This window comes from Ancylobacter vacuolatus, from assembly GCF_030813595.1.
Lineage (GTDB): Bacteria > Pseudomonadota > Alphaproteobacteria > Rhizobiales > Xanthobacteraceae > Ancylobacter > Ancylobacter vacuolatus.
The window spans coordinates 55436-281647 of the sequence record NZ_JAUSUH010000003.1 but is presented as its reverse complement, the minus strand read 5'-3'; the positions used below and the strand labels follow the sequence as shown (position 1 = coordinate 281647).

Sequence of the window (226212 nt, the reverse complement as noted above, 5' to 3'; positions counted from 1 at the left end):
ATGCCGGTCAGCAAGGGGGAGGGCGACGCGGTGATCGGCGGCACGCTCAACCGTTCCGGCGGGCTGGTCATCACGGCGGCCAAGGTCGGCCGCGACACGCTGCTCGCCCGCATCGTGCAGATGGTGGCGCAGGCGCAGCGCTCGCGCGCCCCGATCCAGCGGCTGGCCGATCGCATCGCCGGCTGGTTCGTGCCGCTGGTGGTGGCCTGCGCGGTGCTCGCCTTTGCCGCCTGGGCGATGGTGGGGCCGGAGCCGCGCCTCGCCCATGCGCTGATCGCCGCCGTGGCGGTGCTGATCATCGCCTGCCCCTGCGCGCTGGGCCTCGCCACGCCGATGTCGATCATGGTCGGGGTCGGGCGCGGGGCGCAGATGGGCCTCTTGGTGAAAAACGCCGAGGTGCTGGAGCGGATGGAAAAGGTCGACACGCTGGTGGTCGACAAGACGGGCACGCTCACGGAAGGGCGCCCCTCCGTCACGGCCATCGTGACCATGGAGGGGTTCACGGAGGACGAGGCGCTGCGCCTGGCCGCCGCCGTCGAGCGCCCCTCCGAGCATCCGCTCGCCCATGCGATCCTCACGGCGGCAGAGGGGCGCGGGCTCGACATCCCCAAGGTGCGCGGCTTTGATTCACCGGCCGGCAAGGGCGCCTATGGGCTCATTGAGGGCAAGCGCGTCGTCATCGGCAGCGCGGCGTTTCTCTCCGAACTCGGCATCGACCCCGCGCCGCTCCAGTCGCGCGCGGACGCGCTGCGCCGCGAGGGCGCCAGCGTGGTGCTGCTCGCCATCAATGGCAAGCTCGCCGCCGCGCTGGCCATAGCCGATCCGGTGAAGGCGACGACGCCGGCCGCGCTCGCCGCGCTGGCGAAGGAGGGCATCCGCGTTGTCATGCTCACCGGCGACAACGCGGTGACGGCGCAGGCGGTAGCCCGCCGGCTCGGCATCACCGAGGTCGAGGCCGAGGTGGCGCCGGAGGACAAGGCGGCGGTGGTGGAGCGGCTGAAGGCGCAAGGGCGCATCGTCGCCATGGCCGGCGACGGGGTGAACGACGCGCCGGCTCTCGCTGTGGCCGATGTCGGCATCGCCATGGGCTCGGGCACCGATGTCGCCATTGAGAGCGCCGGGGTGACGCTGCTGCATGGCGATCTCTCCGGCATCGTCACCGCCCGGCATTTGTCGCAGGCAACCATGCGCAACATCCGGCAGAACCTGTTCTTCGCCTTCCTCTACAATGGCGCCGGCGTGCCGATCGCGGCGGGCGTGCTCTACCCCGTCTTCGGCCTGCTGCTCTCACCGATGGTGGCGGCGCTCGCCATGGCGCTGTCCTCGGTCAGCGTCATCAGCAACGCGCTGCGGCTGCGGTCGGTGAAGCTGTAGCGGCGCCCCCGCCGCAGATCGCCCCCCTCATCCCCGGGCCAGCCGCCCGCCCCGTTCCCCGGACGAGCGCGCAGGGACCCAGCGCAAAACCCTTCGGCAATCCCTCAGCGGCGCCCGCGCGCCCGGTCCCCCTTGGCCCCGGATCGGCGCCGCGCGAGCGCGGCTTGTCCGGGGAACAGAGGTCAGAATCAAGACGCACCCATGTCCCGGCGCGCCTTCCTCTGGCGCTGCCGGCGTCCGGGACATGGGCGAATGTCGCCCCCGCACTTGCGGCCTCTCCTAATTCGTAATAAACGAAGTTACATGAAACGCGACAGCCGCCTCTCCTCGGTCCTGCACGCCCTCGTGCACATGGCGGAGCGCGAGGGGCCGATGACCTCCGAAGAACTCGCCGCCTGCATGCACACCCATCCGGTGGTGGTTCGCCGCACCATGGGGCTGCTGCGCGAAGCCGGGCTGGTGCGCTCGGCGCGGGGGCCGCAGGGCGGCTGGCGGATCAGCGCCGATCTCGGCACGGTGACGCTGCGCCAGCTGCACGAAACGCTGGGCGAGCCCGCCATCTTCGCCATCGGCAACCGGCAGGACATGCCGGGCTGCCTCGTCGAGCAGGCGGTCAATGCCGCGCTGGACGACGCCTTCACTGAAGCCGAGGCGCTGCTGCTCACCCGTCTCGGCCAGATCACCCTGGCGGACCTCGCCGCCGATTTCAGCCGTCGCCATGCCGGGCGTCGCGAAGGGAGCACCTGATATGCATGATGTCATCGTCGTCGGCGGCGCCTATGCCGGCATGGCCGCCGCGCTCCAGCTTCTGCGCGCCCGGCGCCGGGTGCTGGTCATCGATGCCGGCCTGCGCCGCAACCGCTTCTCCCACGCCTCGCACGGGCTGCTCGGGCAGGACGGGGTCGACCCGGCCGAACTCGCCCGCACCGCGCGCCGCCAGCTCGAGGCCTATCCGACGCTGGAATGGATCGACGGCGAGGCGCAAAGCGCGGCCGGCGCGAAGGATGCTTTCACCGTCAGCACCGCCTCCGGCGCCGTTCATCGCGGCCGGCGCCTGCTGTTCGCGCTTGGCGTCAGCGACGAGCTTCCCGCCATCGAAGGTCTGGCCGAGCGCTGGGGGCGCAGCGTGTTCCACTGCCCCTATTGCGACGGCTACGAGCTTGATCGCGGGGCCATTGGCGTTCTCGCCACCGGGCCGATGTCGGTGCATCAGGCGCGGATGGTGAAGGAATGGGGCAAGGTCACCCTGTTCACCAATGCCAGCTTCACCCCGGATGAGGCGACCCGGGCCACCCTCGCGCAGGAAGCCATCGCGCTGGAGGAAACGCCGCTGGCGCGGCTGGAGGGGCATGCGGACGTTGTGCTGGCCGATGGCCGCCGGCTCGCCTTCGCCGGCCTGTTCACTGCCCCGCGCAACCGGCCGTCCTCAAAGCTGGCCGAGGGGCTTGGCTGCGCGCTGGAAGAGACGCCCTTCGGCACCCAGATCGGCACGAGTGAGGCGAAGGAAACCAGCATTCCCGGCGCCTTCGCCTGCGGCGATGCCGCGCGCGTGCCGCACTCGCTCACCCTCGCCATCGCCGATGGCGCTTGGGCCGGCATGCATCTTCACCGCTCGCTGGTGTTCTGAGCCGCCGTCCCGCCGCCTGGGTCCCGGCGCGCCTTCCGCTGACGCTCAGGCGTCCGGGACATGGGCGGGCTGGGGTCAGTATCGAGCGGTTCGGGTGGCGCAAAGGCCAGCATCGGCCGGGGCCCGTAGGCCGCGACGGCCCGAGTTTTCCCCATGCGGGCCGGGCCCGACATGCGCGCGGGCCCGTCATTTGCTTAAATGGGAGGCTCATCGGCTTCGCCCTGATGCCGCAACGTCAGCGGCTGGGGCGCGGGAGGGGCTCTAGATGTTTCGACCTTTCATCATCAATCCGCCCGTCTTTTTCGGGTCCGTCCTCATAATCGTTCTGTTTCTTGCCGTCGGCGTGATTGTCCCGGAAGAGGCGAGCGCGATTTTCGGGAGGCTCCAGAGCCGGATATTGGCGGGGTTCGGCTGGTTTTACCTGTTGTCGGTCGGCATTTTCCTCGCGGCCGTGCTGCTGCTCTGCCTTGGAGATTTCGGCCGGCTCAAGCTGGGCCCGGACGATTCGACGCCGGATTTCCGGTTCTCGTCCTGGATCGCGATGCTGTTCGCGGCGGGCATGGGCATCGGCCTCATGTTCTACGCTGTCGGCGAACCCATGACCCACTTCATGCAGCCCCCTACCGCAGAACCGCGCTCGATCGCGGCGATGCGCGAGGCGATGTCGGTGACCTTCTTTCACTGGGGGATTCATGCCTGGGCGATTTACGCCGTGGTCGGTCTTTCGCTGGCCTATTTCGGCTATCGCTACAATCTGCCCCTGACCATCCGCTCCGGCCTCTACCCCCTGCTCAAGGAGCGCATCAACGGACCGATCGGCCATGCCGTCGACATCTTCGCGATTGTCGGCACGATGTTCGGCATCGCCACCTCGCTCGGTCTGGGGGTGAGCCAGATCAATGCCGGGCTCAACTATCTCATCGGACTGCCCGTCGGCCCCGAGGTGCAACTGCCGCTGATCGCGGTTATCACCGGCTTCGCGACGGTCTCCGTCGTCACCGGCCTCGACAAGGGCGTGCGGATTCTCTCCGAGCTCAATCTCGTCGTCGCGATCCTGCTTATGCTGTTCGTGCTGGTGATGGGGCCGACCGCGCTCCTGTTCCGCGACTTCGTGCAGAATATCGGGCTCTATCTCGATACGCTGGTGCTTCGCACCTTCAACATCTACGCCTATGAGCCAACGCCCTGGATCGACAGCTGGACGCTGTTCTACTGGGCCTGGTGGATTTCCTGGTCGCCCTTTGTCGGCATGTTCATCGCCCGCATCTCGCGTGGACGCACGGTGCGCGAGTTCGTGGTGGCGGTGCTCTTCATCCCGGCCGGTTTCACCTTCTTCTGGATGACCGTTTTCGGCAACACCGCCATCTTCATCGACACGGGCGTGGCCGCGGGCGAACTCGGTCGCGCTGTGGCGGCGGATGTCTCGGTCGGGCTGTTCCAGTTCTTCGAATATCTGCCATTGCCGGCTGTCACTTCGACGCTGGCCATCCTCCTGATCGCCGTGTTCTTCGTCACCTCGTCGGATTCCGGCTCGCTCGTCGTCGATTCCATCGCGGCCGGCGGCGAGACACAGACGACGACCGGCCAGCGCGTGTTCTGGTGCGTGCTTGAGGGCGCGGTTGCCGCCGGGCTGTTGCTGGCGGGCGGGCTGGGCGCGCTGCAATCGGCCACCATCGCCAGCGCGCTGCCCTTCACCTTCGTCATGCTGGCGCTGGTATGGGCGCTGTTCGTGGGCATGCGGGCCGATCTTGCCCAGCAGCGGGCGCATGCCGGCCAGCCCTTCGCCGTGCCGAGCGCCCCGGCGGCCGGCGTCACCTGGCAGCGCCGGCTCGCGCTGATTCTCCATGCGCCGACGCAAGCCGAGATCGAGCGGTTCATTGCGGCCCAGGTGCGCCCCGCGCTGGAGCAGGTGGCGCAGGAACTGACGCGCCGGGGACGGGTGGCCCAGGTGCACGACGAGGAAAATGGCGCCGTCGCGCTACGCTCCCCGGCCGAGAACGTGCGCGATTTCGTCTACGGCGTCAGCGCCGTCGCCCACCGCCTGCCGACGGTTCTGACGGCGACAGCCGGCAAGCCGGAATACCGCTACGAGGCGCGGACATATTTTTCCAGCGGCGGGCGCGGCTATGATGTGATGGGTATGGCGCCCGACCAGATCATCACCGACGTGCTGGTGCAGTTCGAGCGTTACCTGAACCTTGTCCACTCGCCGGAGACCCAGCTTGTGCAGGCCGCACCGGGGCATGAGGGCGAGGGCTAGGGCCGGGATTGGATCGCGCCAGCCGGCATAGGTGGTTGGCTTCCCCCCGCATAAAAAACCCGCCCCCGGCGTTCGTCCGGAGGCGGGGCGGGAGCCGGAAGGGTCGGCTCCCGGAAGACCCCATACCCTATACTTGGAGCGGAAACGCCGGCCGGGGCGGGGGTTCGGAAAACGGGTGGTGCAGGCACCCCGCCGCGCCGGCGGCGGGATCGGTCTTGAGGCCGCGCGGCAGCGTTGCCCCACGCGGCGGGAGGTTCACTCGGCCGCGAGGCGCAGGAGCGGGGCGGGCGCTTCCACCGGCATCGCGTCCGCCACCTTGGCGGCGATGATCTCGGCGGTGGCGCAGGACAGCGTCCAGCCCAGATGCCCGTGGCCGGTGTTGTAGAACACGCCCGGCTTCTTGCCGGCGGCGACGCGCGGCATCATGTCGGGCATCATCGGCCGCAGCCCGGCCCACGGCACCACGCGCGCGGTGTTGACGCCGGGGAACAGCCGGCGGGTCCAGTCGACCAGCGGCCGGATGCGGTCGGCGCGGATGTCGCGATTCTCGCCGTTGAACTCGGCGGTGCCGGCGACGCGGAAGCGGTCCTTGCCGAGGCGCGAGGTGACGATCTTGGTCTTGTCGTCCAAGAGGCTCACCCACGGCGCCGACGCCTGGCTTTCCTCGTCCTCCAGCATCACCGTGATCGAATAGCCCTTGACGGGATAGATGTTCACCCGGTCGCCGAGCCCGGCGGCAATGGCGCGCGAGCCGATGCCGGCGCACACCACCGCGCCGTCGAAGGACAGCGTCTCGCGGCGGGGCAGCGCGTCCTCGGCATCGGGGGCGACCGAGAAGGTCACGTCCACCCCGGTGCCGCCGGCGCCGGTGCCGGTGTGGGTCACGCGCTCGACGCTGGCCTCGCTGATGAAGCGCACGCCGTTGCGCCGGCACACTTCCGCCAGCCCATAGGTGAATTTGTGGATGTCGCCGGTGGAATCGGAGGGGGTGAAGAAGCCGCCATAGAAATGGCCCTTCAGCGTCGGCTCCAGCGCGCGGATTTCCTCGCCCGTCACCTCGCGCCGCTCCAGCCCGCCCTTGGCATAGAGCGCGGAGACCTTGCGGGCGTTATCCTGGGCTTCCTTGTCGCGGTAGATGTGCAGGATGCCACGCGTCTCGTGGTTGAAGTCGATGCCCTCGCGCTTGGCGATGTCGAACATGTGGTTGCGGGCCTGAAGGGCGAGGCGCGTGGTCTCGACCGTGTTGGCCTCGTAGTTCGGGATATTGGCGAGGAACTCGGCCATCCAGGAATATTTGTGCCAGGAGGGCATGGGGTTCATCAGCAGCGGCGCGTCCGGCGTGAACATCCACTTGATGCCCTTGAGCACGGTGGCCCAGGAATTCCACACTTCGGCATTGGAGGCGGAGAGCTGCCCGCCATTGGCGAAGGAGGTCTCCATCGCCGAATAGCGCTGGCGGTCGATGACGGTGACGTCATAGCCCTTCTGGTGGAGGGCATAGGCGGTGGTGACGCCGGTGATACCGGCACCGATAACGGCGATGTGGCGCATGGGAGGCTCCCGCGCTTGAGGACGACATGGCCCGACGCGCGGTGCCCCGCTTGGCGTCAGCCGGCTGTCCCCATCTGTCGCGGTACCTGAGAGCTCGCCCCGAGACAGACGGCGGCGCCGTCAAACCATCCCGGGCTTCCCCTTCGGTGGGCGTCCTACCCCGGGAAAACCCGGCGCGACGCCTCTCTCCAGATTGTCCTGATCATGCGGTCCGTGGTGCCTGAGAGTTTCCTGGGGGGTTGCTCCGTCGGCGCCGACAATTGTCCGGGAGGGACTGTCGATCTCTCCCGCATGATCACTAGCAGACAGCTATATGCATCGCACAAATGCATGCCTCATTCAAGGGCAGGCACCCCCGCTCGCGCCGAGTTGAGCCTGCGACCTTGGGAGGGGAGGAGGGCGGCTAAGGGGGCGTGTCCCGGACCCCTACAGCGCCGGCGGAAGGCGCTCCGGGCCCCACCTGCTGCTCGGCTAGGACATGAGGGGGGCTGACACTGCTGTCGCCCCTCATCCCCGTCCCTGGACTTGATCCGGGGACCCAGCGCTTCCGCTCGGGCCTCGGCCGAAGGCTGGATGGCCGGGTCGAGCCCGGCCAGGAGGGGGAGCGCACCGTCTCCGCACCCCCCGTCAAATCCCTTCTCACACCTCCGCCGCGTCGAGCCCGAGATCGAGAATCGGGGCGGAATGGGTAATCCAGCCGACCGAGATCAAATCCACCCCGCTCGCGGCGATGGCGCCCACCGTCTCGCGCGAGACCCGGCCCGAGGCCTCGGTGAGCGCCCGGCCGGCCACCAGCGCCACCGCGTCGGCCAGCAGGACGGGCGTCATATTGTCGAGCAGCACCGCGTCCACCCCCTCGGCCATGGCGGCGTCGAGCTGGGCCAGCGTGTCGACCTCGACCTCGATCTTCACCATGTGCCCGGCATGGGCCTTCGCCGCCCGGATCGCCGGCACCACGCCGCCGGCCACGGCGATGTGGTTGTCCTTGATCAGCACCGCGTCATCGAGCCCGAAGCGGTGGTTGGAGCCGCCGCCCGCCCGCACCGCGTGCTTTTCCAGCGCCCGCAGGCCGGGCGTGGTCTTGCGGGTGCAGACGATCTGCGCCTTGCCGTGCTCGCGGGCGATGGCGACCAATCCGGCGGTGGCGGTGGCGATGCCGGACATGCGGCAGGCGATGTTCAGCGCCACCCGCTCGGCGGTGAGGATGGACCGGGCGGAACCGTCGAGCCGCAGCACCACGTCGCCGGGCGCCACTTCCGTGCCGTCGCCGCGCTCGACGCTCACCTTCAGCGAAGGGTCGATCAGGTCGAAGGCGATCACCGCCGCGTCGATGCCGGCGATCACCCCGTGCTGGCGCGAGGCGATCACCGCCTGAAACCGCGCCTGCGCGGGAATGCAGGCGTCCGTCGTCACGTCGCCGGCGCGGCCGAGATCTTCCAGCAGAGCGGCGCGCACGATCGGCTCGACCATCAGGCGGGGGAGGGGGGGGAGGGTCATGGTCAACTCATCCACTTGAGGGCGACATCATCTTGAGGTGCGAGCCCCCGGGTCTTGCCTCCGGCAAGCCCGAAGACAGGCTCCGCGAGCCTCGAAGGATGGTGATCCAGGCTGGCCATCCGTCAAAGTCCGGCGTTGCCGGGCGCCTCAGGATGACGTGGTTCGGGCGAGGAGGCGAAGCGGGCTGTCCTCACGCCACCTGCCGCGCCTCGATCGAGGGCGCGACGCCCGGCGTCTCGTCGAATCGCGTCTCGGAATGGTGGGCCAGCGCCGCCGGGGCGGGGTGGTCGGCGCGGAAATGGCCGCCGCGGCTCTCACAGCGCCGCAGCGCCGCCTCGGTGATCGCCAGCGCCACCAGCGAGAGGTCGCAGCCGTCGCGATCGGCGAGGGTGCCGAGCCGGGCGGCGGCGGCCTCCAGCCCCTCGGCGTCGCGCACCACGCCCACCTGCCGGTCCATCAGCGCGCGGATCTCGGCCCGGGCCGGGGAGCGCGGGCGGGGCACTGAGGGCGCGCGCGCCAGTCCGGGCGCGGCGTCCTCGCCGGCAATGTCCTGCGCGATCCAGTGCGCATAGGCCAGCGCCTCCAGCAGCGAATTGCTGGCGAGCCGGTTGGCGCCGTGCAGCCCGGTGGAGGCGACCTCGCCGCAGGCCCACAGGCCCGGCACGCTGCTCCGCCCGGCGCCATCCACCCATATCCCGCCCATATGATAATGCGCCGCCGGCCGCACCGGGATCGGCGCCCGCGCCGGGTCCAGCCCGTGGGCGCGGCACAGCGCGACCACGCCGGGAAAGCGCGTCTCGATGTCCTTCATCCGGGCGTCCAGCACCACGCTCTCGCCGGCGGCGATCTGGGCGAAGATCGCGCGGGCCACCACGTCGCGCGGGGCGAGTTCCTGCCCCGGCACCTCGGCCATGAAGCGCTCGCCGCGACTGTTGAACAGCCGGGCGCCTTCCCCGCGCAGCGCCTCGGTGGCGAGCGGCATTGGCGCAGGCCCGCCCGAGGCGGCCCGTTCGGGGGCTCCGCCCACCGCCATGGCGGTGGGGTGGAACTGCACGAACTCCATGTCGCGCAGCACCGCCCCCACCCGCGCCGCCAAAGCGAGGCCGGAGCCGACCGCGCCGAGCGGGTTTGTGGTGGCGCCATAGAGCCCGCCGAGCCCGCCGGTGGCGAGCACCACCGCGCGCGCGGCGAGGGTGAGCGTGCGGCCCTCGCGGTCGCGGGCGGCGATGCCGGCGATGCGGCCATGGGCGTCGGTGAGCAGTTCGCCCGCCCGCCAGCCCTCCATCACGGTGATTGACGGGCAGGCGCGGGCGGCGCGGGTCAGCGTCTCCAGCACCACGCGGCCGGTACCGTCGCCTTCGGCATGGACGATGCGCCGGCGCGCATGCGCGGCCTCCAGCCCCAGAGCGAGGCTGCCATTGGGGTTGCGGTCGAACGGGGTGCCGAGCCCGACCAGCCAGTCGATGGCGCCCGGCCCAGCGGCCGCCACGCGGCGCGCCACCAGCGGCTCGGACAGGCCCGCCCCGGCGGCCAGCGTGTCGATGGCGTGCAGATCCGGCCGGTCATCGGCGCCGAGCGCGGCGGCGATGCCGCCCTGCGCCCAGCCGGTGGCGGCCTCCGCCCCAAGCGGTGAGGCGACGACCAGCGTGACGGGGAGCGGCGCCAGCCGCAGCGCGGTGGCAAGACCGGCCACCCCGCCGCCGACCACGACGATGTTCTCACGCGAATGGCTCACAGGCGGACCCTTCCGAGATGCGTTCAGCGGGCGAGAAGCGTTCAGCGAAGTGCGTTCAGCTGATCGCCAGCATGCGCTCGACGGCGAGGCGGGCTCGGCCGGCGATGGTCGGGTCGATCTCGACCTGCGTCGTCATCGTCTCCAGCGCCCGGCGGATGTTCGGCAGCGTGATGCGGCGCATATGCGGGCAGAGATTGCACGGGCGCACGAACTCGATGTCGGGATGGTTCACCGCCACATTGTCGGCCATCGAGCATTCGGTGATCAGCACCACCCGCGCCGGCTTCTCGTCGCGCACATAATCGGCCATGCCGGCGGTGGAGCCGGCATAATCGGCCTCCGCCACCACCTCGGGCGGGCATTCGGGATGCGCCAGCACCACAACGCCGGGGTGGTTCTCGCGCAGATCGCGAATATCCTGCGGGGTGAAGCGCTCATGCACCTCGCAATGGCCCTTCCAGGCGATCAGCTCCAGCTCGGGCACCAGCTTCTGCACATTCTGCGCGAGGAACTCGTCGGGCAGCATCAGGATGCGGCTGACGCCCCATTCCTTCGCCACCGCCCGCACCACCTTCACCGCGTTGCCGGACGTGCAGCAATAATCGCTCTCGGCCTTCACCTCGGCCGAGGTGTTGACATAGGTGACGACGGGCACGCCGGGATAGCGTTCTTTCAGCAGGCGGATATCGGCGGCGGTGATGCTGTCGGCCAGCGAACAGCCCGCGCCCATGTCGGGCATCAGCACGGTCTTGGACGGGTTCAGCAGCTTGGCGGTCTCGGCCATGAAATGCACGCCGGCCATGACGATGACATCGGCATCCACCGTCACCGCCTCGCGGGCGAGGGCGAGCGAATCCCCGACAATGTCGGCCACCGTGTTGAAGATTTCAGGCGCCTGGTAGTTGTGGCCGAGCACGACGGCGTTGCGCTCGCGCTTCAGCCGCTCGATCGCCTCGACCTCGCGGGCGATCAGCGGCCATTCCGCCGGGGTGATGTGCTTGGCCACCCGCGCATAGAGATGCGGCAGCGCCGGCGCGGCAGGCCGCTCGTCGGGCAGGCGCGGGACAAACGCCTCGGGGCGGTCGGCAAGCGCACGGTCGGCATGGGCAGCGACGTCGAAGTCCAGCATCGCGTCCTCCATTATGCTCGTTTTGAGTATAACTCAGGCCAAAGAAGACCGGGCAGCAGGGCCCGGCGGATCGTCGTTATGCTAGGACTGAGTATAAGTCGCTGTCAACACTTCGTCACAAATCGGGCGATATGGGATTTGGATCGGTGAGGTAACGCATGACGCTCGAAATCGACTCCGCCCGCCTGGCCGATGAAGGCGCGGTGGTCGCTCTCTGGCAGGCCTGCGGGCTCACGGTTCCCTATAATGACCCGGCGGCGGATTTCCGCTTCGCGCGCGGTGGCGCCAATTCGGACGTGCTGGTGGCACGCCTTGAAGGCGGCCGCGTCTGCGCCTCAGCCATGGTCGGCCATGACGGGCACCGGGGCTGGATTTACTATGTCGCCGTCGATCCGCTGCTCCAGCGCCAGGGCGTCGGCGCGGAGATTGTGAGCGCGGCTGAGGCGTGGCTGAAGGTGCGTGATGTGCCGAAGGTGCAGCTTCTGGTGCGCGAGACCAACACGGCGGTCGTCGCCTTCTACGAAAAGCTCGGCTTCGAGGTCGCCCCGCGCGTGGTGATGTCGAAATGGATCGACGGGCGGGAGTGACCCTCACCGCCGCCCGAAGCCGCCGGGCAACCGCACCCCCGGCGCCGGGCGCTCCAGCAGCACCTCGCGGCGGAAGCGCACCAGCCTCGCGGGGCGCCCGCCGGTCTCGCTCGTCGTCTCGCCGGTCTCTTCCACAAGGCGCTGCTGCTCCACCAGCCGGCGGAAATTCTGCTTGTGCAGCCGCGAGCCGGACAGCGCCTCCACCGCCTGCTGCAGCTGGCCGAGCGAGAAGCTCGGCGGCATCAGCTCGAACACCACGGGGCGGTATTTGATCTTGCCGCGCAGCCGGGCGATGGCGAGCGCCAGCATGCGGCGGTGATCCTCGCGCATTTCAGTGCCGGAGGGGACGGCGGCGACGCGGTCGGAGCCCCGCTCGCGCAGCGCCTCGCCCACGAGGCCGGCCTCATAGAGTAGTTCGTAGCGCTCCAGCACCCGCTCCTCGTTCCAGCCCGCCTCATGGCCGCCGGCGCCGCCGAAGCCCAGCGCGATGCGCTCGGCGCGCCGCTCGCTCAGCCGTCCCTGCGCCGCGCCCGCCGCCCAGGCGCGCAGGCCGTGTTCCAGCGTGTCGAGCACGGCGGGCCGCCCGCCGCGCCAGTCCTCCCAGGGAAAATAGCGGTACCAGCTCTGCCACGCCGCATCGGTGTCGCCGGCCGGCCGGGCCTCGCGCACCAAAGCGAGATAGGCCAGCGAGAGCGCGCGGGTGCCGTCCTCGCCACGGTCGCGGTCGCCGAACGTGTAGAGCTGCTCGACATAGCCCAGCTCCTGCAGCGTCTGCCGCTCCACCCAGCTGCGCAGGCCCATTTCCAGCGTGCGGTGGCCGCGCTCCAGCGGGCCGGAGGGCAGCGAATCGCGCCCGTCGCCATGGCGGAGCGTCAGCACCTTGGGGTCGTCGCCCGTCACCGCCACGATCACCGCCGACAGGCCGATCGCCAGAGCCGGCTCCGGCGCGTGGGAGGGGGCGGCGGTCGTGCGCGCGTCTGGGCTCGGCGTGGTCGGCATCGGGTTCCGGGCGGTGGGGACGTCGTGGCCCACATTAGCACGGAAGCGGCGGCGCCGCTGCGCCGGCAACTCTTGCGCCGGCGGCGCGGGAGTGGCACTCCGGCGGAGGTTGCAACGGAGGCGGATGATGAGCGGCAAGGTGGTTCTTCCCGGCGGAAGCAAGGTTTCGGCGCTTGGCATCGGCACCTGGATGATGGGCGAGCGGCCCGAGGCGCGGGCGGAGGAGACCGAATCGGTGCGCCTCGGCGTCGAGCTCGGCCTCAAGCTGGTCGACACGGCGGAAATGTATGGCGAGGGCGCCTGCGAGCGCTTTCTCGGCGAGGCGCTGGCCGGGCTGCGCGACAAGGTTTTTCTCGTCTCCAAGGTCTACCCGCACAATGCCAGCCGCGCCGGCGTGGTCTCGGCCTGCGAGCGCAGTCTCCGGCGGCTGAAGACCGACCATCTCGATCTCTATCTGCTGCACTGGCGCGGCAGCGTGCCGCTGGCGGAAACCATTATCGGCTTCGAGCAGCTGAAGACCCAGGGCAAGATCCGCGACTGGGGCGTGTCGAATTTCGACACCGACGACATGAACGAGCTGTTCCAAACTCCCGGCGGCGAGGCCTGCGCCACCAACCAGGTGCTGTACAATCTCACACGGCGCGGGCCGGAATGGGACCTGCTGCCCTGGCTGCAGGAACATGAAATGCCGCTGATGGCCTACAGCCCGATCGAGCGCGGCCGGCTGAAGAGCACCGGCGTGCTGGCCGATCTCGCCGCCAAGCACAATGCCCGGCCCTATCAGATCGCGCTCGCCTGGGCGCTGCGCATGCCGGGCAACATTGTCATCCCCAAGGCCTCGCGCGCCGCCCATATGCGCGAGAATGCCGGCGCAAGCGACATTGCGCTCGACGCGGAAGACCTCGCCGCGCTGGACGCCGCCTTCCCGCCGCCGTCGCGCCGGCGGGCGCTGGAAATGCTTTAAGCGACGTCTACGCACCGGCCGCGACGCCGGCCAGCCAGCGGCGAATGATCGTCTCCTCATCGGCTGAGAGGCCGGCGAGGAGGCCGGATTCGAGCCCATAGACCCGCGCCTTGGCCACGGTGAGCCGGGCCTGGCCATCCTGTGTCAGGTCGATCTGCTGAATGCGTCCGTGCACGGCATGAGCGCGACGGGCCACCAGCCCGGCCTTGAGCAGATTGGCGATGATGGTGCTCATCGTCTGCGGCGTCAGCAGAGCGAGGCGGGCGAGGTCCGCCCCGGACGCGGCGGGGTAGGCTTCCAGCATCACCAGAGCCGAGAACTGCGCCGAGGTGAGGTCGAGATCGCCCAGCACGGCTTCCACGCGCTGGCGGTGCACATGCGCCGCCTGGCGCAGCAGATAGCCGAGATGGCCGTCGGCGCCGCGCTTGCCTTCGCCCGGGGCAGGCAATACGGCGTCGGGGGAGTTGCACATTATCAGGGTCCTGATATCATATTCGTACTCTGATAATGCCTCATCGCGCAGGTTCACGCCACCATGACGACCCCTGAAAGCGCCCCGGCGGCGCCGTTCTCCTATGCCGGCTTGCAGGCCGTCGCCCCGGCCGCCACCGCCGCGTTGCGCGCGCTGAGTCAGTCGGTGGATGCCGGCCTCGACAAGGGGCTGGTCGAACTGGTCAAGATCCGGGTGTCGCAGATCAATGGTTGTGCCTTCTGCACGGCGTTTCACATCGCGCTCGCCCGCCGCCTCGGGGTCGATGCGGCGAAGATCGACCTGGTGGCGGTGTGGCGCGACGCCGGCCTGTTCGCGCCCCGCGAGCGGGCGGCGCTGGCCTGGGCGGAGCAGCTTGCCGGCATGGCGGGCGGCCCGATGCCGGAAGACGCGGTGGCGCGGCTCGGCGAGGTTTTCGCGCCTGATGAGGTGGTGCATCTCACCATCGCCATCGCCACCATCAATGCCTGGAACCGCATTGCCGGTGGGCTGCGCTTTCCGCCCCCTTCCTGATCCCCGACAGGGCCGGCACGAAAGGTGAGCGGCGGTTCGCGCTCACGGCGCCGGGCAGGGCACCGCCCGGCGCCGTGCATCGGTGAACAGGTAGCCGGCGACGGCGATCACCACCAGCGCGCCGCCGAACAGCGCCGGCGGGCCGACCCGCTCATCATAGGCCAGCCACACCCAGAGCGGGGAGAGCGCCACGTCGAGCAGCAGCAGCAGGCCGGTCTCGCCGGAGCGTATCTGCCGCCCGCCCATCAGGGTCAGCACATTGGCGAGGCCGGAGGTGAGCACGCCGAGCAGCGCGCACACGAACAGCGCAGTGGCCGAGGGCAGGCCGGGCGACGCCAGCGGCAGCGCGATCCCGGCCGCGATCACGGCGGAGACGAGGCTGATCAGCGTCAGGTCGATCTTTGGGTAGCGCTTGGCCTGCACCAGCAGCCCGCCCCAGCTCAGCGTCATCAGCGCCGCGACCAGGATGCCGGCGCTATCGCCGACCGACACCGCGGCGCCGGCGGTGATGGTGATGCCCACCGCCGCCACCAGCGCCGCCGCGCCGAAGCGCCGGCTCAGCTTCTCGCGCAGCGCTACCAGGCCGAGCAGGGCGGTGACGAAGGGCAGCGTGGCGTAGATCGTCATGACCGTGGCGACCGAGGTCAGCTGCAGCGCGCCGATATAGGAGATGTTGCCGACCACGGCGAGGCCGATGGCGAACAGGCTGGCGCGGGAGGCGCCGGCCCGCAACGCCTGCGCCTTGTCGGCGGTGGCCAGCAGCCAGAACGGCGCGAGCGCCAGCACCGCGAACACCGAGCGCCAGAGGATGATGGTCCACGCATCGAGATCGGCCATCCGCACGAACAGGCCGACAAGGCTCCACAGCAGGGTGGAGAACAGCACCACGGCAAGGCCGGCCGCGCGGGGTGTCAGCAAGGCACGGGACGTGATGGACATGAGGGCCTCTGTGTGTTCCGATCCGACGCATGATAGGGAACAGTAGACCGGTCGTCTAGTATGACGGAAAAGCCATCCACACGCGACAGGATCGTCGCTGCCGGCAGAAAGGCGATGCTGGAGCAGGGCTATGACGGCACCGGCATCGGCCCGCTTCTGGCGTCGGTGGCGGTGCCCAAGGGCTCCTTCTACCATTTCTTCGCCAGCAAGCAGGATTTTGCCGGCGCGGTGCTCGCGTCTTATGCCGGCCAGTATCGCCGGCAGCGGCAGGAGCTGTTCGCCGATGCCAGCCTGAGCCCGCTCACGCGGATCGTGCGGCATCTGGAGCAGGTGGAGCGTGATTCGATGGCGGAGGCGGATGTGGCGGGCTGTCTCTATGGCGTGCTCGCCCAGGCTGCCCCGGCGCTGGATGACGGGCTGCGCGACCAGCTGGCGGCGGTCTTCGCCAGCTGGGAGCAGGATCTCGCCGCGCTCATAGCCGAGGCTCAGAACGCCGGCGAGGTCGATCCGGCGCTCGATCCCGTGGAGATGGCGGCCCATATCATCGACACCTATGAGGGCGCGGTGATCCGGGCGCGGGCTGGCGACGGGCCGGCGGCCTTCGCGCGCCTGCGCAAATTCGCCCTGGCGCTGCTCCGGGGCGGGACTCGCGCGGAAGGGGCGTGAGGCGCGCGTGAGGCACCCTCTCGACAGCCGCCCCGTCGCGACGCTATAAGCGGCAAGTCGCTGATCTTCGCCGCTGATCTTCGCCGCTGATCTTCGCCGTCGATCTTCGCCACCGCCCTGTGCCTCGCCCCTTTCTCCGCCCCGGAACGCCGCCCGTGCCGCATGCCCCGCTGATCCGCCTTGAGAACGTCACCCTCACGCGCGGCGGCCGGGTGGTGCTGGATAATGTCTCGCTTGATATTACCGAGCGCCGGGTCGGGCTGATCGGCACCAATGGCTCGGGCAAGAGTTCGCTGGTGCGCCTTCTCAACGGCCTGCTGGCCGCTGAGAAGGGCCGCGTCACCGTGCATGGCCTCGATGCGGCGACGCAGGCGGGCGAGCTGCCGCGCAAGGTCGGCTTCATCTTCCAGAACCCCGACCATCAGATCATCTTCCCCACCGTGGCGGAGGAGATCGCCTTCAGCCTCGAACAGGCGGGACTGCCGCGCCGGCAGGCGGCAAAGGAGGCGGTGCCGGCACTCGCCCGCTTCGAGCGCGCGCACTGGGCCGAGCGGCCGGTGCACGCGCTTTCGGAAGGGGAAAAGCAGTTCCTCTGCATCATCGCCGTGCTGGTGATGGCGCCCGCGGTGCTCATTCTCGACGAGCCGTTTTCCAGCCTCGATTTGCCGACCCGCCGGCGTCTGGAAACATTGGTCGCAGGGCTGGAGCAACAGGTGATCCTCGTCGCCCATGAGCTCGACGCCTTCACCGACTTCGACCGGGTGATCTGGCTGCATGAGGGGCAGGTGCGCGGCGACGGCCCCCCCGCCGAGATCATCCCCGCCTACCGCGCCTTCGCCGAGGCGCTGGCATGAGCGCGCCGCACCACCCCCGTGTCCCGGGCCAGAGGCGCGGGGCCGGGACACGAGGGGGCGCCCGCCTTCCGTGGCGCTGGGCCGGGAGGCGTGAGGGGCTGACATGATCTCGCTCTATCTCGCCCAGCGCACCTGGCTGCATGGCGTGCCCGCCGGCTGGAAGCTGCTGGCGCTGGCGCTGGTCAGCCTCATCGCCGCGCCGCTCGACAGCCTGCCCCTCATGGCTGGCCTGCTCGTTGCGGTGCTGGCGCTCTATGTCTCGCTGGGCCGGGCGGCGGTGGCGCAGATCGCGCTGCTGCGCCCGCTCTGGCCGCTCTTTCTCATCCTGCTCGCCTTCCATTGGTGGAACGGCGACGTGACCGCCGGCCTCGTCGTGCTGGCCCGCATCCTCGCCATGGTGCTGCTGGCCAATGCGGTGACCATGACCACCCGCATGGACGCGATGATGGACGCGGTCGAGCCGCTGCTCGCCCCGCTCGGCTGGTTCGGCGGGTCGCCGCGCGCGGTGGCGCTTGCCGTGGCGCTGATGATCCGGCTGATCCCGCTGCTGTTCGCGCTGTGGGAGGCGCTGAACGAGTCCTGGCGCGCCCGCACCGGCAAGCGCGGCGGCTGGCGCCTGCTCGCGCCTTTCTGTATCCAGACGCTGAGACTGTCCCACCACACCGCCGAGGCGCTGGCCGCGCGTGGCGGCGCGCCGCGAGGAACCCGCCGATGAAAGACCGCACGCTCGTTCAGGTCGCGCTCTACGCCGCCATCTTCGCCGTGCTCGGCCTGCTGCCGCGCTTCGACCTGCCCTTCGCCGCCGGCGTGCCGATCACCGCCCAGAGCATGGGCGCGATGCTGGCCGGGGTGATGCTCGGTGCCTGGCGCGGGGCGCTGGCCATGGTGCTGCTGCTGTTCGTGGTCGCGCTCGGCGCGCCGCTGCTGGCCGGCGGGCGCGGCGGGCTCGGCGTGTTCTTTTCCCCTTCCGTCGGCTTCTTTTTCGGCTGGATCGCGGTCGCCTTTGTGTCCGGCTGGATCATGCAGGCGCTGCGCAAGGCGCCGGTCTTCCCGGCCGCGCTCCTTGCCGCCGTGTTTGGCGGCGTCGTGGTGATGTATGCCTTCGGCATTGCCGGCATGGCGCTGGTCGGCGGGCTGTCGGTGATGGATGCCACCAAGGCCTGCCTGATCTTCATTCCCGGCGACGCCATCAAGGCGGTGCTGGTGGCGCTGATCGCGCAGACCGTGGCGCGCGGCATGCCGGAAGCGCTGCTCTCGCGCAACGCCTGAGGCGATGACCGCGACCATCGGCGCCGATCTTCCCGCTTTGGCGGCGGCCGCGTCCACCCGCGCCGCGCTGGTCTGCGACGAGGAGGTGGTGAGCCGCGCCGCCCTCGCGGCCCGCGTCAGTGCCGTCGCGGCGCATCTGGCGGAAAACACCGCGCCGGGGCAGGGCGTGGCGCTCGCCATGGGCAATGGGCCGGAGCTGGTGGAAGCCTTCCTCGCCTGCGCCATCAGCGGCCGGCAGGCGCTCGTCTATGATCCCGGCTGGCCCGCGCCCTACCGCGCCGCCATCGACGCCGCGCTCGCCCCGGCGATCACGCTGGAAACGCTGCCCGAACCCGCCTTGTCCACGCCCGCCTCCGCCCCGTTCCCGCCGCCGCCCGCGCCGGACGCGCCGTTCTATGTCGGCTTCACCTCCGGCTCCACCGGCCTGCCCAAGGGCTACCGGCGCAGCCACCGCTCCTGGATCGACAGCTTCGCCGCCAGCGAGGTCGAATTCGGCCTCGGCGAACAAGACGTGGTGCTGGCGCCCGGCGGGCTGGCGGCCTCGCTGCATCTTTATGGCGTCGTCCACGCGCTGCACATCGGCGCGCGGGCGGTGATGATGCGCCAGTTCCACCCGCGCCGCGCGCTGCGCCTCATCGCCCGGCACGGCGTCACCGCGCTCTATGCCACCCCCACCCAGCTGCAGATGCTCATTGAGGCCGGGGCCGGCGAGAGCTTCCCGACCCTGCGGCTCCTCATGATTTCAGGCGCCAAATGGCGGGCGGAGACCCGCGCGGCCACCCAGGCGCTGTTCCCGAACGCCGGCATCGCCGAATTCTACGGCGCCTCGGAAACCAGCTTCATCACCATCGCCCGCCCGGGGGAGGACGTCCCGCCCGGCTCGGTCGGCCGGCCCGCTTATGGCGTCACCCTGCGCATCCGCGATGGCGCGGGCCGGGACCTGCCGGCCGGCGAGGCGGGGGCGATCTGGGTGGCGAGCACGATGCTGTTCGACGCCTATGCCTGCGGCGACGCGCCGGAAACCCGCCGCGTGGGCGGCTTCCTCACCATTGGCGACCATGGGCGACTGGACGAGGCCGGCTTTCTCTATCTGCATGGGCGCGAGAAGCGCATGCTCGTCACCTCGGGGCTGAACGTCTATCCCGAGGAGGTGGAAACCGTGCTCGCCAGCCTGCCCGGCATCGCGGAGGCCGCCGTCTTCGGCCTGCCGGATTTTTTGCGCGGCGTCGAGCTTGTGGCCGTGCTGCGCGGCGCGGTGGACGAGCCGGCCCTGCGCGCCGCCTGCCGGGGGCTGCTGCCGGCGGCGAAGATCCCGCGCCGCTTCCTCAGCCTGGAGGACTGGCCGCGCACCTCGGGCGGCAAGGCGGATCTGCGGGCGCTGGAAGCGATCGCCCGCGACAGGTTCGCGCGATGAACCGGGCGTTTGTCATTGCCGCCCGCCGCACGGCGGTCGCCCCGCGCGGCGGCGCCTTTCGCGCGGTGGAGGCGCACGACCTCGCCGCCCCGGTGCTGCGCGCCTGCCTTGATGATGCGGGCGTGGCACCTGATGAGGTCGAGCACGTCATCCTCGGCAATGCGCTCTCCGGCGGCGGCAATGTCGCCCGCCTCGCCGCGCTGGCCGCCAACCTGCCGCCGACCGTTCCGGCGCTGACGCTGGACACGCAATGCTGTTCCGGGCTGGACGCCATTCAGCTGGCGACGCGGATGGTGGAATCGGGCGCGGCGCAGCTTGTGCTCGCCGGCGGGGTGGAGAGCTTCAGCCGCTCGCCCTTGCGCGCCGTGCGGCCGAGGGTGAAGGGCGAGGCGCCGGTGTTTTACGACCGCCCGCCCTTCACCCCCTGGCCGGCGCGCGACCCGGAGATGATCGCGGTTCTGGCCAAGGCGGCGCGCGGCCTCAGCCGGGGCGAACAGGCGGCCTTCGCCATTGAGAGCCACGCCAAGGCGCTGGCGGCGCGGGCGCGGCTGGAATCGGAAATCGTGCCGGTGGCGGGCCTCGCCTTTGACAGCTTCACCCGCGCCCTCACCCCGGCCCTGTGCGCCCGCGCGCCGGTGCTCCACCGCGACGGCGAGAGCGAACTGGACGCGGCCGGCGTGGCGGTGGAGGCGGACGCGGCGGCCGTGGTGCTGGTGGCGTCGCGGGAATGGGCGGAAGCATGGCTGAAGGCCGGCCACCCGGTGTGCGAGGTGTTTCAGATCAGCTCCTTCGCCGCCGCGCCGGACGACCCGCCCGGGGCGATCGACCATGCTTTGCGCGACCGGGCGGCCGGGCTGGACTGGGCGCGCCTTGCCGTGGTCGAGCTGATGGAGGCCTCCGCCGGGCAGGCGATGATGAATGCCCGGCGCGCGGGCCTCGACCCCGCCCGCATCAATCGCGGTGGCGGGGCGCTGGCGCGCGGGCACCCCATCGGCGCGTCCGGCGCCATCCTGGCCGTGCGCCAGTTCCACGAATTGGCGGGCGAGGCCACCGGCGCGCTCGGCCTTTCCGCCATCGCGGCGGCCGGCGGGCTCGCCAGCCTGCTCATGTTGCAGCGCCTCTAAAACCGGCGTTTGCCGCGCCCCGTATCCTTGTGCAGGATGCGCGACGAATCGTCCGCAGAAGACGATCCCTATTGCCGGGAGAAAGGCCGTTGGCCGCATGAACGCGATCTCCTCACGCCAGCAGGACATTCTCGGGCTCGCCCGCGCCCAGGGGCGTGTGAGCGTCGAGGACCTCGCCGGCCGTTTCGATGTCTCGCCCCAGACCATCCGCAAGGATCTCAACGATCTGTGCGTGCGCCGGCTGATGTCGCGCGTGCATGGCGGCGCCGTCGTCGCCTCCGGCGTCGAGAACCTCGCCTATGAGGCCCGCCGCGCCATGGCGCAGGGCGCCAAGCGCGCCATCGCCGAGGCCGCCGCCAGCATGGTGCCGAACCGCGCCTCGCTGTTCATCAATATCGGCACCACCACGGAAGAGGTCGCCCGCGCCCTGTCCGACCATGAGGATCTGCTGGTCATCACCAACAACCTCAACGTGGCGACGCTGCTCTACCGCCATCCCCGCATCGAACTGATCATGGCCGGCGGCCCGGTGCGCCATGCCGACGGGGCGGTGATCGGCTCGGCGGCGGTGGATTTCGTGCGCCAGTTCCGCGTCGACTACGCCGTCATCGGCGCCTCGGCGATCGAGGAGGACGGCACGCTGCTCGATTTCGACTATCGCGAGGTGCAGGTCGCCCGCGCCATCATCGACAATGCCCGCCAGATCATCCTGGTCGCCGACCGTTCCAAGCTGGAGCGCACGGCGCCGGTGCGCATTGGCTCGATGTCGGAGGTCGACACCTTCGTCACCGACGTCGTATCCTCCCCCGAGCTGCGCCATGTGTGCCAGCGCGAACAGGTGGAACTGATCGAGGTCGGTTCGCTTGACGAGGACGGGTTCTGAGGATCCCGCACTGCAGCATCAGGGCGGAGGGTGCCCGGGCGCGCCAACCGTGACGCACCGCTTGGCGCAGCCTCTCAGGCTGACGCTTCCGCCCCTTGAATCGCCCCCCGGAGGAGAGACGAATGGAACTGCGCCGCCTCGGACGCTCCGATATTCTGGTTCCGCCGCTGTGCATCGGCGGCAATGTGTTCGGCTGGACCGCCGACGAGCCGACCTCGTTCCGCCTGCTCGACGCGCTGTTCGACGCCGGCTTCTGCTTCATCGATACCGCCGATATCTATTCCCGCTGGGCGGAAGGCCATAGCGGCGGCGAATCCGAGGCCATCATCGGCAAATGGATGAAGGCGCGCGGCAATCGCGACCGCCTCGTCATTGCGACCAAGGTCGGCGCCGATATGGGGCAGGGCAAGGTCTGCCTGAAGGCGGACTACATCCGCAGCGCCGTCGAGGCCTCGCTGGCGCGGCTGCAGACCGACTTTATCGACCTCTACCAGTCGCATTGGGACGACCCGGACACCCCGTTCGAGGAGGTGCTGAGCGCCTATGACGAGCTGATCCGGGCCGGCAAGGTGCGGATCATCGGCGGCTCGAACCTCACCGCGCCCCGGCTGTTCGAGGCGTTGGCGGTGTCGACCCGCGAGAAACTGCCGCGCTACGAGACGCTGCAGCCCGAATATAATCTCTACGCCCGCGCCGGCTATGAAGCGGATGTCGAGGCGGTCTGCGCCGCCAGCGGCCTGGGCGTCATCCCCTATTTCTCGCTCGCCGCCGGCTTCCTCACCGGCAAGTACCGCAGCGCCGCCGATGCCGGCAAGAGCGTGCGCGGGGGGGAGCTGGTGGAGAAATATCTCAACCCGCGCGGCGAGCGCATCCTCGCCGCGCTCGACACGGTGGCGGCCGCCCACAGCGCCACCCCGACCCAGGTGGCGCTCGCCTGGGTGATGGCCCGCCCCAGCATCACCGCCCCCATCGCCAGCGCCTCGCGCGTCGAGCAGCTCGGCGATCTCATCGCCAGCGTCGATCTCGCGCTCACCGGCGCCGACATCGCCCGTCTCGACAGCGCCAGCGCCTGGAAGGACTGACCATGGCGACACAGAGCCCGGCCGCGATCGCCCGCTTTGTCGAGGCCGGCCGGGGCACCGCGCCGGCGGACCTCGTCATCAAGGGCGTCCAGCTGCTGGACGTCATATCGGGCGCCATCACCCGCACCGACATCGCCATGGTGGGGGAGCGCATCGTCGGCACCTATGGCGACTATGACGGCGCGCGGGAGATCGACGGGTCCGGGCTGTTCGCCGTGCCGGGCTTCATCGACACGCATCTGCATGTCGAATCCTCGCTGGTCACGCCGCTGGAATTCGACCGCTGCGTGCTGCCGCACGGCGTCACCACGGCGATCTGCGACCCGCACGAGATTGCCAATGTGCTGGGCGCGGAGGGCATCGCCTATTTCCAGCGCTGCGCCGAGCACACGATCATGGATCTGCGCGTGCAGCTCTCCTCCTGCGTGCCGGCCACCAGCTTCGAAACCGCCGGCGCCGAACTCGCCGCGCCCGACCTCGCGCTTCTGCGCGGCCACGAATCCGGCATCGGCCTCGCCGAATTCATGAACTTCCCCGGCGTGCTGTTCGCCGATGAGGGGTGCCTGGCCAAGCTCTCGCTGTTCTCCGACGGCCATATTGACGGCCACGCGCCGCTGCTGCGCGGGCGCGACCTCAATGGCTACATCGCCGCCGGCATCCGCACCGAGCATGAGGCGACCTCGCTGGAAGAGGCGCGGGAAAAGCTGATGAAGGGCATGTCCGTCCTCATCCGCGAGGGCTCGGTGTCGAAGGACCTGCACGCGCTGATCCCGCTGATCTCGGCCGACACGTCAGCGTTTCTGGCCTTCTGCACCGATGACCGCAACCCGCTCGACATCGCCGAGGAAGGCCATCTCGACTACATGATCGCCGAGGCCATCCGCCACGGCGCGCCGCTGCACCATGTCTACCGGGTGGCGAGCTGGTCGGCGGCCAATGCCTTCGGCCTCACCGATCGCGGCCTGATCGCGCCGGGAAGGCGGGCGGACATCGTGCTGGTGGACAGTCTGGAAGCCTGCTCGGTGCGCCAGGTCATCTCAGCCGGCCGGCTGGTGACGCCCGAACTGTTCGCCGCGCGCGGCCATGTCGCCCCGGTCGGCATGGATTCGGTGAAGGCGCGGCCCGTGACGGCGGAGGATTTCCGCATCCCGGCCACGGAGAGTGCCACCCGGGTCATCGGCGTGGTGCCCGGCCGCATCATCACCGAGGACGTGCGGCTCGACCTTCCCGTGATCGACGGCGAGAAGCGGGTGGACCTTGAGAAGGACGCGGTGAAGGTCTGCGTCGTCGAGCGGCACGGGCGCAACGGCAATATCGGCCGCGGCTTTGTCCATGGCTTCGGCATGAAGCGCGGCGCCATCGCCTCCTCGGTCGGCCATGACAGCCACAACATCACCGTGGTCGGCGTCAATGAAGCCGACATGGCGCTGGCGGTGAACCGGCTGATCGCGCTGCGCGGCGGTTTCGCGGTGGCCGATGGCGGGGAGGTGACGGCCGAGCTCGCTTTGCCCGTCGCCGGGCTGATGGCGGACACGCCGTTCGAGGAGGTGCACGACGCACTGATCCCGCTGCGCGCGGCGGCCAAGGCGCTGGGCGTGGTGCTGGCCGAGCCGTTTTTGCAGGTGGCGTTTTTGCCGCTGCCGGTCATTCCGCATCTGAAGATCACCGATTTCGGCATGTTCGACGTCAACGCCTTCGCCCTGCTGGAAACGCCGGTGCCTCCCGCCGGCAATGGCTGAGGCGGGCCAATCCCGATCGCCGTCATGCCCGGGCTCGACCCGGGCATCCACGCCGTGCCTCAGGCTCGGGCGAAGACATGGATCCCCGGGTCAAGCCCGGGGATGACGGGGCACATGGGGGAGGGCGTGGGCACGGCGCATTGCGTGTCCGGGGAAGGGTGAGCTCCTTCCCACGCCGTCATCCCGGACGGTCCGCAGGACCGATCCGGGATCGCGCCGATGGCGTCCTGACGCGGACGACGATCCCGGCTCTGCGCTGCGCTCCGGCCGGGATGACGAGCGGCCCCTCCGCCGCAGCCCCCTCCCGTCCGCCGGCCCGATCTGCTAGACCTTCCAGCCCCGTTCGAGACCCCCCGCCCATGGCCCGCCTGCGCTCGTCCGTTTTCCTCGTGCTGCTCGTCCTGTGGACAGTGCTGCTCGCCGCGACCATTCCCTATTTCGCCTGGCGCGACCGGCCGCACGCCACCCGCCGCTTCTCGCGCTTCTGGGCCGGCGGGGTGCTGGCGATCCTGCGCTTTGTCGGGCTTTCCTACCGCACCATCGGCGAGGAAAACCGCCCGCCCGAGCCGGCGCTCTATGTCGGCAATCACCAATCCGCCTTCGAGACCATCGCCGCCGCCGTGCTGATTCCCGATGTCGCCATCGTGCTGAAGGAAGAGCTGTACCGCATCCCGGTGTTCGGCTGGTTCCTCAAGCGCTCGCCAATGATTGCCATCGACCGCGCCGGCGGCGCCTCCTCGGTGAAAAAGATGTTCCGCGAGGGGCGCGAGGCCAGCGAACACGGGCGCAACCTGCTGATCTTCCCCGAGGGCACTCGCCGGGCGGTGGACGAGCGGGCCGAGTTCCATCGCGGCGTGCTGCTGCTCTACAAGGCGCTGGACCTGCCTGTCGTGCCTGTGGTGAACAATGCCGGCCTGTTCTGGCCGGCGCGCAGCTTTGCCATCCGGCCGGGCACCATCACCGTCTCCTATCTGCCGTCCATTCCGCCCGGCCTGCCGGACCGCGAGTTCATGGCAAGGCTGAGCGAGGCGATCTATGCGGAACGCGACCGGCTGGTCGCACAGGAGGGGAAGACGGCATGAGTGCGGCAGGCGAGGCGGGCATCCTTATCCTCGGCGCCGGGCAGGGCGGTTTTCAGGCCGCCGCCTCGCTGCGCGATTGCGGCTATGAGGGCCGGCTGGTGCTGGTCGGCGACGAGCCGGGCCTGCCCTATCAGCGCCCGCCTTTGTCCAAGGCCTATATGAAGAGCGAGGCCGGCATCGAGCAGATCGAGCTGCGCGCCGGCGCCTTCTATGCCGACCACCGCATCGAGCTGGTCAACGCCCGCGCCACCGCGATCGACCGCGCCGGCCAGCTTGTGCTGCTGGAGGGTGGCGCGGCGCTGCCCTATGCCCATCTCATCCTCGCCACCGGCGCCCGCAACCGGCCGCTCCCCGTTCCGGGCCATGATCTTGCCGGCGTGTTCTATCTGCGCACGCTGGCCGATGCCGACGCCTTGAGGGGCAAGCTCGACGTCGCCCGCCGCGTGGTGGTGATCGGCGCCGGCTTCATCGGGCTTGAATTCGCCGCCGTCGCCCGCGCGCTTGGGCATGAAGTGACCGTGCTGGAAGGCGCCGGCCGCGTGCTGGCTCGCGCCGTCTCGCCTGATATGTCGGCGTTCTTCGCCGACGCCCATGCCGCCATGGGCACGAAGCTGGTGCTCGGCGCCGGCGTGGTTGGGCTGAAGGGGGAGGGCGGCCACGTCACCGGCGTCGAGACCGGCGACGGCACGGTGCACCCGGCCGATTTCGTGCTGGTCGGCATCGGCGTGGTGCCGAATGTGGAACTGGCGGCCGACGCCGGGCTGGAGGTGGCGAACGGCATCGTCGTCGACGCGCATCTGGCCACCATGGACCCCGCCATATCGGGGCTGGGCGACGCCGTGGCCTATCCCAGCCGCTTCGCCGGCGGGAATGTGCGGCTGGAATCGGTGCAGAACGCCGCCGACCAGGCCCGCAGCCTCGCCCATCGGCTCACCGGCAAGCCCGCCCCCTTCGACGCCGTGCCGTGGTTCTGGAGCGACCAGTCCGACCTCAAGCTGCAGATCGTCGGCCTCGCGGCAGCCACCGACAGCGCGGTGCTGCGCGGCGACCCCGCCTCGCGCCGTTTCTCGGTGTTCCGCTTCCGCGACGGGGTGCTCACCGCGATTGAGAGCGTCAACCGCCCCGCCGACCACATGCTCGGCCGCCGCCTGCTGGCGGGCACGCCCGCGATCACGCCGGCGCAGGCGGGCGATGAGAGCTTCGAGCTGAAGAGCCTGCTGGCGAAATAGCGCGCGGCGGGCGAGGGGTCGGGGGCGTTGCTGGCCTGTTTGCTCTCATCGGCCTGATCGTCCACCTCATCGGCCTGACTAGCCGGGGTTAAATCCGCCGCCTACACTCGCCGGGGACCTCTCCCCCCGGAACTTCCGATGGCTTTTTCGCTGCGCCAGCTTCAATATCTCGTCGCGGTGGCGGAGAACGGTTCCGTCTCCTCGGCGGCGCACACGCTGTCGATCTCGCAGTCGACCGTGACCGAAGCCCTGCGCGAACTGGAGCTGGACCTCGGCATCAAGCTGCTGGAGCGCCATGCGCGCGGCGTCGATCTCACCCTCAAGGGCCATCATTTCCTGCGCCACGCGCGAAAGATCCTCAGCGATGTCGCCGATGCGCGGCGGGCGCTGGCGGGGCCGGAGATGGCGGCGCTCACCGGGCGCCTCGCCGTCGGGGTGACGCCGCTGGTCGCCGGCTACATCTATTCCGATCTCATCGCCCGCTTCCGCCGCGCCTTTCCCGGCGTCGCGGTGGAGGCGGTGGAGGATGCCGGCGACTATCTCGAACATCTGCTGGTCGGCGGCGAACTGGATGTGGCTGTCATGGTGCTGCCGCCGGGCCGGCACTCGGCGGCGCTGCAGACTCAGGCGGTGGAAATCTCGCCCTATCGCGTGTGGATGCCGCTCGGCCATCCGGCGCTGGTGGAGGAACGGGTCAGCCTGCGCGATCTCGCTGAGGAGCCGCATGTGCTTCTCACCATTGATGAAATCGCCGAGGCGTCTGAGATCGTCTGGCGCCGGCTCGGCATCCGGCCGCCGGTGGCGTTCCGCACCCGCTCGGTGGAGGCGGTGCGCTCGCTGGTGGCGACCGGCGCCGGGGTGGCGGTGCTGCCGGACCTCACCTACCGGCCCTGGTCGCTGGAAGGGGACAAGATCGAGGCGCGCACGCTGATCGACCATGTGCCGGCGGTGGAGGTGGCGACCGCCTGGCGGCGCGGCTCGCCGCTCTCGGCAGCCGCCGCCGGCTTCGTCTCCATCGCCGCCACCCGCCATGGCGGGCGCGGGCGGTAGGGTGCCTTATCGGAGCCCGTCATCCCCCAGCACGCCTCATCCCCGGGTTTGACCCGGGGCCCCATCCTTGCCGCGAGCGGGCCCGGTCAAACCCCTGGGTGGCCGGGTCAAGCCCGGTCCTGAGGGCTCACATGAGGGGAACGAGGCCAATATCTGCCCATTCCCTACTCATCGGTTTATCCGATGGCAGCCTTCTGATCTTTGGGGTGGCGCTCGGCCCGACGCAGCGTCACACTCATCCCAAAGGGCCGCTATAGCCCGCAGAACAGAGGGAAACAGACCATGCCGCGCCTCTCGCATTATCTGCGTCTGCCGGCGCTCGCCGCCAGCGCCTCTCTCGCCTTAAATCCTGTTTTTGCTGCGGAAATGACCTCGGTCGGCAAGGGCGAGGGTCAGGTCGATATCGTCGCCTGGGCCGGCTATATCGAGCGTGGCGACACCGACAAGGCCTTTGACTGGGTCACGGAATTCGAGACCAAGACCGGCTGCAAGGTCAATGTGAAGACCGCCGGCACTTCCGATGAGATGGTCGCGCTGATGAATGAGGGCGGCTTCGACCTCGTCACCGCCTCCGGCGACGCCTCGCTCCGCCTCATCGCCGGTAAGAAGGTCGCGCCCCTCAATACCAAGCTGATCCCGAGCTGGGGCACTGTGGACCCGCGCCTGCAGGACGCGCCCTGGCACGCCGTGAACGGCGTGCATTACGGCACGCCCTATCAGTGGGGCTCCAACGTGTTGATGTACAACACGGAAGCGTTCAAGGGCGAAGCGCCCAAGAGCTGGAATGTGGTGTTCGAGGAGCAGACCCTGCCGGACGGCAAGTCCAATAAGGGCCGCATCCAGGCCTTTGACGGGCCGATCTACATCGCCGACGCCGCGCTCTATCTGATGGCCCACAAGCCGGAACTGGGCATCAAGGACCCCTATGAGCTGACCGAGGCCCAGTACAAGGCGGCGCTCGATCTGCTGCGCCAGCAGCGCAAGATCGTGCAGCGCTACTGGCACGACGCGATGATCCAGATCGACGACTTCACCAATGAGGGCGTCGTCGCCTCCTCCTCCTGGCCGTTCCAGGTCAACCTGCTGAAAAGCCAGAACAAGCCGATCGCCTCGACCATTCCCAGCGAGGGTGCGACCGGCTGGGCCGACACCACCATGATGCACGCCGACGCCGCGCACCCGAACTGCGCCTATATGTGGATGGAGCACTCGCTGAGCCCCAAGGTGCAGGGCGATCTCGCCGCCTGGTTCGGCTCGGTGCCTGCCGTCCCCGCCGCCTGCAAGGGCAATGAGCTGCTGGGCGCGGAAGGCTGCAAGACCAATGGCATGGAGGAATTCGAGCGCATCCATTTCTGGCGTACCCCGGTCGCCAAATGCGCCACCCAGGCCGAAGGCTGCGTGCCTTATTACCGCTGGGTGTCGGACTATATCGCCGTCCTCGGCGGGCGGTAACGCGCCGCGTCACGCCGTCATCGTCACGCGACGTCATTATTGCGCAACGTCATCCTGAGGTGCCCGGGCGAAAGCCCGGGCTTTGAGGGATGTTCATTGAGATCGCCGGCTCGGCATCCTTCGAGGCTCGCTTCGCGCCGCATGCCCCATCCCCTCATCCCCGGGCGTGACCCGGGGGCCCAGGCCCGTCGCCAGCTTGCCGTCACATTCTGGGTGGCCGGGTCAACCCCGGCCATGAGGGGCCATCAACGCCCGACCACGGCAGAACGCCCGCCGTGCCCTGTTTCCAGCCGTCTTCCTGACCGCCTCCCTGGATCTTCTTCATGCACGCTCACGCCGCCCCCATCGCACTGCCCGCCGTTCGATTTGCCAGCGTTGTCAGGCATTTCGGCGCGGTGCGGGCGGTGGATGGCGTCGATCTCTCCATCGCGCCGGGCGAGTTTTTCGCCATGCTCGGCCCGTCCGGCTCGGGCAAGACCACCTGCCTGCGCCTGATCGCCGGCTTCGAGCAGCCCGATGCCGGCCATATCGAGATTTTCGGCGAGACGGTGGAAGGCCTGCCGCCCTATCGCCGGGCGGTGAACACGGTGTTCCAGGACTACGCGCTGTTCCCCCATCTCTCGGTCGGCGACAATGTCGCCTATGGGCTGCGCGTGCGCGGTATCGGCCGAGCCGATCGTGACCGGATGGCCCGCGAGGCGCTGGCCATGGTCAAGCTGTCGGGCATGGAAACCCGCCGCCCGGCGCAGCTCTCCGGCGGCCAGCGCCAGCGCGTCGCCTTGGCCCGCGCGCTGGTGGTGCGCCCGAAAGTGCTGCTGCTCGACGAGCCGCTGGGCGCGCTCGACCTCAAGCTGCGGGAGGAAATGCAGAGCGAACTGAAGGGGTTGCAGCGGGCGCTCGGCCTCACCTTCGTCTTCGTCACCCACGACCAGAGCGAGGCGCTCTCCATGGCCGACCGCGTCGCCGTGTTCAATGAGGGGCGGATTGTGCAGGTCGGGCCGCCGGAGGAGGTCTATGAGCGGCCGGCCACACGCTTCGTCGCCCGCTTCGTCGGCTCGGCCAATGTGCTGGAGGCACGTGAGGCGCAGGCGCTGGGCGGGCCGGCGCGCCCCTCCAGCCTGCGGCCGGAGAAGATCGCGCTGCTCGCGCCTGGCGCCCCGGTGCCGGAAGGCGCGGCGCTGGTGGAAGCGCGCGTCACTGACGTGTCCTATCAGGGCCCGGTGCGCCGCGTCAGCGTGCTCACGGGCGAGGGGCTGGCGCTCACCGCCGCCATCCCCGCCACCGCGGCGGGCGCGATGGTTGGTGCCACCGTCCGGCTCGCGGTGCCGAGGGATGCGGTGCGGTCGATGGAGGGCGAGCAATGAGCCTTGCCAGCCTCGATCTGCCGGCCCCGCGCGATGGGCTGCTACGCCGCCTCTCCGACATGCTGGTGCGCCGGGCGCGGCTGCTGACGCTGCTGCTGCTGCTGCCGCCACTGCTGTGGCTGGGGCTGGTCTATCTCGGCAGCCTGTTCGTCTTCCTCGGGCAATCGGTTTTTTCGATAGATGAGTTTTCCGGCACTATCGTACGGGAACCGACCACCGCGACGCTGCTGGAGCTTTTCCGCCCCGCCAATCTCGACATCCTGCTGCGCACCATTGGTATTTCAGCTGCGGTGACAGTGCTTTGCGCGATCATCGCGTTCCCGATCGCCTATTATGCCGCCCGCTATGCCGGGCCGAGGGTGAAGGCGGCGTTCTATCTCGCCGTGATGATGCCGCTGTGGTCGAGCTATCTGGTCAAGGTCTATGGCTGGAAGCTGCTGCTGGCCAAGGAGGGCGCCATCGGCTGGTTCGCCGGCAAGCTGGGCCTCGCCGGCGCGCTGGAGGCCTGGCTGGCGCTGCCGCTGGTCGGCGGGCCCTCGCTCTCGGTGAGCTACACCGGCATGGTGCTGACCTTCACCTATCTCTGGCTGCCCTTCATGATCCTCCCCGTCCAGGCGGCGCTGGAGCGGGTGCCGCCGCATCTCATTGAGGCTGCAGGCGATCTCGGCGCGGCGCCCGGCCTCGTCTTCCGCACGGTGATCCTGCCGCTGGCGATGCCGGGCGTGGTGGCCGGGGCGATCTTCACCTTCTCGCTGACGCTGGGCGACTACATCGTGCCGCAGATCATCGGCACGTCGGCGCTGGTACTGGGGCAGGCGGTCTACACGCTGCAGGGTACGGCCGGGAACATCCCGCTGGCGGCGGCCTTCTCGCTGGTGCCGATCCTGGTCATGGCCGTGTTCCTCACCCTCGCCAAGCGCACGGGGGCGTTCGATGCGTTGTGAGGTCGGGCGTATCGGCAATCTCGATGGGAGCACCCTGCCATGACCCGCGCCCCGCTCTCGCTCAAGATCGCCGCCATTGGCGGGCTTGCCTTCCTGCACATCCCGCTGCTGTTCATCCTGCTCTACTGCTTCACCACCGAAGAGAAGAGCTACGCCTTCCCCCCGCCTGGCTTCACGCTGAAATGGTTCGGCGTGGTGTGGGGGCGGGCCGATATCTGGGCGGCGGTGGGCCTGTCGCTGAAGGTGGCGAGCATCGCCACTGTGCTGGCGCTGATCCTCGGCACGCTGGCGGCAGGCGCCCTGGCGCGGGCGCGGTTCTTCGGCCGCGAGCCGATCTCGCTGCTGTTCGTGCTGCCCATCGCACTGCCCGGCATCGTCACCGGCATCGCCCTGCGCCAGGCCTTCGGGCTGATGGAGATCCCGTTCTCCGTCTGGACCATCGTGCTCGGCCACGCCACCTTCTGCATCGTCGTCGTCTACAATAATGCGGTGGCGCGGCTGCGCCGGCTCTCGCCCTCGCTGATCGAGGCGTCGATGGATCTGGGCGCCGATGCCTTCCAGACCTTCCGCCTCGTCGTGCTGCCCAACATCGGCACGGCACTGCTGGCCGGCGGCATGCTGGCCTTCGCGCTCAGCTTCGACGAAGTGATCGTCACCACCTTCACCGCCGGCCAGCAATCGACTTTGCCGATTTGGATGCTGTCCGAGCTCATCCGCCCGCGGCAGCGGCCCGTCACCAATGTGGTCGCCGTGCTCGTGATCCTTGTGACTTTCCTGCCCATCCTCGCCGCCTATTACCTCACCCGCCATGGCGAGGCGGTGGCCGGCGCTGGAAAATAGGAGACGCCCCATGACTGCCCTGTCCGATACCGACATGCTGATCGGCTCCACCTTCGTCGCCGGCACGGAGACGCCGGAAACGGTGCTGAACCCGAAGACCGAGGAGACGCTGATCGAACTGCCCGAGGCGTCGCCGGACCAGATCGACGCCGCCGTGAATGCGGCCGACAAGGCGTTCCGCACCTGGTCGCGCACCACACCGGCCGAGCGCTCCTACATGCTGCTGAAGCTGGCCGACCGCATTGAGGCCGAGGCAGAATCCTTCGCCACGCTGGAAGCGCTCAACTGCGGCAAGCCGCGCCATGCGGTGCTGAACGACGAGCTTCCCGGCGTGGTCGACTGCTTCCGCTTCTTCGCCGGCGCGGCGCGCACCCAGCACGGCATGGTGGCCGGTGAATATCTCGCCGGCCACACCTCGATGATCCGGCGCGACCCGATCGGCGTTGTCGCCTCGATCGCGCCGTGGAACTACCCGCTGATGATGGCGGCGTGGAAGCTTGCTCCGGCCCTGGCGGGCGGCAACACGGTGGTGATCAAGCCTTCCGAGCAGACGCCGCTCACCCTGCTGAAGCTCGCCCGGATCATCGCCGACATCTTCCCGGAGGGCGTGGTCAATGTCGTCGTCGGACGCGGCGAGAGTGTCGGCAATGCGCTGATCAACCATCCCAAGGTGGCGATGGTCTCGCTCACCGGCGACATCGCCACCGGCAAGAAGGTGCTGACCGCCGCCGCCAAGACGGTGAAGCGCACCCATCTGGAACTCGGCGGCAAGGCGCCGGTCATCGTGTTCGACGATGCCGATATCGACGCCGTGGTCGAAGGGGTGAAGGTGTTTGGTTACTACAACGCCGGGCAGGACTGCACGGCGGCCTGCCGCATCTATGCCGGCGCCAAGGTCTATGAAAAGCTGGTGGCAGACCTCGCCTCCGCCGTATCGGGGCTCAAATTCGGACAGGCCGATGACAGCGAGAACGACATCGGCCCACTGATCTCCGCCCGGCAACGCGCCCGCGTCGCCTCCTTCGTCGAGCGTGCTTCCGAGCTCAACCACATCGAGATCGCCACTGGCGGCAAGCTCGCCAGCGGCGCCGGTTCCGGCAAGGGCTTCTTCTACGAGCCGACCGTGGTGGCCGGTGCCCTGCAGTCCGACGAGATCGTCCGGCGCGAAGTGTTCGGGCCGGTTGTGTCGGTCACGCGCTTCAGCGATGTCGACGAGGCGGTGGGCTGGGCCAATGACAGCGACTACGGCCTCGCCTCCTCGGTGTGGACGCGGGATATCGGGCGCGGCATGGCCACCGCTTCGCGCCTGCAATATGGCTGCACCTGGGTGAACTGCCATTTCATGCTGGTCAGCGAGATGCCTCATGGCGGGCTTAAGCAGTCCGGCTATGGCAAGGATCTCAGCGCCTATGCGCTGGAAGACTATACCGTCATTCGCCATGTGATGGTGAAGAACGCTTGATTCAGCGTGGCTTTGCGCCAAGGAGCAGGGTGATGCAGCAGAGTGGTCGGCACTATCCGCAAGATGGAGTATGATGTTCCGGCAGCCTCGCGAATGTGATCGTTGCGACGCAATGTGACACATAATTAAGTTGGAACTGTTCCTCATATCTGTTGTGTCGCAGCATGGGATTTCGTGCTTTCCGACACCGTTTCATGGGGGCCTGATGCGACGCGGAACCGGCTTACTGCTGACGATCGCCGCTCTTGCGGGAGCCGGCTGGCTTATCCATGAGCAGGGCTGGGTAGAGACGGAAGCGCTGTTCGGCGGACGCAGCCAGGCGAACGCCGCGGCCCAGCCAGCCAAGGCGCGCGCGGTTCCGGTCGAGGTGGCGCCGGCCCGTGCGGCGTCTGTGACGACGGACATCTCGTCCATCGGCTCCCTTCAGTCCGATGAATCGGTGCAGGTCGCGCCGGAGGTGTCGGGGCGCATCCAGGAAATCCGATTCCAGGAAGGCCAGCACGTGAAGGCCGGCGACGTGCTGGTGCAACTCGACGCGGCGCTGGTGAAGGCCTCGCTCGACGAGACCGAAGCGCGGCTGGAGCTTGCCGAGGCCAATTACGACCGTGCCCAGCGACTGCAGAAGACGGGATCGGGCACCGCGCGCGCGCTCGACGAGGCGCAGGCGGAACTCAACACGGCGCGCGCCTTGCTGAATTCCCAGCGGGTGCAGATCGCCAAGCACACCATCACCGCGCCGTTTGACGGGGTGGTCGGTCTGCGCACGGTGTCGAACGGCGCCTATATCGCGGTCGGCACCGAGTTGGTGAACCTTGAAAAGATCGACACGCTGAAGCTGGACTTCAAGGTGCCGGAAACCCAGCTCTCCAGCATTGCCGAAAACCAGACCGTGACCATCACGCTGGACGCGCTTCCTGGCCGCAGCTTCACGGGCACGATCTACGCCATCGATCCCATGATTGACATTAATGGCCGCTCGCTCAGCGTGCGCGCCCGGCTCGACAACAAGAACCTTGAATTGCGCCCAGGGCTGTTTGCCCGCGTTGTGGTGCAGGGAAGCCAGGCGCGTGACGCCGTCTTCGTGCCGGAGAGCGCCATCGTGCCGCGCGGGCAGGAGCGGCTGGTCTGGCAGATTGTCGACGGCAAGGCACAGCAGCTCAGCGTTCAGCTGGGCCAGCGCGCAAAAGGCGAGGTCGAGGTCAAGGGTGTCGCCCCCGGGGCCTCCATCGTCGTGGCGGGGCAGGGGCGCCTTCAGGCGGGCGTCGCGGTGGAGGTGGTCGCACCGCCGCCGGCACCTGAAGGCTAAGGCCGCGTCATGGGTATTTCCGAACTCTGCGTCCGCCGTCCCGTCTTCGCGACGGTGCTGAGCCTTCTGCTGATCCTCATCGGCATCGTCTCCTACAGCCGCCTTTCGGTGCGTGAATACCCTAATATCGACGAGCCGACCGTTTCCGTTCTCACCACCTATCCCGGCGCGTCGGCCAGCATCGTCGAGAGCCAGGTCACCCAGGTGCTCGAAGGCTCCATTGCCGGCATCGAGGGCATCGACGTTCTGGAATCGACCAGCCGTTCGGAATCGAGCCGCATCACCGTGCGATTCCGGCTGGAGATCGACCCCGACGTCGCGGCCAGCGATGTGCGCGATCGGGTAAGCCGTGTGCGCCAGCGCCTGCCGGACGAGATCGACGAGCCGGTCATCTCCAAGGTCGAGGCCGATGCCCAGCCGGTGCTGTTCGTTGTCTTCCGATCCGACCGCATGTCGGGCCTTGAACTCTCCGACTATATCGACCGCTACGTCGTCGATCGCTTCAAGAATATTAGTGGCGTCGCCGATGTGCAGATCTATGGCGAGCGGCGCTACGCCATGCGGATCTGGATCGATCGCGAGCGTCTCGCCGCCTATAGCCTCACCGTCCAGGACGTGGAGGACGCACTCAGCGCCCAGAACGTCGAGATTCCCTCCGGCCGCATCGAGAGTGTCGACCGCGAATTTACCGTGCTCTCGCGCACGGCGCTGACCACGGTGGATCAGTTCGACCAGATCGTCGTCAAGCGGGCCGATGGCGCGCAGGTACATCTGCGCGACGTCGCCCGCGTCGAGCTGGGCGCTGCCGACGAGCGCCGGGCGAGCCGCTTCAATGGTGGCGCGGCCATCTTTATCGGCGTGATCAAGCAGGCGGTGGCCAACCCGCTCGACGTCTCCGCAGGTGCCCGCGCCGTGCTGCCGGCGGTCAATGAGAGCCTGCCCGAGGGCATGACCGCTACCATCGGCAATGACAATGCGGTGTTCATCGACCGCTCGATCGAAGCCGTGTTCCACACCATCTTCGAGGCGGTCATTCTGGTGGTGCTGGTGATCGTGGTGTTCCTGCGCTCGTTCAGGGCATCGATTATTCCGATAGTCACCATCCCGATCTCACTGGTCACCACATTCGCCATCATGTACGCGCTAGGCTTCAGTGTGAACACGCTGACCCTGCTGGCCTTTGTGCTGGCCATCGGCATGGTGGTGGATGACGCCATCGTGGTGTTGGAGAACATCTTCCGCCACATCGAGCACGGCATGAAGCCGATCCCCGCCGCCATTAAGGGCGCCCGCGAGATCGGCTTCGCCGTCATCGCCATGACCATGACGCTGGCCGCTGTCTATGCGCCCGTCGCCTTCGCGCCCGGCCGCACGGGGCGGCTGTTTCTTGAATTTGCGTTGACGCTTGCCGGCGCGGTCATCATCTCCGGTTTCGTGGCGCTGACACTGACCCCCATGATGTGCTCGCGCCTCCTCAAGCATGAGGCCAAGCCGGGGCGGGTTTCGGCTTTCATCGAGGGGCGCCTGCGGGCCATGGAGAGCGGTTATCGCCGGCTGCTCGCCACGACGCTGCGGATCCGCGCCCTGATCCTGCTGCTGGCGCTGATGGTGGCCGGTGCCAGCGCCTTCTTCATCGCCGTGCTGCCATCGGAGCTGTCACCAGTCGAAGACCGCGGCGTGATCCGCGTTTCCGGCAGCGGGCCGGAGGGCTCCACCCTTGCCTACACGACCCGCTACACCAACCAGATCGATCAGATCGTTTCCAAGGAGCCCGAGGTCGACAGCGTCCTGATCATCAATGGCTTTCCCGAAGTGCACCGTTTCCTGGTGATCGGCCGGCTGAAGGATTGGGACGAGCGCGATGTGCGCCAGCAGGAACTCGTGGCCAAGCTGACACCAGAACTGCGGCGCATCGCCGGCATCAATGCCTATGCCAACAACCCGCCCTCCCTCGGCGCTTCCAATAATTCGCGGCCCATCGAGTTTGTCATCCAGACGTCCGGCACCTATGAGCAGCTCGACGACTATGTGAACCGCTTCCTGGAGCGCATCCGCGACTATCCCGGCCTCGTCAGCCTCGACAGCGACCTGAAGCTGAACAAGCCGGAGATATCCATCGCGGTGGATCGCGCCAAGGCGGCGGATCTCGGCATCGATATCGCGGTTCTTGGCCGCACGCTGGAGAGCCTGCTCGGCGGGCGGCAGGTGACGCGCTTCGAGGTGGGGGGCGAGCAGTACGACGTCTATGTCCAGCTCGATGCCCGCGATCGTTCGACGCCTGCGACCCTCGACACGATCTATCTGCGCTCGGCGGGCGGGGAAATGGTGCAACTCTCCAACCTCGTCACCGTGCGCGAGAGCGTGGCGCCGCAGGAGCTGAAGCGCTTCAACCAGCTGCGCTCGGCCACAATCTCCGGCAATCTGGCGCCGGGCTTCTCTCAGGGGGAGGCGCTCGATTTCCTCGACCAGACCGCCCGCGAGGTGCTGCCGCAGACCGTGCAGACCGATGTCGCCGGCCAGAGCCGCGAGTTCCGCGCTGCGGGGCAGAGCCTCGTGGTGGTGTTCCTGCTAGCACTGGGTTTCATCTATCTCGTGCTCGCGGCGCAGTTCGAGAGCTTCCGTGACCCTGTCATCATCATGCTCACCGTTCCTCTGTCGATGACCGGGGCGCTGGCGGCGCTGTACTTCACCGGCGGATCTCTCAACGTCTATTCGCAGATCGGGCTGGTGACGCTGGTCGGGTTGATCACCAAGCACGGCATCCTGATCGTCGAATTCGCCAACCAGCAGCAGGAGGCCGGGCTTGATCGCCGGGCCTCGGTCATTGAAGCGGCCGTGCTGCGCCTGCGGCCCATTCTGATGACCACGGGCGCCATGGTGCTCGGCGCCGTTCCTCTGGCGCTGGCGAGCGGTGCTGGCGCCGAGAGCCGGGCGCAGATCGGCTGGGTCATTGTCGGCGGCATGACGCTGGGCACGCTGCTCACCCTGTTTGTGGTGCCGGTGGTCTACTCGCTCATCGGGCGCGTCCATCACACGCCCCATGCCGAGGTCGCTCCCGGCATTGTCCACACGCCAGCCGAGTAGGGTGGGAACGAAGCGTGGGCGGGGGGACGGTTCTCCCCGGCTCTTCCTGCCGACGGGCCTTGCCCGAGGGCGTTATTTGATGGCCCAGAAGTGCAGGCATTCCTCGCACAACTCGTCGGATTGGCAGTAAGGGCAGTGGAATTCGTAAGCGTCGGTCAGCCAGTGCCAAAGACGCATGACAAGTTTCAGCATGAATGCTCTTCACCGCGATGACGAATTGTTGAATGTACACTCGCGGTAAAATTGGCTGAGAGTATGGTTGAATTATTTCTCGCCTATACGAGATTGTTTCTGAAAATTACTGTCGAGAATTTGTCAATGCTGTGACCGGATCAAGGCGGGCGGCATTGCGCGCCGGCAGGTAGCCGAACGCCACGCCAATGAAGCTGGAGCAGGTGAGGGCGATGAGGATCGACCCGCTGGAATAGATGAGCGTGAAGGGCGAGCCCGCCAGCGAGAACGCGACCCCACAGGCCAGGGCCAGCCCCACACCCACCGCCCCGCCCAGCAGGCAGACCATCACCGCCTCGGTGAGGAATTGCTGGAGGATGTCGACCGGCCGGGCGCCGACCGCCATCCGCACGCCGATCTCGCCCACCCGCTCGGACACCGATACGAGCATGATGTTCATCACCCCGATGCCGCCGACCACCAGTGAGATGACGGCAATCGCGGCAATCAGCAGCGTCATTGTCTGGGTCGTGCTGGTAATGGTGCGACGGATGTCATCGGTGTTGAGGATGAAGAAGTCCTTGCTGCCGTGGCGCTGGGTGAGAAACCGCGTCACCTCCTGCGCAGCATAGGCGCTGTCGACGTCATCCCTGATCTTCAAGGTGATGGAGCGCAGGGCTGTGGAACCGAGAATGCGGGTTTGCACCGCGGTGTAGGGCAGATAGAGCGATAGGTTCTGGCTTGATCCGAACCCGCCCTGCTGGGGCTGGGTGACGCCGACTACGCGCGCCGGCACGGTACCGATCAGGACCACGGTGCCGATGGGTTCGACGCCTGCCGTGTCGAACAGCGCCTTGCGAGTGTTCTCGTCGATGACGACGTCCAGCGCCCGGGAGGTGACGCTCGCCGCGTTGAAGAAGCTGCCGCGTGCGAGCTTGGTGCCCTTGGCGGCGAAATAGCGCTCGCTCACGCCGTTCACCAGCGCGCTCGCCTCCTTGGCGCCGAGGCGGACCGTGCTCTGGGTCGAAACGGTGGGGGTGGCGGCGGCGACATAGGGCTGGCGGGCGAGCTGCTCGGCATCGGCCGCTACCAGCGTGGTGATCTTGCCCGAGCGCGTGTCACCAAAATCCTTGCCGGCGAAGATCTCGATCGTGTTGGTGCCGAGCTCGCTGATATTGGCCAGCACCCTTTGCCGCGAGCCTTCGCCCAGCGCCACCACGCACACCACGGAGGCGACGCCGATAACGATGCCAAGCATGGTGAGGCCGGTGCGCAGCCGATGGGCATTCATCGACATCAGCGCCATGCGGAATGCCTCGCGGAACGGATCGAGCTTTCGACGCCAGCCCGGCCGGGTCGCTGCCGGCGCCGTCGATGCGGCTGGCGGGGGCGCGCGGTCCGCCCCCGAGCGGCGGTCGTCGACGATCCGGCCATCATCGATCTCGATTATCCGCCGGGCCCGCGCCGCCACATTCATGTCGTGGGTGACGATGATCACGGTGCGACCCTCGGCGTTGAGTTCGTCGAGAATCCGCAACACCTCTTCGCCGCTGTGGCGGTCGAGCGCGCCGGTTGGTTCGTCGGCGAGGATCACCTCCGCGTCGTTCATCAGCGCGCGGGCGATGGAGACACGCTGCTGCTGGCCGCCGGAAAGCTGGCCCGGCCGGTGGGCGAGCCGCGACGCCATGCCGAGCCGGCCGAGCAGCGCGGCCGCGCGGGCCCGGCGGGTGCCGGGCGACAGGCCGGCATAGATCGCAGGCATCTCGACATTGCCCAGCGCGGTCAGCTCGGCCAGGAGGTTGTAGCGCTGGAAGATGAAACCGAAATGTGCGCTCCGCAGGCTCGCCCGTTCATCCGCCGTCAGCTGCGCCACGTCCCGGCCGGCGATGCGGTAGCGTCCCTCGCTCGGCCGGTCGAGGCAGCCGAGAATGTTCATCAGCGTCGACTTGCCGGAGCCCGAGGCGCCGACGATAGCGACCATTTCGCCGGCCATGATCGAGAGATCGAGGCTTCGAAGCACCGTAACCGTTCCTTCGCCCGAGGTGTAGGCGCGCGTCACCCCCTCCAGCGCGATGAGCGGCGCCGTGCCGGCGTCTGCGTCGTTCATGGTCAGAACCCCATGGCCGGCGGACCGGGCATGCCGGACGTGGAGGGCGCGACATTGGACGTGTCGCCCGTCACCACCCGTTCACCCTCCGACAGGCCGGTGCGAATTTCGGCCACGGTCTTGTCGTTGAGGCCGATCTCAACCCTGCGGGTCTCTATCGCGCCATCGCCGCGCAGCACCCGAACCTCGTAGAGCCCGTCCGCCCCGCGCGCGCCGAGCGCCATGGCGGGGAGGGTGAGGACGTCGGCGGCATGGCCGACGACGATGTGGACCTCAGCCGTCATATAGGTCCGCAGCCGTCCCTCCGGGTTCGGTACGTTGAGGATGCCGTTGTAATAGATCGCCGAACTGCTGCTGCTCGACGTGCTCGACGAGGAAGAAGTGGCGGTACTCGAGGAGAAGCTGTCATCGCTCTTGATCGATTCCGGTGCCGGCTCGATGAAGGCCAGCTCGGTCTCGTAGCGGCGGGTGCCTTCGCCGACGATGCTGAAATAAGCCCGTTGGCCGGGGGCGGCACGCACGATGTCGGCCTCGGAGATTTCGGCCCGCACCGTCATCATGTCGAGCCGGCCCAGCACCATGATGGTCGGCGTGGACTGGGCGGCATTCACCGTCTGGCCCTCCTGGCTGACGATGGCGAGCACAGTGCCGTCGATGGGGGCAGTGATGCGCGTATAGCCGAGATTGGACTGCGCGTTCTCGACCGCAACTTCGGCCTCGATGATCCGCGCCTTCAGCTGGTCGATCTGCGCCCGGGTAGCCTTCACATCCGCTTCGGCCGCCTCGAAATCGGCCTGTGACACGATCTTGCTCGTCACCATCGAGGCGCGGCGCTCAAGGATCAGCACGTCGCGATTCAGCAGTGCTTCCTTCTCCTCGCGTTGGGCCCGCACATTGTCGAGCGCCGCCTGGGCAGTGCGCAGGGCGTTCTCCTGCAGCACGGAATCGATTTCGGCGAGCAGATCGCCGGCCTTCACCTGCTCACCAAGCGCGACGGCGACGTGGGTGATGCGCCCGGAGGCCTGCGCCCCGACAGCCACCAGTTTGACCGGCTTGAGAGTGCCGGTGGCCAGTACGGCCTCCTCCACCTCGCCGCGCGCCACCCTTGCCGTTACCAGCGTCGCGTTGGGGTCGGCGGTCCAAAGGCGGTGCGTGCCGTAAACGCCTGACAGAACAATGAGAAACGCCACCAGCAGGAGCGGCGTGACAAGCCTTCTCTTCACTCTTCCTCACTCGGTTCAACCCGTCGCCCGCTCGGCGAGCTGCGTTGGAGTAGCCCCGACCGATTGCGGGGCTGTTTCCGGCGATGTTGCGAAGAGAGGCATTTTGTGTCCCGGAGTGACTCCAGGCCGGCACAGCAATGCTGGTTGATGCAAGCCGCCGCCACACGCGGCCAGGCAGCTTCTCCTGTCATGTCGCGCCGGCTAGGATCAGGTCTGATGTGGAGCGCTGCGACAAGTTAACGCCGCGTTAACCATGCTACCCCGATCCTGCCGACGGTGCGCTTCGGGAGCGCCGCAGGGCGGATTCGAGAATTGTTGATGCGACGGCGCCTTTTCACACGATTCGGATCGGCGATGCTCGCCCTTTGGGCGGGCTTGCCGCCCCTGCTGGCGGCTGCGGACGATATCAGCTGTCAGCTCACCGCCACGGCTCTGCAGTGCGGCGGCGTGGCGAGCGGTGCTGATTCTACGGCCATTGGCGATGACGCGCAGGCGACCCAGTCTGGCACGACCGCCGTCGGGCAGGGCTCACGCGCATTCTCCGATAATGCCAGCGCCTTTGGCCAGCTCGCCGTGGCCAATGGCGTGTCCTCCACCGCCATCGGCTGGAGCGCCACGGCCAATGGCCAGGCAGCGACCGCGACCGGCCAGAGCGCCGTCGCCAATGCCGCCTTCTCCTCGGCCTTCGGCAGCGGGGCGAGCGCCAACGGAGCTGCCTCATCCGCCCTCGGCCAGAACGCGCTCGCCAATGGCACCAACGCCACAGCCGTGGGGCAGGGCGCGCGGGCTAACGCTTCCGCGACCACTGCCGTCGGCCAGGGGGCCGTCGCGAATGCGGCAAATGCCACCGCTCTCGGTACCGGCGCCACGGCCAACGGCGCCGGCTCGACCGCGCTCGGGCAAGGCGCCGTCGCCAATGCGGATAACGCTACGGCGCTCGGCTTCGGCGCGACGGCCAATGGCGCGGGGGCCACCGCTCTCGGCCAGAACGCCGTCGCGGCCGGGGCGGGGGCCACAGCGCTGGGCCAGAACGCCAATGCCTCCGCCTCCCAGTCTAGCGCCTTGGGTTATGGTACCATCGCCGCCTATGAGGGCTCGACGGCACTCGGCGCCGGGGCGACCACCAGCCGCGCCAACCAGGTCGCGCTGGGAACTTCCAGCTCCACCTACACCATGTCTGGCCTAACCTCCGGCGCCAGCCGCGCCGCGCAGAGCGGGGCTGTGCAGATCGTCACCACCGACGCGGCCGGCAACCTTGCCAGCGCCAGCACGGCGGAACTGTTCGACCTGCGCCCGGTCATGGCTGAGATCGACCGCGTCAGCGAGGGCGTCGCCATGGCGATGGCGATGGACACGCCGCCTCTGCCCAGCGGCAAGAACATGGCACTGAGTGCGCAATGGGGAACGTTTGGCGGGCAGAACGCGCTCGCCCTGTCCAGTATCGCCCGGATTCATGAGGATTCCTTCTTCGTCACCGGCAGCATCGGCATCGGGCTCAACGAAGGCACGGTCGGTGGCAAGGCCGGCGTGCTGTTTGCCTGGTGAGGGCGATGCGGCGCTGCGTTCACCTCATGGCTCTCGCGCTCGTTCTGGCCATGCTCGTGCCGGTTCCTGCCCGCGCGCAAGAGAAGCGTGCCGAGGCGATACCCCAGCCGGCGGTGCTGCTGGCCCTGTTGCGCGGCACGCTGATGGCGCTCAACCAGGCCAATATCACGGGCAATTACTCGGTGCTGCGCGACCTTGCCGCACCCTCCTTCCGGGATGCCAATTCGAGTGCCACGCTCGCCGATCGCTTTCGCAAATGGCGCGAGGGCCAGCTCGACTTCGCCGCCGTGGTTCTGCTCGACGCCAAGCTGTCTGCCGCGCCGGATATCGGACCGGACGGCGCGCTGCGCCTGCGCGGCTATTTCCCCACCGCGCCGCTGAGGATCGGTTTCGACATCGCCTTTCTGCCGGTCGAGGGGCATTGGCGTCTCGGTTCCATCACCGCAGAACCGCTTGAGCCGGAGGCCACAGGATCTGTCGCCCGCGCGGCGGAGACGCCAGCTCAACCGGAGCCCGCAAAGCCTGTCCAGGCGAATGCGGCGGGTGCGCCCGCGATTTTCACTCTGCCTGACCTGCCCTCCGCGGCGAGCCTCGGCATTCCGCTTCCCCCCGGCGACCGTCCGCGCGGCTAGAGGGCCCTTCACCGGTCAGATGGGTTCAATCTGATCGGATCGCGCCCTAGCGCGGGCGCGGGCAATAGGTCGCGCTTATAGCGGCGCCGGAACGGTCGGATACCCCTCCAGCGGAGCGCTGGGCACACTGGGCACGGCTTCGGAAGCGGGCGACACGGCGCGCGGCGTGCTCTCCTGTGTGCGCGCCGGCGCAGGCGGCGGGGCGCTGGCACCGTTCGTCCCGAATGCCTCGGCGGGATAGATGATCGGCCCGCCGATCCGACCCAGCTCCGGCGAGGCCGGGAGTGGGCGACCATAGGGCTGCCAGCTGCGCGGCAGGAAATAGCCATTGATGGTGTAGCGATACATGATTCGCAGGAGCGAGGCCTCCGTCGCCCCGCTCTGGCAAAAGCGCAGGCGGACCGAGAGCACGCCGCGATCGCCGGTCAGGACATTGACCCGGTCCTGCCCCTGGATGCGCTGCCAAGCATACAAGCAAAGATCGCGCCCCTGCCCACGGCCAAGCGCGTAGCCGAACGGCCCATAGCGGTTTTGGACGAAATAGGTCGAGGGGCTCATGCCGATGCCCGGCAGGGCCCGTTCCATTTCTGCCGCCAGCGCATCGTCGGCAAGGAACGTGTCGTCCTTGAGGTTTTCGGGGCCGGTGCGCCCCTCCACCGGACCGAAAAAAGTGACGTCAAAGGCGTTCTGGCCCGGCGTCGCGGCGTCGGTGGCGAGCATCACCTCCTGCTGCAATGCGTTGGCAAAGCGGGTCTCGATGACGCCAATGATCCGCGGGCCGCCTGGCTCGGGGAGAAGCAGTGCCTCAACCGTGGGGACCTCGATGGCCATGGTGGCGACGACCGGCGGCCCGCCGCGCGCCGTGACGCAGCCTCCCACCACCAGAAGGCAACCCATGGCGAGCACACGCCGGGGCAAGCTTCCCGTGCTTGCCTGCGCGGCGCGTGCTCTCGCGCGATGCACGGCGACGTTGCCCGTGCCTGGGGAGAGGCGGGTCATGGCCAGCTTGTCAGTCTCGCAAAACGAATCACGCATTCTAGCAATCTAGCGCTCTGGGGCCGCCGCAGAAACGGTCAAAGATCGAACAAGATGTCGGACGAAGTGAGGGCCCTATGAAGTCTCAGCTCGCCCGGCGACTTGCGGCTATTCCCAGTGTCACGTAAGAGCCGCCGCCAAGGCGACTGCGGAGAGCGGCCAAAAACATGAATAGGAAATGGCTTACTGGTATTTGGGTAGTTTTGATCGCTGTGGTAGCGTTCATCATCACCTTGCCGGTTAACTTGCAGGCACAGCTGGTTACCGGCTGTATTGTGATTCTACTAATTGTCTTTTTGAAAATGTTTGCGTCCGAAGGGGTTCCGCGCATGGTCGCGTTGGCTCTCGGTGTGGCAATGGTATTCAGATATGTCTACTGGCGGACGACGTCAACTTTGCCGCCGATGGAGGAATTGGCGAATTTCATTCCCGCCGTGCTGCTCTACAGCGCGGAAATGTACAGTGTCGCGCTGATGGCGCTCAGCCTGTTCGTCGTCTCGTCGCCGCAGCCCCCGCGCATAGCGCCGGTGATCGCGCCGGGCAAGGAACCGACGGTCGACATCTTTGTGCCGAGCTATAATGAGGACGCAGGCCTCCTCGCCACCACGCTGGCAGCTGCCTCGGCGTTGGATTATCCCCGCGATCGGCTCACCGTGTGGCTGCTGGACGATGGCGGTACCGACCAGAAATGTGAACAGCATGACCTCGCAGCGGCCCGCGAGGCCCAGATGCGGCGGGAGACGCTGACCGAGCTCTGCCGCGAACTGGGCGTGAACTACCTCACCCGCCCGCGCAATGAGCACGCCAAGGCCGGCAATCTCAACCATGGCCTCGCCCATTCGAGCGGCGAACTCATCGTCGTCTTCGATGCGGACCATGCGCCGGCGCGCCCCTTCCTGCGGGAGACCATTGGCTATTTCAACGAGGATCCGCGCCTGTTCCTCGTCCAGACGCCGCATTTCTTCATCAATCCCGATCCGGTGGAGCGCAGCCTCGACACCTGGCGGCGCATGCCGTCTGAGAACGAGATGTTCTACGGTGTCATCCAGCGCGGCCTCGACCGCTGGGGCGGCGCGTTCTTCTGTGGCTCGGCTGCGGTGCTGCGCCGCGAAGCGCTGAAGGAAACCAACGGCTTCGCTCATTCCTCCATCACCGAGGATTGCGAGACGGCGCTCACTCTGCATGCGCGCGGCTGGCACAGTGTCTATGTCGACACGCCGCTCATCGCCGGGCTGCAGCCGGAAACCTTCGCCAGCTTCATCGGCCAGCGCTCGCGCTGGGCGCAGGGCATGTACCAGATCCTGCGCTTTCATTTCCCGCTGTTCCGCTCCGGCCTGACCATCGCGCAGCGCATTTGCTACATGTCCAGCATCCTGTTCTGGTTCTTTCCGATTTCGCGCGCCATCTTTCTCGTTTCTCCGTTCTTCTATCTTTTTTTCTCTCTCGAAATATTCAACGGATCGGGGGCCGAGTTCGCTGCCTATACGGCCGTATACCTACTTATAAATCTCTTCATACAGAGCTATCTATACGGGAAGTATCGCTGGCCCTGGTTTTCCGAGCTCTACGAGTACATCCAGACGGTCTATCTCCTGCCGGCACTTCTATCCGTCATGATCAATCCGAAGAAGCCGACCTTCAAGGTGACATCGAAGGGTGAAACCATTGACGAGAACCGCATTTCGGAGATCGGCATTCCGTTCTTCGTCATCTTCGTGATCCAGATCGTCGCCGTGTTTGTGACCTTCTGGCGGATCGCGACGGAACCCTATTCGGCTGACATCACCATCGTCGTCGGCATGTGGAACCTGCTTAACCTGATCATCTCGGGCTGCGCCTTGGGCGTGGTGTCGGAAAAGGCGGCCAAGCGGCACAGCCAGCGCATCGCCATTACCCGGCGCTGCAGTCTGCTGATCGCTGGCGTAGAGGTGCCGGCCATCATCGACGACGTCTCCATGGGCGGTTTGCGCGTCCGCACGGAGCTTCCCCCCGAGGCGACGGCGCGCGTCGGCATGCACGCCGTGGTTCGGGTAACGCCTCCAGACGCGTGCATCAACGACACGCTCCCGGTGCTCGTGCGCAACGTCGCCCTCGATGAGGGCGTGGTGGTGCTGGGGACTCAGTTCAACGCCAAGACCGCCGCTCACTACCAGCTGATCGCCGATCTCATTTTCGCTAATGCGGACGAGTGGAAGAAATTCCAGGCGGGGAGGCGGAAAAATCCCGGTGTGTTGCGCGGCACCGTTATGTTCGTGGTGATGGCGGGCTACCAGACGCTGCGCGGCCTCGCCTATGTCACGCAGCTTGAACGGCTGACCCGCCGCTTCGCACCCGGCCTTTTTGCGGGGGCGCATGGCCGATGAAGACCCCCCTGTCCTCTTTGCCGGGCGGCGCCCTCCTCGCTGCGCTGCTTCTTGCGACCTTCGGCGCTGCGGCGCAGCCGGCTTTTGACATGAACGAAGGAACCGCGGCGCCTGTCGGCGCAGTGGTGTCGCCTGCCTTTGACATGCGGAAGGACGGCACCGGCGCGGGCGCTGCCCGTGCCCCCATTTTTGACATTCAGGGCAGGATGCGCTGGCCGGGGGATCCCGTGCCCGTTCCGGCCATGACGGCCCCCACGGGCGCGCCCTTTACCATGACGGCGCCCGGGGCCGCCGGTGCGTCGGGTGCCACGCCTCAGCCTGGCACTGCGGCTCCGGGCGATGTGGCGCCCTTCCAGATGCAGCCGGGCCAGCAGATCGCAACCGCGTCGGCGAAAACCGAGGTGGCGGGGCCGATCGCGCCCGACCGCTTCATCGTTCCCGTTCCGCGTCTTCGGCTCGAAGGGGAGTCCGTGTCGCGCAGCTGGGTAACGTATTTTACTCAGCAGGAGGTGGAGCGCCCTGTCACGCTGCTGATCGCCTACGTCAATGCCATCTACGTCATGCCGGAGCTGTCGAGGCTTCGCGTCACGATCAATGGCCAGTACGTGACCGAAATTTCGATTGCCTCGCCACAGGGGCCGACACAGGTGAAGGCGGCGATCCCCGCCGGTGTCCTGCGCGCCGGCGGGAATCTCATCCGCCTTGATATGCAGGCGGTGCATCGCACCGACTGCTCCATCGAATCAACCTACGATCTCTGGATGGAACTCGACAATGAGCTGACAGGCGTCTCGTTCGCGGGCGGGCCGGTCTCGCCGCCTTCCATGGTCGACGATCTTCCTGCCGTCGGCGTCGATACGCGGGGCACGACCCATATCCGCTTCGTCCATGCCGGGCCGATCGAGCCCCATCAGAGCGCTCAGATGCTGCTGGCCGCCCAGGCGCTGGCGCTGCGCGGCCGCTATTCCCATCCCGTCGTCTCGATCGTTGGGCCTGACCCGGGTCCCCCCGCGCCGGGCACCCTGAACGTGGTTCTCGGCTCGCCCGAGGATCTGCGCAATGCGATGGCGTTTCCCCCGCCGATGGCGGCCAATCAACCGCTGGTCCGTTTCGTCAACGACAGCCGGGCCGGCGGGACCGTCCTGGTGCTGGCCGGTGAAACGGCGCGCACCGTCGAGGCGGCTATCGACCGCCTGGCTTCCGGCAGCGGGCAGTCCGACGACAACAAGGTGATGACGTCCAGCCGCTTCGCGCCTGACACCCCCTTCTTCACCGGCGCGGGCAGCGTCCGCTTTTCCGAACTCGGCGTGGCGACCCAGGAATTTTCCGGCCGCCGCCTCCGGATGCGTTTTCCCATCGGCCTGCCAGCCGATTTCTATGGCGCGGCAAATGGTCAGGCGCGCATTCTGCTTGACGCTGCCTATGCTCCGAGCGTGCGTCCGGGTAGCCAGCTTTCCGTTTACGTCAACGGGTCACTCGCTTCCGCCTACATGCTCACCGAGCCGCATGGCGGGCTGATGGAGCGAAAGGTCATCAAGGTTCCGCTGACCCATTTCCGCGCCGGTATCAATCGGGTCTGGATCGAGATAACGCTGGATGTCGAGGCCGACGAGATCTGCGGCCCCGGCGCCACGCTGGAGCGCCAGCAGCGCTTTGTCGTGTTCGATTCAAGCCAGTTCGTCATGGACAATTTCGCGAGGATCGGCACAAGTCCCAATCTCGCGGCGTTCGTCGGCCGGGGGTTCCCTTATTTCCAATCGACCCAGCCTGTTGCGGTCGTCATGCGCCATGACGTCTCGACGGTCGCGGCCGCTGCGACGGTCATGGCCCGGCTCGCCCTTTCCCATGAGGGCACGACGCTGGTCGAAACCGCCCCTGCGCCCGCGTCTCTCGCCAGCCGGCCCGTTCTCTTCATCGGCGACATCAATCACATCCCGCCCGACGTGTTGCGTCAGGTCAGGGTGGTGGATGCGAGCAAGATCCGCTGGCTCGCCGACCCTCCTGGCGACGGCGAGGGCCGGGGGCCAGCGCCCACATGGGATGGCAGCCTGACGTCATCGCCGGTGCAGTTCCCCATGCTGGATTCGGCGGTGCGCGTGCGCTCGGGCTCCGGCAATGACGACATTTACGGCCGCTGGCGCGATGAAGTCGCCGGCGAAAGCGTCATCAGCACCGAACTCCTTCGTTTCCAGAGGTGGGTCAGCGCCACCTTCGGCATCTCGCTCACCTTTCCCGGGGCCGGTGGCGCCGAGGAACCGTTCAATCCGCCGCCGAACACCTCGGTGCTGTTGGCTCAGGGCTTCGCGCCGAACAGCGATGCGGTCTGGACGCTCATCGCCGGCCATACGGATGAGAGTCTCGACGCTGCCATCGACGATTTCACTCTGCCGGAGTACTGGCTGAAGGCCTTTGGCCAGGCTGCCGCGTTCGATGCGTCGAACGGACAGATGGACATTCGAACGGCCAGCGATCGGCGATTTATCGTGACCGAAGCGCTCGGGCCGTCCAATCTGCGGCTCATCGCGGCAAATTGGCTGTCGCTGAACATTGTCACCTACGCGCTGGTTCTGGTCCTATGCTGCATCGCCTTCGCCATTGTCACCAGCCTGCTGCTCCGGCGCCGGGCGAGAGGCGGGGGCTAGGCGGCCTCTCGCGTCTCGCTTCCCTGCTTCCGGCGATGTTGCTTCTGGTCGCTCTCATCGCCGCACCGGCCCATGCCAAGGTCCAGCCTGGCATGATCTCGCCCAGCGACTGGTCCGCCTATGGCGCGCGTTTCATCGACACGAGCGGCAGGGTCATCGATGACGCGAATGGCCGCATCAGCCATTCCGAGGGGCAGGGCTATGGCATGCTGCTGGCCTATCTCGCCGATGACAAGGCGACCTTCGAGCGGATATGGACCTTCACCCGTACCGAGTTGCTGATCCGTGACGACGGGTTGGCCGCCTGGCGCTGGGACCCGAATGCGGACCCGCATGTCACGGACATCAATGTCGCCAGCGATGGCGACATTCTCATCGCCTATGCGCTCGCCCTTGCCGGCCAGGCGTGGAACGTGCCGGCCTATGACCGGAGCGCGACCCGCATCGCCCAGGCGCTCGGCCAGCAGGTAATCCGCCGTGAAGGCGGGCGGCTCGTCCTTCTGCCGGGCGCGACCGGCTTTTCGGTCGGCGAACGCCCGGATGGGCCGGTCCTCAATCTTTCTTACTGGATTTTCGAGGCCTTTCCGGTTCTCGCCCGCCTGGCGCCCGAGATCGACTGGGAGGGCCTCGCCGCCTCCGGCCGGGAATTGCTGTCCCTCGCCCGTCTCGGCCCGGCGAAGCTGCCGCCGGACTGGATCTCCGCCCCCGCCGACGGCCCGCTGGAGCCGGCGCAGGGCTTCGAGCCGGTCTTTGGTTACAATTCATTAAGGATAGTTCTTTACCTTCTGCGCGCTGGCATCACCGATACCGACGTTCAAAAGGCCATTCTCAATAATTGGATGGTCCAGAATGGCGGGATGCCGGCGATCGTGAATATTCCGACCGGCAAGGCCCTGGCCCGGCTGTCGGAGCCGGGTTACCGGATGCTTGCGGCGACACTTGCCTGTGCGATCGACGGCACGGCCATTCCGGCCGACCTGCGGCGCCTGCAACCGAGCCAATATTATCCGTCGACCCTTTATCTCCTGAGCCTTTCGCTGGTGGGTGAGAAATATCCGACATGTCTTCGCTGAGGGTAATCTTGCTGGTCCTGATCGGGGCGGCTGCCGTCCCGGCCATCGGCCAGCAGTTCACCTCTCCCACTTCCTCCGAAGGCACCGCCGCCCCCTCCAGCACAGCCCCGGCGCCCAAGGTCGACGATTCGGCGCTGCGCTTCTTCGCAGCCCAGGGCGATAGCCGGCGGCTGGAAGCCGAAATGGCGCGGCTGCGGGCGCTTTATCCCAATTGGCAGCCGCCCAAGGACCTGTTCAGTCCGACCCCCGACCAGGATCCAGACCTGGTCCGCCTGTGGCAATTGTTCGCTGAGGGCAAGTTCTCCGACATACGCGCCGCCATCGCCCAGCGGCAGGCGGCGGAGCCCGACTGGCAGCCTCCGGCGGACTTGGTGACCCGGCTCGATGAGGGAGAGGCCGCCCGCCGGCTGGTCAATGCCGCAGAGGCCAAGCAATGGGCGTCTGTTCTGCGCATCGCCACTGACACGCCCGGCATGCTCGTCTGCGGCAACATGGATGTGCTGTGGCGGGTGGCGGAGGCCTTTGTGCGGACCGATGCGACCGAGCGGGCCAAGGACGTCTACGCCTATATTCTCAGATCCTGTTCCGACCCCAAGGAGCGTCTGGCCACCGCGCAGAAGGCTATGCAGGTTCTCGATGGACCGGAGCTGGATTCGTTGCTGGCTCTTCAGCGTGCCAAGCCTGACGGTACCCCCGAGTTCGCCAGCCTGCGCGGCGATCTTCTGCGCTCGCTCGTCGGCCGCGCCGCGCAGGATGCGACCCTCAACGTTTCCGCTGAAGACATCGACGCTTTGGAGCAGTTGGCCCGCAATGGTTCGACGGCGGACGATGCGTTGGTTCTCGGCTGGTATGCATTCCGGCGCGGGAATGCCGCGCAGGCGCTCGACTGGTTCAAGCTGGCGCTGGATCGCAAGGGCGGGGCCTCGGCCGCCGAGGGCTATGTGCTGGCGCTGGAGGCGTCCGGGCGGGCGCTGGAGGCGGAGCCGATCGCCTATCAATGGCGCGACGCGGGGGCCGACAACCGGACCGCCTATATCGATCTCATGGCCGGCCTACTCTCAGCCTCGCCGCCGCCCCGTCTCGACCAGTCGATCGTGGCCCGTTTCGCGCCGGTCGTGTCGCAGGACAAATCCGCAACCGGGGCGCAGGCGCTCGGCTGGTACGCCTACAATACCGGGCAGATCCGTACCGCCGCCTCCTGGTTCCGCACCGCCGTGCAATGGGCGCCCGAGGACGAGGTTTCGGCCTTTGGCCTCGCCCTTTCCAGCGTGCGCCTGAAGGACACCGCGACGCTCGACGCCATCGCGGCCACCTGGGTCGGAAAGTCTGAACGCATCCTGGCGCTGGTTTCGCCGGCCACCCGCCGACAGCTGGCGAGCCGTGCGCCGGCCAGCAGCCCGCTTCCGCTGCCGGCCGCCGTGGCACCCACGCCCATAGCCCGGCCGGCGGCAGTAGCGACCTCTGTCAAGCCTGCCGCACCCATGCCGCTCCATCCGGCGCCGACTGACCGGGTCGGTACAAATGATACGGGCCGTGCGCCGGAATCGTCGGCCGGACGTGGGGGCGCCGCCTGTTCACGTGCCGGCGCCCCCGCTTTCCGCGCGGACCGCCTCTCGGCCGACGACGCGGTGGCGCGCGGCTGGTGCCTGCTCGATCTCGACCGTCCGAGGGAGGCCATCAATGCGTTCGATGTCGGCATTCGGAACGGTGCGGGCCGGACCGCGGAAGATGCGGCCTATGGCAAGTCTCTGGCCTATCTCCGGCTTGGCCTCACCAACCAGGCGCAGGTCGCGGCGATCGAAACGGCCCAGCCGCCCGCGCGCGCGGTGGAACTGAGCGTCGATCTTCTCACCCAGCGCGCCATTGCCGCCTATCGTGACGCCCGCTATGTCGAGGCGATCCTGGCGCTCGACGAGCGCAACCGTCTCGCGCCGGAGCAGCAGGACCTGATGATGATCCGGGCCTGGTGCTATTTCAAGCTCAGGGACTTTGCGTCCGCCGGGCGGATCTTCAAGGCGCTGCGCGCCGCCGGCTATGCGGACGCCGGCGCCGGTATCGACGCCATCATGGCCACCACGCGCCAATGGCGGAGCTGAACCGAACCGCTCCGTTGCGCTGACCCGAACGTCGTCGATCAGCGGCGTGTCGCCGGGGCCACTCCCGACCACACGGGGAAAAGGCGTTCGAGCATCATCTTGGGCAGGATGAGGCCGAAGGCCATAGCCAGCAGGATCGCCGCTGCCGTTGTCGCATCGACGACGAGGGGCACCAGAATCGCCGGGGCGGCCGTCTCGCCGGCATTCATCAGCGTCACCAGGCCCGCCGCCAGCCGGAACAGGAAGGCGCCGGGCAGCAGCGAGACGACCGAAGCGAAGGCGACGGCGGCGAAGGGCAGATGGAGGCGGTTGGCGACCGGGGTCACGATCACGCCGACGAGGAGGCAGGCGATGAAGGCGCCGCCCGCCACGCTCGTTCCGTCCGCCAGCGCCAGCCACCGGCTCGCATGCGCCAGCATGCCGATGACGATGGGAATCCCCAGTGTGCGCCAGGGCATCGAGAAGAACGTGCCATAGGCCGCCACGGCGACGCCGGCGGCGAGCACGTCGAAAAGCAGCGGCACCGCCACCACCGGCCCGGGCGGCGGCAGGCTCTCGCGTCCGAGCGCCAGCCCGGCGATGAGGCCGGTGCAGATGACCAGGATGATCAAGCCGGCAAAGCTGAAGCGGGCCACGCCGAGAGCGATGCGCAGCCGCGCCAGATCGAGCGCGCCGTTGAGCAGATGCGGGCCGGGCACCAGGATCATGCAGGGGCACAGCGCAATGAGGTAGGGATCGGCATCCGGCAGCAGCCGCGAGGTCAGCGCGGCGACGAAGCCGGCCAGCAGGGCGGCGCAGAGCGGCTGGGTCAGCATGTTCGCCGCGATATGGGCGAGGCCGCGCCGAAGTGCACCGCCGGCGCAGGCGCTGAAGCCGGTGAGCAGAAGCGTCGCCGGGTCGCTGGCACCGAAGATGATCGCCAGAGCGACAGCGCCGGCCCCGTTCATCGCTACCGCGCGCAGCAGCGACACCGGCGCCAAACGGTCGATGGCCCGCAGCGCCGCCAGCGCCTGCCCGGCGTTCATGCGCCCGGCCGCCACCGCCTCGACGATGTCGAGGGTTCGCGTCACCTTGTTCATTTCGACGCCCGTCGGCGCGGCGGCCACAGTCTCCACGACCGGGCCGCCGGGCAGGCTGTCGCCCTCCATCCGCAGGACGATCTCGCCCCAGGCGGGCAGCACCGAGACCGTCAGGCCGCAGGCCCGGCCGAGCCGCTCCACGGTTTCGATCAGGCGTTCGGTGGTCAGCCCGTTGCTGTAGAGCAGCCGGGCGACAGCGGCGACGACGGCGACGGTGTCGCCCGCCGCCGTCATTGACGCCGCCATGTCAGATGGTGGGATAGCGGGGGATATAGGCGAGCTCATTGATATGCGCCTCGATGTCGGCGGGGCGGGGCACCCGGGCGAGGCCCTTGTCGAAGATGAGCTCGGCGATGCGCGCCGCCACATGCAACGAAGCCTTCCGGATATCGCGCTGCGGCGGATAGATGAGGCCGAGTGCGAGATCGTCCGGCGTGACCTGCTCCGCCACCGCCTTCGCGGCGACGATGAACATGTCCTCGGTGACGCGTGTCGACTGGGTGGCAAGCACGGCCATGCCCATGGCGGGGAAGATATAGACGTTGTTGCCCTGGCCGGGCACGAAGCGCTTGCCGCCGAATTCGACCGGCGGGAACGGGCTGCCGCTGGCGAAGATCGCCTGCCCGTTGGACCATCTATAGGCCTCCTCCGCCGTGCATTCCGAGCGCGAGGTGGGGTTGGAATAGGGGAAGATGATCGGCCGGGCGTTGATCGTCGCCATGGCCTCGATCACCGCCTGGTTGAACAGCTTCGGCACGGTGCTGACGCCGACGATTCCCGTCGGCCGAATCGCCTCGATGGCCTCGACAAAGGAGGAGACCGGCGCGTGGTCGTGGGCGAAGGGCTTCTGGAAACCGGCAATGTCGGTGCGCGAATTGACCATCAGCCCATTGACGTCGAACAGCCAGTTGCGGGCGCGTGCTTCCTCGATGGTCGCGCCTTCGAGCACCATCGCCTGGCTGATCAGCTCGGCAATGCCGGTCGCCGCCGAACCGCCACCGAGGAACAGGAAGGTCTGGTCGGTGAGCTTCTCGCCGGAGAGCTTCAGCGCTCCATAGATACCGGCCACGGCCACAGCCGCCGTGCCCTGGATGTCGTCATTATAGGTGCAGATCTGGTCGCGGTAGCGCTCCAGGATCGGCACGGCGTTGATGTTGGCGAAGTCCTCCCACTGCAGGCAGCACAGCGGGAAGAGCTCCGTCACCGCGGCGACGAACTCGGCGATGAAGGCATCGTATTCGGCGCCGCGCACGCGGTTCTGGCGCAGGCCGAGATAGAGCGGGTCGTCGAGCAGCGTGCCATTATTGGTGCCGACATCGAGGGTGATCGGCAGCGTCATCTCCGGCGGCACGCCGGCGCAAACGCTGTAGAGCGCGAGCTTGCCGACAGGAATGCCCATGCCGTTGACGCCGAGGTCGCCCAGCCCGAGAATTCGCTCGCCATCGGTCACGACGATGAAGCGCACATCCCGCTGCGGCCAGTGCGACATCACCTCCTTCAGGCGGCCCTTCATGGTGATGGGCAGGTACATGCCGCGGGTTGCGCGCAGCACATGGTCGTATTTCTGGCAGGCCTCACCCACCGTTGGGGTGTAGACCAGCGGCATGAACACTGCCGGATCGGACATCAGCACCGCATAGAACAGGGTCTCGTTGCGCGCCTGCAGGTCGCTCAGCAGCAGATATTTCTGCAGATCGTTGTCGAGGATGGACAGCTGCAGGTGGATGCGCGCGACCTGCGTCTCCAGCGTATCGGCCGTCGGCGGCAGGAAGCCCTCGAGTCCAAGCCGCGCTCTATCCTCGCTGGAGAATGCGCTGCCGCGGTTGAAGACGGGATCGTGCAGCAGGGACGGACCGCTCGGGGCGGGCTGGGTGCCGGACTGCGACATGGCTTGGTTCTCCAGGAGGACGCTTGGAAGGCTTTCAGCTGTATGGCGACGCCAGGGCCACGCGGGCCCCGGCGGGATCTCCGGAAAGCCCGTCAGCCGTCCTGTTCCTTGGCGACGTAGGGCTTCACCATCTTTGCGGGATCGACCACCCGCATGAACTCCTCTTCGGTCACGAAGCCGAGCGCGAGCGCGGCCTCCTTGAGCGAAAGGTCGTTGTCCATCGCGTGGTGGGCGATCTTCGAAGCACGGTCATAGCCGATCACGGGTGCCAGCGCCGTGACAAGCATCAGCGAACGGTCGACATATTGCTGGATGCGCTTGAGGTTCGGCTTGGTCCCCTCGACCAGGAACCTGCGGAAATTGGTGCACCCGTCGGTGGCAATAGCGATGGAGTGCATGATGTTGAAGATCATCAGCGGCTTGTAGACGTTCATCTCCAGATAGCCGCTGGCGCCGCCGAAGCCGACGCTGACATCATTGCCCATCATCTGCACGGCGATCATGGTCAGCGCCTCGGCCTGGGTCGGATTGACCTTGCCGGGCATGATCGAGGAACCGGGCTCGTTCTCGGGGATGATCAGCTCGGCAAAGCCGGCGCGCGGCCCGCAGGACATCAGCCGGATATCGTTGCCGATCTTGTAGAGCGAGACCGCCACGGTGCGCAGCGTGCCGGAAAACTGCACCAGCGCGTCATGGGCGCCCTGCACGGTGAACTTGTTCGGGGCCGTCACATAGGGCAGGCCCGAGAGTGTGGCGATCTCCGCCGCCACCGCCTCGGCAAAGCCCGGCGCCGCGTTGATGCCGGTGCCCACCGCCGTGCCGCCGAGCGCGAGGCGGTAGACGTCGCCAAGAGCAGCCTCGAGCCGCGCCACGTCATCGGCCAGCATGCCGGCATAGCCCGACCATTCCTGGCCCAGCGTGATCGGCGTCGCGTCCTGCATGTGGGTGCGGCCGATCTTGACGATATCCGCCCATTCTTCCGCCTTGGCGGTGATGGCGCCCTCAAGCGCCTTGAGGGCCGGGATCAGGCGCTGCGTCGCGTTCATCCCGACGGCGATGTGCATTGCCGAGGGAAAGGAGTCGTTGGACGACTGCGACATGTTCACATGGTCGTTCGGGTGAACCGGTGCCTTGCTGCCCAATGGAGTGCCGGCGAGCTGGCAGCATCGGTTGGAAATCACCTCGTTGACGTTCATGTTGAACTGGGTGCCGCTGCCGGTCATCCACACATGCAGCGGGAACATGTCGTGGTGCTGGCCGGCGAGGATCTCGTCGCACACGTCGACGATGAGCTTGAACGCCTCGTCGGGAAGCCGCCCGCCGGCATGATTGGCGCGCGCCGCCGCCTTCTTGAGCAGGGCATAGGCGGTGATCATCTCGCGCGGCATCAGGTCCTTGCCGATGCTGAAATGTTCCAGCGAGCGCTGGGTCTGGGCGCCCCAGAGCTTGTCGGCCGGGACCTGGACTTCGCCCAGGCTGTCGGTTTCTTTGCGGAAATCGGACATGAGGAACCTTTTGGTGGCGCAGGCCACGCCGTATCAGATGGGAGCGAGGAGGGACATCCTACCTCCGATCCTCAGCGCCAAGCTCTAGGGGTTCACCTCCGCCTGTCAAGGCCGCCGCTCAGCGCCGGACGGGCGGTCGCGGAACGTCCAGCGCCAACGGGCGGGGAGCTCTGAGCCGCCTGCCCATCGACGTGTGGCGGGATTTCAACCGGCGGGCGTACAACCCAGGGCTCACGCTGCGCGGCCGGGCGCCGGTGTCCTCTTTCGGCCAGATTGCAGCCTTTCCGGGCGTATTGAGGCATCGATCAAAGACCTTCGATCATAGGGCATCTCTATGCAGAAGATTTGATAATATTAAATCGGTGAAATAGTTTGTGGTGGATTTGTAGTTTCAAACAAAATCCGTGTCGGTTACACAGACCTGTAGGGTTCAGGAGCATGCAACGGACGGATAACGCCGAGATGACGAGACTTTCTGGAGCCGAAGCGGGTCCTGCCTTCGCCTATGACGGCTACGCCACCCTCGGACGCATCGGCCTTATCTATATCGCCTCCAGCGTGGTGATGGATGCGGAGATGGCCGCGATGGCGGCGCCCGGCCTTTGCATGCACACCACGCGGCTGCGCCTGCCCAAGGTGACGCTCGAAGGGATCGACGCCATGATGACAGCACCGGAACTGGAGCAGTCCGCGCGCCTGGTCGGCTCGGCGCCCATTGACGCGCTGTGTTTCGGTGGCACCAGCGCCTCCTTCGTCTACGGCACCGCCTATGACAAGGCGCTGATCGCGCGCATGGAAGGCTGGGTGCCGGGGCCGAAGGTGACGACGGCGTCCACGGCCTCGCTGGCGGCGCTGGCGGCGGTGAAGGCCGGCCCGGTCGCGCTGGCGACGCCCTATGTCGACGCCATCCACCAGCGCGCCATCAACTTCCTCAGCTCGAACGGCCACCCGGTGCTGCGGCACGGTAATCTGGGGATCGACGAGGACCACGCCCTGGCGGAGGTGCCGCTGGAAAAGGTCTATGACCTCGTCTGTTCCGTCGACCATCCCGACGCCACCGCGATCTTCATCAGCTGCACCAATTTCCGCTCGGTGGGCGTGATCGCGGCCTTGGAGGCGGCGCTGGGCAAACCGGTGATTTCGGCGGTTCAGGCGTCCTTCTGGCACTGCCTGGAGATTACCGGCATCCACGGCGCGCGCCCTGGCTACGGCCAGCTTTTCGACAACCGTCTGGCGCGGTGAAGAGCACCCCCAATTGCGAGCTGCTGCATCGGCAAATCCGATGCCAAGAAGAAAATAAATATATTTTATTGATAGCAAGAGAGTCGGCACGTTCGGAAGATAAATCCTAGGAGGGGCGGGAGCGGGCAATCCCAGCCCGGCAACGTTTCGCAATTTTTACGAAAATAATAGATCACTTAAGTATAGGCATACAATACAACAGAAACCTGAGCGTTTTAACGCTTGGGTTGTCGTTGTTGCTTCGATATTTATATTCTAAATTGTGCTTCAAGTTGAAACAAATCGCTGTCTATAATTTAGTCAAATGCACAAATTTATCGATGATATGTCGAAAATAAGTATTTATACTTGACGTAACGTCGGCTTTTTTCAAAATTCACGACACATGAGGGGTGTTGTGAATGCTTGAGGCAGCCGCTCGGCGGATGAGAACGCTTGTCGGTCGGGAGCCATTGTCGCGGCTAGACCTTCGCCCGATGTGTCCAGCGTGGGTCAATGCGACTTTTCCTTACGTCAGTGCCCTTTCGCCGCTTTGGCCAGGCAGGTGATCCCCCCCCCCGACGCTCGATCGCGCGCCCGCCAGCCCGGATGCCTGTCGAGGCTGAAGTTCCGTCAGTCACTGGAGAGTCGATTTTGCAGATCAAGGAGGTTCGCGTCAGCGTCCATCGTTTCAAGAACACGGTGCCGCTGATCAACAAGCCGATCGAGGATGATTACCGCATCATCTGCGAGATCGAGACCGATGAGGGGCATGTCGGAATCGGCATGGCGTCCCGCTTTCTCTGGCACGGCGTGGCCGCGATCGTCGAGAAGCATCTGGGGCCCGCCATCATCGGCATGGACCCGCGTGATCTCGAGAAGATCCACGCCCGGCTCCAACCGCTAATTTCCGAGCGCGGCGCGATGACCGGCATCAACCTCGCCGGCCTGTCCTGCGTCGATCTCGCGCTCTGGGACGTGATCGGCAAGGCCAGCAACCGCACCGTCGCCCAGATGCTCGGCGGCGCCAAGGATTATGCCGACGCCTATGTCACCTATGGCTTCGGCGCCTTCGAGACCGAACATCTTATCGAAATGGCGCGGATACTGATCGGCAAGGGGCATACGCGCCTCAAGATGCTGGTCGGCACCGGCCGGGGCCTCGTCGCCGACGCCCGCCGTGTCGCCGCCGTGCGCGAGGCGGTGGGCGAGGACATCCTGCTGGCGGTCGACGCCAATGAAAGCCTGCGGGCCGAAGAGGCGCTGCGCATCGCCAAGATGATCGAGCCCTACAACATCGCCTGGTTCGAGGATCCGCTGCAGCGTGTGGATGCCCGCGATCTCGGCAATATGCGCAAGCGTACCAGCATCCCGCTCTCTGCAGGCCAGATGGACGGGCATTCGCTGCGCTTCCGTGAATGGATCGAGCATGACGCGATCGACATCTTCATGCCGAACAGCATGTATAATGGCGGAATGACCGAGACCCGCCGGGTCGCTCATCTCTCCCAGATCTACAACAAGCCTTTGTCCGACGCCGGCGGCGGTGGCGTGTGGTGTGTTCATCACGTCGCCGGCTTCCGAAACGGCACGCTGGCGGAAATCCACCTCGGCACCGAGCAGGTCGAGGAACAGATGTTTGTCGATCCGCCAAGGGCGGTGAACGGACGGATCGCCATCCCGGCCGCCCCGGGCTTCGGCGTCACACTCAACCGGGATGTCCTCAAGGAAACGCTCGTCACCGCCTGACGGGCCAACGCAGGAGACTGAGTAATGACACGCCGCCTCACGTCCAGTGCCGTGCTCGGAGCCCTCGCTCTCGGTGCGGCCCTTCTCACCACCCCCGCGAGCGCCCAACCGCTGCATCTCAAGATCGCCAGCCCGTCGCCGGCCGGCGGCTTCGATACCGTGATGGCGCAGAAGATCGCCGACAAGATGAAGGCAAAGCTTGGCGACCAGTTCACCTATGAACTGTTCGACAATGCCACGATCGGCGACGAAGTCGTCCACATGCAGCAGGTGCGAACCGGCCAGATCGACATGACGCCGCTCGGCTCGGATGCCGTCACCCTAGATCCGGTGTGGGCGGTGTTCGACATGCCGTTCATCTTTGCCGATCGCGCGGCGGTGGCCAAGGCGCTCGACGGTCCGTTCGGGCAGGAGCTTGCCGCCTCCATGCGCGAGAAGGCCGGGCTTGAAGTGCTGGCCTTCGGCGAGATCGGCTTCCGCCAGATCACCAACAGCGTCCGGCCGATCAAGACCCCGGCAGATTTCAAGGGCATGAAGATCCGCGTTCCGGGCAGTGAAACCCGCATGCTGACCTTCAAGACGCTCGGCGCGACCCCGGTCAACATGAATTTCGGCGAGGTCTTCCTCGCCCTGCAGAACAAGACCATCGACGGGCAGGAGAACCCGCTGAACGATATCGTCGAGCGCTCGCTCAACGAGGTTCAGCCCTACATCTCGATCTCCAACCACGTCTATACGCCCGTCACTTTCGTGATGAACGCCCGCAAATTCACGGCCCTGCCCGACGACCAGAAGGCCATGCTTAAGGCGGCCGCGCTGGAATCCGCCAAGGAGATCCGGGAACTTGGCGCCGTCAAGGATGTCGAGCTCCTCGCCAAGCTCAAGCAGGCGGGCAAGAACGAGATCATCGAGATCGACCGCGCCTCGTTCATCGCCGCCTCGCAGCCGCTCTACGAGCAGATCGGTGCCATCGCCGGCGGCACCTACGCGGCCGACCTGCTGAAGGCCGTCAAGTAGCGGCACCCCGCCCCGCGCAAACGTGGCATCCGGCGGCATGATGCGCCGGCGGGCGCCCTTTTCAGGAACGGAAGCGATGTCTTTGCCCGCCCCGCCCACCCCGACCGACGAAGACCTCCGCCGACAGCTGGAGGAGACCGAATTCGAGGTCGAGCTTGGACAGAATGAACGCGGCCTGGACGCATGGATCAACGGCATTGCCGGCGCTCTCGGCGCGGCGACGCTGGCGGTCATCACCATCCTCGTCTTCACCAATGGCGCGCTGCGCTACCTCTTCAACTTCGGCATCATCTGGGCGGATGAGATCGTGATTGCGCTCGTTCCCTGGCTCACCATGATCGGCATGTTCCTGTCGGTGCGCCGGCGGGAGATCATCCGCATCACCCATTTCGCCAATCGCCTGCCCGAGAGGCTTCGGCGCTTCATCGGCGCCTTCGCCGATCTGCTTTCGGCGGCCGCCTTCGCCTATCTCGCTTTCTTCTCGCTGGACTATTTCGCCTTGTTCGGCGGCGACAAGACCATCTACCTGAAGATCCCAAAGGGCTGGTTCGTCTCGGCAATGGTGATCGGCTCGGTGCTGCTTGCCCTTGCCTTCCTGGTGGATTTCCTGCGGGGCCTGCGGGCCCCACAGGCGGCCCCGATTTCCGAGGAAGGGGCAGCCCGATGACCGGCGCTCTCATCGCCATCGGGGTTCTGCTCTGCTTCCTGGTGCTGGGCGTGCCGATGATCGCGGCCCTGCTCACCTCCGTCGCGCTGCTGCTCTATCTCAGTGGCCAGTGGGGCCTGTCGCTGCCGCAGACCATGGTGGCAGGCATGTCCAGCTACACGCTGCTGGCGCTGCCGCTGTTCGTCTATGCCGGCACGCTGATGAATTCCGGCGGCATCGCCGTGCGGCTGTTCGACTTCGCCCGCTCGCTGATCGGCTGGACCAAGGGCGGGCTCGCCCAGGTCGACGTGCTGACCAGCATCTTCTTCGGCGGCATGGTCGGCTCGTCCGCCGCGGACCTTGCGGGCACCGGCTCGGTGCTGATTCCGGCGATGAAGCGCCACGGCTATTCCGGTGCGCTGGCCTCCGCCGTCAGCGCCTCGTCCTCCGGCGTCGGGCCGCTGATCCCGCCTTCCTCGCCGGCCATTCTCTACAGCGCGGTCACCGGCACCTCGCTCAGCGCGCTGTTTCTGGCCGGGCTGATCCCCGGCCTGCTGCTCGGCGGCGTCTTCATGCTGACCATTGCGTTTCTGGCGCGGCGGCATGGCTATCCCACCTATGGCCGCTTCTCACTGCGCGAGGTGTGGAAGACCGGCCTTGCCGCCGCCTTCGCGCTTGGTATGCCCGGGCTGATCATCGGTGGGCTCGTGGTCGGCGCCTTCACCCCCTCGGAGGCCGGCGCGTTCGGGGCCTTCTATGCCGCCTTCGTGTCCTGTGCGATCTACCGCACGCTGAACTTCAAGGGCCTTTACCGCGCCACGGTCGCCGCGGTGCAGATGACCGGTGAGCTGCTGGGCATCGTCGCGCTGTCGGTGGCGCTCGGCAGCGCGCTGTCGGCCGCCCATGTGCCGCAGGCCTTCACCGGCCTCATCGATCTGCTCACCGTTGGCGACAGCGTGTTCATGCGCCTGCTGGCGATGATGATCATCGCCATCATCGCCGGCATGTTCATCGATCCGCTGATCCCCGTGTTGGTGCCGGTGCTGATGCCGGCGCTGCTGGCCTATGGCATCGACCTCACCCATTTCGGCGTGCTGATGATCATGGCCGTGGTGATCGGCCAGATCACGCCGCCGGTGGCGATGTCGCTCATCATCACCGCCCGCATCGCCAAGGTCGACCAATGGCAGGTGTTCCGGGCCAACATGCCGTTCTTCATCATCACGCTGGCGTTTACGCTCGTGCTGATGGCGGTGCCGGGGCTCTCGACATGGCTGCCCGCCTATATGAAGGACTGAGCGGGCGACGCCGCAATGGAAGGAGTGTCGGGCTTGAAAGACGAATGGGCGATCATGAACTGGGTCAAGCGCGGCAATGTCCGCTCGAAGATCTGGGCGATTCTCCCGGTGGAAAGCGCCGCCGTGCTGCCGCGGATCGACGACAGCGGCCATTGGGAGGATTTCCGCCGCCTGCCGGCCCAGCGTTTCGCCGGCCATGACGCCGCTGCCGAGGCGATCGCGGCGGATGGCTTCTGCTTCATCACCGAAGCCCTGGCCATTGGGCCGCTGGTCAACTGACGCGGCGGCGCCGGGGCCGCGTCGCCGGTTCATCGGCGCGCGGGAAAGGGTGGGGAGGGTGCCTTATCCACGCCCTCCATCGAACGCGTTGAGCGTCGACCGGCTCTCCGCCTCGATGGCGGCCCCCAGGCCCCGCAGCGCCTCCCGTGCGCCGGGGCCGGCCTTTGCGGCCAGCGCCGCCGTCGCGGACACGAGCTGGCGCACCACATCCGCGTCGTTCATGCCATAGCGTGCGATCGCCGCCAGGGCGGGGCAGGCGAAATCCTGCAACGAACTCACCGGGGTTATGACGCGCGGGCGCCCTTGTTCGTCCGCCCGCACCGGCGAGGGGAACTCCCGTTCCGCCAGCGCGCACAGCGCCTGTGCCAATCGGTCGATGCAATAGAGCGCGGTCGTCGGGTCATTGATGCCGGGCGAAAGCGCCCGCTGGGCAATCTCGACGAAGCGGCGAAGCGAGAAGTGCAGGTCCTGTGTCGGCGTGCGGTCCGATCCCACCACGAATGCCTCGCGCAAAAGCTCGAGCACCTCGTCCGAGGCGCGCGCGCGGGGCGCGGCGCGCAGCACGGCGTCCCGCTCGGTGACAAACCGGCCTGGGGGAGTGTCGACGCTGACCATGAGATCGTGCTCGGTTGCAATCCGCATCACCGCCTCTTCGTCGAGGCGCTGCACATAGCCGCTGCCCGGGATGAAGACGGCACGCGCGTCCGCCTCCAGCTCGCGCAGCAGGCCCGCCGGCGCGTGGGCGTCACGCGGGCTCGGTTCCTGTCCCAGCTGGGTGGGATACAGCCGGTCGATCGCGGCCTGCGTCTCGCGCGCCAGCTCGGCCAGCACGGTTTCAATCCGGATCGAGTTGGCGATGTGGTGGATGAAGTAGATGAGCACGGCAAGGCTCAGCGTTGCCAGCACCACGCCGAAGGTGACGGAGATATGGGGGACGAAGCTCGCTTCCTCGGTGCCCCGCACGGTACGCAGCACCAGGAGGCAGTAGAGGAAGGTGCTGGTGAAGGTGCCGAGCACCAGCTGGTTGCCACGGTCGCTCATGAAACTGCGCAGCAGCCGGGGACCGAACTGCGACGAGGCGAGCTGGAGCGTCAGCATGGTCATCGAGAAGGTGAGGCCGGCCACGGTGATCATCGACCCCGCGACCGCCGAGAGCACGGCACGCGCGCCTTCCGGCCCGAAGCCGTAGAGCCAGCCGAGGCGCTTGATCGCCCCATCGTCCAGCGCGGTGTCGAGCCAGACCAGAGCGAAGGAGAGGGCGGCAGCGCCCGCCGCCATGGTCGAGGGCAGGAACCAGAAGCTGGAGCGCAGGCGATCCCACACGCCCAGCAGCCAGGTCGGCAATGACAGATGTTCCATGCTCACCCCCAGCGATCAATCACCAGGGCACCATTTGGTTCCGGCGGCGACGTACTTTGCCGGTACAGGAGCCGGGGCTTTCCGAAGGGGGGCAAAGTCTTTCCACCCCCTTGAAAATAATCTGGTGCCTGGGCCACGGTCAGGAGTTCACCGCTACCGCCCCACCGGCTAGAACCACCGGTAACGCAGATGGAAAACACGATGCCGGATGCCCCCACAATCCTCCTGCTGGGACATGAGGCGACGCTTCATGAATCCCTTTCTCCGATCCGGATCCGAGCCCTGCTCGGCGAGGCGGCGCTCCGGGGTGTCAGGGTGGTCCTGGCCCGTAGTGCCGATTGCGACGTTTCCACAGGGCGGATAAGGGCGAACGAGTTCGTCGAAGGGGCCTGGACGAGCGTCGAGATCGGTGTGCCTCCGCTCGTCGTCGCGGCGGCGCCGGTTACGCGGCCCGAGCATCGCGTCGTCGAGAACTGGCTGCGCGAGACGACCAAGCTTCTCGGCTTTGACGGCTTCGACAAGCACGAAATGACCGCGCTGCTGGCCGCCTATCCCCACCTTGTGCCGCACCTGATTCCCGAAGAGGTGCTCGTCGCTGAGCGGATCGAGGCACAACTCGCCCAGTGGCTGGAAGATGGCCCGATCGTGGTGAAGAGGTCCGATGGCGCTCTGGGAACCGGTATCTTCTTCATCGTTCCGCAAGGCGGCGAGGTTGTCGTTCACAAGGACTCGCAGTCCTGGAGCGGCACGGCCGCCGAGGCGATGGCACGCGTCGTTGGCGCGATCCGCGCGCGCATGGCGTACCGGACCTATCTGGTTCAGCGCTTCATCGACACCCGCGATGCGGTTGGCCAGCCGGCGACCGTGAGGCCCGATATGGTCCGCCGGCCGGATGAAGGCTGGGACATTTACCGCCTGACGGGCCGCATCTCCATCGGCTCCAAGCTGGTGTCGAACCGGGCCAAGGGTAGCGCGCTCGTGGACGCGGAATCCTTTTTCGCCGCGCGTGGGGCGATCGACCCGGCTGGAAAAGTGGACGAGATTCAGGCGCTTGCCCGGGACATCGCCACCACGCTGTGCCGCGAGCCCGGCCTGAGCGCCTGTTATGAGTTCGGCATCGACTTCGCCGTCGACCAGGATCTCCATTTCTGGTTCCTCGAAGCCAACAAGCGCCCCCTCGCCAATGGTGCCGAAGTTGAACGGATGGGCCCGGTGATGACCTACTGGCTGTCGCTGATCGCCGATTGATCCCCTGCGTCCCAGCCCCCCCGGCCGGATGATCGGATGAATCCATCCATCAGCATACCGAATGTGTTGCTGGCCACCGTCTCCTGTATCGTTCCATGAGACCTGACGCCTGGGAGGGGGTGCTCCACGACCTGAGGCAAGGCGGCGAGATAACGCGCCGAAGCCGTGTCAGCGACGTTCTCGGCACCGTAGACGATCTCGATATGGGGCGTTCGATCGGCGCTGGCGATCTGCTGCCGCAGATTGGTCTCGTCCTCGGTCAAGGGGCGTCCGATCTTGGTTCCGATGCGGTCCCGTGTCCTTCCCGCCAGCACCGGAAGGATGATGGGGCTGAAGGCCATGATGCCCTCGGCGCCCAGCTTAAGGCCGTAATGGAGAGCCCCGTAGCCGCCGGCGGACTGGCCGAGGCAGAGCACCCGGCGAGACTGGAGGTCGGCACACAGGCCGCGCAATTGCCGCACCGTGGTCTCCACGTCGGCGCCAAGCCCCGACACGCCGCCGAAATAATAGCTGTGCGACCAGTCGAAGAGATAAATGACGTTGACGTTCAGCCGTCCGAGCAGGTTTTGCATGAAGTAGACGGACAAGCCCAGGCGCTTGGCCCTGCCGGTGAAGGCGACCAGCGTCGTATCCGAATTGGCTGGAACGACCCAATAGCCGCGGTCCTCCGCCCCCTCATCCTCGGTCCCCATATCGGGCAGAAGCTTGAGGTCACCGGCGCGATGTCGCCGCAGCTCCCGCAGATCCGCCATCACTTCCGCGACGCTCGCGCGCAGGTCGCGCACATCCATGAGTGTCGCCAGCATGGCGACCGTCTCGCCAATCATGCCGCAGCGGACGAACTGGCGGCAGACGTCGAGGCGCAGCTGGGGATCGGAGTTCCCGTGCGCGATGGACTTGGCATAGGCGAGGTAGGATGAATCGAGTCGCGAGGCGGCGTGGATCCGCCGGGAGGGACGGAGCGCCGACGCGCTAAACGTGGTGTCCGGCGGCATTGGCGACGATCTGTCCGGCAAGTTCCCGGATTGTTAGTTCGCTAACGAGAAAGAACTCTGCCCCGATGGGACGATTGAACGTCGTCTCGAACTGCAGCGCCATTTCGACGGCGTCGACGGAATCGATGTCGAAATGGGAGAGGCGGGAATCCAAATCGATCGTATCGCTGTCCTCGCCCGAAATGACGGCGAGATAGATAACGATCCAACGGCGCACGCGCTCGCTGTCCAGTGATGTCTGCATGAGAGAATGTCAGCGAGAGAGTAGCGGTGGGTCGGCCTCGGATAACATATGCATACGCCCGAACCTGGAGCAAGGGCCGGTTGTCCTTCTCCGGCCCGCCTACCGCGAGCAGGCATTGCCGCTCTGTTTCCCGCAGCCGGAAAAATGCGCCAGAATTGTTTCCCGGCGTTGCGCGAGCCGGGGCAGCAATGCTCGGTCGCAAAAATCTTCGGCAGGGTCGGGGATGGGCGCGTATAGGGACGGCATGGACGATATGCGCGGTTCGGAAGCGGGAAGTGGCCCGCACATTCTCGTGGTCGATGACGACCAGCAAATCCGCAAGCTGCTCGGGCGCTATCTCGCCGAGCAGAATTTTCGCGTGTCGCTGGCCGCCGATGGCAAGGAGGCGGAGCGCCGCCTCACCGAGGGGCGCATCGACCTGGTCGTGCTCGACCTGATGCTGCCGGATGTCTCCGGCCTTGACCTGTGCCGGACGATCCGTGTGCGTTCCACTGTACCGATCATCCTCCTCACTGCACTGAAGGAAGATGTCGATCGCATCATCGGGCTGGAGATCGGCGCCGACGATTATCTCGGCAAGCCGTTCAATCCGCGCGAGCTTGTCGCCCGCATCAGGGCCGTGCTGCGGCGCCTTTCGCAGCGCGACGCGGCGCCCGCCGCGCCCGTCATGCGCCTGCGCTTCAGCGGCTTTCTCGCCGATCCGACCAGCCGCCAGCTCTGGGACCCGGAGGGCCGGGAAATCGTGCTCACCGGCGCTGAGTTCGACCTTCTGCTCGCCCTTCTGGAGCGGCCGGGCCGCATGCTGTCGCGCGAGCAGCTTCTCGACATCACCCATGGCCGCGCCTCGGCCGGCTTCGACCGCTCGGTCGACGTGCTGATCAGCCGGCTGCGACGCAAGCTCGGCGACGCTGGAAACTTCCAGATTATCAAGACGTTGCGCAATGGAGGCTATCAGTTGGCCGCGCGCGTCGAGCCCGCAGCTGGCGCGGACAGCGCCTCCTCGTGAACACCATTCGCACCAAGCTTACGGCACTTCTGGTCGGCTGCGTGCTTGGCGTGCTCGTGGTGGCGACCGGGCTTTCCTTCCTCATGCTGACGCCTCCCGATTTCGGCCGGGTGGACGATGCCGCGGCGGTTCAGCTCGGCTTGCTCGTCGATCTCGCCGAGCGCACGCAGGACGCGGTGGGGGAAGCTCCCTATGGCCGCATCGCTCGCGCCCCTGCCGGCGGGCACCGGATCGAGCTCATCACCGACTCAATCAACGGCGCCCTCGCGCGCCGCGGGCGGGCGCTGCATGTGCTCATCAGCGAGCCGCCGGATCTGGATTGGCCGGTCATATCGGCCCCACTCTCCGACGGCCGCTGGCTCATTGTCCCGTGGGGTCTTCCTGTCCCGGGTCCCAACAATGCGTGGCCTCTGGTCGGCTGGATACTGCTTGTCGCGCTTGGGGTCACGCTGGTCATGGTCGTCGCCGTGCGGCGGATGACGGAGCCACTGGCGCTGCTGCAACGAACCGCTGATGCGATAATGCCCTGCAGCGATGTCGATCCGGTTCCGGAGAAGGGGCCGGCCGAGGTCCGGGCCGCAGCGCGCGCCATCAACCAGCTGGCGACACGGTTGCGGCAGGTGATGGAAAGCCGCATGCGGCTGGTGGCGGCCGCCGGGCACGATCTGCGAACGCCGATGACACGCATGCGGCTGCGGGCCGAATTTCTGGCGGAGGAAGAGCGCACGGCCTTCATCGACGACCTCGACGAACTCGACCGGATTGCCGACAGCGCCATCCGCCTAGTGCGTGAGGAGGTGGAGGGCGATGGCGGCGAGCTGATGCGTCTCGACTCGATGGTCGCCGATACGGCGGCGGAGCTGCAGGAGATCGGCTACGCGGTGACGTTGGCACAGACTTGCCCGGCGATCATCCGAGCGCGGCCGGAGGCACTCCGGCGGGCGCTGCGCAACCTCTTCATCAATGCGGCCACCCATGGGCGCGGGGCGACGGTGCGGATGGCGAGTGGCGTTGGCAGGGTGCAGGTGCTGATCGAGGATGCAGGTCCCGGAATACCTGAGGAACTGCTCCCGCGCGTGTTCGAACCCTTCTTTCGTGTCGATCCGGCGCGCGGTGCGCCTACCCCTGGGGCGGGGCTGGGCCTGGCCATCGCCGAGCAGATCGTTACCCGCAATGGCGGGACATTGAAACTGGAGAACATGGCGGTCGGTTTGCGTCAGGTGCTTGAATTTCCGATGGTGACGCTGGGAGAGGGGCTGCCCGAAGGAGGATAACCCAAGGAAGGTATTGCGCTGGCGCGTCTTTCCGGGCTGAGATGGCCCATCCCCCTCTGCCGGAGCCAGTCATGGCCAATTACGTGAAGATCAGCGGCTTTCTGGGCGCCTGCATCACGGGCGTCGTGCATTTCCTCACCGATCTGCGCAAGGCCCCCGCCCTTGCCGAGGAAGCCGGCTATGGCGACCTCCCCAAGCTGCCCAAGCCCAAGCCGACACTCATTCCCATCATGAAGATCGCCCCCGCCATCGGCTGGGGTCCGGGCCAGAAACCCACGCCCGCGCCGGGCTACAAGGTCAGCTTCTTCGCCGAAGATCTCGATCATCCACGCTGGGTCTATGAATTGCCGAACGGTGACATCCTCGTCGCCGAGACCGCCGGACCGCCCTGGCCGGCCGGTATTTTCAGCCTGCGCTGGTGGGCGATGGGCTTCGTCATGGTGCGCGCCGGGGCGGGGGTGAAGAGCGCCAACCGCATCACCCTTCTGCGCGATGCCGATGGCGACGGCGTCGCCGAGATCAAGCTGCCCTTCCTGGAGAATCTGTATTCGCCTTTCGGCATGGCGCTGGTTGGCGATCAGCTCTATGTCGCAAACGCAAATGCGCTGGTGCGGTTTCCCTATGTGCCCGGCGCCACCCGCATCGACGCGCCGCCGGTGAAGGTGTGTGACCTGCCTTCGGGCCGCAACCATCACTGGACCAAGAGCCTGGTCGCCAACAAGGAGGGCACCAAGCTCTATGTCGGCGTTGGCTCCAACTCCAACGTCGCCGAGTTCGGGATGGAGGAGGAGGTCGACCGCGCCGCCATTCTGGAGGTCGATATCGCCACCGGGACGCGGCGCGTCTTCGCCGGCGGCCTGCGCAATCCGGTTGGCATGGACTGGAACCCGGTCACTGGCGAATTGTGGACCAGCGTCAACGAGCGCGATGAGATCGGCGACGACCTCGTGCCGGACTACATGACATCGGTGAAGGACGGCGCCTTCTACGGTTGGCCCTATTGCTATTACGACAAGATCGTCGACGAGCGGGTAAAGCCGCAGCGGCCGGACCTCGTGGCCGCTTCGCTCAAGCCAGATTATGCGCTCGGCTCGCACACCGCCTCGCTCGGCCTCACCTTTGTCGATGACGACCGCTTCGGCGCGCGCTTCACCCACGGAGCGTTCATCGGCCAGCACGGTTCCTGGAACCGCAACCCGCCCTCTGGCTACCGGGTCATCTTCGTTCCTTTCAAGGACGGCAAGCCGGCCGGGCCGCCGGAAGAAATCCTCGGTGGCTTCCGGGTCAATGGCAAGGCGCTCGGCCGCCCGGTCGGGGTGATCGTCGACAAGCGCGGCGGACTTCTGTGCGTCGACGATGTCGGCGACTGCATCTGGCGCGTCTCGGCGATCTGAGGCTGGCGCAGCTGATGAGTGTCAGGCGACGGCAGGACCGATCCTGCCGTCGTCGAAGTCGAAGCCGAAAAAGGCGATGTCGCGGGCATAGAGCTCCGCCACCAAGGCTCGGGTCCCGTCAGTGTAGTAGCGGCGGTAGTCGCTGCGACGCGAGGCGTTGATGACCGGTAGCGGGCCGGTGATGCCGGTGCGCTCCGTAACCTGCTTGAAGTCCTCGGCAAGCCGCTCGAAGCGGCAGACGTGATCGACCATGAGCGTGCCGGCCTCGTCGACGAGATAGTCGAGCTGGTTGCGGTGGATCGATTTCGCGCCGTCCGAATCGCGCACCAAGTCGCCGCAATGGGCGAGGAAATCCTCGAACGTCGTCGTCCGCTGCAGCACATAGGTCTGGAAGGCATTCAGTTGCGCCCCCCGCAGCCAATCCGCCCGGCGGGCGTCGATCATCGCCCACCACGACACGAGGCGATCCCATGGATTCCGCACCACAGAGAAGGTGAAACAGGTATCCCATTGAGGCCGGCCATAGAGCTCACGCAGCTCGAGTGCAGTGAAGTGCTTCTCTGGCAGCGCGGCGGGAAGACCGAAATGGGCGGTGATGGATGTTCCGCCGGTTTTCTGAATGTGAACGAAGATGACTTTTCGTTCGTGATCGATCACGTTACGCTCCAAATTAGGCATATGGTACCGATTGATGATCTAAAATCGTGCTCGGTGTCGCTGTCGAGTGGTTGTGGGGCGCTGGGGTCGAGATTCAACGGTCCGGTTGTCACCGAAGCATCCAATGGCCGCCGGCCTCTTCCGCCGGAGCGGAGAATGGCCTAAGTGCGCGGGAGATTTTCTCGGGAACCTTCGCGCGCATGATCCGGCTTGATTCCATCGGCAAGCAGAACGGCAAGCAGCTCGTCTTCATCGAGGCGTCGGCGACGCTCTTGAAAGGCGAGAAGGTGGGCCTCGTCGGTCCCAATGGCGCCGGCAAGACCACGCTTTTTCGCCTGATCACGGGCGAGGAGGCTCCTGACGAGGGGCAGGTATCTTCCGACCGTGGCATCACCATCGGCTATTTCAGCCAGGATGTCGGCGACATGGCCGGCAAGTCGGTGCTGGCCGAGGTGATGGACGGCGCTGGGCCGATTAGCGTCATTTCCGCCGAATTGCGGGCGCTGGAGGCCGCGATGGTCGACCCCGACCGCGCCGACGAGATGGATGCGGTCATCGAGCGCTATGGCGAGGTGCAGGCCCGCTTCGAGGAGCTGGACGGATATTCGCTGGAGGGCCGCGCCAGCGAGGTGCTCGCCGGCCTCGGCTTCACGCAGGAAATGATGGACGGTGACGTCGGGCGGCTGTCCGGCGGCTGGAAGATGCGGGTGGCGCTCGGACGCATCCTGCTCATGCGTCCCGACGTGATGCTGCTCGACGAGCCTTCCAACCATCTCGACATTGAGAGCCTGATCTGGCTGGAGGCGTTCCTGAAGAATTTCGACGGCGCGCTGATGATGACCTCGCATGACCGCGCCTTCATGAACCGGATCGTCAACAAGGTCGTCGAGATCGATGCCGGTTCGCTCACCTCCTATTCCGGCGATTACGAGTTCTATGCCCAGCAGCGCGCCTTGGCGGAGAAGCAGCAGCAGGCACAGTTTGAGCGTCAGCAGGCGATGCTGGCCAAGGAAATCGCCTTCATCGAGCGTTTCAAGGCCCGCGCCTCCCATGCCGCGCAGGTGCAAAGCCGGGTGAAGAAGCTCGACAAGATCGAGCGCGTCGAGCCGCCCCGCCGGCGCCAGACGGTGGCCTTTGAGTTTCAGCCGCCGCCGCGCTCGGGCGAGGACGTGGTCAGCCTGAAGAACGTACACAAGGGCTATGGCGCCCGGCGCATCTATGACGGGCTGGACTTCCATGTCCGCCGCCGTGAGCGCTGGTGCGTGATGGGCGTCAACGGCGCGGGCAAGTCGACCCTGCTCAAGTTGGTGGCGGGCGAGACCGTGCCTGATGACGGCAGCGTCTCGGTGGGCGGCAGCGTGAAGATGGCGTATTTCGCCCAGCACGCCATGGAGGTGCTGGAGGGCGAGCGCACCGTGTTCGAGACGCTGGAGGATGCTTTCCCGCAGGCGGGGCAGGGCTCCCTGCGCTCGCTGCTCGGCTGCTTCGGTTTCTCCGGCGACGATGTGGAGAAGAAGTGCCGGGTGCTCTCAGGCGGCGAGAAGGCGCGCCTCGCCATGGCGCGCATGCTTTATGACCCGCCGAACTTCCTCGTGCTCGACGAGCCGACCAACCATCTCGACATCGCCACCAAGGAAATGCTGATCGCCGCGCTGGCCGACTATGAGGGCACGATGCTCTTCGTCAGCCACGACCGCCATTTTCTCGCTGCGCTGTCGAACCGTGTGCTGGAACTCACCCCGGACGGTATCCACCAATATGGCGGCGGCTACACCGAATATGTCGCCCGCACCGGGCAGGAAGCGCCGGGGCTGAGAAACTGATCGCCGGATTGGCTCCCCGATGGGGATGTCAGTGCCCCCGGGAGAGCGCCTGCAGGCCGATCTCGTCGATCAGCAGAGTGTCGTCATGCACCTCCGGCACGAAGCCGATGCGGGCATAGAAGGCGTGGGCGCCGGCATTCGCTTTGTCCACATGCAGCTTCATGAACGCGCACCCCCGCGGGGCCTCGCGGGCGATGACGGCGGCAAGGAGCGCGCGCCCCAGCCCGCCGCCGCGCTCGGACGGCGCGACATAAAGATCCTCGACAAACACCCCCGGCCGGCCGCGCCAGCCCGAGAAGGCATACGTGTAGAGGCAAAGCCCCACCGGCTTGCCCTCCTGCGTGGCGATGACCGCCTCGAATAGGCCAAGCCCGGTCGGGCCGTAGCGCTCCAGGCTCGCCGCATCGGCACCCGGTGTGAAGCCGGGCCGGACATGGTCGGCCAGCTGCGCGATCATGTCGGCGACGGCGGCAAGGTCGCCCCGCTCGATCGGCCGGATCGTCGGCGGCTCCCGGGCTTCGATGGCCTTCACCGACATCCCTCCGGCGCCACGCGATGGGTCGCGCCGAAACCGTCCAGAAAGGCGACCAGGTTGCCGCCAAGGCCGTCGCAGACATAGCCGCCTTCCTGCGTCAGCACGGTCGGCAGGCCGAGCTCGCCGATCTTCGCACCAATGCGGCGGAAGCCGGGCGTTGTAACGCTGAGGCCGGCGAAGGGGTCGCCCTCATAGGCGTCGAGCCCGAGCGCGATCACCAGCGCGCCCGGGCAGAAGGAGGCAATGCGCGACAGTGACCGGTCGAGCGCGGCGAGGAAGCCCTCGTCGCCGGTCTTGCGTGGCAGCGGCAGGTTGAAATTATAGCCGAGGCCCGTCCCTTCGCCCCGCTCATCGCCATGACCCCAGAAGAAGGGATAGAAGCGCGACGGGTCCGCATGAAGCGAAACAGTGAGCACGTCAGCCCGGTCGTAGAACACGCCCTGCGTGCCATTGCCGTGATGAACATCAACATCGAGGATGGCGACGCGGGGCGTGCTCGCTCGCAGCGTCTGCGCGGCGATGGCGGCATTGTTCAGGTAGCAAAAGCCGCCGGCCAGATCTTTGAAGGCATGGTGGCCGGGCGGGCGACACAGCGCATAGGCGGCGCCTTCACCTTCCATCACGCGATGCGCCGCATGAGCGGCGGCATGGGCGCTGCGCAACGCGGCTGGGAAGGTCTCGGCCCCGATCGGGCAGGACGTGTCCGTCATATGGTAGCCGGCCTGCCCCACGGCGGAGAGCGGGTAGCCGCCGCCCCGCCGGTCGGGGTGGATGTTCGGGATCACCTCTTCCGACGCGCCTTCGATCCGCTGCCAGCGCGCGAAAATGCCGTCGAGGAAGGCGAGATATTCCGGCGTATGGATGGACGCCGCCGGCGCCAGGCCAAGATCGGGCGGCACTTCCGGCGTCAGGCCCGCGGCACGCGCGGCGTCGAGCAGGATGTCGGCGCGAGCGGGCGTCTCCGGGTTGGGCGCGCGGGCGCCGCTGGTCAGGAAGAAGCCGGGATAGTGCCGCTTCTGCGCGGCATCGAAGATCACCTTCATGGCGCGGGGGTCCCTGTGGCGGGGGCTGGCGAGCCTTTCAGTGCCAGTCGGGCGCGCACCTCGTTGGGAGTGGCGAGCCGGTAGCCGAGTTCCTCGACGATCCGCCGCATCTTGCGCACCTGCTCGGCATTCGAAGTCGCTAGCTCGCCGCGGGCGATGGCGAGGTTGTCCTCCAGCCCCACGCGGACATTGCCGCCGAGAATGACCCCCATGGTGCCGAGCGGCATTTGCTGGCGGCCGGCGGCGAGCACGGAGAAATGGTAGTCGGTGCCAAGCAGGCGGTCGGCGGTCGCCTTCATGTGCATCAGCTGTTCCGGCGCCGCGTCGATGCCGCCCAACACGCCGAGCACGAACTGAAGGAACACCGGCGGCTTCAACAGGCCCTGCCTGAGATAGAAGGCAACGGTTTGGAGATGACCGACATCGTAGCATTCCAGCTCGAAGCGGGCGCCGCGCTGCGCCCCGAGGTCGGCGAGAATGGTCTCGATGTCCTCGAAGCTGTTGCGGAAGATGACCGAGCGGGTGGCTTCCAGAAAGCCGCGTTCCCAGTCATGGCTCCACTCATAGCGATCGGCGAGCGGAAACAGCCCAAAATTCATCGAGCCCATGTTCAGCGAGCACATTTCCGGTTCAATCAACCTGGCGGCAGCCAGCCGGTGGTCGAGCGTCATCCGAGAGGAGCCGCCGGTTGACAGGTTCAGCACCGCGTCACTGCCGGCGCGGATCCGGGCGACGATCTCGCGGAACAGTGCCGGCTCGGCCGAGGGCATGCCGGTGGCGGGATCGCGCGCGTGCAGATGCAGGATCGCCGCGCCGGCCTCCGCCGCCTCGATCGCCTGGTCGGCGATCTGTTCGGGCGTAATAGGCAGATAGGGGCTCATCGAGGGCGTGTGAATGGAGCCGGTGACCGCGCAGGTGAGAATGACCGGACGGTTCATCACGCCCCTCCCGCCGGCAGCTTCGCTTCGATTGCGAAACTCTCCAGCGCCGATGTGAGCTGTGCCATGATCTCGTCGATCTGCGCATCGGTGACTATGAGCGGGGGGCAGACCATGAAGTGATCGCCGACTCTCCCGCCACGAGTGCGGCGCGAATAGATGATGAGCCCGGCATCATAGGCGATGTCGACGAGGCGCAGATGGGCGTTGAGCGCCGGTGGCAGCGGGGCCATCGTCTCGCGGTCGGCCACCAGTTCGAAGGCCAGCAGAAGACCCTTGCCGCGAACATCGCCGATAAAGGGGAAATGCGCCATCAGCCCTTCGAGCCGTGCCTTCAGCACCGCCCCCTGCCGCTCGGCGGCCTCGATGAGGCCGAGCCGGTCGATCTCCTCCAGCACGGCGAGACCGGCGGCGCAGGCCAGCGGGTTGCCGGCATAGGTGTGGCCATGAACGAACCCCCCATGGTCGATCACCGTCTCGGCAATGGTGCGGTCCGCAACCATGGCGCCGAGCGGCGCATAGCCGGCGCCGAAGCCCTTGGAGAGCGCCACGATGTCGGGTCGAAGATTCCAGTGTTCGCTGGCGAGATAGCGCCCGGTGCGGCCGGCCCCGCTCATCACCTCGTCGCAAATGAGCAACAGGCCGAACTCGTCACAGATGGCGCGGATCGCGGCATAATAGCCATCCGGTGCCACCAGCGCGCCGGTGGAGGCCCCGCCCACCGGCTCCATGATGAAGGCGAGGCAGGTCTCCGGCCCCTGCCGCAGGATTTCCTCGCGCAGCATGAGGGCATAGCGCAGGCCGCGCTCTTCGAGGCTGAGCCCGTCGCGGTCGAGATAGCAGGTAGGGGCGGGGATTTTTGGCATCTCCCGCAGCATCGGCGCGAAGGGCGCGCTCATCAGCGACATGCCGGTGACGGCCAGCGCCCCCAGGGTCGAGCCGTGATAGGAGGGAAAGCGCGAGATCACCTTCCAGCGCTCGGCCTGCCCACGCGCCACCGCATATTGCCGGGCGAGCTTGAGCGCACTCTCCACCGCTTCCGAGCCGCCGGAGACGAAGAACACCCGGTCGAGCCCTTCCGGCATGCGACCTGCGATGCGGGTAGCGAGGCGTTCGGCCGGTTCGTTCTCGAAATGCAACCGGTAGCCGAAGGTGGAAAGCTCCATCTGCCGGCGCATGGCGTCGAGCACGGCCGGATTGGAATGGCCGATATTGGAAACCATCGCCCCGCTGGAGCCATCGAGATAGCGTTTGCCCTCGCTGTCCCAGAGATAGACGCCCTCGCCACGCGCGAGCGTCGGCCGGCGCAGGCGGGTCTGGTAGAAGAGATTGGAGATGGGACGCTCAAGGCTCATCGGCGACTCATGCGCGGCGGCGAGGGAGGCGGCGCCATCACCCGGCCCGCCGGCGGTGAGGGCGTCGAAAGGCAGCCTTTGCTCATCACGCGTCATGATGGAGCGGTGTTGTCGGCAGCGGATCCTGCGAATTCGCATGGAGAGGTGCGCCCACTATCGCGCCAATCCCGGCATCGCGCTACCGTGCGGGCAGCTACGGCTAGCCGAGGCAGGCATCCTCCGTGGCGCTGTAGCCCTTGGGTCTTGGCGCGCTGTTCGCGGGCTGCCCCCGCCCGAGCGCGCCGTCCGATCTCGCCCTGAGATAGATGAAGATGGCGTCGATGAAACACATCACATTCGGATTGGTGCCGAAGGCCGGCATTACCAGATCCTGGCTGACGCTCACATTCTTCTTGCCGTTGGTGACGGTGTCGAGGAACTGGCTGTAGCTGAGGCCCTGCAAGGCATCGGTCAGCGCGGGCGCGAAGCTGGAGCCCAGTCCGTCGGGGCCGTGGCACTGCATGCAATTCGCGGTGTAGCGGATGTAGCCGATCGCCGTGTACCAGTCGACCGTGCCATCCTTGTCGATCTTGTAGGTCGGGTTGCCCTGCTTGTCGCTGTACTCGCCGTTGTCGGAACTGACCGCGGCCGGGTCGCCGGAAGGGTCGGCCAGGGCAGGGGGCATCAAGAAAAGCAGGCAGGCGGCGACGGCCGCGCCGGGGCGTGCAGGCATGCGATCCTCCTGCTCCGCCGTCTTGTTCTGGAATAGTCCGCAGTCGGAGCAGATTGATGCTCCATCGGCTGCCGGCTGCGGTCAACCGGAAGGCAAGGGCCCAGCCGGGCCTTTTTCTCCGGCCAAACCTACTACTCAACCGAATGAAGGGTCGGAAGAGGCGAGCAGATGAGTGTAGGCGCCATATAGAGGTGGGCTGGCTCAACAAGCCAGACGCGCTGGAACAGGAAGCGCCCCCTTCACCCCATCGAGGGGCGAGAAGCTGACGCCCCAAGAGTCCCGATGGAATTCAGTCCTGTCCGCTCAGGGGCTGACGGGAATGATGATGGTTCCGTTCGTGTTGTCCGCCGCCGAAATCGCAGCCGAAAGACCCGCGCCGACGGCAAGAGTGCCGGCGATGGCAAGGGCGGGGTTCACGGTGCCCGAATTCGTCAACCCGAAGCCGCAACCCGGAACGTTGACAATCTCGGTCGTCGAGCTGGCGACCGTCAGCGTGCGATCACTGCCGAAATCGACCACTGCCTTGCCCTGCCCGAGCACGGAAACCTTGTCGCCGGAAACCAGTGAAGTGCCGAGCACGCCCGGCGTGAAGCCGGTGCCCTTGTCGACCATGACCGATCCGACAGCCTGTGTCAGACGCCCCCCCGTCTGGCAGGCATCCTGAGCAGCCGCACTTCCAACAGCGCCAAGCGAGAGAGCGCCCGCAACCACCATCGAGAACATATTACGCATCATAGACCTTGACCTCCGAGGACACAGAGTGCCGCAGAACGACCTTACCTTTGCATAGCATATCCATGCACATAAAAAACGTCCGTCATTGGAAGGCGGGTGCCGTACGGGGACCTCGTGTGTCGCGGCCTTGCGGCTGCAACCCTAAGGTGCCGGCGCTGCATCAAAAAGGGGAGGCCGTGTAATGACTTGTAAGCCGTCGGCCGCATTGTGGCATTTGGGCAACAAGCTGAGTTCTTTTGGAGGGCTAGCCTGATGCGGGGGTAGTTGCGCCCCAAAGGCGCTCGGCGATTCGCAAGGAGGCAGCTGTACTAGAGCGGGCTGCGCGGCTCGGCCAGGGCCTTCGGGTGTGCGGCGGCTTCCGTGCGGGGTAGGCGCTTCCCTTCCGTCTCGCCTGTGGGAATGGAGGGCTGGATCTGCTCCGCGCCCCATCCTATAGCGAGGCTTCGCATGACTGAGGGGCGGAGAGCGTGATGGAAGGCGAGGAATTGCGGACGATTCTGTGTCGACTGGAAACAGGGATGGTGCTTACCGTGCCAGACGCCTGGATCGACAAGAAGATTCCCGGGTCAAACGTGACCCGCGCCCGCCTGGTGGCCGAGATCGCCCGGCAGTATTTCTGCAACCACCATCAGGATTTCGGCTCGCAGCGCTTCGAGAAGCAGGAAGTCGCCTTCACCGGGTGAGGTCACGGGGCCGGGCGCGCTCCACGGTTGCCATCGGAGGCGGCGTCACCCGCTCCTTATCAAGCGAGCGCTGCAACACGGCGTTGAACGCCTCGGGGGGCGGTCATCGGGCAATGACCGGCATGAGCGATGGTGGGCAGGTGCAGGAAGAGGTTGGCCGCCGCCATTTCCCGCCAGGGGTCGAGCGATGCCGCCCGGCCATGCGCGCCCCAGATCAGATGGGTATCGACGGTCACGCTGTGTCGATAAGGCTAGGTGCGGTGCTGAAGTTCTTCTCGAATTTGACGAAGAGATCGTCGAATGCGATTGGTTCGTATCACTTACTTCGCACTATTTCGATTTGAGCTGAAAAGATCAATAATCCGGCAAAGACCCGGCAAAAATGGCAAGGTTTGGCATGTTTTTGCCCCCGGTGGTGCATGAGGATGTCATGCAAGCATTTTCCAGGCTGGGCGACAGGAATAAATCTTTTTCTACACCGGAAGAATGATCGAAGGTCAGTGACTTTTTTTGATCGGAACTAGGTCATTGAAGCATCTGATCGGCCCGTGTGCTGGAACTCCGCAAGAAAACCTGATCGTATGGAAAAGCTCCCGACCTCGGCGTGTTCGCGCAAGACATGCGCGGACGAAGTGCTTTCCGCACAAGTGCAGCCCGGGGGAAGGGCGCCGGCCTGACAGCGAGGGGGACTCTCGCGGGCTTTGTTGTTGGGGGTATGATGACGCCGCGTTTCCGCTTGCCGACCAATGTCGTCGTCGTCATTCTCACCCTGGTTCTGTTCTCGCTCGCCGCCATTTTCGTCGTCTCCGCGCCTGGCGGGTATCAGGGCTATGCGGAGGCGGATTTCATTTTTGTCGGCCCGGATGAGGCCGGGCGCGTCGTCGACCTCAAGGTCGATGAGGGTGCGCGTGTGACGAAGGGCATGCCGCTCTTCACCATCGACGAGGATTTGCAGGTGGCTGACCTGAAGGCGGCCGAAGCTGCCCTCGGCCAGGCGCTTTCAGAGCTTGCCAACGTCAAGGCTGCTGCCAAGCGCCCGGCGGAAGTGGCGATTCTGGAGGCCAGCGGGAGGCGGGCCGCGGCGGCGCTGGAGCTTTCCCGTCTGGAACTCGACCGTCAGAAGGACCTGCAGTCCAAGCAGGTGGCGTCGCAAGCAGCCCTCGATGCTGCGCAGCAGACCTATAACCAGAACGAAGCCTCGCTCGAGCAGGCGCGCCATGAGATCGAAGCCGCCAAGCTCGCGGGCCGCGACGACCAGATCGCCGCCGCCGAAAAGGCGGTGGATGCGGCCCGCGCCAGCCTGGCCGCCGCGCAGGTGCGGCTGGACCGGCGGCGCATGTTCGCGCCCGTCAGCGGCACGGTGGAGACGCTGTATTTCCGCACGGGTGAACTCGTGCCAGCCGGCAGGCCGGTGGTGTCGATCCTGCCGCCGGAACTGATCAAGGTGCGCTTCTTCGTACCCGAACCGGCGCTACCCCAATTCCAGCTCGGCACCGCCGTGGCGGTGAGCTGCGATGGCTGCGCCGAGGAGATCGACGCCACGGTCAGCTACATCGCCGCCAGTGCCGAGTACACGCCACCGGTCATCTACAGCCTGGATGAGCGCTCCAAGCTGGTGTTCATGATGGAGGCCAGGCCGCGCGATCCCTCGAAGCTGCGCCCCGGACAGCCGGTCACGGTCGAGATCGCGCCATGAGCGCCCACCGGGAGCCTGTGGAGGCGGTTCCGCTGGAGCCCAGGCCCGGCCGCGACGTCGACTACGCGATCGATGTTCAGGGGCTGAGCAAGAGCTTTGGTCCCAACCGCGTGGTCCGCGATCTCTCCATGCGGGTGAAGCGCGGGCAGATCTATGGCTTTCTCGGCCCCAACGGTTCGGGCAAGACCACCACCATCCGCATGTTGTGCGGGCTGCTGACCCCGGACGAGGGGCATGGCACCTGCCTTGGCATGGATATCCTGACGCAGGGCCGCGCCATTCGCCGTCACGTCGGCTACATGACGCAGAAATTCAGCCTCTATGCTGATCTGTCGGTGCAGGAGAACCTCGAGTTTATCGCCCGTATCTATGGCGTGCCCGATGCCAAAAAGGCGGCGGGGGAGGCGATCGCCTCCCTCGGGCTGGAGGGGCGCGAGCGGCAGCTGGCCGGCGATCTGTCCGGCGGCTGGAAGCAGCGTCTCGCCCTTGGCGCCTGCATCCTGCCCAAGCCTCAGCTTCTCCTGCTGGACGAGCCGACCGCCGGCGTCGACCCCAAGGCACGGCGCGAATTCTGGGCCCAGATTCACGACCTCGCGGCAGCGGGTGTCACGGTGCTCGTCTCTACCCACTACATGGACGAGGCCGAGCGCTGCCATGAGATCGCTTATATCGCCTATGGCGAATTGCTGGCGCAGGGCACGGTGGAGGAGGTCGTTGCCGGCTCCGCGCTGCACATGTGGCGCGTCACCGGGCCGGACCCGGCGGGGTTGGCACGCGAGCTGATGGAGGTCCCCGGTATCGAACTGGTCGCCCCCTTCGGCACCAGCGTGCATGTCGGTGGGCGCGACCGTGCGGCGCTGGAGCTCGCCATCGCCCGTTTCGCCGCGCGGGAGGAGCTTGTCTGGCGCCCGGACAGCCCGAACCTGGAGGACGTGTTCATCGACCTCATCAACCGCTCGAGGGATAATTTCCGGTGAACGGGGTTGCAGCCTCCCTGCGCCGTATCGGCGCGATGATACGCAAGGAATTCATTCAGCTGATGCGGGACCGCGTCTCCTTCGCGTCGATGGTGTCGATCCCGCTGCTGCAGCTGATCCTGTTCGGATATGCCATCAACACGACGCCGCGGCACCTGCCGACCGCCGTGCTGGCCTATGACCAGTCGTCGCTGGCCCGCTCCATCCTCGCCGCCATCGAGAACACCAAGTACTTCTCCATCATCCATCATCCGGTGAACGAGGCCGAGGCCGAGCATCTGCTGCGCTCGGGGCAGGTGCTGTTCGTGGTGGAAATCCCCGCCGGCTTCGAGCGTGCCGTGCGGCGCGGGGAGAGCCCGTCCTTGCTCGTCTCGGCGGACGCCACGGATCCTGTGGCGTCGACCAGCGCGCTGGCGGCACTGGGGCGGCTGGTGGAGACCTCGGTGCGACGCGAGCGCTTCAATGTGGACGATGCGCCTGAGGGCAGCGGGCTGGAACAGGCGCCGCCTCCCTTCGATTTCCGCACGCATCCGCGCTACAACCCGGCCGCCGTCACCCAGCTGAACATCGTGCCGGGACTGCTCGGCACCATCCTCACCATGACCATGCTCATCTTCACCGCCCTGTCGGTGACGCGGGAGATCGAGCGCGGAACGATGGAGACACTGCTCGCCATGCCCATCCGTCCGGTGGAGATCATGGTGGGCAAGATTGCGCCCTATGTCATGGTCGGGGCGATGCAGGCGGCAATGATCCTTGGCGCGGCCGTGCTGCTGTTCGATGTTCCCGTCGTCGGCAATCTGGCGCTCCTCACCGTCCTGACCGGCCTGTTCATCCTCACCAACCTCTCGATCGGCTACACATTCTCCACCCTGGCGCAGAACCAGCTGCAGGCGGTGCAGATGACCTTTATGTACTTCCTGCCGAATATCCTGCTGTCCGGCTTCATGTTTCCCTTCGCCGGCATGCCGACCTGGGCGCAATGGATCGCTGAGACGCTGCCGCTGACCCACTATCTCCGAATGGTGCGCGGCATTCTGCTGAAAGGGGCGACCTCAGCCGATCTGGCGCAGAACATCGTCGGCCTCAGCGTGATCATGCTTGTCGCCATGGTCATCGCGGTGAAGCGCTTCCGGCAGACCTTGGACTGACCGGCCGCGCACGGCCCGGTGGATCAGCACGCGCCGCCTGTGCCGAGGCTGGTGTCGGCCTTGTCGAGTGGCGGAAAGGTGGCCAGCAGGGTGAACCGTTCCAGTTCCTCGGTGCCGATCACGTCGATCGCATCCGAGCGCACCCACAAATGGGCCATCAACTGGCCCTCCGGACCTTTCATCACACCATAATACAGCGTGGTCGGCACCCCGCGCCGGTGCAGGATCACCCGGGCCGACAGGCCCTGTTCGAGGCACATGGTGCGGAACGGCATGCGGCGTGCCACAGCGCGGATCGCCCAGCGCGCCCGTGTGATTTGCTCCCGAGCATCCGAAGGAGGTGGGCGTGTCGGCCGGGTGGCGGAAATGCTGGCCACATGGCGGAACGGCAGCAGCACGATCGCCAGCCGGGCGAGACCCACCGTCACCAGCGCCTCGCCCAGCAGCAGGCGGTCGCGCCACGCCAGACGTTGCCAGCGGGCGGCAAGTGAGGGCGAGCGCCGGGCGGCGCTCACGGCGCGATGTCCCATACGGGCACAACTCGGGCCAGGTCGGTCGGCGATAGGCGGGGCTTCACTATGTGCGGTGCCTCCATAGGAGCGCCCGGGAGGCAAATCTCCTCTCGACGATCCGGAAAGCCATCCAAGACCGAAGCCGCCGGTTTCTCAAGCCCGCCCGTCGGCGTGGAGGCTGGGATTTACTGGCGGTCGAGCAGCTTGCGCTCGACTGTCTGCAGGTGGGCGCGCATGCCCGCCGCCGCGGCGGCGATGTCGCGATGCTCGATGGCGTCGACGATCGCTTCATGTTCGGCGAAGCTGTGATGGTCGGGCAGCGGCTTCACCGGTTCGGTGCGCAGCCGGCCCCAGGTCACGGCCCGGCGCACCGCATTCAGCGTGTCGAACAGGCCGAGCAACAGCGTGTTTTGCGAGGCCTCGGCAATGGTGCGGTGCAGGCGCGTGTCCCAGGCCTCATATTGGCGCCAGGTCTCGGCCTGACGGGAGCGGGTCAGGCACATCCGCATTTCGGCGATGTCTTCCGGCGTCGCGGTGAAGGCCGCGGCGCGGCAGATCTCAGGTTCCATCACGATGCGCGCCCGCATCACCTCGGCTGGATTGCTGCGCCTGGCCAGTGCCGCGATGTCGGCGAAGGTGTCCAGCGGCCGGCTGCCCATGAACGTGCCCTTGCCGACATGACGCCAGAGCTGACCCTCGGCTTCAAGCACGTCGAGGGCCTTGCGCAGTTCCGTACGTGACACGCCAAGAGCCGCCGATAACTCCCTTTCCGGCGGCAGGCGGCCATCGTCGGCGAGATCGATCTGGGCGAGATAGCCACGCAACTGCGTGACGATGCCTTTTTCCAGATGAGGGTCGGTGGAAGAATTAAGCATGGTGTCCGGATCAACCAAATCGTGAATTGGTTCATTCTATGGCGGCATCAAATCCTTCGGTCAAGCCAGTCCGGCCTTGACCGCCCACGGCGGCCAATATAAACCAAAATGAAATTGGTATCCAACCTCGCGGGTTGGCATAAGTGGCGGACTGAAACCGCTCGGCTCTCATGGGAGACTGAAAATGCTCAAGGAACTGACGAAGAAGCTGTGCGGCCTGTCCGGGTTGGCGATTGCCGCCGGCATTGGGCTGGCCCTGGTGGCGGTGCCGCAGGCCGAAGCCAAGGTCCGCGTCGCCTATGGCGATATCGCCTCTGTCGAGAATCTTCACCTGCTGGCCGCTTTCGAGCTCGCCAAGCAGCGGGGTGTCGAGATCGAGATGACCTATCTGAAGTCCGAGGATATTGCTGCGCAGGCGGTGGTGAGCGGACAGGCGGATATTGGTGTCGGCGGCCCCTACGCGCTGATGCAGAAGGTGAAGGTGCCGGTCCGCATCTTCCTGCAGCTCTCGACCCTTCGCTTCTATCCGGCGGTCAATGCCGAGTTCTACAAGACCTGGAAAGATCTGAACGGCCAGGAAGTCGCGGTCCACTCGCGCGGTTCGGGTACCGAAGCCATCATGAAGCTGATGGAAGAGAAGCAGGGCATCAAGTTCTCCAAGATCAGCTACATCCCGGGCTCGGAAGTGCGTACCGGCGCCCTGCTGCAGGGCAACGTCAAGGCGACGATCGTTGATTCCGCCGGCCGCCGGCTGCTGCAGGAAAAGGCCCCCGGCAAGTTCATCATCCTGCCGCTCGACGGCATCAATGCCACGGATGAGGCGCTGTTCGCCCGCCAGGACTTCCTGGACAAGAACCCCAAGGATGTCGACGTCATCGTCGAGTCGGTCATCACCACCTGGCGCGAAGTGACCAAGAACCCGGCGATCGTCGCGGAGTGGCGCACCAAGTACAAGCTGCTGCCCGACCTGCCGGCCGATCAGGTGGCGGAGATCACGCCGTATTTCACCGAACTCGCCAAGGGCAAGGCGTTCCCGCTGAATGGCGGCGGCGAGGCGGCGGCCAAGGACGACTTCGCCTTCTACACCCTCTCCGGCCAGCTCCAGGGCGACCCTGCCAGCCTGAAGGTCGAGGATTTCTGGGCCCTCGAGCCGCTGAACCGCGCGCTCGGCAAGGTCGGCACGAACTGAGGCCGGTGGGATGAGTTTCCCGGTACAGGCGAACGGCTCCCCGCGAGCCGTTCCCAACTCCGAGGCTTCCTTCTTCTGGAGGAAGCTCTCGGAGCACCGCACGGCCCTTTGGCGCCTGGCGTCAATTGGCCTCTTCTTCCTCGTCTGGGAGATCGCCGGTCGCATTCCGATCAGCTTCGCCTTCCCGACCTTCCTGGAGACGCTGCGTGCCTTCGTGACGATGACGCTCGATGGCTCCTTCGTCGCCGCCTATGCCGAGACGCTGCAGCCGCTGGTGATCGGCATCGCCATCTCCGCTGTCATCGGCATTGGCCTCGGCATCGTCATGGGTCTGTCGCGCTTCGCCGAGTGGCTGGTCGCGCCGGTGTTCATCGTGCTCCAGGCGGCGCCCATGGCGGCGCTGATCCCGCTCATCACCTTTGTCTATGGCATCGGACTGGTGTCGAAGACGCTGGCGGTGATCATGCTCGCTTTGCCGGTGATCGTTCTCAACGGCTACAAGGCGGTGCGCAACGCCAATCCCTCGCTGGTGGCCATGTGCTACTCGTTCCAGGGAAATCTCTGGCAGCGCATCACCAAGATCATCATCCCCGATGCGAGCCCGGTGATCTTCGCCGGCCTTCGCCTCGGCCTCGCCGCTGGCTTCATCGGCGTGATCCTGGCGGAACTGCTGATCACTCCGACCGGCATCGGCGATCTCATCACCTATCATCGCTCGGTGGCGAATTATGCCGAGATGTATGCGGCTGTCGTCTCCATCATCCTCGTGTCCACCCTGACGCTGGCCGCGCTTGAGGCTTTCGAGCTTCGCGTGCTGCGTCCCGAGAAGAGAAAGTCCTGATCATGCGGAACATTACCGCTCAGGCGGCCAGTGCCGCCGCCGTCGCCGCCGGCTCGGACGTCGCGGTCGAAGTGCGCGGCGTATGCAAGATGTATAATGAGGTCGAAGCCCTGCGCGGCATCGATCTCGACTTCCCCGCCGGCAAGCTGACCACGTTGCTCGGCCCGTCCGGCTGCGGCAAGACCACGCTTCTCAAGATCATAGCCGGTCTGATCCCCGCCACCTCGGGCGAGATCCGGGTTAATGGCCAGACCGTCACCGGCCCCGGTCCCGAGCGCGCCTTCGTGTTCCAGGATTTCGCGCTGATGCCGTGGGCAACGGTCATGCGCAATGTCGCCTTCGGCCTGGAGCTCAAGGGCATGGGCAAGGACGAGCGCCAGTCGATCGCCCGGAAGTACATCGCCGAGGTCGGCCTGTCTGGCTTTGAGAGCAAGTACCCGCACGAGCTTTCCGGCGGCATGCGCCAGCGCGTCGGCCTCGCCCGCGCTTTCGCGGTGAATGCCGATGTGCTCCTGCTCGACGAGCCGTTCTCGGCGGTGGACGAGCAGAACCGGCGCAAGTTCCAGGAGGACCTGCTCGAACTGGTCGAGAAGGAGAAGAAGACCTTCATCTTCGTCACCCATTCGATCGAGGAAGCGGTCTACTGCTCCGACCGCATCGTGATCCTCTCGCGCCGGCCCGGCCGGATCGCCCAGATCATTGAGCCGGAAATCGACCGTACGGCCTCGCCGGACGCCATTCGCCGTGACCAGGGCTACCTCGATACGGTCGAGGAAATCTGGCAGGGCCTCAAGCGCTACGTCGATTAGGGGAGGCTGCGATGACTTTGTTTGGTTTTCGCGTGCCCATGATGGCGTCGCTGCTCGTGTGGTGCGTCATCTGGGAAATCGTCGGGCGCTCCGGCGCCATGTTCCTCATCCCGCCGCTCTCCGACGTGATTGTCGCGGCCGTGGCGCTGGTACAAACCGCTACCTGGCAGTCGGCGGCGATCACCACGCTGAACAGCTTCCTGCTCGGCATGTTCTTCGCCATCGTCGTCGGCATCGCCATTGGCGTGCTGATGGGGCGCTCGACCACCGCGGACAGCCTGCTCGGCATCTGGGTGAACATCTTCGTCTCGGCGCCGCTCTCGGCGCTGGTGCCGGTGCTGATGATCCTGTTTGGCATGGGCGAGACCACCGTGGTGGTCACGGTTTTCCTGTTCGCCGTCTGGATCATCGTGCTCGACACGCGGGCAGGCATTCAGGGCGTGCCGCCCTCGCTCGTCGAGATGGGGCGCAGCTATGGTGCGTCGCCCTGGACGCTCTACGGCAAGATCATATTCTTCGCTGCGCTGCCCGAAATACTTGCCGGCATCCGGCTGGGCGTGGTGCGCGGCGTCAAGGGCGTGGTGATCGGCCAACTTCTGGTGGCGATCATCGGCTATGGCGAATTGTTCGAGCTCTATTCGCGCAATTTCGACATGGAGAACTTCTGGGCCCTGACCATCATCCTTTTCGCCGCCGCGATGGGGCTTTCGGCCCTGATCGAGAGCATTGAGAAACGCGTCGACTATTACGCAGGAGTACGCTGATGAACGCGCCTATCGACACTTCCGTCTATGTGATCACGCCTCCTGGCATTCCGACGCTGCCCGTCGAAGGCTCGGACCAGCTGTTCCCGATCCACCGCATCTACTGCGTCGGGCGCAACTACGCCGAGCACGCCATCGAGATGGGGCATGATCCCGACAAGGAACCGCCCTTCTTCTTTCAGAAGAATCCCGACAACGTCATCACTGACGGCACCTTCCCCTATCCAGACAAGTCCAGCGACGTGCATTACGAGCTGGAAATGCTGGTCGCGATCGGCAAGGGCGGTGTGAACATCCCGGTCGAATCCGCGCTCGATCACGTGTGGGGCTATGGCGTGGGTCTCGACATGACCCGCCGCGACCTGCAGGGCGAGGCCAAGAAGCTTGGCCGTCCGTGGGAAATTGGCAAGGCCTTCGAGGACTCTGCCCCCTGCTCGGCGCTGGTGCCCGCCTCGGTCATCGGCCATCCCGCCGCTGGCAAGGTGTGGCTGAACGTCAACGGCACGCAGCGCCAGGTCGGCGACCTCAACCAGATGATCTGGAAGGTGCCGGAAATGATCTCCTACCTCTCCGGCCTGTTCGAGCTCGAGCCGGGCGACGTGATCATGTCCGGCACCCCGGCCGGTGTCGGCGCCATTGTCCGCGGCGATGTCATGGAGGGCGGCGTCGACGGCGTCGGCACGCTCACGGTCAAGGTCGTCTGAACGGCATTTCGCCGGCACCGGGTGGCTCTCATCGGGTGCCGGCACTGCCTCTACCAAACGGGACGCGGCGGCATCGCCTGCGTCCCGTTTCGCGTCCGGGGCCAAAAGAGCCGCCCCGCCAAGTGCAGCGTCAGGGGCGCCGTGGCGGCTTGTTCTTTGCGGGCTTGGCGTAGGGCTTGCCGCCTGCCTTCTTGCCCTCGAAAGGTTTGCCCTCGAACGGTTTTCCCGCGGGCTTCCTGCCCGGAGCTCCCTTGCCCTCCGGCTTCTTGCCTTCGAACCTGCCCGGCGGTTTCCCCTCGAACGCAGTGGGACGCGCGGGCTTGGTCGGCCGCTCGCCGTCGCTATTGGCCAGCGGGTTCCATTCGCGCGGCTTCTCGAACCCGCCCTTGCGGTGCGCCGGCTTGCTGCGCTCATAGGTTCCGCCTTCCGGCGCATCGCGCTTCGGGCGGCTATCTGCCGGCGTGCCCTCTGCCGGCTCGCGGCGAATAGCGGGCTCGCGGAAAGGCTTCTCGTAAACCGGCTTCTGGTGCGGGGGTGTCTCGTAAGCGGGCTTGTCGTAAGCGGGCTTGTCGCGCTCCGGGCGCTGGCGTTGCGGCCGCTCCGGCGAAGGCCTGCTGCGCGGTGGGCGCGACGAACGTTCCTCCGACGGCCCGCCGGGCAGCGGCTCGATGACGACGTCGCCGCCCTCGATCTTGCGCACCGATTTGCCGAAGCGATCAGCGGCCGCGCGGCTCACCTCGAAGGCGGTCTCCTCGTCGAGGATGCGGATGATGCCGATTTCCTTGCGGGTCACGTTGCCACGACGGCAGATCAGCGGCAGCAGCCATTTGGGGTCGGCATTGCTGCGGCGCCCGACATTGAGGCGGAACCACACGCTTCCGCCGCCCGACGGTCCGCCAAACTCCCGGTCGGCGGCGCGATCGCGCACCGCGCCCCCGCGCGGCTCGCCAGGGTCGGCGACCTCCTCCGGCGCCGGCAGGCCGGCGCGATAGAGCCGCACCAGCGCGGCGGCCAGATGCTCGGGCGCATGGGCGGCGAGCAAGGTGCGACCGGCGGCGAGGTCTTCCTCATTCGCTTCATCGGTGAGCAGGGCGTCGCGCAACATGCGCTCATGATCGAGCTTGCGGATTTCTTCCGAGGTCGGCGGGCCGGACCAGGCCGGCGCGATGCCGAGCCCGCGCATAAGGTCCTCGGTCCGCCGGCGCCGGAAGGGCGGCACCAGAAGCACGCTCACACCCTTGCGCCCGGCCCGCCCTGTGCGGCCGCTGCGGTGCTGCAGGCTCTCGGCATCGTTCGGCAGGTCGGCATGGATGACGAGGCCGAGATTAGGCAGGTCGATGCCACGTGCGGCGACGTCGGTGGCAACGCACACCCGCGCGCGCCCGTCCCGGAGGGCTTGCAGAGCGTGGTTTCGGTCGTTCTGGCTGAGTTCGCCGGACAATGCCACGGCCGAGAACTGCCGTTCCTGCAGCATGGCGTGCAGCCGGCGGACCGCCTCGCGCGTGTTGCAGAACACGATGGCGCTCGGCGTGTCATAGAAGCGCAGCACGTTGACCACCGCATGGTCGATCTCGGTCGGGGCGATGCGGATGGTGCGGTATTCGATATCGGCGTGCCCGCCCTCGGCGCTCGCCACCTCGATGCGCAGGGCGTCCCGCTGATAGCGCTTGGCCAGCGCGGTGATCCCGCGGGGCATGGTGGCAGAGAACAGCAGGCTGCGCCGCTCCGGCGGGGTGGCATCGAGAATGAACTCGAGATCCTCGCGGAAGCCGAGGTCGAGCATCTCGTCGGCCTCGTCGAGTACGACGACCTTCAGCGCGGAGAGATCGAGCCGGCCGCGCTCCAGATGGTCGCGCAGCCGCCCCGGCGTGCCGACGACGATATGGGCGCCCTGGTTCAGCAGTCGCTGTTCCTGGCGCGGATCCATGCCGCCGACACAGGAAACGATGCGCGCGCCCGTCGCCGCATAGAGCCAGGCGAATTCGCGCTGGACCTGCAGCGCTAGCTCGCGGGTGGGCGCCACAACCAGCGCCAGGGGAGCCGTTGCGTGCGGCAGGCGCTCCTCGCTGCCCAGCAGCGTCTCGGCCATGGCAAGGCCATAGGCCACGGTCTTGCCGGAACCTGTTTGCGCCGACACCAGCAGGTCGCGCCCCGTCGCCTCGGGTGCCAGCACGGCCAGTTGCACCGGTGTCGGGTTGTTATAGTCCCGTTCGGCCAGCGCTTGGGCAAGCGCCGGGTTCGTCGTCATGAAGGTCACGGCTGGTCCGCCTATGTCGCAGTCTCGTCAGGCGTCGAGGGGAGCCATCGGAAAAATGTCTGTAAGCCCCTTCCTTAATCGCGCCGGGGCCGCGACGCCACTACCGTCCGCGCATCCCCGCGCCGTGTCCTGCGCGGGGCGCGCGCCTTTTGTTGACTGTGTTGGGGCCGGACGGAGCCCTGGCCGTGCAGGGACGCGGCCTTGTCCCTCCTGACGCAGGCGTGTCCACACCACCTTCCGGCCGGCTTCCCTTGAATCGCGCCCGCCTCGCCGGCGAGTGCCGTCACGCGCCTTTCACCCCAAGTCATCAAGTTGCATCATACCGTCGCCGAACGATGCAGGAACCATGATGCAACAGCACTCTACCCATCCGAGTCACGAGCCCGCCCTCGGCAGGACGGTTCAGTCCTACATCGACGAGCGGCCGAGCTGGCCGGATGGCACGCCTGTGCCCGTGACACCAATGACGACGATGCAGTGGCGCATCTGGGGGCTCGCTGCGGCCGGCAAGTTCTTCGAAGGGCTCGTCGTCTTCATGACCGGTGTGGCGATGCCGTTGATCGCCAACGAATTCGGCCTCGGCGCGGTCGAGCACGGGGTTGTCGGTGCCGCCTCGCTTGCCGGCATCCTGGTGGGTGCATTGCTGCTCGGTGGCCTTGCCGATCAGTTCGGGCGCAAGCTCATGTTCATCGTCGAGATGGTGCTGTTCATCATCTTCCTGATGCTGCTCTCGGTGGCGCCGAGCTACGTCTGGCTGGTCATCTTCCTGTTCGGCATCGGCTTGGCACTCGGCTGCGACTACCCGACGGCGCATCTCATCATTTCCGAGAGCATCCCGACGAGTGCCCGTGGCCGCCTCGTGCTCGGCGCGTTCGCCTTCCAGGCAGTTGGTGCCCTGGTTGGCACGGGTGTCGGCTATGTCGTCCTCACATTCGATCCCGATGTGACGGCGTGGCGGTGGATGTATGCCGCAGCCATCATCCCGGCCATGATCGTCCTTGCCGGTCGCTTCTTCGTCACCGAGAGCGCGCCCTGGCTGTTCGCCCGGGGCCGGAAACACGAAGCCGAGCGCGAAACCGCACGCCTGCTGCAGCGCAAGCCGACCTATCCGAAAAAGGTGGTGCTCTCCGCAACCCGCCAGGTGGAGGCCGGCGCCAGCGGCTGGAAGGCGCTGTTCGACCGCCGAAACCGCCGCGCAACCATCCTCGCCTCGGTGCCATGGTTCCTTCAGGACCTGTCGACCTATGGAATCGGCATCTTCACCCCCACCATCCTCGCCGCGGCGCTCGGTCATGACAGTGGCAACGCCCGCAACATCGCCGAAATCATACAGAACGACATCGGCGCTGCCGAGGGCGCGGCCATGATCGACGTACTGCTTATCGTGGGCATCATCTTCGCGGTGGCCCTCGCCGACCGGGTCGGTCGCGTACCTTTGCAGATCCTCGGCTTTATCGGCTGCGCCGCTGGCCTGCTGATCGCCTCCTTCTCCGCCTATTACGACGGTACGATGGGGACGGCGCTCATCTTTATCGGCTTCATGATGTTCAACTTCATGACCAATCTCGGCCCGAACGCGCAGACTTACCTGCTTGCCGGCGAAGTGTTTCCCACCGCCATTCGGGGCAAGGGCGCGGGCTTTGCGGCTGCCTTCGCCAAGATGGGTGCCGTGCTTACCGCCTTCGGCTTCCCCATTCTCCTTGCGTCGATCGGCCAGCAGGCGCTGCTTTATGGCCTCGTGGTGATGTCGCTGCTCGGTGCCGCCGTCACCTGGTGGTTCCGCATTGAGACGACAGGTGTCAGCCTCGACGCGGTGGGCACGCACGGTCACCATGCTGCCAAGGCGCCGGTGCCGGATAGCGCTATCGCCGAACTCTGACGCTACCGTGTTCTTTCCATCCCCCTGGGGGACGGGTCCTTCCTGTCCTGTTCGTTGCGCTTCGCGAGGCGGGGGCGTGACGAGCAGGACGGGGATCAACTCACGTCCAAAATGCGCGGACGCCTCAGCTGCCCTCCGTCGAGGGCTCCGACCTGTAAGGTGGACGGCAGGGAGGCTTCTCTCCTGTGAAGCGTGCGCCGGGGGACTTGAAGCGCCCGCGCCGCGCCATTAAGGTGCCGCCTGCCTGAGCGGGCGTAGTTCAATGGTAGAACGGCAGCTTCCCAAGCTGCATACGAGGGTTCGATTCCCTTCGCCCGCTCCAGCGCAAACCTTTATGCAACAACGGTTTGTCGGCCTACCGCTGAACTGCACGTTCGCCACGTTCCCCATCGCGGTCCCCATACCCGCTACAACTGTTCCACACCTCGTCCGGGATGCCGGCCGCGCGGGCGATCACGCGCCACTCGCCGGAATAGGCATCCTTGGCGCAGGGGCGGACCGCACGCTCCCTTCGATGCGGGCCCACGTTGCGCGTGTCACGGGGCACAGGATGCTCGGTTAGGTTGAGAGGAGATGGGTTTCGGCTGGCGTCTCGCCGCTGATCGTGAGCAGCCGAGTTTGGCGCGTCCGCGCTACCCAGAACGATTCGGGTGAGTTGGCTCGGTGGCGAAGGCGGGGCAGGGGCCTGCACCGATTAGTATGCCTGCACGTTGGACCAGCATGGTAGGATGCAGCGGAACGTCCACCTCAGATCCGTTGTGCGAGGACGTTCCCGCCGAATGATGGCTCGCTCAGCGGGTTTTCGGCCCATGAGGGCCATGCCGTGTCAAACGAACCGATTGCGCATTTCGAGGCGGCGAGCACGAGTGCAGATGCCCGGCACCATGGACGGCATCAAGCTCTCCCACTACATCCGCGACCGCTGGCCGGCGGTGAAGCTGGTCGTGGCCTCCGGCAAGGCGATCCTGGAGGAGGGCAGCCTGCCCTTGGGAAGCCAGTTCTTCCCAAAACCCTATGACGGCCATGCCATCGCCGACGCGATAGCTCGCGCACTCTCAAGCGCAGCAAATTGACTGTGTTTATTTACGCGGAGAAGTCCCTTCACCAGCATCGACCGCGCGATCAGCATACGCAACGGGACAACCGCTCTTCATCTCGCCTTTCATTGCCTCGACATCGGCCGCGGCGACGAAGCAATGGTCCTATCCTTCATCTACATCGCGTCGGTGAAAAGGAACGCGCTGACGGTCGCCACCCCCGTCTTCGCCGACTGCTGCGCGGATGGCTGGCAGATGGGGCCTGAGGATATGGCGCCCCTGATCACCTCCCGGACCAAGGCGATCGTGCCGGTGCCTCTTTACGGAGCCGTGTGCGACATGGACGATCATGGCGATCGCCGGGAAGCACGGCCTGAGGGCGATTGAGAATTGCGCGGAGCGCCTCAGCGCGTCGCGCGCCAACACTCACACCGGCGCCTTCGGGGATGTCGGCGCGGTCTCCTGCTTCGGCAACAAGACCATCACTACCGGGAAAGGTGGGCCGTGGTGACGGGCGCCCGGACGCCGGCCACGAGAATGCGCAAGGTCAAGGGGCAGGGCCAGAGCTTCGTGCAGCGCTGTTGGCACGATCAGCTCGTGTTCAGCGACCGCATGACCAAAGTCGCCGCCGCGATCGGCCTGCCGCAGCTTGAGCGGCAGGCCGATATCCTCGCATCCAAACGGCGCATAGCAGAACGGCATCACGAGTTGCCGGCCGACGATTCAGGGGCGTTCCAGCGCCCCGGCGACGGTGTCGTCTCAACGGATGGACACGCAGTGGTCCGAACGGATTCGTCGGCTCATGAACCTTGACGTCGCGGGCGCGGCAATGGAAGTTGCGTGCCGAGACGGAGCGGGCTCGCTTGCACAGCATGATCGGCAGCAAGTTTCGGCTTGTACTCCATGAACGTCTCGCCCGCACGTGCCTCTATTACGCATTTTTTCTTCGTCCCCCGCCGAGCCGATTTTGGAAGCATGCCACTGCTATGAAAAGTGCCTTCATTTCCAGTTTGGAAAACTCGTTCCGGCGTACCGCCGTTGGAAAGTGGCTGCGTCTGCGGAGGGAGTCCACGGCGAAAGCCTGGGCCAGGGCGGACATCGCCCTCTCGAGGAGCGATGCGGCGACCGCTCATGAAATCTACCGCGTCCTTGCCCGACGCAGGCCGGTCACCTCGCATGACTTTCTCCTTGTGGGACTGGCGAATTACCGGTTGGGGAATGCGGCGCGTGCGACGAAGGTCCTCGCGAAAGGCAACAGGCGCTATCCCCTCGTAGATGTCGATGCAAACGATCCTGAAGCGATAGAGGCGGCCCTTGAGCAGTTTTCCGAGCGCAAGGACCAGCTGAAGATTATCGAGTATTATATCGACAAGGGAGACATATCCCGTGTTAAGCGCAAGCTGAGCCGGGGTCCCGGTGATGAACCTGACCCGAGCGGTTCGCTTTGGAACATCGCGAATCGGCTGGAAGAAAAGGGCTTTGCAGCCGAAGCTCATGAAATCTACCGGTCTTTGGTGGCTCGACCGTGCGAGGTCATGTGGGATGCTTATTTCGCGGGAGCGGCCGCACTGAGGCTGGGCGATATCGCTGCTTGCCTGACGGCCCTTGAAACGGGGCTGAGAAAATATCCAGAATCGGCTGAACTTCGTCATTTTTATACTCAGATAAGTGCTCATCATCTTGAATATGAGCGATATTTTTGTTTAATGGATGAATTATCAATTAGTTATGATTATGAAAATCGATCAGTCGCCGATTTCTACATAAAAGCGATGCAGTCGGATCCCCTGATCGCCGAAGCTCTCATATTGAACTACAAGGATCTTCAACGAATATGCGCCGCGGGGTCCTTTGACGGACTTATTCGCAAAGTTCTGGAGATTGTAGGGCGGGCGCAATTACCCAGCCATAAGGCCAGATTGTTCACCTTTTTCTGCAGATATCTGGATCTGGATGAAAGCTTCGCGGCGACGCTGCGACAGATGGTTCGACATCAGTCCGATGATGGAGGGGAGGTTAGCGACGCGCTGAAGAAAGATGAGCGCGTGATCGACATGCTGTTCCAGCTGACCCCGCCGATGGTTCCGTCTGCGGCGGGCCAGGTCGAGGCGCAGATGCACCAGTTCATCGACGCGTGCAATTTCCTCGCTCTTTCGCCGATCGAATTGGCGGAGCCGATCAGCGACATGTCCAACAATTGGACGCCATGGCAGCAGCTGTTCTGCCTAGGTGCCATCGACACCTACAACTCCGCCGTCAGCGCCTTGGAGAGTCTTGCCTTCAAGACCTGGCCGAAGCTCAACCACACCGCCCTCCACGTCTCCGACGGGACGCTGCGACCCGTCCCGGGCCGGCGGATCCGCATCGGTTTCATGGTGCACGATTCCATGCCGATGATGTCGGGCCTGCTCAGCGGACTGGACCCGACCCTCTTCGAGACCGTCTTCATCCGCCCGGGAAAAATGGGGTTGAGCCGGGCCGCGCGGGACTGGGTCCTGCGTTCGGAACGAGTGGTCGAGGTTTCCGATATGGATGTCTATTCGGCCATCGATGTGATCGCGGCCGAGCAGCTCGACATCATCGTGTCGGGTCCATCGGTTGCATCGGTGTTCTTTCCGATGATGGCGCGGCTCGCGCATCTGCAGATGGTCCTGCTCGAGCCGAACTGGACCGACGGGCTGACCAATGCGGACTACTACATCTCCTGGAAACCCGCCGAGCCGGTCGATGTCGGAAAGTTCTACAGGTCGAAGGTCGCCCTGCTGGAACACCCGCCCTATTACATCGAACGGCATTCGGTGGACGAGATCACCGAATCGACGAAGGCGGAGTTAAGGCAGCGACTGTTCGGGCCGGGCGCCGAGGGGCGCATCTATCTTTGCGCCAACACGCCGCCCAAGATCCATCCCGATATGGACGGCATGTTCCGCAGGCTGCTGGAGAGTGATCCCGAAGCGACGCTCGTCTTCCTGCGGGGCGAATATCCTCCGTCCAAGACGCTGCGGTTCAGGCTGCACCAGAGGCTCGGCGAGTTGATGAACAGGGTCGTCTTCTTGCGCACGTTGACGCAGGTGGATGCCCATAGCCTGCTGCTTTCGGTCGACTGCTGCCTGGATTCGTTCCCCCTCTGCGGCATGTCGTCGAGTTTCGACGCGGCGATGCTGGGCGTGCCCACGGTTACACTTCCCAGGGAGATGCCCTTCGGGAAATGGACCGCGACGATCTATAAGCACATCGGCGTGTCGGGTCTGACGGCAAGAGACGAGGACGAATATCTGCAGATCGCCCACAGGCTCGCCAAGGACCCTGTCTGGCGAAACGCTCTGGGTGCCGAGCTGCGGCAGAAGGCCGGGCCCCTCGTCGAGAGCGCCGCGAGCGTTGGCGCGTTCGCAGAATTCGTCGCCCGCTCGTGGGAGCGTCATCAGGCGGGACTTCCTCCGGCGGATTGGATCGACGGCAGTTGGCAAGCGCCGGCCGCCCCCGTGCAGCAGAGCGCCGCGCCAATCGAGAGCCGGAAAGCCGCGGCGTCGGCCTGACGATCGGCCGGCGGCGCGCGCCGGGCGGGACTGGCGATCGTCGACGACCGATCGACGATATCGTCGAGGATTCGATCCACAGACCCTGCAGCAGCGTAAGCCGTACCGGCGCTGCTGCCCCCAAGCGATGGCCCGCGCGGTCATGGAGGATGCCGTCGGCTTCCGTGAGCGTCTCTATGACGCCGAGCGCCACCTTGCCGATGTCGATCCGCTGGGGGCGCTTGCGCGCGGCGAGGTGACGAGGCACCTCCGCCATCGGCGTGAGCCCGAACATGGCGGAGACAACCGCGCATCTCGATCGAGCGTCTGCGCGGTTGCCACCCACGCGCAGGAATCGAGATGCTGCAAGGTCGCCTCGAACCCGCGGCCGGCGGCAAGGGCCTCGGCGTCCACGACCTATTAGGCTAAGCAATGGCAGAGGGCAGCGAGCCTAAGAGGGGGCTTATGCAAGAAGATTTGTTAAATCGAATAATTTCGATGGCTTAATATCAAAATTAGACTGTCTTCGCCGGGTGCGGCGTCGCATGCGCCTGCGACGCTCACTGCTATCCGTTCCGCTCCAGTCGCGGCCCGTCACGTCGACAAGCGATCGTGACCACGTCGGATGTCGAGCATCATTTGCGAGTGATTCCAGAAACTTGACGGAGCCGATGTCGTAAGGCGTACGGCTTGGCTCGGCGGCGTCGGGAACTCATCGCGCAAGCTGGCATTGCCCCGGTGAATACGAGGTGGGACCGCGACCCAAGGGTGTCGGGCTTCGCCCGCCAGCATCTGGATCACCCAAACGCGGATCACCCATGCAGCGAACTCCCGATACCGGATTGTCACGACGCGATCTGCTTGCGGCCGGGGCTGTGACCGTCGCCGCCACCACCGCCGGGAGCAGCGCGCGGGCCGAAGGCGCGGCAGAGATCGCGCCGGCGAATGAGGTTGTCGTGGCGTTGCAGACGCAGATGCAGATCAGCTTCACCATCAACGGTACCGTCAAGGAGCTGAACGTCGACACCCGCACCACGCTGCTCGACGCGCTGCGTGAGCATCTCCACCTTACCGGGACCAAGAAGGGCTGCGATCACGGCCAGTGCGGGGCCTGCACGGTGATGGTGGATGGCGTACGTATCAATTCCTGCCTGACGCTGGCCGTCATGCATGAGGGCGACTCTATCACCACGATCGAGGGGCTCGGGCAGCCCGGCGAGTTGCACCCGATGCAGGCCGCTTTCGTTTCGCGTGACGGCTATCAGTGCGGCTATTGCACGCCAGGGCAGATCTGCTCGGCGGTGGCGGTCCTGAACGAGATTGAGGCCGGTGTCCCGAGCCATGTCACTGGCGATCTCACCGCGGCGCCTGAAGCCTCAGTCGATGAGCTGCGCGAGCGCATGAGCGGCAATATCTGCCGCTGCGGCGCCTATTCCAACATCATCGACGCCATTTCCGACGTTTCGAGGAGCCCCGCATGAGGCCCTTTACCTATGAGCGCGCCACTACACCGGCTGAGGCGGCAGCGGCCGCCGCCCACACCCAGGGCGCCCGGTTCATTGCCGGTGGCACGAACCTGCTGGACCTGATGAAGCTGCAGATCGAAACGCCGCCCCATCTGATCGACGTCAATGGTCTCGGGCTCGATAACATAGAGGCCACGGAGGATGGCGGCCTGCGCATCGGGGCGCTCGTCAGCAACACCAATCTTGCGGCGGATCCGCGGGTGCGGCGGGACTATGGCCTCCTTGCCCGGGCGCTGCTCGCCGGCGCCTCGGGGCAGTTGCGCAACAAGGCTACCACCGCGGGAAACCTGCTCCAGCGCACGCGCTGCCCTTATTTCTATGACACAGCCCAGCCGTGCAACAAGCGCCAGCCCGGTAGCGGCTGCGCGGCCATCGGCGGCTTCACCCGTCAGCTTGGGGTGATCGGCACCAGCGACGCCTGCATCGCCACCCATCCCAGCGACATGGCGGTCGCCCTGCGGGCACTGGACGCGACGGTGGAGACGGTGCGGGCCGACGGCGCCACGCGCTCCATCCCAATGGCCGATTTCCATCGTCTTCCCGGCGACACCCCGCATGTCGAGACCGCGCTGGAGACGGGCGAGCTGATTACATCGGTAGTGTTGCCGAAGCCTCTCGGTGGGCGCCACATTTATCGCAAGGTGCGCGACCGCGCCTCCTATGCCTTCGCGCTGGTCTCTGTCGGTGCCGTCCTTCAGCCCGACGGAACGGGCCGCGTCGCGCTCGGTGGTGTCGCCCACAAGCCGTGGCGTGGTGAGGCGGCCGAGAGCGAAATGCCGCGCGGGGCAAACGCCGTCGTCGGGCAGTTGCTGGCGGGCGCGCGGCCCACGCGCGAGAACGCCTTCAAGATCACGCTGGTCGAGCGCACGCTCGCGTCAATCCTCGTCGAGGCAAAGGGCTGAGCCATGAAATTCGATTCCGCCGCCACGACCAATCCGATCGACCGACTGAAAGTGATCGGCCAGCCGCTCGACCGGATCGACGGCCCGCTCAAAACCACGGGGAAGGCGCCTTATGCCTATGAGCGGCACGATATCGTCGCCGACCCCGCCTATGGCCATGTGATCGGCGCCACGATCGCCAAGGGCCGTATCACCGCGATGGACCTGTCGGCGGCGGAACGCGCGCCCGGCGTGCTGGCCGTCGTCACGGCCCGGAATGCCGGTGTCCTCAAGAAGGGCAACTACAACACCGCCCATTTGCTCGGCGGGCCCGATATCCAGCACTACCATCAGGCGGTCGCCCTCGTGGTGGCGGAGAGCTTCGAGCAGGCCCGCGCCGCCGCTCACCTTGTGCGTATCGACTATAAGGCCGAGCCTGGCAGGTTCGATCTGCACGCCGCAAAGGGCTCCGCCACCGCGCCCGAGCCCAGTGACCTCACCGGACCGATCGACACCCATGTCGGCGATTTTCCCCGCGCCTTCGCGCAGGCCGCCGTGCGGCTCGACGAGACATATACGACGCCGGACCAGTCCCACGCGATGATGGAGCCGCACGCCACGCTTGCCAGCTGGGAGGGGGACAGTCTGACCGTCTGGACCTCCAACCAGATGGTCGCCTGGTCGACAGGCGAGCTTGCCACCACACTCGGCATCCCGCCGGAAAAGGTCCGCCTCATTTCCCCCTATATCGGCGGTGGCTTCGGCTCGAAGCTGTTTCTTCGCGCCGATGTGGTGCTGGCCGCGCTCGGTGCCCGGGCGGCGGGCCGTCCTGTCAAGGTCGCGCTGCAGCGCCCATTAATCGCCAACAATACCACCCATCGCCCGGCGACGATCCAGCGCGTCCGCCTCGGTGCCGAGCGCGATGGTACGATCACCGCCATCGGCCACGAGAGCTGGTCCGGCGATCTGGAAGGCGGCGGGCCGGAGACGGCGGTCGGGCAGACTCGCCTGCTCTATGCCGGCGCCAACCGCATGACCTCCATGCGCCTTGCCGTGCTCGACCTGCCCGAGGGCAACGCCATGCGCGCGCCGGGCGAGGCGCCGGGCCTGATGGCGCTGGAGATCGCCATGGACGAGATGGCGGAAAAACTCGGTATCGACCCGGTCGAGTTCCGCATTCGAAACGACACCCAGGTCGACCCGGAGCATCCGGAGCGCCCCTTTTCGGCGCGGCCCTTCGTGCAATGTCTGCGCCTCGGGGCCGAGCGCTTCGGGTGGGATCGGCGCAACGCCCGCCCGGGTCAGATCCGCGACGGCCGCTGGCTGATCGGCCTCGGCATGGCCGCCGGCTTCCGCAACAACCTGCTGGCAAAATCCGGTGCGCGTGTGCGGCTGGACAACCTAGGAGTCGTGACGGTCGAGACCGACATGACCGATATCGGCACCGGCAGCTACACCATCATCGCCCAGACCGCTGCCGAGATGATGGGCGTGCCCATGGAGCAGGTGCGTGTGGTGCTTGGGGATTCCAGCTTCCCCGTCTCGGCCGGTTCGGGCGGCCAGTGGGGCGCGGCCAGTTCCACCGCCGGTGTCTACGCCGCCTGTGTGAAGCTGCGCGAGGAGGTGGCGCGCAAGCTGAGCCTTAACTCGGCGGATGCGGAGTTCGTCGATGGCGAGGTGCGGGTCGGTAATCGCTCCATCAGACTGCAGGCTGCGGCGGCTGAAGGCGATCTCGTCGCCGAGGACCGCATGGAATATGGCGACATCACCGAAAAGATGCAGCAGTCCACCTTCGCCGGCCATTTTGTCGAGGTGGCGGTGGATAGCGCGACAGGGGAGAGCCGCATCCGCCGCATGCTCGCCGTCTGTGCCGCCGGGCGCATCCTGAATCCAAAATCAGCCCGCAGCCAAGTGATCGGCGCCATGACCATGGGCGCGGGGGCGGCGCTGATGGAGGAGCTTGCGGTCGACACAAGGCGGGGGTTCTTCGTCAATCACGACCTCGTCGGCTATGAGGTGCCGGTCCATGCCGACATCCCGCACCAGGAGGTGGTTTTTCTCGACGAGACCGACCCGATGTCGACACCGCTGAAGGCGAAGGGCGTGGGCGAGCTCGGCATATGCGGCGTCGGTGCGGCAGTGGCGAACGCGATCTACAACGCCACAGGCGTGCGGGTGCGGGACTATCCCATCACGCTCGACAAGCATCTCGACCGCTTGCCCGATGTCGCCTGACGCACCGAATTCCCTGTCGGGCAGGTGCAATGGTCGCGCTAGCTGGCACACCCTTCCCACGGAGGCACCTCAGAGCCGGCTTTCTTGGCGTCGTCCCCACCCGTTAGGATAGGTCTGCCCAGCGAGTCGGCGGGCGGGAAAACGGGAGAAGGTGCGTGAGCGGGGAGGCCCTGGTCTTTTACAGTGCAGTGGACAATGCGCAGGAGTGGCGCGCGGCGCTTACCGCCGCGCTCCCTGATCTCGATGTGCGGATCGCTCCTGACATCGGCGACCCCGCCGACATTCGCTATGCTCTGACCTGGGTCCCTCCGGCCGGCTTCTTCGCGCTCTTCCCCAATCTGCAGCTCGTGGTCAATCTTGGTGCCGGCGTGGATGCGCTGATGAAGCGCGACGACCTGGTGCCGGTGAAGTTCGCGCGCCTCAATGATCCCGGAATGGAGGCGATGATGGCGAGCTACGTCATCTTTGCCGTCACCCGCTACGCCCGTGACATCCCGGTTTTCGAGCGCGCCAAGCGGCGGGGAGAGTGGGACTATGTCCATCCCCGCCCGCTGTTCGAGATCAAGGTCGGTGTGCTGGGGCTGGGCGAACTTGGCGCCGCGTCGGCAAAGGCGCTGGCGGCAATGGGCTTCTCGGTCACGGGCTGGTCGCGCAGCCCGAAAGATATTCCTGGCGTGACTGCACTCACCGGCCGGGATGGGCTGGAGCGCGTGCTCTCAGAGAACGAGATTGTGGTGTGCCTGGTGCCGCTGACGCCCGACACCCATCATTTGCTCGGCGCTCCCGAACTGGCCCTCATGCCGAAAGGCGCCAAGCTGGTCAATGTGTCGCGCGGGGCGCTGGTGGATGAGGTGGCGCTGGTCGAGGCGCTGCGGTCCGGCCAGCTCGCCGAGGCGACGCTCGATGTGTTCGAGACGGAACCGCTGCCGAAGGGGCATCCGCTCTGGGCGCTCGACAATGTGCTGATCACCCCGCATGTCGCGAGCATCACCGTGCCTGCCTTGGCCGCGCGTGATGTGGCGGAGAGCATACGCCGCGTGCGTCAGGGCCTGCCGCCGCTGCACGAGGTGGACCCGCACCGCGGCTACTGAGGTGTTGAGCGCGCAGGCGTCGCGCGGGAGGCTCTCATCGACGCCGTTCGTGCTACGCTAACGCCGAGGGAGAAACCAATGGCGGAACCGATGGCGGAAGTGGCACCTTCGCGCGGAAGCTTCTGGAATTGGGGGGCGGGCATCATCGCGCTCCTTATCATCGGTGCGGCGATCGGCCTGTGGGCGCGCCACGGTGCGGCCGTTTTCTTCGACATGCTGACCGCCGGGCTGGCCTATTGCTTCTGAGCCTGTGATTTATCCATGGCGGCGGCCCCTGCGGCCTCGCCGAGCCCTGCTGTGGTGCCATGTCCAACCGTCGTGTTCTGCTGCTCCTCGCCGCCTTCGTCGTCGGTGCCGTCGTCATCGTCGCCAGCGCCCTTGCCCTGCTTCCGCCCGGACCGGGCACCGTGTCGAGCCAGGTGACGATCGGTGGCCCCTACCAGCTTGTCGCCCAAGATGGGCAGGCGGTGACGCAGGACACCTACGCCGGCAGCCCCACCCTTGTGTTCTTTGGCTTCACCCACTGCCCCGACATCTGCCCCACGGCACTCTATGAGATGTCGCAACTCTTCGAGGCGTTGGGTCCGGATGCCCGCAAGGCCACGGGGCTGTTCATCACCGTCGACCCCGAGCGGGACACGCCAGAGGTGTTGAAGGCGTATCTCGGGAGCTTCCACCCGAGCATTCAGGGACTAAGCGGCACGCCGGAGCAGATCGCCGCCGTCACGCGGGCCTATCGCGCCTATGCCAAGAAGGTGCCGACCCAGGGTGACGACTACACGATGGACCACACGGCCATCGTTTATCTGATGGACAAGGATGGCCGGTTCGTCGCCCCGTTCAACTTAAAGCGGCCCCCAGAGGAGGCGGCGGCCGAACTGCGCCGCTACTTCTGAGCCGCACGGCCGGTCGCAATCGCTGCCGCCGGCGCGAGGTCCTCGCCAGCCCGTGTTCGGTCTTCTCCCAGCGTGTGGGAGCAACCACAAGCTCAATCAGGCCGCGCCAGGCGGCGGCCGACATCATCAGCCAGTAGAGCGGCATCAGCGCCGCAACGCCGCCGATACCCGGGATGCCGCGTCGGCGCATACCCATCAAGGTGGAAAGCACCACGCCCACAAGTCCCGCAAGCAGCACGCAGAACCAGATGGCGTCGAGCATGGTCGACACAACGGAGGGATTCGCAGGTGGCTCTCTCATCACATTCAGCAACAGCGAAACGACCAGCACCGGATGGAGCAGCGCCGCCGCCGTTCCGCTGCCGAGCAGGAAAAGCAGCGTCAGCGTTCCCGGCCATCCTGCGGTGCGGGCCATAAGCAGCGGCTGTCGCGCATGCACCAGTAGGGTCTGCATCCATCCCTTGTACCAGCGCGTGCGCTGGCGCATCCAAGAACCGAGCCGACGCGGTGCTTCCTCGTCCGTCGTCGAGGCGATGACTTCGGTGCCCCAGCCCGCTCGGGCGAGGCGGACGCCAAGGTCGGCGTCCTCAGTGACGTTGAAGGGATCCCAGCCGCTGACGTCATCAAGGGCGGTGCGCCGGAAATGGTTGGATGTGCCGCCGAGGGGCAGTGGCAGCCGGTAGCGGTCGAGCATGGGCAACACGACATCGAAATAGCCGGCATACTCGGCGGCGAATTGTCGGGGGATCCAGCCATCGGCCAGATTGTCGATGACGAGGCGCGCCTGCACGCAGCCGATGCGCTCGTTCCCCCGGGCTCGGAGAGCGGTGCAGACCTGCCGCAACTGCAGCGGATCGGGCACATCCTCGGCATCATAGACGCCGACCACCGAGCCGCGGGCAAAGGGAAGGGAGGCATTCAGCGCCTTCGGCTTGGTGCGTGGCCCGACAGCGGGAGCGACGATCACCTCGAAGCCGGGGCGACGGGCGTGCAGGGCCAGGGCGGTCGCCGTCGGTTCGTCATCGGCCTCGATGACCAGGAGGACCTGAAGTTTTTCCCTGGGGTAATTGATGGCGTCAAGTGCATCGACCAGTTGCGGCACCACCCGCGCCTCGCGATAGAGGGGGACGATCAGGCTGTAATCCGGCAACGACCCGTCGTCGCGGGCGGGGCGCGGTGGGGCCTGCGGCGGGACCGTGCACGCGGCGAGTTTCAACGTCGCGCTGCCAACAAGCATGAGAGCCACCAGTCCCGGCAGGACCCATGCGCCGAAGAAGGAGGTTGTCGTCGTCGTCAGGAAAAGGGCCGCCAAGGCGAAGGCGGCCACGCCGAAGAGGGAGCGGGAAGCGCTCAGCGTTCCCGCCGACAGCTCCGGCTGGCGATCCCTCAGCTGGAAGGCGGCCCGCCAGCCGAGCTGTCGCGCGAAGCGCCACCGCACGAAGTCCGCCAGCCGCTCGGGCGTTGTCAGGCTAATCCGACCGCGCAGTTCCGGCCGCTCGTCCAGCGTCGCCGCCAGGCGGCGCAGCCGCAGCCCGCGGGCGGCGGCGACAAGTCGCCCGTCCTCCGTTCGCATCACGCCGCTGCGCAGCATGGCGACAACGTCCTTGGCGCTGACCCGTCCAGGCGCTGCGAAAACGGCGGGGTCGAGCGGCTCAAAGGCAACGCCAAGCTCGTGCGCCGCTGCCTGGGCAAGCTCGTCGGGCGAGACATAGCCTGCGGCGAGCAGGGTCTCGTCGAGACCCACTCCGATCCGGTTCGCCCGGCGCAGTGCCTGATACAGAACGGAAGGGTCCAGCCGGTGCGCTATGCCGACAGCCTCGACCGGGATGTCACCCTCGTGCAGCGCTTCCAGCCGCTCGAAAGAGCGGCCGCGCACCATGTGTGTCATACGGCGGCCCTCTCGCCTAGTGGACACCAAGACGGTAGAACATCGCGGTGGCGGGGCAGCCGCCAAACTCAGCGCGAGGCGAGTGTGCGGTATTTTATTCCGGTAGTTAAGCCCTGTTTACTGATGGCGTTTGCCGGCGCCGTTGCACTGGCGCCGCCGTTAAGCGCAGCATGGGCTCAATCGACATCTGTGCCGCCACCGCCGTCATCAACGAGCGCCGCTGGGACGGTGATGGTTCCCGGTTTCTGGGACCCGAAGCGCCGGCCGGAGCGGCCGGATGTGACCCGCCTGCCGGTTCAGATTCGCTTCGTTACCACCGAGGACTACCCCCCCTTCAGTTTCCGAGGTGATGACGGTCGGCCGACCGGATTTAATGTGGACGTTGCCCGGTCCATCTGCACGGAACTGGCCATTCGCTGCACATTGGAAATCCTGCCCTTCGAGCAATTGGTCGAGGCGCTGGAGAGCGGCAAGGCCGATGCCGCCATTGCGGGCATCGCCATCTCCGCGGCGAGCCGAGAGCGCACTGATTTCTCCGACCGCTATTTCCGCTCGCCCGCTCGGTTCGTCGGTCGAAAGGGCGATCCGGCGCTAAAGGTCACGCCGGACGCGCTGGCTTCCAAATCGGTCGGTGTGGTCGCCGACACCGCGCATGAGGCATATCTGCGCGACTTCTTCAATGAGATCGCCATCCGGCAGTTCGCCGACGCTGAAGCGGCACGGGCCGCCCTCCAGAAGGGCGATGTCGACCTTATCTTTGGCGATGGTGTGCAACTCGCGCTGTGGCTGAATGGCACGGCATCGGCCGGGTGCTGTGCCTTTGTCGGCGGCCCCTTCACCGAGAGCCTCTATTTCGGCGAGGGCATGGGTATTGCGGTCAAGCGCGGCAATGATGCACTGCGCCAGTCGCTCAACTACGCCCTCGCCCAGCTCTGGGAGGAAGGGGTCTATACCGACCTCTATCTGCGCTGGTTCCCCATCAGCGTTTATTGACGCGGCCGCTCACACTACCTAGAGCATGCCCGAGGCGAAGCTCCGGGGCCCCGGGGCGGCCTCCAATTTGTGCGTTCACAGCCCAGGAGGGCAGATCATGACGGCGACCGCTCCGGTCGAGGATTTTGCAGTCGAACTGCGCACGCTGGCGGAATCCGCCGGCGCATGGCCGTTCGAGGAAGCCCGCAAGATCGTCGAGCGTCTGAAGCGGAAACCGAAAGACGAGGTCCTGTTCGAAACGGGCTACGGTCCCTCGGGACTTCCGCACATCGGTACGTTCGGCGAGGTGGCGCGCACGACCATGGTGCGCCACGCCTTTCATGCGCTCACCGAGGGCAAGATTCCGACGCGGCTTCTGTGTTTCTCCGACGACATGGACGGCATGCGCAAGATTCCGGAAAACGTACCGGATCCGGGGGCACTGAAGCCTTACCTGCAAATGCCGCTCACCAAGGTGCCCAATCCTTTCGGCGGCGGCTTTGCCAGCTTCGGCGACCACAATAATGCGATGCTGCGGCGCTTCCTCGATACGTTCGGATTCGACTACGAATTCGCCAGCGCGACCGAGTACTATTTCTCCGGCAAGCTCGACGCGGTGCTGCTGAAGGCGGCGGAGAAATACGACGCGATCATGGAAGTGATGTTGCCCACGCTGGGTGAGGAGCGGCAGGCGACCTATTCGCCCTTCCTGCCGATCTCGCCGATTTCAGGCCGTGTGCTCTATGTCCCGCTCAAGGCCGTCGATGCCAAGGCGGGCACCGTCACCTTCACCGACGAGGACGGGGTGGACAAGACCGTTCCCGTCACCGGCGGCCATGTGAAGCTGCAGTGGAAGCCGGATTTCGGCGCCCGCTGGGCCGCGCTTGATGTCGATTTCGAGATGTTCGGCAAGGACCACCAGACCAACGCGCCGATCTATGACCGGATCAGCGAAATCCTCGGTGGCACGGCGCCCGAGCATTTCGTCTATGAGCTGTTCCTCGACGAGAACGGCCAGAAGATCTCGAAGTCCAAGGGCAACGGCCTGACGATCGACGAGTGGCTGACCTATGCCAGCCCGGAGAGCCTGGCGCTCTACATGTTCCAGTCGCCGCGCTCGGCGAAGAAGCTGCACTTTGATGTGATCCCCAAGGCAGTGGACGAGTATTTCGGCTTCCTGGCGCGTTATCCGACGCAGGACTGGAAGAACAGGCTGGGCAATCCGGTGTGGCACATCCATTCCGGCAACCCGCCGGTGGAGGAACTGCCGCTGAGCTTCGGCCTGATGTTGAAGCTCGCCTCGGCCTCCAATGCCGAGGACAAGGCTGTGCTCTGGCGCTTCATCGAGCGCTACGCGCCCGGCACCTCGCCCGCGACCCATCCAACGCTTGACCAGCTTGCCGGCTATGCCGTGCGCTACTTCATCGATCGGGTGAAGCCGCGCCGCAGCTACCGGCTGCCGGATGAGGTGGAAGCGCAGGCGCTGGCCCGCCTCGACGCGGCGCTGGCGCCACTCGACGGAACCGACCGAGACGCGATCCAGAACGCCGTGCTCGATGTCGGCCGCGCCGAGCCGCGTTACCAGGACCACAAGCGCAAGAGCCCGAGCGGCGGGCCGGGCGTGACCTTCGCCTGGTTCAGCGCACTCTACGAGCTGCTGCTCGGCGAGAAAGAAGGACCTCGTTTCGGCGGCTTTGTGGCGGCCTATGGTATCCCGGAAACGCGCGCGCTGATCGCCCGGGCGCTCGCCGGCGAGCTGGCCCAGGGCGCGGCCTGACAACACGGCGGGGAGTGGGGCGACATGCCGAAGCGGCGCAAGGGACAGATCGACCTCCGGGTCGATGACCCGCAGCAACTGCTCGACATGCTCGACCCGTTTCCCTTCCGCGAGCGCGGCCTGGACGGGGAGGTGGACGAGTATGTGCGTGAGCACGCCCTCGACGTACCCCCCGACGTCGCACTGGCCATCACCATTCACCTGCCCGGCACAGAGGCGGAGGGTTCCCTGGCGCAGAGCCTGCCGGCGGTCTTCCGGCAGCATTTCGAGCATCAGGCGGAACGGCGCAGCCACGAATTATCGGCGCTGTTCGCGCAGGGTCGCAAGGCGCTGGTCATCGGCCTTGTGGTTCTTGGCCTGTGCCTCCTGGTCGGCCAGTCGCTGGTGAACCTCTTTCCCAGTTCACGCCTCGCCGGCGTCGTCATGGAAGGCCTCGTCATCCTTGGCTGGGTGGCGAACTGGCGGCCGATGGAGATCTTCCTGTTCGACTGGTGGCCGCTGGTGCAGGAGCGCCGGCTCTCCCGCCGCCTCGCCCACGCTCCGGTCACGGTTCTTGCGCAGAAGCCGCACGAGCCGTTAGCCGCCTGACCGCTCCGCCAGCGACTTTGCCCGCAACGCGCTGAGGGATGTGGTCGGCGTGATCGCCTCGGGGTCGAGCTTCACATGCACGATAGCCGGCAGACCCGAGGCAAAGGCGGCATCAAGCGCCGGCACGAAAGCGTCATCCGTCTCGACCGTCACGCCGAAGCCGCCAAAGGCGCGGGCATAGGCGGCAAAGTCCGGGTTCCTCAGCGTGGTGCCGAACACGCGGGTAGGATATTCGCGCTCCTGATGCATGCGGATGGTGCCGTACATGCCGTTGTCGACCACGACGGCTACGATGGGTGCCCCATATTGGACGGCCGTGGCGAATTCCTGCCCGGTCATCAGGAAGTCGCCGTCGCCGCAGACCGCGACCACCGGTGTTGCCGGCTGGGATATCTTCGCAGCCACTGCCGCCGGCAGGCCATAGCCCATCGAGCCGGAGGTCGGGGCCAGCTGTGTCCCATAGGCGCGAAAGCGATGGAAACGGTGAACCCAGATGGCGAAATTTCCGGCGCCGTTACAGATGATGGTCTCCCTGGGCAGGGCGCGGAGATAGCGAACCAGGCTCGCCATCTGCACCGCGCCGGGATTGGCGGGGAGTTCGTCGGTCCATGCGAGATAATCCGCACGTGCCTGCGCCCGCCAGTCAGCCCAAGGCAGTTCGTTGGGGGGCTGCACGCCCTCCAGCGACGCGGCGAAGGCGCCGGAGGAGGCGTTGATGGCAAGCGTGGGCTGATAGACCCGCCCCAATTCTTCCGGATCGGCATGAACATGCACAAGCGGCACGCCGGGATCGGGAATCCCGAACAGGCTGTAGCCCTGAGAGGGCACCTCGCCGAAGCGCCCGCCGGCGAGGATCACAAGGTCGGCCGCCTTCAGCCGGGCGAGCAGCTTGGGGTTGGCGGAAAAGCCGATATCGCCCGCGAAACAGGCGTGATCGGCCGGGAAAAGCATCTGCCGGCGGAAGCTCACCGCCAGCGGCAGGTCGAACCGCTCGGCAAAGCGCTCCACCGACGCGATTGCCCGCTCGTTCCACCGCGCGCCGCCGAGGATCATCACGGGCCGTTTGGCGGCCCACAGCAGGCGCTGGAGCCGCATCATGTCGGACAGGCCGGGCCAGGTTTCGGCCGGCTCCACGGCGGGGGCGTCCGGCACGGCCGCCATTTCGCTCAGCACATCTTCGGGCAGGGCAATGACCACCGGCCCCGGCCGGCCCTGCATGGCGACCCGGAACGCGCGTGAAACGATCTCGGGTATGCGGGCCGCCTCGTCGATTTCCACCGCCCATTTGGCGAGCGGCCCGAAGGCGGCGCGGTAGTCCACCTCCTGGAACGCCTCGCGCCCGCGCATGGAACGCGAGATTTGCCCGACGAACAGGATCATCGGCGTGGAATCCTGCTGCGCGATGTGGATTCCCGCGCTCGCATTGGTGGCGCCCGGCCCGCGGGTGACGAAGCAGATGCCCGGCCGCCCGGTGAGCTTGCCGCAGGCCTCCGCCATCATCGCCGCGCCGCTCTCCTGTCGGCAGATGACGAAGTCGACATTGCTGTCGGACAGCGCGTCCAGCACGTCGAGATAGCTCTCTCCGGGGACGCCGAAGGCTCGGGAGACGCCATTGGCGAGCAGGGCATCGACAAGAAGACGGGCGCCGGTGCGCGGGGCGGGGGAGGGAAGGGAGGTCATGATGGTGAACTCGGGCGCGACAGGAGGCCGGCACTCTAAAGCTGCGCGTGAGCGAAGGCGAGTGGGCTGGCCCGGTCATCTCCGGTCCTCAGGCAAAACCGATCCAGCGCCCCGCGACGAGTATGGCCAGCCAGAGGAGGGCGGAAGCCGCCGCCGAGGCGCGCACCCCGCCCGTCAGTGGTTTGCCTGCCAGTACATGACGATAGGCCGGATTGGCGTGCTGGATCCCGACATTCGCCAGCGCCGCCGCGAGCAGGGCCAGCTTGACGAGGAAGGCGGGGTTCTCCGCATATTCGGCGGGTCGCACCGTGAACAGCCATAGGCCGGTCAGCACCGCGAGCCCCACACCGATCGCGGCTACGCGCGTATGGAGCGGGGCGATGACCGCCAGCGGCACCTGCCGCAGACCGCCAAGCAGCCGCAGGTCGAGCACGAGGATGGAGCCGAGCAGCAACGCCAAACCCAGGATGTGACCGGCGTTCACCAACAGATAGGCGATCCACGACGCCCGCAGCCAACGAGCGCCGGGCCAGCCACCGAGCGCGGCGAGAAGGCTCGACAGTTCGTCCATGGCCGTTCAGTTGCTGCCGATCCGCTCCGGATACATGTCGTAGTTCTGGCCGGCGATGGTGATGCGCACCGCCTTGATATGGGCCTTCGCTTCGTCGCGGTTGCGATTGCCCAGCACGGTGATGGCATCTCCCGGTTTGGCCGTATCCCCGGTGAAACCGGAATTGGCGGTCTGGCGGGGATTGCCGAGATCGACCTGCCAGAGCGTGCCATCCTGCGCTGTCACCTGCAGAGAAGGATGCGGCGGCGCCATGGAGATGGTCTTGATCGTCCCTTCCAGCGTCATCTGCTCGCTCTGCGCCCAGCTCCAGCCATGATGGGCGAGCGCGGGAGCGGATATGGCGAGAAGGGTGGCAAGGCCACCCGCCAGGCCGGCACGTCTGAGAGCACGGCGGCTGGTTCGGTGATGCACAAAGCGCATTGAAGCGGCTCCTGTCGTTGCGGAAGTCGCTTCAAACTATGGTGCGCTAGTGCCAAGCGGCGAGTGGCCGCTCGCTCACTTCTGCGCCAGCGCGGCTAGGCGCAGGCGCATTCTCCATCGAGCATCACACGTCGACGCTGGCGCGCAGGGCGTTGTCCTGGATGAACTCGCGGCGAGGTTCGACCACATCGCCCATCAGCCGGTTGAACAGGTCGTCGGCATCGGCGACCTCCTTCACCTTCACCTGCAGCAGTGAGCGGGCGTCGACATCAAGCGTCGTTTCCCACAGCTGTTCGGCATTCATTTCGCCAAGGCCCTTGTAGCGCTGGAGCGCGATGCCCTTGCGTCCGGCATCGGTGACGGCATCGAACAGGTCCATCGGGCCGAAGACCAGCGTTTCCGTTCCTTTGCGGCGCATGGTGGCCGGTTCTGCATGGACCTCCTGCAGGTCGGCGGCGAGGCTGTCGAGCCGACGTGCTTCGGCGGAACCCACGAAGGTGGCGTCCAGAGCCGCGACCTCCTTCACGCCGCGCACGGTGCGGGTGAAGCGGAAGCCGGCACCGTCTCCCTCGCCGACCCAGCCGCGCTCGGTGTCGTCGGCGATGAGATCGAGGCGCCGGGCGACGACCTTGGCGATGTCGGCGGCGCGCTCTTCCTCGATCAGGAGGCCGGGCGTCAGGGCGCCGGCGATCGCCGCCTGCTCGACCACGGCACGGTTATAGCGCGGGTGCAACCCGTTCATCACATGGCGGAAGGAGCGGGCGCTCTCCAGGACGTGGTGAAGATCGGCGCCGCCGCGCACTTCGCCTGTCTTGAGGAGGAGCGACGCCTCGTCGAGGCCCTGAGTGATCAGGTAGTCTTCCAGCGAGCGCTCGTCTTTCAGGTACTGTTCCGATTTGCCGCGCGTCACCTTGTAAAGTGGCGGCTGGGCAATGTAGATGTGCCCGCGTTCCAGAAGTTCCGGCATCTGGCGGAAGAAAAAAGTCAGCAGAAGGGTGCGGATGTGGGAGCCGTCCACGTCTGCGTCCGTCATGATGATGATCTTGTGGTAGCGCAGCTTGCCGACATTGAAGTCGTCGCGACCAATGCCGGTGCCCAGCGCCGTGATCAACGTGCCGATCTGCTCGGAGGAGAGCATTTTGTCGAAGCGGGCACGCTCGACGTTCAGAATTTTACCGCGCAGGGGCAGGATGGCCTGGAAGGCGCGGTTGCGGCCCATCTTGGCCGACCCGCCGGCCGAGTCACCCTCGACGATGAAGAGTTCAGACTTGGCGGGGTCGCGCTCCTGGCAGTCGGCGAGCTTGCCGGGAAGCGAGGCGACGTCGAGCGGGTTCTTGCGCCGGGTGAGTTCGCGCGCCTTGCGCGCCGCCTCGCGCGCGGCGGCCGCCTCGACCACCTTCGTCACCAAGGACTTACTTTCCCCGGGGTGTTCCTCCAGCCAGCTGCCGAGCGCGTCATTGACCAGCGCCTCGACCACCGGGCGAACCTCGGAAGAGACCAGTTTGTCCTTGGTCTGAGAGGAGAATTTCGGATCGGGCACCTTTACCGAGAGGACAGCGGTCAGCCCCTCGCGGCAATCCTCGCCAGTCGGGTCGACTTTTTCCTTCTTGGCGATACCCGAACGCTCGGAATAGCCGATAATCTGCCGGGTCAACGCCGCAGCAAAACCGGTGAAGTGGGTGCCACGGTCGCGCTGCGGGATGTTGTTGGTGAAGCACAGCACGTTTTCATGATAGCTGTCGTTCCACGAAAGCGCGCATTCTACAACGATACCATCGCGTTCAGCGCGAATGACGATCGGCTTTGGCAGTAGCGCCTGCTTGGAGCGGTCGAGATACTGAACGAAGGCTTCGACGCCGCCCTCATACATCATCTCCTCCCGCTTGATCTCGGGATGGCGCGCGTCGGTCAGCACGATGCGTACGCCCGAATTCAGGAAGGCGAGTTCGCGCAGCCGGTGTTCCAGCGTCGCATAGTCGAATTCGATGTGGGTGAAGGTGTTCGGGCTCGGCACGAAGGTGACCATCGTGCCGCGCTTGCCTGCGGGGGCCGGGCCCTTCACGGCCAGCGGCGCCTCGGCGTCGCCATGGCGGAAGCGCATATGGTGCTCCTGCCCGTTGCGCCAGATGGTGAGGTCGAGCGTGGTCGACAGCGCGTTCACCACCGAGACGCCCACGCCATGCAGGCCGCCGGAGACCTTGTAGGAGTTCTGGTTGAACTTACCGCCCGCGTGCAACTGGGTCATGATGACCTCGGCCGCCGACACGCCCTCTTCGTCGTGGATGTCGGTGGGAATGCCGCGACCATTGTCTGTCACGGTTACCGAACCCTCGGCATTGAGCGTCACCGTCACCTCGTCGGCATAGCCGGCGAGTGCTTCGTCGATGGCGTTGTCCACCACCTCATAGACCATGTGGTGCAGGCCGGAGCCATCATCCGTGTCGCCGATATACATGCCCGGGCGCTTGCGCACGGCATCAAGGCCGCGAAGCACCTGGATCGACTGCGCGCCATAGTCGTCCCCGTTTGCCGTGGGGGTCGGTGCGTTGTCGGGTTCGGACATGAATGAAGCTCTTCGATTCGTTTGACGTGACGGAGGTTTATACCGCAATCGCGCGGTTATTTCGTGGCTGCGGGCGCCAGACTGGCGACCCTCATCCTGCCGGCGGGGGTCTCAAGGCGAGACGCCGTGTTGCGCGTGCCTGCGCAGCCGCGCGTGACCACGGAGATATAGGAGTTTTTCCCTTTATTTTCAAGGATGCAGCCTAGACCGAGCCAATGCGCTCAACATGGCCGGGCGTCACCGCGAAGCGCTCGGCCCGTTCCGGAAGCCCCGCGAAGGCGGAGGGGTCCGCGCCTGTCATCCACACCTGGCCGCCGAGCGCCTCCAATGACGCGAACAGGGCCATGCGACGCGCGGGGTCGAGATAGGCGACGACGTCATCGAGCAGCATCACCGGCGCAATGCCGGTCATTTCAGTGACCAGCCTTGCATGGGCGAGGGCGAGGCCGATCAGAAGCGCCTTCTGCTCGCCGGTGGAGCCCTGTCCGGCGGCAATCGACTTCGGGCCGTGGCCGACGAGGAGGTCGGTCAGGTGCGGTCCGTCCAGCGTGCGTCCCGCCGCCCGGTCGCGCGGGCGTGCGGCGCGAAGGGCGAGCCGGTATTGATCCTCGACGAGGGTGGCCGGCTCGCGTGCCAGAGCGCGCTCCACCTCTCCCTCAAGCGCCACAGTCGCCCAGGGAAAGGGCGAGGCGTCATCACCGCCCTCGTCCCGCCCCTGGGCGATGCCGGCGGCAAGCCGGCGTACCGTCTCCATCCGCGCGGCGGCAACGGCGATGGCGAGCGCGGCGAGCTCCTGCTCGACGGCGTCGATATAGCGCGGATCGGCGGAGAGTTCTTCCAGCAGACGGTTGCGCGCCCGCAGCGCCCGCTCCAGCGCGTTCACCCGCGCGCCGTGCTCCGCATCGACCGCCAGCACGAGCCGGTCGAGAAAGCGCCGGCGCTCGGAAGGGGGCCCGAGGAACAGCCCATCCATGTCGGGTGTCAGCCAGACGACGCGCACATGTGCGGCAAAGGCGGCAGCCGAGCCGACAGGTTCGCCATCGACGCGGCAGCGCCGTGCGCGGGCCTCACCATTGGCCTCTACCCCCGTGCCGAGTGTCACTTCGCCATAGGCACCCTCGACCATGGCGGCGACGGCCCATCCCGATGCGGGTACCCCCTGCGGCCCTCGGGCGGCAAAATGGTCGAGGCTCGCCCGTCTCAGCCCTCGCCCAGGGGCAAGCAGGGAAATCGCTTCCAGCAGATTGGTCTTGCCGGCGCCGTTAGGGCCGAGCAGCACGACCGGACCCTTGCCCGCCCGAATCTCCGCCTGATGGTAGCTGCGGAAATCGGTCAGCCGCAGGCGAACGATGCGTGCCGTGACCGTCGCGAGCAAGCTCACACGCGCATCGGCATCAGCACATAAAGCGCGCCGCGCTTTTCCGGGTCCTGCACGAGGGTGGGAGAGCCCGGATCGGCGAGCTTCAGCTCGGCGGTGCTGCCTTCAATCTGCGAGGTGATGTCGAGGAGATAGCGGCTGTTGAAGCCGATATCGATCGGCTCGGCCGCGTATTCCACCTCGATCTCCTCGGTAGCGCTGCCCGAATCCGGATTGGTGACGGAGAGGGTCAGCTTGCCATCGGCAATGGAGAGCTTCACCGCGCGCCCACGCTCGCTCGCCACGGTCGAGACGCGATCGACAGCGGAGGCGAAGTCGGCCTTGTCGACAACGAGGGTCTTGTCATTGCCGACCGGGATGACGCGGCCATAATCGGGGAAGGTGCCGTCGATCAGCTTGGACGTCAGCACCACGCGATCGAGCGACACGCGGATCTTGGCGGCGGAGAGTTCCACCGTGACCTCGGCGTCGGCATTCTCGGCCAGGCGCTGAATTTCGGCGACCGCCTTGCGCGGCACGATGACGCCGGGCATGCCAATGGCCCCAGCGGGGGCCGTGGTCTGCGCCTGCGCGAGGCGATGACCGTCGGTGGCAACAGCGCGCAGCACCGGTCCGCCGGCATCAGCGACATGCAGATAGATGCCGTTGAGATAGTAACGGGTCTCTTCGGTCGAGATGGCGAACTGAGTCTTGTCGACCAGCCGCTTCAGCTCGCCGGCCGGCAGGGTGAAGCTGTGCGACATCTCGCCCGCGGCGAGATCGGGAAATTCGTTCTCCGGCAGGGTCTGAAGCGCGAAACGGGAGCGGCCGGCACGCACGGTGAGCGTGCCGCGATCGCCGGACGTCTCGATCAGCACCTGAGCGCCCTCGGGCAGCTTGCGCACAATGTCGTAGATCGTGTGAGCCGGCACCGTGGTGGCGCCTTCCTGCTGCACTTCGGCGGCGATCGTCTCGACGATCTCGATGTCGAGATCGGTGGCGCGCAGCGCGAGGCCGCGCGGATCGCTGCGCATCAGCACGTTGGCGAGGATCGGAATGGTGTTGCGCCGCTCGACGACACGATGAACGTGCGCCAGAGACTTGAGCAACTCGGCCCGCTCGACAGTGACCTTCATGGCCGCGACACCCGTGGCTTTACGAAAAAGGGAAGGCGCACGAGGCACGGGCGGCCGGAAGACACCCGACCACGCGCCCCGGGCAGCGGCGCGGCTGCGCCGCCGGGGGCGACGACATTGCCGCCACTGGCCTATCAAAGCAAGCGGCGCACCCTTTGGGTGCGCATGAATGATGGGGAAATCTGCGGGGATAGTGGGGAGCGCGCCGCCGTGCGGCGCTTTCCGCTATTCCTCGTTGACCAGCCGCTTCAGCGCTTCCACTTCGTCGGCCAGCACGCGATCGGTGCCAACAAGGCCGTCGATCTTGCGCACGGCATGCAGCACGGTCGTATGATCGCGCCCGCCGAAGCGCCGGCCGATCTCCGGCAGCGAGCGCAAGGTCAGCATCTTCGCAAGGTACATCGCGATCTGGCGCGGCTTCACCACATTGGCGGTGCGGCGCTGCGAGAGGATGTCGGCGCGGCTGACATTATAGTGCTTGGCAACGACGCGCAGAATATCGTCTACCCGCACGCGCTTGGGCTCGCTGGAGCGCACCAGGTCGCGCACGGCCGTCTCGGCCATCTCAAGGGTGATGGCGCGCGAGGTGAGCTGGTTATGCGCCAGCAGGCGATTCAGCGCGCCGTCGAGGTCGCGCCCGTTCTGGCCGCAATTGCGGGCGATGAAGTTCAGCACGTCCGGCGGCACGCCGAAGCCGGGGTGCTGCTGCGACAGCGTGGCGATGCGGGCGGCAAGGATTTCGAGCTTCAGCTCGTCATCCAGCGGCGCGATTTCGACCACGAGCCCGCCGGCGAGGCGTGAGCGAACCCGCTCCTCCAGCGCGTCGAGTTCGGCCGGCGGACGATCGGCGGCGATCACCACCTGGCGGCCGGAATCCATCAGGGCATTGAGCGTGTGGCAGAATTCCTGCTGGACGCTCTTGCCCTGCAAAAACTGCAGGTCGTCGATGACAAGCGTGTCGATCCCGCGCAGCTGTTCCTTGAAGACCAGCGACGACTGGCTCTTCAGCGCGGCGACGAAGCCATACATGAAGCGTTCGGCCGTGAGATAGACGACGCGCCGGCCATGATCGGCGCCATCGGCGGCAATGGCCTGCAGCAGGTGCGTCTTACCAAGGCCGACAGCCGCGTGGAGATACAGAGGGTTAAAGACAGGGCCGCTGCCGGAGGGCGCATGAGCGACCTTCAGCGCCGCCGCGTGGGCGAGGCGGTTGGAATCGCCGAGGCGATAGGTCGTGAAATTGAGGCGGGGGTCCAGCGGCGACCCGTTGGCCACTTCCGCCGGGTTCGCCATGGCGATCGAGACGGGCGTCGCGGCGTCGGCCTCAACAGGGGCAGGCGCTCGCGTCACCACGGTGCGCACCGGCATCGGTGCGGCGCCCGGCGCCCGCATCACCGCCGTGCGGACGATCAGTTCGACACGGTCGGCGGAGCCCTCTTCCTGCCAGAGCGCAACCAGACGCTCTATATAGTGCTGCTGAATCCATGTCTTGAGGAAGCGGGTGGGCACTGACAGTCGCACGAATCCGTCATGGATTCCGTCCAGTTCGATGCGCGGGAACCAGCTCGAATACACCTCTTCCCCGACCTCGGCGCGCAGACGACGTCGCACGCGATCCCAAGCTTCGCGGGCGTCCGTGTCTAGCCCTGCCCGCGCACCAGCGCGTGCCGCCACGCCGGGAAACTGGGCTTTGCCAGAGGGTTCGATGCCATCTTTGAACATATCGGCTCCGCGCTTTTTTGCGGTTGTTGGGACACACGAGAGCCATGCCTCAACGCCGGATCGCGGGCGCGACCGAGCGGGCGGCAGGCTCATCAGTGTGAATGAAGTGGACGACGACGCCTCTCGGCCGTCCGTCAATCGGCGGGGGATGTCATTAGACGACCCGCATCAGCGCCTCAATAGGCAAATGCTCCAAGGTATGTGGCTCACGCGGAGCGCAGCTCAATTGAGGGTTTCGTATCTCCTCGTCGCAGACGCGATCCACCGTTGGAACGGCGGAGCGATCTGGACACGCACCCTCTCGTGCGCTCATTTGCGTGGTCATAGAAGCCCCTTCACGGCAAGATCATTGCCGCCCTCAAAAGTTTAGATTGTTATGATTCAACTGAAAATTGGCAACACTACGCACTACGCTGACAAGATCTTCTTTCGCAGAAGACATGTCGTTTGACGCCAGGCGATAGCAAATCCTGTGGGGGTAGGGTCATGAATACAACACACGCCACCCTCCTCACGTTGCAATGAGCCGTTCCAAACTCAACTTTTCGCTGAGGTGTCCGGCCGGGCCGGATGAAGACAACATACACAGCACCCCCCTGCGGTGCAACGCCATAGGCGTCGCAGGGGTGGCATCCCGGTGCCGCACGTCGCTGATTCGGTCGCACAAAAAAGAGCCATCAGTCGGCAAATCTCTGAGTCACTTGCAAGATTCATCGGGGCAAATTGGCGGGTCTTTCCGCAGCTAATTTTGCACCGTGGGGGGGAGGGGGGGGCTGGGAAGGGGTGATTCGAGGGGGGTTATCCCGTGTGGGTCATAAGCGCATGAAAATAAAGGAAAAAATCTGCGCGATGGCCACGCAATCTGACGGCGAATTTACAGCTTTTGCCCTGCTCGGGAGTGCCGGCGGAGTCAAGGAGCATCGCCTCTTTAGATCGAGCCGTTCGGGCCGCAAGGCGTCTCTGTGACACTTATGCAACGGCGGTCGCGGGCGGCTCCTAGCCGCCGACGTCCGCGTTCGGACGTGCCCAAGCCGGCCTCTTCGCAAACGCGAAAAGCCCGGCACGAGGCCGGGCTTGACGTCATTCTCGATTGTCGTGTTCAGGCGCGGCTGCGAGGCCTGCCCTCAGGCAGCGTGTTCAGGCGCTAAGCTTGGCCAGACGCTGCGCCAGGCGCGAAACCTTGCGCGAGGCAGTGTTCTTGGGCAGCACGCCCTTCTGGGCGGCGCGCATGATTTCCGGCTCGGCGCTCTTGAACGCAGCACCCGCCGCGTCCTTGTCGCCGGAGGCAAGAGCCTCCTCGACTTTGCGCACAAAGGTGCGCATCCGCGAACGGCGGTTCTTGTTGACCTCGGTCCGGCGCTCAATCTTGCGAGCCGCCTTTTTGGCGGAGGGCGTATTGGCCATCGGCCATCCTCTTCATCTTCGCAAGGACGCCGCGTACCGCGCCTTGCCGAAATGTCGGTTGCAAATGATTAAGCGGAGCTAGCCCGGAGGAGCTCCGCGTGAGTGGCGGGCTTATAGTCGGGGGGCGCCGCCGCGTCAATATGCAAGGCGCGGGCGGTCGCCCCGGCAATGGTTAATTGTTGGTAAAAGAGGCGCCACGCTTGGCGGCGAAGGCGGCCATTCCTTCTTTTTGGTCGGCTGTGGCGAACAAAGTTTGGAAGAGGCGGCGTTCGAATCGGATTCCTTCGGACAGTGAGGACTCGAAGGCGCGGTTCACGCTCTCCTTGGCCATCATCACCGAGGGCAGCGACAGGTCGGCGATGGTGTCGGCGACCTTCATCGCCTCGGCCTTCAGCTCGGCCAGCGGCACCACGCGCGAGACCAGGCCGTAGCGGTCGGCTTCCTCGGCGGTGAGGGTGCGGCCGGTGAGGATCATCTCCATCGCCTTGGCCTTGCCCACCGCCCTTGTGAGCCTCTGCGAGCCGCCGGCCCCCGGAATGATGCCGAGCTGGATCTCCGGCTGGCCGAAGCGGGCATTGTCGGCGGCGAGGAGGATGTCGCACATCATGGCGATCTCGCAGCCGCCGCCGAGCGCGTAGCCGGCGACCGCGGCGACCACCGGCTTGCGGCAGCGCGAGAGCCGCTCCCAGGAGGTGATGAAGTCGTCGACATAGGTTGAGGGAAAGCTAAGTCCCTGCATTTCCTTGATATCAGCGCCCGCGGCGAAGGCCCGCTCGGAGCCGGTGAGGACGATGCAGCCAATGTCGGAATCGCGCTCGAAGCCGTCCAGCGCCCGGCCGAGCTCGTCGATCAGCGCGGCGTTGAGGGCGTTCAGGGCCTTCGGGCGGTTGAGGGTGATCACCCCCACGCGCCGGTGGGTTTCGACGAGGATGGTCTCGTAGGACATGGGGCGGCTCCTAGCGCTGGCAGGCGGCACAATAGAAGGTCGAGCGCCCGCTTTGCACAAGCCGGGCGATGGTTCCCCGGCAGCCGGGGCTGGTGCAGGCGCCGCCCTCGCGGTCATAGACCCGGAAGGTGTGCTGGAAATAACCGAGGGTACCATCCACCTGGGCATGGTCGCGCAGGGTCGAGCCGCCGGCCTCGATGGCCTCCTCCAGTACCGTTCGGATGGTCTCGACCAGCTGGACGATCAGTGCAGTGGGGTGACCAGTCGGTGCAGTGAGGGTAGAGGCCGCACGTTCCGGCGAGAGGCCGGCGCGGTGCAGCGCCTCGCACACATAAATATTGCCCAGCCCGGCGACGACCTTCTGGTCGAGCAGCGCCGCCTTCAGCGGCGTGCGCCGTCCGGCGAGGGCGCGGGCCAGCGCCTCGGGGGTGAAGTCGGGGCCCAGCGGCTCGGGCCCGATGTCACGGAACAGCGGGTGCGCCGCCAGCCCCTCGCGCGGCAGCAGGAACATGGCGCCGAAGCGGCGCGGGTCATTATAGACGATCTCCACCCCGCCGGTCCGGCCCGTCGCGCTGCCGTCGGCGCCGCCCTCCATGCGCAGCACCACATGGTCATGGGCGGCGAGGCGCGAGCGCGGCATGTGGAAGTCGCCCGGCGTTTCCGGCGGGCCGGTGTCGGGCTCGATGCGGAAGGAGCCGGACATGCCCAGATGCATCACCAGCACCTCGTCGACGCCGTTCGCGTCCGGTCCCACATCCGCCATCAGATATTTCGCCCGCCGGTCGAGCCGGCGCAGCGTGCGGCCCGTCAGCCGCTCGGCGAAGCGCTCGGGCAGCGGCCAGCGCAGATCCGGCCGCCGGGCCACGGCCGCGAGAATGCGGCGCCCCTCCATAAGAGGGGCGAGGCCCCGCCGGACGGTTTCGACTTCGGGCAGCTCGGGCATGGATGAACAGGGCTCGCGGCGAGGAGGCTTCAGGCCACCATATGGTGCGCGCGCAGGAAGTGCGCGAGTTCCGTCGCGCGGGTGAAGCAGTGGGCACGCAGCCCGGCCTCACGGGCGCCGGCGATATTGACCGGCTTGTCGTCGATCATCACCGCCTCGCGCGGCGCGACGCCATAAAGCGTGGCGATGCCTTTATACACGGAAGGCGTCGGCTTCTTCGCCCCGAACTCGCAGGCGACATGCATGGCCGGGCCGAACCGCGCCCGCAGCTCCGGCACCAGCACGTCGAAATGCGCGCGCATGATGTGGCCGTTATTGGTGAGCAGGGCGATGGGGGTGTGTGCGCGCACCTCGTCCACCAGCGCCAGCACCGCGGGGTCCAGCGTCATGGCGAGGGCGCGGGTGCGCAGCCAGTCGGCATGGCCGAACGGCACGCCGAGCGCCTGCGCGATGACGGCGAGATAGGCGTCGGGCGTGAGGTGGCCGAGATCGGAGGCGCTCTCGATGCCGCTGTCCCAGACCAGCCGCTCGACATCGGCGGCGGAAAGCCCCGCCAGAGCGCCCATGGCGGCGCGGCGGGCCTCGACGTCGTAGCGCAGCAGCACGTCATCCATATCGAAGATGACGAGGCGGGGAGGGGGCATGTGCGCGGGGGCGACGGTCATCGGCGCCGCCTCAGGGGAGCGCGTCGTAGCCCTGGCCGAACCCGGCGAGATTGAGCGGGATGCCGATGCCCTCGTCCGGCTCGGGTGTCTCGCGGATGACGAAGATCGCCTTGGTGCCGTTGCGCAGGCGTTCCATCAGCTTGGCGTCCATCTCCACCTCGGCGACGCAGCCATTGGGCACGCAGCGCACGAAGCCGACGCTGCCGATGGGCGCGTCGTCGATGATGAGGCCGAGGCCGGAGGGAAGCAGCACGCCGAGCGGCGCGAGCACACGCAGCAGCGACTTGCCGCTGTCGCGCATCTTCAGCACGATGGCCGTGAGACCGACATTCGGGCGGTCATCGGCCTGCACGCTCTGCAGCAGCACGCATTGCTCGGACTGGGCGCCGGGCGGGGTGTCGCACCGGATCTGCCATTCGCCATGGACCGAGCGCACGACGCCCTGCGCCGCCGCCCCGTCGAGGGAGGCGAACAGCGCCGCAAGGGCAAGCGCCGCGACAATGGCGGAACGGAGGGCCGCGAAGCCGGGCATGGCTGTCTCCCGAAATGTGTCGTTCGCTATGTCTTCTAAAGAATCGGCGGCGGGGGACAAGGCGAATCGTGCGTGGGGCCCTTTTCCACCGCCCCCGGGGCAGGAGGCGGTACAAGCCCGAGCGTAATGTCAAGAATGCGGCAATCCATCGCCCCATGGAGATAGAACGGTTCCAGGCACCCGACGTCATGTCGCAGGAGGGTACCCCCCCTGGCGCGTTGCTCAGGTGTCCTTTTTGTGTTTGATGAAGATCAAATCACGCTGGCCCGACACGCGATCGCCATCGCTTCATCCGGGCCACGGGGAAGCTGATGGGAGTGACGTTCGCGATGAATTCGTGGGTCCGCAACGCTGCACGCCGGGCTGCCGGTCTTGCCGGTGGGGTGCTCGGCATGCTGGCGCTGGCCTTTACCGGGGCCGCTCTGGCGGGAACGGGACAGCCTTCGCCCTGGCAGATCAATCTTCAGGGGGCGGCCTCTCCGGTCATGGAGAGCATCCACTCCTTCCACTTCTTCCTTCTCGTCATCATCGTCGCCGTCGTGCTGCTGGTGCTGGCGCTGCTGGTCGTGGTGATGGTGCGCTTCAACGAGAAGGCCAATCCGGTGCCTTCCCGCACGACGCATCACACCATGATCGAGGTGGCGTGGACGGTGGTTCCGGTGCTGATCCTGGTGGCGATCGCCATCCCCTCCTTCCGGCTGCTGTTCCTGCAGCTGGACCTGCCAAAGGCGGACATCACCGTGAAGGTGACGGGCCACCAATGGTACTGGTCCTATGAATATCCCGACAATGGCGCTTTCAGCTTCGACAGCCTGATGGTGCCGGAGGCGGACCTCAAGCCCGGCCAGCCGCGCCTGCTCGCGGTCGACAACGACGTGGTCGTGCCGGTGAACAAGATTGTCCGCATCCAGGTGACGGCCGCCGACGTGATCCACTCCTTCGCTCTTCCGTCTTTCGGCGTGAAGATCGACGCCCTGCCGGGCCGGCTGAACGAGAGCTGGTTCCAGGCGACCAAGGAGGGGATCTATTACGGCCAGTGCTCCGAGCTCTGCGGCAAGGACCACGCCTTCATGCCCATCGCCATCCGGGTGGTGAGCGAGGCCGAGTTCGCGGCTTGGGTGGAGACGGCCAAGCAGGAATTCGCCGGGGCTCCGGCGCCGGCGCGTGTCGCGCAGGGCGACGTGGCGGGCGTTGCTGCCCGCTGAGAGTGCCGGTTCGGCGCATTGAAGTTTCTAAGTGCCTGAAAAGGCGCGAATGAGGGACGGTTCCATGGCATACGCAGCCGGTCACGCGGGCGATCCGACGGGTTGGAAGCGCTGGGTCTATTCGACCAACAACAAGGACATCGGTGTGATGTACCTGATCTTCGCGATCATCGCGGGGATCGTGGGCGGCGCCCTGTCCATCGGCATCCGTATGGAGCTGCAGGAACCGGGGATGCAGATCTTCTCCGATCCGCAGACCTTCAACGTGTTCACCACCGGCCACGGCCTCATCATGATCTTCTTCATGGTGATGCCGGCGATGATCGGCGGCTTCGGCAACTACTTCATCCCGCTGATGATCGGCGCGCCGGACACCGCCTTCCCGCGCATCAACAACGTGGCGTTCTGGCTGCTGCCGCCCGCCTTCGGGCTGGCGATCATGTCGCTGTTCGTCGAAGGCGCGGCCGGCTCGACCGGCTTCGGCGGCGGCTGGACCATCTACCCGCCGCTGTCGGGCAAGATCGGCCATCCCGGCCCGGCGATGGACCTGCTGATCCTGTCGCTGCACATTGCCGGCGCCTCCTCGATCCTCGGCGCGATCAACCTGATCACGACGATCCTCAACATGCGCGCCCCGGGCATGACGCTGCACAAGATGCCGCTCTTCGCCTGGTCGCAGCTGGTGACCGCGTTCCTGCTGCTGCTGTCGCTGCCGGTTCTGGCCGGCGCCATCACCATGCTGCTGACGGACCGCAATTTCGGCACCACCTTCTTCGACCCGGCCGGCGGCGGTGACCCGATCCTGTTCCAGCACCTGTTCTGGTTCTTCGGCCACCCGGAAGTGTACATCCTGATCCTGCCCGGCTTCGGCATCGTCTCGCACATCGTCTCGACCTTCTCGCGCAAGCCGATCTTCGGCTATCTCGGCATGGCCTATGCGATGGTGGCGATCGGCGTGGTCGGCTTCGTGGTGTGGGCGCACCACATGTACACGGTGGGCCTGTCCTCCTCGACCCAGGCCTATTTCGTCGCCGCGACCATGATCATCGCGGTGCCCACGGGCGTGAAGATCTTCTCCTGGATCGCCACCATGTGGGGCGGGTCGATCTCGATGCGCGTGCCCATGCTGTGGGCGATCGGCTTCATCTTCCTGTTCACGGTCGGTGGCGTCACCGGCGTCGTGCTCTCCAATGCCGGCATCGACCGTTCGCTGCACGACACCTATTACGTGGTGGCGCATTTCCACTACGTGCTGTCGCTCGGCGCCGTGTTCGCCATCTTCGCCGGCTGGTACTACTGGGTGCCGAAGATGTTCGGCTACATGTACAGCGAAGGCATCGCCAAGGTGCATTTCTGGCTGACCTTCATCGGCGTGAACCTGGTGTTCTTCCCGCAGCACTTCCTCGGCCTCGCCGGCATGCCGCGCCGCTATGCGGACTATCCGGACGCCTTCGCCGGCTGGAACTTCGTCTCCTCGATCGGTTCCTACATCTCCGGCTTCGCGGTGCTGGTGTTCCTGTTCGGCATCTACCGGATGTTCGCCGCCAAGGTTCCGGCCGGCGCCAATCCGTGGGGTGAAGGCGCGACCACGCTGGAATGGACGCTGAGCTCGCCGCCGCCCTACCACCATTTCGACGTGCTGCCGAAGATCAAGTGAGCGGGCGCACGCCGTGATCGACTAACCCGGCGCGGTTCTCCGCGCCGGTCGCGTAAAGGGGCGGAGCCGGTAACGGCCCGCCGGTCGCCGGCAAATGGTTCGCCCTTGGGCGGGCCCGCCGGAAGGAATGCGCCGCCCGATGGGCGCGCCGGAGTGAAGTGATGAGCGACGTCGCCTCGCGCGAATATGACCTGACCCCGACCGAGCCGCGCGCCCCCGGCACGCCGTCCTATGCCTCGGTGGCCGACTATGTCGCGCTGCTGAAGCCGCGGGTCATGTCGCTGGTCATCTTCACCGCGCTGGTCGGCATCGTCCGCGCGCCGGGCGAGGTGCACCCGGTGATCGCCTTCACCGCGCTGCTGTGCATCGCCATCGGTGCCGGCGCCTCGGGCGCGCTGAACATGTGGTGGGACGCCGATATCGACGCGGTGATGACCCGCACCCGCCGCCGCCCGATCCCCGCCGGCCGGGTGACGCCGGGCGAGGCGCTGGCCTTCGGCATCACGCTCGCGGTCGGCTCGGTGCTGGTGCTCGGCCTGCTGGTCAATGCGCTCTCCGCCGCGCTGCTCGCCTTCACCATCTTCTTCTACGCCGTCATCTACACGATGTGGCTGAAGCGCTGGACGCCGCAGAACATCGTCATCGGCGGCGCCGCCGGCGCCTTCCCGCCCATGGTTGGCTGGGCGGCGGCCTCGGGCGGCATCGGGCTGGAGAGCGTCCTGCTCTTCCTCATCATCTTCTTCTGGACGCCGCCGCATTTCTGGGCGCTGGCGCTCTACAAGTCGGGCGACTACGCCCGCGCCGGCGTGCCGATGCTGCCCGTCGTTGCTGGCCCTTCCGAGACGCGCCGCCAGATCCTGCTCTACACGCTGCTGCTGGTGCCGCTGGCGATGTCGCCCTTCTTCCTCGGCATGGCCGGGCTCGGCTATGGCCTCGTCTCGGGCATTTCAGGCGCGCTGATGCTGCTCTTGGCGGTGCAGGTCTATCGCCGGCGCGAGGGCGCCCCGGCGGAAGTCGCGGCGCGGCGGCTGTTCGGCTTCTCGATCCTTTATCTTTTCCTGCTCTTCGCGGTTCTCCTCATCGAGGCGATCGCGCCGGCCGGTTTCGGGCTGTGAGCGCATGGCGGCGAGGGCTGGAATGAACGACGACAACAAGAAACCCGGCGAGGCACCCGACGGCGTGGTGCTGACCGAGGAGCAGAAGCGGAGCCGGCGCTCCCGCTCCATCGCCATCGCGGTGGTGCTGGCGGCGCTGTGCGTGCTGTTCTACGTCGTCACCATCGTCAAGCTCGGCCCGGCCGTGCTTGTCCGGCCGCTGTGAGGGTGCCATGGCCGCAGAACGCGAAAACCCGGTCGATGCCGCCGCCGCGCAGGCGGCCCGGCGTCGCGCGCGCAACCACCGCACGGTGGCGCTGAGCTGCGCCGCCTTCGTTGCCGTGATGACCGGCGCCGCCTTTGCCGCCGTGCCGCTCTACCAGATGTTCTGCCAGGTCACCGGCTTTGGCGGCGCCACGCGGGTGGCGGCGGCGGCGCCGGGCGCGGCGCTGGAGCGCAGGGTGGAGGTGCGCTTCGACGCCAACACCGCCCCCGGCCTCGACTGGACCTTCACCCCCGAGCAGCGCTCGGTGGAGGTGCAGGTGGGCGAGACCAAGCTCGCCTATTACCGCGTGCACAACCGCAGTTCCCAGCCGGTCACGGCGTCGGCGACCTACAATGTCACGCCCAGCCAGTCCGGCTACCACTTCGCCAAGATGCAGTGCTTCTGCTTCACCGACCAGACGCTGCAGCCCGGCGAGACGCTCGATATGCCCGTCGTCTTCTTCGTCGATCCCGCCTTTGCCGAGGATCCGGAGATGCGCGGCGTGAAGACCATCACCCTTTCCTACACCTTCTTCCCCAAGGCGGCCCCTCTCGCCGCCGGCGCGGTGAAGGACGGAAAGGCGCCCCTTTAAACGGGCGGAACGCTACATTGCGGCCGCGCCGACGGCCCGCTAGACAAGCAGAGACGGAACGGAGAGCGCCATGGCCGAGGCCCACGCCAAACATCACGACTACCACCTCGTCGATCCGAGCCCGTGGCCGTTCGTCATTTCGGTTTTCGCCTTCGTCATGGCCGTGGGCGCGGTGTTCTGGATGCACGGCCAGCTGACCTCGCTGGTGTTCATCGTCGGCCTGCTCGGCGTCATCTACACCATGGCCGTGTGGTGGCGGGACATCATCCGCGAGGGTGAGCACGAGCACGCGCACACCCCGGTGGTGCAGCTTCACCTGCGCTACGGCATGATCCTGTTCATCGCCTCCGAGGTCATGTTCTTCGTTGCCTGGTTCTGGGCCTTCTTCGACGCCTCGCTGTTTGTCGGCGAGGAGATCAACTTCGCCCGCGCCACCGCGACGGGCGGCGTCTGGCCGCCGACCGGCATCGAGACCTTCGATCCCTGGCACCTGCCGCTGCTCAACACGCTGATCCTGCTGACCTCTGGCACCACGCTGACCTGGGCGCACCATGCCCTGGTGCATGGCGACCGTCAGGGCGCCAAATGGGGCCTGTGGCTGACCGTCGCCCTCGGCTTCATCTTCTCGCTGCTGCAGGGCTTCGAGTACAGCCACGCCGAGTTCGCCTTCTCCGGCAACATCTATGGCGCCACCTTCTTCATGGCGACCGGCTTCCATGGCTTCCACGTCATCGTCGGCACCATCTTCCTGGCGGTGTGCCTAGGCCGTCTCTATGCCGGGCATTTCACCCCGACGCATCATTTCGGCTTCGAGGCGGCCGCCTGGTACTGGCACTTCGTCGACGTGGTGTGGCTGTTCCTGTTCACCTTCATCTATGTCTGGGGCAGTGCCGGCGCGCCGCACTGAGCCGACCGACGATTTCTGCGAGGGGCGGCTTCCGGCCGCCCCTTTTGCGTTGCCGGGCCGCGCCGCCACCTTCCTCGGGCGTCGGCGGCGCGCCCTTCTGCCCCGGCGGCGCGTGAGGACATATCGGCCTGTTCCGATCGGGAAAGTTGCCCGGCTTCCGCGATCGGAACATGCTCGTTTTCGACGAATCGCGGCGTCTCCGGTCGGGGCTTCACCTGATGGAGCCGGGCTCGCGCGGGAGTGGAATCCGACCATGGACCTGCAACCTTTCCACAGCGGCGTCTCGCCCTATGCGGCGGGCCTTGGCTGCCGCTGCCCGCGCTGCGGCCGGGGACGGCTGTTCAACGGCTTCCTCACCGTGGCACCCTCCTGCACCGCCTGCGGGCTGGACTACAGCTTCGACGATTCCGGCGATGGGCCGGTGGTGTTCATCATCCTCGCCGCCGGCGCGCTGGTGGTCGGCCTCGCTCTGTGGGTCGAACTGACCTGGCAGCCGCCCTTCTGGCTGCATGCCCTGTTGTGGACACCGCTGGTGCTGCTCTCCACGCTCGGCCTGCTTCGGCCGCTGAAGGCGACGCTGATCGCCCTGCAATATGCCAAGCGGGCGCAGGAAGGCCGGCTCGACAAGGGGGATGCGTGAGCGAGGAAGCCCCTTCCTGGCGCCGGCTGCTGCCGGTCGCCCTCGCGGCGCTGGTGGCGTTCGCCCTGCTGGTCGGGCTGGGCCTCTGGCAGCTGGAGCGACTCGCCTGGAAGGAATCGCTCGTCGCGCAGGTCGATGCGCGGATCCACCAGGCACCGGTGGCGCTGCCGCCGGAGGCCAATTGGGGCGAGATCGACTTCGCCAAGGATGAATATCGCCGGGTCACGGCGCAGGGCCGGTTCCGGCATGACCTCGAAGTGCAGGTCTATGCGCTGGTGGACCAGGCGCCGGATGGCTCGGGTGGGCCGGGCTATTGGGTGGTGACGCCGCTCGGCCTGCCGGACGGGGCCTTCGTGCTGGTCAATCGCGGCTTCGTGCCGCTGGAGCGCAAGGACCCCGCGACCCGGCTTGAGGGGCAGGTCGACGGGCTCGTCACTGTCACCGGCCTGCTGCGCCTGCCGGAAGAGGCGGCGCTGTTCACCCCGGCCAATGATGCCGCCGCCGACAGCTGGTATGTGCGCGACCCCGACGCCATCGCCAGCGCCAAGGGGCTGGTGCGGGTGGCGCCGTTTCTCATCGATGCGGATGCGAGCGCCAACCCGGGCGGGCTGCCGCGCGGCGGGCTGACGCGGATCGCCTTTCCCAACCGGCATCTCGAATATGCGCTGACCTGGTTCGGGCTGGCCGCCTCGCTGCTCGGCGTGTTCGCCGCCTATGCCTGGGGGCGGGTCCGGCGGCGGTGAGGGCTTGAGCAAGCGCTTGCTTGCGCCCGACCTCCCCCGCCACTAGTTTGCGGCCACTTTCTCCAGCGGAGGCGCGCGTGCGCTACATCTCGACCCGCGGCGAGGCCCCCGTGCTCGCCTTTTCCGATGCCCTGCTCGCCGGCCTCGCCCGCGATGGCGGCCTGTATGTGCCCGAGGCCTTTCCGGTGCTGGCCCCGACCGCGATTTCGGCGCTGGCGGGCCATTCCTATGCCGAGGTGGCCGGGCGGGTGATCGCGCCCTTCGTCGATTCCGCCTTCACGCCCGCCGTGCTGGCGCCGATGCTGGAGGCGGCCTATGCCAGCTTCCGCCACCCCGCCACCACGCCGCTGGTGCAGATCGCGCCGAACCGCTTCGTGCTGGAGCTGTTCCACGGCCCGACGCTCGCCTTCAAGGATGTGGCGATGCAGCTGCTGGGGCGGATGATGGACCATGTGCTGGCCGCGCGCGACCAGCACGCCACCATTGTCGGCGCCACCTCGGGCGATACGGGCAGCGCGGCGATCGAGGCGTTTCGCGGCTCGGCGCGCACCGATGTGTTCATCCTCTACCCCGCCGGGCGCGTCTCCGAAGTGCAGCGCCGGCAGATGACGGCGGTGCCGGACGCCAATGTCCACGCCATCGCCATCGAGGGCACGTTCGACGACTGCCAGGCGCATGTGAAGGCGATGTTCAACCATCACGCCTTCCGCGACCGGCAGCGGCTGGCGGGCGTGAACTCGATCAACTGGGCCCGCATCGTCTCGCAGGTGGTGTATTATTTCGTCGCCGGCGTGGCGCTGGGCGCGCCGCACCGCAAAATGTCCTTCGTGGTGCCGACCGGCAATTTCGGCGATGTGCTCGCCGGCTATGTCGCCAAGCGCATGGGCCTGCCCATCGACCGGCTGGTGGTGGCGACCAATGTGAACGACATCCTCGCCCGCACGCTGGAGAGCGGGCGCTATGAGGTGACGGGCGTGCGCCCGTCCTCTTCGCCCTCGATGGACATCGAGGTGTCGTCGAATTTCGAGCGGGTGCTGTTCGAGGTGCTGGACCGCGACGCCGGCGCGCTGCGCGGGCTGATGGCCTCGCTGGCGCAGGCGGGGGCATTCTCGCCGCCGAGCGCGTCGATGGAGGCGCTGCGGGCCGATTTCGACGCCGGACGGGCGGACGAGGCGCAGACGGCGGAAACGATTGCCCGGGTGCGGGCGGAGACGGGCTATCTGCTCGACCCGCACACGGCGGTCGCGGTGTCGGTGGCCGAGCGCGTCGCCCATGACCCGCATGTGCCGCAGGTGGTGCTGGCCACCGCCCACCCCGCGAAGTTCCCCGACGCGGTGCAGCGGGCCTGCGGCGAGCGCCCGGCGCTGCCGCCGCATCTGGCCGACCTGATGGAGCGGCCGGAACGGCTGCCGACCCTGCCCAACGACCTCTCGGCGATCGAAGCCTATATCACCCGGCATGCCCGGGCCTCGGAGACGCTCGCTTGACCAAGAACCTTCCCGCCGGCCCGCGCATCACCACGCTCGACAACGGCATCACCGTCATCACCGATTCCATGCCGCATCTGGCGACCACCTCGCTCGGCATCTGGGTCGGGGCGGGGGCGCGCGACGAGGCGGCCGACGAGCACGGCATCTCGCATCTGCTGGAGCATATGGCGTTCAAGGGTACGCGCCGCCGCTCGGCGCGCGGCATCGCCGAGGAGATCGAGGCGGTCGGCGGCGACATCAACGCCGCCACCAGCGTCGAGCACACCTCCTACAATGCGCGGGTGCTCGGCGCCGACATGCCGCTGGCGCTCGACGTGCTGTCCGACATTCTCGCCGCGCCGGCCTTCGACCCGGAAGAACTCGCGCGCGAGCACAATGTGATCGAGCAGGAGATCGGCGCCGCGCTGGACACGCCGGACGACCTGGTGTTCGACCTGTTCCAGGAGCGGGCCTTTCCCGGCCAGCCGATCGGCCGCTCGATCCTCGGCACGCCGGAAAGCGTGCGCTCTTTCGGGCCGGACAAGCTGCGCACCTATCTCGACCGCAATTACCGCGCGCCGAAGATGATCGTGGCGGCGGCGGGCGCGGTCGAGCATGAGGCGCTGGTGGCCGAGGCAGCCAAGCGCGTGGCGAGCTTTCCCACCGCCGACAAGCCCGAGGCCGCCCCGGCGCGCTATGAGGGTGGGGTGGAGATTGGTGGCGGGCGCGAGCTGGAGCAGGCGCATCTGCTCATTGGCCTGCCGGGGCTTTCCTATCGCGACCCCGGCATCCACGCGCTGCAGGTGTTCACCAATGTGCTGGGCGGGGGCATGTCGTCGCGGCTGTTCCAGGAAGTGCGCGAGGCGCGGGGCCTGTGCTACGCGGTGTACTCCTTCCATTGGGGCTATGCCGATACCGGCCTGTTCGGCGTCTATGCCGGCACGGATGGCGGCGATGTCGGCGAACTGGTCGATGTCGCGGTGGACCAGATCCTCGCCACCATCGACAGCATGACCGAGGCCGAGCTGTCGCGCTCCAAGGCGCAGGCCAAGGTGGGGCTGCTGGCGGCGCTGGAGAGTTCCGGCGCCCGGGCGGACCAGCTGGCGCGGCAGATGCTCGCCTTCGGGCGGCCGATCCCGCTGGAGGAAATCGTCGCCAAGGTGGAAGCGGTGACGCTGGACGATGCCCGCGCGGCGGGAAAAGCGCTGATCGGGCGCGGCCGGCCGACCTTCACCGCGCTGGGGCCGGGAAAATCGCTTGAATCGGCGGCCCGCATCGCGGAACGTCTGGCCTGAGCTTAATCGCCTTCGGCAGCGCACATGGCCCTGTTCCGCACCGTTTCCTGGCATGAGCCGCCCATGCTCGTCGAGGGTGAGACGGTGCTGCTGCGCCTGCCGCAAATGGCGGACTTCGCCGCCTGGTCGGCCCTGCGCGAGCAGAGCCGGGACTTTCTCACCCCGTGGGAGCCGACCTGGCCACCCTATGACCTGACGCGCGGCTCGTTCCGGCGGCGCATGCGCCGCTATGCCCGCGATGTGCGCGAGGATGCGGCCTACCCGTTCCTGGTGATCCGCCGTGCCGACCGGGTGCTGCTGGGCGGCGTGTCGCTGTCCAATATCCGCCGGGGTGTGACCCAGACCGCGAGCCTCGGCTACTGGATGGGCGCGCCTTATGCCGGCAAGGGCTATATGGGCGCGGCGGTGCGCACGCTGCTGCCCTTCGCCCATGGCACGCTCGGCCTGCGCCGTATCGAGGCGGCATGCCTGCCGGACAATGCGCCCTCGATGCGGCTGCTGGAGGCCAGCGGCTTCCGGCGCGAGGGCTATGGCCGGCAATATCTCTGCATCAACGGCAGCTGGCAGGACCATGTGCTCTATGCCCGGCTGGCCGGCGACCCCATCACCCGGTGGGAGGGGTTCGAGACCGCCAGTTTGGTGCCGTTCAAAAGTGCAGATGAGATGAGCGGCAACGTCTAATCTGGAATCTCTCAAATCTGAGCCGACGAAGACTAGTCGATCACCTCACATGATCGGCAGATTGGCATTTGCCAATTGACGGCCCGCCGGAATAGCGCGAAAAGAGAAGACAAAGGCGATATTTAGAATAATTCTAAACGCCTGAAAGCTTCGGTTTCGCGTCGCGATGATCGTGTGTTCGTGCAATGTGCTTTCCGATCGTCAGATCCGCAGCGCGGTGACGGAGACGCCGGCGCCTGTTCGCACGGTGGGGCAGGTCTATCGCTGCCTCGGCTGCAGCGCGCAGTGCGGGCGCTGCGCGCGCACCATCCGCAAACTGCTCGACGATGTGGCCGCCAGCGCCTGCTCGATCTGCCCGCTGGACTGCCCGGTGTCGGCGCAGGCGCCCGGCCAGCCGGCGCAGCCGCACGCCGAACACAGCCACGCCGAACACAGCCACGCCGAACACAGCCATGCCGGGCATGACCATGCCGGACACTCCCATGCCGGACACTCCCATGCGGGACACTCCCATGGCGAGCACGGTCATGCCGCGCATGCCCATGGCGAGCACGCCCCCAGCAATGGCCGGCACACCCGCACCCCGCGCCGGCTCGTTACCGGCAACCACGCCCGGACCGCGCCTCTGGCGGGCCATGTCGTGGCGGCCGAATAGGCCGGGTTTCGCCTCTCTTGCGGATGCCTGATGCCGGCGCTGCGCGCGCCTTGCACCGCCGCGTCTCTCCGGGTGAAAACCGGTTCGAGCGCCCGGCCGCGTGCGATAATGGGTTGCCTATTCCTTAGAAGTTTTCTAAACAGGTGCCACAATCTCGCAGCAGGAGAGGCGGCGCCATGAAGGGCGATTCAAAGGTCATCGACTATCTCAACCGCGGCGTCCGCTCGGAGCTTACCGCGATCAACCAGTACTGGCTGCATTACCGCATGCTGGACAACTGGGGCTACAAGAAGCTGGCCGCCAAGTGGCGCGCCGAGTCGATCGAGGAAATGCAGCACGCCGATCGCTTCATCGATCGCATCCTGTTCCTCGAAGGCCTGCCCAACCTGCAGGTGCTGGACCCGCTGCGCATCGGCCAGGACATCAAGGAAGTGATCGAGTGCGATCTCGCCGCCGAGATCGAGGCGCGCGCGCTCTACCAGGAAGCCGCCACCTATGCCGAGTCGGTGCAGGACTATCCCAGCCGCGACCTGTTCAAGGAGCTGATGAAGGACGAGGAAGGCCATATCGACTTCCTCGAAACCCAGCTCGACCTGATCGCCAATCTCGGCATCCAGCTCTACGCCCAGCACCATATTGGCGGGCTCGACTGAGGCTTTCGACGCCTCGTCAAGGTTTTAGCGAAGGCCGGTCGCGAGACCGGCCTTCGGCGTTCAGGGGCTCCGGCTTTCGGGGGCGGCGCTGGTGGCCGGCGCGGTTTACCTCGCGGCGTCAAGCGTTTCCGCCTGTGTCTTTGATTAGACTTATTCTAAGTTATTGAGTTCACTCGGCTTTTTGTTGACCAGCGCGCCCCCGTCGGCTACCGCCTGCGACAGACGTAACGTCAACCATGCGATCGCCAGTTGACCGGCGATCCGCACGCAGGAGACGCCGATGACTGCCCGCACGCTCACCCCGTTCACCCGTCGCCTCGCTCTGGGTGGCTTCATCGCCGCCAGCCTGGCGCTGGCGCCGATCGCCGCGTCGGCCGAAGAGGTCGTCAACATCTACACCACCCGCGAGCCGGGCCTGGCCAAGCCGCTGTTCGACGCCTTCACCGAGAAGACCGGCGTCAAGGTGAACAGCATTTTCGTCAAGGACGGGCTGGCCGAGCGGGTGAAGGCGGAGGGCGAGGCCTCCCCCGCCGACGTGCTGATGACGGTGGATGTCGGCGCGCTGCTCGACCTCGTCGACCAGGGCGTGACCCAGCCCGTCAAATCCGATGTGCTGGACAAGGCCATCCCCGCCAATCTGCGCGGCGCCGATGGCGACTGGTTCGCGCTCTCCGCCCGCGCCCGCGTCGCCTACACCTCGAAAGACCGGGTGAAGGACACGGCGATCACCTATGAGAGCTTCGCCGATCCGAAGTGGAAGGGCGAGGTCTGCATCCGCTCGGGCAAGCACCCCTACAACACCGCGCTGATCGCCGCCTATATCGTCCATCACGGCGAGGCCAAGGCCGAGGAATGGCTCAAGGGCGTGAAGGCGAACCTCGCCCGCAAGGCCGCCGGTGGCGACCGTGAAGTGGCGCGCGACATTCTCGGCGACATCTGCGACATCGGCCTCGCCAATTCCTACTATGTCGGCCTGATGCGCTCCGGCAAGGGCGGCCCCGAGCAGGAAGAATGGGGCAAGGCGATCAATGTCGTGCTGCCCACCTTCGAGAATGGCGGCACCCATGTGAACATTTCAGGCGCCAGCGTCGCCAAGAACGCCCCGAACAAAGGCAATGCCGTCAAGCTGCTGGAATATCTCGTCTCCCCCGAGGCGCAGGAACTCTACGCCAAGGCCAACTTCGAATATCCCGTTGTCCCTGGCGTCCCGGCCGACCCGATCATCGCCGCCTTCGGCCCGCTGAAGGTCGACAATGTCGATCTCGTCGCGGTCGCCAAGGCGCGCAAGGCGGCGGCGAACCTCGCCGACAAGGTCGGCTTCGACAACTGAGCCCGCGCCGGCGGCGCTGAAGGGCGGCGCCCGCCACGCTTCACCGACAGGAGTGGGTCCCGGGGTGGTTGCCGTCCCGGGACATTTGCAAGATGAGCCTGGCCGCTTCCCTCACCCCCCGCCGCGCCCCCATCACCGGCTCCCGCATCGTGCGGGCGGCGGCGGGGGCGGTCGTGCTTCTGGTGCTGTTGCCGCTGCTGGCGCTGTCCTGGACCGCGCTGCAGGGCTCGGGCGATCTCTGGCCGCACCTCATCGCCAATGTCATTCCGCACGCCCTGTTCGAGACCACGCTTCTGGTGCTCGGGGTCGGCGCTTTTGTCGCCATCATCGGCACCGGCACCGCCTGGCTGGTGGCGGTGTGCCGCTTTCCCGGGCGCGGCGTGTTTGAATGGGCGCTGCTGCTGCCCCTCGCCATCCCGACCTATATCCAGGCTTTCGTCTATGTCGACGCGGTGCACCCGCTGGGGCCGATCCCGACGCTGATCCGCACCAGCTTCGGCCTGCGCCCGCGCGACCTCTGGCTGCCGGAGGTGCGCTCGCTGCCGGGCTGCATCATCCTGCTTGGGCTGGTGCTCTACCCCTATGTCTACCTCTCCGCCCGCGCCGCCTTCCTGGTGCAGACCGCTTCCGTGCTCGATGCCGCCCGCACGCTGGGGGCGGGGGCGGGGGAAGCGTTCTTCCGCATCGCGCTGCCGCTCGCCCGCCCGGCGATCGCGGTGGGGGTGACGCTGGCGCTGATGGAGACGGTGAACGACGTCGGCGCCTCCGAATTCCTCGGCGTGCAGACGCTGACCCTGTCGATCTATTCCACCTGGCTGAACCGCTCCAGCCTGCCCGGCGCGGCGCAGATCGCGCTGTGCATGCTGGCGCTGATGTTCGCGCTTGTGATGCTGGAGCGCTGGGGTCGGCGCCACCAGAGGACCGGCAATATCGGTGACCGCGCCCGCCCGCCGGCGCGGCGCTCGCTCTCGGCCGGGGCGGGGGCGCTCGCCTTCCTCGCCTGCCTGCTCCCCGTTCTGCTCGGCTTCGTGCTGCCGGCCGGGCACCTGGCCCTCGCGGCGTGGAAGCGCATCTCGTTTCATGGCGTCTCGCAGACGATCCTGACCGAGACGGCGAACACCGCGCTGTTCGCCGCGCTCGGCACCGTGCTCGCCTTGCTGCTCGGCTTCGCCGTGGTGGTGGCGCTGCGCACCGGGGCGCTGCGCTCGGCGCTGGCGCTGCGCCTCGCGAGCCTGGGCTATGCCGTGCCGGGCACGGTGCTGGCGGTCGGCCTGCTGGTGCCGCTGGCCGGCTTCGACAATTTCGTCTCCGGCCTCAGCCAGCAGTTCACCGGCGTCTCCACCGGGCTGCTGCTGTCCGGTTCCGGGGCGGCGCTCATCATCGCTTATGTCATCCGCTTTCTCGCCATCCCCATTGGCGGGCTGGAAGCCGGCTATGGCAAGGTCGGCACCACGCTCGACATGGCGGCGCGCAGCCTCGGCGAGAAGCCGGGCGGGGTGGTGCGGCTGGTGCATCTGCCGATGCTGCGGCCGGCGCTGGGCGGCGCGGCGCTGCTGGTGTTCGTCGACTGCATGAAGGAACTGCCGGCGACGCTGATGCTGCGGCCGCTGAACTTCGAGACGCTGGCCAGCCATGTCTATGCCGAGGCCGCGCGCGGCACCTATGAGGACGGCGCGCTGGCGGCGCTGCTGATCGTGCTGGTGGGGCTGGTACCGGTGATCCTGCTGGCGCGACTCTCCCGGCCCCGGCAGGGGTGAGGATGGGCCGGGCCGCGGGTTTCCGTAGCGGTGAGGGCCTGCGTCCTTCGAGGCTCGGCGGTGCCGAGCGCCTCAGGATGACGGGCGTCGAAACAGGGCAGTCTTCGTCATGCTGAGGTGCCGGGCGCAGCCCGGCCTCGAAGCACGCAGGCTCGTGGCCCGCCCAAGACGTGGATCCCCGGGTCAAGCCCGGGGATGACGGCGGGAGGGCGGCCCGGGAATGACGGGCGCGGTGAGGGCGCGCCCGCCGCTCACTCCGCCAGTTCGGGCCGGTTGCGGAAGAATTCCAGCGCGTCGGGGTTGGCCAGCGCCTCGGTGTTCTTCACCGGGCGGCCATGCACGACATCGCGCACCGCCAGTTCGGTGATCTTGCCCGAGCGGGTGCGCGGAATGTCGGCGACCGCAACAATGCGGGCCGGCACGTGGCGCGGGCTGGCGCCAAGGCGGATCTGGGTGCGGATGCGCTTGTCGAGTTCGGCGTCGAGCGCCGCCCCCTCGCGCAGCCGCACGAACAGCACCACCCGCACGTCATTGTCCCATTCCTGGCCGATGGCGATGGCCTCGACAATCTCCGGGATCTGCTCGGCCTGGGCGTAGATTTCGGCAGTGCCGATGCGCACGCCCTGCGGGTTCAGCGTCGCGTCGGAGCGGCCATGGATGATGAGCCCGCCATGGGCGGTCCATTCGGCGAAATCGCCATGGCACCAGACATTGGGGAAGCGCTCGAAATAGGCGGCATGGTACTTGGTGCCCTCCGGGTCGTTCCAGAACATGACCGGCATGCAGGGGAAGGGTTTTGTGCAGACCAGTTCGCCGCGTTCGCCGGTGACGGGCACGCCCTCGTCCGACCACACCTCGATCGCCATGCCGAGGCCCGCCGCCTGGATCTCGCCCTTATAGACCGGCGCGGTGGGGTCGCCGAGCACGAAGCAGGAGACGATGTCGGTGCCGCCCGAGATCGAGGCGAGGTGCAGGTCAGGCTTGATCGCCTCATAGACGAAGCCGAAGCTCTCCGGCGCCAGCGGCGAGCCGGTGGAGGTCATCGCCTTGAGCGCGGAGAGGTCATGCGTCGCGCCCGGGCGCACGCCCTCCTTGCGCAGCTGGTCGATATATTTGGCCGAGGTGCCGAACAGCGCGAAGCGCTCCTGCGCCGCATAGTCCCACAGCACGGAGGCGTTGGGGGCGAAGGGCGAGCCGTCATAGAGGCACAAGGTGAGGTGGCTGGCGAGGCCGGTCACCAGCCAGTTCCACATCATCCAGCCGCAGGTGGTGAAGTAGAACAGCCGGTCGCCCGGCGCGAGATCGCAGTGCAGCCGGTGCTCCTTGATGTGCTGGAGCAGCGTGCCGCCGGCGCCGTGCACGATGCATTTCGGCGCGCCCGTGGTGCCGGAGGAGAACAGGATGAACAGCGGGTGGTTGAAGGGCAGCCGCTCGAAGGTGAGCGGGGCGGGGACATAGGGGGCGAGGAAGGTCTCCAGCGTCACCCCGTTCGGCAGGCTCTTCGCCACCTCTTCCGCCTGGCCGAGATAGGGCACGATAAGCGTCGTCGTCACGCTGGGCATCTGCGGCACGGCGGCGCGCAGCTTCTCGGCGATGGAAACCGGCTTGCCATTGTACCAATAGCCGTCGCAGGCGACATAGACCTTGGGCTCGATCTGGCCGAAGCGGTCGAGAATGCCGCGCTCGCCGAAATCGGGCGAGCAGGAGGAGAACACGGCGCCGAGCGACGAGGCCGCCAGCATCACCGCGATGGTCTCGGGCAGGTTCGGCATGGTGGCGGCCACCCGGTCGCCGACGCCGACGCCGGCCGCGCGCAGGGCTTGCTGCAGGCGCGAGACGAGATCGGTGAGTTCGCCGAAGCGGATCTGGCGTTCCACCTTGTCCTCGCCGCGAAAGATCATCGCCACGGTTGCAGGATCGCGCGGTCGCAACAGGTTCTCGGCATAGTTCAGCCGCGCTTCGGGGAAGAACTGCGCGCCGGGCATCGCCTCGCCATCGACCAGCGAGGGACCGCTGCGAGTGCCGATCACTTCGCCGAGGTCCCACACCTCCTCCCAGAAGGCGGCGGGATGGGCGATCGACCAGGCGTGCAGCGCGCGGTAATCGGCCAGCGCGGTGCCGTGGCGGGCGTTCACGCGGGCGATGAAGGCGGTGATCTGGCTATGGGCAACACGTTCGGGGCTCGGCGTCCACAGCGGCGCCTGACCCGTGGTTGCAAAGCCTGCCTCTCCCATGCCGTCCTCCCCTTCGTTTCACGCGCCGTCCCCGCGGCGTTTCGCACTGCAGCAGTCATAGCGCCGGCCGGGTTGTCTGTCAGGCCATCAAACAGACACAGAGCGCCAACATGTTGCGGTAACCTTGGTACGGCACCCGCGCGCGACCCGTACCTCTCTGAGCGCGGCCCTTGCTTGCGCGGCTTCGCTCCGATGCGGTAGCGAGGGCGGGGAGCATGACGACACAATGAAGAAGTTCATTCCATTCCTCCTCGTGCCGCTGGCTCTGGCGATGGTGGCCGGCGTGCTGGCGCCCAAGCTCGCCTCCGAGGAGACGCTGCGGGAGCAGGCGCGGGCGATGATCGCCGCCGCCACCGGGGCCGAGCCGACGCTCGACGGGCCGGTTTCCTTCGCCGTGCTGCCCTGGCCGGCGCTGACGCTCGGCGCTGTGAGCCTCAATGACCCGCGCGCGAAGCTCGACGTGCCGCATATGCGGGTGGTGCTCGACCTGCTGCCCCTGCTGGCCGGGCATGTGCGCGCCGACCATATCGAACTCACCGACGCCCGCCTGACCCTGGCCGATCCGGGCGACGGGCTGGCGGCGCTGAGCGGTTTCATCGGCGCTCTCGGCACGGCCGAATCGCGCGGCGATCTCGTCGTCACCAATGGCAGCGTCGGCATCGCCCGCGGCGCGGCGGTCGACATCCTCATTCCCCAGGCGGACCTGACCATTGGCTGGCGCGGCGGCGGCAGCGTCGAGGTGGCGGGCCGGGCGCAGTGGCGCGGCGAGCCGTTGGAGATCGATGGAAGGCTGACCGGCCTGCGGGCGCTGGCGGTGGGCGAGGTCGGCGGGCTCACCTTGTCGCTGAGCGCGCCGCTGGCGCGCGCCAGCTTCACCGGCGGGGCGCGGCTGGCGGGCGGGCCGGTGGTCTCCGGCGACCTCAAGGTGTCCGCCGGGCAGCTGCGCGAGGCGCTGGCCTGGCTGGGAATGGAAGCGCCGACCGAACGCGGCTTCGGCGCCTTCGACCTGCGCGGCATGGCGCTCGTCTCGGCGCAGGGCGCCCAGCTGAGCCAGGCGCGGCTCGATCTCGACGGCAATTCCGGCGTCGGCGCCTTCAACCTGCGCATCGACGGCGCCCGCCCCATGCTGCAGGGCTCGCTGGCGAGCGAGACCATCGACCTTTCTCCCTATGGCGAACTGAGCCTGTCCAGCCCGCATCAGAGCGGCTGGAGCCGCGAGGCGATCGATCTCGGCCCGACCCAGGCGATGGATGTCGAATTGCGGCTCTCCGCCGGGCGTGTCCGCCTCGGCGGTGCCGATCTGCAGCGCATGGCCGCCAGCGCCACCGCCAAGGGCGGGCGGCTCTCGCTCACCATCGGCGAGGCCGAGGCGTGGGGCGGGCTGTTCCGGGCCTCGCTGCAGCTGTCGCCGCGCCCGGCCGGGCCGGGGATGAATGTGCGGATGGACCTTTCCGCCGATGATGTGGCGCTGGGCGCCGCGCTGGGCGAACTGTTCCGCTTCCAGCGGCTCGAAGGCACCGGCTCGTTCCGGCTGTCGGCGGTGGGCGGCGGCACCAGCATTATGGATATCGCGCAGGGCCTCGGCGGCGCCTTCACCCTCACCGGCAGCCAGGGCGGTCTGGTCGGCATCGATGTCGGGCGCATTCTGGCGCGGCTGGAGAAGCGCCCGCTCTCCGGCGGTGATCTGCGCGGCGGGCGCACGCCCTTCGCCGAAATCGTGGTCGATGCGCGCATCGCCGGCGGCGTCGTCAAGCTCGACCGGCTCGACCTCTCCAGCGACACGCTGCATGTGGCGCTCGCCGGGGAAAGCCCGGTCGCCTCGCGCGCGCTCGACCTCTCCGGCCTCGCCCAGCTGGTGCGCGCGGCGCCGGCCGGCAAGGCCGGGGCGACGATGAGCGACGCGCGCAACGGCGCCGGCCCGGACGCTGTGGATTCCGCAGGGGCCGCCGCCGCCGACACGGTCCTGCCCGGCATGGCGGCGAGCCTGACCGCCGCCGATCCGGCGGGTTTGGCGGACGGGAGTTCAGCCGCGAACGGAACGTCGGCGGCGAATGGGGGCTCGCCGCAGGCGGCGCCTGCCGTGGCGTTTTCGCTGCCCTTCATTGTTCGCGGCGACTGGCAGCGGCCTATCCTGCTGCCGGACCCGCAGGCGCTGATCCGCCGCTCCGGCGCCGGCCGCGCCCTGCTCGGGCCCACGGAAAAACTGGACGTCTCCGTCCCCGCGCCCTGAGGCGCTACTCCGCCAGCACCCGGGTCGAGGGGAAGATGATCTCGACGATGGTGCCGACATCCACCGCGCTGCGGATGTTGAAGGCGGCGCGGTTGGCTTCGGCCAGCGCCTTGGTCAGCGGCAGGCCGAGGCCAGTGCCGCCGGAACCGGCGCGGGCCGAGGTGGTGATCTGGCGGAAGGGCTCCATCGCGAGCACCACGTCGGATTCCGACATGCCGACCCCGGTGTCGCGCACCCGCAGCACCACTTCGCCCTCCTCGGTCAGCGTCGTCGACAGGATCACCTGCCCGCCGGGCTGGGTGAACTTGATCGAGTTGGAGACGAGGTTGAGCACGATCTGCCGGATCGAGCGGGTGTCGGCCACCACGGGCGGCAGGTCGCTGGCGAGCGAGGAGCGGATGATGATGCGCTCGCGGTTGGCCTGCGGCTGCATGATGCCCATGCATTGCTGCACCACCTCGTTCAGCGACACGCTGGTGAAGGCGAGGTCGAGCTTGCCGGCCTCGATCTTCGACAGGTCGAGCAGATCGTTGATCAGCGAGATGAGGTGCTCGCCCGAGGCGTGGATGTCGCGCAGATAGTCGCGGTAGCGCTGGTTCTCCACCTGCCCGAAGCGCTCCTCCATCATCACTTCCGAGAAGCCGATAATGGCGTTGAGCGGGGTGCGTATCTCGTGGCTGATCTTGGCGAGGAAGTCGGACTTGGCGAGGTTGGCGCGCTCGGCGAGGCGCTTGGCCTCGATCAGCTCCTCCTCGGCGCGCTTCCACTGGGTGATGTCGCGCAGCACGGCGCAGAATTTGGTGGGATCATCGCCCACCCGGCCGACCGTCATGAACAGCGGGATCAGCCCGCCCTCGCGCACCCGGCCGATCACTTCGCGCCCGTCATTGAGCACGCTGGCGACGCCATTGGCGGCGAGGCCATCGAGATAGTCCACCGCCGCGCGGTGGCTTTCCGGCGCCAGCAGCAAGGTGAAGGATTCGCCCTTCACCTCGCCGGCATTGAAGCCGAACAGCGCTTCCGCCGGGTGGTTCATCGACAGCACGGTGCCGGCGGCGTCGATCAGCACGACGCCGTCGGTGGCGGTGTCGAGAATGGCGCGCAGCTCGCGGCTGGAACTCTCCGCCTCGCGCAAAGCGAGCTCGGCCTGGCGCAGGCGCTCGTCGGCCACGCGGGCATCGGCCGCGCGCGCCTCGGCGATGCGCTCCTCGGCAAGACGCGCCTCGGTGACGCGCGCCTCGGTGACGCGCGCTTCGTTGAGGGCATCGGCGCTGTCGGGGGCGCTGGCGCGGTGCAGCACATAGAGCATTGCCGGGCCGCCCTCCCAGGGGGAGGCCATCAGCCGCGCTTCGACGCGGATCGGCGTGCCATCGGCGCCGCGGATGGTCAGCAACACATCCTCGCCCGCCGCTTCGCCCGCCTCGGTTGGGCCGGTGTCGAACAGCGAGGGCAGGCCGCCCGCCGCTTCCAGCGCGGCGAGGTCGGCATGGCCGGTCCATTCCAGCAGGGCGCGGTTGGCGTAGAGCAGCCGGTCGCCGCGAAAGGCGATGAGGCCGAGCGGCAGGCGGTCCAGCACCGGGCGCTCGCCTTCGGAGAGCACGCGGCGCAGGCCGGTGGCCTCTGCGGGGCGCTCGCCTTCCTGCGCGCCTTCGCTTGCGCCGGTGTCCGCTGCGGCCGGGGTCGGGTCGGCATTGTCCTGGGCCACGGGGGCGGGGGGCGCGGGCGCAGGCGTCGCGGGCATTTGGGAGGCTGGGTCGACGGCCGGCGGCACCGGATGTTGGGCCGGTTCGGGCGCGGAGTCCGGCGCCGGCTCGGCAGGGTCGTCGACGCCTTCCAGCCGGGCGCCCAGCGCGCGGGCGATCTCGCGGAAGGCGTTGCGCTCGCCGGTCGACAGCCCTTCCCAGGAGGAGCGGACATTGTCGCGCCCGGCCTCATGGCTGCCGGCGCGCAGCGGCACGACATTGGCGGGGGAGGGCACAAGGCTCAGCGTCACCCGCACCGGCGGGGTGAGGTCCGCCATCGGGGGCTGGGGTGGGGTGACGGGCGGCAGGGGCGCCTCGGGCGGTGGGCCTTCGGGAGCCGAAATGGTCGCGCGCGGCGGCAGTGCCGGGGACATCGCGGGCGGCATTGCCGGGGGCAGGGTCGGGGCCTCGGCGCCGGCCTCCAGCGGCCGGCGACCCTTGACCAGGCCGAAGCCGCGCATGCCGTCGCCGCGAATGGGCGCGCCGCCCAGCTCGATGTCGAGGCCATCGCCGCGCCCGGTGGGCACAAGCACCGCCAGATGGGTGAAGCTGGCGCCTTCCGTCACCGCCCGGTGCGCGTCGAGCGCGCCGAGCGCCCGCCAGTCGAGGCCGGCAAGCTCTTCCGGCGCCCGCGCCAGCGCGGCGGCAAGGCGCGGGTCGATGCGGTTCAGCCGGGCATCGGGGCCGGTGCTCCAGGTGAAGCGGGCCGGCGCGGGGGGCGCGGGCGTCGTCGCCGTGGGCGCGGCTTGTGCCACCGGGCGGGCGGGGACCGCGTCGAGCCCGACCAGCAGCAGCGCCCGCGCGCCGCCGGCGGCGAGCAGGGAACAGGCGAAGGTGGCGGGGGTGAGCGCACCGGGCAGGCGCAGCCGCTCCAGCCGCGCCGGGCGGGCGGGGCGCAGCGTGGCGGCAAGGCGCGGCGCGAGCGTGCGCAGCGCGGCCTCGTCCAGCACCGCGCGGCCGGCCTCATTGGCGGCGATCGGCGTTCCATCGGCCCGCACGAGCACGGCCGGCGCCGCCCCGGCGAGCGCCGTGGCCGCCTGAGCACGCAGGTTCTGCGTCGCCGAAGTGCCGAAATCGTCGGTGTTCATGGTCGCCTGAATGATCCCGCCGGTGCGAACCGGATGCCGGCGTCGGGCCCGGAAGAGCCTGTTGCCGCCTGTCAACACTAATCCGGGCCGGCGCCGCTTGCCATGCGCCGGGCCCCCTGTCGCGCCAGCTTCACCTTTTCCGGTTAATTGGTTGCCACCGATCCCGGTTAACCAAACGCAACCGGGGCGCGGCGGGAGGGTGAATTCCGTTGCGTTTTGCCAGGCGTCTCCTACTTTAGACGTAGGCATCAGGCCGGATAGCCTTGCCTTACGTTGCGTCTACACTCCCACATCGTCATCCGGAGGAGTTTTCGCCATGGCCGACAATCCGAAACTCGACGTTCCCCCCGAGCTGCGCGCCATCGCCGAGCAGGGCGTGGGGCAGGCGCGCGCGGCGATCGACGGCTTCCTCACGGCCGCGCACAAGGCGCTCGACGATGCCAGCCGAAAGGTCGACGCGGCGCATGGCAATGCCCGCGACATGGGCCGCACCACGCTGGATTTCGCCGAAGCCAACATCGCCGCCGGGTTCGATTTCGCCTCGCGCCTCGCCAAGGCGACCACGGTGGACGAGTGGACGCGGCTGCACGCCGACTATGTGAAGGAACAGGCCGCCCGCCTCACCGAGCAGGCCAAGGCCATCGGCCAGCATGCCAGCGCGGCCTCGCCCTTCGCCAAGGGCGACAATTGAGCGGCGCGTGAGCGCGACGTGAGGCGACGCGGTCAGCGGCGTCGCTAAAAAAAAGTTGAAAAAATTTGCAGCTCTGGGTGGTTTGTGCATTGCAATATTATGTTGCAGTGCACAATTATAGGGGGCCAGACGAGGCAGAGGGTCGGGTTTCACTCTGACAGCGCCTTTGCCGGTCAGGGCGCGACCGCCAGCGCGGAGCGGTCGCCGCCATCCTGAATCCGCCGCGACTGCGAGGAGAAAACCCATGGTTGACGCTACCCCCATCACCCCGTCCCCGAAAAAGGCCGCCAAGGCCGCCACCTCGGCTTTCGAGGCCGCCATGCCCAAGTTCGAGATGCCGAAGTTCGACATGTCGGCCGGCGTGGAAGTGCCCGCCGTCGTGCGTGAAATGGCCGAGAAGAGCGTGCAGAACGCGCGCGACACCTATGAGAAGTTCAAGGCCAACGCCGAAGAGACCACCGACCTGCTCGAAGACACCTACAGCACCGCCTCGCGCGGCCTCACCGAGTACAACACGGTGGCCCTCGAGTCGCTGCGCACCAATGTGAACGCCGCCTTCGACTATATGGGCGCGCTGTTCGGCGCCAAGAGCGTCTCGGAAGCGGTGGAGCTTTCCACCGGCCATATGCGCAAGCAGTTCGACGTGCTCTCGGCCCAGGCCAAGGAACTCTCGACCCTGGCCCAGAAGGTCGCCACCGACACCGCCGAGCCGATCAAGGCCTCGGTCGAGAAGACCATCAAGAAGTCGGCCTGATCGCCGCTTCCACGGCCGTCAAACACCCGGTTCGCGCCCTGCGCGGGCCGGGTTTTTTCATGACCCGCGCCCGCCCGCGCCGCATGACGCACTATGACAGACGAAGGTCGCCCGGTGCGCTTGACTCACTCGGGCACCGTTCCTATCTCCGCTGCAAGTTTGGCACTCGCCTCTGAAGAGTGCTAGTAAGCTCCATACCCAGCGCCACGACGGCGCGCGATAGGAAGACCGAGGATCTACCGATGGCCAAGCTGAAGTTCCGCCCCCTGCATGACCGCATCGTGGTGAAGCGCCTCGACGCCGAAGAAAAGACGGCGGGCGGCATCATCATCCCCGACAGCGCCAAGGAAAAGCCCTCGCAGGGCGAAGTGCTCTCCGTCGGCCCCGGCGCCCGCGACGAGGCCGGCAAGCTCGTCCCGCTCGACGTCAAGGCCGGCGACAAGGTGCTGTTCGGCAAGTGGTCGGGCACCGAGGTCAAGATCGACGGTCAGGACCTCCTGATCATGAAGGAATCGGACGTCATGGGCATCGTCGGCTGAGCCGACCTTATCCTTCCCCGACATTCTGAATTTCAGGAGTAGGCCAGATGGCTGCCAAAGACGTTAAATTTGCCGGCGATGCCCGCGAACGGATGCTGCGCGGCGTCGATATCCTCGCCAATGCGGTGAAGGTCACGCTCGGCCCCAAGGGCCGCAATGTCGTGATCGAGAAGAGCTTCGGCGCCCCGCGCATCACCAAGGACGGCGTCACCGTCGCCAAGGAGATCGAGCTCGAGGACCGCTTCGAAAATCTCGGCGCCCAGCTGGTGCGTGAGGTCGCCTCCAAGACCAACGACCTCGCCGGCGACGGCACCACCACCGCCACCGTGCTCGCCCAGTCGATCGTCCGTGAAGGCGCCAAGTTCGTCGCCGCCGGCATGAACCCGATGGACCTGAAGCGCGGCGTCGACCTCGCGGTCGCCGAGGCGATCAAGGATATCGAGAAGCGCGCCAAGAAGGTGAAGAACACCGACGAAGTCGCGCAGGTCGGCACCATCTCCGCCAATGGCGATGCCTCGATCGGCGAAATGATCGCCGGTGCGATGCAGCGCGTCGGCAATGAGGGCGTGATCACCGTCGAGGAAGCCAAGACCGCCGAGACCGAGCTCGACGTGGTCGAAGGCATGCAGTTCGACCGTGGCTATCTCTCGCCCTACTTCATCACCAATGCCGAGAAGATGACGGTGGATCTCGAAGATCCCTACATGCTCATCTTCGACAAGAAGCTTTCCGGCCTGCAGGCGATCCTGCCCGTGCTCGAAGCCGTGGTGCAGTCCGGCAAGCCGCTGCTGATCGTCGCCGAGGATGTCGAGGGCGAGGCCCTGGCCACGCTCGTCGTCAACAAGCTGCGCGGCGGCCTCAAGGTCGCGGCCGTCAAGGCTCCGGGCTTCGGTGATCGCCGCAAGGCCATGCTGGAAGACATCGCCATCCTCACCGGTGGCCAGGTCATCTCCGAAGAGCTCGGCATCAAGCTGGAGAGCGTCAACCTCACCATGCTCGGCCGCGCCAAGAAGGTGATCATCGAGAAGGAAAAGACCACCGTCATCGATGGCGCCGGCAAGAAGAAGGACATCGAGGGCCGCGTCGCGCAGATCAAGGCGCAGATCGAGGAAACCACCTCGGACTATGACCGCGAGAAGCTGCAGGAGCGCCTGGCCAAGCTCGCCGGCGGCGTCGCGGTGATCCGCGTCGGCGGCGCGACCGAAGTCGAAGTGAAGGAAAAGAAGGACCGCGTCGACGACGCGCTCAACGCCACCCGCGCGGCTGTGCAGGAAGGCATCGTCCCCGGCGGTGGCATCGCCCTTCTGCGCGCCAAGAAGGCCGTGGAGAAGCTGACCTCCGACAACCCGGACATCCAGGCCGGCATCAAGATCGTGCTGCGCGCGCTTGAGGCCCCGATCCGCCAGATCGCCGAGAATTCCGGCGTCGAGGGCTCGATCGTGGTCGGCAAGGTGCTGGAATCGAAGGACCCGAACTTCGGCTTCAACGCCCAGACCGAGCAGTTCGTCGACATGATCGCCTCCGGCATCGTCGACCCGGCCAAGGTCGTTCGCACCGCCCTGCAGGACGCGGCCTCGGTCGCCGGCCTGCTGATCACCACCGAAGCGATGATCGCCGATGCGCCCAAGCGCGACGGCGGCGCCCCCTCCATGCCCGGCGGCGGCGGCATGGGCGGCATGGACTTCTGAGGAAGTCCATTCGCCCCTGCTTTTCGCTGAGTGCCTAAGCCGGGCAAGCCCGGCTTAGGTGGCGGCATGGACTTCTGAGGAAGTCCATCCACCCCTGCGGTTTCTTGATGCCGAACTCGGCAACAGCCGACTTCGGTGGCGGCATGGACTTCCTCGGGGGTCCATCCGCTCCTGCGGGCTTCAATTGAATGAAAAGGGCGCGGCGCAAGCCGCGCCCTTTTTGTTGCGGCATTCCACCGTTGCGCCGTCATCCCCGGGCTTGGCCGAGGGGCGGCTGCTGAAACGAAGATGGGGATGGCGGTGTCTGGCCCGACGACGACGTTGCGCGGCGAAGGACGGCCCGCGTGGGCCCGGCGCCTCAGATCGGCGGCAGGTGCAGCCACTGGGAGGTGGCGCTGAGGATGAGGTCGACCGCCAGCGCGGCGAGGATCATGCCCATCACCCGGCTGATGATGGAAGCGCCGCCACGGCCGATCAGCTGCCCCAGGCGGCCGGCCGCCAGCATGATGAGGAGCGTCATCCCGAGCACCAGGCTGAAGGTGGCGATGGTCATGATCCGCTCGGAAAAATCATGCCGCGCGGTATCGGTCAGCACCACCGCCGCCAGCATCGCGCCCGGGCTGGCGATCGAGGGGATGGCGAGCGGATAGATGGCGATCTCGAGCGGGTTCATCTCGGCCGGCGCATGCGGATCGCCGTGGCTCTTGCCGTGGATCATGGTGAGCGCGAACAGGAACAGCACGATGCCGCCGGCGATCTGGAACGACTCGATCGACACATCCATCGACCGCAGCAGCCAGTGCCCCGCCATGGCGAAGAACACCAGCACGCCGAAGGAGACGAGGGTGGAGAGCAGCGCCGCCTTGGTGCGGTCCGCCGCGCTGAGCCCTGCCGTCACCGCCAGGAAGACGGGAAGCGTGCCCAGCGGGTCGATCACCACCCAGAGCGTGACGAATTCCTGAATGCGTTCCGACCAGTTCATGATCCGCTCGAATGGTTGCCCGGCCTTATAGGCTCATCCGCCGACGGGCGGGTGGAAATGTTGCATCCCTGCCGCCTGCTCGGCATGGTGCGGCGCGGGCGACGGCGCGAATCGCGCGGGCGAAACGCGCCAGCCGTGCACCGATTCCTATGAGAGACCTTCCATCATGGCCGAGCCGCGACAGAAACCGGACTTTTCGCGGGAGCACGCGGCGCACCGTGCGGGCGAGGTGCCGGTGGCGGGTGTCGACGAAGTGGGGCGCGGCCCGTGGGCCGGGCCGGTGGTCGCCTGCGCCGTGGTGCTGGACCCCGTGCGCGTGCCCGTGGGGCTCGACGATTCCAAGCGCCTGTCGGCCGCCCAGCGCGAGCGGCTGTTCGAGGAGATCTGCGCCACCGCCGATGTCTCGCTGGCCTTCGCCCCGCCGATCCGTATCGATGGCCATAATATCCGCCAGGCGACGCTATGGGCGCTGGCCCGCGCGGTGGCCGGCCTGTCGCGCGCCCCGCGGCTGGTGCTGGTGGATGGCAATGACCTGCCGCCCGTGCCCTGCGCGGCGCACACCATCATCGGCGGCGACGGGCTGGTGGCGTCCATTGCGGCGGCGTCCATCGTCGCCAAGGTGACGCGCGACCGGCTGATGGGCGCGCTCGGGGCGGCGCATCCCGGCTATGGCTTCGAGCGGCACATGGGCTATGGCACGCCCGAGCACCAGCAGGCATTGGCGGCGCTCGGCGTGTGCCGCCACCACCGCACTTCCTTCGCGCCGATCCGCACCCGCCTCGACGAAACGCCGGCGGCCTGAACGGGACGGGGGGCGCGCGCACCGCGCGCCCTGCGGGCTCAGTGGTAGCCCTCGCCCTCGCGCACCTTGCCGCGGAACAGCCAGTAGACGAAGGCGATGTAGCCGAGGATCACCGGCAGCATGAAGATGGTGCCGATGAGCATGAACACCTGGCTCGCCGGGGCGGCGGCGGTTTCCCATACGGTGAGCGACGGCGGCACCAGATAGGGGAAGATCGACACCCCGATGCCGAAATAACCGAGCAGGAACAGCCCGATGACGCCGAAGAAGGGCAGATTGTCATGGCCCTTCTCCAGCCAGCGCCACACCGCATAGGCGAGCACGAGGGTGAGCAGCGGCACCGGCGCGAGATAAAACAGGTTCGGCGTGGTGAACCAGCGCTCGGCGATGCGCGGGAAGGCCAGCGGCGTCCACAGGCTGATGATGGCCATGAACACCAGCACCACCGGCAGCAGCATCTTGGCCCGCGCGCGCGAGCGGATGGCGGCGGCGCCCTCGGTCTTCATGACAAGCCAGACGCTGCCGATCAGCGCATAGCCGGCCACCACGGCGAAGCCGCAGACCAGGGCGAAGGGGGTGAGCCAGTCGAGCGGGCCGCCGGCGAAGGCGTTGTTCTCGACCTTGATGCCCTGCACGAAGCCGCCCAGCAGCACGCCCTGGAAGAAGGCGGCCAGAGTCGAGCCGCCGGCGAAGGCGATGTTCCACAGGAACCGGCTGGTGTCGGCGACGTGGCGGAACTCGAAGGCGACGCCCCGGAACACCAATGCCAGCAGCATGAAGATGACCGGCAGGTAGAGCGCCGGCATGACGATCGAATAGGCGAGGGGGAAGGCGACCAAGAGGCCGCCGCCGCCCAGCACCAGCCAGGTCTCGTTGCCGTCCCAGAACGGGGCGACCGAGCTCATCATCTGGTCCTTCTCCACCTCGCTGGCGGCGAAGGGAAAGAGGATGCCCATGCCGAGGTCGAAGCCATCCAGCACCACATACATGGCGATGGCGACGGCGAGCAGCAGCGACCAGATGACGGGCAGATACCATTCCATGCCGGAGCCGACGAACATGCTCATTCCCCCGGATTGTTGATGGCCGCGCGCGTCGCCTTGTGGGCGGAGGCGAGCGGACGGGTCGGCACGCCCACCGGCGGCTCGACGGCCGCGCCTTCGGGGCCCTTCGCGATCAGCCGGTTGATGTAGTAGATGCCGCCGGAGAACACGATGCCGTAGACGAAGATGAACAGAACCAGCGTGGTGGCCACCGCCCAGCCATCGACCGGGGAGACCGCGTCCGCCGTGCGCAGGATGCCATAGGCCACCCAGGGCTGGCGGCCGACCTCGGTGACGAACCAGCCGGACAGGATGGCGACGAAGCCGATCGGCCAGATGTGCTGCAGCGGCGCGAGGTACCAGTCGGTCTCGAACAGCCGACGGCGCCAGAGCAGGAAGGCGCCGAGCCAGCCGACGGCGATCATCAGCGCGCCAATGCCCACCATGACGCGGAAGGCGAAGAACGGCACCGCCACCGGCGGGCGGTCGGCACGGGGGAAGTCCTTCAGCCCCTGGATGGTGTCGGTCCAGCTATGGGTGAGGATGAGGCTGCCCAGATGCGGGATGGCGATCTGGTAGTCGTTGCGCTCGGTTTCGTCATTGGGGATGGCGAACAGCACCAGCGGCACGCCGCTGGCGCCGGGCTCGTTCTCCCAGTGGGCTTCGATGGCGGCGATCTTGGCCGGCTGGTGCTGCAGCGTGTTCAGCCCATGCGCGTCGCCGATAAAGGCCTGCAGCGGGGCGAAGACGCAGATGAGGCCGAGCGCCATCCGCATCATGGTGCGCCCATCCTCGGGGTAGCGGCCGGAATGGACATAGCGCGCCCCCACCGCGAGCACCACGAAGGCGGTGGTGAGGTAGCAGGCCGTCACCATATGCGCGAGGCGGTAGGGGAAGCTCGGGTTGAAGATGACGGCCAGCCAGTCCACCGGATGGGCGACGCCATCAATGATCTCGTGGCCGGCCGGCGTCTGCATCCAGCTATTGGCGGAGAGAATCCAGAACGCCGACAGCGTGGTGCCCAGCGCCACCATGACGCAGGAAAACACGTGCAGCCCGCGCGGCACCCGGTTCCACCCGAACAGCATGATGCCGAGGAAGGTCGCTTCCAGGAAGAAGGCGGTCAGCACCTCATAGCCGATGAGCGGGCCGATGACATTGCCGACGACGCGGGAGAAATGGCTCCAATTCGTGCCGAACTGGTAGGACAGCACGATGCCGGAGACCACGCCCATGGCGAAGGACACGGCGAAGATCTTGGTCAGGAAGCGGGCAATGCGGTGGTAGCGCTCATGCCCGGTGCCGATCCACAGCAGCTCCAGCGTCGCGATATAGGCGGCGAGGCCGATGGTGAAGCTGGGAAAGATGATGTGGAAGGAAACGGTGAAGGCGAACTGGATGCGCGCCAAAAGGGTGGGATCGAATTCCATCGCTCAACCTCTGCCGTCACCGCCTGCGAGGGTGACAGTCGCAGGGTAAGCCCATGCGCGCGTCAATGGAATGACTCAAATCAGCCGCGATGCGGTCGAATTGTCCCGGCCATCGGCAGCGGAGAGGGCCTAGTCCCCGCCGGTCGCGCCCGGCTGTTGCGCCAGCCTGGCCTCGATCGCCAGCATGTCGCGCCAGGCCATGCGTTTGCCAAGCGGCGTGCGCAAGAGATAGGCGGGGTGGAAGGTGGCCAGCGCCGGGATGGTTCGGCTGCCGGTGTCGTACTCCACCCAGCGCCCGCGTCCCTTGGTGATTCCGTCGCGCAGCCCGAGCAGGGTCTGCGCCGAGGGGCCGCCGAGGCAGACCAGCAGGTCGGGGTTGGCGAGTTCGATCTGCCGGCGGATGAAGGGCAGGCAGATCGCGGTTTCCTGCGGCGTCGGCGTGCGGTTTCCCGGCGGGCGCCAGGGCACGACATTGGCGATGTAGGCGCTCGTGCGGTCGATGCCGATCGCCGCCAGCATGCGGTCGAGCAGCTTGCCCGAGCGGCCGACAAAGGGCTTGCCCTCGATATCCTCGTCGCGTCCCGGCGCCTCGCCCACCAGCATCAGCCGAGCGGCGGGGTTGCCGTCGGCGAAGACCAGCCGGGTGGCGGTGTGCTTGAGCGGGCAGCCCTCGAAGCTTTCCAGCAGTGCCCGCAGCGCGTCGAGATCCGGGGCGGAGGCGGCGGCCTCGCGCGCCTCCAGCGCCGCCACGTCAGGCGGTGGCGGGGAGGCGGGGATGGCGGGGGCGGGCATCGGGGCGCGGCGCGGGGCCGGCGCGGCGGCCCCTGGCGCTGCGCCCTCGGGGGCGGTTCTGCGCGGTGAGTCCGGGGCGGCGAGGGAAGGGGGCGCGGCGCGCGCGGCCTGGCTCTCGGCGAAGCGGTCGACCGGCTCTTCGCCCAGCGCGACATCGACCCCCGCCTCCAGATGGAAGGCAAGGATGTCGGCAAGGGCGTCGCGGTCGCCCGCCCAGTCGCCGCCGTTCCCGCTATCGCTAAGTGTCGAACTCATAAGGCGCATTCTTCCCGTCGGATGGCTGATCCTATCCGTCGCGGAGAGAGTTGTCAGGTCGGGGCAAGCGTGGAAGAAGTCCAATCAGCACCCTGCGGGAGCGGAGAGACGGAATGAATGCGGCGGAACGGCCGGCGGAACTGCCTGAACGCGAGGCGATGGAGTTCGACGTGGTGATCGTCGGCGCCGGTCCGGCGGGGCTGGCGGCAGCGATCCGGCTGAAGCAGATCGACGACAGCCTCTCGGTGGTGGTGGTCGAGAAGGGCTCGGAGGTCGGGGCGCATATCCTCTCCGGCGCCGTGGTCGACCCTTCCGGGCTCGACCTGCTGTTCCCGCACTGGCGCGACGCTGCCGACGCGCCGCTGAAGACCCCCGTCACCGACGACCGTTTCTATTTCCTCGGCCCCGCAGGGTCTCTGCGCCTGCCCAATGCGCTGATGCCGCCGCTGATGAGCAATCACGGCGCCTATATCGGCTCGCTCGGCACGGTGTGCCGCTGGCTGGCGGGCAAGGCGGAGGCGCTGGGCGTCGAGATCTATCCCGGCTTCGCCGCCGCCGAGGTTCTATATGAGGACGGCGCGGTGGCCGGCGTCGCCACCGGCGACATGGGCGTGGGGCGCGACGGCGCCATCACCGACCGTTTCACCCGCGGCATGGAGCTCAGGGCGAAGTACACGCTGTTCGCGGAAGGCGCGCGCGGCCAGCTCTCCAAGCAGCTGATCGCCCATTACCGGCTCGATGCCGGGCGCGAGCCGCAGAAATACGGCATCGGCCTCAAGGAGCTGTGGACCGTGCCGGCGGAACAGCACCGGCCGGGGCTGGTGCAGCATTCCTTCGGCTGGCCGCTGGACAACGCCACCGGCGGCGGCTCCTTCCTCTACCATATGGAGGACCGGCAGGTGATGGTGGGCTTCGTGGTCCACCTCAACTACGCCAACCCTTATCTCTCGCCCTTCGAGGAATTTCAGCGCTTCAAGGCGCACCCGCTGGTGCGCGAGACGCTGGAAGGCGGCAAGCGGATTTCCTATGGCGCCCGCGCCATCACCGAGGGCGGCTACCAGTCGGTGCCCAAGCTGGTCTTCCCCGGCGGGGCGCTGATCGGCTGCGCCGCCGGCTTCGTCAATGTGCCGCGCGTCAAGGGCAGCCATAACGCGGTGCATTCCGGCATGCTCGCGGCCGAAGAGGTGGCGAAGGCGCTGACTGCGGGGCGCCAGCACGACGAACTCGCCGGCTACGAGGCCGGCTGGCGCGGCTCGGCCATCGGGCGCGATTTGTGGAAGGTGCGCAACGCCAAGCCGCTGTGGTCGAAGCTCGGCACCGCGATCGGCATCGCGCTGGGCGGGCTGGACATGTGGCTGAACACGCTGCTGGGGGTCTCGCCCTTCGGCACGCTGGGACACGGCAAGCCGGATTCGGCGACACTGAAGCCGGCGGCGCAGTCAAAGCGCATCGACTACCCCAAGCCGGACGGCGTCGTCTCCTTCGACCGGCTGTCCTCGGTGTTCCTGTCCAACACCAATCATGAGGAAGACCAGCCGATCCACCTCAAAGTCGCCGACATGGCGCTGCAGAAAGCCTCCGAGCACGATGTCTATGCCGGGCCTTCGGCGCGCTACTGCCCGGCGGGCGTGTATGAATGGGTGGAGGAGGGCGGCGAGCCGCGCTTCGTGATCAACGCGCAGAACTGCGTCCACTGCAAGACCTGCGATATCAAGGACCCCAACGCCAACATCACCTGGGTGGCGCCGGAAGGCGGCGGTGGGCCGAACTACCCCAATATGTGAGGATTGAGCATGCGGACCGGTCTTCTCGCCAGCTTGGCACTGGGCGCCAGCCTGTGGATGGGGGCCGGCCTTCCGGCGCTCGCGCAGGAAAAGCCCGATTACGAACCCTACCGGGAGGGGCTGTTCCTGCGCTACCTCAATGCCGAGCCGGGCGAGATCGACGGCGTGCCGCGCCTCGGCCTCTCCTTCGGCGGCAGGGCGCTACGCGCCGAGCTCGATTCCGGCTCGACCGGCATATTGGTGGCGGCGGAATTCGTGCCCGGCTTCGAGACGATGCCCTCGCAGGGGCCGGCCAAGCTCACCTACACCAGTTCCGGCCGGGTGATGCTGGGGCAGTGGGTGGTGATGCCGGTCACGCTTTCCGGCCGCGAGGGGGCGAGCGTGACCACCGCGCCGATGCCGGTCATGGTGGTCACCGAGGTGCAGTGCCTCGACACGGCCCGCGCCTGCCGCCCCACCACGGAGCCGCGCAACATCGCGATGGTTGGCGTCGGCTTTGCCCGCGAGGGCGACAGCCAGAGCCAGAGCACGCCGGACAAGAACCCGCTGCTGCACGTCGCCGGCGGCGAGGGCGCGCGCCGGCAGGGCTATATCCTCTCGCCCGAGGGTGTGCATATCGGCCTGACCGCCGCCAATACGCGCGGCGCCTTCCGCTATGTGAAGCTCGACCGTCGGCCCGATGGCGCCGACTGGGCGCCGCTGCCGGGCTGCATCGCGCTGGGCGGCTCAACCCAGCCTTCCTGCGGCACGGTGCTGGTCGATACCGGCGTCTCGGTGATGTTCATGACCGTGCCGGCGGCGCAGGCGCCGGGAGCGCAGGGAACGCTGCCGCCGGGGACGCAGGTGGCGATCAGCATCGGCGCGGAGGGTGGCGCCTTCCCGCTCTACAGCTTCAGCGCCGGCGATGGCGGGCCGATGACCCCGGCCGGCATCCATCTGCGGGTGTCGGACAAGGCGCGCCCCTTCGTCAACACCAGCTACCACCTGCTGAACGGCTTCGACGTGCTGTTCGACGGCGAGGGCGGGTATGTCGGGTTTCGGCCGAGGTAGCGGGCGGCGCCCGGCATCGGCGATTGGGGGATCGAATGGCCAGCGAGATCGATGAGCTGAAGCAGCTTTTCTCCGGCCAGCCGCGCCCGGCAAGCTGGGCGGAGCGACGGCAGCGGATGGACGATATCTGCGCCATCGACCCGCCGCCCGATGACGTCGTTTTCACGCCCGTCGACGTTGAGGGTCTGCCGGCCGAGTGGTCGCTAGCGCCGGGGAGCGACGCGACGCGCGTCCTGCTGTATTTCCACGGCGGCGGCTATTGTTCGGGCTCGATCCGCAGCCACCGGGCGATGGTCGGCTCCCTCGGCAAACAGGCGGGCATCCGCACCCTCGCCATCGGCTATCGGCTGGCGCCGGAGCACCCCTATCCTGCCGCGCTCGAAGATGCTCTCGCCGCCTGGCGTTTCCTGCGGGCACAGGGCTATGCGGCGCAGGCCATCGCGATCGGCGGTGACAGCGCCGGCGGCAACCTGACGCTCGCCACGCTGATCGCCCTGCGCGAGGCAGGTGAGGAGATGCCCGCCGCCGCCTGGCTGGTTTCGCCCTGGACCGACCTGACGATGAGCGGCGCCACGCTCGACACCAAGGCCGCCGTCGACCCGCTGATCAGCCGCGACTATCTCGTCGGGCTGGCGAAGGCCTTTCTGGCGGGCCGCGACCCACGCGATCCGGCGGTCTCGCCGCTCTTCGCCGACCTCGCCGGCCTGCCGCCGACGCTGGTCCAGGTAGGTTCCAGCGAGGGGCTGCTGGACGACGCGGTGGGCATCGCCCGCGCGCTCGGCGCCGCCGAGGTGCCGGTGGTGCTGGAGGTGTGGCCGCTGATGATCCATGCGTGGATGGTGTGGGCCGCGCGGCTGGCCGATGGGCGTGCCGGGCTTGCGCGCGCCGCCGACTGGCTGCGCGCGCAGTTTGCGCTCAGAACAGGCTGAACAGGAACACCGCGAGCAGGATGGCGGCGGCCCAGAGGTCCGTCACCATGGCGACGGTCTCGCGCATGGTGCGGTGCGGGCGCATCAGGTGGTTCACGCCGGCAAGGCCGAGGAACAGGCCGCCGATGAACGCCACCGGCAGCGCCCAGATCGAGAACAGGATCGACAGGATGCCGGCGAGGCCGATGGAGACATTGGCGAAGCCGAGTTCCTGCACCACCACATGCGCGCGGGCCTCATCGACGCCCAATATGCCCTTGAGCGTGAAGCCCGGCCGCAGGATCTGGGTCACGCCCGCCAGCAGCAGCCGCACGCCCACCGCCCAGAAGGCGAACCATTTGGTGGCGATGACGATCAGGCTGCCGAGCCCGGTAATCCCTGGATACTCCGCCGCGATGCTCAGCAGCGGCGCCACCACCATCGTCAACGCGACTATTGCATAATACATGCGGCCCCCGCTCCCGTTCAGCCTGCCCGAACCCGCGGCGAGTGTGCTGACGAAGCCGCGCCGAAGTCAATGAAGCCGATGGAGCGGCAGGGTTTTTCCCACCGGCACCGTGCGGGGCGCGGCAGGCCTCCAAGGGTCCGCAGAGGGGCGCTCCTTGCACCTGAATACCGCCTGAAAGCCGCGCGGCGACAGGGCGGGGGCCGTGTCATGGAACTGTAATCGCGGCTTCATCCACCCGTCACTGCGGGGGGCTACCCCAAGCCGGTCTTCAACAGGCCGGCGGAGCACCGATGGCGGCAGCCCTTCAACTCGACCGAGTGAGCAAGACCTACGGCCAGATGCGCGCGGTGGAAAACGTCTCGCTCACCATCCAGCCCGGCGAGCGCGTCGCTCTTATCGGCGCCTCGGGGTCGGGCAAGTCGACGCTGATCCGCCTCGCCTCCGGCCTCATCCTGGCCGACCGCAACGGGTCGGGTTCCGGCGCCGTGCATTCCTTCGGCATCAAGGTGCAGGAAGGCGGCAAGCTGGCCCGCGACGTGCGGACCGCCCGCCGCCATATCGGCCTGGTGTTCCAGCAATTCGCCCTGTCGGGCCGGCTCTCCGTGCTGACCAATGTGCTGGTCGGCGCGCTTGGCCGCATGAACGCGCTGCGCGGCACGCTCGGCCTGTTCAATGCCGATGAGCGCCGCACCGCCTATGCGGCGCTGGCTGAGGTCGGCATCGCCCAGCACGCCGCCAAGCGGGCGCGCGAGCTTTCCGGCGGCCAGCAGCAGCGCGTCGCCATCGCCCGGGCGCTGGTGCAGGGCGCCAAGCTGGTGCTCGCCGACGAGCCCATCGCCTCGCTCGACCCCAAGAGCGCCAAGCGGGTGATGGACACGCTGGTGACGATGAGCCGCGACTACGGCATCGCGCTGGTCGTGTCGCTGCACCAGGTGGACTACGCCACTGCCTATTTCGACCGCATCGTGGCGATGAATGCCGGGCGCGTCGTGTTCGACGGCCCGGCCTCGCAGATCAACGCCGCCTTTCTGACCGAGCTCTACGGCGCCAGCGCCGAGGAGCTGATCCTTCCCAGCCAGTTCGTGGTGCCGGCCCCGGCCGAAGCCGCAGCCCCCTCCCAGACCGTTTCCTGACAGGAGCAACCCCCATGAAGCGTCTCATCGCTGCCGGCCTCACGCTGGCCGCCCTTGCCGTTCAGGCCCGCGCCGAAGAGATCAAGGAGCTGAACTTCGGCTTCATCTCCACCGAGTCCTCGGCCAACCTCGCCAAGAGCTTCGAGCCCCTGATCAAGGACATGGAAAAGGCCATCGGCGTTCCGGTGAAGCCCTTCTTCGTCGGCGACTATGCCGGCGTGATCGAAGGCATGCGCTTCAAGAAGGTCGACATCGCCTGGTACGGCAACAAGTCGGCCATGGAAGCGGTGGACCGCGCCAATGGCGAAGTGTTCGTCAAGACCGCCAAGCCGGACGGTTCCTCGGGCTACTACTCGCTGATCGTCACCAATGTCGATCGCACCGACATCAACAATCTCAAGGACATCCTCGATTGCTCGAAGGGCTATAACTTCGGCAATGGCGATCCGAACTCGACCTCGGGCTTCCTGGTGCCGAGCTACTACGTGTTCGCGCTGAACAATGTCGATCCGAGCAAGTGCTACAAGCGCGTCGTCGCCTCGAACCATGAAGGCAACCTGCTCGCGGTCGCCAACAAGCAGATCGACTTCGCCACCAACAACACCGAAAACGTGTCGCGCCTGCAGGCGACCCGCCCGGCCGAAGCCGCCAAGATCAAGGAAGTGTGGCGCTCGCCGCTGATCGCCGGCGACCCGATCGTGTGGCGCAAGGACCTGCCGGCCGACCTGAAGGCGAAGATCTACTACTTCTTCATGAGCTATGGCCGCCTCGGCACCCCGGAAGAGATCGTCCACGCCCGTGAGGTTCTCGCCAAGACCTCGGACGGCTGGGGCCCCTTCCTCGCCTCCTCCGACGCCCAGCTGATCCCGGTCCGCCAGCTCGAACTGTTCAAGGCCAAGGTCAAGGTCCAGAACGACGACAAGCTCTCGGCTGACGAGAAGGCCGCGAAGGTCAAGGAGATCGACGCCAAGCTCGCCGCTCTCGAAGACCAGCAGAAGAAGCTCCCCAGCATGTGAGGCGCGCGGGACCGCACGCGCGGTCCCGCATCCTGCCCACCGACAAACGTCATCCCGGACGGCCGAAAGGCCGATCCGGGATCGCTGCGACAGAGCCCGCCCATGACGCAGGCTGGACGACGATCACGGGGATAGCCACATGTTTGCCGCTGCCGACGACGCCCACCGCACCGCCACGCGCACCATGCCGGCGCCGCCGGTGACGCCGCTCACGACACGGCTGTTCCGGCTGGTGCTGGCCGCTGTCACGGTCGTCATCCTGGTGGCCGCCTGGTACGAGGCGGAGATGAACCCGGCGCAGCTCTGGCGCGATTCCGGGAACATGGCGACACTCGGCGCCGACTTCCTGCGCCCCGATTTCACCGACTGGGACGTCTACGTCAACGCCATGCTGGAGACGCTGGCGATCGCCATCTGGGGCACCGTGCTGGCGGTGATCGCCGGCATCCCGCTCGGCATCCTCTCGGCCGAGAATGTCGCGCCGCACTGGATGGTGTTCACCGTGCGCCGGCTGATGGACGCCTGCCGCGCCATCAACGAGCTGGTCTTCGCGCTGATCTTCATCGCCGCCGTCGGCCTCGGTCCCTTTGCCGGCGTGCTGGCGCTGTTCGTGCACACCACAGGCGTGGTGGCCAAGCTGTTCTCCGAGGCCGTTGAGGCGATTGATCCCGCCCCGGTCGAGGGCATTCGCGGCACCGGCGGCACCTGGCTGCAGGAGGTCATCTATGGCGTGCTGCCGCAGGTGATGCCGCTGTGGATCTCCTATGCGCTCTACCGCTTCGAATCCAATGTCCGCTCCGCCACCGTGCTCGGCATTGTCGGCGGCGGCGGCATCGGCATGACCTTCAACGAGACCATGCGCGGCTTTCTCTATTCGCAGGCCTCGGCGATCCTGATCATGGTGGTGATCACCGTCTCGCTGCTCGACATGGTGAGCCAGCGCATCCGCAAGAAGTTCATCTGAGGCGCGCCGGCACGCCTTCCCCAGCGACGTGATGAAGCGCGGGCGCCCGGCGTCCGCGCTTTGCTTTTGCCAGTCGGCGCGGGGGTAACGGGGAATGGCGCCCAAGCTCTCCAAACGGTAATGTTGCGGCCACCCTCCCGCCAGCTTCGCCCGGCGTAGATGAGGCAATCGCGACCTCTGCCGGAGTAGCCCCCTTGCGTGCCATTTCCTCCCTGCTCGCCGATGTCTGGCGGCTGTCGATCCCCTATTTCCGTGGCGACGACAAATGGCGCGGCGGCGCGCTGCTGGCAGCGATCATCGCGATGGAGGTGGGCTGGGTCTATGTGATCGTGCTGATCAACCAGTGGAACGCGGTGTTCTACAACGCGATCCAGGAGAAGGACTACGCCACCTTCGTCCACCAGCTCTGGATCTTCAGCTTCTACGCCGCCTGCGCCATCGCCGTGGCGGTCTACCAAGTCTATCTGCGCCAGTGGCTGCAGATACGCTGGCGCACCTGGATGACGGAGAAATACCTCACCGCCTGGCTGGCGGACGAGACCCATTACCGCATGCGGCTGAAGGGCGACGAGGCCGACAACCCCGACCAGCGCATTGCCGAGGACATCAATTCCTATGTCAGCCAGACCATTGGCCTGTTCCTCGGCCTGTTGAGCGCGGTGATGACGCTGGGCTCCTTCGCCGTCATCCTGTGGGGGCTGTCGGGTGATTTCGCCTTCAACCTGTTCGGCACCAGCTGGGACATTCCCGGCTATCTCGTCTGGGCGGCGTTCGCCTATGCGGCGGCGGGCACGCTGATCGCCCACCTGATCGGCCGGGTGCTGGTGAAGCTGAACTACGACCAGCAGCGCTATGAGGCCAATTACCGCGTCGACCTCGTGCGGGTGCGCGAGAATGGCGAGCAGATCGCGCTGATGCAGGGCGGGCCGGTGGAGCGCGTGCGCCTGCTCTCGCGCTTCGGTTATGTCGTGCACAATTACTGGGGCATCATGATCGCTCAGAAGCGGCTGACCTGGTTCACATCGGGCTATGGCCAGCTCTCGATCATCTTTCCCTTCGTCGTGGTTGCGCCGGCCTATTTCACCGGTGCGATCCCGTTCGGCCAGCTGATGCAGACCGGCTCCGCCTTCGGCCAGGTGCAGGGCTCGTTCTCCTTCTTCATCAACGCCTATACGACGCTGGCGGAGTGGAAATCGGTGGTCGACCGGCTCATTGGCTTCGAGAAGTCGGTGCAGGCGACGCAGGCCGAGGCGCTGCGCAGCGCTTTCCACCGCGTGCCGGCAAAGGGCCCGGCGCCGCTGGCGGTCAGCGCCATGGAAGTGCGGCTGCCGGACGGGCGCGCCCTTGTCGAGGTGGCCGCGCTGGACCTCGCGCGCGGCGAGCGGGTGCTGCTCTCCGGCCCCTCGGGCAGCGGCAAGAGCACGCTTTTGCGCGCCATTGCCGGCATCTGGCCGCATGGCCATGGCGAGGTGGCGATCGCGCCCGGCGCGCGGGTGCTGACCCTGCCGCAGCGGCCCTATCTGCCCGTCGGCACGCTGCGCGGCGCGCTGGCCTATCCCGACCCGCTGGAAAAATACGACGACGAGCGGCTGCGCGAGGCGCTGGAGGCGGTCGGCCTGCCGGCTCTTGCCGCGCGGCTGGACGAGAGCGCGCCCTGGGCCTCCATCCTGTCGGGCGGCGAGCAGCAGCGGCTTGCGGTGGCGCGTGCGCTGCTGGTCGAGCCGGACGTGCTGCTGCTGGATGAGGCCACCTCGGCGCTTGATGAGGCGAGCGAGGGCGCGCTCTACCTGCTGCTGCGCGCGCGGCTGCCGCAGACCGCGCTGCTCTCCATCGGCCACCGCTCCACCCTGATCGAGCAGCACGAGCGCCAGCTGGTGCTGACCCGCGAGGGCGAGGGGCCGGCGCGGCTGATCGCTCTCGGGCCGGAGCCGGTGGCGGCGTAGGCGTTCAGCGCGAGGCGGCGGCGCGGGCCTCCGCCTCGATGGCGAGCGTACGCTCCAGCAGGATTTCGTAGATCGGCCGTCCGCCGAGCGCCAGGAACACCATGTGCGCGAAGATCGCTGAGATCATCACCGGCACCAGCACCGCATAGGCGCTGGTGAGTTCCAGCACCAGCACCATGCCGACCAGCGGCGCGCCGATGGTGGCGGCGAACAGCCCGCCCATGGCGGCGATGGCGAAGGTGGTGTGCGCCTGGTCCGGCAGGGTGAAGAACAGGTCCAGCGTGGTGCCGTAGCAGAGGCCGATGGTGGTCGCGAGCGCCAGGATCGGCGCGAAGATGCCGCCGGCCACCCCGGTGGAATAGCTCGCCATGGTCATGACGAAGCGCAGCAGCACCACGAAGGCCAGCATGGCCAGTGGCAGGTTCTCGCGGGTGAGCTGAACCGCCAGCAATTCGCCGCCCTGCGTCGCCTCCGGCCGCACGAACATCAAGACGCCCACGGTGAGGCCGACAATGGTCGGGAAGATGTAGAATGAGGTGCGCATGCCCAGCCGGCGCACATGGTCGAGCGACCAGACCAGCGTGCGGTTGAAGACGAAGCCGGCCACGCCGAGAAGGGCGCCGAGCACCACGAAGGCCGGCAGCCAGGCATAGGGGATGGTCGCGGCTTCCAGCAGCATATAGGGCCGGCTGCCGGTGAGGTACTCGGTGACGATGGCGCTGGCGATCGAGGCCAGCACCACGGCGATATAGGAGCGCGAGGAATAGGGGAACTGCCGGCGCGTTTCCTCGATGACGAACAGCACGGCGGCCAGCGGCGCGTTGAAGGCGGCGGCAAGGCCGGCCGCGCCGCCGGCGGCGAGCAGGGCGCGCATGTCCTCGCCCGACCATTTCATCAGATCGGAGGCCGCCTTGGCGACCGACGCGCCGATATGGATGGTCGGCCCCTCGCGCCCCAGCACCATGCCGGAGGACAGCGAGAGCATGCCGGCGACAAACTTCACAGGCAGCACGCGATGCCAGCGCACCTCGCGCAGCCCTTCCATCGCGCCCTCGATCTCCGGCACGCCGGAGCCGCTCGCCTCCGGGGCGAAGCGGCGCACCAGCCAGAGCGAGGCCACCGTCATCGCGGCGGCGACCAGCGCGGCGGCGGCATAGAGGGGGAAGCCGTCAAGGCCGAGGCCAGTGTCGAGATAGGCCGGCCAGGCGGCGGTGAGCGTCTCGACGCCGACATGAAAGGCGGAACCGAGAACGCCGACGACGGCGCCGATCCCGATTGCCACTGCGTGATACGGCACATTGCTCATGCCTGCCCCTCTGCATCCCAGCTGCCCCCGCATCGGTTAGCATCGCTGGGCGGGGATCGGAAGACCGGGCGGCGCTGCGCGTGCCGGCGCCGCCCGGCCGTGACGGCGGACGCAGGCGCCTAGGGCAGGGGCGGCGCGTAGACCGAGACCGGCTCGACCGTGTCGATCAGCCCGTGGCCCTTCATGAACTCCCCGAAGCGGGCATAGCGGCCGGCGTCCAAGCCCGCCGGGGCGTGGGCGAAGCGGCGCAGCGTGTCGGTCCAGGCGGTGCGGTTCAGCTCGTCGTCGAGCTTCGGGTTGGCCTTGACGAACAGCCCCCACGCTTCATCCGGATGGTTGAGGATGTAGATGGTGGCGTCCTCCACCGCCGCGAGGAAGCGCTTCAGCCGGGGATCGGCGAGCTTGTCCCTATGGGCGACATAGATCAGCTCGTCGAAGACAGGCACGCCGTGTTCCTCGGGGAAGAAGGCGCGGCCCTCCTTGCCCTCCAGGCGGATCTGGGTGAGCTCGAAATTGCGGTAGGCGCCGATCACCGCATCGACCTTGCCGGCGACCAGCGCGGGGGAGAGGGCGAAATTGACGTTGATCATGGTGACGTCGGTGGGCTTCAGCCCGACGCTTGCCAGCATGGTGACGAGCAGTGCGTCCTCCAGCCCGGCGACGGAATAGCCGACCGTCTTGCCCTTGAGGTCGGCGAGCGACTTGATCGGCCCGTCCTTCAGCACCACCAGCGCGGTGAGCGGGGTGGAGATGAGCGTGCCGAAGCGTGCGAGCGGCAGGCCTTCCTTCACCTGCAGATAGAGGCTCGGCTGGTAGCTGACCGCGATATCGGCCTGTCCGGCGGCGACAAGGCGCGGCGGGGCGGAGGGGTCGGCCGGGGCGACCAGCTCGACATCGAGGTCATGGGCTTTGAAGAAGCCCTTCTCCTGCGCGAGGATGAGCGGCGCGTGGTCGGGGTTCACATACCAGTCCAGCAGGACGGTGAGCTTGTCGGCCGCCGCTGCCGGCGCGAGGCCGAGCGTGACGGCGAGCAGCAGGGCGCCGGTGCGGGCGGCAAGGTTCTTGAACATGGATCTCCTCCCAGTTGGAGACCCGGCGCGAGCTTTCGGGGGAAATCCGGCGCGGACGCCTGTCCTGCAGGGCCCCGCCGTCGCTCCGTCCCTTCGCCGGCATGACCCGGATCAGGTTCAAAGGGTCTGGCGGCTGCCATCTCAGCCCCTTCAGCCTTGCGGCCGGCGGGACACCCCTCGGACGGATCGAGGCTAGCAGAGCGGCCGGGCAGGGGCAAATGGGGGGCTCGGAACGCCGTCATCCTGAGGTGCCCGGCCGTAGGCCGGGCCTCGAAGGATGCCCGCGCGGGCGCGTATGGCAGAACCATCCTTCGAGGCTCGCTGCGCTCGCACCTCAGGATGACGGCGCGTCTCATCAAGCCCGGAGATGAGGAAGGCGCCCGCCGCGCCTCACTCCCCCCGCCAGCCGTCGAGATAAACCGTGCGCTCCACGCCGGCGAAGCGGCCGAGGCGGGCGAGTTCAGCGTCGAGCGCCGCGAGCCGCCCGGCAGAGGCGCGCACACCCGGCTCCAGCCAGAGCCGGCGCACATCAAGCGAGCCGGCCTTGCGGTCCGCCTTCATGTCGATGCGCCCCACCATCCGGTCGCCTTCCAGGATCGGGAAGACGTAATAGCCATAGACGCGCTTTTCCGCCGGCACGAACACCTCGATCCGGTAGTTGAAACCGAACAGCCGTTCCGCCCGGGCACGGTCGCGCAGCAGCGGGTCGAACGGGCTCAGCACCCGCAGCCGCGCGGGCGGGGCGGGCAGGGAATCAAACAGCGCGGCGCTGCCGGCGAAGGCGTGCGAGGGGCGGGGTTTGCCCGCCACGCCCTCGATCAGCACCGGCTCCAGGCGGTCGAGATTGGCGGCGACCCAGCCCTTCGCCTCCTCCGGCGTGACGAGGTCCCAGAAGGCGGCGATCTCGCCTGAGGTGGCGAAGCCGAGCCGCTCCAGCGCCGAGGTGCAGGCCCAGTCGATGAAGGCCTCGCCCGTCATCTCGGGCACGCGGTGGGGTGCGGGGATGACGCGCTCGGTGAGGTCGTAGCGCTTCTGGAAGCCCTCGCGCCCGGCTATGGCCAGCGCGCCGGTGCGCCAGTGATATTCCAGCGCGGTCTTTTCCGGGTGCCAGTTCCACCAGCCGCCGGGCGGGCGCGGGCCGGCGGCCGGGTCCTGCTCGAAATCCCGCGCCATCAGCGGGCCCTCACGGCGCACCCGCTCCAGCACATGGTCGACATAGGTTTCGAAGCCGTTCTCGTGCCACGAGCGCCAGCGCGCCGCCAGCGTCTCCCGCGCCCGGGCGAAGCGGTGCTTCCACTGGGGGAAGAAGGCGGTGGGGATGATGGCCGCGTCATGCGTCCAGTGCTCGAACAGCGCGCCGTCCGCCTCCAGCAGGGCGGTGAGGTGCTCGCGCTTGTAGCTCGGGTTGCGGGCGAACAGGATGTGGTGGTGTGCCCGCTCCACCGTGGCGATGCTGTCCACCTGCACGAAGCCGATCGTCTCGATGAGTTCGAGCAGCCCGGCCTTGCTGAGCGCGCCGCGCGGGCGGCAGAGACCCTGCTTGGCGAGGAAGACGCGGCGTGCATCTGCATTGGCGAGGCGAATCGTCATGGCCCGATCTTAAGGCGCGGCGTGGAGCTAGAACAGATGGAGTACGAAACGCGCGCGGTCGTGAGCAGACGGCAATTGCGGGACGCGGCGAAGGAAATTAGAAAGGGGGCACTGCACGCGGAGCGCGGTGCATGCCGAGAGTGTCGCCTGGCATTGTCGGTGAACCGCGCGCGTGCACGTAAGCGTTAACGTCACTCAACGCGCATGATCGAACGGCCTTCGGGGCGTGATCGGCGCGGCTTTGTCCTGCCGGCACGTCCACGGCCGGAGAGGACCGAGATGAACGTTGCCAGCCCTGTTTTCCCCGCCGCCCCCACGCTGAACCGCCAGCGCTTCGAGCCGAAGCGGCGCAGCCTCACCGTGCTCTCCACCGAGCGTGTGACACCCTCCATGCTGCGCCTCGTGCTTGGCGGCGATGATCTTGCCGATTTCGTCAGCGCCGCGCCCGATGACCATGTGAAGGTCGCCATTGCCGGGCCGGACGGGGTGGAGGAGCGGCGCGACTACACGCCCCGGCGCTTCGATGCGGCGCGGCGCGAGCTCACCCTCGACTTCGCGCTGCACGAGGCCGGGTCCGCCACGCTCTGGGCGATGGCGGCCCGGCCGGGCGACCGGCTCGATGTGCTCGGCCCGCGCGGCTCCGCCGTGGTCGAGGGCGCCACGGTGGCCCAATGGCTGCTGATCGGCGATGAGACGGCGCTGCCCGGCATTGGCCGGCGCATCGAGGAGGCGGCCCCGGGCGCCCGCCTCACCAGCCTTGTCGCGGTGACAAGCGCCATCGAGGAGCAGCGTTTCGCCACGGCGGCGACGCTCGATGCGCGCTGGATCCATCGCCCGGCGACCGCGCTAACGCAGGCCGCCCCGTTCATTGCCGCGCTGGAGACGATCAAGCTGGAGCCGGCAACCTATGTCTGGGTTGCCGCCGAGGCGGGCGTGGCGCGGGCGGTGCGGGCCTATCTCGCCGACAGCCGCGGCGTGCCGATCGGCTGGATCAAGGCGGCCGGCTACTGGGTGATGGGCCAGGCCGACGCGCATGAGAAGATCGGCTGAGGCGAGACTGAGCCCGCTCAGGCGGGCGCGTTCTCTCCGGTGGTTTCCGGCGCCCAGGGCAGGAGGCGGGCGAGGCCGCGATCCACCAGCGTGAACAGGATGAGCGCCATCGCCAGCAGCACGGCGAGCGCGGCGAACACCATGTCGGTCTGCATCCGGGCGTTGGAATAGATCATGAGGTAGCCGAGCCCGGCCGAGGCGCCGACCCATTCGCCGACCACCGCGCCGATGGGGGCGACGGCGGTGGCGACCTTGAGCCCGGAGGCCAGCGCCGGCAGCGCGGCGGGAATGCGGATGAAGCGCAGGGTCTTGAAGATGCCGGCGCCGTTCAGCCGGGCAAGATCGACCAGCCCCTGCTCGGTGCGCGCCAGCCCGTCATGAAAGGCCGAGGCGACCGGGAAGAAGATGATGAGGCTCGCCATCACAATTTTCGAGGCGAGGCCGAAGCCGAACCAGATCACCAGCAGCGGGGCGATAGCGAAGACCGGCAGCGCCTGCGCCACCAGCAGCACTGGCCGCATGGCGCGGCGCGCCAGCGGCGAGGCGGCCATGGCCAGCGCGCAGAGGATGCCCAGCAGCGAGCCGCACAGCAGCCCCAGCAGCATTTCCCCCAGCGTGATGCCGGCATTGTGGACCAGCACGCCGGCATTGTTCCACGCTGTCATGCCGATGCGCAGTGGACCGGGCAGGATATAGGCGGGGACAGCGAGAAGCCGCACCGCGGCTTCCCACAGGCCCAGCAGGACGAGAATGACGGCAAATGCGCGCCCGATGGCGGCCATGGGGAGATTCCTGCCCGGCGAGTGCTGCAAGCGATTCCTGTATGCGTTGCAGCCCTTATAGCCGCCGCCCGGCAAATGCGCGACGCTAGCGCCAGCGAGGGGCTGGCTGCGGCAGGGATGGCGGGTTCGTAAAGACTTGACGGCCATCAATGCAGCCACACTTCTTGAGAGGCAAAAAAGTCGTGATCAACACTGTGGAGGAAACCAGATGATCAAGGACATTCTCGTCAGTCTGCGCGTGGGCGACGTTACGGAAGACGTCGCCGGCGATTATGCGGTCTCTGCCGCTGCCGCGCTCGACGCGCATCTGACGGGCGTCGCCGTGAGCTACGAGATCGACGTGCCGCCGGTCTACACGGAAGCCTTCTCCACCGACTTCATCGAGGCGCAGCGGGCGGAGGGCCAGCGCCAGGCCCGCACCTCGGTGGAGCGCTTCGGCGAGGCGGCACGCTCGCTCGGCCTCACCGGCGAGGTGCGCCTGATCGACGGCACGCCGGGCGGGGCGGCCGAGCAGATCGGCGTGATGGCCCGCCTCTACGACCTGACCATCGTCAACCAGGCCGACCCGGACAGGCTCGGCCCGGAGGATGTGGTGACCGAGGCGGTGCTGTTCGATTCCGGCCGGCCGGTGCTGGTGGTGCCGCGCAAGCAGCAGAAGCCGTTCTCGGCCAAGCGCATCATGGTGGCGTGGGATGGTAGCCGCACCTCGGCCCGCGCGGTGGCGGAGGCTCGGTCGCTGCTCGGCCACGCCCATCTGGTCGAGGCGGTGGTGGTCGATACCGGCAAGCCGCTGAAGAAGAAGGGGGTCGACCTGCCGGGCGCCGATCTCGCCCGCCATCTGGCGCGGCACGAGAAGACGGTGGAACTGCGCAACCTGGTGCCGACCGCCGGCGAGAGCATCGCCGACGTGCTGCTGAAGGAAGTGGCGGCGCGGGAGATCGATCTCGTCGTGATGGGCGGCTACGGCCATTCGCGGCTGCGCGAATTCGTGCTGGGCGGCGTCACCCGCGACATGCTGGAGCGGATGACGGTGCCGCTGTTCCTCGCCCATTGAGGCGCCCGCACCCGCGCGAAGAACCAGGCCCGGCGTCCGCGCCGGGCTTTTGCGTTTAAGGCCGGCGTCCGCGCCGGGCTTTTGCGTTTTGAGGCCGACGTCCGCGCCGGGCTTTTGCGTTTCCGGATGGTTGCTGCCGGCCGCCGGCGGGCTCGGCGCAAGCAAAACGTAAGATGTGAAGCGACAGGCCTGCCGGATGGCCTTACCTGTCCGCCGTGGGTCGACGACACGCAAACCGGAAAGGAAGACGATGAAAAAGCTTCTCGCCACCACTCTGGCGCTGCTCGCCTCCGTCAACATGTCGCTGGCCTGCACGGCGGTCGATCTCGTCGCCAAGGATGGCAGCGTCATCGCCGGCCGCACCATGGAATGGGCGTTCGACATGAAATGGCAGCTGGTGAGCCAGCCCAAGGGCACCGAGCTGACGCTGATCGCCCCCGCCGCGCTGGGCCTGCCGGCCCACAAGGTGGCGACCAAATATGCGGTGGTCGGCGTCAATGCCGGCATCATTCCCGGCGGGGCGCTGCTCGACGGGCAGAACTCCGAAGGCCTCTCCATGAGCGGCAATTTCCTGCCCGGCTTCACCCAGTACCAGACGGTGACGAAGGACGACAAACAGTACCAGACGGTGCTGACCTTCGGCTCCTGGGCGCTGGGCAGCTTCGCCACCGTGGCCGAACTGCGCGCGGCGCTGCCGGCGATGAAGGTGTGGGCGGACGACACGCTGCAGAGCGGCCCGACGCCGCCGACCATCCATTTCGTCTTCGTCGACCGTTCCGGCGCCGGCATGGTGGTGGAATATGTCGATGGGCAGGTGCAGATCCACGACAATGTCGCCCATGTGCTCACCAACGCGCCGACCTATGACTGGCACCTCACCAATGTCCGCAACTATCTCAGCCTGAGCACGGTGGGCGTCCCCGCCCGCGAGGTCGGCACGACGAATGTCACCGAACTCGGCCAGGGCGGCGGGCTGATCGGACTTCCCGGCGACTACACGCCGCCGTCGCGCTTTGTCCGCGCCACTCTGCTGCGCCACGGCGTGACCGAGCCGGCGGATGCCGGCGCGGCGGTGCAGGCGGTCGCCCATATCCTGAACAATGTCGACATCCCGCTCGGCATCGCCCAGTCGCGGCTGGCGGACGGCTCGATGGTCTCGGATTACACCCAGTGGGTGGTGGTGAAGGACCTGACCCACAACCGGCTGATGATCGCCGACTATGACAACCGGCTGAACTACCTCACCATCGATCTCGCCCCGCTGTTCGCGCAGACCACGCCGGCGGCGCGGCTCGTCACCGAGCTGCCCTATCCCAAGGCAAGCGCCGGCGCCGAGGTTCTGGCGCCCTGAGCGCGCCCGCCGGCCGGCCGGGGAGGCTGGCCGGCCGCTTGCATGGCACAGGACCCCCAGCGAGGAGGCCGTGCCGATGACATTGATCTCCCCCCCGACGCTGATGCGCCCGATTCCCGCATCGCCGCCACTGAACGAAGAGCGGGTGCGCGCCGCCGAGGCGTTCGCCCTCGCCTATGCCCGCAAAAGGGGCGGGCGGGTGCGGGTGCGCCCGGATGTGTGGCTGGAGCTGCGCGCCGCCGGCGCCGACATGTCGCTCTATATCTGCGACACGCGCTGAAGGGCGTTCGCGCGGCCTATTCGCCCGCGCCCTGCTGGCCGAGGGCGGCCTTGAACTCGTCCGGCAGCATCACATTGGCCGAGGCGTCCCTGAACATCGGGGCGATGTCGGCGGGGGTGTAGCCGGCAAGCCCGCAGCCGATCGGCGTGAGCTGGAAGGTGAGGTCCGGCCGGGCGGCGGCGAATTTCAGGAAGCGGCGGACATATTTCTGGATCTCCGGCAGCGGCAGCGTCTCGATGTCCCAGTCCTTGGTGGGAATGGCGAAGGCGGTGCCGGTGAGGCCGAAGCCGACCCCCCATTCGGCGTCCCGGTTGTCATGCGCCCAGCGCGCCGCCCCGCCCGCATGGATGCCGGCGAGGTTCGAGCCGAAGACGAAGACCGGGTTGCGCGCCATGCCGCGACTCCACCTATGCGCCGATGCGCCGGCCGACGCACGAGGGCCCTGCGAACACGGCACCCGTGCGGCGCGCCCGGGGCGCGCCGACACCATCCGGCGAAGAGGATAGGGGCGACGGGAATTCTGGTACAGCTGGGTGGGCTCGAACCACCGACCTCCGGTTCCACAGACCGGCGCTCTAACCAACTGAGCTACAGCTGCGTGCCAGAACGGCGCGGAACCTACTTTGGCGGCCGGCGCTTTGCAAGGCCACCGCGCACGCTTCCGCAAACGCCGTGGACAACCCGCCCTCCGGCCAGCGGTGGCGGGCCTCGCGGCGGCGGATGGCGCGTGGCATGCTTCCTGTATGAGCGGGACGGATACAGGCGCACAGCCGGGGAGGCATCGCATGCAGACAGGGCCGGCGGACGAATCGGGGAGTGGGGCGCTGCTTGATGCCGGGCTGAAGATCGCGGCGCTGAAGCTGGAGCCGGAGCTGCGCCCGCGCGTGCTGATGCATCTTGAAACCGCGATGGCGATGGCCGCGCTGGTCACGGATTTTCCGCTGCCCGACGAGGCCGAGCCGGCGCCGGTCTACCGGCCATGAGCGCGCCCATGCCTGTCGATAGCGACGCCGCGACCCTGCTCGCCGGGCCGGCCTGCGACCTGGCGGCGGCCGTGCGCGAGGGGCGGGTGAGCGCCCGCGCGGTCACGCAGGCGGCGCTGGCGCGGATCGCGGCGGTCGACCCGGTGCTGAACGCCTTCACCGATGTGACGCGCGAACGCGCGCTGGCCGAGGCCGACGCGCTCGATGCCGCCCGCGCCAGCGGGCAGGCGCTGGGCCCGCTGGCCGGCGTGCCGTTCGCGGCGAAAAACCTGTTCGATCTGAAGGGCCTGCCGACGCGTGCGGGCTCCAAGATCAACCGCGACCGGGCGCCGGCCCCGCGTGACGCGACGCTGGTGGAGCGGATGAACGCGGCCGGGGCGGTGTGCCTCGGCGGGCTCAACATGGGCGAATATGCCTATGATTTCACCGGCGAGAATGTGCATGACGGCCGTTCCGCCAACCCGCACGACCCCGCGCACATGTCGGGGGGCTCCTCCGGCGGCTCGGGGGCGGCGGTGGGTGGCAAGCTGGTGCCACTGGCGCTCGGCTCCGACACCAATGGCTCGATCCGGGTGCCGTCGTCCTTCTGCGGCATTTTCGGGCTGAAGCCGACCTATGGGCGGCTGTCGCGGGCGCGCAGCTTTCCCTTCGTCGCCAGCCTTGACCATCTCGGCCCCTTCGCCCGCCATGTCGGCGACCTCGCCGCCAGCTATGACGCGCTGCTGGGGCCCGATCCCGACGATCCCGCGCTTGCCGACCAGCCTGCCGAGCCGACGCTGGCGCGCCTCGATTCGCCCGGCGACCTCAAGGTCGCGGTGCTCGGCGGCTGGTTCGCCCGGCAGGGCACGCCCCAGGCCTATGAGGCGGTGGCCCGCGCCGCCAAGGCGCTGGGCGCGAGGCGGACGGTGGAACTGCCGGAGGTGGAGCGGGCGCGGGCGGCGGCCTATCTCATCTCGATGGCGGAAGGGGCGGCGCTGCATGAGGGGCGGCTGCGCGCTCGACCCGACGATTTCGACCCGGCGGTGCGCGAGCGCCTGCTGGCGGGGGCGGTGCTGCCGGCGACGTGGATCGCCCGGGCGCAGATCTTCCGCCGCTGGTTCCGCGAACGGGCGCTGGAGCTGTTCGCCGATTGGGACGTGCTGATCGCGCCCTCGACCCCGGTGCCGGCGCCGCGCGGCGGGCAGACCAGCTTCGTGCTCGACGGGCGGGAGATGCTGGTGCGGCCCAATATCGGCATCTACACCCAGCCGATCTCCTTCATCGGCCTGCCGGTCGCCGCCGCGCCCATCCCCACGGGCGAGCCCCTGCCGATCGGCGTGCAGCTCATCGCCGCCCCGTGGCGGGAGGACAAGGCGCTGCAGGCCGCAAGGGTGCTGGAGCGGGCGGGCGTGGCCCTCGCCCCCGAGCCTATGCTGTGAGGCGCGGAGCGTTTTCGAGCGAAGTGGGTACCGGTTCGCGTGAAGAAAACGCGATAAAGCAAACGATCTAGTCGCGCCGGAAGGCGAGATTGGCGATGAAGCCGACACCGAGCGCCATGAGCGCGGTGGCGAGGCCGTAGAGCCAGGGATGGTCCTGCGCTGTGGTGGCGACCGTCTGCTCAAAATCGATCTTCGCCACCTCCAGGCGCAGCGCCCCCCGGCTCATCAGCGCACCGTCGGCGAAGGTTTTCACCACCACCTCATAAGGGCCGATCGGGGCGGTTCCCGGAAGGGGGATGGTGGCGCGAAAAACGTTGGGCGCGATGAACTCGACCCCCGCCGGCCGCTCGAAATACAGTCCCTGCGCCTGCTTCACGCGGAGAAACGCCTGCCGGAACGGGTCCTGCGGCACCACATCGGCATAGTCCGAGCCGATCCGTTGCAGCAGGCGGTTATTGTCGAGCCCTACCTGCTCCTGCCGCAGCATCTCGGATCCGGCGATCAGCGCTGGGTCGCGGTTGGCGAGCACGGCGAGATAGGAGGGCGCGGCAAGGAAGCTGCGGCTGTCGGCATTCACCCACAGGCCGAGAAAGCGCTCCTTGCGCCAGGTGGTGAAGCTCTCGCTCGGCCCGCGCACGGTGACGATGACATCCTGGGGACGGGCCGGCGTCGCCGCCTCGCCGGGAGCGATGACGCCGAACAGCACGATCGTGTCGCCGGTGAAGTTCGAGGTGATGGTGACGCGCGCCTTGGACAGCGACAGCACCAGCTCGGCGCCGCGCGCATCGCCGCCGGCCAGCGCCAGCGCGAGGAGGAGCAGCGGCGCGGCGAGGCGTTTCATCGCGCCGCCTCATCGATCGAGACGGCGTAGAAATCGGCCGGGGTGACGATCTGGTCGACAGCGACGCGCAGGCCGACGGCGAGCACCAGCAGGCCCAGCAGCAGGCGCAGCTTTTCCGCCGGCATCGCCTGTCCGGCGCGGGCGCCGAACTGCGCCCCGATGGTGCCGCCGACCATCAGCACGAGACCCAGCACGGCGTCCACCGTCTGGTTGAGCACGGCGTGCATGAGAATGGCGGCGGTCATCGTCACCAGCGTCAGCATCAGCGAGGTGGCGATGGAGGTGAGGGTCGGCACGCGCAGCAGATAGATCAGCGCCGGCACCAGGATGAAGCCGCCGCCAATGCCCATCAACGCGCCGAGAAAGCCGATGGCGAAGCCGATCACCACCACCGGGATGACCGAGACATAGATGCGCGACTGGCGGAAGCGCATCTTGAACGGCATGCGCAGGAACCAGGGATGCGCCCCCGGCCGCTTCACATTGGTCTTCTCGCCGCGCCATTCGCGCAGCAGCGCCCGCAGGCTCTCCGCCACCATCAGCGAGCCAATGGTGCCGAGCATCACGATATAGGTGACGGCGATGACGAGATCGAGCTGGCCGTGCCGGCGCAGCAGCATGAAGGCGACCACGCCCGCCAGCGTGCCGGTGAGGCCGCCGGCCAGCAGCATCAGGCCCAATCGGACATCCACCATCCGGCGCCGCAGATAGGTGAGCGTGCCGGAAAAGGAGGAGGCGGCCATGTGGGTGGACACGCTCGCCACCGCCACCGCCGGCGGCACGCCGAGGAAGATGAGCAGCGGCGTCATCAGGAAGCCGCCGCCGACGCCAAACATGCCCGAGATGAAGCCGACCGCAATCCCCAGCGCCAGCAGCGTGAAGATGTTCACCGGCAGTTCCGCTATCGGCAGATAGATCGTCACGGGCAGGTCCGGCAGCGTCGGGAGCGTCGACAGGCCATAGCAGGATTCGCCCAACAAGGATTTAACGCCGGTCGTCGGCAGGGAGGCCGGCCCAGTTCTGCGCTGGTGCTATAATACATTATCAAAGATAATGTCGGGCAGTATTGCGTCGCCTGTTGTAGTAGTGGGATAATACATTTTTTGACGTGGTAATATTTTTTGTCCGCCAAGTTGATTTAGTGCAGGATACGCCAGCTTTGCTGACTTAACGTTTGCCTGAGGCATGCTAGCGTGCCGCGTCAACGGATCCGAACGAGGTCCGGCATGTCCAGGAGGAAACCCCATGTCTCTTTTTCGGCGCGGTTCGCGCAACGCGGCGCTTCTCGCATCTACCATGTTCGCGGGCGCGTTGATGCTGTCGGCTTCGGCCCAGGCCCAGTCGACCGACAATATGCAGAAGCTCTCGAACTTCCAGCAGACCGGCGCCTCCATGGAAATGGAAACGGTGCCGCAGACCGGCCCGCGCGTGGATGCGTTCAACAAGACTCTGGCCGGCATCAAGCTGCCGGACGGATTCAAGATCGCGCTCTACGCCATCGTGCCTGACGCACGCGAGATGGCGGTCGGCCCGACCACTGGCGTGGTGTTCGTCGGCACCCGCAAGTCGAAGGTATGGGCCGTCACTGACCGTGACAAGGACCGCGTCGCCGACGAGGTCAAGGTGTTCGCGCCCTCGATCCAGTTCAAGCTGCCGCACGGCGTGTGCTTCTCCAAGGACGGCTTCCTGTTCGTCTCCGAGCAGAACCGGGTGTTGCTGTTCCCGGCGGCCGAGTTCTTCTATGAGGGGCCGGATGTCGCTGCCTTCGAGGTCGTCAAGCAGGGCGAACTGATCCCGCCGGGCGAGGAATCCTACAACCACACGGCCCGCGTCTGCCGCATCGGGCCGGACAACAAGCTCTACATCACGCTCGGCAACCCCTTCAACGTGTTCGCGCCGGAGAAATTCGACCTCTACAAGAAGGCCGGCATTGGCGGCATCGTGCGGATGGATCGCGACGGCAAGAACCGCGAGGTCTATGCGTGGGGTATCCGCAATTCGGTGGGCATGGACTTCAACCCGAAGGACAAGACCCTGTGGTTCACCGATAATCAGGTCGACGGCATGGGCGATACCATCCCGCCCGGCGAGCTGAACCGCTCCACCGAGCTCGGCCAGAATTTCGGCTTCCCCTATTTCGGCGGCGGCACTGTCCGCACCGTCGAATACAAGGACCAGACGCCGCCGGCCGACGCGGTCAATCCGCAGGTGGAAATGGACGCCCATGCCGCTGATCTCGGCATGACTTTCTATACCGGCAAGCAGTTCCCGGCGAAGTATCGCGGCGGCATCTTCTCGGTGCAGCACGGCTCGTGGAACCGCACCGACCCGGTCGGCGCGCGGGTGATGTTCACCACGCTGAACGAGGACGGCACCGCCGCCAAGACCGAGCCCTTCGCCGAGGGCTGGCTGGTCGAAGGCGAATATCTCGGCCGTCCGGCCTCGGTGGCGCAGCTCAATGACGGCTCGCTGCTGGTAGCAGACGACACGTCGGGGGCGATCTACCGCATCTCCTACGAGAAGTAAGCGGGCCGCAGCCTCGCCCCTGCGCCTTCGGGCGCGGGGGCACATCTTTTTCTTGCCGGGAACAATCGATGAAACGAATGATCTGCGCGTCGCTGCTGGCGGTGGCGCTCGGCTGCGTGCCCGCCATGGCGCAGGACGCCAAGGCCGGACGCGCCAGGGCCTCCGCCCAATGCGCCGTCTGCCACGGCACCGACGGCATCGCCCAGCTGCCGACGGCGGCGAACCTCGCCGGCCAGCAGGAGGTCTATCTGGCCAAGGCGCTGGAGGATTTCCGCGCCGGCCGCCGCGTCAACGAGATGATGACGGTGGTCTCCAAGGACCTGAGCGATGCCGACATCGCCAATCTCGCGGCGTGGTACGCCTCGATGAAGGTCACGGTGCAGGTGCCCGAGCGCCAGCCCTGAGCGCCAGCTCTGAGAGCTTCGACACCGAACGGGGCGGAGGTCGCGCGCGTCGCGGCATCCGCCTTTTCGTTCGATCGCGGGCTCAGCCGCGCGGGCGGCTCTGGTGGAACTGGGCCAGCAGGGCGGCGAGCAGCGCCTCCAGCCCGTGGGCGAGGCGCGCCGGCGCGAGCCGGCCCGGGCGCGGCAGCGGCACATGGACGAAGACGGCCAGGCGCGGGCCGCCATCGCCCCGGCACCCGGCCCGTGCCCAGCCATAGGCGCTCCAGGCCAGCGCATTGCAGACATAGCGGCCGGCATGGCGCGAGAGCTGCGCCGGCACCCCGGCCATGCGCAGCGCCGCCAGCAGCGGTGCCGGCCGGGCGGTCAGCGCCCGCTCTGCCGGCGCGCCGGGTTGCAGCGGGCGGCTGGCGGGGCGGCGGTGGGCGGCATCAGGAAACACGCCCGTGGCGTTGCGCGCGATGCGTTCAATCGACACACGCTGGCGCCGGGCGGCGACGCCGAGCATCAGCACGATATCGGGCGCGGCGCGCTCCAGCAGGGCGGGGAAGACGGCCGCCTCGTCCCAGCGCGTCGGCAGCAGATGCAGCGCGACCTGCATTCCCGCAAGGCGGCGCCCGCGCGCCAGCAGCCGGGCGAGACGGGCGGACGGGTTGGCCGGCATGCCGGGAAAGCGGCCGAAGCCGGTGATGAGCACAGTAGGGGCGGTGAGAGGGGCGGCGTCCGAAGAAGGAACGCGCCCGGCAGGCATCAGGCGGCGCGCTTGTCCAGCGCCCGCGAGAGGGCGCCCTGCAGATCGGCGAGCTGGAACGGCTTGTTCAGCACCGGACAATTGCGCCAGGCGGCATCGATGGCGCTGTCGGAATAGCCGGTGGAGAAAATGATCGGGATGCCGTGGCTGGCGATCGCCTCGGCGATGTCATAGCTGTGGCGGGTGCCGAGATTGAGGTCGAGCATGGCAACATCGATCTCGCCATGGCGCGCGGCAACGAAGTTCAGCGCATCGTCGAAGCGCGATTCATTGCCGACGACCGTCGCGCCCAGTTCCTCAAGCATGCCCTCGATCATCATCGCGACCAGCGTCTCGTCCTCGACAACGAAGACGCGCTGGCCTGACAGCGTGGGCAGATCTTGCATGATGATATCCGTCACTCCTTCTGGTCGGGCTTGCCAATTCGGTGCCGACCAGGAACCGCCGCCGTTCTCTTCAATATTCTTCCATCATTTCGGCTTTTTTGCGAGCCCAAGGCCTCAACTGTCCGCCCAGCCGAAGAGGGCAGCGATCTTCGCGGCGCCGAGCGTGGGCGACAGCTCTCCGGCCGCGACGGCGTGCTCGATGGCCGGCAGCCGCGTCCGCAGCGCCGGCTCGGCGCGCATCTTCTCGCGCACCCGCTCGTCGAACAGGGTCCACATCCATTTCACCTGCTGGGCGCTGCGCCGTGTGCCAAACGCCCCCGCCGCCTCGCTGCGGGCGCGGTGCTTGAGCACCTCGTCCCACAGCGGGGCGATGCCCTCGCCGGTAAGGCCGGAATAGGTGAGCACCGGCGTCGACCAGAACGGCTCGCGCCCGCCCAGCACATGCAGCGCGGCGCGGTACTCGCTCGCGGCCGCCCGGGCGCGGGGGAGGTTGGCGCCGTCGGCCTTGTTCACGGCGACGATGTCGGCCAGCTCGATGATGCCCTTCTTGATGCCCTGCAATTCATCGCCGGCGCCGGGGAGCATGAGCACGAGGAAGGTGTCGGTCATGTCGGCCACCGCCGTCTCCGACTGGCCGACGCCGACCGTCTCCACCAGAACCACGTCATAGCCCGCCGCCTCGCACAGCAGCATCGTCTCGCGGGTGCGCGCGGCGACGCCGCCCAACGTGCCGGCGGCGGGCGAGGGGCGGATGAAGGCACGCTCCTCCAGCGCCAGCCGCCCCATGCGCGTCTTGTCGCCGAGGATCGAGCCGCCGGTGCGCGAAGAGGAGGGGTCCACCGCCAGCACCGCCACCTTGTGGCCCTGCGCGATCAGATGGCTGCCGAGTGAATCGATGGTGGTCGACTTGCCCACCCCCGGCACGCCGGTGATGCCGACCCGGATGGCGCGTCCGGTCTGTGGCAGCAGCGCCTGCAGCAGCGCGCCCGCCTGCGCGCGGTGCGCCGGCTTGCGCGATTCCACCAGCGTGATGGCGCGCGCGAGCATGGCCCGGTGGCCGGAGCGGACCCCCTCGACGAGGGTGTCGAGGGCGGGAAGCGGGGCGGGGTGGGACACCTCAGGAATGGGCGAACTCCCAATAGAGTTCGCGCGCCCGGCGATAGACCGGGCCGGGCTGGAGATCGCGCGCCTCGATCCGCGTGACCGGCGTCACCTTGGAATAATTACCGGTCGAGAAGATCTCGTCCGCCTCCAGGAAATCCCGCCAGGTGAGCGCGCCCTCCACCACCTCGATGCCGGCCGCGCGGAGCAGGCCGGCCGTGCGGGTGCGGGTGATGCCGGCGAGAAAGGTGCCGTTCGGCGCCGGGGTGAAGGCGACGCCGTCCTTTGCCAGAAACACATTGGCGGTGGCGAGCTCGGCGACATTGCCGATCATGTCGCACAGCACCGCATTGTCGAAGCCGCGGGCGTGCGCTTCCACCAGCGCCCGGCTGTTATTCGGGTAGAGGCAGCCGGCCTTGGCGTCGGTGACGGCGCATTCGAGGGTGGGGCGGCGGTAGCGCGACAGGGTGATCGCGGTGCCGTGGTCGGGGCTCGGCATGCCGGCCTCGTAGAGGCTGAGGCACCAGCGGGTCGATTCCGGGTCGGCATCGACCGTGCGCGCGCCGGGATATTCCGCCCAATACATCGGGCGGATGTAGAGCGCGGCGCCGGGCGCGAAGCGCTTGATGCCCTCATGGGTCAGTTCGACCCATTTCTCCACCGATACGAGAGGCTTCAGGCCCATCGCGACGGCGGACCGGTTCACCCGCGCGCAATGCTGGGCGAGGTCGGGCGTCACCCCCTCGAAGGCGCGGGCGCCGTCGAACACCGAGGTGCCGAGCCAGGCGGCATGGGTGCGCACCCCCATGATCGGGATGTTGCCCTCCTGCCATTCGCCGTTGAAGAAGCTCCAGGTCTGCGTCCAGTGATGCGACATATCCGCTACTCCGCCAGCGCCGCCAGGATGCGGACCCAGCTGCGAATGCCCTTGTGGAAGGAGGTGAGGTCGTATTTCTCGTTCGGCGAGTGGATGCGGTCATCGTCGAGCGCGAAGCCGACCAGCAGCGTGTCCTGCCCCAGCACCTTCTTGAACTGGCCGACCACGGGGATGGAGCCGCCCTCGCCATAGGTGACGGCGGGCGCGCCCCATTCGTCGCCGAGCGCGCTCGCGGCCTTGGCCAGCAGCGGGTTGTCATGGGCGACAGCGACAGCGGGGTTGCCCTCGCCGCTGAGGAATTCGACGGTGCAGTCGGGCGGCAGCTTCGAGCGGATATAGGCGCGTACGCAATCGCGCACATGGGCGGGGTCCTGGTCCGCCACGAGGCGGCAGGTGATCTTGGCGGTGGCGATCGAGGGGATGACGGTCTTGGCACCCTCGCCGGTATAGCCGCCCCACATGCCGTTGACCTCGAAGGTCGGGCGGGTCGACACCATCTCGATCAGCAGCCGGTCCTTCTCGCCGATGGGATGGGAGAGGCCGATCGGGCCGAGGAAGTTCGCCGTCGTCAGGTCGAGCTTGGACCAGGACTCACGCATGTGCTCGGAGGGCTCGACCACGCCGTCATAGAAGCCGGGAATGGTGATCCGCCCATCCGGCCCGTGCACGTCGCCAATGATCTTCGAGATCACATGCAGCGGGTTGGCGGCAGCGCCACCATAATAGCCGGAATGCAGGTCGCGATCGGCGGCGCGCACGATGAACTCGTCATGCATCAGCCCGCGCAGCGAGAGGATGATGGCCGGGGTCTGCGCGTCCCACATGCCGGTGTCGCAGACCAGCGCCAGATCGGCCTGCAGCTCATCCTTATGAGCCTCAAGGAACGGGCCGATATGGGCCGAGCCGCTCTCCTCCTCGCCTTCGACGACGATCGCGACCTCCACGGGCAGGCTGCCGATGGTGCGGATATAGGCGCGGCAGGCCTCGACAAAGGTCATCACCTGGCCCTTGTCGTCGGAGGAGCCGCGGGCGACGATCCGCTTCACGCCCTCCGCATTTTCGACAATGCGCGGCTCGAAGGGCGGGCTGTCCCACAGGTCAAGCGGATCGACCGGCTGCACGTCGTAATGGCCGTAGAACATCACCCGACGCGCCGCGCCCCCGGACGAGGTGCCGGTGACGATGGGGTGGCCGGGCGTGTCGTTCAGCTTCGCGGTGAGGCCGAGCGTGGCGAGGTCGTCCGCCAGCCACTGGCCGGCGCGGCGGCACTCGGCGGCATAGGCGCGATCGGTGGAGATGGAGGGGATGCGGAGAAAGGCGAACAGACGCGCGAGGGAGGCGTCGAGATCGGCGTCGACGGCCGCGAGCACGCGGTCGAGGTCTGTGCTGGAGAGAGCGGCCATGAAGTTGTGTCCCGTTACCTGATTGCCGTCATCCCGGAGCGGCCACAGGCCGCATCCGGGATCGTAAATGCGAATGCGGTGGGCGATCCCGGCTCTGCGCTTCGCTTCGGCCGGGATGACGTCGTCGAATTCTACCGTCGGCGCGCGCCGCCCAGCACGTTGCGTAGAATGGCCTTTGTCACCTCATTGGTGACCTGCCGCGTCACCTGGTTGACCATGCGCTCGCCCATGCTCATGCCGCCGCGCGGTCCACGCCGGAACAGACCGCCCAGCGCGTCGGACAGCCAGCCGCCGCTTTGCGGTTCGGCCTCGGCCGGCGCGGGCGCGGCCTCGGGCGCGGTGGCCTCTTCCGCGCGCTTGGCGAGGATCTCATAGGCGGATTCGCGGTCCAGCGTTTCGTCATAGGCGTGGCGCACCGGGCTTTGGGCGAGCGCGACCTGGCGCAGTTCCGGGGTGATCGGCCCGACGCGGGCGGCGGGCGGGGCGATGAGGGTGCGCTCGACCATGGAGGGCGTGCCATTGCCCTCCAGCATGGAGACCAGCGCCTCGCCCTTGCCAAGCTCGGTGATGACCTGCGCCGTGTTCAGCCTCGGGTTGGGGCGGAAGGTGTCGGCCGCCGCCTTCACCGCCTTCTGGTCGCGCGGGGTAAAGGCGCGCAGCGCGTGCTGCACCCGGTTGCCGAGCTGGGAAAGCACGCTGTCGGGCACATCGAGCGGGTTCTGGGTGACGAAATAGACGCCGACGCCCTTGGAGCGGATGAGCCGCACCACCTGCTCGATTTTCTGCAGCAGCGCCTTGGGCGCGTCGTCGAACAGAAGATGCGCCTCGTCGAAGAAGAACACGATCTTCGGCTTGTCCGGGTCGCCGATCTCGGGAAGCTCCTCGAACAGCTCCGACAGCAGCCACAGCAGGAAGGAGGCATAGAGCCGGGGCGAGCCCATCAGCCTGTCGGCGGCCAGCAGCGAGATGGTGCCGTAGCCCGAACGCGGCTCGACCCGCATGAGGTCGGTGATTTTCAGCGCCGGCTCGCCGAAGAATTTGTCGGCGCCCTGATTCTCCAGCACCAGCAGCGCCCGCTGGATGGCGCCGACGGTCGCGGGCGAGACATTGCCATAGGTGGTGGTGAGCTTGCCCGCATTCTCCGCCACGAAGGCGAGCATGGCGCGCAGGTCCTTCAGGTCGAGCAGCAGCAGGCCCTGCTCGTCGGCGATGCGGAAGACGACGTTGAGCACGCCTTCCTGCACGTCGTTGAGGTCCATCAGCCGCGCCAGCAGCAGCGGGCCCATCTCCGAGACGGTGGCGCGCACCGGGTGGCCCTGCTCGCCGAACAGGTCCCAGAAGATCACCGGGAATTCGTCCGGCACATAGTCGATGCCGATTTCGGCGCAGCGTTTGACGATCCAGTCCTGCCCCTCGCCGGGCATGGCGACGCCGGAGAGATCGCCCTTGATATCGGCTGCGAAGACCGGGACGCCGGCGCGGGAAAAGCCTTCCGCCAGCGTCTGCAGCGTCACCGTCTTGCCGGTGCCGGTGGCGCCGGTGGCGAGGCCGTGGCGGTTGGCGAGCTTCAGCGCGAGATATTCCGCCTTGCCCGTCGCCGCGCCGCCCTCGCTCGATGGGCTTCGCCCGACGAAAATCCTGCCGTCGGTGTCACCGGACATGGCCGTCTCCTGAGCACGCTCGCGTCGCCTCCTTTAGAGCGCAGGCGGGGGCGGTTCGGCAAGCGGGGAGGAGGGCGAGTTGGCGGCTGGCGCTTGCGTTCCGCCGCGCGGCGGGCGATTTGGGAGGCGAGACAGCAACGCCGGGAACATGATGGCCTCTCTCCTCCCGCCCACAGAGCGCATTTTCGACGCGTGCGGCCGCCGGCTGGACTATGCCGGCCGCACGCTGGTGATGGGCATTCTCAATGTGACGCCGGATTCCTTCTCCGATGGCGGGCGCAGCGCCATGCTCGACGACGCGCTGGCCAATGCCCACCGGCTGGTGGCGGAGGGGGCGGATATTCTCGACATTGGCGGTGAGTCCACCCGCCCGGGCCACACGCCGGTGCCGGCGGAGGAAGAGCTGCGCCGCGTGCTGCCGGCGGTCGAGGCTCTGGCCGGGCTGCCGGTACCGCTTTCCGTCGACACTCAGAAGGCGGTGGTGGCCGAGGCGGCGCTGAAGGCCGGCGCCTGCATCGTCAACGACATATGGGGGCTGATGGGCGACCCGGAGATGGCGCGGGTCGCCGCCGCCTATGACGCCGGCGTCGTAGCGATGCATAACCGGGCGAATGTCGACCCCGCCGTCGACATCGTCGCCGACATCCTCGGGTTTTTCGAGCAGGCGCTGGAGCGGGCGGCGCGCGCCGGCATCCGGCCCGAGCGTATCGCCCTCGATCCCGGCATCGGCTTCGGCAAGACCTTCGAGCAGAACCTCAAGGCGCTCGCCTCTCTGGAGACGTTTGCGCGGCTCGGCTTCCCGATCCTGCTCGGCACCTCGCGCAAATCGCTGATCGGCAAGGTGATCGAGACCACGCCGGCCGAGCGGCTGCCGGGGACCATCGCCTCCAATGTTCTCGGCATCATGGCCGGCTGCGCCATCATCCGCGTGCATGACGTGGCCGCCCATGTGCAGGCGGCGCGGGTGACGGAGGCGATCCTCCATGCCTCCTAAGCTGCCTCATGAGTTCTTCGTTCGCCGGCCGCGCAAGGTCGAGAAAGCCGTGGCCTATCTCTGCCTCGGCTCCAATCTAGGCGACCGCGCTGGCACCATGGCGAAGGCGGTGGGGCTGATCGCCCGCACGGGGCTGAAGATCATCGCCCGTTCCTCGCTCTACGAGACCCCGCCCTGGGGGCCGGTGCCGCAGGGGCCCTATCTCAACATGGTGGTGGCGGTGGAAACCGAACTCTCGGCGCGCGAACTGCTGCACATGCTGCTCGGCGTCGAGCACGCGTTTGGCCGCGACCGCAGCCGCGAGGTGCGCTTCGGGCCGCGCACCATCGACATCGACATATTGCTCTATGGCGACGAGGTAGTAGCCGAGCCGGACCTCGAAATCCCGCATCCGCGCATGATGGAGCGGGCCTTCGCGCTAATTCCGCTGAGCGAACTGGCGCCCGACCTCACTGTCGGCGGGGTGGCGGTGACGGCGGCGCTGGCCGGGCTCGACCGCAGCGGCATCGTCAAGGTGGAGCCGCAGCCGGCGAGCGACTGACACGCGAGGGGGCATGTGCGAGAGGGCGGACCGACGCACGAAGGGCGGCGGATCGCTCCGCCGCCCGCTCGTCCGTCGCGCCTTGGGAAGGAGAGGGCGCCGTTCAGCGGCATACCTCGACATCGCGGTAATAGGGCTGGCCCCAGCTGTTGTAGAGCGTGCGCGTTTCCGTCCAGCAGCTCGGGCGATAGTAGTTATTGGCGGCGCCGGCCGCGATCGCACCAACGGCGAGGCCGCCAATGATGCCGGCGGCGACGGCGGCGCCGTTATTGTTGCGACGCGGGCCGTAGTAATAGCCGGGGCCGCCCCAGCCGGGACCACGCCAGCCCGGGCCGTAGCCGGGACGCCCCCAGCCGGGGCCGCCGCCACCATGGCCGCGCCAGCCCGGGCCACGCCAGCCATCGGCGGCGGCGGGAACTGCGGCGAGGAGGGTAGCGCCCGCGAGAGCGAGCGCGACGAGCTTGCTGGTCTTGGTGAAGCCGATCATGGCGAAATCCTCGGATGGACGCTGCTTGTCGCTCGCGGGCCGGTGTGGCCTTTGATGAGCGCCACCCTAGCCGCCTGCTACCGAACCCAATCTGAACCTGCTGTTGCAAAAGGTTCATCAAACTGAACGCATTCCATCGGGGGCGTTCATCTGCCATTCATTCGCGAAACGCAGGAGCCAGGCTTTGCCCGATCACGATAAAGAAGGTCTCGTTTCCGCCTGGTCGTTCGACGGCAATGGCGGAGCGCGGCGGATCGGCTGGGAGGAGATCGGGCAGGGCGTGCCGGCCGGGGAGCGCTTCCAGTGGATCAATCTTCAGCAGCTCGACCATCGCTATAATCGCAGCTCCTGGCTGACCGATCACAGCGGCATCGACCATTCGATCCTTGAATCGATGGTGGCGGCGGAGACGCGCCCGCGCTGCGCGCTGTTCGACAATGGCGCCTTCCTCAATCTGCGCGGTATCAATTTGATGCCCTATTCGCTGCCGGACGAGATGCACTCCATCCGCTTCTGGGTGGAGCCGCACCGCATCGTGTCGGTGCGCCGGAAGGCGTTGTCGGCGGTGGGCGACTTCGAGGACGCGATCCAGCGCGGGCGGGCGCCGCGCACACCCGGCGAGTTCGTCGCCGATCTCTCGATGCGTCTGGTCGACCGCATGGATACGGTGATCACCGCGCTGGCCGAACAGGCGGACGAGCTGGAGGAGCAGGTGCTGAGCGCCACCCTGTCCAATCTCAGCCCCAAAGTGTCCGAGGTGCGGCGCGTCGCCATCATCCTGCGCCGCTATATCGCCCCGCAGCGCGAGGCGCTTAACCATTTTTCGCTCGAAGACGCCGAATGGCTCTCGCCGCGCGATCGCAACCGGCTGCGCGAGGCCGCGGACCGGGTGACGCGCTTCGCCGAGGAACTGGATTCGGTGCGCGACCGTGCTGCCGTCATCTATGACCAGATGGTGGAACGGCGCGCCGAGCAGATGAACCGCTCCATGCTGGTGCTGGCGGCGGTGACGGTGATCTTCGCCCCGCTGACGCTGATTACCGGCCTGATGGGCATGAATGTGGAAGGCATTCCCGGCTCGCAGGACCCGAACGGCTTCTGGGCGGTGACGATCCTCGCCGCCGGGCTCGGCGTCGGGCTGGTGGCGTGGCTGCGGATGATCCGCTGGCTGTAGGGGGCCCCTTTCCCTCGCCTCGCCGGCGCATACATTGACGAGGTGCCGGCCGCGACCTTTCGCCGGCCGTGGAGGGAAGTGCCATGCGCGGGAAAGCGATTGCGTCGGCGGCGGTCTTCGCCGGGCTCATGCTGGGGGCGGCCGGCGGCGCGGCCGAGGCCTATGAATTCACCGGGACCTTTCCCGGCGGCGACTGTCGCAAGATGGCGGCTTCGATCCCGGCGGGGCAGCTCTGGTACGGCCATTTCACCGGCCGTCGCCAGTCGCCGTGGAACTTTGACTTCATCGAGGGGCGCACCGCTGACGGGTGCTTCCGCAGCAAGGCCGAATGCGACAACTGGCTGTATCAGTGGCGTTCGGCCTGGCAGCTCAATTTCTGGAACGACTATTGCGTCAAGGGCTGGCCGCCCAAGGCGCGCCCGGCGGGCCCGCGCACCGAGGTGCCGTTCGGGCAATAGGGGCGCGATGCCCATGAAAAAGGGCGCCGTCGACCCGCGACGGCGCCCGGTTTTCGCGCGAAGACCGCTCAGACGGCCTTGGAATACAGCTCGGCGACGTAGTCCCAGTTCACCAGGTTCTCGACGAACGCCTTGAGGTAGTCGGGGCGGCGGTTGCGGTAGTCGATGTAGTAGGAGTGTTCCCACACGTCGCAGCCGAGGATCGGGCTGGCGCCGTGAACCAGCGGGCTCTCGCCATTGGGGGTCTTCATGACGACGATCTTGCCGTCCTTGACCGCCAGCCAGTTCCAGCCCGAGCCGAACTGGGTCACGCCGGCCTGGATGAAGTCTTCCTTCATCTTCTCGACCGAGCCGAGGTCCTCGATGATCTTCTTCTCAAGCTCGCTAGGAATGGCGCCGCCGCCATTCGGCTTCATCCAGTTCCAGAAGTGGAGGTGGTTGAAGTGCTGGCCGGCATTGTTGAACAGGCCGGCATTCTTGCCGAAGGAGCCCTTGACGATCTCTTCCAGCGACTGGCCTTCCCACTCCGTGCCCTTCAGCAGATTGTTGCCGTTGTTCACATAGGCGAGGTGGTGCTTGTCGTGGTGATATTCGAGCGTCTCGCGCGACATGAAGGGGGCGAGGGCGTCGTGGGAGTAGGGAAGCTCGGGAAGCGTGAAGGACATGGAATCTGTCTCCGCAGAAATGAAATCCGGCCGCGCCGCGTTGGCGCCCCTCGCGGGTGCGCGGGCACCATGAAAGATCGGCACCGATTAGATAGGGCGCGACGGCGCGGGCGACAACCAAAAGCGTCGCGCGCGGCCGAATTCTTCCCCACCGCCGCGGGGGGCGGCGGGGTGGTGCGACAATCGACCTGCCCGCTTTCGCTAAAGCTGTACTGGACGTAAAGTCTCGTACAAGAAGGACCGACGGCGAATCGGTCCGGCGGAGTTTCTTCATGGGTGCAGTAGTCATCGGAATCGGCGCGGCTCTGGCCGCGCTCGGCATCGTCTTCGGCGTAATTGGGTTCGGTTCCGCGGAGACGACTTCCGGCGCGGGCCTGATGATGGTCGGCAGTACCGCTTTTGTCGGCGGTCTTCTGATGGTCGCCCTCGGCTTCATTCTGCGGGTCTTGGGCGACATCGCCGAGAAGCTGGAAGGGGCGGTGCATGTCGAGCCTTTCGAGGACGAGCACCCTGCCGGGCGGATGGAGGCGGCCACGGACGCCGTTGCGGGCGTAGCCCTCGCCCCGGTGACCTCGGCCTTCGAGGACGCACCCCCGGCACGCGCGCCGCAGGAACTGCCCCTGGTCGAGGAGGAGCGCGCGCCGCCGGCCTGGTTCGGCCGAAAGCGTGCCGCCGAGCCTCCGAGCGCGGGCGAAGCGGCGTTCGAGCCGGAGCGGGAGTTCGCGCCCGAGCCTGAATTCGAGCCTGAATACGAGCCCCTGCCGCCCTTCCGTTCCCCCCTTGCCGAGGCGGCGCGCCGGGAGAGCACACGGGCGGAGCCGGTGCGCACCGAACCTCTCCGTTCCGAGCCCCTCCGCGCGGAGACGGTTCGGCCCGAGCCTCAACGCCACGAACCCCTGCGCCACGAACCCCTGCGCCCCGAGCCTCCCCGCCACGAGCCTGTGCGCCCCGACGCTGAGCGCCCCGAGCCGCTGCGGGTCGAACCCGCGCGGTCCGAGCCGTTCCGGCCAGAGCCTCCGCGCTCCGAGCCTGTGAGAAACGAGCCTGCACGCACCGAACCTCTGCGCCGCGATCCGCCGGGCTTCCTGCGTCCAGCCGCGGGCGCGGGCCTGCCGGTGGAGCGGCCCGCACCCGCTATCGCCCCTGCGCCTTCCGCCTCCCCCGCCGCCGAGGAGGTCGAGGGGCCGCATCCGCACGAGCCCTTCCTGCCCGAGCCGGATGAGGCGCCGCCCGCCTTCCTGCGCGAGGCGGACCTGCTGGTCGACGAGCCCGCGCCGGCGCCGGAGACGCCTTCCGTCACCGTGCTCAAGTCCGGCACCATTGGCGGCATGAGCTACACGCTCTATTCCGATGGCTCGATCGAGGCAGACCTGCCGGACGGTGTGTTGCGCTTCGCCTCGCTGCAGGAACTGCGCGACCATGTCGCGGGCGCCGCCGCCCGCGATTGAGGTGCCGTCGGTCGGTAGATCTGCAAAGGGCGCCCTCGGGCGCCCTTTTTCATGTTGTGGATGTCCGTGGGCCGAAGAGCGTCAGCGCCCCGCCGTGGCGAGCGCGAAGGCGAAGATCATCGCGGTTTCCTCCAGCCGGTCGAACCGGCCCGAGGCACCGCCATGGCCCGCCTCCATATTGGTGCGCAGCAGCAGCGGGCGTTTATCGGTCTTCAGCGCGCGCAGCTTCGCCACCCATTTCGCCGGCTCCCAATAGGTGACGCGCGGATCGGTGAGGCCGGCCAAAGCGAACAGGGCGGGATAGTCCTGCGCCGCCACATTGTCGTAGGGCGAGTAGGCCCGGATGGTGGCGAAGGCCTCGGCATCCGTGATCGGATTGCCCCATTCCGGCCATTCCGGCGGGGTGAGAGGGAGCGTGTCGTCGAGCATGGTGTTGAGCACGTCGACAAAGGGCACTTCCGCCACGATCCCGGCGAACAGCCCCGGGCGCATATTGGCCACCGCGCCCATCAGCATGCCGCCAGCCGAGCCGCCATGGGCGATGATGCGGTCGGGCGCGACGATCTTCTCGGCGACAAGGTGCTCGCCGGCGGCGATGAAGTCGCTGAACGTGTTGGTCTTGCGGGCGAGCTTGCCCTCGCGGTACCAGCGCCAGCCCTTTTCCGTGCCGCCGCGAATATGGGCGATGGCGAAAACGAAGCCGCGATCCACCAGCGACAGGCGCCCGGTGGAAAAGCCCGCCGGCATGGACATGCCATAGGCGCCATAGCCATAGAGCAGGCAGGGCGCGCTGCCGTCGAGCGCAGTGTCGGCGGCGAAGAGCAGCGACACCGGCACAAGCTCGCCATCCGCCGCGGGGGCCATCAGGCGGCGGGTGACATAGCGCTTCGGGTCGTGGCCGGAGGGCACTTCCTGGCGCTTGCGCAGCGTCCGGGCGCGGCTGGCGACGTCATAGTCCCACACCTCGGACGGGGTCGTCATGGAGGAATAGGTGAAGCGGATCTCGGTCTTGTCGAAGCCATGGCCGGGATCGAAGCCGAGCGAATAGGCCTCCTCGGCGAAGGCGACGGCATGCTCCGTGCCGTCCGCCAGCGTCCGCACCACGAGGCGCGGCAGCCCGTCCTCGCGCTCCAGTCGCACCAGATGCCCCCGCAGCACGGTTGCCGACAGGAGCAGGCGGCCGGGCTTGTGCGGCACCAGATCGCGCCAATGGGCGCGCCCGGGCGTCGCCAGCGGCGCGGTGACGATCTTGAAGTCCTCGGCCCCGTCGGCATTGGTCTCGATGATCAGGCTCTCGACCCCGTCCAGCGCGGGATGATGCTCGACGCCGTAGCGCAGGCCGGCCTCGCGCGGCTCCACCCGTACCGGGGCTTTGAGCGGGGCGTCGAGGTCGAGGAGCCAGACCTCGCTGGTGTCGTGGTCGCCGCAGGAGATGAGGCCGAAGCGGCGGGACTGGGTGCGGCCGAGCGAGACGAAGAAGCCCTTGTCCGGCTCCTCATAGACCAGCACGTCCTGCGCCGGATCAGCGCCCAGCCGGTGGCGGTAGACAAAGCTCGGGCGGTGCTCGGCGTCGCGGCGGATATAGAACAGGTAAGCGCCATCAGCGCTCCACAACACGTCGCCGGTGGTTTCCGTGACCAGATCGGGAAGGTCGGTGCCGGCCTCGATGTCGCGGATGCGCAGCGTGTAATATTCCGAGCCGGCCTCATCCGTCGTCCAGGCGAAGAGGCGATGGTCGGGGGATTGCTGGGCGTCGCCGAACTGGAAATAGGCCTTCCCTTCCGCCAGCGCGTCGCCGTCGAGAAGCACGGTTTCGCCGGCAATGGCACCGGCCGGGCGGCGGCAGATCAGCGGGTGCTGCCCGCCCTCGCGGAAGCGGGTGAAATAGGCGAAGGGGCCATCCGTGGAGGGCACGGACGAATCATCCTCCTTGATGCGCCCGCGCATCTCCTTGACCAGCTGGGTGCGCAAGGCGGCGTGCGGGGCCAGCCATGCCTCGGCGGCGGCGTTCTCGGCCTCCAGCCAGGCGCGGATATCGGGCGCCAGCAGGGCGGGATCGCGCATCACCTCGCGCCAATTATCGGCACGCAGCCAGGCGTGGGGGTCCACCAGCGTCTGGCCGTGAAAGCTGCGAATCAGCGGCGGATGGGCGGGGGCGAGGCTGTCGGCGGTGGTGGTGTCGGTCACGCGGACTCTTCCTCGCCTTTGGGCGCATCGGCCTGGAAGGCGAGGGCGACGCCGTTGATGCAGAAGCGCTGGCGCGTGGGCGGCGGGCCATCAGGGAACACATGGCCAAGATGGGCGTCGCAGGTGGCGCAGCGCACCTCGACCCGATGCATGCCGTAGGAATGGTCGTGATACTCGCTGACCGCCTCGGCATCCACCGGCTGGAAGAAGCTTGGCCAACCCGTGCCCGATTCGAACTTGGCGTTGGAGCGGAACAGCGGCGCCTCGCAACACACGCAGTGGTAGATGCCGGGCTCCTTCTGGGAGAGATGCGGGCCGCTGAAGGCGCATTCAGTGCCGTGGCCACGGGTCACATGGTATTGCTCGGGGGTGAGCTGGGCGCGCCACTGTGCGTCGGACTTCACCACGCGGGGGCGGCGGGAGATCTGGTCCATGGGAAAATCCTTCAGGTTTTCCGCTGAGATAATGGCCCCTGAGGGCAGCGGCAAGTGTTGTCGTCCTTCAGGAAGTTTTGCCCGGCGGATCGCCGGCGCGTCGTCGCGCCGCCACAGGCTTTCGATTAAATTGAGCTTGCGGCGGGCAGGCGACAGTTTCACGGCTTCACCGCGTTGCACACATCATTGCGACCAATGGCACTCGAAAAATCTTGTTATCTCTCCTGTTCAAGTCTATCTGTGGCTTAGTGGCCGTCGGTGTGGCGAATACGTTTGGACGTGACGTATTTGGACGTACAATGGCGGCGCGCAGGGCGCGCTTCGGCGTTGCATGAGACTTTTGCAAAATGAATTGAAGAATGGGCCATGAGCGATATCAACGACGCCGACAGCTATATCGAACTCGCCGCCGATATCGTCTCGGCGTATGTGAGCAATAATGCGGTCTCGGCCAATGAACTAGTCACCCTCCTTGCAGATGTGCATGGCGCATTGCAGCGGGTCGACAAGGGCGAGGTCGAGGTGGTGGTGGAGCCGCTGAAGCCGGCCGTTCCGCCGAAGAAGTCGGTGATGCCCGATTACATCGTGTGTCTCGAAGACGGCAAGAGGTTCAAGTCGCTGAAGCGCCACCTGCGCACGCAGTACAACCTCACCCCCGAGGCGTATCGCGAGAAGTGGGGCCTGCCGGCGGACTATCCCATGGTGGCGCCCAACTATGCCGCCGCGCGCTCGGCGCTGGCGAAGGAGATGGGCCTCGGCCAGCAGCGCCGCCGTTCCCCAGCTGCGGGCTGAACAGCAGCGCTGACAGCGCTGCTCCTGATCCGATTGGAAAGGCCGTCACCCCGGGTGGCGGCCTTTTTCGTTAAGCTGGGGCCTTGCCCGGCAGGGGCGCTGCCTCCGCCTCGGCCAGCAGCCGGCGCAACGCGGCATGGCGCGCCGCGTCATACCCCATGCCGGAGCCGGCGGCTCGGCGCTCGGCCCGCAGCAGGCGCCGCAAGGTCGTGCTCTGGCCTTCCGGCTGGCGCCCGAGAAAGGGCCGCAGCGCCGCCGTGCGGCCGGCAATGATGTCGTCGCGCTCCTCGCTGCGGGCCGCGCGAATGCGACCTAGGCGGCGGTTTTCAGGTGAAGGGCATTTCATGGGGAACCTCGCTGAACGGAGGTCAGTATCGGCGGGGGGAGGTGGGTGTCGGATAAAATTCCTAGACTCGGGCCTGGCGCGAACTGGGTGCGCTCCGTCTCATCCTCCGGTGAATGCGATGATGTTCTGTTTTTGTTCTTGTCAGGCGACGATTCCGATAATAGGCTTTAATTCCTCTATCGGAGATGTCCCATGCCTGATCCCCACGCCCCGTCCCCTCCGGCGCGGCCGGTGGCCGAACCGTGCCTGATCGCCGCCCGGTTGGCCGCCGACGCCACCGCTATTCCCTTGCCGCTCGTGATGCATCCCAGGCGGCTCGACCGGCGCTGCGCCTCCGCCCGCGCGCTTGCCATGTATCTCGCCCATGTCGGGCTCGGCCTGCCGATGAGCCGGGTGGCCGCCGGCTTCGGCCGCCACCGCTCCACCGTCGCCCATGCCTGCCGGCGGATCGAGGAGCGGCGCGAGAGTGCCGGCTGGGACCGCTGGGTGGCGGCGCTGGAGGATGATGCGCGCCGCCTGTCGCCCCCGGCCGGCGCGGACGGAATCGGCGCGGGAGGGATGCATGGCTGAGCGCCGCATCGACCATGTCGAGGTGGAGATCGACGGTGTGCGCCGTGCCGTCGCCATCGATCTGGAGGAAAGCCCGCTCGGCTGGCTGGCGCGGCGGCGCGGGCGTGATGGCCGAAGCTTTATCGCGCCGGTCCAGCTCATTGCCGGCGAGCGGCTGCGGGCCGATTTCACCCGTGCCGGCATGGCCCCGCGCCTGACCGCCAACTGGGACGCGGTGACGCGGGCGGACCGTGCCGGCGGCACGGCGGGGCTCAACGCCTCCGAGGCCATGCTCGCCGCCCGCCAGCGTGTGGCGCGGGCGCTGGAGGCGGCGGGGCCGGAGTTCTCCGGCCTGCTGATGGATGTGTGCTGCTTCCTCAAGGGGCTGGAGCAGGTGGAGCAGGAGCGGCTCTGGCCGGCCCGCACCGCCAAGGTGGTGCTGGCGCTGGGGCTGGACCGGCTGGCGCGCCACTATGGGCTGAGCGAGGCGGCCCACGGCCCGGCCCGCGCCCGCACCCGGGCCTGGAAGGCGGCGGAGGGAACTGGCGGCGGGTCGGGGGAAGCCGGCTAGAATCCTCTCCGACCGGGCGCTCTCTAGAGCGGCGCCGGTTCCAGCGCCGCCCGCGCGTCGGCGCGGATGCGCTCGACCATCGAGCGCAGCCCGTTCGAGCGCTGCGGGGTGAGGTGGTCCTTGAGGCCGATGCGCGCGAACACGGCGCCGGGATCGGCCGAAAGGATGTCGCTTGCCGGGCGGTCCGAATAGAGCGCCAGCAGGATGGCGACCAGACCACGCACGATATGGGCGTCGGAATCGCCGTGAAAGGCGAGGCGCGGGCCTTCCTCGCCGGTGCTGGCGTCGCTCACCAGCCAGACCTGGCTGGCGCAGCCTTGAACCTTGGACTGCTCGCTGCGGCGCTCCTCCGGGAAGGGCGGCAAGGCCCTCCCCAATTCGATGAGGTAGCGGTAGCGATCGTCCCAATTATCGAGGAGTTCGAAGTCCTCGATGATGCTGTCAATCTTTGATGTCATCGGCGCCTCTCGGCCCGCATATAGGAGTGCGGGGGCGCCAAGCGCAATGGCGCGCGACCCGCCCGGACGCCTCAGGCGGGACGTTTCGGCGGCAGCGGCACGGCGCCGGGCGTGGTTGGCTGGGACGGAAGGACGCCGGCCGGGATCGCCGCCGGCGCTGCGGGTGCCGCGCCGGTGGAGCCGGTCATGTCCGACGACGCGGCTCCCGCAGGCGGGCGCGGGCCTTGCCAGGCGGGGCTTAGATCATGGGTGGTCAGCGTGTCGCCGGCGCGCGAGCCGTCGGCGCGGGCCGCCGCCTTGCGCTTCTCCTCCACGATCTGCTCGGAGAGATAGCTGAGCGCGAAGCGCGCCCCGGCCTCGGCGCGCTCGCCGATCAGCTGGATAAGGCTGCCCCCGATCGCACAGGCTTGCGGCTGGCGGGAACAGAAGCCGCCCGCATCGGCCGCCGCCGCCGTGGCCGCCGAGAGCGCGTCCATGGCGCTGACCTTCGGCTCGCCCGCCGCCGTGCCCGTGGCCGGGATGTGCGACGACGGCCCGCCGACCACCGCCGGCAGCAGCAGGAAGACGAGGGTGAGCCAGAAACCGATGCGCAGCAGAAAGAACATGAGCCGTCTCGCGGAAGCCTGATAGCGGAGGATAAAGGCTGCGGGTTGCCCAAGCGGTGTCGAAAACCCGCAAAATCAGCCGATCGCGGAAAGGCGATGTTAAGCACGACGGCCGCTTTTAGGGTTCGCTTAAACCCCGCATGGCATTGTCTCCGGGCCCTGCCGCCTGCGCCCCTCGATTCGGATTCCAGAACACGGTTCCATGCCCCGTTCCTATGCCAGCGATCTCCTGGTGGACGATATCGATCTCGATGGCGAGCGCGTCGCGGGGCGCCCCTACCGCCATGGCCGGCGGCGCTCGGACCTGTTCATGCTCGTTCTTGCCGCCGGTGCCAGCGCCGCCGTTCTGTTCAACGCGCTGGCGCTGCAGCAGGGGCGTCCCGGTTCCACCGGGCGCGGCGCCGCGACGCTCTCGGCGCCGCCGGACATCCGCCAGGTCGACACGCCGCGCGCCGCCAGCGCCTCCCCGCCGGTGAACTCGGCCGCCCCGCCCGCTGCCTCGGTGGCCGCGCCAGCGGTGCCGCTGGAGGCGCCGGCGCCCGACATGGCGACGCAACAGCCGACACCGCTGCCACCTGCCAAGCCGGTGGCGCCGCGCCCTGCCGCCGCCACGCCCTCTGCGGCTGGGACCGCGCCGATGGCGGAGAAGGCGGGCGCGTCCCCCGCCGGGCTGCTGCCGCCGGGCGACGTGCCGGTTTCGCCGCGCGTGATGGAAATTCAGAAGGCGCTGGCGCGCCTTGGCTATGGCCCGATCCGCATCGACGGTGTCTTCGGTGCGGCGACCGAGGAGGCGATCCAGCGCTTCGAGCGCGACCGCCGCCTGCCGGTGACGGGGCAGATGTCGGAGCGGGTGATCCGCGAACTCACCGCCGTCTCAGGCTTCAGCATTCGGTAGGCCAACATGCGGCTGAAAAGCGGGATCTTCGTTTCCGCCCTGCTGCGCCGGGCCAATGGCGCCGGTGCCTTCGCCGCCGTGCGCCGGCGCGGTGCGGAGGAGGCCGGGGCGGTTTTCGTGATCGTGGCGACGCAGGACGGCAAGGCGGCGCTGTACGGCCCGGCGCTACCCTCGCTGGACGGGGCGCCCGAGGAGGAGGGCGTGCGCCTGTTCACGCCGCTGGTGCCGCCGGGCACCCCCGAGAGCGAGGCCGAGGCGCGGATGGCGCGCGAGGCGCGCTACGATTCCGACCTCTGGCTGGTCGAGATCGAGGACCGCGCGGGGCGCTGCTTCCTCGATCTGGCGCGCGATTGATCCTGATGTCGCTCAGCTCTTGCGCTGGCGCCCTTCCGAGGCCGCCGGAACCGCCGGCGCCGCATAGGGCGCATTGAAGCTGCGCATGGAGGGGGCATCCTCCGCCCGCTCGCGCAACGGGCGTCGGCTGCCGCGCCAGGAGGCGACCAGATGCTGGGCGCTAGCGAGGGGGAGTTCGTCGAACATTTCCGCCAGCCGCGCCATTTCGCCGGCCGAGCGGCCGGCCACCGGATGCAGGCGGAACAGGACGCGCGAGAGGATGGCGAAGGACAGGCCCAGCGCGCGGGCGACAACCGCCAGCGACTGGCCGGTGTCGTCGGCGATGATGCGGGCGGCGTTTTCGGGCGTGACCCCCAGCGCGCGCTCCATCAACGCGGCGAGCTCGCCCGTGCCCTTCGCTTTGGCGGCGTCGAGCAGGGCGTCGATGAAGCTCACCGGCGGCGGCGCCGGACGCTCGGAAAGCGGCAGCGGCGGCAGGGTAACAAGGCGGGCGATGAGGCTGGCGCGCTCCTCCGGCCCGGCGAGGAAGAAATCCGTGCCGGCGGGTGGCGACGCCTCGGCCGGTGCGGCGGGGAGATCGGCCGGGCGCACGGCGACGCTGGCGGCGGCAGGTGGCTGGGCTGCGGCGGATTCTGCCGCAAGGACTTCCGCTGCAAGGGCTTCCGCCACAAAGGCTTCCGGGGCGGGACCGGCGCTGCGGCGATGGGTCAGCTCGGCCAGGCGCTTGGCGAGGGCCGGCGTCACCTCGCGGCGGGCAGCCATGGCGGCGAGGTGGGCGGGGCCGGCCTGTTCGGCCAGCTCCGTCAGGTCGTTCTCGTCGAGCACCGGCGAAAGCCGCAGGATCGGCCCGGCCAGGGCCATCGGCCCGGCGGCGAGATGGCGCGCCAGCACGCGCGGCAGCGCTGGGTGCGCCGCCAGCTCGCGGACATGGCGGGCCGCGACCGCCGGATCGACACCCTCGATCAGCCGGACGGCGAGGGTGATGAAGCGGGCTTCCGCCGCCTCGCCGAGCACCGGCTGCCGCAGGAATTCATGCACCAGCAGCCGCAGCATCGCCGGGCGGGTGTCCTGATAGGAACGTCGCGCCGTGTCGTGCGGGTCGTTGGGGCCGGAACCGGAAAGGGAAGGCATGGAGGCGGACAGCTCGCGATTTGGCGGATTGCGCCACCCCGGTGCGGGGCGCGAAACCAAGCTAGCGCTCGAACGTTAGAAAGCCGTTAACCATGGTTGTCCCGTACTGGGCCACTGCCGTTTGGCGGGACATGGGAGGGCGCGATGGGTGCCTTAGTGCCGTTTCCGACGTTGCGACCGCAGGGCGAGGCGGTGGGCGTGCGCGTGCCCCCCGAAGGCTCGGCCAAGGTGATCATTCTACCTGTGGTGCAGTATGTGCGCCCCGGCGCGGCGACGCTGGCGCCCGCGGCCGTCGTGGTCCACGATCCGCGCTAGCGCTGGGCTGGCTGTGGCTCAGGTGGCGGGAGCGCAGTTCGCCAGCTGCATCCGCGCGCGCACTTCGTCGCGGGCGCTTCGCTCGCGCACCAGCGCCCGTATCAGCACGATGCCCTCGTCGCTGGGGGATTCGACGATCAGCCGGTCGGCCGCGGTCACTTCGTCGTCTTCCGGCAGCGCAGCGCGTTGCTTGGCGTTCATCAGATCCAGCTCGATGATGGAGCGCCCGGCGGAGCGGTCGTTGATGGCGTAGAAGGGCAGGCCGTGGCGGGTGTAGAACGACACCGAAGTGTAGTCCTCCGTGGTGGGAACGCGCACCTTGAGCGGGCCAGCGGCCAGATCATACAGGCACACCGCCGAGATGAAGGCCGGGTCGGTGGCGGGCAGCACCGCACCCGCGTCGGAGGGATCGTCGATCGGCACCACCTCATTGGGCCCGGCCACCGCCGCCAGCCTTGCATAGGCGTCTTGCTCGGCGAGATAGGGCAGCACCAGCACGGCGGCCAGATGGACGATGAGGCCGAGCACGATGCCGGCGAGGGCGGGGAGGATGAAACGGCTCATCGGCGCGGGCTCATGAGCTGCGCTCCCACGGGCAATGCTCGGTCAGGATGCGCGGCATCTCCGGGGCGTCGCTGGTGCGGTTGGCGAGGCCGACCGCCGTATCGTAGAGGCGGAAGGTGAGGACGATGCGGTCGCGGGCGCCGGTGGGCAGCCAGTTGCCGGCGCGGGCGCGCGGGCCCAATGCCACGTCGAGCGTGCTGTCGCGGTTCCACACGACTTCGGTGCTGGTGAAGCCGGTGCGGGCGGCGGCATTGTCGATCAGCCGGTTCTGGGCGTCGGTGAGGGTAAGCGTCCAGTACCGCGCCTGCGGCAGGCTGCCGGAGACCGTTATGTCGCAGCGCCCATCGAGCGGGCGGCCGGCCGAATCGGTCGTCGCGACGAAGGCGATGCCGTCCGCCAGCTCCAGCGGCAATTCGCCAGCGCGGGCGAGCGCGGCGCGCGCATAGGGATCGGCCGTCTCGGTGCCGGCGCGCGGCCAGGTCTCCCACGGCCCGGAACGCACCAGCCCCGGGCCGTACCCGTCCACCATGGTGATCCAGGTAAGGCCGAGCCCGAGGGCGGCGCCGATGGCCAGGGTCAGGAGGAACAGCAGGGAGCGCACGTGCAGAAGCTATCCGGTGGAGCGGGCGCCTCATGGATGGGCGCTCGCGGGGGGAAGGTCAATCGCGGTGGGTCAGTTGCTTCCCACAAGGCTTGCGCCGGGCGCGGGGGCGACGCCGGCGGTGGGCCGGCGCGGGGGCGAGGACGCCGCCTCCTTGAGGCGCACTGAGAGGCCCATCAAACGTTCCGCCGAGGCCGGGGAGAGCGTGACCGGGCGCTGGATGCCTTCGATCTGCAGCGCCGAGGCCTGCGCCGCCGCGCCGTCGAGCACCGGCGCGGGCTGGTTGCCAAGGCCCGGCGTGGGCTTCAGCTCAATACCCTGATGGGCGAAGGCCATCACCTTCTGCCAGGTCATCGCCGGCAGTGAGCCGCCGGTCATCTTGCGCGTCGACTGGTAGTCGTCATTGCCGAACCAGATGGCCCCCACGTAATTGCCGGTGAAGCCGACAAACCAGGCGTCGCGATAGGCATTGGTGGTGCCGGTCTTGCCGGAGACCTTGGTGCCGGGGATCATGGCGCGCCGGCCGGTGCCGTTTTCCACCACGCTGTTCAGCATCGGGTTGATCATGGCGATGATGTCGGGCGGGATCAGCTCCTTCGGCTTCGGCCCGTTCTGGGCGAAGCTCCACACCGGTTCGCCATTGGGCGTCCGCATGTCGACCACCGCGTGCGGGTCGACCGAATAGCCGCCGCTGGCGAACACCGAATAGGCCGTTGCCATGTCCACCACCGTCACCTCGGCGGCACCGAGGGGGAGGGCGCGGGTGATCTTCAGCTCGGTCTTCAGGCCCATGGCATGGGCGAGATCGACGATGCGCCCGCGGCCGATATTCTCTGCCAGCTTGACTGCCACCGTGTTCAGCGAGCGGGTGAGGGCGTTGATCAAGGTGATCGAGCCGGCATAGGAGCGGCCATAGTTCTGCGGGCACCAGTTGCCGATGCAGATCGGCCCGTCGACGACGATGGTGCTCGGCTTGTACTTCCCGGTCATCAGCGCCGCCGTGTAGACGAACGGCTTGAACGAGGAGCCGGGCTGGCGCAGCGCGTCGGTGGCGCGGTTGAACTGGCTTTCGCCATAGTCGCGCCCGCCGACCATGGCGCGCACCGAGCCGTTCGGCTCCATCACCACCATGGCGGACTGCTTCGCGCCATAGTCCTTGCCGAACTGGCGCAGGCTGTCGCGGATGGCGGTGTCGGCCGCCTTCTGGATGTTCGGGTCAAGCGCGGTGCGGACGATGAAGGAGCGCTCCGCATAGGTCTTGGGCAGAGCGTCGACGATCTGCTTCACCTGGTCGAAGGCGTAGTCGAGATAATATTCCGGCAGGTCGTCCTGCTTGCGATCCACCGGGGTGGCGGGGTTGCGGCGGGCGCCGAACACCTGGCCCTCGGTCATGAAGCCGGCATCGACCAGATTGTCGAGCACCACGCTGGCGCGCCCGCGCGCCGCCGGCAGGTTGATATGGGGTGCGAATTTCGATGGCGCCTTGAACAGACCGGCGAGCATCGCCGCCTCGGCCATGTTTACCTCGCGGGCCGACTTGCCGAAATAATATTGCGACGCCGCGTCCACGCCGAAGGCGCCGCCGCCCATATAGGCGCGGTCCAGATAGAGCTTGAGGATCTGGTTCTTGGTGAGGTGGAACTCCAGCCACAACGCCAGGAACGCTTCCTTGATCTTGCGCTCAAGCGTGCGCTCGTTCGACAGGAACAGGTTCTTGGCCAGCTGCTGGGTGAGGGAGGAGCCGCCCTGCACCACGCCGCCAGCCCGCGCATTGGAGAGCACGGCGCGGAAGGTGCCGGGAATGTCGATGCCAAAATGCTCGTAGAAGCGGCGGTCCTCGGTGGCCAGCACGGCCTTGATGAGGTGATCGGGGAATTCCTCCAGCGGCACGGTGTCGTTGTGGCGGATGCCGCGCTCGCCGATCGTGTTGCCGTAGCGATCAAGGAAAGTGACGGAGAGCTCGGCGCGCTTGAGCCAGTCGTCTGAGGTTTCCTGGAAGGCCGGCACGGCCAGCGCGAGCATGAGGACGGCACCCACCGCCCCCCAGGTCATGGCCTCGGAGGCGAGCGAGACGGCGATCCGGGCCGGGCCCTGCACATTGAAGCGCTCGGTGAAGGCGACAAAGCCGCCCCACCCTGCGCGCAGGGTGACGCCGCCGGAATAGATCGAGGAGTCGATCCAGGAATCAATGGCCAGCAGGACATGGCGCAGGCGCCGCCGGAAAGCGGACGGCGGAGCCTTGCCGCCGGCGGCTGTCCGGGGCGTCTCCTGCGGCGGATCGTTGGTCGGCGTATCGTTCAAGCCCGTGCTCCAGCGGCGCGCGGAAGTCCCTTCCGGGTCCTCCCCGCCCTTATAGCTGAGCCCTTGCCGCGCGACGAGGGCGGCATCAAGGCTCGCCAGGGCGAGGATGCAACGCTATCTAAGGAGTGATTGCTAAGGAGTGATTGCCGGTTCGGGACCCATGTTGTGACGCATGGGCCGGCCGACACGCGCGAGCCGGAAACAGCAGAGCGATGCACGACGATTCGAACACCCTCGCGCCGGCGCCGTTCTGGCGCAGCAAGACGCTGGAAGAGATGGACTCTGCCGAATGGGAGAGCCTGTGCGACGGCTGCGGCCGCTGCTGCCTCGTCAAGCTGCAGGACGAGGACACCGACGCGATCGCCTATACCGATATTGGCTGCCAGCTGCTGGACGATTTCAACTGCCGCTGCCGCAACTATCCCGACCGCCAGAAGCAGGTGCCCGATTGCGTGCGGCTGACGCCGGAGACGGTGCGCGCGCTCGACTGGCTGCCGCCCTCCTGCGGCTATCGGCTGGTGGAGGAGGGACGCGATCTCTACTGGTGGCACCCGCTGGTGTCGGGCGACGTTGAAACCGTCCACGCGGCAGGCGTCTCGGTGCGCGGCAAGGTGGCGGCGCTGGAGGACGAGCTGCCGCTGGAAGACTATGTCGACCACATGGTGCGCTGGCCCCTGCGCCTGCCGCGCGGCGCGGTGCGCAAGACGGCGAAGGGGTAGCGCCCCGCGCCACTCTCAGCGCAAAAGCGGCGCCGCCAGCAGCATGAGCGCGAAGGCGCCCACCGCCGCCGCACCGATGCGCGGCACCAGCGCGCCGTGGCCGCTGCTCTGCGCCGCCTGGCCGAGCAGCGCGCCCACCCCGATCCAGCCCAGCGCCACCATCATGGTGAGCAGGGCGAAGGCGGCGAGGTAGAGCGCTCCCCCTTCCGCTCCCAGCGGCACGATGCCCAGCGCGAAGACCAGCGCCTTCGGGTTGAACAAGGTCGTCAGGAACACCCGCGCCGGGGTGACGAGGCCCGCCGCGAGGCGCCCGGGCGCGGCGCGCCAGAGCTTCCACGCGACATGGAGGAGATAGGCCCCGACCAGCACCCGCAACGCCAGCCCGAGCGCCGGCAGGGCGGCGACCGCCGGGCCGAGCAGAGTGAAGATGAACGAGATGGCGAGAAGATACCCCGCCGCTTCGGCCGGCACGAGCAGAAGCGACCGCCGGAACCCGCCGGAGGCCCCGGCGGTCGCCAGCAGCGTATTGGTCGGGCCGGGGGTGGCGAGCAGCGCCAGCACCGCGAGGGCGAACAGGACGGGATCGGTCATGCCGTCCTGTCTAGCCGCCGGACCGGAGCGCCGCATCGGGAGCACCGCGTAAGGACGTTCGGCGGCGCGGGCGGGTAGGTGGGATGTCCGTGTCCATGGCAGGAGTTTCGATGCCTGCCGCGGGGGCCCCGTGCCCCGGCCCCCCATTCCTCACTGCGCCAGCACGCTCCTATCGACCTGCTCGATGTCGCGCGTGCCGGTGAGGGCCATGGAGACGTCGAGCTCGCGGCGGATGATCTCGATCGCCTGCGCCACGCCGGCCTGGCCGCCGGCCGCGAGCGCCCACAGGAAGGCCTTGCCCATCAGGCAGCCTTTGGCGCCGAGCGCGCGGGCCTTGAGGATGTCCTGGCCCGACTGCACGCCGCCGTCGAACCAGATCTCGCTTGTGCCGCCGCCAATGGCTTCGACGATCTTCGGCAAGGCGGAGATGGAAGAAACGGCACCGTCGAGCTGGCGGCCGCCATGGTTGGAGACGACGATGGCGTCGGCCCCCATCTGCGCCGCGATCTTCGCATCCTCGACATCGAGAATGCCCTTCAGGATGAGCTTGCCCGGCCAGAGCGAGCGCACCCATTCCACATCCTTCCACGACAAAGACGGGTCGAACTGGCCGGCGATCCACTGCGAGAGCGTGGACAGGCTGTCGCTTTCCTTGCGCACGGCGAGATTGCCGAAGGAATGACGCTTGCCCATCAGGACGCTGGCGATCCAGCGCGGCTTGGTGGCGATGTCGAGCGCGTTGGCGAGGGTGAGCCTGGGCGGCACGGCAAGGCCGTTCTTAATGTCGTTGTGGCGCTGGCCCTGGATCTGCAGATCGAGCGTCAGAACCAGCGCCGAGCACTTCGCCGCCTTGGCGCGCTCGATCAGCGAGGCCGAGAAGGCACGGTCGCGCATCACATAGAGCTGGAACCAGAACGGCTTGTCGACCGCGCCGGCCACGTCCTCGATCGAGCAGATCGACATGGTGGAGAGGGTGAAGGGAATGCCGGCGGCCTGTGCGGCGCGGCAGCCATGGATTTCGCCGTCGCCGTGAAACAGGCCGGTGAGGCCGGTGGGGGCGATGGCCAGCGGCAGCGCGACCTTCTCGCCAATCATGGTGGTGGCGGTGGAGCGGTCGGAAACGTCGATCATCACCCGCTGGCGCAGCTTCAGGGCGGCGAGGTCGGCCTTGTTGGCGGCGAGGGTCGTCTCGTCATAGGAACCGCGATCGGCATAATGGAAGATGGCGCGCGGCACCTTGCGCTCGGCGATGGCGCGCAGATCCTGGATATTGGTCACGGTGGCCATTGGCGTTCCTCCCCGGCTTCTCTTCCGGGCAGGCTGATACGCCTCCTCCGGCCGACGTCAATGATGTGCCCGGCGGCACCCACGGAAACCGGCCCTCGCCGCCGCCAGAGCCGCCCTGCTGGCCTTATGTGGTAAAATTTATTGACCATGGAAGTCAATGGTCCGCCGGGGTGCGCGCGCGCGGGCGGCGATGTAGTCTCACGCCGTGAGCACGACAGAAGAAGAAAACGGGGAGTGGCCGACGTGGAACGCTTGCGCACACCGAAGCTGGCGGAGGCGATCGCCGAGCATATCGAGCGGCTGATCCTGGAGGGGGTGTTGCGCCCGGGCGAGAAACTGGCCAGCGAGCGCGATCTCGCCGAGCGGCTCGACGTTTCTCGCCCCTCGCTGCGCGACGCGCTCGCGCTGCTGGAACAGCGTGGCCTGCTGGCAACCAGCCGCGAGGGCACCCGCGTCACCGAGTTTCTCGCCGGCCTGACCGACCCGCTCGCCGGGCTGCTGCAATCCAACGAGCAGGTGACGGCGGATTATTTCGAATACCGCACGGCGGTGGAGCGTCTGGCCGCCGGGCTGGCGGCGGTGCGGGCGACGGCACCGGAGCGACAGGCGATCCGCGACTGCCTCAGCGAGATGGTGGCGGCCCACGCGGCGCAGGACGCCACCCGCGAGGCCGAGGCCGATATCGTGCTGCACCGGCTGATCTACGCTGCCTCGCACAATCTGGTCATCCTGCACGTGATGCGGGCGTTTTCGGAGATGCTGCGGCGGGATATCTTCTTCAATCGCACCAGCCTGTTCGCCCAGGCCGAGTTTCGCGACGCGCTGCTGAGCCAGCACAGGGCGATTGGCGAGGCGGTGGTGGCGGCCGACCCGGAGGCGGCCGAGAAGGCGATTTACGAGCACCTCAAATTCACCGGCGAGACGGTGGCCCGCACCCATCGCGACGCCGCCCGGGTCGACCTCGCCGTGCGGCGGCTGAACCGCTCGACCCTGCTGTCGGGTTAAAGGGAAGAGTGGTCGCTCACGCGCCGGGATGCTCGACCACCGCCTCGGCCCGGCCGATGCGGATGACGCCGAGCACCAGCGCGCAGCCCACACCGATGACCACGCCGCCGGCGATCTGCGGCAGCGTCAGCGGCTCGTCCAGCAGCAGCGTGCCGATGGTGACGGCGACGCCGGTGGCGCCGAACTCGACGCTGATGGCCCGGGTGGGGCCGATCGAGGCGATCAACCGGTAGAAGATCACATAGGTGACGGCGCTCATGATCACGCCGGCGATCAGCAGCGAGCCGATATCCAGCGGCGCCGGTACACCCGGCACCGGCACGAAGGCGATGAGCGGCAGGCTGAGAAGACCGCCGAACAGGAAGGCGCCGATGGTCATTTCCCACGAGCCGGCCCCGGCCAGCCGCCGGCCGGCATAGACGCTGCCGAAAGCCGCCGAGAGGGTTGAGCCCAGCGTCGCGGCGCAACCGATCAGGAAATCAGACGTCACCGGCTGGGCGGGAAAACCCACCAGCAGAACGATTCCGGCGGCGCCGAGCACAATGCCGAGCAGGCCGCCGAGCCGGATCGGCTCGACCCGCCACAGCGCCGCGATCAGCATGGCGAACAGCGGGATGGTGGCGATAAGGATCGCCGACATGGCGGTGCCGATATGCGGCAGTCCATAGGCCAGCAGCCCAAGCTGCAGTGCGACCGTGGTGGCGCCGAGCACAAAGAGCGGGAATATCCCGAAGGAAAAATCCAGCCGCCGGCCGATGGCGCGGGCAACCAGCAGCAGCGTTGCCCCCGCGATGAAGGAGCGGAAGGTAACCGAGCCGGCCCAGCCAAAGGCGTGGATATTATGATCCATCACCACGAAGGACGCCCCCCAGACGAGCGCCAGGAAAACGTAGGAGGCAAGATCCCGGGACTTCATGAACCGCACCGCGACAGACAGACGCGGCTCACATGGCCGGTTCGCGGGTGGAAACTAGATGCTCACGGGCGGCTGTCAATCCGTCTGAAAATGAGATAAGGGAAACGCCATGAAAATAACCGACACCTTTCAAGACCGCCAGAAGACCGCTGCCGAAGCCAAGGCCCGCCTGCTCGCGAAGCTCGCCGCCCGTCCCGGCCCGGACGACCCGGCGATGATCGCCAAGGCGGCAGAGCGCAAGGCTGCTGCTGAGGCGCGCCAGCTTGCCAATGAGGCCAAGCAGGCGGCCAAGATCGCCCGCAAGGAAGCGGAAGCCGCGGCCGCCATCGCCGCTGCCGAGGCCGCCATTGCCGAGGCCGCCGCCCGCGCCGAGGCGGAAGCCGCCGCCGCCGCCCTCGCCATCGAGCAGGCCGCCGCCGCCGAGGCCGAGGCCAAGGCCCGCCGCGACGAGCGCTACGCCGCCCGCAAGCAGCGCGCCGGTCACCGCTGAGACCTCGCGCGCCAGATGCCCGGCGCGCGTTTCCCCTATTGATTCCCGCGCCTTAGCCGGCCGCCCTCTGGCCGGCGAACTGGCCGCCATAGCCGCGCCGGGGCACACCCAGCGTCTGCTCCAGAATCAGCTGGCACACCTTCATCCCCGCCCGCAGCCTGATCGGGCGCGGGCCGAGATTGATGATCTCCAGCTGGATCTGCCCGGTCGATCCGGCATGGATGGTCGGTGCAGTGAGGTGGACGATCAGGCCGATGCGGGCAAGCGAACTCTTGCCCTCCACCCGCGCCGCCAGCCGAGCCCCCGGGCGCAGATCCACCCGCTCCAGCGTCCAGCCCAGCACCAGCCGGCCGGGATCGAGCACGAAGCCTTCCGCGCCGATGTCGATCTCGCCGGCCATGCGGGCGATCGCCTCGCGAAAACTGTAGCCCGGCCCGGACGGGTCGATCACCGGGTCCTCGCCCGGCGCCGGCGCGCGGTAGAGGCTGAGCCGGCGGTCGAGCCGCAAATCGACGCCGTTGGGGGCGTAGAACTCCTCCGGCGGGGCGGGCTCGATCAGCACCGAGCCGTCATTGATGGCGTCGAGAATGTCGCGGTCGGTCAGGATCACGGGCGTTGGCTCTCGCGGGTCAGCGCTGCGGGAGCGCTAACATGGGCGCTGTGCGCCGCAAAATCCATGCCGGCGCGGCGATTGGCGCCGCCCGCCGTTGAAATTCCGGTGCGGTGCACGGGCTTTCTTGCGGCATCGCGGTGAAAGGGGCTTGAGCCGCGCGGCGCCGCGCCACACTCTGCCCGCGATGCCTTTTCGGCCCCCCCGACCCTTCCCCCCCTTGTGGAGACATCCCTACATGACCGACCGCCCGAAGCTTCTCGGCATTTCCGGCAGCCTGCGCTCCGGTTCCAATTCCACCGCGCTGCTGGAGGCGCTGAAGGCCGCCCTCGCCCCGTCGATCGAGCTCACCGTGCTGACGCTGAACGACGTGCCGCTCTATAATGAGGACGAGGACAGCGCCACCCAGCCGGAAGGCGCCGCCTCGCTGCGCGCCAAGATCGCGGCGGCGGACGGGGTGATCTTCGTCTCGCCGGAATATAATTATGGCCCCTCTGGCGCGATGAAGAACGCGGTGGACTGGGGCTCGCGGCCCTATGGCAAGGGCTCGCTGCTCGGCAAGCCGGTGCTGGTCGTCACCTCCTCGCCCGGCTCCACCGGCGGCATCCGCGCCCAGGCGCCGCTGCGCGAATCGCTGAGCGCGGCCGGCGCCCGCGTGGTCGCCTATCCCCACCTCGCCGTGCCCGGCGTCGCCGACAAGGTGAAGGACGGCGCCTTCACCGACGAGAAGACGCAGAAGTTCCTCACCGGCGGCATCAACGCGCTGGTGAAGGAGATCGAGCTGCTGGCCCACGCCAAGGCGGGGTGAGGGGGGTGCTTCCGGCCCTCGATATGTCAGGGCCGGGGTGCGGTTGCCGAGTCTCCCCCGAGTCCCGGATCGGCGTTCCGCCTGCGGCGTTCCGCGTCCGGGAAACGGGAGCGGCGCTACCACCCAAACGACGTCATGGCCGGGCTTGACCCGGCCATCCACGTTTTTGGGGCTGGTGCGAAAGGGAAGTCGTGGATGCCCGGGTCGAGCCCGGGCATGACGGTGGACTGATGGGACGGTTGGGCCGGGGCTCGGCCGCTCCGTTTCCCGGATTGGCGCGGCGCGATGCGCCGCTGATCCGGGACCTAGGGGCTCCTCCGAGGAGGGGACGCCGTGGGTGCCCGGTCCGAGGCATGGCGTGGCGGTGTGTTGCCGGGGCGCCGCGCCCAACCGTCACCACGTCATGGCCGGGCTTGACCCGGCCATCCACGTCTTTGTTCGGCGCGATGAGAAATCGTGGATGCCCGGCTCAAGGCCGGGCATGACGGCGTTCTGGTGCGGCGCCGTATCCAACCCTCACCATATCAGGACCGGGCTTGACCCGGTCCTCCACGTCTTGGGGCTGGTGTGCGATGGGAAGTCGTGGATGCCCGGGTCAAGCCCGGGCATGACGGCGTGCTGGCGTTAGGGCGGCTAAAGAGTCTGGCGCTGGCTTCCTATCGGCGCGGTGATGCCCAACTATCACAATATGAAGGTAGTCCTAATCATATCTCGCGCTTGTTTGTGCTCGGCTTCAATGGCGCGTCGGCTGATTATTCATGATCGGGTGTGTCCCGGAGTGGGCATTGGTGTGCTGTGTGTTGTCACAATCTCCGGGCTTTCAATCAGAATCGGCATGCAGTACAATGAACTAATCGTATATGACATATTGTGGGGGGTGAATGAAATGAATATTTATTGCCAGTTTGATCAGACGAACTTATACTCAACACTTCCAAATGATCTCATAAAAATACATATCGGTGGTGGTTTTGTTTTTGCATTTGTTTTAAAAGTTATGGATGATGGTCATGTATTGGGAGTAATAAGCGGTGAAGAGCCGATTTCTAGAAAATTGACACGCGATTGCGAATGTCTAAAGTTGCGGGCTGGGTGGCAGCTTGAACTTTTAAGTAGTAATGAATCATATCCTAGAAATAGAAAGTTCCTATCGTCTCCTGGTGCATTTCATCGAGATAAGACGAATGCATTTATTACATTCGTGAAGGCGGACGAAGTATTTAGGTCAACAGTGACATATTGCGTCGAAGAAAAATCATTCTGTGAAATTCCTCAGAGTGCGACGCCGTATCCGTCTTGGGTGATTTGGCCTTCTGAGGGCGAGAGACTGTCGGGTGGTAAGGCGATCCACTCGTTCTCCGCTATGATTGAATCCTAGTTTGAGCGATTAATAACACCAAGCTAGCATGCGGCATCGTTATTGATTTTAGGAAAATAGTCCTTGACAGCGATGCGCTGCCGGGCTAGCTTTTCCTCATGCTCCACAACTGCGTCGGGCGGCGGCGAGGTCTTCCCCTGCCGCCCCGGGGCGCTTCATTCAGCCGGCCTTGGGGCCGGCTTTTTCATGTCGGGTCAGGCGGAGGTGGCATGTCGGTTCCTGTGCGGCCCGTTTCGCCGGAAGCGCTGGATGAGGCGCGCCGGCTCTATGAACTCACCCGCGTGCCGGTGCAGCAGGTCGCCGACATGCTCGGCATTTCCAAATCAACGCTGAACACCCGCATAAAACTCTGGGGCTGGACGCGGCGCATCGGGCGCATCCCGCGCGCCGCCGATGAGGGCGCGGCGCCGGACGTGCCAGCCTCGCGCGGCGAACTGATCGCCCGGCTGGTGCGGCGGATCGAGGCGGAGATCGCCGCGATCGAGCGGCGGGTGCTGCTCGCTGGGCTCGGCCCGGCGCAGCAGCCCGAGGCCAGCCATGCCGATGGCGAGCGCGCCGCCCGCACGCTGGCCATTCTGGTGCGTGCGCTGCGCGAACTGGCCGCGCTGGAGAAACAGGAGCCGGACGGGAGTGACGATGACGCCAGCCGCGACGCCGACACCTTCCGACGCGAGCTTGGCCGCACGCTTGAGCGCATGCTGGCGGGCGGGGAAACTGCCTGAGGCGCTGGCCGCGCTCGACGCGCCCACGCTCGACTGGCTGCGCCATCACTGGCCGCTGATCGGCCGTCCCGGCCAGCAACCGCCCGCCCTCGCGCAGGGCGGCGGCGACTGGCTCACCTGGCTGATGCTGGGCGGGCGCGGGGCGGGCAAGACGCGGGCGGGCGCCGAATGGGTGCGCGCGCTCATTCATGGCCGTGCCGGGCCGAAGGCGGGGCGGCTCGCGCTGGTGGCGGAAAGCCTCGGTGATGTGCGCGAGGTGATGGTGGAGGGGGTCTCCGGCCTGCTCGCCATCCACCCCCACCATGAGCGCCCCCTCTGGGAGCCGACGCGGCGCCGCCTCGTCTGGCCGAATGGCGCGGTGGCGCAGGGCTTTTCCGCCGACGACCCCGAGAGTTTGCGCGGCCCGCAATTCGACGCCGCCTGGTGCGATGAACTCGCCAAATGGCGCTACGCCCAGGCCGCCTTCGACATGCTGCAGTTCGGCCTGCGGCTCGGCGAACGGCCGCGCCAGATGGTGACGACCACGCCGCGCCCGACCGCGCTGATCCGGGCGCTGCTCACCGATCCCCGCACGGCGGTGACGCGGATGGGGACGGCGGAGAACGCGGCGCATCTGGCGCCGAGCTTCCTCGACACCGTGGTTGGCCGCTATGCCGGCACGCGGCTCGGGCGGCAGGAGCTGGAGGGCGAACTGATCGAGGACCGCGCCGACGCGCTGTGGAACCGTGCCGGGCTGGAAGCGGCGCGGGTGGCGCCGAGCCCGGAGCTGGCCGGCCAGATGGAGCGCATCGTGGTCGCGGTCGACCCGCCGGCGTCGTCAACCAGGCGCGCCGATGCCTGCGGCATTCTCGCCGCCGGGATCGACGCGGCCGGGATCGTCCATGTGCTGGCGGATGCGAGCGCGCAGGGCCTTAGCCCCAATGGCTGGGGCGCCCGCGCCATCGGCCTGTTCCAGAAGCTGGAGGCCGACCGGGTGGTGGTGGAGGTGAACCAGGGCGGGGAGATGGTGAGGACCATCCTCGCCGGCATCGACCCCGCTGTCCCGGTCGCCGAGGTGCGGGCGACGCGCGGAAAATGGCTGCGCGCCGAGCCGGTGGCCGCGCTCTACGAGCAGGGAAGGGTGCGCCATGTCGGCCCGTTCCCGGCGCTGGAGGACGAGATGTGTGATTTCGGCCCGGACGGCCTTTCCAATGGCCGCTCGCCCGACCGGCTCGACGCGCTGGTCTGGGCGATCACCGCGCTGGCGCTCGGCCCGCGCGCCACGGCGCCGCGGGTGCGGCGGGTGTGAGGGCGGGCCTGCGTGCCTCATAGCCGGCCAGTGGCCGGCACCTCAGCACGACGAGGATCTGGATCGGAAGCGCCGTCATCCTGAGGTGCGCGCGGAGCGCGCCTCGAAGGATGGAGGTGGAGGGCGGTGAGCCTGCCGCGACGCAATGACATCGGCTACACGGACCGGAGCCCCTTTCATGACGCTCTTTCCCTTTTCCCTCCGCCGCCGCGCGGCGCCGCCCGAGGCCAAGGCCTCGCGCACCCAGGCGCTGGTGGCGCTGCTGGGGGGCGCGCGGCCGCAATGGACGCCGCGCGATTATGGCGCGCTGGCCCGCGAGGGCTATCAGCGCAACGCCATCGCCTATCGCTGCGTGCGGATGATCGCGCAGGGCGTGGGCGAGCTCGTCCCGCTGCTGAGCGAGGACGGGCGGGAGAACGCCGCCCATCCGCTGCTCGACCTCTTGGCGCAGCCGAATGCGCGCCTTTCCGGGCCCGAATTCATGGAGGCGCTGGCGGCGCATCTGCTGCTATCAGGCAATGCCTATGTCGAGGCGGTGAGCCTCGGCGCCGCGCCGCGCGAACTGCATGTGCTGCGCCCGGACCGCATGCGCGTGGTGGCCGGTGCGGATGGCTGGGCGCAGGCCTATGAATACACGGCGGGCGGGCGTTCGGTGCGCTTCGTGCAGGAAGGCGCGCCGCCGCCGATCCTGCACGTGGCGCTGTTCAACCCGCTCGACGACCATTACGGCGCCCCGCCGCTGGAGGCGGCGCAGATGGCGCTCGATTTGCACAACGCCGCCGGCGCCTGGAACAAGGCGCTGCTCGACAATGCCGCGCGCCCCTCCGGCGCGCTGATCTATGGCGGGGCGGGCAACCTCTCCGACGAGCAGTTCGACCGGCTGAAGGAGGAGCTGGAGGCCAATTTCTCCGGCAGCGCCAATGCCGGGCGGCCGCTGCTGCTGGAGGGTGGGCTGGACTGGCGCCCGCTCTCGCTCACCCCGCACGACATGGATTTCCTCGAGGCGAAGAACGCCGCCGCGCGCGAGATCGCCCTGGCCTTCGGCGTGCCGCCGATGCTGCTCGGCATTCCCGGCGACGCCACCTATGCCAATTACGCCGAAGCGAGCCGCGTGCTGTGGCGCCAGACCATTCTGCCGCTCGGGCGCCGGCTGCTGCACGAGCTCAGCCTCTGGCTCGGCCCCGCCTATGGGCCGGGCCGGCTGGTGCTGGAGCCCGACCTCGATGCCATCGAGGTGCTGCATGGCGAGCGCGAGGCGCTGTGGCGCCGGGTGAACGAGGCCACTTTCCTCACCGAGGACGAAAAGCGCCAGGCGGTGGGCTATGGGGTACGGGGGTAGCCCCTGCGTGCCCCAATGCCGGCCGATGGCCGGCACCTTTGCATGACGGGCGTTGTTGGCCGCTCCTGAGGCGCCGGGCGTTGTTTGGCGTTCCTGATGCAACGTCATCCTGAGGAGCGAGCGAAGCGAGCCTCGAAGGATGGTCGGTCGGGAGCGCCCGTCTCCCGGCCCCGTGATGCCGCAGGCGGAACGTCGCGCCGGGACCCCGGAGAAGGGTTTCGGCCGAAGAGTTTTCCCCTGGGCCCCGGATCGGCGCCACGCCGCGCGCGGCGTGTCCGGGGAAGAGGCTCCATCGGGTCGCCACCGCCCGTCATCCCGGACGCCGCGTCGCGGCGATCCGGGATCGGGTGCCGCCGGGCGCGCCGGTTTTGGTGCGCGATCCCGGCTCTGCGCTTCGCTTCGGCCGGGATGACGACCCTCGGGCCGCATGACCGCGAGGGGCGCAAACGTAACGAGGAGCCCGCCCATGCAGCCGCTCATCACCGCCTTCGCTGACAAGGCCGACATCGCCCATCTCGCGCTGCTGATGTGGGCGCTTGGCGCCTCGGCGCTGGCCGGGCTCGCGCTGCGCGAGCTGGGGCACGCGGCCCGCCGCTTCGACGATTTCGTGCGCGAGATCGCGCGCTTCAACGCCCTGTTCGGAGACGAGACATGAGTTCGACCCCGCGCATCCGGGCCTTCCTGCCCGGCCGCTTCAACGCGCTCGCCGCCCGCCTGCCGGCACCCGACCGGGCCGGGCAGGCGCCGCAGGTGTTTCGCCAGTTCGGCCGCACGCTCTCAAAGCTGGAGCGCGCCGCCGCCACCCGCCGGGCGGGGGTGGCCGACGCGGGAAAAGGGGAGGGGGCATGAGCGGCTTCTTTGTCCATTCCCCGGCCCAGCGCGGCGCGCCACCGCTGCAGACCAAGGCGCAATTGGGCGCGCTGGCCAGCATCGCCCCCGATGGGAGCTTCGAGGGCCATGCGGCGCTGTTCGGCCGGGTCGATCTCGGCCGCGACCTGATCCTGCCCGGCGCGTTTTCCCGCTCGCTGGCCGAGCGGGGCGTGGGCGGGGTGCGGATGCTGTTCCAGCACGACCCGGCCGAGCCGATCGGCTTCTGGACGAGCCTCACCGAGGATTCGGTCGGGCTCTTTGTGAAGGGCCAGCTGACGCTGGATGTCGCCCGCGCCCGCGAGGTGCTGGCGCTGATGCGCGCCGGCGCGATTGACGGGCTCTCGATCGGCTTCCGCACGGTGGAGGGCCGCACCGACCCGCGCTCGCGGGTGCGGCGGCTCTCCCATATCGATCTGTGGGAAGTCTCGATCGTCACCTTCCCGATGCAGCCGGATGCCCGCATCGCCTCGGTGAAGCGGGCCGGCGACACGCTGGCGGGCGCCATCCGTCGCGGCGCCCGCCGCCTGCGCGCTTTGCCGGGGCTGCGGCCGGTGATGGCGTGAGGGGCCGGCCGTTAGGGGCTGCGTGCTTCGAGGCCGGCGCGTTGCGCCGGCACCTCAGCATGACGCGGTTTTAAACCCTGAGCACCGTCATCCCGAGGTGCGAGTAAAGCGCGCCTCGAAGGATGGTTTTGCGCGCAGGATGTCTCCCCTCAGGACCGGGCCTGACCCGGCCACCCAGACTTGTGGCCGGGAGCTGCCGGAAAGACTGTGTCCCCTGGTCAAGCCCGGGGATGAGGAAGGGGGAGCGTCCATGTCCCGGCCCCACGACGCCGCGCGCCTAGTGCGGCTTGTCCGGGGCACGGGTGTGGCGGCGGCTGCCCCGCTTTCCCCCTCCGTCATCCCGGACGGTCCGCAGCACCGATCCGGGATCGCCAACCCGTCTCACGATCCCGGCTCTCCGGCTGCGCCTGCGGCCGGGATGACGACGCTCCTTTTGAACAGGACATCAGCCACATGGAACCGAGCATGCCCGCCCCTGAATGCAAGTCCGCCCCTGAATGCAAGTCCGCCGGCCCGGAAGTCTCGGCCGCCTTCGAGGAGTTCATGAGCGCCTTCGAGGCGTTCAAGGACGCCAATGACCAGCGGCTCGGCGCGCTGGAGCGGCGCGGCGGCGATGTCGTCGCCGATGACAGGGTGGCGCGGATCAATGCCGCGCTGGACACCCAGAAGGCGCTGATCGACGAACTGGTGCTGAAAGCCCGCCGGCCGGCGCTGGGCGGCGGCGGCGACGCGGTGGCCGACCTCGCGGCGCGCGAGCACAAGGCGGCGTTCGATTCCTATGTCCGCACCGGCGAGGCGTCCGGGCTGAAGCGGCTGGAGGCCAAGGCGCTCTCCGCCGGGGTGGGGGCGGAGGGCGGCTACACCGTGCCGAGCGAGACCGAGCGCGAGATCGGCAAGCGGCTCGCCGCGCTCTCGCCGATCCGCGCCATTGCCGATGTGCGGGTGATCTCGGCCGGCACCTACAAGAAGCCGTTCATGACCTCCGGCCCGGCGGTGGGTTGGGTGGCCGAGACCGGCGCCCGCGCCCAGACCGCCAGCCCGGTGCTGGACGAGATCGCCTTCCCGGCGATGGAGCTCTACGCCATGCCGGCGGCGACGCAGACCCTGCTGGACGATTCGGCGGTCAATATCGACGAGTGGCTCGCCATCGAGGTGGAAGCCGCCTTCGCGAGCCAGGAGGGCACGGCTTTTGTGACCGGCGACGGGGTGGGCAAGCCGAAGGGTTTTCTCGCCTATGACACGGTGGCGGAGAATGCGTGGGCCTGGGGCAAGCTCGGCTTCCTCGCCACCGGCGCCGCCGGCGACTTTCCCGCCGCCAGCCCGTCCGACCCGCTGCTCGACCTCGTCTATGCGGTGAAGGCCGGCTACCGGCAGAACGGCTCCTTCCTGATGAGCCGACGCACGCAAGGCGCGGTGCGCAAGCTGAAGGACGAGAACGGCCAGTATCTGTGGGCCCCGCCCACCGGCCCGGGCGCGCCGCCCAGCCTGATGGGCTTTCCCGTCCACGAGGCGGAGGAGATGCCGGGCATCGGCGCGGGCAGCCTCTCCATCGCCTTCGGCGATTTCCGCCGGGGCTATCTCGTGGTCGACCGCGCCGGGGTGCGGGTGCTGCGCGACCCCTATTCCGCCAAGCCCTATGTGCTGTTCTACACCACCAAGCGGGTTGGCGGCGGGGTGAAGGATTTCGACGCCATCAAGCTGCTGAAATTCGCCGCCTGAGCGGTCGGGCACAAAAAAGGGGCGCCCGGTGAGGGGCGCCCCAAGGGAGACGGTCAGTCTCGGGAAGTGTGGTAACGCGACGTCCGGTCCGGCAAGGACCGCGCGATCCGCTCAGCGGGTCGAGCGGGCGTTCGCCTCGACGGCCTGGTTGATATAGGCGTCGGAGACGGTCGGCAGCGTGACAGCGGCGTTGCGACCTTCGACCACATTCGGCTGCGCGGGCTGGGCCTGCGGGGCGACGGCGCGGGTGTAGACCGTGGCGTCGCGGCCGGCGGCCTGGGCGCCAACCGAACCGAGCGTGGCGAGAGCGACGGCGGCGATGAGGATCTTGTTCATGGTGAAACTCCTTGGAAAGCGGCCGGCGCACGCTCGCATGGGGGCGCCGGCCCGAGGGGAAGAGACGGGATCAGCGGGTCGAGCGGGCGTTCGCCTCGACAGCCTGGTTGATGTAGGCGTCGGAGACGGTCGGCACCGAGACGGTGGCGTTGCGGCCTTCGACCACATTCGGCTGGGCGGGCTGGGCCTGCGGGGCAACGGCGCGGGTATAAACCGTGGCGTCGCGACCGGCGGCCTGGGCGCCAACCGAACCGAGCGTGGCGAGAGCGACGGCGGCGAGGATGAGCTTGTTCATTTTGGTCTCTCCGAAGTGTGGATGGGCGGCCCGTGTCGGCCGCGCCGTTTCATGGGGAGAAGCTAGTCTCGGCACCGGCGCATCGCCACTTGTGTTTCGGCGCTCGGCAGTTTGCGCTGACGCAATAACATCTGCGTGTTCACCCTCTGGCGAAAGTCAATTCCAGCGCCTAGGAGCAAAACGCTATCGATAATATCGCGCGCGCTTTAAGTGGCGCCGGCGACCGGGCCCGGGACGATTGCACGCTCGGCCCGGGGCCGCCACAGTGCGGAACCAACTGCGGAGCCGCCTTTGACGCGCCTATTGTTCGTGTGCAGCCGCAATAAGCTGCGCAGCCCGACCGCCGAGCAGGTCTTCGCCGGGCGGGAGGGCCTTGACGTCGCGTCGGCCGGCACCAATCGCGATGCCGACACGCCACTGACGGCCGAACTCGTGGCGTGGGCCGACATCATCTTCGTGATGGAGAAGGCGCAGCGGGAAAAGCTGCAGGCGCGCTATCGCACCGCACTTAAGGACAAGCGTCTGGTGTGCCTCGACATACCGGACCGCTTCGCCTTCATGGACCCGGCGCTGGTGCAGCTGCTCGAGCGCAAGGTGAGGCCGTTCCTGCGCTAAGGCGTCGCTGCCGCTAGAGCATTTCCCCGATTCAATGGATCGGCGAAATGCTCTGGCTCCTTGAATCTACGCGTTTTCTTGACGCGAACCGGTATCCACTTCGCTCCAAATCGCTCAGCGCCCGATGCCGCGCAGGGTGGCGTCGATCCAGGCGCGCTGCGGGCCGATGAGGGTGGCGCCGGTGACGCCGCCGCAGCCGCGCGCCCCGCCCGCCGCCGTCGACCAGCCGATGATGCCGGCCACCACGCCCTCGATCAGCACCGGCCCGCCGCTGTCGCCGGTGCAGGCGCCTTTCGCCGCGCCGTCCGACAGCCGGACCATGATGCCGCCCGTGGTGCCGATGCTCGGCAGGGAAACCGTGCGCAGCGTGCCGGCGCTCTTGCCGTCGCCGTCCTTTGTCACGCCATAGCCGGCGACGGTGAAGGCGGTGCGCTTTGGCGGCAGCGCCATCTCGGCGGTGAGGGCGGCGGGGCGGAAGGCGGCGGGCAGCGCCTCGCTGAGCCGCACCAGAGCGAGGTCCGGCGTCGGGCGTCGCGTCGCGAAGGAATTTGGGTCGAAGGAGGGGTGCACCGCCTTGCGGTCGATCGGGATCAGCCGGGGCGTGCCCGCCTCGAACACCACCACCGCATAATCCGCCGCCGGCTCGACGCAATGGGCGGCGGTGAGCAGCACTTGCGGCGCCAGCACCACGCCGGTGCAGGTGGCGCCGCGCGTCGACACGATCATCGCCGTCTCCGCCTTCAACGCCGGATCCGCCGGCCAGCCGCCGACAATGGCGCGGGCGGGGGTGGCGAGGACGAGGGCGGCAAGCAGGGCGGCGCAGGCGGGCAGGCGACGATGCATCGGGCGGTTCCGGTAAGGGGCAGGCCGTTGTGGCGGCGCCCGGCCGCAACGTCAATCGGCGCGGCGGCGGATGCCCTGTCGCGGACGCCGGACCGGAACACGGGCGCCTGCCGGCGCTGCACGACAATCCTTCAACAGAGAGGCACCCATGCCCGCGATTCTTCTCGCCGGGCCCACAGTCGAGCCGCTGACGCTCGCCGAGGCCAAGACCTATCTGCGTGTCGACCATGAGGCCGAGGACGGCCTGATTTCCTCGCTCATCACCGCCGCGCGGGCGACCGTGGAGGCGCTGACGCGGCGGGTGCTGATCGACCAGAGCTGGCGGATCGTCCGCGATGCCTGGCCGGCTTCGGGCCTGATCGCGGTGCCGGTGAACCCGCTGAAGGCGCTCACCGCCGCGCGGGTGATCGGCGCCGACGGCGGCGAGACCGCCCTGCCGCTCGACACCTTCAGCACCGACACGGCGCGGCTGCCGGGGCTGATCAAGGTCGCGCGCGGTGCCGTGCCGGCACCCGGCCGGGCGCTCGCCGGCATCGCGCTCGACATCACCGCCGGGCATGGGCCGGGGGCGAACCATGTGCCCTCGCCGCTGATTGAGGCGGTGCGGGTGGTTCTTGCCCATTTCTACGAGCACCGCGACGTGGCGGGGCCGGGCGCGGCCTTTCCCGCCCGGCTCGACGCGCTGGTGGCGCCGTTCCGGGTGACGCGGCTATGAGCGCGATCGGCGCCCTGCGGCACCGGCTGGTGCAGGAGACCCCGGTCGAGACCCCGGATGGGCTCGGCGGGGTGACGCGCGGCTTCATCGCCGTCGATGCGCTCTGGGGGGCGGTGGCAACGCGCGGCGCGGCGGCCGAGATCGCCGACCGCCCCGGCGCAATCTTGGCGCACGCCATCACGGTGCGCGCGCCCGCCACCGTGCAGCCGGGCGACCGGTTGCGGCTGGGGGCGCGGCGCTACCTGGTCGAGGCGGTGAGCGACCCGGATGGGCGCGGCCGCTTCCTCACCTGCGACTGCCGGGAGGAGACGCCATGAAATTCACCACAAGGCTGAAGGGGCTGGAGGCGCTGCGCCGCAGGCTGGCGCAGGTACCCCCGGTTCCGGCAGCGGCCGGGAGGCGGCGATGAGCGCGGGGGCGCATTCCGGGGCAGCGGTGGCGCTGCGCCGGGCGATCCACGCCGCACTCGCCGGCGACGCGGCGCTGACCACCGCGCTGGGCGGGGCGCGCATTCATGACGTGCCGCCGAGCGGGGCGGAGTTTCCCTATGTGACGCTTGGCGAGGCGCAGGTGCTGGACTGGTCGACCGCCACCGAGGCGGGGGCCGAGCACCGCCTGACGCTGGCCTGCTGGTCGCGCCAGGGCGGGCATGGTGAGGCCCATGGCCTCGCCCATCTGGTGCAGCAGGCGCTGCACGACGCGCCGCTGGCGCTGGAGGGGCACCGCCTGGTGAACCTGCGCCTGAGCTCCGCTGAAATTCGCCGCGAGCCGGGCGGGCGGACCTATCGCGCGCTGCTGCGCTTTCGGGCGGTGACGGAGGCGGCGTGAGGATGACCGTCGCTGTCAGCATTCGCAGGCAAATGATTCTACCGACTCATGAATCGGCCCGCGGGTGAAGCGCGGCATGAAAACGGGGCGGAAACGATGCGGGTTTCGGCTCGGGCGACGCGCGGAAACAGGTTGAGGATTTCCGCACTTGTCAGCAAAGCCGCGCAAGCGATTCTGCGGACTCGTGAATCCGCCTGAAGTTGAATCAGAAGATGAAGTCACTTGGCGGCGTTTGCGGAATCAAACGGTGAAGACGGCAAGGTGTCTCGTCGGGCTCAAGCGCCGTCCAATCTACTTCCCAAAGGTTAACCGTCTCTGAATACCGCCAGGGTTTGGCGATGGCAAGCAAAGGAGCGACCGATGGCGGCGCAAAAGGGCAAGGACCTCCTGTTGAAGATCCATGACGGCACCGCCTATGCCACGGTGGCCGGGCTGCGCTCGCGGCAGATCGCCTTCAATGCCGAGCCGGTGGACGTGACCCACACCGAGAGCGCCGGCCGCTGGCGCGAGCTGCTCGCCGGGGCGGGGGTGAAGCGGGCCGCGGTGGCGGGCTCGGGCGTGTTCAAGGACGGCGCGTCGGACGCGCTGATCCGCCAGAGCTTCTTCGACGGCACGATCCGCAACGCGCAGATCGTGGTGCCGGATTTCGGCACAATCGCCGGGCCATTCCAGATCACTGCGCTCGAATTCGCCGCCGAGCACGACCGCGAGGTGACGTTCGACATCGCGCTGGAGAGCGCCGGCGAGATCACCTTCGCGGCGCTGTGAGGGGGAGCGGGCCTTTAGAAGACCGTCATCCTGAGGTGCCCGGCCGTGGCCGGGCGTCGAAGGATGGTTGTCCGGGCGCGCATACGAACCATCCTTCGAGGCGCGCGGTGCGCGCACCTCAGGATGACGGTCATCCACGACAAGAAGGGACCCCCATCATGGCCAACCGGCATCGCGGCGAGATTTCCGCCGAACTTGACGGGCGCCGGCGCACGCTGGTGCTGACGCTGGGCGCGCTGGCCGAGCTGGAAGACGCCTTCGGCGTCGAGGACCTGGTGGCGCTGACCGAACGCTTCGCACAGGGGCGCCTGGCCGCGCGCGACGCCATCCGCCTCATCGCCGCCGGGCTGCGCGGGGCGGGCGAGAGCGTGACCGAGGACGAGGTGGCGCGCATGACCATGCCGGGCGGCGCGGCGGGTTTCGCCCGCCTCGTCGGCGAGCTGATCGCCGCTACTTTCGGTGGCGCTGAGGGCGGGGAGCGGGCCGCCCGCCCTTTGCCCAATCCTCCGGAGGCGGGCGGATAGGCGGCGCGCCGGCCCGTCCCAGGGAGGGCGGTCCACCGTCCCTTCCCGGGGAGGGCGGTCCACCGCCCTTCCCCTGGGAGGAGGCGATGGCGCTCGGCTTCGGCCGCCTGCGGCTGTCCGCCCGGGATTTCTGGGCGCTGACCCCGCGCGAGCTCGCCGCCGCTTTGCGCGCCTTCGCCGGCCCGGCGCGGGCCCCGCTCGACCGGCCGGGCCTCGCCGCGCTGATGGCGCGCTTTCCGGACTGACGACCGATCAACCAATGGACAGGTGGGCACGATGGCAGCGGACGGTGGCGATGCGTTCGATGACGGGCTGACGGTGGAGATCCGCGCCGATACCAGCGCCTTCCAGCGCGAGATCACGGAAGCCGAGCGGCTGGCGCGCGGTTTCGGCCGGGCGGTGGGCGATGCGCTGACCGGTGCCACGCTCAAGGGCCGCGAGGCTGACGACGTGCTGCGCTCGCTGGCCGGCCGGCTGTCCTCGCTGGCGCTCGACATCGCCTTCAAGCCGCTGGAGCAGGGGCTGTCGGGCCTGCTGCAAGGCGCGCTCGGCGGCGCGCTCGGCGGGGTTTCCGGCTTCGCCAAGGGCGGGGCCTTCCAGAGCGGCCGCGTCACCCCCTTCGCGCAGGGCGGGGTGGTGGCGGCGCCGACCTATTTTCCCATGGCCGGCGGCGCGCTCGGGCTGATGGGCGAGCGCGGGGCGGAGGCGATCTTGCCGCTGGCGCGCGGGGCGGATGGCCGGCTCGGCGTCGCCGCGCAGGGCGGCGGGCGCGCGACGCAGGTGACGGTGAATGTCGCCACCCCTGACGCGAGCGCCTTCCGCCGCTCCGACGCCTATCTCGCCGGCCTGATCGCCCGCGCCGTCGCGCGCGGGGAAAGGAGCCTCTAAATGCCCGCCTTTCATGAAACGCTGTTCCCGCTCGACATTGCGCTCGGCGCGGCGGGCGGGCCGGAGCGGGCGACCGAGATCGTCACCACGCTGACCGGCCGCGAGGAGCGCAACACGCGGCTCGCTCATTCGCGCCGGCGCTGGGATGCCGGTTATGGCGTGACCTCGCTGGCGCAGCTCTCAAGCGTCGTCGCCTTCTTCGAGGAGCGGCGCGGGCGGCTGCATGGCTTCCGCTGGCGCGACCGGCTCGACCATGCCTCGTGCGCGCCGGGGGCGACGGTGACGCCGCTCGACCAGCCGCTGGGGGCCGGCACAGGCGCGCAGGCGCAGTTCGCCCTCGCCAAGACCTATGGCGGCGCCCATGCGCCCTATAGGCGGCCGATCGCCAAGCCGGTGGCGGGCTCGGTGCGGGTGGCGGTGAACGGCGTGGAGCGCATGGCCGGCAGCCATTTCACCCTCGACGCATCAAGCGGGACGCTCACCTTCCTGCCCGGCCATCTGCCGGCGGCCGGGGCCAGCGTGACGGCGGGGTTCCTGTTCGACGTGCCGGTGCGCTTCGACACCGATTTTCTTGAGGTGAACCTCACCGCCTTCGAGGCGGGGGCGATCCCGCGCATCCCGATCCTGGAGATCCGGCCGTGAGGACCGGCAGGGTCGCCATCATCCTGAGGTGCCGCCGCAGGCGGCCTCGAAAGACGCACATGGACGGCATCCTTCGAGGCCCGGCCGCCGGCCGGGCACCTCAGGATGACGGCGGATCTTGCCAGCGGAGCGAACCGCAGAGAGGCAATCATGAAAGACGTTCCTCCCGCCCTTGCGGCGTCTCTCGCCAGCGGGGTGACGACGTTGGCGCGCTGCTGGCGGCTGACCCGCCGCGACGGCGTGGTGATCGGCCTCACCGAGCATGATGACGACCTCACCGTCGACGGCACCCTTTTCCGTGCCGCCGCCGGCGCGAGCGGCAGCGAGGATGCGTCCGCGCTCGGCTTCGCGGTGGGCGGGGGCGAGATGTCCGCCGCCCTGACCTCGGAGCTGATCGACGCGGCCGATCTCGACGCCGGGCGCTATGACGGGGCGGGGATCGAACTCATCCTCGCCGACTGGTCGGCGCCGGACCATTTCCTGCTTCTGCGCCGGGCGCATCTGGGCGAGGTGCGGCGCAGCGAGGGCAGCTTCACCGCCGAATTGCGCGGCCTGTCCTCGGCCTTGAACATGGTGCGCGGGCGGCTGTTCACCGCCGGCTGCGATGCCGATCTCGGCGATGCCCGCTGCACCATCGCGCTCGCCGCGCCGGCCTTCACCGGCCACGGCACGGTGACCGCGGCGGAGGGGCCGGGGCTGATCGTGGCGGCGGGGCTCGGCGCCTATGCGGCGGGATGGTTCACGCAAGGGCGGCTGGTGTTCACCAACGGGGCCAATGAGGGCTTCGCCACCGAGGTGAAGGCCCACACGATCACCGGGGCAGTGCGGCTGGAGCTGTGGCAGCGCCCGCCGGTGCTCGCCGTGCCGGGCGAGGGGTTCGCCGTGACGGCAGGCTGCGACAAGAGCTTCGCCACCTGCCGCGACCGCTTCGCCAACACGCTGAATTTTCGCGGCTTTCCCCACATGCCGGGCAATGACGTGGTGCTGCGCGTCGCCACGCCGGGGAGGCCGTGATGGGTGAGATGGAGATGCGGGCCCGCCTGATCGCCGAGGCGCGGGACTGGATCGGCACGCCCTATCTGCACCGTGCCTCGCTGAAGGGGCAGGGGGCGGACTGCCTCGGCCTCATCCGCGGGGTGTGGCGGGCGGTCGTGGGGCCGGAGCCGCAGGGCCTGCCGGCCTATGCGCCTGACTGGGCCGAGGCGACGCGGGCCGAGCAGATGGCCGATGCGGCGGGGCGGCACATGCGCGCCGTGGCGCTGGAGGCGATCGCCCCCGGCGACGTGCTGCTGTTCCGCTGGCGCGCGGGCTTTCCGGCCAAGCACGCGGCGCTGCTGGTGAGCGGCGAGCGCATGGTGCACGCCCATGACGGGGCGGCGGTGGCGGAGGTGTTCCTCGCCCCCTGGTGGCGCCGCCGGCTCGCCTTCGCCTTCGCCTTTCCCGGCGCGTGAGGGCCGGGGCACGCAGCTTTTCACCTTGGGGGTCCCTTATGGCCACACTCATTCTCGGCGCGCTGGGCGGGACGATCGGCGGGGCGCTGCTCGGGCCGGTGGGGGCGCTGGCCGGGCGGGCGCTCGGGGCGCTGGGCGGTTCGGCGATCGATTCGCTGGTGCTGAACCCCGGCCAGCGGGTGGAAGGCCCGCGCCTCACCGAGTTCGGCACCATGACCTCCACCGAGGGCGCGGCGCTGCCCCGGCTCTATGGCCGGGCGCGGCTGTCCGGCCAGGTGATCTGGGCCGCGCCGGTGCAGGAGGTGGTGTCGACCCAGACGCAGGCCTCCGGCGGCAAAGGCGGGATCGCGGGCGGCGGCAGCTCCAGCACGACCTACAGCTATTTCGGCAGCTTCGCCGTCGGCCTGTGCGAGGGGAAGGTGACGCGGTTGGGGCGGATCTGGGCCGATGGGCGCCTGCTCGACAGCCGCGCGTTGAATGTGCGGCTGCATCGCGGCGGCGAGGACCAGTTGCCCGACCCGCTGATCGAGGCGCGGGTGCCGGGGGCGCCGGCCTATCGCGGCCTCGCCTATCTCGTCTTCGAGCGCCTGCCGCTCGCCCGCTTCGGCAACCGGCTGCCGCAGATCTCGGTCGAGGTGGAGCGGGCGGTGGGAGCGCTGGAGAACGCGGTGCGGGCGGTGACGCTGATCCCCGGCGCGACCGAGTTCGGCTATGAGCCGCGCGAGGTGCTGCGGGTCGACCGG

General features: G+C 67.6%; 212 protein-coding genes, 2 tRNA genes, 2 pseudogenes and 3 riboswitches (2 of these 219 only partly in view). Of the genes and pseudogenes, 137 read left to right on the top strand and 79 right to left on the bottom strand.

Features of this window, described 5'->3' with window-relative positions; genetic code table 11:
* The 4 genes from J2S76_RS09115 to J2S76_RS09100 form a co-directional block, all read left to right on the top strand.
* A protein-coding gene (locus tag J2S76_RS09115; protein ID WP_370874717.1) for a heavy metal translocating P-type ATPase crosses the window boundary here: on the top strand, window positions 1-1374 show its 3' portion. It extends 1086 nt beyond the left edge of the window; 1374 of the gene's 2460 nt are visible here — the last part of the coding sequence; its start codon lies beyond the left edge, outside the window; the stop codon is at window positions 1372-1374.
* Window positions 1375-1677: 303 nt separating this feature from the next.
* Window positions 1678-2121, top strand: a complete 444-nt coding sequence (locus J2S76_RS09110; RefSeq protein WP_307059672.1) for an Rrf2 family transcriptional regulator — start codon at window positions 1678-1680, stop codon at window positions 2119-2121.
* A 1-nt stretch (window position 2122) separates the two neighbouring features.
* Complete coding sequence (locus J2S76_RS09105) at window positions 2123-3001, top strand: NAD(P)/FAD-dependent oxidoreductase (protein ID WP_307059669.1); 879 nt, start codon at window positions 2123-2125, stop codon at window positions 2999-3001.
* Between the two features lie 265 nt (window positions 3002-3266).
* Window positions 3267-5261 carry a BCCT family transporter gene (locus J2S76_RS09100; RefSeq protein WP_307059667.1) on the top strand — a complete coding sequence of 665 codons (1995 nt, stop codon included), beginning with the start codon at window positions 3267-3269 and terminating at the stop codon, window positions 5259-5261.
* Window positions 5262-5516: 255 nt separating this feature from the next.
* Here J2S76_RS09100 and J2S76_RS09095 read toward each other — a convergent pair whose 3' ends face one another.
* The 4 genes from J2S76_RS09095 to nadA form a co-directional block, all read right to left on the bottom strand.
* Entirely contained in the window at window positions 5517-6812 is a 1296-nt protein-coding gene (locus J2S76_RS09095; RefSeq protein ID WP_307059665.1) for a D-amino acid dehydrogenase, read from the bottom strand.
* A gap of 70 nt (window positions 6813-6882) precedes the next feature.
* Window positions 6883-7008: riboswitch (glycine riboswitch) on the bottom strand.
* 1 nt (window position 7009) lies between these two features.
* Window positions 7010-7112, bottom strand: a riboswitch (glycine riboswitch).
* Between the two features lie 339 nt (window positions 7113-7451).
* A complete protein-coding gene (gene nadC, locus J2S76_RS09090) occupies window positions 7452-8309 on the bottom strand; it encodes a carboxylating nicotinate-nucleotide diphosphorylase (protein ID WP_307059663.1) in 858 nt (285 codons plus the stop codon).
* 190 nt (window positions 8310-8499) lie between these two features.
* The gene (locus tag J2S76_RS09085) at window positions 8500-10044 is read right to left on the bottom strand and encodes an L-aspartate oxidase (RefSeq protein ID WP_307059661.1); all 1545 of its coding nucleotides are present in this window, start codon (window positions 10042-10044) and stop codon (window positions 8500-8502) included.
* A 55-nt stretch (window positions 10045-10099) separates the two neighbouring features.
* Window positions 10100-11173, bottom strand: coding sequence for a quinolinate synthase NadA (gene nadA / locus J2S76_RS09080; RefSeq protein ID WP_307059659.1), 1074 nt, complete (start codon window positions 11171-11173; stop codon window positions 10100-10102).
* Window positions 11174-11331: 158 nt separating this feature from the next.
* Between nadA and J2S76_RS09075 the strand changes: the two genes are divergently transcribed.
* Window positions 11332-11760 (top strand): GNAT family acetyltransferase, encoded by a 429-nt coding sequence (locus J2S76_RS09075; protein WP_307059657.1) that lies wholly within the window; start codon window positions 11332-11334, stop codon window positions 11758-11760.
* 3 nt (window positions 11761-11763) lie between these two features.
* On the opposite strand, the gene J2S76_RS09070 is transcribed toward J2S76_RS09075, so the two are convergent.
* Window positions 11764-12759, bottom strand: a complete 996-nt coding sequence (locus J2S76_RS09070; protein ID WP_307059655.1) for an NUDIX hydrolase — start codon at window positions 12757-12759, stop codon at window positions 11764-11766.
* Between the two features lie 127 nt (window positions 12760-12886).
* Between J2S76_RS09070 and J2S76_RS09065 the strand changes: the two genes are divergently transcribed.
* A complete protein-coding gene (locus tag J2S76_RS09065) occupies window positions 12887-13723 on the top strand; it encodes an aldo/keto reductase (protein WP_307059653.1) in 837 nt (278 codons plus the stop codon).
* 7 nt (window positions 13724-13730) lie between these two features.
* Here the strand turns inward: J2S76_RS09065 and J2S76_RS09060 are convergent, their stop codons facing one another.
* Entirely contained in the window at window positions 13731-14195 is a 465-nt protein-coding gene (locus J2S76_RS09060) for a MarR family winged helix-turn-helix transcriptional regulator (protein ID WP_307059651.1), read from the bottom strand.
* 63 nt (window positions 14196-14258) lie between these two features.
* Here J2S76_RS09060 and J2S76_RS09055 point away from each other — a divergent pair, with 63 nt between their 5' ends.
* Entirely contained in the window at window positions 14259-14726 is a 468-nt protein-coding gene (locus J2S76_RS09055; protein WP_307059649.1) for a carboxymuconolactone decarboxylase family protein, read from the top strand.
* 42 nt (window positions 14727-14768) lie between these two features.
* On the opposite strand, the gene J2S76_RS09050 is transcribed toward J2S76_RS09055, so the two are convergent.
* Window positions 14769-15665 (bottom strand): DMT family transporter, encoded by an 897-nt coding sequence (locus tag J2S76_RS09050; RefSeq protein ID WP_307059647.1) that lies wholly within the window; start codon window positions 15663-15665, stop codon window positions 14769-14771.
* Window positions 15666-15725: 60 nt separating this feature from the next.
* Between J2S76_RS09050 and J2S76_RS09045 the strand changes: the two genes are divergently transcribed.
* From J2S76_RS09045 to J2S76_RS08955, 19 genes are all read left to right on the top strand, one after another.
* On the top strand, window positions 15726-16331 hold the full coding sequence (locus J2S76_RS09045) for a TetR/AcrR family transcriptional regulator (RefSeq protein ID WP_307059645.1): 606 nt from the start codon (window positions 15726-15728) through the stop codon (window positions 16329-16331).
* A 155-nt stretch (window positions 16332-16486) separates the two neighbouring features.
* Entirely contained in the window at window positions 16487-17185 is a 699-nt protein-coding gene (locus J2S76_RS09040) for an energy-coupling factor ABC transporter ATP-binding protein (protein ID WP_307059643.1), read from the top strand.
* A gap of 103 nt (window positions 17186-17288) precedes the next feature.
* On the top strand, window positions 17289-17900 hold the full coding sequence (locus J2S76_RS09035; RefSeq protein ID WP_307059641.1) for an energy-coupling factor transporter transmembrane component T family protein: 612 nt from the start codon (window positions 17289-17291) through the stop codon (window positions 17898-17900).
* The gene (locus J2S76_RS09030; protein ID WP_307059639.1) at window positions 17897-18454 is read left to right on the top strand and encodes a biotin transporter BioY; all 558 of its coding nucleotides are present in this window, start codon (window positions 17897-17899) and stop codon (window positions 18452-18454) included. The genes J2S76_RS09035 and J2S76_RS09030 overlap by 4 nt, the downstream gene beginning before the upstream one ends.
* A gap of 4 nt (window positions 18455-18458) precedes the next feature.
* Window positions 18459-19868 (top strand): AMP-binding protein, encoded by a 1410-nt coding sequence (locus tag J2S76_RS09025; protein WP_307059637.1) that lies wholly within the window; start codon window positions 18459-18461, stop codon window positions 19866-19868.
* Window positions 19865-20992 (top strand): thiolase family protein, encoded by a 1128-nt coding sequence (locus tag J2S76_RS09020; RefSeq protein ID WP_307059635.1) that lies wholly within the window; start codon window positions 19865-19867, stop codon window positions 20990-20992. Before J2S76_RS09025 ends, J2S76_RS09020 begins: the two co-directional genes overlap by 4 nt.
* Before the next feature lie 97 nt (window positions 20993-21089).
* Window positions 21090-21875, top strand: coding sequence for a DeoR/GlpR family DNA-binding transcription regulator (locus tag J2S76_RS09015; RefSeq protein WP_307059633.1), 786 nt, complete (start codon window positions 21090-21092; stop codon window positions 21873-21875).
* A 122-nt stretch (window positions 21876-21997) separates the two neighbouring features.
* Complete coding sequence (locus tag J2S76_RS09010) at window positions 21998-22957, top strand: aldo/keto reductase (RefSeq protein WP_307059631.1); 960 nt, start codon at window positions 21998-22000, stop codon at window positions 22955-22957.
* 2 nt (window positions 22958-22959) lie between these two features.
* On the top strand, window positions 22960-24696 hold the full coding sequence (gene ade, locus J2S76_RS09005; protein WP_307059630.1) for an adenine deaminase: 1737 nt from the start codon (window positions 22960-22962) through the stop codon (window positions 24694-24696).
* 359 nt (window positions 24697-25055) lie between these two features.
* On the top strand, window positions 25056-25778 hold the full coding sequence (locus J2S76_RS09000; RefSeq protein ID WP_307059629.1) for a lysophospholipid acyltransferase family protein: 723 nt from the start codon (window positions 25056-25058) through the stop codon (window positions 25776-25778).
* Window positions 25775-27007 carry an NAD(P)/FAD-dependent oxidoreductase gene (locus tag J2S76_RS08995; RefSeq protein ID WP_307059627.1) on the top strand — a complete coding sequence of 411 codons (1233 nt, stop codon included), beginning with the start codon at window positions 25775-25777 and terminating at the stop codon, window positions 27005-27007. Before J2S76_RS09000 ends, J2S76_RS08995 begins: the two co-directional genes overlap by 4 nt.
* Before the next feature lie 138 nt (window positions 27008-27145).
* Window positions 27146-28057 (top strand): LysR family transcriptional regulator, encoded by a 912-nt coding sequence (locus J2S76_RS08990; RefSeq protein ID WP_307059625.1) that lies wholly within the window; start codon window positions 27146-27148, stop codon window positions 28055-28057.
* A 282-nt stretch (window positions 28058-28339) separates the two neighbouring features.
* A complete protein-coding gene (locus J2S76_RS08985; RefSeq protein ID WP_307059623.1) occupies window positions 28340-29509 on the top strand; it encodes an ABC transporter substrate-binding protein in 1170 nt (389 codons plus the stop codon).
* Between the two features lie 323 nt (window positions 29510-29832).
* Window positions 29833-30873 carry an ABC transporter ATP-binding protein gene (locus J2S76_RS08980; RefSeq protein ID WP_307059621.1) on the top strand — a complete coding sequence of 347 codons (1041 nt, stop codon included), beginning with the start codon at window positions 29833-29835 and terminating at the stop codon, window positions 30871-30873.
* Complete coding sequence (locus tag J2S76_RS08975) at window positions 30870-31817, top strand: ABC transporter permease (RefSeq protein WP_307059619.1); 948 nt, start codon at window positions 30870-30872, stop codon at window positions 31815-31817. Before J2S76_RS08980 ends, J2S76_RS08975 begins: the two co-directional genes overlap by 4 nt.
* Before the next feature lie 39 nt (window positions 31818-31856).
* On the top strand, window positions 31857-32657 hold the full coding sequence (locus J2S76_RS08970) for an ABC transporter permease (RefSeq protein WP_307059617.1): 801 nt from the start codon (window positions 31857-31859) through the stop codon (window positions 32655-32657).
* A 10-nt stretch (window positions 32658-32667) separates the two neighbouring features.
* A complete protein-coding gene (locus J2S76_RS08965) occupies window positions 32668-34119 on the top strand; it encodes a gamma-aminobutyraldehyde dehydrogenase (RefSeq protein ID WP_307059615.1) in 1452 nt (483 codons plus the stop codon).
* A 205-nt stretch (window positions 34120-34324) separates the two neighbouring features.
* Complete coding sequence (locus J2S76_RS08960) at window positions 34325-35425, top strand: efflux RND transporter periplasmic adaptor subunit (protein ID WP_307059613.1); 1101 nt, start codon at window positions 34325-34327, stop codon at window positions 35423-35425.
* Window positions 35426-35434: 9 nt separating this feature from the next.
* Window positions 35435-38509, top strand: a complete 3075-nt coding sequence (locus J2S76_RS08955) for an efflux RND transporter permease subunit (RefSeq protein WP_307059611.1) — start codon at window positions 35435-35437, stop codon at window positions 38507-38509.
* A 298-nt stretch (window positions 38510-38807) separates the two neighbouring features.
* Here J2S76_RS08955 and J2S76_RS08950 read toward each other — a convergent pair whose 3' ends face one another.
* Window positions 38808-40787 (bottom strand): MacB family efflux pump subunit, encoded by a 1980-nt coding sequence (locus J2S76_RS08950; RefSeq protein ID WP_307059608.1) that lies wholly within the window; start codon window positions 40785-40787, stop codon window positions 38808-38810.
* A 2-nt stretch (window positions 40788-40789) separates the two neighbouring features.
* Window positions 40790-42010 (bottom strand): efflux RND transporter periplasmic adaptor subunit, encoded by a 1221-nt coding sequence (locus J2S76_RS08945; protein WP_307059606.1) that lies wholly within the window; start codon window positions 42008-42010, stop codon window positions 40790-40792.
* 354 nt (window positions 42011-42364) lie between these two features.
* Between J2S76_RS08945 and J2S76_RS08940 the strand changes: the two genes are divergently transcribed.
* Window positions 42365-43555, top strand: coding sequence for a YadA-like family protein (locus tag J2S76_RS08940; RefSeq protein WP_307059604.1), 1191 nt, complete (start codon window positions 42365-42367; stop codon window positions 43553-43555).
* Between the two features lie 26 nt (window positions 43556-43581).
* On the top strand, window positions 43582-44187 hold the full coding sequence (locus tag J2S76_RS08935) for a hypothetical protein (RefSeq protein WP_307059602.1): 606 nt from the start codon (window positions 43582-43584) through the stop codon (window positions 44185-44187).
* Window positions 44188-44262: 75 nt separating this feature from the next.
* Here J2S76_RS08935 and bcsN read toward each other — a convergent pair whose 3' ends face one another.
* A complete protein-coding gene (gene bcsN, locus J2S76_RS08930; protein ID WP_307059600.1) occupies window positions 44263-45222 on the bottom strand; it encodes a cellulose biosynthesis protein BcsN in 960 nt (319 codons plus the stop codon).
* A gap of 167 nt (window positions 45223-45389) precedes the next feature.
* On the opposite strand from bcsN, the gene bcsA reads away from it, so the two are divergent.
* From bcsA to J2S76_RS08910, 4 genes are read left to right on the top strand one after another with little or no spacing between them, the layout of a single operon-like run.
* The gene (gene bcsA, locus J2S76_RS08925) at window positions 45390-47585 is read left to right on the top strand and encodes a UDP-forming cellulose synthase catalytic subunit (protein ID WP_307059598.1); all 2196 of its coding nucleotides are present in this window, start codon (window positions 45390-45392) and stop codon (window positions 47583-47585) included.
* The gene (locus J2S76_RS08920; protein ID WP_307059596.1) at window positions 47582-50227 is read left to right on the top strand and encodes a cellulose biosynthesis cyclic di-GMP-binding regulatory protein BcsB; all 2646 of its coding nucleotides are present in this window, start codon (window positions 47582-47584) and stop codon (window positions 50225-50227) included. The genes bcsA and J2S76_RS08920 overlap by 4 nt, the downstream gene beginning before the upstream one ends.
* A 35-nt stretch (window positions 50228-50262) precedes the next feature.
* Window positions 50263-51300, top strand: a complete 1038-nt coding sequence (locus J2S76_RS08915; protein ID WP_307059594.1) for a family 8 glycosyl hydrolase — start codon at window positions 50263-50265, stop codon at window positions 51298-51300.
* 8 nt (window positions 51301-51308) lie between these two features.
* Window positions 51309-53396, top strand: a complete 2088-nt coding sequence (locus J2S76_RS08910; RefSeq protein WP_307059592.1) for a hypothetical protein — start codon at window positions 51309-51311, stop codon at window positions 53394-53396.
* A 38-nt stretch (window positions 53397-53434) separates the two neighbouring features.
* On the opposite strand, the gene J2S76_RS08905 is transcribed toward J2S76_RS08910, so the two are convergent.
* The 3 genes from J2S76_RS08905 to fumC form a co-directional block, all read right to left on the bottom strand.
* Entirely contained in the window at window positions 53435-54709 is a 1275-nt protein-coding gene (locus J2S76_RS08905) for a threonine/serine exporter family protein (protein ID WP_307059590.1), read from the bottom strand.
* Window positions 54710-54722: 13 nt separating this feature from the next.
* On the bottom strand, window positions 54723-56363 hold the full coding sequence (locus J2S76_RS08900) for an NAD-dependent malic enzyme (protein WP_307059588.1): 1641 nt from the start codon (window positions 56361-56363) through the stop codon (window positions 54723-54725).
* A gap of 92 nt (window positions 56364-56455) precedes the next feature.
* Window positions 56456-57868, bottom strand: a complete 1413-nt coding sequence (fumC, locus tag J2S76_RS08895) for a class II fumarate hydratase (RefSeq protein WP_307059586.1) — start codon at window positions 57866-57868, stop codon at window positions 56456-56458.
* 462 nt (window positions 57869-58330) lie between these two features.
* Here fumC and J2S76_RS08890 point away from each other — a divergent pair, with 462 nt between their 5' ends.
* From J2S76_RS08890 to J2S76_RS08865, 6 genes are all read left to right on the top strand, one after another.
* A complete protein-coding gene (locus J2S76_RS08890; RefSeq protein ID WP_307059584.1) occupies window positions 58331-59110 on the top strand; it encodes a maleate cis-trans isomerase family protein in 780 nt (259 codons plus the stop codon).
* A gap of 633 nt (window positions 59111-59743) precedes the next feature.
* Window positions 59744-60838, top strand: coding sequence for a mandelate racemase/muconate lactonizing enzyme family protein (locus tag J2S76_RS08885; RefSeq protein WP_307059582.1), 1095 nt, complete (start codon window positions 59744-59746; stop codon window positions 60836-60838).
* 24 nt (window positions 60839-60862) lie between these two features.
* Window positions 60863-61855 carry a TRAP transporter substrate-binding protein gene (locus J2S76_RS08880; RefSeq protein WP_307059580.1) on the top strand — a complete coding sequence of 331 codons (993 nt, stop codon included), beginning with the start codon at window positions 60863-60865 and terminating at the stop codon, window positions 61853-61855.
* A gap of 76 nt (window positions 61856-61931) precedes the next feature.
* Window positions 61932-62522, top strand: coding sequence for a TRAP transporter small permease (locus tag J2S76_RS08875; RefSeq protein ID WP_307059578.1), 591 nt, complete (start codon window positions 61932-61934; stop codon window positions 62520-62522).
* The gene (locus J2S76_RS08870) at window positions 62519-63799 is read left to right on the top strand and encodes a TRAP transporter large permease (protein WP_307059576.1); all 1281 of its coding nucleotides are present in this window, start codon (window positions 62519-62521) and stop codon (window positions 63797-63799) included. The genes J2S76_RS08875 and J2S76_RS08870 overlap by 4 nt, the downstream gene beginning before the upstream one ends.
* Before the next feature lie 33 nt (window positions 63800-63832).
* On the top strand, window positions 63833-64078 hold the full coding sequence (locus J2S76_RS08865; protein WP_307059574.1) for a hypothetical protein: 246 nt from the start codon (window positions 63833-63835) through the stop codon (window positions 64076-64078).
* A 63-nt stretch (window positions 64079-64141) separates the two neighbouring features.
* Here the strand turns inward: J2S76_RS08865 and J2S76_RS08860 are convergent, their stop codons facing one another.
* Window positions 64142-65437 (bottom strand): DUF2254 domain-containing protein, encoded by a 1296-nt coding sequence (locus tag J2S76_RS08860; RefSeq protein ID WP_307059572.1) that lies wholly within the window; start codon window positions 65435-65437, stop codon window positions 64142-64144.
* Between the two features lie 189 nt (window positions 65438-65626).
* On the opposite strand from J2S76_RS08860, the gene J2S76_RS08855 reads away from it, so the two are divergent.
* A complete protein-coding gene (locus J2S76_RS08855; protein WP_307059570.1) occupies window positions 65627-66685 on the top strand; it encodes a YheC/YheD family protein in 1059 nt (352 codons plus the stop codon).
* On the opposite strand, the gene J2S76_RS08850 is transcribed toward J2S76_RS08855, so the two are convergent.
* Together J2S76_RS08850 and J2S76_RS08845 are read right to left on the bottom strand one after the other, a co-directional pair.
* The gene (locus tag J2S76_RS08850) at window positions 66658-67680 is read right to left on the bottom strand and encodes a hypothetical protein (RefSeq protein WP_307059568.1); all 1023 of its coding nucleotides are present in this window, start codon (window positions 67678-67680) and stop codon (window positions 66658-66660) included. The two genes, J2S76_RS08855 and J2S76_RS08850, sit on opposite strands and share 28 nt — an antisense overlap.
* Entirely contained in the window at window positions 67658-67924 is a 267-nt protein-coding gene (locus J2S76_RS08845) for an acyl carrier protein (protein WP_307059566.1), read from the bottom strand. The genes J2S76_RS08850 and J2S76_RS08845 overlap by 23 nt, the downstream gene beginning before the upstream one ends.
* A gap of 244 nt (window positions 67925-68168) precedes the next feature.
* On the opposite strand from J2S76_RS08845, the gene J2S76_RS08840 reads away from it, so the two are divergent.
* From J2S76_RS08840 to J2S76_RS08830, 3 genes are all read left to right on the top strand, one after another.
* On the top strand, window positions 68169-68930 hold the full coding sequence (locus J2S76_RS08840; RefSeq protein WP_307059564.1) for a response regulator transcription factor: 762 nt from the start codon (window positions 68169-68171) through the stop codon (window positions 68928-68930).
* A gap of 41 nt (window positions 68931-68971) precedes the next feature.
* Window positions 68972-70204 carry an ATP-binding protein gene (locus J2S76_RS08835; protein ID WP_307059562.1) on the top strand — a complete coding sequence of 411 codons (1233 nt, stop codon included), beginning with the start codon at window positions 68972-68974 and terminating at the stop codon, window positions 70202-70204.
* Window positions 70205-70275: 71 nt separating this feature from the next.
* The gene (locus tag J2S76_RS08830; protein ID WP_307059560.1) at window positions 70276-71598 is read left to right on the top strand and encodes a PQQ-dependent sugar dehydrogenase; all 1323 of its coding nucleotides are present in this window, start codon (window positions 70276-70278) and stop codon (window positions 71596-71598) included.
* A gap of 21 nt (window positions 71599-71619) precedes the next feature.
* Here the strand turns inward: J2S76_RS08830 and J2S76_RS08825 are convergent, their stop codons facing one another.
* Window positions 71620-72255, bottom strand: coding sequence for a sulfotransferase family 2 domain-containing protein (locus tag J2S76_RS08825; protein WP_307059559.1), 636 nt, complete (start codon window positions 72253-72255; stop codon window positions 71620-71622).
* A gap of 200 nt (window positions 72256-72455) precedes the next feature.
* Between J2S76_RS08825 and J2S76_RS08820 the strand changes: the two genes are divergently transcribed.
* Window positions 72456-74078: an ABC-F family ATP-binding cassette domain-containing protein gene (locus J2S76_RS08820; protein ID WP_307059556.1), complete on the top strand. Its 1623-nt coding sequence runs from the start codon at window positions 72456-72458 to the stop codon at window positions 74076-74078.
* 28 nt (window positions 74079-74106) lie between these two features.
* Here J2S76_RS08820 and J2S76_RS08815 read toward each other — a convergent pair whose 3' ends face one another.
* From J2S76_RS08815 to J2S76_RS08790, 6 genes are all read right to left on the bottom strand, one after another.
* Window positions 74107-74610, bottom strand: a complete 504-nt coding sequence (locus J2S76_RS08815) for a GNAT family N-acetyltransferase (RefSeq protein ID WP_307059554.1) — start codon at window positions 74608-74610, stop codon at window positions 74107-74109.
* A complete protein-coding gene (locus J2S76_RS08810) occupies window positions 74607-75656 on the bottom strand; it encodes a histone deacetylase family protein (protein ID WP_307059552.1) in 1050 nt (349 codons plus the stop codon). The genes J2S76_RS08815 and J2S76_RS08810 overlap by 4 nt, the downstream gene beginning before the upstream one ends.
* On the bottom strand, window positions 75653-76594 hold the full coding sequence (gene kce / locus J2S76_RS08805; protein WP_307059550.1) for a 3,5-dioxohexanoate:acetyl-CoA acetone transferase: 942 nt from the start codon (window positions 76592-76594) through the stop codon (window positions 75653-75655). Before kce ends, J2S76_RS08810 begins: the two co-directional genes overlap by 4 nt.
* A complete protein-coding gene (locus J2S76_RS08800) occupies window positions 76594-77949 on the bottom strand; it encodes an aminotransferase family protein (RefSeq protein ID WP_307060204.1) in 1356 nt (451 codons plus the stop codon). The genes kce and J2S76_RS08800 overlap by 1 nt, the downstream gene beginning before the upstream one ends.
* Before the next feature lie 199 nt (window positions 77950-78148).
* Window positions 78149-78661, bottom strand: a complete 513-nt coding sequence (locus J2S76_RS08795; RefSeq protein WP_307059548.1) for a c-type cytochrome, methanol metabolism-related — start codon at window positions 78659-78661, stop codon at window positions 78149-78151.
* Window positions 78662-78964: 303 nt separating this feature from the next.
* Window positions 78965-79273 (bottom strand): hypothetical protein, encoded by a 309-nt coding sequence (locus J2S76_RS08790; protein ID WP_307059546.1) that lies wholly within the window; start codon window positions 79271-79273, stop codon window positions 78965-78967.
* Window positions 79274-79914: 641 nt separating this feature from the next.
* Between J2S76_RS08790 and J2S76_RS08785 the strand changes: the two genes are divergently transcribed.
* A complete protein-coding gene (locus J2S76_RS08785; protein ID WP_307059543.1) occupies window positions 79915-80079 on the top strand; it encodes a hypothetical protein in 165 nt (54 codons plus the stop codon).
* A 59-nt stretch (window positions 80080-80138) separates the two neighbouring features.
* Here the strand turns inward: J2S76_RS08785 and J2S76_RS08780 are convergent, their stop codons facing one another.
* Window positions 80139-80315 (bottom strand): hypothetical protein, encoded by a 177-nt coding sequence (locus tag J2S76_RS08780; protein WP_307059541.1) that lies wholly within the window; start codon window positions 80313-80315, stop codon window positions 80139-80141.
* 368 nt (window positions 80316-80683) lie between these two features.
* Here J2S76_RS08780 and J2S76_RS08775 point away from each other — a divergent pair, with 368 nt between their 5' ends.
* The 3 genes from J2S76_RS08775 to J2S76_RS08765 are packed head-to-tail and all read left to right on the top strand — an operon-like array spanning window position 80684 to window position 83903.
* Complete coding sequence (locus J2S76_RS08775) at window positions 80684-81775, top strand: HlyD family secretion protein (RefSeq protein WP_307059539.1); 1092 nt, start codon at window positions 80684-80686, stop codon at window positions 81773-81775.
* A complete protein-coding gene (locus tag J2S76_RS08770) occupies window positions 81772-82752 on the top strand; it encodes an ABC transporter ATP-binding protein (protein ID WP_307059537.1) in 981 nt (326 codons plus the stop codon). Before J2S76_RS08775 ends, J2S76_RS08770 begins: the two co-directional genes overlap by 4 nt.
* Window positions 82753-82787: 35 nt before the next feature.
* Window positions 82788-83903 (top strand): ABC transporter permease, encoded by a 1116-nt coding sequence (locus tag J2S76_RS08765; protein ID WP_307060202.1) that lies wholly within the window; start codon window positions 82788-82790, stop codon window positions 83901-83903.
* Window positions 83904-83926: 23 nt separating this feature from the next.
* Here J2S76_RS08765 and J2S76_RS08760 read toward each other — a convergent pair whose 3' ends face one another.
* Together J2S76_RS08760 and J2S76_RS08755 are read right to left on the bottom strand one after the other, a co-directional pair.
* On the bottom strand, window positions 83927-84418 hold the full coding sequence (locus J2S76_RS08760; RefSeq protein WP_307059535.1) for a lasso peptide biosynthesis B2 protein: 492 nt from the start codon (window positions 84416-84418) through the stop codon (window positions 83927-83929).
* 182 nt (window positions 84419-84600) lie between these two features.
* Window positions 84601-85290, bottom strand: a complete 690-nt coding sequence (locus tag J2S76_RS08755; protein WP_307060200.1) for a FadR/GntR family transcriptional regulator — start codon at window positions 85288-85290, stop codon at window positions 84601-84603.
* Between the two features lie 184 nt (window positions 85291-85474).
* On the opposite strand from J2S76_RS08755, the gene J2S76_RS08750 reads away from it, so the two are divergent.
* From J2S76_RS08750 to J2S76_RS08730, 5 genes are read left to right on the top strand one after another with little or no spacing between them, the layout of a single operon-like run.
* The gene (locus tag J2S76_RS08750; protein ID WP_307059533.1) at window positions 85475-86479 is read left to right on the top strand and encodes an ABC transporter substrate-binding protein; all 1005 of its coding nucleotides are present in this window, start codon (window positions 85475-85477) and stop codon (window positions 86477-86479) included.
* Window positions 86480-86489: 10 nt separating this feature from the next.
* On the top strand, window positions 86490-87320 hold the full coding sequence (locus J2S76_RS08745) for an ABC transporter permease (RefSeq protein WP_307059531.1): 831 nt from the start codon (window positions 86490-86492) through the stop codon (window positions 87318-87320).
* A gap of 2 nt (window positions 87321-87322) precedes the next feature.
* Window positions 87323-88129, top strand: a complete 807-nt coding sequence (locus tag J2S76_RS08740; RefSeq protein WP_307059529.1) for an ABC transporter ATP-binding protein — start codon at window positions 87323-87325, stop codon at window positions 88127-88129.
* An 11-nt stretch (window positions 88130-88140) separates the two neighbouring features.
* Window positions 88141-88893, top strand: coding sequence for an ABC transporter permease (locus J2S76_RS08735; protein ID WP_307059527.1), 753 nt, complete (start codon window positions 88141-88143; stop codon window positions 88891-88893).
* Complete coding sequence (locus J2S76_RS08730; protein WP_307059525.1) at window positions 88893-89597, top strand: fumarylacetoacetate hydrolase family protein; 705 nt, start codon at window positions 88893-88895, stop codon at window positions 89595-89597. Before J2S76_RS08735 ends, J2S76_RS08730 begins: the two co-directional genes overlap by 1 nt.
* 130 nt (window positions 89598-89727) lie before the next feature.
* Here the strand turns inward: J2S76_RS08730 and J2S76_RS08725 are convergent, their stop codons facing one another.
* Window positions 89728-91854 (bottom strand): DEAD/DEAH box helicase, encoded by a 2127-nt coding sequence (locus J2S76_RS08725; RefSeq protein WP_307059523.1) that lies wholly within the window; start codon window positions 91852-91854, stop codon window positions 89728-89730.
* 349 nt (window positions 91855-92203) lie between these two features.
* Between J2S76_RS08725 and J2S76_RS08720 the strand changes: the two genes are divergently transcribed.
* The 11 genes and pseudogenes from J2S76_RS08720 to J2S76_RS08665 all read left to right on the top strand — a co-directional run bounded on the left by J2S76_RS08720 (window position 92204) and on the right by J2S76_RS08665 (window position 104914).
* Window positions 92204-93733 carry an MFS transporter gene (locus tag J2S76_RS08720; protein WP_307059521.1) on the top strand — a complete coding sequence of 510 codons (1530 nt, stop codon included), beginning with the start codon at window positions 92204-92206 and terminating at the stop codon, window positions 93731-93733.
* A gap of 248 nt (window positions 93734-93981) precedes the next feature.
* Window positions 93982-94055 (top strand) — tRNA-Gly (locus tag J2S76_RS08715).
* 544 nt (window positions 94056-94599) lie between these two features.
* Window positions 94600-94806, top strand: a pseudogene (locus tag J2S76_RS08710) (response regulator); the annotation flags it as partial.
* Window positions 94807-95583: pseudogene (locus J2S76_RS23175) on the top strand (DegT/DnrJ/EryC1/StrS family aminotransferase).
* Between the two features lie 173 nt (window positions 95584-95756).
* Window positions 95757-98306, top strand: coding sequence for a tetratricopeptide repeat protein (locus tag J2S76_RS08695; protein ID WP_307059518.1), 2550 nt, complete (start codon window positions 95757-95759; stop codon window positions 98304-98306).
* Window positions 98307-99103: 797 nt separating this feature from the next.
* Complete coding sequence (paoA, locus tag J2S76_RS08690; RefSeq protein WP_307059516.1) at window positions 99104-99766, top strand: aldehyde dehydrogenase iron-sulfur subunit PaoA; 663 nt, start codon at window positions 99104-99106, stop codon at window positions 99764-99766.
* Window positions 99763-100713, top strand: a complete 951-nt coding sequence (locus J2S76_RS08685) for an FAD binding domain-containing protein (RefSeq protein WP_307059514.1) — start codon at window positions 99763-99765, stop codon at window positions 100711-100713. The genes paoA and J2S76_RS08685 overlap by 4 nt, the downstream gene beginning before the upstream one ends.
* Before the next feature lie 3 nt (window positions 100714-100716).
* Window positions 100717-102927: an aldehyde oxidoreductase molybdenum-binding subunit PaoC gene (gene paoC / locus J2S76_RS08680; RefSeq protein ID WP_307059512.1), complete on the top strand. Its 2211-nt coding sequence runs from the start codon at window positions 100717-100719 to the stop codon at window positions 102925-102927.
* Between the two features lie 155 nt (window positions 102928-103082).
* Window positions 103083-104018, top strand: coding sequence for a 2-hydroxyacid dehydrogenase (locus J2S76_RS08675; RefSeq protein ID WP_307059510.1), 936 nt, complete (start codon window positions 103083-103085; stop codon window positions 104016-104018).
* A 78-nt stretch (window positions 104019-104096) separates the two neighbouring features.
* Window positions 104097-104264, top strand: coding sequence for a hypothetical protein (locus J2S76_RS08670; protein WP_307059508.1), 168 nt, complete (start codon window positions 104097-104099; stop codon window positions 104262-104264).
* Window positions 104265-104323: 59 nt separating this feature from the next.
* A complete protein-coding gene (locus J2S76_RS08665) occupies window positions 104324-104914 on the top strand; it encodes an SCO family protein (protein ID WP_307059505.1) in 591 nt (196 codons plus the stop codon).
* Here J2S76_RS08665 and J2S76_RS08660 read toward each other — a convergent pair.
* On the bottom strand, window positions 104859-106802 hold the full coding sequence (locus J2S76_RS08660) for a glycosyltransferase (RefSeq protein ID WP_307059503.1): 1944 nt from the start codon (window positions 106800-106802) through the stop codon (window positions 104859-104861). The genes J2S76_RS08665 and J2S76_RS08660 overlap by 56 nt on opposite strands.
* Before the next feature lie 279 nt (window positions 106803-107081).
* On the opposite strand from J2S76_RS08660, the gene J2S76_RS08655 reads away from it, so the two are divergent.
* From J2S76_RS08655 to J2S76_RS08645, 3 genes are all read left to right on the top strand, one after another.
* On the top strand, window positions 107082-107795 hold the full coding sequence (locus J2S76_RS08655) for a transporter substrate-binding domain-containing protein (protein ID WP_307059500.1): 714 nt from the start codon (window positions 107082-107084) through the stop codon (window positions 107793-107795).
* 97 nt (window positions 107796-107892) lie between these two features.
* Window positions 107893-109551 (top strand): lysine--tRNA ligase, encoded by a 1659-nt coding sequence (locus J2S76_RS08650; RefSeq protein WP_307059498.1) that lies wholly within the window; start codon window positions 107893-107895, stop codon window positions 109549-109551.
* Between the two features lie 24 nt (window positions 109552-109575).
* The gene (locus J2S76_RS08645; protein WP_307059496.1) at window positions 109576-110139 is read left to right on the top strand and encodes a hypothetical protein; all 564 of its coding nucleotides are present in this window, start codon (window positions 109576-109578) and stop codon (window positions 110137-110139) included.
* Here J2S76_RS08645 and J2S76_RS08640 read toward each other — a convergent pair.
* The 12 genes from J2S76_RS08640 to J2S76_RS08585 all read right to left on the bottom strand — a co-directional run bounded on the left by J2S76_RS08640 (window position 110128) and on the right by J2S76_RS08585 (window position 124078).
* Window positions 110128-111819: a thiamine pyrophosphate-binding protein gene (locus tag J2S76_RS08640; RefSeq protein WP_307059494.1), complete on the bottom strand. Its 1692-nt coding sequence runs from the start codon at window positions 111817-111819 to the stop codon at window positions 110128-110130. The genes J2S76_RS08645 and J2S76_RS08640 overlap by 12 nt on opposite strands.
* Window positions 111820-111907: 88 nt before the next feature.
* Entirely contained in the window at window positions 111908-112390 is a 483-nt protein-coding gene (locus J2S76_RS08635) for a DUF6644 family protein (RefSeq protein ID WP_307059492.1), read from the bottom strand.
* Window positions 112391-112396: 6 nt separating this feature from the next.
* Complete coding sequence (locus tag J2S76_RS08630) at window positions 112397-112810, bottom strand: DUF6152 family protein (RefSeq protein ID WP_307059490.1); 414 nt, start codon at window positions 112808-112810, stop codon at window positions 112397-112399.
* A 124-nt stretch (window positions 112811-112934) separates the two neighbouring features.
* Complete coding sequence (gene gyrB / locus J2S76_RS08625; RefSeq protein ID WP_307059488.1) at window positions 112935-115373, bottom strand: DNA topoisomerase (ATP-hydrolyzing) subunit B; 2439 nt, start codon at window positions 115371-115373, stop codon at window positions 112935-112937.
* Between the two features lie 202 nt (window positions 115374-115575).
* The gene (recF, locus tag J2S76_RS08620) at window positions 115576-116754 is read right to left on the bottom strand and encodes a DNA replication/repair protein RecF (protein ID WP_307059486.1); all 1179 of its coding nucleotides are present in this window, start codon (window positions 116752-116754) and stop codon (window positions 115576-115578) included.
* Window positions 116751-117866, bottom strand: coding sequence for a DNA polymerase III subunit beta (gene dnaN, locus J2S76_RS08615; RefSeq protein ID WP_307059484.1), 1116 nt, complete (start codon window positions 117864-117866; stop codon window positions 116751-116753). Before dnaN ends, recF begins: the two co-directional genes overlap by 4 nt.
* A gap of 225 nt (window positions 117867-118091) precedes the next feature.
* A complete protein-coding gene (gene dnaA, locus J2S76_RS08610) occupies window positions 118092-119588 on the bottom strand; it encodes a chromosomal replication initiator protein DnaA (RefSeq protein WP_307059482.1) in 1497 nt (498 codons plus the stop codon).
* A 1137-nt stretch (window positions 119589-120725) separates the two neighbouring features.
* Window positions 120726-120992 (bottom strand): 30S ribosomal protein S20, encoded by a 267-nt coding sequence (gene rpsT / locus J2S76_RS08605; protein WP_018389771.1) that lies wholly within the window; start codon window positions 120990-120992, stop codon window positions 120726-120728.
* A gap of 172 nt (window positions 120993-121164) precedes the next feature.
* The gene (locus J2S76_RS08600; protein WP_307059479.1) at window positions 121165-121938 is read right to left on the bottom strand and encodes an enoyl-CoA hydratase; all 774 of its coding nucleotides are present in this window, start codon (window positions 121936-121938) and stop codon (window positions 121165-121167) included.
* Window positions 121939-121948: 10 nt separating this feature from the next.
* Window positions 121949-122881 (bottom strand): bifunctional DNA-formamidopyrimidine glycosylase/DNA-(apurinic or apyrimidinic site) lyase, encoded by a 933-nt coding sequence (gene mutM, locus J2S76_RS08595; protein WP_307059476.1) that lies wholly within the window; start codon window positions 122879-122881, stop codon window positions 121949-121951.
* Window positions 122882-122910: 29 nt separating this feature from the next.
* Window positions 122911-123546, bottom strand: a complete 636-nt coding sequence (locus J2S76_RS08590) for an HAD-IA family hydrolase (protein WP_307059475.1) — start codon at window positions 123544-123546, stop codon at window positions 122911-122913.
* Window positions 123547-123556: 10 nt separating this feature from the next.
* Window positions 123557-124078, bottom strand: coding sequence for an invasion associated locus B family protein (locus J2S76_RS08585; protein ID WP_307059473.1), 522 nt, complete (start codon window positions 124076-124078; stop codon window positions 123557-123559).
* A gap of 311 nt (window positions 124079-124389) precedes the next feature.
* Between J2S76_RS08585 and coxB the strand changes: the two genes are divergently transcribed.
* The 15 genes from coxB to J2S76_RS08510 all read left to right on the top strand — a co-directional run bounded on the left by coxB (window position 124390) and on the right by J2S76_RS08510 (window position 139021).
* A complete protein-coding gene (gene coxB / locus J2S76_RS08580; protein WP_370874716.1) occupies window positions 124390-125283 on the top strand; it encodes a cytochrome c oxidase subunit II in 894 nt (297 codons plus the stop codon).
* Between the two features lie 64 nt (window positions 125284-125347).
* Window positions 125348-126940, top strand: coding sequence for a cytochrome c oxidase subunit I (gene ctaD / locus J2S76_RS08575; RefSeq protein ID WP_307059469.1), 1593 nt, complete (start codon window positions 125348-125350; stop codon window positions 126938-126940).
* 161 nt (window positions 126941-127101) lie between these two features.
* Complete coding sequence (locus J2S76_RS08570) at window positions 127102-128055, top strand: heme o synthase (protein ID WP_307059467.1); 954 nt, start codon at window positions 127102-127104, stop codon at window positions 128053-128055.
* A gap of 22 nt (window positions 128056-128077) precedes the next feature.
* On the top strand, window positions 128078-128260 hold the full coding sequence (locus J2S76_RS08565; protein ID WP_307059464.1) for a cytochrome c oxidase system small membrane protein: 183 nt from the start codon (window positions 128078-128080) through the stop codon (window positions 128258-128260).
* Window positions 128261-128267: 7 nt separating this feature from the next.
* The gene (locus J2S76_RS08560) at window positions 128268-128891 is read left to right on the top strand and encodes a cytochrome c oxidase assembly protein (RefSeq protein WP_307059461.1); all 624 of its coding nucleotides are present in this window, start codon (window positions 128268-128270) and stop codon (window positions 128889-128891) included.
* Window positions 128892-128961: 70 nt separating this feature from the next.
* Window positions 128962-129798: a cytochrome c oxidase subunit 3 gene (locus J2S76_RS08555; RefSeq protein WP_307059459.1), complete on the top strand. Its 837-nt coding sequence runs from the start codon at window positions 128962-128964 to the stop codon at window positions 129796-129798.
* A 253-nt stretch (window positions 129799-130051) separates the two neighbouring features.
* Window positions 130052-130438 carry a DUF983 domain-containing protein gene (locus tag J2S76_RS08550; RefSeq protein ID WP_018389782.1) on the top strand — a complete coding sequence of 129 codons (387 nt, stop codon included), beginning with the start codon at window positions 130052-130054 and terminating at the stop codon, window positions 130436-130438.
* A complete protein-coding gene (locus tag J2S76_RS08545) occupies window positions 130435-131181 on the top strand; it encodes an SURF1 family protein (RefSeq protein WP_307059457.1) in 747 nt (248 codons plus the stop codon). The genes J2S76_RS08550 and J2S76_RS08545 overlap by 4 nt, the downstream gene beginning before the upstream one ends.
* Before the next feature lie 77 nt (window positions 131182-131258).
* A complete protein-coding gene (gene thrC, locus J2S76_RS08540; RefSeq protein WP_307059455.1) occupies window positions 131259-132668 on the top strand; it encodes a threonine synthase in 1410 nt (469 codons plus the stop codon).
* The gene (locus tag J2S76_RS08535; protein WP_307059453.1) at window positions 132665-133945 is read left to right on the top strand and encodes a M16 family metallopeptidase; all 1281 of its coding nucleotides are present in this window, start codon (window positions 132665-132667) and stop codon (window positions 133943-133945) included. Before thrC ends, J2S76_RS08535 begins: the two co-directional genes overlap by 4 nt.
* Before the next feature lie 24 nt (window positions 133946-133969).
* Window positions 133970-134626, top strand: a complete 657-nt coding sequence (locus J2S76_RS08530) for a GNAT family N-acetyltransferase (protein WP_307059452.1) — start codon at window positions 133970-133972, stop codon at window positions 134624-134626.
* A gap of 166 nt (window positions 134627-134792) precedes the next feature.
* Window positions 134793-135281, top strand: a complete 489-nt coding sequence (locus tag J2S76_RS08525; RefSeq protein ID WP_307059450.1) for a (2Fe-2S)-binding protein — start codon at window positions 134793-134795, stop codon at window positions 135279-135281.
* A gap of 176 nt (window positions 135282-135457) precedes the next feature.
* A complete protein-coding gene (gene bfr / locus J2S76_RS08520) occupies window positions 135458-135934 on the top strand; it encodes a bacterioferritin (RefSeq protein WP_018389788.1) in 477 nt (158 codons plus the stop codon).
* A gap of 280 nt (window positions 135935-136214) precedes the next feature.
* Window positions 136215-137264: an extracellular solute-binding protein gene (locus J2S76_RS08515; RefSeq protein ID WP_307059446.1), complete on the top strand. Its 1050-nt coding sequence runs from the start codon at window positions 136215-136217 to the stop codon at window positions 137262-137264.
* Window positions 137265-137356: 92 nt separating this feature from the next.
* Complete coding sequence (locus J2S76_RS08510) at window positions 137357-139021, top strand: ABC transporter permease (RefSeq protein ID WP_307059444.1); 1665 nt, start codon at window positions 137357-137359, stop codon at window positions 139019-139021.
* 251 nt (window positions 139022-139272) lie between these two features.
* Here J2S76_RS08510 and J2S76_RS08505 read toward each other — a convergent pair whose 3' ends face one another.
* The gene (locus tag J2S76_RS08505) at window positions 139273-141255 is read right to left on the bottom strand and encodes an acetoacetate--CoA ligase (RefSeq protein WP_307059442.1); all 1983 of its coding nucleotides are present in this window, start codon (window positions 141253-141255) and stop codon (window positions 139273-139275) included.
* A gap of 226 nt (window positions 141256-141481) precedes the next feature.
* Here J2S76_RS08505 and J2S76_RS08500 point away from each other — a divergent pair, with 226 nt between their 5' ends.
* Entirely contained in the window at window positions 141482-143485 is a 2004-nt protein-coding gene (locus J2S76_RS08500) for an AsmA family protein (protein WP_307059440.1), read from the top strand.
* Between the two features lie 4 nt (window positions 143486-143489).
* Here J2S76_RS08500 and J2S76_RS08495 read toward each other — a convergent pair whose 3' ends face one another.
* Window positions 143490-146315: a PAS domain-containing protein gene (locus tag J2S76_RS08495; protein ID WP_307059437.1), complete on the bottom strand. Its 2826-nt coding sequence runs from the start codon at window positions 146313-146315 to the stop codon at window positions 143490-143492.
* A 316-nt stretch (window positions 146316-146631) separates the two neighbouring features.
* Here J2S76_RS08495 and J2S76_RS08490 point away from each other — a divergent pair, with 316 nt between their 5' ends.
* The 4 genes from J2S76_RS08490 to groL all read left to right on the top strand — a co-directional run bounded on the left by J2S76_RS08490 (window position 146632) and on the right by groL (window position 149987).
* Window positions 146632-147006: a phasin family protein gene (locus J2S76_RS08490; RefSeq protein ID WP_307059435.1), complete on the top strand. Its 375-nt coding sequence runs from the start codon at window positions 146632-146634 to the stop codon at window positions 147004-147006.
* A gap of 244 nt (window positions 147007-147250) precedes the next feature.
* Window positions 147251-147760: a phasin gene (locus J2S76_RS08485; RefSeq protein WP_307059433.1), complete on the top strand. Its 510-nt coding sequence runs from the start codon at window positions 147251-147253 to the stop codon at window positions 147758-147760.
* A 251-nt stretch (window positions 147761-148011) separates the two neighbouring features.
* Entirely contained in the window at window positions 148012-148299 is a 288-nt protein-coding gene (locus tag J2S76_RS08480) for a co-chaperone GroES (protein ID WP_026221330.1), read from the top strand.
* Between the two features lie 47 nt (window positions 148300-148346).
* Window positions 148347-149987 carry a chaperonin GroEL gene (gene groL / locus J2S76_RS08475; RefSeq protein WP_307059429.1) on the top strand — a complete coding sequence of 547 codons (1641 nt, stop codon included), beginning with the start codon at window positions 148347-148349 and terminating at the stop codon, window positions 149985-149987.
* 358 nt (window positions 149988-150345) lie between these two features.
* On the opposite strand, the gene J2S76_RS08470 is transcribed toward groL, so the two are convergent.
* Entirely contained in the window at window positions 150346-150969 is a 624-nt protein-coding gene (locus J2S76_RS08470) for a MarC family protein (protein WP_307059427.1), read from the bottom strand.
* A 166-nt stretch (window positions 150970-151135) separates the two neighbouring features.
* On the opposite strand from J2S76_RS08470, the gene rnhB reads away from it, so the two are divergent.
* Entirely contained in the window at window positions 151136-151771 is a 636-nt protein-coding gene (gene rnhB / locus J2S76_RS08465; protein ID WP_307059425.1) for a ribonuclease HII, read from the top strand.
* 38 nt (window positions 151772-151809) lie between these two features.
* Here the strand turns inward: rnhB and cydB are convergent, their stop codons facing one another.
* The 3 genes from cydB to J2S76_RS08450 form a co-directional block, all read right to left on the bottom strand.
* Window positions 151810-152832, bottom strand: coding sequence for a cytochrome d ubiquinol oxidase subunit II (gene cydB / locus J2S76_RS08460; RefSeq protein ID WP_307059422.1), 1023 nt, complete (start codon window positions 152830-152832; stop codon window positions 151810-151812).
* Window positions 152833-152834: 2 nt separating this feature from the next.
* Window positions 152835-154244: a cytochrome ubiquinol oxidase subunit I gene (locus J2S76_RS08455; protein ID WP_307059420.1), complete on the bottom strand. Its 1410-nt coding sequence runs from the start codon at window positions 154242-154244 to the stop codon at window positions 152835-152837.
* Between the two features lie 129 nt (window positions 154245-154373).
* Window positions 154374-155291, bottom strand: coding sequence for a uracil-DNA glycosylase (locus J2S76_RS08450; RefSeq protein WP_307059418.1), 918 nt, complete (start codon window positions 155289-155291; stop codon window positions 154374-154376).
* A gap of 113 nt (window positions 155292-155404) precedes the next feature.
* Here J2S76_RS08450 and J2S76_RS08445 point away from each other — a divergent pair, with 113 nt between their 5' ends.
* Genes J2S76_RS08445 through J2S76_RS08435 form a run of 3 tightly spaced genes read left to right on the top strand, consistent with a single transcriptional unit; the run spans window position 155405 to window position 159054 of the window.
* Window positions 155405-157075 (top strand): electron transfer flavoprotein-ubiquinone oxidoreductase, encoded by a 1671-nt coding sequence (locus J2S76_RS08445; protein ID WP_307059415.1) that lies wholly within the window; start codon window positions 155405-155407, stop codon window positions 157073-157075.
* A gap of 9 nt (window positions 157076-157084) precedes the next feature.
* Window positions 157085-158125: a hypothetical protein gene (locus J2S76_RS08440; RefSeq protein ID WP_307059413.1), complete on the top strand. Its 1041-nt coding sequence runs from the start codon at window positions 157085-157087 to the stop codon at window positions 158123-158125.
* 35 nt (window positions 158126-158160) lie between these two features.
* Complete coding sequence (locus J2S76_RS08435) at window positions 158161-159054, top strand: alpha/beta hydrolase (RefSeq protein WP_307059411.1); 894 nt, start codon at window positions 158161-158163, stop codon at window positions 159052-159054.
* On the opposite strand, the gene J2S76_RS08430 is transcribed toward J2S76_RS08435, so the two are convergent.
* Window positions 159041-159502, bottom strand: coding sequence for a hypothetical protein (locus J2S76_RS08430; RefSeq protein WP_307059409.1), 462 nt, complete (start codon window positions 159500-159502; stop codon window positions 159041-159043). The two genes, J2S76_RS08435 and J2S76_RS08430, sit on opposite strands and share 14 nt — an antisense overlap.
* 290 nt (window positions 159503-159792) lie before the next feature.
* Between J2S76_RS08430 and phnC the strand changes: the two genes are divergently transcribed.
* The 4 genes from phnC to J2S76_RS08410 all read left to right on the top strand — a co-directional run bounded on the left by phnC (window position 159793) and on the right by J2S76_RS08410 (window position 164558).
* A complete protein-coding gene (gene phnC / locus J2S76_RS08425) occupies window positions 159793-160635 on the top strand; it encodes a phosphonate ABC transporter ATP-binding protein (protein ID WP_307059407.1) in 843 nt (280 codons plus the stop codon).
* A gap of 14 nt (window positions 160636-160649) precedes the next feature.
* The gene (gene phnD, locus J2S76_RS08420) at window positions 160650-161651 is read left to right on the top strand and encodes a phosphonate ABC transporter substrate-binding protein (protein ID WP_307059405.1); all 1002 of its coding nucleotides are present in this window, start codon (window positions 160650-160652) and stop codon (window positions 161649-161651) included.
* Between the two features lie 139 nt (window positions 161652-161790).
* Window positions 161791-162615, top strand: coding sequence for a phosphonate ABC transporter, permease protein PhnE (gene phnE / locus J2S76_RS08415; protein WP_307059402.1), 825 nt, complete (start codon window positions 161791-161793; stop codon window positions 162613-162615).
* 194 nt (window positions 162616-162809) lie between these two features.
* Window positions 162810-164558 (top strand): ABC transporter ATP-binding protein/permease, encoded by a 1749-nt coding sequence (locus tag J2S76_RS08410; RefSeq protein ID WP_307059400.1) that lies wholly within the window; start codon window positions 162810-162812, stop codon window positions 164556-164558.
* Window positions 164559-164562: 4 nt separating this feature from the next.
* Here the strand turns inward: J2S76_RS08410 and clcA are convergent, their stop codons facing one another.
* The 3 genes from clcA to J2S76_RS08395 all read right to left on the bottom strand — a co-directional run bounded on the left by clcA (window position 164563) and on the right by J2S76_RS08395 (window position 168524).
* Window positions 164563-165864, bottom strand: coding sequence for a H(+)/Cl(-) exchange transporter ClcA (gene clcA, locus J2S76_RS08405; protein ID WP_307059398.1), 1302 nt, complete (start codon window positions 165862-165864; stop codon window positions 164563-164565).
* 119 nt (window positions 165865-165983) lie between these two features.
* The gene (locus tag J2S76_RS08400; RefSeq protein WP_307059396.1) at window positions 165984-166934 is read right to left on the bottom strand and encodes an ABC transporter substrate-binding protein; all 951 of its coding nucleotides are present in this window, start codon (window positions 166932-166934) and stop codon (window positions 165984-165986) included.
* 71 nt (window positions 166935-167005) lie between these two features.
* A riboswitch (TPP riboswitch) is annotated at window positions 167006-167122 on the bottom strand.
* A 202-nt stretch (window positions 167123-167324) separates the two neighbouring features.
* On the bottom strand, window positions 167325-168524 hold the full coding sequence (locus tag J2S76_RS08395) for a winged helix-turn-helix domain-containing protein (protein WP_307059394.1): 1200 nt from the start codon (window positions 168522-168524) through the stop codon (window positions 167325-167327).
* Between the two features lie 279 nt (window positions 168525-168803).
* On the opposite strand from J2S76_RS08395, the gene J2S76_RS08390 reads away from it, so the two are divergent.
* A complete protein-coding gene (locus J2S76_RS08390; protein WP_307059392.1) occupies window positions 168804-169574 on the top strand; it encodes a siderophore-interacting protein in 771 nt (256 codons plus the stop codon).
* A gap of 17 nt (window positions 169575-169591) precedes the next feature.
* On the opposite strand, the gene J2S76_RS08385 is transcribed toward J2S76_RS08390, so the two are convergent.
* Complete coding sequence (locus tag J2S76_RS08385) at window positions 169592-170356, bottom strand: ABC transporter permease (protein ID WP_307059390.1); 765 nt, start codon at window positions 170354-170356, stop codon at window positions 169592-169594.
* Between the two features lie 208 nt (window positions 170357-170564).
* On the opposite strand from J2S76_RS08385, the gene J2S76_RS08380 reads away from it, so the two are divergent.
* From J2S76_RS08380 to J2S76_RS08370, 3 genes are all read left to right on the top strand, one after another.
* Window positions 170565-171410: a universal stress protein gene (locus tag J2S76_RS08380; protein WP_307059388.1), complete on the top strand. Its 846-nt coding sequence runs from the start codon at window positions 170565-170567 to the stop codon at window positions 171408-171410.
* A 250-nt stretch (window positions 171411-171660) separates the two neighbouring features.
* On the top strand, window positions 171661-172761 hold the full coding sequence (locus J2S76_RS08375; protein ID WP_307059384.1) for a choloylglycine hydrolase family protein: 1101 nt from the start codon (window positions 171661-171663) through the stop codon (window positions 172759-172761).
* A 76-nt stretch (window positions 172762-172837) separates the two neighbouring features.
* Window positions 172838-173041 (top strand): hypothetical protein, encoded by a 204-nt coding sequence (locus J2S76_RS08370; protein WP_126279673.1) that lies wholly within the window; start codon window positions 172838-172840, stop codon window positions 173039-173041.
* 16 nt (window positions 173042-173057) lie between these two features.
* Here the strand turns inward: J2S76_RS08370 and J2S76_RS08365 are convergent, their stop codons facing one another.
* Complete coding sequence (locus J2S76_RS08365) at window positions 173058-173435, bottom strand: A1S_2505 family phage non-structural protein (protein WP_307059380.1); 378 nt, start codon at window positions 173433-173435, stop codon at window positions 173058-173060.
* Between the two features lie 127 nt (window positions 173436-173562).
* A tRNA-His gene (locus J2S76_RS08360) sits at window positions 173563-173639 on the bottom strand.
* A 187-nt stretch (window positions 173640-173826) separates the two neighbouring features.
* Here J2S76_RS08360 and J2S76_RS08355 point away from each other — a divergent pair.
* Both J2S76_RS08355 and J2S76_RS08350 read left to right on the top strand, forming a co-directional pair.
* The gene (locus tag J2S76_RS08355; RefSeq protein WP_307059378.1) at window positions 173827-174024 is read left to right on the top strand and encodes a DUF4089 domain-containing protein; all 198 of its coding nucleotides are present in this window, start codon (window positions 173827-173829) and stop codon (window positions 174022-174024) included.
* Between the two features lie 8 nt (window positions 174025-174032).
* Complete coding sequence (locus tag J2S76_RS08350) at window positions 174033-175442, top strand: AtzE family amidohydrolase (protein WP_307059376.1); 1410 nt, start codon at window positions 174033-174035, stop codon at window positions 175440-175442.
* Window positions 175443-175509: 67 nt separating this feature from the next.
* Here J2S76_RS08350 and J2S76_RS08345 read toward each other — a convergent pair whose 3' ends face one another.
* Both J2S76_RS08345 and J2S76_RS08340 read right to left on the bottom strand, forming a co-directional pair.
* Window positions 175510-176283: a TIGR02186 family protein gene (locus tag J2S76_RS08345; protein ID WP_307059374.1), complete on the bottom strand. Its 774-nt coding sequence runs from the start codon at window positions 176281-176283 to the stop codon at window positions 175510-175512.
* Complete coding sequence (locus J2S76_RS08340) at window positions 176280-177206, bottom strand: sulfite exporter TauE/SafE family protein (protein ID WP_307060196.1); 927 nt, start codon at window positions 177204-177206, stop codon at window positions 176280-176282. The genes J2S76_RS08345 and J2S76_RS08340 overlap by 4 nt, the downstream gene beginning before the upstream one ends.
* Window positions 177207-177528: 322 nt before the next feature.
* Here J2S76_RS08340 and J2S76_RS08335 point away from each other — a divergent pair, with 322 nt between their 5' ends.
* Both J2S76_RS08335 and J2S76_RS08330 read left to right on the top strand, forming a co-directional pair.
* Entirely contained in the window at window positions 177529-178809 is a 1281-nt protein-coding gene (locus tag J2S76_RS08335; RefSeq protein ID WP_307059373.1) for a PQQ-dependent sugar dehydrogenase, read from the top strand.
* Between the two features lie 68 nt (window positions 178810-178877).
* Window positions 178878-179213 carry a c-type cytochrome gene (locus J2S76_RS08330; protein ID WP_307059371.1) on the top strand — a complete coding sequence of 112 codons (336 nt, stop codon included), beginning with the start codon at window positions 178878-178880 and terminating at the stop codon, window positions 179211-179213.
* A gap of 82 nt (window positions 179214-179295) precedes the next feature.
* On the opposite strand, the gene J2S76_RS08325 is transcribed toward J2S76_RS08330, so the two are convergent.
* The 6 genes from J2S76_RS08325 to J2S76_RS08300 all read right to left on the bottom strand — a co-directional run bounded on the left by J2S76_RS08325 (window position 179296) and on the right by J2S76_RS08300 (window position 185389).
* Complete coding sequence (locus J2S76_RS08325; protein WP_307059369.1) at window positions 179296-179961, bottom strand: pyroglutamyl-peptidase I; 666 nt, start codon at window positions 179959-179961, stop codon at window positions 179296-179298.
* The gene (locus J2S76_RS08320; RefSeq protein ID WP_307059367.1) at window positions 179961-180347 is read right to left on the bottom strand and encodes a response regulator; all 387 of its coding nucleotides are present in this window, start codon (window positions 180345-180347) and stop codon (window positions 179961-179963) included. Before J2S76_RS08320 ends, J2S76_RS08325 begins: the two co-directional genes overlap by 1 nt.
* Before the next feature lie 114 nt (window positions 180348-180461).
* Window positions 180462-181463, bottom strand: a complete 1002-nt coding sequence (gene meaB, locus J2S76_RS08315) for a methylmalonyl Co-A mutase-associated GTPase MeaB (protein WP_307059365.1) — start codon at window positions 181461-181463, stop codon at window positions 180462-180464.
* A 1-nt stretch (window position 181464) separates the two neighbouring features.
* A complete protein-coding gene (locus J2S76_RS08310; protein ID WP_307059363.1) occupies window positions 181465-182325 on the bottom strand; it encodes a branched-chain amino acid aminotransferase in 861 nt (286 codons plus the stop codon).
* A gap of 5 nt (window positions 182326-182330) precedes the next feature.
* On the bottom strand, window positions 182331-183728 hold the full coding sequence (locus tag J2S76_RS08305) for a M20/M25/M40 family metallo-hydrolase (protein ID WP_307059361.1): 1398 nt from the start codon (window positions 183726-183728) through the stop codon (window positions 182331-182333).
* A 131-nt stretch (window positions 183729-183859) separates the two neighbouring features.
* Window positions 183860-185389, bottom strand: coding sequence for a helicase HerA-like domain-containing protein (locus J2S76_RS08300; protein WP_307059359.1), 1530 nt, complete (start codon window positions 185387-185389; stop codon window positions 183860-183862).
* A 151-nt stretch (window positions 185390-185540) separates the two neighbouring features.
* Between J2S76_RS08300 and folP the strand changes: the two genes are divergently transcribed.
* On the top strand, window positions 185541-186383 hold the full coding sequence (gene folP, locus J2S76_RS08295) for a dihydropteroate synthase (RefSeq protein ID WP_307059358.1): 843 nt from the start codon (window positions 185541-185543) through the stop codon (window positions 186381-186383).
* A complete protein-coding gene (gene folK, locus J2S76_RS08290; RefSeq protein WP_307059356.1) occupies window positions 186373-186924 on the top strand; it encodes a 2-amino-4-hydroxy-6-hydroxymethyldihydropteridine diphosphokinase in 552 nt (183 codons plus the stop codon). The genes folP and folK overlap by 11 nt, the downstream gene beginning before the upstream one ends.
* A 103-nt stretch (window positions 186925-187027) precedes the next feature.
* On the opposite strand, the gene J2S76_RS08285 is transcribed toward folK, so the two are convergent.
* Complete coding sequence (locus J2S76_RS08285) at window positions 187028-187411, bottom strand: hypothetical protein (RefSeq protein ID WP_018389833.1); 384 nt, start codon at window positions 187409-187411, stop codon at window positions 187028-187030.
* Between the two features lie 184 nt (window positions 187412-187595).
* Here J2S76_RS08285 and J2S76_RS08280 point away from each other — a divergent pair, with 184 nt between their 5' ends.
* Window positions 187596-188585, top strand: a complete 990-nt coding sequence (locus J2S76_RS08280; RefSeq protein WP_307059353.1) for a zinc transporter ZntB — start codon at window positions 187596-187598, stop codon at window positions 188583-188585.
* Between the two features lie 83 nt (window positions 188586-188668).
* The gene (locus J2S76_RS08275) at window positions 188669-189043 is read left to right on the top strand and encodes a hypothetical protein (protein ID WP_307059350.1); all 375 of its coding nucleotides are present in this window, start codon (window positions 188669-188671) and stop codon (window positions 189041-189043) included.
* A gap of 68 nt (window positions 189044-189111) precedes the next feature.
* Here J2S76_RS08275 and J2S76_RS08270 read toward each other — a convergent pair whose 3' ends face one another.
* Entirely contained in the window at window positions 189112-189708 is a 597-nt protein-coding gene (locus J2S76_RS08270; RefSeq protein ID WP_307059348.1) for a superoxide dismutase, read from the bottom strand.
* Window positions 189709-189980: 272 nt separating this feature from the next.
* Between J2S76_RS08270 and J2S76_RS08265 the strand changes: the two genes are divergently transcribed.
* Window positions 189981-191156, top strand: a complete 1176-nt coding sequence (locus J2S76_RS08265) for a hypothetical protein (RefSeq protein WP_307059346.1) — start codon at window positions 189981-189983, stop codon at window positions 191154-191156.
* An 81-nt stretch (window positions 191157-191237) separates the two neighbouring features.
* Here J2S76_RS08265 and J2S76_RS08260 read toward each other — a convergent pair whose 3' ends face one another.
* Together J2S76_RS08260 and msrB are read right to left on the bottom strand one after the other, a co-directional pair.
* Window positions 191238-193343: a S9 family peptidase gene (locus tag J2S76_RS08260; RefSeq protein WP_307059344.1), complete on the bottom strand. Its 2106-nt coding sequence runs from the start codon at window positions 193341-193343 to the stop codon at window positions 191238-191240.
* A complete protein-coding gene (gene msrB, locus J2S76_RS08255) occupies window positions 193340-193777 on the bottom strand; it encodes a peptide-methionine (R)-S-oxide reductase MsrB (protein WP_307059341.1) in 438 nt (145 codons plus the stop codon). The genes J2S76_RS08260 and msrB overlap by 4 nt, the downstream gene beginning before the upstream one ends.
* Window positions 193778-194143: 366 nt before the next feature.
* Between msrB and J2S76_RS08250 the strand changes: the two genes are divergently transcribed.
* A complete protein-coding gene (locus J2S76_RS08250) occupies window positions 194144-194569 on the top strand; it encodes a Ros/MucR family transcriptional regulator (protein ID WP_307059340.1) in 426 nt (141 codons plus the stop codon).
* Between the two features lie 70 nt (window positions 194570-194639).
* Here J2S76_RS08250 and J2S76_RS08245 read toward each other — a convergent pair whose 3' ends face one another.
* A complete protein-coding gene (locus J2S76_RS08245; RefSeq protein ID WP_307059338.1) occupies window positions 194640-194915 on the bottom strand; it encodes a hypothetical protein in 276 nt (91 codons plus the stop codon).
* Between the two features lie 192 nt (window positions 194916-195107).
* Here J2S76_RS08245 and J2S76_RS08240 point away from each other — a divergent pair, with 192 nt between their 5' ends.
* Complete coding sequence (locus J2S76_RS08240) at window positions 195108-195485, top strand: helix-turn-helix domain-containing protein (protein ID WP_307059335.1); 378 nt, start codon at window positions 195108-195110, stop codon at window positions 195483-195485.
* On the top strand, window positions 195478-196035 hold the full coding sequence (locus J2S76_RS08235) for a DUF6456 domain-containing protein (protein WP_307059334.1): 558 nt from the start codon (window positions 195478-195480) through the stop codon (window positions 196033-196035). The genes J2S76_RS08240 and J2S76_RS08235 overlap by 8 nt, the downstream gene beginning before the upstream one ends.
* Window positions 196036-196058: 23 nt before the next feature.
* Here the strand turns inward: J2S76_RS08235 and J2S76_RS08230 are convergent, their stop codons facing one another.
* Both J2S76_RS08230 and J2S76_RS08225 read right to left on the bottom strand, forming a co-directional pair.
* A complete protein-coding gene (locus J2S76_RS08230) occupies window positions 196059-196493 on the bottom strand; it encodes a SufE family protein (protein WP_307059331.1) in 435 nt (144 codons plus the stop codon).
* A gap of 71 nt (window positions 196494-196564) precedes the next feature.
* Entirely contained in the window at window positions 196565-197098 is a 534-nt protein-coding gene (locus J2S76_RS08225) for a DUF5330 domain-containing protein (RefSeq protein ID WP_307059329.1), read from the bottom strand.
* A gap of 202 nt (window positions 197099-197300) precedes the next feature.
* On the opposite strand from J2S76_RS08225, the gene J2S76_RS08220 reads away from it, so the two are divergent.
* Together J2S76_RS08220 and J2S76_RS08215 are read left to right on the top strand one after the other, a co-directional pair.
* Window positions 197301-197993, top strand: a complete 693-nt coding sequence (locus J2S76_RS08220) for a peptidoglycan-binding protein (RefSeq protein WP_307059327.1) — start codon at window positions 197301-197303, stop codon at window positions 197991-197993.
* Window positions 197994-197999: 6 nt separating this feature from the next.
* Window positions 198000-198347, top strand: coding sequence for a DUF1491 family protein (locus tag J2S76_RS08215; RefSeq protein ID WP_307059325.1), 348 nt, complete (start codon window positions 198000-198002; stop codon window positions 198345-198347).
* A 12-nt stretch (window positions 198348-198359) separates the two neighbouring features.
* Here J2S76_RS08215 and J2S76_RS08210 read toward each other — a convergent pair whose 3' ends face one another.
* Window positions 198360-199478 (bottom strand): DUF2336 domain-containing protein, encoded by a 1119-nt coding sequence (locus J2S76_RS08210; RefSeq protein WP_307059323.1) that lies wholly within the window; start codon window positions 199476-199478, stop codon window positions 198360-198362.
* 144 nt (window positions 199479-199622) lie between these two features.
* Here J2S76_RS08210 and J2S76_RS08205 point away from each other — a divergent pair, with 144 nt between their 5' ends.
* The gene (locus tag J2S76_RS08205; protein ID WP_307059321.1) at window positions 199623-199793 is read left to right on the top strand and encodes a hypothetical protein; all 171 of its coding nucleotides are present in this window, start codon (window positions 199623-199625) and stop codon (window positions 199791-199793) included.
* 18 nt (window positions 199794-199811) lie between these two features.
* Here J2S76_RS08205 and J2S76_RS08200 read toward each other — a convergent pair whose 3' ends face one another.
* The 3 genes from J2S76_RS08200 to J2S76_RS08190 all read right to left on the bottom strand — a co-directional run bounded on the left by J2S76_RS08200 (window position 199812) and on the right by J2S76_RS08190 (window position 203259).
* On the bottom strand, window positions 199812-200357 hold the full coding sequence (locus tag J2S76_RS08200; RefSeq protein WP_307059319.1) for a DUF1254 domain-containing protein: 546 nt from the start codon (window positions 200355-200357) through the stop codon (window positions 199812-199814).
* A 10-nt stretch (window positions 200358-200367) separates the two neighbouring features.
* A complete protein-coding gene (locus J2S76_RS08195; RefSeq protein ID WP_307059318.1) occupies window positions 200368-200958 on the bottom strand; it encodes a DUF1214 domain-containing protein in 591 nt (196 codons plus the stop codon).
* A 72-nt stretch (window positions 200959-201030) separates the two neighbouring features.
* Window positions 201031-203259 carry a transglycosylase domain-containing protein gene (locus tag J2S76_RS08190; RefSeq protein WP_370874714.1) on the bottom strand — a complete coding sequence of 743 codons (2229 nt, stop codon included), beginning with the start codon at window positions 203257-203259 and terminating at the stop codon, window positions 201031-201033.
* A gap of 212 nt (window positions 203260-203471) precedes the next feature.
* On the opposite strand from J2S76_RS08190, the gene J2S76_RS08185 reads away from it, so the two are divergent.
* Window positions 203472-203978, top strand: coding sequence for a YcgN family cysteine cluster protein (locus tag J2S76_RS08185; protein WP_307059315.1), 507 nt, complete (start codon window positions 203472-203474; stop codon window positions 203976-203978).
* 15 nt (window positions 203979-203993) lie between these two features.
* On the opposite strand, the gene J2S76_RS08180 is transcribed toward J2S76_RS08185, so the two are convergent.
* Both J2S76_RS08180 and J2S76_RS08175 read right to left on the bottom strand, forming a co-directional pair.
* The gene (locus tag J2S76_RS08180; RefSeq protein WP_307059313.1) at window positions 203994-204569 is read right to left on the bottom strand and encodes a LysE family translocator; all 576 of its coding nucleotides are present in this window, start codon (window positions 204567-204569) and stop codon (window positions 203994-203996) included.
* 150 nt (window positions 204570-204719) lie between these two features.
* On the bottom strand, window positions 204720-205856 hold the full coding sequence (locus tag J2S76_RS08175) for an alpha-hydroxy acid oxidase (RefSeq protein ID WP_307059311.1): 1137 nt from the start codon (window positions 205854-205856) through the stop codon (window positions 204720-204722).
* Window positions 205857-206099: 243 nt separating this feature from the next.
* Here J2S76_RS08175 and J2S76_RS08170 point away from each other — a divergent pair, with 243 nt between their 5' ends.
* The gene (locus J2S76_RS08170; RefSeq protein WP_307059309.1) at window positions 206100-206861 is read left to right on the top strand and encodes an FCD domain-containing protein; all 762 of its coding nucleotides are present in this window, start codon (window positions 206100-206102) and stop codon (window positions 206859-206861) included.
* Between the two features lie 16 nt (window positions 206862-206877).
* Here J2S76_RS08170 and J2S76_RS08165 read toward each other — a convergent pair whose 3' ends face one another.
* Window positions 206878-207777, bottom strand: a complete 900-nt coding sequence (locus tag J2S76_RS08165) for a DMT family transporter (RefSeq protein ID WP_307059307.1) — start codon at window positions 207775-207777, stop codon at window positions 206878-206880.
* A 109-nt stretch (window positions 207778-207886) separates the two neighbouring features.
* Here J2S76_RS08165 and J2S76_RS08160 point away from each other — a divergent pair, with 109 nt between their 5' ends.
* The gene (locus J2S76_RS08160) at window positions 207887-208267 is read left to right on the top strand and encodes a DUF6481 family protein (RefSeq protein ID WP_307059305.1); all 381 of its coding nucleotides are present in this window, start codon (window positions 207887-207889) and stop codon (window positions 208265-208267) included.
* Window positions 208268-208319: 52 nt separating this feature from the next.
* Here J2S76_RS08160 and dcd read toward each other — a convergent pair whose 3' ends face one another.
* Entirely contained in the window at window positions 208320-208877 is a 558-nt protein-coding gene (gene dcd / locus J2S76_RS08155) for a dCTP deaminase (RefSeq protein WP_307059304.1), read from the bottom strand.
* Between the two features lie 238 nt (window positions 208878-209115).
* Here dcd and J2S76_RS08150 point away from each other — a divergent pair, with 238 nt between their 5' ends.
* The 9 genes from J2S76_RS08150 (at window position 209116) to J2S76_RS08110 (ending at window position 217564) form a co-directional block, all read left to right on the top strand.
* Window positions 209116-209685, top strand: a complete 570-nt coding sequence (locus J2S76_RS08150) for an NADPH-dependent FMN reductase (RefSeq protein ID WP_307059301.1) — start codon at window positions 209116-209118, stop codon at window positions 209683-209685.
* 835 nt (window positions 209686-210520) lie between these two features.
* Window positions 210521-211063: a hypothetical protein gene (locus tag J2S76_RS08145; RefSeq protein WP_307059298.1), complete on the top strand. Its 543-nt coding sequence runs from the start codon at window positions 210521-210523 to the stop codon at window positions 211061-211063.
* Window positions 211064-211272: 209 nt separating this feature from the next.
* The gene (locus J2S76_RS08140; protein WP_307059296.1) at window positions 211273-211785 is read left to right on the top strand and encodes a hypothetical protein; all 513 of its coding nucleotides are present in this window, start codon (window positions 211273-211275) and stop codon (window positions 211783-211785) included.
* A complete protein-coding gene (locus tag J2S76_RS08135) occupies window positions 211751-213073 on the top strand; it encodes a DNA-packaging protein (protein WP_307059294.1) in 1323 nt (440 codons plus the stop codon). Before J2S76_RS08140 ends, J2S76_RS08135 begins: the two co-directional genes overlap by 35 nt.
* Before the next feature lie 178 nt (window positions 213074-213251).
* Complete coding sequence (locus J2S76_RS08130; RefSeq protein ID WP_307059292.1) at window positions 213252-214412, top strand: phage portal protein; 1161 nt, start codon at window positions 213252-213254, stop codon at window positions 214410-214412.
* 466 nt (window positions 214413-214878) lie between these two features.
* Window positions 214879-215067, top strand: coding sequence for a hypothetical protein (locus J2S76_RS08125; RefSeq protein WP_307059290.1), 189 nt, complete (start codon window positions 214879-214881; stop codon window positions 215065-215067).
* Entirely contained in the window at window positions 215064-215261 is a 198-nt protein-coding gene (locus tag J2S76_RS08120) for a hypothetical protein (protein WP_307059288.1), read from the top strand. Before J2S76_RS08125 ends, J2S76_RS08120 begins: the two co-directional genes overlap by 4 nt.
* Window positions 215258-215845 (top strand): HK97 family phage prohead protease, encoded by a 588-nt coding sequence (locus J2S76_RS08115; protein ID WP_307059286.1) that lies wholly within the window; start codon window positions 215258-215260, stop codon window positions 215843-215845. The genes J2S76_RS08120 and J2S76_RS08115 overlap by 4 nt, the downstream gene beginning before the upstream one ends.
* 453 nt (window positions 215846-216298) lie before the next feature.
* The gene (locus tag J2S76_RS08110; protein ID WP_307059285.1) at window positions 216299-217564 is read left to right on the top strand and encodes a phage major capsid protein; all 1266 of its coding nucleotides are present in this window, start codon (window positions 216299-216301) and stop codon (window positions 217562-217564) included.
* Between the two features lie 111 nt (window positions 217565-217675).
* Here J2S76_RS08110 and J2S76_RS08105 read toward each other — a convergent pair whose 3' ends face one another.
* Both J2S76_RS08105 and J2S76_RS08100 read right to left on the bottom strand, forming a co-directional pair.
* The gene (locus tag J2S76_RS08105; RefSeq protein WP_307059283.1) at window positions 217676-217900 is read right to left on the bottom strand and encodes a hypothetical protein; all 225 of its coding nucleotides are present in this window, start codon (window positions 217898-217900) and stop codon (window positions 217676-217678) included.
* A 70-nt stretch (window positions 217901-217970) separates the two neighbouring features.
* On the bottom strand, window positions 217971-218195 hold the full coding sequence (locus J2S76_RS08100; RefSeq protein WP_307059281.1) for a hypothetical protein: 225 nt from the start codon (window positions 218193-218195) through the stop codon (window positions 217971-217973).
* A 291-nt stretch (window positions 218196-218486) separates the two neighbouring features.
* On the opposite strand from J2S76_RS08100, the gene J2S76_RS08095 reads away from it, so the two are divergent.
* Window positions 218487-218810 (top strand): low molecular weight protein tyrosine phosphatase family protein, encoded by a 324-nt coding sequence (locus J2S76_RS08095; protein WP_307059279.1) that lies wholly within the window; start codon window positions 218487-218489, stop codon window positions 218808-218810.
* A 114-nt stretch (window positions 218811-218924) separates the two neighbouring features.
* On the opposite strand, the gene J2S76_RS08090 is transcribed toward J2S76_RS08095, so the two are convergent.
* Complete coding sequence (locus tag J2S76_RS08090) at window positions 218925-219653, bottom strand: S1 family peptidase (RefSeq protein ID WP_307059277.1); 729 nt, start codon at window positions 219651-219653, stop codon at window positions 218925-218927.
* A 148-nt stretch (window positions 219654-219801) separates the two neighbouring features.
* On the opposite strand from J2S76_RS08090, the gene J2S76_RS08085 reads away from it, so the two are divergent.
* The 11 genes from J2S76_RS08085 to J2S76_RS08035 form a co-directional block, all read left to right on the top strand.
* Window positions 219802-220368 (top strand): head-tail connector protein, encoded by a 567-nt coding sequence (locus J2S76_RS08085; protein ID WP_307059275.1) that lies wholly within the window; start codon window positions 219802-219804, stop codon window positions 220366-220368.
* Complete coding sequence (locus J2S76_RS08080) at window positions 220365-220685, top strand: head-tail adaptor protein (RefSeq protein WP_307059273.1); 321 nt, start codon at window positions 220365-220367, stop codon at window positions 220683-220685. The genes J2S76_RS08085 and J2S76_RS08080 overlap by 4 nt, the downstream gene beginning before the upstream one ends.
* A gap of 88 nt (window positions 220686-220773) precedes the next feature.
* Window positions 220774-221196 (top strand): DUF3168 domain-containing protein, encoded by a 423-nt coding sequence (locus tag J2S76_RS08075; RefSeq protein WP_307059271.1) that lies wholly within the window; start codon window positions 220774-220776, stop codon window positions 221194-221196.
* A 360-nt stretch (window positions 221197-221556) separates the two neighbouring features.
* The gene (locus tag J2S76_RS08070; RefSeq protein WP_307059269.1) at window positions 221557-221964 is read left to right on the top strand and encodes a phage major tail protein, TP901-1 family; all 408 of its coding nucleotides are present in this window, start codon (window positions 221557-221559) and stop codon (window positions 221962-221964) included.
* A gap of 158 nt (window positions 221965-222122) precedes the next feature.
* The gene (locus tag J2S76_RS08065; protein ID WP_307059266.1) at window positions 222123-222488 is read left to right on the top strand and encodes a gene transfer agent family protein; all 366 of its coding nucleotides are present in this window, start codon (window positions 222123-222125) and stop codon (window positions 222486-222488) included.
* Window positions 222485-222733 (top strand): rcc01693 family protein, encoded by a 249-nt coding sequence (locus tag J2S76_RS08060; RefSeq protein ID WP_370874726.1) that lies wholly within the window; start codon window positions 222485-222487, stop codon window positions 222731-222733. The genes J2S76_RS08065 and J2S76_RS08060 overlap by 4 nt, the downstream gene beginning before the upstream one ends.
* Before the next feature lie 31 nt (window positions 222734-222764).
* Entirely contained in the window at window positions 222765-223376 is a 612-nt protein-coding gene (locus J2S76_RS08055) for a phage tail tape measure protein (protein ID WP_307059264.1), read from the top strand.
* Window positions 223377-224018, top strand: coding sequence for a DUF2460 domain-containing protein (locus J2S76_RS08050; protein WP_307059261.1), 642 nt, complete (start codon window positions 223377-223379; stop codon window positions 224016-224018).
* A 150-nt stretch (window positions 224019-224168) separates the two neighbouring features.
* Window positions 224169-225032: a phage/gene transfer agent baseplate hub protein gene (locus J2S76_RS08045; protein ID WP_307059259.1), complete on the top strand. Its 864-nt coding sequence runs from the start codon at window positions 224169-224171 to the stop codon at window positions 225030-225032.
* Window positions 225032-225469: an NlpC/P60 family protein gene (locus J2S76_RS08040; RefSeq protein WP_307059257.1), complete on the top strand. Its 438-nt coding sequence runs from the start codon at window positions 225032-225034 to the stop codon at window positions 225467-225469. Before J2S76_RS08045 ends, J2S76_RS08040 begins: the two co-directional genes overlap by 1 nt.
* 38 nt (window positions 225470-225507) lie before the next feature.
* Window positions 225508-226212, top strand: partial view of a baseplate multidomain protein megatron gene (locus J2S76_RS08035; RefSeq protein WP_307059254.1) — the 5' portion only. It continues 3198 nt past the right edge of the window; only the first 705 of its 3903 coding nucleotides appear in the window; the start codon lies at window positions 225508-225510; its stop codon lies beyond the right edge, outside the window.

Bases quoted from the DNA above. Each gene is read 5' to 3' on its own strand.
- J2S76_RS08120 (WP_307059288.1), top strand. From the start codon at position 215,064: ATGAGTTCGACCCCGCGCATCCGGGCCTTCCTGCCCGGCCGCTTCAAC.
- J2S76_RS08570 (WP_307059467.1), top strand. From the start codon at position 127,102: ATGAGCGACGTCGCCTCGCGCGAATATGACCTGACCCCGACCGAGCCG.
- J2S76_RS08890 (WP_307059584.1), top strand. From the start codon at position 58,331: ATGACGAGACTTTCTGGAGCCGAAGCGGGTCCTGCCTTCGCCTATGAC.
- J2S76_RS08975 (WP_307059619.1), top strand. From the start codon at position 30,870: ATGAGCCTTGCCAGCCTCGATCTGCCGGCCCCGCGCGATGGGCTGCTA.
- J2S76_RS09055 (WP_307059649.1), top strand. From the start codon at position 14,259: ATGACGACCCCTGAAAGCGCCCCGGCGGCGCCGTTCTCCTATGCCGGC.
- J2S76_RS08880 (WP_307059580.1), top strand. From the start codon at position 60,863: ATGACACGCCGCCTCACGTCCAGTGCCGTGCTCGGAGCCCTCGCTCTC.
- J2S76_RS08045 (WP_307059259.1), top strand. From the start codon at position 224,169: ATGAAAGACGTTCCTCCCGCCCTTGCGGCGTCTCTCGCCAGCGGGGTG.
- J2S76_RS08200 (WP_307059319.1), bottom strand. From the start codon at position 200,357: ATGAGCCGTTTCATCCTCCCCGCCCTCGCCGGCATCGTGCTCGGCCTC.
- J2S76_RS08070 (WP_307059269.1), top strand. From the start codon at position 221,557: ATGGCGGCGCAAAAGGGCAAGGACCTCCTGTTGAAGATCCATGACGGC.
- J2S76_RS08845 (WP_307059566.1), bottom strand. From the start codon at position 67,924: ATGCAGACATCACTGGACAGCGAGCGCGTGCGCCGTTGGATCGTTATC.
- J2S76_RS09060 (WP_307059651.1), bottom strand. From the start codon at position 14,195: ATGTGCAACTCCCCCGACGCCGTATTGCCTGCCCCGGGCGAAGGCAAG.
- J2S76_RS08695 (WP_307059518.1), top strand. From the start codon at position 95,757: ATGAAAAGTGCCTTCATTTCCAGTTTGGAAAACTCGTTCCGGCGTACC.
- nadC (WP_307059663.1), bottom strand. From the start codon at position 8,309: ATGACCCTCCCCCCCCTCCCCCGCCTGATGGTCGAGCCGATCGTGCGC.
- J2S76_RS08110 (WP_307059285.1), top strand. From the start codon at position 216,299: ATGGAACCGAGCATGCCCGCCCCTGAATGCAAGTCCGCCCCTGAATGC.
- J2S76_RS08130 (WP_307059292.1), top strand. From the start codon at position 213,252: ATGACGCTCTTTCCCTTTTCCCTCCGCCGCCGCGCGGCGCCGCCCGAG.
- J2S76_RS08220 (WP_307059327.1), top strand. From the start codon at position 197,301: ATGCCCCGTTCCTATGCCAGCGATCTCCTGGTGGACGATATCGATCTC.
- J2S76_RS08490 (WP_307059435.1), top strand. From the start codon at position 146,632: ATGGCCGACAATCCGAAACTCGACGTTCCCCCCGAGCTGCGCGCCATC.
- J2S76_RS08950 (WP_307059608.1), bottom strand. From the start codon at position 40,787: ATGAACGACGCAGACGCCGGCACGGCGCCGCTCATCGCGCTGGAGGGG.
- bcsA (WP_307059598.1), top strand. From the start codon at position 45,390: ATGAATAGGAAATGGCTTACTGGTATTTGGGTAGTTTTGATCGCTGTG.
- J2S76_RS08685 (WP_307059514.1), top strand. From the start codon at position 99,763: ATGAGGCCCTTTACCTATGAGCGCGCCACTACACCGGCTGAGGCGGCA.
- J2S76_RS08965 (WP_307059615.1), top strand. From the start codon at position 32,668: ATGACTGCCCTGTCCGATACCGACATGCTGATCGGCTCCACCTTCGTC.
- J2S76_RS08125 (WP_307059290.1), top strand. From the start codon at position 214,879: ATGCAGCCGCTCATCACCGCCTTCGCTGACAAGGCCGACATCGCCCAT.
- dnaN (WP_307059484.1), bottom strand. From the start codon at position 117,866: ATGAAGGTCACTGTCGAGCGGGCCGAGTTGCTCAAGTCTCTGGCGCAC.
- J2S76_RS08650 (WP_307059498.1), top strand. From the start codon at position 107,893: ATGACGGCGACCGCTCCGGTCGAGGATTTTGCAGTCGAACTGCGCACG.
- J2S76_RS08735 (WP_307059527.1), top strand. From the start codon at position 88,141: ATGACTTTGTTTGGTTTTCGCGTGCCCATGATGGCGTCGCTGCTCGTG.
- J2S76_RS08040 (WP_307059257.1), top strand. From the start codon at position 225,032: ATGGGTGAGATGGAGATGCGGGCCCGCCTGATCGCCGAGGCGCGGGAC.
- J2S76_RS08335 (WP_307059373.1), top strand. From the start codon at position 177,529: ATGTCTCTTTTTCGGCGCGGTTCGCGCAACGCGGCGCTTCTCGCATCT.
- J2S76_RS08560 (WP_307059461.1), top strand. From the start codon at position 128,268: ATGGCCGCAGAACGCGAAAACCCGGTCGATGCCGCCGCCGCGCAGGCG.
- J2S76_RS08855 (WP_307059570.1), top strand. From the start codon at position 65,627: ATGGAAAACACGATGCCGGATGCCCCCACAATCCTCCTGCTGGGACAT.
- J2S76_RS08235 (WP_307059334.1), top strand. From the start codon at position 195,478: ATGGCTGAGCGCCGCATCGACCATGTCGAGGTGGAGATCGACGGTGTG.
- J2S76_RS08795 (WP_307059548.1), bottom strand. From the start codon at position 78,661: ATGCCTGCACGCCCCGGCGCGGCCGTCGCCGCCTGCCTGCTTTTCTTG.
- J2S76_RS09030 (WP_307059639.1), top strand. From the start codon at position 17,897: ATGAAAGACCGCACGCTCGTTCAGGTCGCGCTCTACGCCGCCATCTTC.
- J2S76_RS08920 (WP_307059596.1), top strand. From the start codon at position 47,582: ATGAAGACCCCCCTGTCCTCTTTGCCGGGCGGCGCCCTCCTCGCTGCG.
- J2S76_RS08470 (WP_307059427.1), bottom strand. From the start codon at position 150,969: ATGAACTGGTCGGAACGCATTCAGGAATTCGTCACGCTCTGGGTGGTG.
- J2S76_RS08275 (WP_307059350.1), top strand. From the start codon at position 188,669: ATGCGCGGGAAAGCGATTGCGTCGGCGGCGGTCTTCGCCGGGCTCATG.
- J2S76_RS09105 (WP_307059669.1), top strand. From the start codon at position 2,123: ATGCATGATGTCATCGTCGTCGGCGGCGCCTATGCCGGCATGGCCGCC.
- J2S76_RS08345 (WP_307059374.1), bottom strand. From the start codon at position 176,283: ATGAAACGCCTCGCCGCGCCGCTGCTCCTCCTCGCGCTGGCGCTGGCC.
- J2S76_RS08165 (WP_307059307.1), bottom strand. From the start codon at position 207,777: ATGAAGTCCCGGGATCTTGCCTCCTACGTTTTCCTGGCGCTCGTCTGG.
- J2S76_RS09000 (WP_307059629.1), top strand. From the start codon at position 25,056: ATGGCCCGCCTGCGCTCGTCCGTTTTCCTCGTGCTGCTCGTCCTGTGG.
- gyrB (WP_307059488.1), bottom strand. From the start codon at position 115,373: ATGTCCGAACCCGACAACGCACCGACCCCCACGGCAAACGGGGACGAC.
- J2S76_RS08210 (WP_307059323.1), bottom strand. From the start codon at position 199,478: ATGCCTTCCCTTTCCGGTTCCGGCCCCAACGACCCGCACGACACGGCG.
- bfr (WP_018389788.1), top strand. From the start codon at position 135,458: ATGAAGGGCGATTCAAAGGTCATCGACTATCTCAACCGCGGCGTCCGC.
- J2S76_RS08530 (WP_307059452.1), top strand. From the start codon at position 133,970: ATGGCCCTGTTCCGCACCGTTTCCTGGCATGAGCCGCCCATGCTCGTC.
- J2S76_RS09100 (WP_307059667.1), top strand. From the start codon at position 3,267: ATGTTTCGACCTTTCATCATCAATCCGCCCGTCTTTTTCGGGTCCGTC.
- J2S76_RS08370 (WP_126279673.1), top strand. From the start codon at position 172,838: ATGACATTGATCTCCCCCCCGACGCTGATGCGCCCGATTCCCGCATCG.
- phnC (WP_307059407.1), top strand. From the start codon at position 159,793: ATGGCGGCAGCCCTTCAACTCGACCGAGTGAGCAAGACCTACGGCCAG.
- J2S76_RS08495 (WP_307059437.1), bottom strand. From the start codon at position 146,315: ATGAACACCGACGATTTCGGCACTTCGGCGACGCAGAACCTGCGTGCT.
- J2S76_RS08915 (WP_307059594.1), top strand. From the start codon at position 50,263: ATGTTGCTTCTGGTCGCTCTCATCGCCGCACCGGCCCATGCCAAGGTC.
- msrB (WP_307059341.1), bottom strand. From the start codon at position 193,777: ATGGACCAGATCTCCCGCCGCCCCCGCGTGGTGAAGTCCGACGCACAG.
- J2S76_RS09035 (WP_307059641.1), top strand. From the start codon at position 17,289: ATGATCTCGCTCTATCTCGCCCAGCGCACCTGGCTGCATGGCGTGCCC.
- J2S76_RS08755 (WP_307060200.1), bottom strand. From the start codon at position 85,290: ATGCTTAATTCTTCCACCGACCCTCATCTGGAAAAAGGCATCGTCACG.
- J2S76_RS08870 (WP_307059576.1), top strand. From the start codon at position 62,519: ATGACCGGCGCTCTCATCGCCATCGGGGTTCTGCTCTGCTTCCTGGTG.
- J2S76_RS08365 (WP_307059380.1), bottom strand. From the start codon at position 173,435: ATGGCGCGCAACCCGGTCTTCGTCTTCGGCTCGAACCTCGCCGGCATC.
- J2S76_RS08670 (WP_307059508.1), top strand. From the start codon at position 104,097: ATGGCGGAACCGATGGCGGAAGTGGCACCTTCGCGCGGAAGCTTCTGG.
- J2S76_RS08240 (WP_307059335.1), top strand. From the start codon at position 195,108: ATGCCTGATCCCCACGCCCCGTCCCCTCCGGCGCGGCCGGTGGCCGAA.
- paoA (WP_307059516.1), top strand. From the start codon at position 99,104: ATGCAGCGAACTCCCGATACCGGATTGTCACGACGCGATCTGCTTGCG.
- J2S76_RS08640 (WP_307059494.1), bottom strand. From the start codon at position 111,819: ATGACCTCCCTTCCCTCCCCCGCCCCGCGCACCGGCGCCCGTCTTCTT.
- J2S76_RS08905 (WP_307059590.1), bottom strand. From the start codon at position 54,709: ATGACGGCGGCGGGCGACACCGTCGCCGTCGTCGCCGCTGTCGCCCGG.
- J2S76_RS08940 (WP_307059604.1), top strand. From the start codon at position 42,365: ATGCTCGCCCTTTGGGCGGGCTTGCCGCCCCTGCTGGCGGCTGCGGAC.
- J2S76_RS09045 (WP_307059645.1), top strand. From the start codon at position 15,726: ATGACGGAAAAGCCATCCACACGCGACAGGATCGTCGCTGCCGGCAGA.
- J2S76_RS08150 (WP_307059301.1), top strand. From the start codon at position 209,116: ATGACCGACCGCCCGAAGCTTCTCGGCATTTCCGGCAGCCTGCGCTCC.
- J2S76_RS08350 (WP_307059376.1), top strand. From the start codon at position 174,033: ATGCCTGTCGATAGCGACGCCGCGACCCTGCTCGCCGGGCCGGCCTGC.
- J2S76_RS08395 (WP_307059394.1), bottom strand. From the start codon at position 168,524: ATGACGATTCGCCTCGCCAATGCAGATGCACGCCGCGTCTTCCTCGCC.
- J2S76_RS08635 (WP_307059492.1), bottom strand. From the start codon at position 112,390: ATGGACGAACTGTCGAGCCTTCTCGCCGCGCTCGGTGGCTGGCCCGGC.
- J2S76_RS08750 (WP_307059533.1), top strand. From the start codon at position 85,475: ATGCTCAAGGAACTGACGAAGAAGCTGTGCGGCCTGTCCGGGTTGGCG.
- paoC (WP_307059512.1), top strand. From the start codon at position 100,717: ATGAAATTCGATTCCGCCGCCACGACCAATCCGATCGACCGACTGAAA.
- J2S76_RS08285 (WP_018389833.1), bottom strand. From the start codon at position 187,411: ATGATCGGCTTCACCAAGACCAGCAAGCTCGTCGCGCTCGCTCTCGCG.
- J2S76_RS08355 (WP_307059378.1), top strand. From the start codon at position 173,827: ATGCAGACAGGGCCGGCGGACGAATCGGGGAGTGGGGCGCTGCTTGAT.
- J2S76_RS08310 (WP_307059363.1), bottom strand. From the start codon at position 182,325: ATGTCGCATCACTGGACGCAGACCTGGAGCTTCTTCAACGGCGAATGG.
- J2S76_RS08270 (WP_307059348.1), bottom strand. From the start codon at position 189,708: ATGTCCTTCACGCTTCCCGAGCTTCCCTACTCCCACGACGCCCTCGCC.
- J2S76_RS08330 (WP_307059371.1), top strand. From the start codon at position 178,878: ATGAAACGAATGATCTGCGCGTCGCTGCTGGCGGTGGCGCTCGGCTGC.
- J2S76_RS08630 (WP_307059490.1), bottom strand. From the start codon at position 112,810: ATGCGCTTTGTGCATCACCGAACCAGCCGCCGTGCTCTCAGACGTGCC.
- J2S76_RS08485 (WP_307059433.1), top strand. From the start codon at position 147,251: ATGGTTGACGCTACCCCCATCACCCCGTCCCCGAAAAAGGCCGCCAAG.
- J2S76_RS08205 (WP_307059321.1), top strand. From the start codon at position 199,623: ATGGGTGCCTTAGTGCCGTTTCCGACGTTGCGACCGCAGGGCGAGGCG.
- J2S76_RS09075 (WP_307059657.1), top strand. From the start codon at position 11,332: ATGACGCTCGAAATCGACTCCGCCCGCCTGGCCGATGAAGGCGCGGTG.
- J2S76_RS08515 (WP_307059446.1), top strand. From the start codon at position 136,215: ATGACTGCCCGCACGCTCACCCCGTTCACCCGTCGCCTCGCTCTGGGT.
- J2S76_RS08300 (WP_307059359.1), bottom strand. From the start codon at position 185,389: ATGTCCGGTGACACCGACGGCAGGATTTTCGTCGGGCGAAGCCCATCG.
- J2S76_RS08935 (WP_307059602.1), top strand. From the start codon at position 43,582: ATGGCTCTCGCGCTCGTTCTGGCCATGCTCGTGCCGGTTCCTGCCCGC.
- rnhB (WP_307059425.1), top strand. From the start codon at position 151,136: ATGGCCGAGCCGCGACAGAAACCGGACTTTTCGCGGGAGCACGCGGCG.
- J2S76_RS08785 (WP_307059543.1), top strand. From the start codon at position 79,915: ATGGTGCTTACCGTGCCAGACGCCTGGATCGACAAGAAGATTCCCGGG.
- J2S76_RS08800 (WP_307060204.1), bottom strand. From the start codon at position 77,949: ATGAGCCTTGAGCGTCCCATCTCCAATCTCTTCTACCAGACCCGCCTG.
- J2S76_RS08160 (WP_307059305.1), top strand. From the start codon at position 207,887: ATGAAAATAACCGACACCTTTCAAGACCGCCAGAAGACCGCTGCCGAA.
- J2S76_RS08185 (WP_307059315.1), top strand. From the start codon at position 203,472: ATGCACGACGATTCGAACACCCTCGCGCCGGCGCCGTTCTGGCGCAGC.
- bcsN (WP_307059600.1), bottom strand. From the start codon at position 45,222: ATGCGTGATTCGTTTTGCGAGACTGACAAGCTGGCCATGACCCGCCTC.
- J2S76_RS08140 (WP_307059296.1), top strand. From the start codon at position 211,273: ATGTCGGTTCCTGTGCGGCCCGTTTCGCCGGAAGCGCTGGATGAGGCG.
- J2S76_RS08175 (WP_307059311.1), bottom strand. From the start codon at position 205,856: ATGGCCACCGTGACCAATATCCAGGATCTGCGCGCCATCGCCGAGCGC.
- J2S76_RS08065 (WP_307059266.1), top strand. From the start codon at position 222,123: ATGGCCAACCGGCATCGCGGCGAGATTTCCGCCGAACTTGACGGGCGC.
- J2S76_RS08215 (WP_307059325.1), top strand. From the start codon at position 198,000: ATGCGGCTGAAAAGCGGGATCTTCGTTTCCGCCCTGCTGCGCCGGGCC.
- J2S76_RS08960 (WP_307059613.1), top strand. From the start codon at position 34,325: ATGCGACGCGGAACCGGCTTACTGCTGACGATCGCCGCTCTTGCGGGA.
- J2S76_RS08730 (WP_307059525.1), top strand. From the start codon at position 88,893: ATGAACGCGCCTATCGACACTTCCGTCTATGTGATCACGCCTCCTGGC.
- J2S76_RS08770 (WP_307059537.1), top strand. From the start codon at position 81,772: ATGAGCGCCCACCGGGAGCCTGTGGAGGCGGTTCCGCTGGAGCCCAGG.
- J2S76_RS08500 (WP_307059440.1), top strand. From the start codon at position 141,482: ATGAAGAAGTTCATTCCATTCCTCCTCGTGCCGCTGGCTCTGGCGATG.
- J2S76_RS08840 (WP_307059564.1), top strand. From the start codon at position 68,169: ATGGACGATATGCGCGGTTCGGAAGCGGGAAGTGGCCCGCACATTCTC.
- J2S76_RS09070 (WP_307059655.1), bottom strand. From the start codon at position 12,759: ATGCCGACCACGCCGAGCCCAGACGCGCGCACGACCGCCGCCCCCTCC.
- phnE (WP_307059402.1), top strand. From the start codon at position 161,791: ATGTTTGCCGCTGCCGACGACGCCCACCGCACCGCCACGCGCACCATG.
- groL (WP_307059429.1), top strand. From the start codon at position 148,347: ATGGCTGCCAAAGACGTTAAATTTGCCGGCGATGCCCGCGAACGGATG.
- J2S76_RS08590 (WP_307059475.1), bottom strand. From the start codon at position 123,546: ATGACCGTCGCCCCCGCGCACATGCCCCCTCCCCGCCTCGTCATCTTC.
- J2S76_RS08375 (WP_307059384.1), top strand. From the start codon at position 171,661: ATGAAAAAGCTTCTCGCCACCACTCTGGCGCTGCTCGCCTCCGTCAAC.
- J2S76_RS08230 (WP_307059331.1), bottom strand. From the start codon at position 196,493: ATGACATCAAAGATTGACAGCATCATCGAGGACTTCGAACTCCTCGAT.
- J2S76_RS08900 (WP_307059588.1), bottom strand. From the start codon at position 56,363: ATGTCGCAGTCCGGCACCCAGCCCGCCCCGAGCGGTCCGTCCCTGCTG.
- dnaA (WP_307059482.1), bottom strand. From the start codon at position 119,588: ATGTTCAAAGATGGCATCGAACCCTCTGGCAAAGCCCAGTTTCCCGGC.
- J2S76_RS08990 (WP_307059625.1), top strand. From the start codon at position 27,146: ATGGCTTTTTCGCTGCGCCAGCTTCAATATCTCGTCGCGGTGGCGGAG.
- J2S76_RS09050 (WP_307059647.1), bottom strand. From the start codon at position 15,665: ATGTCCATCACGTCCCGTGCCTTGCTGACACCCCGCGCGGCCGGCCTT.
- J2S76_RS08745 (WP_307059531.1), top strand. From the start codon at position 86,490: ATGAGTTTCCCGGTACAGGCGAACGGCTCCCCGCGAGCCGTTCCCAAC.
- J2S76_RS08385 (WP_307059390.1), bottom strand. From the start codon at position 170,356: ATGGCCGCCATCGGGCGCGCATTTGCCGTCATTCTCGTCCTGCTGGGC.
- J2S76_RS09095 (WP_307059665.1), bottom strand. From the start codon at position 6,812: ATGCGCCACATCGCCGTTATCGGTGCCGGTATCACCGGCGTCACCACC.
- J2S76_RS08265 (WP_307059346.1), top strand. From the start codon at position 189,981: ATGGGTGCAGTAGTCATCGGAATCGGCGCGGCTCTGGCCGCGCTCGGC.
- J2S76_RS08810 (WP_307059552.1), bottom strand. From the start codon at position 75,656: ATGAAGGTGATCTTCGATGCCGCGCAGAAGCGGCACTATCCCGGCTTC.
- J2S76_RS08765 (WP_307060202.1), top strand. From the start codon at position 82,788: ATGATACGCAAGGAATTCATTCAGCTGATGCGGGACCGCGTCTCCTTC.
- J2S76_RS08980 (WP_307059621.1), top strand. From the start codon at position 29,833: ATGCACGCTCACGCCGCCCCCATCGCACTGCCCGCCGTTCGATTTGCC.
- J2S76_RS08790 (WP_307059546.1), bottom strand. From the start codon at position 79,273: ATGGTCGACAAGGGCACCGGCTTCACGCCGGGCGTGCTCGGCACTTCA.
- J2S76_RS08320 (WP_307059367.1), bottom strand. From the start codon at position 180,347: ATGCAAGATCTGCCCACGCTGTCAGGCCAGCGCGTCTTCGTTGTCGAG.
- J2S76_RS09020 (WP_307059635.1), top strand. From the start codon at position 19,865: ATGAACCGGGCGTTTGTCATTGCCGCCCGCCGCACGGCGGTCGCCCCG.
- J2S76_RS08100 (WP_307059281.1), bottom strand. From the start codon at position 218,195: ATGAACAAGCTCATCCTCGCCGCCGTCGCTCTCGCCACGCTCGGTTCG.
- cydB (WP_307059422.1), bottom strand. From the start codon at position 152,832: ATGTTCGTCGGCTCCGGCATGGAATGGTATCTGCCCGTCATCTGGTCG.
- J2S76_RS08600 (WP_307059479.1), bottom strand. From the start codon at position 121,938: ATGTCCTACGAGACCATCCTCGTCGAAACCCACCGGCGCGTGGGGGTG.
- J2S76_RS08525 (WP_307059450.1), top strand. From the start codon at position 134,793: ATGATCGTGTGTTCGTGCAATGTGCTTTCCGATCGTCAGATCCGCAGC.
- J2S76_RS08305 (WP_307059361.1), bottom strand. From the start codon at position 183,728: ATGGCCGCTCTCTCCAGCACAGACCTCGACCGCGTGCTCGCGGCCGTC.
- J2S76_RS08105 (WP_307059283.1), bottom strand. From the start codon at position 217,900: ATGAACAAGATCCTCATCGCCGCCGTCGCTCTCGCCACGCTCGGTTCG.
- J2S76_RS08180 (WP_307059313.1), bottom strand. From the start codon at position 204,569: ATGACCGATCCCGTCCTGTTCGCCCTCGCGGTGCTGGCGCTGCTCGCC.
- J2S76_RS08145 (WP_307059298.1), top strand. From the start codon at position 210,521: ATGCAGTACAATGAACTAATCGTATATGACATATTGTGGGGGGTGAAT.
- J2S76_RS08435 (WP_307059411.1), top strand. From the start codon at position 158,161: ATGGCCAGCGAGATCGATGAGCTGAAGCAGCTTTTCTCCGGCCAGCCG.
- J2S76_RS08565 (WP_307059464.1), top strand. From the start codon at position 128,078: ATGAACGACGACAACAAGAAACCCGGCGAGGCACCCGACGGCGTGGTG.
- J2S76_RS08660 (WP_307059503.1), bottom strand. From the start codon at position 106,802: ATGACACACATGGTGCGCGGCCGCTCTTTCGAGCGGCTGGAAGCGCTG.
- J2S76_RS08050 (WP_307059261.1), top strand. From the start codon at position 223,377: ATGCCCGCCTTTCATGAAACGCTGTTCCCGCTCGACATTGCGCTCGGC.
- J2S76_RS08555 (WP_307059459.1), top strand. From the start codon at position 128,962: ATGGCCGAGGCCCACGCCAAACATCACGACTACCACCTCGTCGATCCG.
- J2S76_RS08720 (WP_307059521.1), top strand. From the start codon at position 92,204: ATGCAACAGCACTCTACCCATCCGAGTCACGAGCCCGCCCTCGGCAGG.
- folK (WP_307059356.1), top strand. From the start codon at position 186,373: ATGCCTCCTAAGCTGCCTCATGAGTTCTTCGTTCGCCGGCCGCGCAAG.
- nadA (WP_307059659.1), bottom strand. From the start codon at position 11,173: ATGCTGGACTTCGACGTCGCTGCCCATGCCGACCGTGCGCTTGCCGAC.
- J2S76_RS09015 (WP_307059633.1), top strand. From the start codon at position 21,090: ATGAACGCGATCTCCTCACGCCAGCAGGACATTCTCGGGCTCGCCCGC.
- J2S76_RS08740 (WP_307059529.1), top strand. From the start codon at position 87,323: ATGCGGAACATTACCGCTCAGGCGGCCAGTGCCGCCGCCGTCGCCGCC.
- J2S76_RS08875 (WP_307059578.1), top strand. From the start codon at position 61,932: ATGTCTTTGCCCGCCCCGCCCACCCCGACCGACGAAGACCTCCGCCGA.
- kce (WP_307059550.1), bottom strand. From the start codon at position 76,594: ATGAACCGTCCGGTCATTCTCACCTGCGCGGTCACCGGCTCCATTCAC.
- J2S76_RS08400 (WP_307059396.1), bottom strand. From the start codon at position 166,934: ATGTTCAAGAACCTTGCCGCCCGCACCGGCGCCCTGCTGCTCGCCGTC.
- J2S76_RS09110 (WP_307059672.1), top strand. From the start codon at position 1,678: ATGAAACGCGACAGCCGCCTCTCCTCGGTCCTGCACGCCCTCGTGCAC.
- J2S76_RS08085 (WP_307059275.1), top strand. From the start codon at position 219,802: ATGCCCGCGATTCTTCTCGCCGGGCCCACAGTCGAGCCGCTGACGCTC.
- J2S76_RS08075 (WP_307059271.1), top strand. From the start codon at position 220,774: ATGAGCGCGGGGGCGCATTCCGGGGCAGCGGTGGCGCTGCGCCGGGCG.
- J2S76_RS08325 (WP_307059369.1), bottom strand. From the start codon at position 179,961: ATGCCTGCCGGGCGCGTTCCTTCTTCGGACGCCGCCCCTCTCACCGCC.
- J2S76_RS08505 (WP_307059442.1), bottom strand. From the start codon at position 141,255: ATGGGAGAGGCAGGCTTTGCAACCACGGGTCAGGCGCCGCTGTGGACG.
- J2S76_RS08510 (WP_307059444.1), top strand. From the start codon at position 137,357: ATGAGCCTGGCCGCTTCCCTCACCCCCCGCCGCGCCCCCATCACCGGC.
- J2S76_RS08995 (WP_307059627.1), top strand. From the start codon at position 25,775: ATGAGTGCGGCAGGCGAGGCGGGCATCCTTATCCTCGGCGCCGGGCAG.
- J2S76_RS08380 (WP_307059388.1), top strand. From the start codon at position 170,565: ATGATCAAGGACATTCTCGTCAGTCTGCGCGTGGGCGACGTTACGGAA.
- J2S76_RS08090 (WP_307059277.1), bottom strand. From the start codon at position 219,653: ATGCATCGTCGCCTGCCCGCCTGCGCCGCCCTGCTTGCCGCCCTCGTC.
- J2S76_RS08585 (WP_307059473.1), bottom strand. From the start codon at position 124,078: ATGCCCGGCTTCGCGGCCCTCCGTTCCGCCATTGTCGCGGCGCTTGCC.
- J2S76_RS08985 (WP_307059623.1), top strand. From the start codon at position 28,340: ATGCCGCGCCTCTCGCATTATCTGCGTCTGCCGGCGCTCGCCGCCAGC.
- J2S76_RS09025 (WP_307059637.1), top strand. From the start codon at position 18,459: ATGACCGCGACCATCGGCGCCGATCTTCCCGCTTTGGCGGCGGCCGCG.
- J2S76_RS08080 (WP_307059273.1), top strand. From the start codon at position 220,365: ATGAGCGCGATCGGCGCCCTGCGGCACCGGCTGGTGCAGGAGACCCCG.
- J2S76_RS09065 (WP_307059653.1), top strand. From the start codon at position 12,887: ATGAGCGGCAAGGTGGTTCTTCCCGGCGGAAGCAAGGTTTCGGCGCTT.
- J2S76_RS08115 (WP_307059286.1), top strand. From the start codon at position 215,258: ATGAGCGGCTTCTTTGTCCATTCCCCGGCCCAGCGCGGCGCGCCACCG.
- J2S76_RS08440 (WP_307059413.1), top strand. From the start codon at position 157,085: ATGCGGACCGGTCTTCTCGCCAGCTTGGCACTGGGCGCCAGCCTGTGG.
- J2S76_RS08820 (WP_307059556.1), top strand. From the start codon at position 72,456: ATGATCCGGCTTGATTCCATCGGCAAGCAGAACGGCAAGCAGCTCGTC.
- phnD (WP_307059405.1), top strand. From the start codon at position 160,650: ATGAAGCGTCTCATCGCTGCCGGCCTCACGCTGGCCGCCCTTGCCGTT.
- J2S76_RS08830 (WP_307059560.1), top strand. From the start codon at position 70,276: ATGGCCAATTACGTGAAGATCAGCGGCTTTCTGGGCGCCTGCATCACG.
- J2S76_RS08225 (WP_307059329.1), bottom strand. From the start codon at position 197,098: ATGTTCTTTCTGCTGCGCATCGGTTTCTGGCTCACCCTCGTCTTCCTG.
- J2S76_RS08645 (WP_307059496.1), top strand. From the start codon at position 109,576: ATGCCGAAGCGGCGCAAGGGACAGATCGACCTCCGGGTCGATGACCCG.
- fumC (WP_307059586.1), bottom strand. From the start codon at position 57,868: ATGTCCGATTTCCGCAAAGAAACCGACAGCCTGGGCGAAGTCCAGGTC.
- J2S76_RS08860 (WP_307059572.1), bottom strand. From the start codon at position 65,437: ATGGAACATCTGTCATTGCCGACCTGGCTGCTGGGCGTGTGGGATCGC.
- J2S76_RS08445 (WP_307059415.1), top strand. From the start codon at position 155,405: ATGAATGCGGCGGAACGGCCGGCGGAACTGCCTGAACGCGAGGCGATG.
- J2S76_RS08550 (WP_018389782.1), top strand. From the start codon at position 130,052: ATGGACCTGCAACCTTTCCACAGCGGCGTCTCGCCCTATGCGGCGGGC.
- ctaD (WP_307059469.1), top strand. From the start codon at position 125,348: ATGGCATACGCAGCCGGTCACGCGGGCGATCCGACGGGTTGGAAGCGC.
- J2S76_RS08055 (WP_307059264.1), top strand. From the start codon at position 222,765: ATGGCAGCGGACGGTGGCGATGCGTTCGATGACGGGCTGACGGTGGAG.
- J2S76_RS08450 (WP_307059418.1), bottom strand. From the start codon at position 155,291: ATGAGTTCGACACTTAGCGATAGCGGGAACGGCGGCGACTGGGCGGGC.
- clcA (WP_307059398.1), bottom strand. From the start codon at position 165,864: ATGAGCAATGTGCCGTATCACGCAGTGGCAATCGGGATCGGCGCCGTC.
- rpsT (WP_018389771.1), bottom strand. From the start codon at position 120,992: ATGGCCAATACGCCCTCCGCCAAAAAGGCGGCTCGCAAGATTGAGCGC.
- J2S76_RS08245 (WP_307059338.1), bottom strand. From the start codon at position 194,915: ATGAAATGCCCTTCACCTGAAAACCGCCGCCTAGGTCGCATTCGCGCG.
- J2S76_RS09010 (WP_307059631.1), top strand. From the start codon at position 21,998: ATGGAACTGCGCCGCCTCGGACGCTCCGATATTCTGGTTCCGCCGCTG.
- coxB (WP_370874716.1), top strand. From the start codon at position 124,390: ATGGGAGTGACGTTCGCGATGAATTCGTGGGTCCGCAACGCTGCACGC.
- mutM (WP_307059476.1), bottom strand. From the start codon at position 122,881: ATGCCCGAGCTGCCCGAAGTCGAAACCGTCCGGCGGGGCCTCGCCCCT.
- J2S76_RS08665 (WP_307059505.1), top strand. From the start codon at position 104,324: ATGTCCAACCGTCGTGTTCTGCTGCTCCTCGCCGCCTTCGTCGTCGGT.
- folP (WP_307059358.1), top strand. From the start codon at position 185,541: ATGGCCTCTCTCCTCCCGCCCACAGAGCGCATTTTCGACGCGTGCGGC.
- ade (WP_307059630.1), top strand. From the start codon at position 22,960: ATGGCGACACAGAGCCCGGCCGCGATCGCCCGCTTTGTCGAGGCCGGC.
- J2S76_RS08250 (WP_307059340.1), top strand. From the start codon at position 194,144: ATGAGCGATATCAACGACGCCGACAGCTATATCGAACTCGCCGCCGAT.
- J2S76_RS08455 (WP_307059420.1), bottom strand. From the start codon at position 154,244: ATGGAATTCGATCCCACCCTTTTGGCGCGCATCCAGTTCGCCTTCACC.
- J2S76_RS08970 (WP_307059617.1), top strand. From the start codon at position 31,857: ATGACCCGCGCCCCGCTCTCGCTCAAGATCGCCGCCATTGGCGGGCTT.
- J2S76_RS08955 (WP_307059611.1), top strand. From the start codon at position 35,435: ATGGGTATTTCCGAACTCTGCGTCCGCCGTCCCGTCTTCGCGACGGTG.
- J2S76_RS08390 (WP_307059392.1), top strand. From the start codon at position 168,804: ATGAACGTTGCCAGCCCTGTTTTCCCCGCCGCCCCCACGCTGAACCGC.
- J2S76_RS08430 (WP_307059409.1), bottom strand. From the start codon at position 159,502: ATGTATTATGCAATAGTCGCGTTGACGATGGTGGTGGCGCCGCTGCTG.
- J2S76_RS08850 (WP_307059568.1), bottom strand. From the start codon at position 67,680: ATGCCGCCGGACACCACGTTTAGCGCGTCGGCGCTCCGTCCCTCCCGG.